A 230,686-nucleotide genomic window follows, 5' to 3' on the forward strand; every position below is an offset into this window, starting at 1 on the left:
AACCTTTGTCGTACATGAGGCGATTGTCGACGGCCGCGGCAAGATCAAGGTCGCCGACGGAGTGTGGATGGCCAGGGGCCCTGATGCTGCGACAGGCAGCCGGGTTCGAGTGATCGGCCAGCAAGGGGCGATCCTGCTGGTAGAGAAGGATGACCGAGCGGTCACGGAACTCGATCAGGTAAATAGCGATCCAACGCCGTAGATAACCCAGTGGAGTCACCTATCATGCGTCTCAAATTTGCTGTCGCGACCCTTGCCTTGCTTTCCCTGCCAATCGGTTCGGCAATGGCCGATGGCTTTTGGCGTAACGTCATCTCATCCGGTGCAACCACCGGTTCGACTTACCTGACCTTCAAGGATCACAAGTTGATCGTTGCGGCTCAGGACGATGCCGGCAGTTTCGTTGCCAGCGACGGTGGTATCCGTGGCCCTTACCTGGAAGCGGCAATGCAAAAAGTCCGCGCCGACAACCCGGGCCTCAAAGCCACGGACATGGAACTGGCAAATGCGATCCTGGCGAAGAATGCCGTCGCCTCGGACTAAGCTGTTGCAGATGTAAAAATGCCGCTCACCTGAGCGGCATTTTTTATGGCTCGGGGAAACTGCACGGCATTTCCCTACAGAGGAGAAGAGCAAAACCCTGAGACCTAGACGAAAAATCGCCGGATTAGGGAGGAATGCTCTGATACCAGAGACGGGTGAGGGCCCCCAAACTTTGTCGATTCGAATTATCCACCTGAGCGAATCGATACCCATGAACAAACCAAGCCTGTCGTTACTGCTGCTGGCCGCTGCTTTCAGCAATCTGTCCCATGCCGAAGGCCTGTACGGCTCGGTGAAAATCCAGAGTGTCCAACAAGACCTCTCGAGCGCCCTGCTTACCAGCCCCAGGGTCAGCCATCGCGTGGTCAGCCCAGACAGCAGTAAAAACCTCGGCGGCGCACTCGCGCTGGGTTATGCATTCAAGGGTGACTGGCGTGTGGAAGGCGAATACACCCTCAAAAACGATTCGGCGTTCAAAAGTTACTGGGCACCGTTCAATGCCAACGTCAACAACATGCAAGTCTCGTCCAGCCGCTTGATGCTCAACGGTTACAAGGACTTCCCGCTCAACGAATACCTGTCGCTGTATGCCATGGCCGGCGTAGGTGTGGCGCATATCAGTTCCGAGGGTTATCAATCCAACGCCTCGCGACAATTCGCCAACAACAGTCAGAACAATTTTGCCTATGCCGTAGGCGTTGGGGCCGACCTGAAACTCACCGAAAAAGTCACCCTCGGTAGCGGTTATCGCTATGTCGATATGGGTAACATCTCAACCGGCTACAACACCTTTGCCAACCGTATAAATGCCAGGGATGAACAGCTCAAGGGCAAGCTGCGTGAACAGAACCTGTACGTCGAAGCGCGGTTGTCGTTCTGAGTTGTCAGCCCTGATGCCCGCCCACATTGGTCGGGGTACTGCAACAGTGCGCCAAACACTTGGTGCTGCTTCAAGTTATCCACAGCGTCGATGATCAGCTCGACGCCGAAACCTTCGGCGCGGGTTTGCACCACAGAGATCGTCTGCGGGTGACAGTTCTCATCAATAAAAAACAGATTGCTTTTGGACTTGGCGACCCGTTTGGCCAGGGCCATGGACTCTGCGGCAGCCGTGGCCTCATCCAATAACGAGGCGTTGGCCAGCTCCAGGCCGGTGAGGTCGATGGTCAATTGCTGAAAGTTGAGCAGCGCTTCGAGCCGCCCCTGAGCGATCTCCGGTTGATAGGGCGTGTACGCGGTGTACCAGCGGGATTTTCCAACACATTGCGCAGGATGACGGTCGGCGTCAGCGTGCCGTGGTAACCCATGCCAATCAGGCTGGTCCACAGCTGATTGTGCTCGGCATAGCCGCGCAGCTTGGCCAGCGCTGCTTGTTCATCAAGCGCGGGCGGCAGGTCCAGCGGCTGGTTGAAGCGGATGCCCGGCGGCACGGTCTGCTCGATCAACTCAAGAGCATCGCCTGCTGCTCGACAGCATCGGGCCCCAGATGACGGCGCAGAAAGGAATGGGGGTCGCGTAACTGGCTCAAGGACGGCAACTGGGACATGACGGGCTCTCTTGCCTGGCGCTCAGCGTCGATGCAACACGGTCAAACCAGCATAGCAGTCGATACTCCAGCAGATGACGTAGCGCCGTCGGCCAATCCGGATCATCATGTGCGGCGCATGCCTAATGTCTGCTAATCAGGTGTCTACCGTTTATGAGCCAACTGCCGTTTTTACCGTTTTCCAAACCTACCATCGATGAAGCCACCATCAGCGCCGTCGGTGACGTACTGCGCTCGGGCTGGATCACCAGCGGCCCCAAGGTCCAGGCCTTTGAAGCGCAACTGTCAGAGTTTTTTGGCGGGCGCCCGGTGCGCACGTTCAACTCCGGCACTTGCACCATGGAAATTGCCTTGCGCATTGCCGGCATTGGGCCGGGCGATGAAGTGATCACCACGCCGATTTCGTGGGTGGCCACCGCCAACGTGATTTTGGAAGTCGGCGCCACCCCCGTGTTCGCCGACATCGACCCCATCACCCGTAACATCGATCTGGATCAGCTTGAAGCCGCGATCACATCGCGCACCAAGGCGATCATCCCGGTTTACCTCGCCGGTTTGCCCGTGGACATGAGCCGTCTGTACGCCATCGCTAAAAAGCATGGCCTGCGGATTGTCGAAGACGCGGCCCAAGCCTTGGGTTCGAGCTGGAACGGTCAACGCATCGGCGCGACCGGCGATTTCGTGTCCTTCAGTTTTCAGGCAAACAAGAACATCACCTCATCGGAGGGCGGCTGCCTGGTGCTGAACACCGCCGAAGAAATACGGCTGGCGGAGAAGTACCGTTTGCAGGGCGTCACCCGGACCGGGTTTGATGGCTTGGACGTCGATGTACTGGGCGGCAAGTTCAACATGACCGACGTCGCGGCGGCCATCGGCCTGGGGCAATTTGCCCACATCGAAACGATTACCGCTCATCGCCGTGAACTGGCCAAGCATTACTTTGCTTGTTTCGGCGCGGATTTCGAAGCGCAATACGGGGCGCAATTGCCTCCCGCTGACTTCGAAAACAGCAACTGGCACCTGTTCCAGCTGGTACTGCCTGAGCGCAAGGATGGCAAACCGGCACGGGCCACGTTCATGGAGCAGATGCAGGCGCACGGCGTCGGTATCGGCTATCACTATCCGCCGATCCACTTGCTGAGCCTTTACCGCGAACGCGGTTTCAAGGAAGGCATGTTCCCGGTGGCAGAGCGTGTCGGGCGTCTGATCGTTTCGCTGCCGATGTTTACCGCCATGACCAAAGCGGATGTAGAACGCTCGGTGGCAGCGGTGAAGTCTGTGCTGAAACCCTAAAACCTGTGGGAGCGAGCGTGCTCGCTCCCACAGGGCGTTTACAGGACGAGGATTATTCGCCGATAGCCGCTTTGTAGCCTGCCGCATCGAGCAGCTTTTCCAGGTCAGTGGCGTTGGCCGGCTTGAGCTTGAAGATCCAGGCACCGTAAGGGTCGGTGTTGAGCAATTCAGGCGACCCGCCCAGATCTTCATTGATGGCGATCACTTCACCGGCAATCGGGGAGTAGATGTCGGAAGCCGCTTTAACCGACTCCACCACGCCCGCTTGATCTTGGGCAACAAAAACGGTGCCGACTTCGGTCAGCTCAACGAATACCACATCGCCCAAGGCTTCCTGAGCGTGATCGCTGATGCCCACGGTGACGCTGCCATCGGCTTCCAGACGCGCCCACTCGTGACTTTCGGCAAAACGCAGGTCGGCAGGGATATTGCTCATGTTCTGGGTCCTCAAGAAAAATATCAGCGGTGTTGGTCCGCCAGAAAAGGTTTAGATCAAGGTTCTGCCATGGCGCACGAAGGTCGGTTTGACCACTCGGACCGGGTACCACTTGCCACGGATTTCCACTTCGGCGCGGTCGGCGGTGGCCATCGGCACGCGGGCCAGTGCAATCGACTTGCTAAGCGTAGGAGAGAAACTACCACTGGTGATCTCCCCTTCGCCAACATCAGCGATACGAACGACCTGATGAGCGCGCAAAACCCCACGCTCCTCCAGCACCAGACCGACCAGTTTGTGTTGAACGCCACCGGCTCGCTCGGCCTCCAGGGCCGTGCGGCCGATAAACTGGCGGGTAACCGGCTCCCACGCGATGCTCCAGGCCATGTTGGACGCCAGCGGTGAAACGCCTTGATGAATGTCCTGACCGTACAGGTTCATCCCCGCCTCAACCCTCAAGGTATCCCGCGCACCGAGGCCAATTGGCGAAATCCCGGCGCCTACCAGGTCGTTGAAGAAACCCGGTGCCTGATCGGCGGGCAGCACGATTTCCAGCCCATCCTCGCCGGTGTAACCGGTGCGAGCGATGAACCAGTCACCATCAGCCAAGCCTTCGAACGGTTTTAAGAGCTGAATCAGATTACTGCGTGACTGGCTGACCAGTTCGGCGATCTTGTGCCGGGCCTGTGGACCTTGAATCGCCAGCATGGCCAATTCGGAACGCTCATGGAGCTGAACTTTGAAGTCCCCAATGTTCGCCTGCATCCAGGCCATGTCCTGATCGCGAGTGGAAGCGTTGACTACCAGCCGATAACCGTCATCGAGACGGTAGACAATCATGTCGTCGACGGTGCCGCCGTGCTCGTTGAGCATGGTGCTGTAGAGGGCACGGCCGGTGCTGTGCAAGCGCTCGACGTCATTGGCCAGCAAGTGCTGGAGCCAGGCCTTGGCCTGAGGGCCAGCAACATCGATCACGGTCATATGGGAGACATCGAACACCCCGCAATCACGGCGCACCTGATGGTGTTCCTCGACCTGCGAGCCGTAATGCAATGGCATATCCCAACCGCCAAAATCGACCATCTTCGCACCGAGGGCGAGGTGAAGGTCATACAGAGGCGTGCGCTGTCCCATGGGTTTCTCCTTCCGGGCGTGGCGAAGGTGCGGACAGACACTGCACGGGTGAAAGCCTTGATATAGAGGGCCTTCAGCCGATTTCAGCTACCTGATCTGTCAGACGGACCGCACCGAATGCCGCGCATTGTAGCTGCAAGGTGTAGGACTGACACCTAGCCGTTTCGATGCGCCGACCGCCTGATCAATCCGATGACCGGCAACAGCCCGACCAACACCAGGGTCAATGCCGGTAGCGATGCCCTCGCCCACTCCCCTTCGCTGGTCATTTCAAAGATCCGCACCGCCAGCGTATCCCAGCCAAACGGGCGCATTAGCAGGGTGGCGGGCATTTCCTTGAGCACATCGACGAACACCAGCAGTGCGGCGCTGAGGGTGCCTGGCAGCAATAACGGCAGATACACTTTGAAAAACAGTCGTGGCCCACTGACACCCAAACTGCGTGCTGATTCAGGCAAAGACGGCCGGATCCGCGAGAGGCTGCTTTCCAGGGGGCCGTAAGCCACTGCAACAAACCGCACCAAATAGGCCAGCAACAGCGCTGACAGGCTGCCCAGAAGCAGTGGTTTGCCTGCGCCACCGAACCAACCCGACAGCGGAATGACGAGTTCGCGGTCAAGGTAACTGAACGCCAACATAATCGACACCGCCAGCACGGACCCGGGCAAGGCGTAGCCGAGGTTGGCCAGGCCGACGCCGGCGCGAATAGCCCGAGTCGGCGCCAGTCGTCGGGCAAACGCCAGCAGCAGCGCCACACTGACGGTGATCAGCGCTGCCATGCCACCCAGGTACAAGGTGTGCAGGATTAACCCGGCGTAACGCTCGTCCAGGTCAAAGCGCCCGCGCTGCCAGAACCACACCAGCAGTTGCAGCATGGGGATGACGAAGGCACAGGCGAACACCACACCGCACCAACTCATGGCCGCCAAAGCCTTGAAGCCCTTCAGGTGATACAGCGCCATGACGCGAGGCCGTTCATTACTGGTCCGATTGGCCCCGCGAGCGCGACGCTCGCCATACAGCACGACCATCACCACCAGCAGCAACAGGCTGGCCAGTTGCGCGGCGGTGGAAAGGCTGAAAAAGCCGTACCAGGTTTTGTAGATGGCGGTGGTGAACGTATCGAAGTTGAACACCGATACGGCGCCGAAATCCGCCAGGGTTTCCATCAACGCCAACGCCACACCGGCGCCAATGGCTGGGCGGGCCATGGGCAATGCCACGCGCCAGAACGCCTGCCACGGCGATTGTCCGAGCACGCGCGCAGCTTCCATCAGGCCTTTGCCCTGGGCCAGGAACGCGGTGCGGGCCAACAGGTAGACGTAGGGATAGAACACCAGCACCAATACCAGGATGACCCCGCCGGTCGAGCGCACTCGCGGCAGTCTCAGGCCCATACCGAACGCGTCGCGCAGCAGGGTTTGCACAGGGCCGGCGAAGTCCAGCAAGCCGACAAAGACAAACGCCAGTACATAAGCCGGAATCGCGAACGGTAGCATCAGCGCCCAATCCAGCCAGCGCCGCCCAGGAAACTCGCAGAGGCTGGTGAGCCAGGCCAGGCTAACGCCGAGCAGCGTTACGCCCACACCAACGCCGAGCAGCAAGGTCAATGTGTTGCCCAGCAGCCTTGGCATTTGGGTGTCCCACAGGTGGGACCAGATCTGTAGATCGATGGTTTGCCATGAGAACAGCAGGACGCTCAGGGGCAGCAGGACCAGCGCGGCGATGGCGAAGACCAGGGGATACCAGCGGCGTTGAGCGGGGTGGGCCAAGAAACACTCTCAGGGGTGAGAATCGATAGAAATGAGTGTGCCCACGCTCTGCGTCAGGCTTCGACGCAGAGCATCGGCGGATGCATTCCCGCGCGGAGCGTGGGAACGATCAGTGCCGCAAAGGTGCTCGGTATATCAGGTCAGTCAGTTCCAGCCAGCTCGATCCATCATGCGAATCGCTTCAGCCTGACGCTTGCCGGCAATTTCGACCGGCAAGGTGTCGGCGATAAACTTGCCCCAACTCGCCACTTCAGCCGAGGGTGGAACAGCAGGGTTGGCCGGGAATTCCTGATTCACATCCGCGAAAATCTTTTGCGCTTCCGGCGTGGTCATCCACTCCACCAACGCCTTGGCGGCTTCTGGATGCGGCGCATGTTTGGTCAAGCCAATGCCCGACAGGTTGACGTGTACGCCACGGTCGCCCTGGTTCGGCCAGAACAGCTTTACGGCCAGGTCTGGCTTCTGCTTGTGCAGGCGGCCGAAGTAGTAAGTGTTGACGATACCGACGTCGCATTGGCCGGCGTTAATCGCGTCCAGCACGGCAATATCATCAGAGAACACATCAGTGGACAGGTTGCTCACCCAGCCCTTGAGGATCTGCTCGGTTTTAGCCGCGCCGTGGACCTCGATCATGGTGGCGGTCAGCGACTGGTTATAGACCTTCTTCGCCGTGCGCAGGCACAGACGACCTTCCCACTGTTTGTCGGCCAGGCCTTCGTAAGTCGTCAGCTCACCGGGTTTAACCCGGTCAGTGGAGTAGGCGATGGTCCGCGCCCGCAGGCTAAGGCCGGTCCAGGCATGAGAAGAGGCGCGGTATTGCAACGGGATGTTGGCGTCGATGGTTTTGGAGGTAAACGGCTGGAGGATGCCCATCTGCTCGGCTTGCCAGAGGTTGCCGGCATCGACTGTCAGCAACAGGTCGGCGGTGGCATTTTCGCCCTCGGCCTTGATGCGCTGCATCAGCGGGGCTTCCTTGTCGGTGATGAACTTCACCTGCACGCCGGTTTTCGCAGTGTAGGCGTCGAAGACTGGCTTGATCAGATCATCGATACGCGAGGAGTAGACCACCACTTCGTCGGCGGCCTGGGCGGCGGTACTGCCAATCAGGGTCAGGGCCAGTGCGGTCAGTAGACGCTTCGGTGCCAACATGGGAGCGGCCTCTCGATTGAAAAATGAGGCCAAATGATAAGGACTCACATTTGCCATCTCAATCGAACAGTTCGCGGGTGAGTTACCAGATGTTGCACCGCTGGACATTCACGGTGAATGTTCCGGCCTGCTCGCGACAGGCTCATCAGCTTCAGCGAAAAACTCAAGCCTTGGCGAGTGCCGGTAAATCCCCGGTCAAACCCAGCGCTTCACGCACAAATAACGCCTTGGCCTCGGGCATTTTCTCGACCATTTTCAACCCGGCATTGCGCAACCAGCGCACCGGCAACGGATCGGCCTGGAACAAGCGCTCAAACCCTTCCATCGCCGCCATCAATGCCAGGTTGTGTGGCATGCGTCGTCGTTCGTAACGACTCAATACTTTCACATCGGCCAAGCGCTCGCCGCGCTCAGACGCTTGCAACAACACTTCGGCCAGCACGGCGGCGTCGAGGAAGCCGAGGTTCACGCCCTGCCCGGCCAAGGGGTGGATGGTGTGCGCGGCGTCGCCGATCAGCGCCAACCCTTCAGCCACGTAGCGCTTGGCATGGCGCTGACGCAGCGGCACACACAAGCGCGGGTCGGCGCTGAGCACCGTGCCCAATCGACCTTCGAAAGCCCTTTCCAGGGCTCGGCAAAAACCGTCGTCATCCAGCGCCATCAAGCGTTCAGCTTCACTCGGCGTGGTCGACCAGACAATCGAACACCAATCCTGCTGACCGTCACGCTCCAAAGGCAAAAATGCCAGCGGGCCGTTATCGGTAAACCGCTGCCAAGCGGTCATTTGATGCGCCTTGGCGCTGCGCACGCTGGTCACGATCGCGTGGTGCAAGTAGTCCCACTCGCGCGTGGCAACGCCGGTCAGGCGTCGCACTGCCGAGTTAGCGCCGTCCGCCGCGATCACCAACGGCGCGCGCAATGTGCGGCCATCGGCCAGGGTCAGTAGCCAGTCGTCGCCGGAGCGGCGCATCTGCTCCAGACGCGCACCGGCCAGCATCCCGAGGTCGCAGTCGTGCAAACGATCAAGCAAGGCATCCTGAACTACGCGGTTTTCGACGATATGCCCCAATACATCGGCATGCACACTGGCCGCCGAAAAATGGATTTGTCCCGTGCCGCTGCCGTCCCACACCTGCATGTCGGTGTAGGGGCTGCTGCGCCGGCTGGCGATGCCATCCCACACGCCCAGGCGTTCGAGGATGCGCTGGCTGGCCGCCGACAAGGCGCTGACTCGCGGCTCGAACGGCGCGGTGCCGTCGAAAGGTTTGACGCTCATCGGGCTGCCGTCCAGCAGCAGGACTTCCAGCCCGCTATCCTGCAACGCCAGCGCCAAAGCGCTGCCGACCATTCCGGCCCCGACAATCAGCAGATCTGCGCGCATGTCCATGCTTTAAGCCTGTCTCGCTTGCGGCTTGAGCCGCACGTAAAGGGTTTTCTCGACCCGCGCCACCAAGTTACCGGCGCCATCGTGAATATCGACCTGCAACTGCGGCAGGTATTTTTCGCCCGAAGCCGTCTGCCGACGGATATCGTCGAGCAAGGTCTCGTCGATGTTGAACCGGGCGAACACCCGGCCTTTGCCCGGTGCGATGAAGTCGATGTCGGCCGCCTTGTCCCAGACGATGTAACGGTGCCCGAGGTTTTCCAACAGCATCAGCATGTAGAACGGGTCGACCATCGAATACAGGCTGCCACCGAATTGGGTGCCAACGTAGTTACGGTTGTACCAGCCCAGGCCCATCGACACCTGAACATCCCGAAAATCATCGCTGATATGCCTTACCCGCACGCCAGCACCGAGGTACGGCGGGTAGATCGACATCGCCCAGCGCATCAACCGCGCCTTGCCAAACATGTGCATAAACCACTTAAACATCCGGACGCGTCCCCAACCCCATGGCCTGCCGGGCGAACCAACGTTTGGCCGGCGGCAGCAGATCGAGGCCGAGCAGGCCGATATTGCGTCCCAGGGACACCAGCGGCTGAGTGCTGCCGAACAAACGGGTGACCTGATCGGAGAAGCCCACGGTCAGGTTCTGATCCATTCGCTGACGCTCGCGATAACCCTGCAAGGTGGCGAAGTCGCCGGGGGACTTTTCGCTGTCCAGCAACGCATCGGCCAACGCTTGGGCATCGCGCAGGGACAGGTTGAAACCCTGACCGGCAATCGGGTGAAGGCTGTGGGCTGCGTTGCCCAGAATCGCCAAATGCGAACGCACTTGTTCTTCAGCTTCAATCAACGTCAGCGGGTACAAATGCCGAGCGCCCACTTGTTTCAGAGTCCCGAGACGATAACCAAATACGCCCTGCAACTCACCGAGAAAGCTTTTTTCATCGAGAGCCGCCAGCCGTTCCGCGTCCATCCCCAGGCGGGTCCAGACCAATGCACAGCGGTTGTCCGGCAGCGGCAGCAAGGCCATCGGGCCATCATCGGTGAAGCGCTCGAACGCCATGCCGTTGTGGGCTTCGCTCGGCGTGACGTTGGCGATTAGCGCGCTCTGGTTGTAAGGGCGTTTTTTGATGCCAATGCCAAGTTGCTCGCGCAAGCCGGAACGACCGCCATCGGCAAGCACCGCAAGGTCGCATTCCACGGTGCTTTCATCGTTGAGGGTCAGGCGATAGCCGTCGCTCAGCGGCTCCATGCGGGTGACTTCCGCCGGACAGCGCCAACTGATCACGTCCTTGTCCAGGCCCTGCCAAAGGCAGCGGCCGAGCCAAGCGTTTTCCACCACGTAACCCAGCGCCGGAACCCCCTCTTCCATCGCCGACAGGCGCGCGGTGGAGAAGCGCCCACGGTCAGACACGTGAATCTGCTTGATCGGCTCGGCTCGGCGGGAGATTTCCTGCCACACGCCCAACCGTTGATAAATCTGCCGCGCACCGTAGGACAACGCCGAAGAGCGGGCGTCGTAGCTCGGTTGGTAAGTATCACCAGGGGCGAACGGTTCAATCAGCACGATCTTCCAGCCGCGCGCCTTGGCGCCGGCCTGCAAGGCCAACGCAAGACTGGCGCCCACCAGGCCACCGCCGATAATTGCCAGATTGACTCGACTCATGCCGCTTGTGTCCGTGCAGTGGCCATCAAGGCCTCGATCTCGGCGACGGTTTTCGGCACGCCGTGGGTCAGGATTTCACAACCAGTTTTGGTGACCACTACGTCGTCCTCGATGCGCACGCCAATGCCGCGCCATTTTTTCGCTACGTTCTGATTGTCCGGGGCAATGTAGATTCCCGGTTCCACGGTCAACGCCATGCCGACTTCCAGCACACGCCATTCGCCGCCGACCTTGTACTCGCCAACGTCATGCACATCCATACCCAGCCAATGGCCGGCGCGGTGCATGTAAAACGCCTTGTAGGCTTCGCTGGCGATCAGTTCATCAACGTCGCCCTGCAACAGGCCCAACTTCACCAGACCGGCAGTAATCACCCGGACCGTGGCTTCATGCGCCTGATTCCAGTGTTTGTTCGGCGCTATTTCGTTGAATGCAGCTTCCTGGGAGGCTAGCACCAACTCATAGATTGCCTTCTGTTCTGCTGAATACTTGCCATTGACCGGCCAGGTACGAGTGATGTCGCTGGCGTAGCAGTCGATTTCACAACCAGCGTCGATCAAGACCAGATCACCGTCTTTGAGCACCGCATCATTCTGCTGGTAATGCAGGATGCAGCTGTTACGCCCAGCGGCGACGATCGAACCGTAAGCCGGCATCTTCGCCCCGCCCTTGCGGAACTCATAGTCCAGCTCGGCTTCGAGGCTGAACTCATGCAAACCCGCACGGCTGGCCTGCATCGCACGGATATGGGCCTGGGCGGAAATCCGCGCAGCTTCGCGCATCACTTTCACTTCGGCAGCCGATTTATACAGGCGCATGTCGTGAAGCAGATGATCCAAGGCAACGAATTCGTTCGGCGGCTGGGCGCCGAGGTGAGCTTTGGAGCGGATCACGTTGATCCAGTCCATCAAATGTCGGTCGAACTCCGGGTTGCTGCCCATCGCCGAATACACCCGGTCGCGGCCTTCGATAAGGCCCGGCAGAATGTCGTCGATGTCGGTGATGGGAAAAGCGTCGTCGGCGCCAAAGTCGCGAATCGCGCCTTCCTGGCCGGCGCGCAAGCCATCCCACAACTCTCGCTCGGCGTTGCGTTCACGGCAAAACAACACGTACTCGCCATGCTCGCGACCGGGCATCAGCACAATCACTGCCAGCGGCTCGGGAAAACCGCTGAGGTACTGGAAGTCGCTGTCCTGACGGTAGACGTGCTCGACGTCGCGGTTGCGGATTGCAACGGCGGCGGCGGGCAGGATCGCGATGCTGTTGGGTTCCATCTGCGCCATCAACGCCTTACGGCGACGGCTGTATTCCGATTTAGGGATATGGATCATGGGCAGATGGCGTTCCCAGGCTGGCGATTAATGCAACGACGGTTTGGCCGCAGCCGGTTCGGTCGGTTTTTTGGTTTCGGTGAACAGCAGCAACGGCGCAACGCGCAGGTACTCCATGACTTCCATGTAGTCGCTTTCGCCGTCGTCGGACTCTTCCAGGGCGTCTTGCACCTGAGCGATGGCGGCCAGGTCCTGCAAGACCTCGGTGGCCTCAGTGCTCAGCGCGTTGTCGCGGTAGGTCAAACCGAAGCCGGCGAGGAAGCCCTGGCACCAATGGCCCAGTGCGGCGGCACGGTCAGCAAGCGGTGCGTCGTCGGTTGGCAGCAGCAGAACGACGGTCATGTCGTCACCGGTCAGCTCACCCTTGACCATCTCTTGCAGGCCGATGAGGGCGTTGCGAACGTTGTCTTGCGGCTCGCCTTCGAGCAGTTCAGCGGCATCGGCCAGCCAACTGTCGGCCTCGAACCCTGCACCGGCGCAACTGCGCCCGAGCAACAGGCCATGCAGTTCGGCAGGCGAGACAGGATGGCCGCTGGTGCTCAGCAGGGTGGCAAAGGCTTGGTACGGGGAATTCTGAATGGGCATGGGCAGCTAGGCGCCAGACGGCGCTATGTCTAGAATGGAGGCCTTGTATCCTACATCGACAGACTCGCCAAGACTATTAAAGGCTGTCCGCCCGCTACCACCCGTCAGACACACACTCAGTGGACACAATGGAAGACACCGATCTGCAAGCGCTGATGGCCAGACTCGAATTGCTAATTAGCCGAGTCGAGCAACTAAAGAGTCAAAACGGACTCTTATTAGCTCAGGAAAAGACCTGGCGCGAGGAACGCGCGCACCTCATTGAAAAAAATGAAATCGCCCGGCGTAAGGTCGAATCGATGATTTCGCGCCTCAAGGCCCTGGAGCAAGACTCATGAGTTCAAGCAATAGCGTTACCGTGCAGATCCTCGACAAAGAGTATTCAATCATTTGCCCCCAGGAAGAGCGCAGCAACCTGGTGAGCGCCGCCCGTTACCTGGACGGCAAGATGCGCGAAATCCGCAGCAGCGGCAAAGTCATCGGTGCCGATCGCATCGCGGTAATGGCCGCGCTGAACATTACTCACGACCTGCTGCACAAGGAACAGCGCCCTGACGTACAGGCCAGCGGGTCAACGCGTGAGCAGGTTCGCGACCTGCTGGACCGCGTCGATCTGGTGCTCGCGACCGATCCGGACGTCACCAAGGGCTGATTCGCGCAACGGCTTGAGTTATACTCCCGCCACTCCCTGGGGTGCTTGCCAGTTGACGATGTCCCTGAGCCGATTCGCACTACCCTGGAAGTTGCACGTTGGGCTGGTGTGCATGTCCGCTAGACGGAAAGCCTTAAAGCCTACTGCATCTTCCACCTTGAACTTTCGGGTTCAAGGGCTAAGTCAGCAGCGGTTCATCCGGGGAGCCTGATTCCAGTCCGATGCCGGTTTAAATACCGGCATCGGCTTTTTTATGAGTACGCTTTATGTACTCGACCCGCGAGCCGAATCCATGAACGAACCTGCGCTGCTTCCCCGCCCGCAACTTCGACGCATGCTGCGCAAGGCCCGTCGCGCACTGACACCCCATCAGCAGCGCCAAGCCGCTCGCGGGCTCTACCGGCAGTTGGCTCAGCACCCACTGTTTCGCCGTGCAAAACATCTTTCTCTGTACTTGCCTACCGACGGTGAAATCGACCCGCGCCTGCTGCTGCGTGCGGCGCAGCGTCGAGGCAAGGTCACGTATCTGCCGGTGCTCAGCGCCTGGCCACGAACCAAAATGGTGTTCCAGCGGATCAGCCCCGGCGAACAGCTCAAGCCCAACCGTTTCCGCATTCTCGAACCACGGGCCAATATCGCCCGGCAACGCAAGGTCTGGACGCTGGATCTGGTGTTGTTGCCATTGGTCGGGTTTGACGATGTCGGCGGGCGCCTCGGCATGGGCGGTGGTTTTTATGACCGTAGCCTTTCGTATCTCGCACGGCGAAAAAACTGGCGCAAGCCGACGCTGCTGGGGCTGGCCCATGAATGTCAAAAGGTCGAAAGACTGGCTCAGGCGAGCTGGGATGTACCACTGCAAGGCACGGTGACGGACAGGGCGTGGTATTTCGCAGACTAGACGCCACTGGATTCAGCGGCGTCCATCAGACAGGTTCAGCGTTTGAAAGCAGACGGTTTCTGTTGCTGCGCGATTTCGAACGGCGCGTCAGTTTTGTTGCTCCACAGGCTTTGGGCATAACCAGTAGTCACGACGCCCAGACCGAACAAAATAACCAAAATCCATAGTAAATCCGGTTTGCGTTTCATCGATTGCCCCCCAAAGGCACATCAACACGATGACAGCAGCGGTTTCCGTTGTAGGCCGTGCAGCAGCGTAAAGCTTAGAAGGCCGGCATTCTGCGACAACGTGAAGCGACACGCAAATGCTGGCGTCAACCGACCGTCGGTTTGTCCTGAAATTGCCCGACAACTTGTCCAATGACCTCGCAAGGAGCAAAAACCATGGCCTATTGGCTGATGAAATCCGAACCCGACGAACTCTCGATCAAAGGCCTTGAAACACTTGGCAAAACCCGCTGGGATGGGGTACGTAACTATCAGGCACGTAATTTCTTGCGCGCAATGGCCGTGGGCGACACGTTTTTTTTCTATCACTCCAGTTGCCCGCAGCCCGGGATCGCCGGAATCGGGCGCATTGTCGAAGCCGCCTATCCGGACCCGACCGCCCTTGAGCCTGACAGTCATTACTTCGACCCCAAGGCCTCAGCCGAGAAAAACGCTTGGAGCGCCATTGATGTGGCGCATGTCGAGACGTTTGCCCACGTCCTGAAACTCGATGACCTGAAACAGCAAATGGCCTTGGTCGAGATGCCGCTGGTGCACAAAGGCTCGCGTTTGTCGGTTATGCCGGTCAGCGCCGAGCAGTGGGCGGCAGTCCTCGCGTTGCGCTAAAAAAGCAGAACCACGCGGTCACCCTGCTTTACCCGGTCAATAGGGCTAGGCTTGGCCCTCAGTTGACACGCATCAAGTTACCTCGGTGCTGATCAGCCAGACTAGGACGCAACAGCCGCAGGATGCCCGCATGTCAACGCACAGCCGCTCTTCGATTTTTTTCGCCAGCGCTCTAGTGGCGCTGCTGCTGGCCGCCGGTGGTTTCGGTTACTGGAAGTCGATGCATGATCGCCTGCCGGAAGGCTTGTACGTCGGCAACGGTCGCCTCGAAGCCACCGAAGTGCAGATCGCCAGCAAGACGCCCGGACGACTGGCCGAAGTACTCGTCGATGAAGGCGACAAGGTGACCAAAGGCCAACTGCTGGCCCGCATGGACACCCGTACCCTCGAAGCGCAGCGCAATCAGGCTGAAGCCGAAGTGCTGCGCGCCAGGGAAAACCTTGCCGCTGCCCAGGCCAATGTGCAACTGCGCCAGAGCGAACAGCTGTTGGCCCAACAGGAACTCAAACGCTCAAAGGAACTGTTCAAACACGGTTTCGTCAGTGGCCAGATCATCGATCAGCAACAAGCGCGCCTGGACACGGGCAGTGCAGCGGTCGCGGCGTCCCGAGCCCAGGTCTCGGCCGTGGGTGCGGCGATTGGTGCGGCCCAGGCTCAAGTCGCAATGCTAACCAGCGAGATCGACGACAGCAGCCTGAGGGCGCCCATCAACGGAGTCATCCAGTTGCGCATGGCCGAGCCCGGCGAAGTGCTGGGTGCCGGTGGACGGGTTCTGCTGCTGATTGATCCCAACGACCAGTACATGAACCTCTACCTGCCGGCCTCGGTCACCGGCCGCGTCGCGGTTGGCGATGAAGCACGCATCTTGCTCGACGCCCTGCCCGATCACCCGCAACCGGCAAAAATCACCTTCGTCGCCGGCAAATCACAGTTCACCCCTAAAGAAGTCGAGACCCGCGATGAGCGGCAAAAACTGGTATTCCGCGTCAAAGTGCGCCTGACGAATCCAAGCGCCCTGCCCGAGGCCAAACCGGGCATGCCCGGTGCCGGTTATGTACGCACCGCGCCTATTAGCTGGCCGGCCAACCTGCAATGACCGGGTTGGCGCTGCAAGCCACCGGCATCCATCACCGTTATGGCAAACAGCAGGCACTGACCGACATCACGTTCAGCCTACCCGCTGGCACGCGATGCGGGCTGATAGGCCCAGACGGCGCCGGCAAATCAAGCCTGTTGGGGCTGATCGCCGGGGTAAAAACCCTACAACAAGGCCAACTGCAAGTCCTGGGCGGCTCGATCCAGACGCGCCGCCATCGCAACAGCCTCTACCCGCTGATCGCCTTCATGCCACAAGGCCTGGGTGGCAACCTTTATCCCGAGTTATCAATTAGCGAGAACATCCACTTTTTCGCCACGCTGTTTGGCCTGTCGCAAGCCGACTGCAATCAGCGCATGCACAGTCTGCTGCTGGCCACCGATCTGCTGCGCTTCGCCGACCGTCCTGCCGGTAAACTGTCCGGCGGGATGAAACAGAAGCTCGGGCTCTGCTGCGCGCTGATCCACGAACCCGACCTGCTGATCCTCGACGAACCGACCACCGGCGTCGATCCCTTGTCGCGGCGGCGCTTCTGGGAGCTGGTGGATAACGTGCGCCGCCAGCGCCCACAACTGACGCTGCTGGTCGCTACGGCTTATATGGAAGAGGCAGAGCAATTCGAACATTGCCTGATGCTGGACGGCGGCAAACTGATTGCGACGGGCCTGAGCAGCGAATTAGCCGCTGTGACGCCCAGCGGCAAACTCGACGAAGCGTTCACCCACTTTCAAGGCGACAACGGTCACGACAACCAGCCTCTGGTCATTGCGCCGCGGACTGGCGTCAACACTGACATCGCCATCGAAGCCCACAACCTGACCCTGCGCTTTGGCGATTTCACCGCCGTCGACAGCGTCAGCTTCGCCATCGGCCGTGGCGAGATTTTCGGGTTTTTGGGGTCCAACGGCTGCGGTAAAACCAGCACCATGAAAGTCCTCACCGGGCTGATACCCGCCAGTGAAGGCAGTGCCGCGTTGCTGGGCAATCCGGTGAACGCCAAGGACCTGGGGACACGCAAGCGCGTTGGCTTCATGTCGCAGAGTTTCTCGCTGTATGGCGAACTCAGCGTGCGGCAGAACCTGGATCTGCATGCAAGGCTGTTCGATTTGCCTAAGTCCGACAGCTCCGAGCGCATCGCCGACCTGATCCAGCGATTCAACCTGAGCAGCGTCGCCGATCAACAGTCCGGTGCGTTGCCTTTGGGCCTGCGACAACGTTTGTCCCTGGCGGTGGCGGTACTGCATCGCCCGGAAGTGCTGATCCTCGATGAACCGACCTCCGGCGTCGACCCCGCCGCGCGGGACGACTTCTGGCGGCTGCTGGTCGAGCTGTCGAGGGAACAAGGGGTGACGATCTTTCTTTCCACGCACTTCATGAATGAAGCCCAGCGTTGCGACCGCATTTCGCTGATGCACGCGGGCAAGGTGCTGGCCTGCGATACGCCCACAGCGCTGCAACATCAATTCAACGGCGAAACGCTCGAAGCCGCGTTCGTCACATGCCTGGAGCAGGCCCAAGGCCCGGCAGAAACACCGACAACCGCCGCCCCCACCGACGCGCCCGTCACTCCCGCCGCACCGATGAAGGACCGCGGTTTCAGCGTCGGGCGCTTGGTGGCGGTGGCCAGTCGCGAAGGCAAGGAGTTGCTGCGCGACAAAGTGCGGATGGCGTTCGCCCTGCTCGGGGCTATTTTCATGATGGTGATTTTCGGCTATGGGATCTCCCTGGACGTAGAAAAACTCGCCTTCGCCGTGTTCGATCAGGACCAGACACCGCAAAGCCGCGCCTACTTGGAAGCCTTTCGCAGCTCGCGCTACTTCGCCGAACAAGCCCCCCTACACGACGCCAAAGAACTGCACCTGCGCCTGCAACGCTCGGAAATCAAACTGGCACTGGAAATCCCGCCAGGTTTCGGCCGCGACCTGAACGCCAGACGCCAGCCCACCGTTGCCGCGTGGCTGGATGGCGGCATGCCGTTTCGCGCCGAGACCAGTCGCAACTATGTAGAGGCCGTACACCAGGCCAATATCGAGCAGTTGGCCGAACAGAGCAGTCCTGCACTGAACCGGCAGGCCGCGGCCACCCTGGAAACCCGATTCCGCTATAACCAGGACGTGGTCAGCGTCAACGCTATCGGCCCAGGGGTGATGGCGCTGATCCTCGCGTTCATCCCGGCCATGCTCACAGCGCTGGGGATCGTGCGCGAGAAGGAGCTGGGGTCGATCACCAACTTCTACGCCACGCCGCTGACCCGACTGGAATTCCTGCTCGGTAAACAAGCGCCGTATCTGGCAATCAGCCTGGTCAACCTGGCTGTGCTGGTGGCCATGAACCGCTGGCTGTTCGGCGTACCGTTCAAGGGCAGCGGCCTGACGCTGGCCTTGGGTGGATTGCTCTATGTGCTGGCGACCACCAGCATGGGCCTGCTGATTTCGGCGTTCACCCGCACCCAGATCGCCGCGATCCTCGGCACCATGATCCTCACCAGCCTGCCGACCATCCAATTCTCCGGACTGATCGTGCCGCGCTCCTCACTGGAAGGCGCAGCTGCCGTGATGGGCATGCTGTTTCCGGCCGGGCACTTCCTCGATATCGCCGTCGGCACCTTCACCAAAGCCTTGGACTTGCGCCAGCTATGGCCACAATGCCTGGCACTGTTCGGGTTCTTTCTCGGGTTCACCGGGCTGAGCCTGATCATGTTGAAAAAGCAGGAGGTCTGATGCACAAACTTGCGCATATCTTGCGACTCGGCCTCAAGGAACTCACGAGCCTGCGCCACGACAGCGTGTTGCTGCTGTTTCTGTTCTACGCCTTTACCGTGGCGATCTACATGCCGGCCGCCGGCTCGGTAATCGGCGTACACAACGCCAGCGTGGCCGTGGTCGACGAAGATCACAGCCTGCTCTCGCGACAACTAGCCCTGGCCCTGCAACCACCGGAGTTCCAACGCCCGGTGTTGCTGCCATACGGGCAACTCGATCAAGTCATGGACAACGGCCAATACACCTTCGTGATCAACGTGCCGGCGAATTTCCAGACCGACCTACTGGCCGGTCGCCGACCGGCGATTCAGGTCAATGTCGATGCCACGGCCATGAGCCAGGCGTTTATGGGTGCCGGTTACATCGGGCTGATTTTCCAGCGCGAACTGCTGACCTACAGCCATCAGAATGAAGCGGCCAGCCAAGTACCGGTCCTGCTGAGCCCGCGCGCGCTGTTCAATACCAATCTGGAGGGCGGCTGGTTTCTGGCGGTGATTCAGATCGTCAACAACATCACGATCCTCGCCATTATCCTCACCGGTACAGCGCTGCTGCGCGAACGTGAACACGGCACGCTCGACCATTTGCTGGTGCTACCGCTGACCGCACTGGAAATCATGCTGGCAAAAATCTGGAGCAACATGCTGGTGGTGGTGGTGTGTACCTGGATTTCGCTGGAGGTGATCGTCAAAGGTGCGCTGGGCGTGCCGCTGGCCGGCTCCATGAGCCTGTTTTTACTGGTGACGGCGGTTTATCTGTTCGCCAGTACGGCGCTCGGGATATTTCTCGCGACCCTGGCCCGATCAACGCCGCAGTTCGGGCTGCTGGCGATTCCGGTGATCATCCCGATGTTGTTGCTGTCTGGCGGCAGCACGCCGCTGGACAGCATGCCGCAATGGCTGCAATGGGTAATGCAGGGGTCGCCATCGACGCACTTTGTCAGCCTCAGCGCCGCTATTCTGTTTCGCGACGCAGGGCTGGGTGTGGTCTGGCCGGACTTGCTGGCGCTCACCGCGATTGGGTTGGTGTTCTTTGCCATTGCGCTAATGCGGTTTCGCAAGAGCCTGGCGTCCTGAGGGAGTGCGTTGCGCCTTCGCGAGCAGGCTCGCAAAGGGTCCAACCCAGACAGCAGGCGTTTTATTGAATGATCAGGTTGTTAAACAACAGATCCTCAACCACTGGCTTGCCGGTTTCGTCGTTCATCACTTGCTGGGTCTGTTTCAGGGCCTCCTGACGCAGCTTTTCCTTACCGTCGATGCTATTCATCGCCTCGTTAGTCTGCTGAGTGAAGAGCGCCACCAGTTGATTGCGAATCAACGGCTCGTTGGCCTTGACCGCTTTGACCGCCTCTTCTCCCGTTACCCGCAACGCCACATCAGCCTTGAATACCTTAAGCTTCGGCGTGCCATCGAGTCCGTAATTACCCACGAACGGCGGGCTCAGGGTGATGTAGCTGACTTTCGGCGCCTCACCTTCTTTGGCGGCTTCTTCGGCCACGGCTGCCATGGGCAGAGACAGGGCCAACATCAACATGATCCACGCTTTCACAATTCGCTCCTTATCCGGTTTGCGGCCTAGCATAACGACCCGCCGCTCAAGCACAAGCTTATGGCTAACTATCAGGGCCGGGCATGCTCATTGACCCAATGACTCACACACCTACACTTATCGGCCATCACTCCCAAAGGAATAGCCCTGATGAAAGCCGTGCTGTGCAAAGCCTTCGGCCCTGCCGAATCGCTGGTGCTGGAAGACGTCGCCAGTCCTGCTCCGAAGAAAAACGAAATCCTGATGGACGTACACGCCGCCGGGGTCAACTTCCCGGACACGCTGATCATCGAGGGTAAATACCAATTCAAGCCGCCCTTTCCGTTTTCCCCTGGCGGTGAGGCGGCGGGCGTGATCAGCGCGGTGGGCGAGAAGGTTAGCCACCTAAAAGTCGGTGACCGGGTCATGGCCCTGACCGGCTGGGGCAGCTTCGCCGAACAGGTCGCAGTGCCCGGTTACAACGTGCTGCCGATCCCGCCGTCGATGGACTTCAACACCGCCGCCGCGTTCAGCATGACCTACGGCACCTCGATGCACGCGCTCACGCAGCGGGCCCACCTGCAACCCGGTGAAACCCTGCTGGTGCTCGGCGCCTCCGGCGGTGTCGGCCTGGCCGCCGTGGAAATAGGCAAGGCGATGGGCGCTCGAGTGATCGCTGCCGCCAGCAGCGCCGAAAAACTCGCCGTGGCCAAGGCTGCCGGCGCTGACGAACTGATCAACTACAGCGAGACCAGCCTCAAGGACGAAATCAAACGCCTGACCGACGGTAACGGCGCCGACGTGATTTACGACCCGGTCGGCGGCGACCTGTTCGACCAGGCCGTGCGCGCCATCGCCTGGAATGGCCGTTTGCTGGTAGTCGGCTTCGCCAGCGGGCGTATTCCCGAGTTACCGGTCAACCTCGCCTTGCTCAAAGGGGCGGCTGTGGTTGGGGTGTTCTGGGGTTCGTTTGCCCAGCGACAGCCGCAGGACAACGCGGCGAACTTCCAGCAATTGTTCAGTTGGTTTGCCGAGGGCAAGTTGAAGCCGCTGGTGTCACAGGTCTATCCGCTGACGCATGCCGCACAGGCGATTAACGATCTGGGACAGCGCAAGGCCGTCGGCAAAGTGGTCGTGCAGGTGCGCTAGGGTGGCGAAGTCATCGCTTGATTAACCTTTGATTGGCAGCGCTTGAGCCGCGCCTCCAGATTGCGGTCTGGCATGGAGTGGCTGCGCAGGGCGTGGGCCGTCTGCTCGACATAATCGCGAGTGGTGCCGTAACGCCCGCAAGCGCTCTCAAACACCTGGCTCAGCACGTGATCCGGCAAATTGCCGGCATAGCTGGGCAGGTGCCGCTCCAAGACAAATCCCAACGCCTGAACCTGGCTTCCGTCTTCGAGACGGCAGGTGAGCCAGTGTGGCCGATAGGAGGGAAAGGGCATTTCGCGCTGCCACAGAGCGTAAAGCGAGGCGTCGAGTTTTTCTTCCGGCAGGCGATAAGCAAAGCCGCTGCAGGAGCCGCCGCGATCCAGGCCGAACACCAGCCCCGGGACTTCCGGCGTACCGCGGTGCTCGTGGGACCACAGGTACAAACCGCGATGGTAACCGTGAACCCGACCGCGCATTCGCTCCACCGCCGGGCATTCAGGACGCCAGATCAGCGAGCCATAGGCGAACAGCCAAACCGGCCCACCCTTGTGACGCGCCATGGTCGACTGCATCGAGCAGAGCAATTGTTCGTGCGTAAGCTGCGGTCCCAGATCGAGCCGCGGGGGATAAGCCAAATTCAAAAAATCGGATTCAATGACGGTCATGGCAACGTGTGTTCGGCCTTACAAGTATTACAAGATGTAAGCAAGTTTCGATCCATAGAACATATAGCAGTAAACGTAAAACGAAAAGTGCTAAAGCCTATAGGGCACCCACTTACAACGACAAAAGCCGGCTATCTACGCTCAACTTCGTTTTATATAGCCTAATACCCTTTTCCAGATGTCTTAAATACCCGAATGAAATATGCATAAGCATTCGGCAAAATCAGGACACAGCAGCTGAGAGTAGGAATTTTCCTACGCACAGCTCGGATTTTGCGCCTTTGCAGTGGTTTGCAGGGCGCGTATAAAGGCCGCCCACAGGCGCAAGCCACACTGCCTAAAGGGCTGCATGATGAAAAAACTATGGATTTACGCGCTGCTATTGGCACCAGCCAGCCATGCGTTGGCGCTGGAAGACTCGCAGCGTAAGGACAAAGGCTTCTGGTACGTGCAAACCAGTGTCTACACCCGGCACTACTCGCCTGATTCGGAACACAACAACAATCAAGACCTGATTGGGATTGAACGCAATGAAGCGTCCGGCTGGGTATTTGGCGGGGTCACTTTTCGCAACTCGTTCAGCCAACGTTCAAACTACGCCTATGTTGGCAAACGCTACGAGAGCGCCAATTATCCGGTGTATATAAAACTGACCGGCGGCCTGCTCCAAGGTTATAGCGGCAAGTACAAGGATAAGATCCCTCTCAACCACTTCGGCGTGGCGCCGGTGATCATTCCGTCGGTCGGTACTTACTATGGGCCGCTGGCCGCCGAGCTGGTGCTGCTCGGCGCCAACGCCGCCATGATCACGACAGGCATACGCTTCTAAGACTGACGGATGAGCTACCGACGCGGATCAAGATCACGGATCAAGATCACGGATCAAGATCACGGATCAAGATCGAGGATCAAGATCGAGGCGCATAGGCAAAAACATCGGCGCGCATTTGATGGGCGTCCATCCCGGCGTCGACCAGCGCATCCAGCGTGCCATAGACCATCGCCGGGGAGCCGCTGGCGTAAACATGCAATGCCTTCAAATCAGTGAAGTCTTCGCACACAGCCTCATGTAGCAGGCCGCAGCGCCCTTCCCAACCACATTGATCGCTGACGACTTTATGCAGGAACAGGTTGGGCAATTTCAGCCATTCATCCCAATGCTCGATGTCATAAAAATCTTCAGGCCGGCGAACCCCCCAATACAGATGCACCGGATGCTTGAAGCCCGAGGCACGGCAATGTTCGATCAGGCTGTGAATCTGGCCCATGCCGGTGCCCGCGGCGATCAGCACCAGTGGACCGTCCGGCAACTCGGCCAGATGGGTGTCGCCGAACGGCAGTTCAATACGCACCATGGCGTTGCGCTGAAGCTGCTCGATCAGGCTTAGCGCACTGGCTTCGCGCGCCAATACCTGTATTTCCAGGTCGCGCCCCGAATGCGGCGCAGACGCCAGGGAGAAGGCAGATTTTTCGCCATTCTCGCGTTCGATCATCAGGTACTGCCCGGCGTGATAGCGTGGCGGCTTGCCGGCCGGCGCCCGCAGGCGCACGCGCCAGGTATCACCGCCGACATCGACGCATTCAATGACCTGACACGACACGCTGCGCACCGGCAACTCTCCCAGCGCAAGCACGCCATCCCACAACACGATGCAGTCTTCGAGCGGCTCTGCAATGCAAGTGTAGAACTCGCCATGGTCACGCACATCGCCGTCCTGTTCGACCCGCCCCTCCACCAGCAGCGCCGCGCAGATATGGCAGTTGCCGTTGCGACAGCTTTGCGGGCAGTCATAGCCCAGACGCCGGGCGCCATCGAGAATCCGCTCGCCGGGCCGAATCTCAAGCACCGCTCCGGAGGGCTGCAAAGTTACACGCATCAATCTATTCCTAACTGATTCCAGATGGCATCGATCCGTTGGGTAACGGCATCATCCTTGACGATCACCCGGCCCCACTCGCGAGTGGTTTCGCCCGGCCATTTATGCGTGGCATCGAGCCCCATCTTCGAACCCAGGCCGGAGACCGGCGAGGCGAAGTCCAGGTAGTCGATCGGCGTGTTGTCGATCATCACCGTGTCGCGCTTGGGGTCCATGCGCGTGGTAATGGCCCAGATCACGTCGTTCCAGTCCCGTGCATTGATGTCGTCGTCAGTGACGATAACGAACTTGGTGTACATAAACTGTCGCAAAAACGACCAGACACCCAGCATTACCCGCTTCGCGTGGCCTGGATATGACTTTTTCATGGTCACGATAGCCATGCGGTACGAGCAGCCCTCGGGCGGCAAGTAGAAATCGGTGATCTCCGGGAACTGCTTTTGCAGGATGGGCACGAACACTTCGTTCAGCGCCACACCGAGGATCGCCGGCTCATCGGGCGGGCGGCCAGTGTAAGTGCTGTGATAGATCGGCTTGATCCGGTGGGTAATACGCTCGACGGTGAACACCGGGAAGCTGTCCACTTCGTTGTAGTAACCGGTGTGATCACCGTAGGGACCTTCGTCGGCCATCTCGCCCGGATGAATCACCCCCTCCAGGATGATTTCGGCCGTGGCCGGCACTTGCAGGTCGTTGCCGCGGCACTTCACCAATTCGGTGCGGTTACCGCGCAGCAGGCCGGCGAAGGCATATTCGGAGAGGCTATCCGGCACCGGCGTCACGGCGCCGAGAATGGTCGCGGGGTCGGCGCCCAGCGCCACGGACACTGGAAACGGCCGGCCTGGGTGCTTCTCGCACCACTCGCGGTAGTCAAGCGCGCCGCCACGGTGGCTCAGCCAGCGCATGATGACCTTGTTGCGACCAATCACTTGCTGACGATAGATGCCGAGGTTCTGGCGATCCTTGTTGGGGCCTTTGGTGACCGTCAGGCCCCAGGTAATCAGCGGACCAACGTCACCGGGCCAACAGGTTTGCACCGGCAACATCGCCAGATCGACGTCGTCGCCTTCGATAACGACCTCTTGGCAGACCGCGTCTTTGACCACTTTCGGTGCCATCGCAATGATTTTGCGAAAGATTGGCAGCTTGGACCAAGCGTCTTTCAGGCCCTTCGGCGGTTCGGGCTCTTTGAGGAACGCCAGCAGCTTGCCAATTTCACGCAGTTCGCTGACCGCCTCGGCGCCCATGCCCAGGGCCACCCGCTGGGGGGTGCCGAACAGGTTACCAAGTACCGGGATGTCGTACCCGGTCGGGTTCTCGAACAACAACGCCGGCCCTTTGGCCCGTAGCGTGCGATCACAGACTTCGGTCATCTCCAGCACTGGAGAGACGGGAATCTGGATACGTTTCAACTCTCCGCGCTGCTCAAGCTGCTGCACGAAATCCCGAAGATCCTTGAATTTCATTGACGGTGGCACCCTTAAATGAGGCGTACATCCTACCTGCTCTGCCGGCCGCTGGCAGCTTATCGCTGCTCACTTGGCCGCATTCACATTGCCATTACCAAGCGCAGCCCTGGCTTGCAGCCTGATAAACAGCGGTTCGAGCGCCGGAGCAACGAATTGCGCACCGACCTCTGACAGGTGGTTGTCATCGGTGTACAGCGAATGGCCGTCAAACTCGACGCGACAAAAGCCAGAGGCATCACACAGCCTTGGCGCCAGGTCTAGCACCGCAACGCCCCGATCGGCCGCTGCCAACTGCGTAAACAACTGCCGGATAAAGGCTTGGCGCTTAAGGTGATCAGCCACCGCCATGCCCACATCCGTCGTCGGACGGTGCAACATCGCCAATCGACTGAGACGATAAGGCGGGTTGAACGGCTGCAACGGCGCTTCCTTGACCAGCCACACTCGATGCCCTGCGGAGCGCAGTTCCTGCACCCGGGCACGCAATCCTTCGGCCAGGCGCTGCTCGGCAGCGGCACGCTCGTAGCCACCGTCAGGTTTTTTCAAAGCATGCTCCAGATCGCCTTTGGCATCGCCGTAAAGATAGAGGCTCCAGCGCGCCACCAGCACCACGTCGCCCACTGACTGGGATCGCAAGGCATGTTCGACCCGCCGATTGAAACGGCTACACACCTGATCATATTCAAGGCCCGTCACGGGCAGGCAACCCGCCGAGCTGGCCAGCATCAGGCTGACACCATGCGCCTCAGCGCCCTCCTTCATGGCCGGAATCAACGCCATGGCATGACTGTCGCCCCAAACCAGCGCACTGGCCGACGGCAACGACGAAGCCCCGTAATAGCAAAACAGTTTGTCATCGGAAATGTTGTCATCCGTCAGGCACGCCAATTGTTCCGGCCGCCATTCACGACCCTTGGCGTACTGCAAAGCATCATCCGACAGGCGCCAGGGCAAGCCATCCGTCCAGCGCAAGGCTTGGCCTGCCAGACCGACCAACACAATACCGACGCCAGCGGCGGCCAGCATCTGTGTGCGTCCGGCCAGCCATTTGCGCTCGCGAAACGGCGTCTCGATGAAGCGCCAAGACAAGTACCCCAATACCAGACTGAGCAGAATCAAACCGCTGATATCGAGGGGCCTCAGCTCATCAACGCTGGCGTAACGGGCGAAAACAAACACCGGCCAATGCCACAAATACCAAGAGTAGGAAATCAACCCAACCCCCACCAACACCCGACTGCTCAACAGCCGACGGATCAGGGTGTGTCGATGGCCGTTGGACCAGATCAGCGCGAGCACGCCCAACGTCGGCAACAACGCCGCAGCGCCTGGGAACGGCGTGCTTTTGTCGTAGCAAACGACGGCCAGCAAGATCGATGCCGCTCCAGCCAGGCTGACCCATTGCGCGGCAAACGGCGTCAGGCGCAGCTTACGTGCGGGCGCTACCGCCAGCAGGGCGCCGGCCAGCAATTCCCATGCACGCATCGGCAGCAGGAAAAACGCTTTTTCCGGGTGCTGCTCAACCGCCCAGACGCTGAGTCCGAACGACACCAGCAACACGCCGAACAACGCCAGGCGCCAATGCTTCAGACGACTGGACAGTACCGCCAACAGCAAGGGAAAGACGATGTAGAACTGCTCTTCAACCGACAGCGACCACGTATGCAACAGGGGTTTCAGGTCGGAAGCGACGTCGAAGTAGCCCTCTTGACGCATGAATAAGAGGTTGGACACGAACATGGCCTGATAGCGCACGGAGCGCCCCAGCTCCTCGTAGTCCTGGGGCGCCAGCAGGAACCAGCCCAACACCAGCACGGCGACGATCATCACAAACAGCGCTGGCAGAATCCGCCGGGCACGCCGCGCCCAGAAGTCAGAGAAGCGAAACCGTTCGGCCTGACGCTGGTTGTAGATGATCGAGGTGATCAGGTAGCCGGAAATGACAAAGAAAACATCCACGCCGACGAAGCCGCCGGTAAAGCCTGGAACACCAAAATGAAACAACACCACGGCAATTACTGCGATTGCTCGAATGCCGTCGATATCCCTTCGGTAAGCAAGAGTGCTCATAAACCGTCATACCAATCAGTAAAAATATTGGCGCGCGTGCGCCTTTTCGCTTTTTGTACTGACCAGTCGTTGTGAGAATCTTTCCTTTTTTTACAAAAAAAAATGGCGCCCCGAAGGACGCCATTTTTAGCGACTAAAAGCCGTCTTACTTACGCTTCATCGACAAGAAGAACTCGTCGTTGGTCTTGGTCTGCTTCAGCTTGTCGATCAAGAACTCGATAGCCGCGACTTCGTCCATCGGGTGCAGCAGCTTGCGCAGGATCCACATGCGCTGCAACTCGTCGTCAGCGGTCAGCAACTCTTCACGGCGGGTGCCGGAACGGTTGATGTTGATCGCCGGGAACACGCGCTTTTCAGCGATCTTGCGATCCAGAGGCAGCTCCATGTTGCCGGTGCCTTTGAACTCTTCGTAGATCACTTCATCCATCTTCGAGCCGGTTTCAACCAGCGCGGTAGCGATGATGGTCAGCGAGCCGCCTTCTTCGATGTTCCGAGCGGCGCCGAAGAAACGTTTCGGTTTCTCCAAAGCATGGGCATCGACACCACCGGTGAGCACTTTGCCGGAGCTAGGGATCACGGTGTTGTAGGCACGGGCCAGACGAGTGATGGAGTCGAGCAGAATCACCACGTCTTTTTTGTGTTCGACCAGGCGTTTGGCCTTCTCGATCACCATTTCAGCAACCTGCACGTGGCGGGTTGGCGGCTCATCAAACGTCGAGGCAACCACTTCGCCGCGCACGGTGCGCTGCATTTCGGTTACTTCTTCTGGACGCTCGTCGATCAGCAGCACGATCAGATGAACTTCAGGGTTGTTTCGCGCAATGTTCGCCGCGATGTTCTGCAACATGATCGTCTTACCCGCTTTGGGCGGGGCAACGATCAGACCGCGCTGGCCTTTGCCGATCGGAGCGCACAGGTCGATGACACGACCGGTCAAGTCTTCGGTGGAACCGTTGCCGGCTTCCATCTTCATGCGCACAGTCGGGAACAGCGGGGTCAGGTTCTCGAAGAGAATCTTGTTTTTCGCGTTCTCGGGGCGATCGTAGTTGATCGTATCGACCTTGAGCAGCGCGAAATAACGCTCGCCTTCCTTTGGAGGGCGAATCTTGCCAACGATGGTGTCACCAGTGCGCAAGTTGAAGCGACGGATCTGGCTCGGCGAGACGTAGATATCGTCTGGGCCGGCGAGATAGGACGCATCAGCGGAGCGGAGGAAGCCGAAGCCGTCCTGGAGGATCTCCAGCACGCCATCACCGGAAATTTCCTCGCCGCTTTTAGCGTGCTTTTTGAGCAGGGAGAAAATCACGTCCTGCTTGCGCGAACGGGCCATATTTTCTATGCCCATCTGTTCGGCCAATTCGAGCAGTTCGGTAATCGGCTTTTGCTTGAGTTCAGTCAGATTCATATAGGAATGACGTAATCATTTATGGAGGGGGGGGAATTAAGCTTTTGGCTTAATGAGGCCGCGCCGCAGAGAAGGCGACAGGATCGCGTACTTATTCGAAAAGGAGTGCGTCGGCGACGGCTAGCAGGGGGCAGTGGAGAAACCAGTGCGGGGCCGAATGTATCACCTGAGTTTCGGAGCGTCTAGCCCTGAATAACGAAAAAGCCCCGCAATTTTGCGAGGCTTTTTTAAAGATGCTTTACCGCGACGCTTAGATGTTGGCGTCGAGGAAGGCAGCCAGTTGCGACTTGGACAGTGCGCCGACCTTGGTGGCTTCGACGTTGCCGTTCTTGAACAGCATCAGCGTCGGGATACCACGCACGCCATGCTTGGCAGGGGTTTCCTGGTTTTCGTCGATGTTCAGCTTGGCAATAGTCAGCTTGCCTTTGTAGGTTTCAGCGATTTCGTCCAGAACAGGAGCGATCATTTTGCAAGGGCCGCACCATTCAGCCCAGTAGTCGACCAGTACAGCGCCTTCGGCCTTGAGTACGTCGGCCTCGAAGCTAGCGTCGCTAACGTGTTTGATAAGATCGCTGCTCATGGAAGTCTCCAGATTGTAAGCAAAAAAACGTCGCCCATCATAGCCGCCCTTCCCTCGTTCAGGAAGCTGCAGATGATTGAGTCTCGCTATGGTAGGCCATGAGTCTGGGTATAGCTCAAGTCACGAGACAGCGGGAGCGACGAACGCAATTCCGGTGCGCAGCGCAGCATTGCGCACATGCTCCTGCATTGCCTTCTGTGCCGCACCGGACGCCCGTCGAGCCAGTGCGCGGAGGATTTTACGGTGTTCCTGCCAGGTTTCCATGGCCCGTTCGGCCCGGATGAACGGTAGCTTCTGGCTCTCTAAAAAAATGTCGGCGCTGGCAGTCAGAATGCTCAGCATCGCCTGATTGCCGCTGGCCAGCAGAATGCGCCGGTGAAATTCGAAGTCGAGCCGCGCGGCGGCGTCAAAGTCGCAGGCCTTTAGCTCATTGCGCATCGCTGCGACGTTGTCCTCGAGTGCGTCAAGCTCATGGGTGCTCAGGGTCACAGCAGCGAGCCCGGCGGCAAAGCCTTCCAGGGCATAGCGCAGTTGAAAGATGTCCAGCGGTGAGGCCTGGGCAGCGAACGGCCAACTCGCGGCAGCGTCACCTCGCGACAAGTCCATCGGCGACTGCACGAACACACCCTTGCCTGGCTGAATGCTGATCACGCCGAGCGCACTCAGGGACGACAACGCCTCTCGGAGCGATGCCCGACTGACGCCCAATTGCACCGCCAGATCCCGTTGCGAAGGCAAGGCGTCCCCCGGCCCGAAGCCGTGCTCGGTGATCAACTTGCGGATAGCTTGTAGTGCCACTTCAGGTACGGCACGCGAAATCGAGTTCATGATTTTTCAGACGAACCAGGCCAATGAGCGGCTAGTTGTAAAGCTATTCGCGAAGCCCGGCAAGTCGTGCCCCATGCGGGTTCGGCCCGTTTCGTGAATGCGCCATGAAGGTGCAAGACAGCGCCCAACTGTTCAGACCAGTAAGACCGAAAAAAACCAGCGAAACCGTGGCCTGTCACCCGCGAAATCCGATGTTGGCATGGCACATGCTCTGTCGAACCGTAGAAATCACTTCTCGCCGATTCGGAGATTTGCCATGACCCTGCGTTACCGCGCCCTCCTCGCCGCCCTGTTTGCCAGCCTGATGCTGAGCCAGGCATCCGCCCACGCTGACGGCCTGGAGGATGTGGTCAAACGCGGCGTCCTCAAGGTCGCCGTGCCTCAGGACTTCCCGCCCTTCGGCTCGGTCGGCCCGGACATGAAGCCTCGCGGCCTGGACATCGACACCGCCCAACTGCTGGCCGATCAACTCAAGGTCAAACTTGAGCTGACTCCGGTCAACAGCACCAACCGTATCCCGTTCTTGACCACCGGCAAGGTCGATCTGGTGATTTCAAGCCTGGGTAAAAACCCCGAGCGCGAGAAAGTCATCGATTTTTCCAGCGCCTACGCGCCGTTCTACCTTGCCGTATTTGGCCCTCCAGACGCTGCCATCAACAGCCTCGACGACCTCAAGGGCAAAACCATCAGCGTCACCCGTGGCGCCATCGAAGACATCGAACTGACCAAAGTCGCCCCACAGGGCGTGACCATCAAGCGCTTTGAAGACAATAACTCGACCATCGCCGCCTACCTGGCCGGGCAAGTTGATTTGATCGCCAGCGGCAACGTGGTGATGGTGACCATCAGCGAACGCAACCCGAAACGCATTCCAGCGTTGAAAGTGAAGCTCAAGGACTCGCCGGTCTATGTCGGCGTGAACAAAAACGAGCCCGCGTTGCTGAGCAAGGTCAATCAGATCCTCGCCACGGCCAAAACCGATGGCGCGCTGGAGAAAAACTCCCTGACCTGGCTCAAAGAACCGCTGCCGGCTGATCTCTGATCAGCACCGGGGAGACTCCATATGGCTTATCAGTTCGACTTTATCCCGGTGTTGCAAAACACCGACCTGTTGCTGCGCGGTGCGCTGTTCACGCTTGAACTGACGGCCATCGGCACCGTGTTCGGGGTGGGCCTGGGCATCGTCGGGGCGCTGGTGCGGGCATGGAATATTCGTCCGTTCTCCGCGATATTCGGGGTCTACGTCGAGTTGATTCGCAACACACCGTTTTTGGTGCAGTTGTTTTTCATCTTCTTCGGGCTGCCGTCCCTGGGCCTGCAAATATCTGAATGGCAGGCGGCGGTGTTGGCAATGGTGATCAACCTCGGCGCGTATTCGACCGAGATTATTCGCGCTGGCATCCAGGCGATCCCCAAGGGCCAATTGGAAGCCGCAGCCGCGCTGGCGATGACCCGCTTCGAAGCCTTCCGCCACGTGGTCTTGCTGCCGGCACTGGGCAAAGTCTGGCCGGCCCTGAGCAGCCAGATCATCATCGTCATGCTCGGCTCCGCCGTTTGTTCGCAGATCGCCACCGAAGAGCTGAGCTTTGCTGCCAACTTCATTCAGTCGCGCAACTTCCGCGCCTTTGAAACCTACACCCTGACCACCCTGATCTACCTGTGCATGGCGCTGCTCATCCGCCAATTGCTGAACTGGGTTGGCCGTCGCTACATCGCAAGGAGCCGCCAATGAGCGATTTCACCTTCTGGGACATCGTGCGCAACTTGCTGACAGGGTTGCAATGGACGCTGGCGCTGTCGCTGGTGGCGTTTATCGGCGGCGGTGTCATCGGCTTGCTGGTGATGGTCATGCGCATTTCAAAAAAGGCCCTGCCGCGCAACGTCGCCCGGACCTACATCGAGCTGTTTCAAGGCACGCCCCTGTTGATGCAGCTGTTTTTAGTGTTCTTCGGCGTCGCGCTGGCCGGCGTGGACATTTCGCCCTGGATGGCAGCGGCCATTGCCTTGACGCTGTTCACCAGCGCCTATCTGGCGGAGATCTGGCGCGGTTGCGTCGAGTCGATCCCCGATGGCCAGTGGGAAGCCTCGTCCAGCCTGGCACTTAACCCGCTGGAGCAGTTGCGCTACGTCATTCTGCCGCAAGCCTTGCGCATTGCCGTGGCGCCGACCGTGGGTTTCTCCGTGCAGGTGGTCAAAGGCACCGCCGTCACATCGATCATCGGCTTTACCGAACTGACCAAGACCGGCGGAATGCTCGCCAACGCCACCTTCGAGCCCTTCATGGTCTACGGCCTGGTGGCCCTCGGTTACTTTTTGCTGTGCTACCCACTGTCCGTCAGTGCGCGCTACCTGGAAAGGAGACTGCATGCCTCTGCTTAGAATTTCTGCCCTGCATAAATATTACGGCGACCATCATGTACTCAAAGGCATCGACCTGAGCGTCGAGGAAGGCCAGGTGGTGGCGATCATCGGACGCAGTGGCTCGGGCAAATCGACCCTGCTGCGCACGCTCAATGGTCTGGAATCGATCAACGACGGGGTGATCGAAGTCGACGGCGAATACCTCGACGCCGCCCGTGCCGATCTGCGCAGCCTGCGGCAGAAAGTCGGGATGGTGTTTCAGCAGTTCAACCTGTTCCCGCACCTGACCGTGGGCGAGAACGTGATGCTCGCCCCGCAGGTGGTGCAGAAAGTACCCAAGGCCAAAGCCGCCGAACTGGCGCGGCAGATGTTGGAGCGGGTCGGGCTCGGGGAAAAATTCGACGCGTTCCCGGATCGCCTGTCCGGCGGCCAGCAACAACGGGTGGCGATTGCGCGGGCGTTGGCGATGTCGCCCAAGGTGTTGTTGTGCGATGAAATCACCTCGGCACTGGACCCGGAATTGGTCAACGAAGTGCTGAGCGTGGTTCGACAACTGGCCAAAGAAGGGATGACGCTGATCATGGTCACCCACGAAATGCGCTTTGCCCGGGAGGTGGGGGACAAGTTGGTGTTCATGCATCAAGGCAAAGTGCATGAGGTGGGTGACCCGAAGATTCTGTTCGCGAATCCGCAGACGGTGGAGTTGGCGAATTTCATCGGGACAGTAGAAGCGACGGGCTGAAAGATTTTCAGCGCCAGTCAGGCTCGCTCACATATTGGTTTGGCGTCGCCCACAACCATAAGGGCGTTACTGAACCGTGCGAGGGCGAGCTTGCTCGCAATTGAGCGCGCAGCGGTCACCCGCATTCCTGCGCTATATCAACGCTTTAGACACTGCGCGTTGGCGGAAGCGTTTGATCGTGGCACGATGTCGGGGTTATCGACCGAGACCCCCTGACCATGCCGCAATCCCAAGCCAAGAATCTGTCCCTGATCGCCGCAATCGACCTGGGCTCCAACAGTTTTCACATGGTCGTGGCCAAGGCCCAGAACGGCGAAATCCGTATTCTTGAGCGCCTCGGCGAGAAGGTCCAACTGGCTGCCGGCATCGATGATGATCGTCAGCTCAGCGAAGAGTCCATGCAACGCGGGCTCGACTGCCTGAAGCGTTTCGCCCAACTGATCAACGGCATGCCGCTGGGCGCCGTGCGGATCGTGGGCACCAATGCCCTGCGCGAAGCCCGCAACCGCGTCGAATTCATCCGCCGCGCTGAAGAAATCCTTGGCCACCCCGTTGAAGTCATCTCCGGGCGCGAAGAAGCCCGCCTGATCTACCTCGGCGTGTCCCACACTCTCGCTGACACACCGGGCAAACGCCTGGTGGCCGACATCGGCGGTGGCAGTACCGAGTTCATCATCGGCCAACGCTTCGAGCCGCTGCTGCGCGAAAGCCTGCAAATGGGCTGCGTCAGCTACACCCAGCGCTATTTCAAGGACGGCAAGATCACCCCGGCTCGCTACGCCCAGGCGTACACCGCAGCGCGGCTCGAGATCATGAGCATTGAGCACGCCCTGCACCGCCTGACCTGGGATGAAGCCATCGGCTCCTCGGGCACCATTCGTGCCATCGGCCTGGCGCTGAAGGCTGGCGGACACGGCACCGGCGAAGTGAATGCCGAAGGCCTGGCTTGGCTCAAGCGCAAGATTTTCAAACTTGGCGATGCCGAAAAAATCGACTTCGAAGGCATCAAGCCCGACCGCCGGGCAATTTTTCCTGCCGGGCTGGCCATTCTTGAAGCAATCTTCGACGCCCTTGATCTGCAACGCATGGATCACTGTGAAGGCGCCCTGCGCGAAGGCGTGCTCTACGACCTGCTGGGCCGTCATCATCACGAAGACGTCCGTGAGCGCACCCTCAGCTCGTTGATGGAGCGTTATCACGTCGATCTGGAGCAAGCGGCACGGGTTGAACGCAAAGCGCTGCACGCGTTTGATCAAGTGGCCGAAGACTGGGAACTGGACGATGGCGTCTGGCGTGAATTATTGGGCTGGGCGGCGAAAGTCCATGAAGTGGGCCTCGACATTGCGCACTACCATTACCACAAGCACGGCGCCTACCTGATCGAGCACTCCGACCTGGCCGGTTTCTCGCGCGAGGACCAGCAAATGCTCGGGTTGCTGGTGCGTGGTCACCGACGCAATATCCCCCGGGATAAGTTTGCCGAGTTCGGCGACGAAGGCATCAAACTGATTCGCCTGTGCGTGCTACTGCGCTTTGCGATCCTGTTCCATCACATCCGCGGCACCCAGCAAATGCCCGAAGTCACCTTGCGCGCCAGCGGCGACAGCCTGGACGTGGTGTTCCCGAAAGACTGGCTGGAACAAAACCAACTGACCCAGGCCGACTTCGCCCTCGAAGCCGAATGGCTGACCCGCGTCGGTTTTGTGCTGAACGTGCGCTGAGTCCAGCGGCCATAAAAAAGGGCGATCCGTGAGGTTCGCCCTTTTTTGCACCCGATAGCCTGACGTCAGTTGACGTTCAGAATCGGACTGCCCAAACGCTCCAGCAAGGTGGCCTGAGCGCTGCGCGGGTTCTGGTTACCGGTCGGCGTGTTGCGGATGTAACGACCGTCCGACTGCAGGCTCCAGCTGTGAGTGTTATCGGTGAGATAAAGCTCCAGCTCTTTCTTGACCCGCATGATCAGCTTCTTGCCTTCGACCGGGAAGCAAGTCTCGACGCGCTTGTCGAGGTTGCGCTCCATCCAATCGGCACTGGAAAGGAACATCTGCTCTTCACCCCCATTGAGGAAGTAGAAGACCCGCGTGTGTTCCAGGAAGCGGCCGATGATCGAGCGCACGTGGATGTTGTGCGAGACCCCGGCGATGCCTGGCCGCAGACAGCACATGCCGCGCACCACGAGGTCGATACGCACCCCGGACTGGCTCGCCTTGTACAGCGCGCGGATGATCTTCGGATCGGTCAGCGAGTTGAACTTGGCGATGATGTGCGCCGGTTTGCCGTCGAGGGCGAACTGCGTTTCCCGGGCAATCATGTCGAGCATGCCCTTCTTCAGCGTGAACGGCGCATGCAGCAGTTTCTTCATGCGCAGGGTCTTGCCCATGCCGATCAACTGACTGAACAGTTTGCCGACGTCTTCGCACAAGGCGTCGTCGGACGTCAGCAGGCTGTAGTCGGTGTACAGCCTGGCGTTGGCCGCATGGTAGTTGCCGGTGCCCAAGTGCGCGTAACGCACAATTTCGCCGGCTTCGCGACGCAGGATCAGCATCATTTTGGCGTGGGTCTTGAAGCCGACCACGCCGTAGATCACCACCGCACCGGCCGCTTGCAGGCGACTGGCCAATTGCAGGTTGGACTCTTCATCGAAGCGCGCCCGCAATTCGATCACCGCCGTCACTTCCTTGCCGTTACGCGCCGCGTCTACCAAGGCATCAACAATCTCCGAGTTGGCGCCGGAGCGGTACAGGGTCTGACGGACCGCCAATACATGCGGGTCCTTGGCCGCCTGACGCAGCAAGTCGACCACCGGGGTGAACGACTCGAACGGGTGCAGCAACAGGATGTCCTGCTTGCTGATCACGCTGAAAATGTTCTCGCTGTTTTGCAGCAGTTTCGGGATCTGCGGCGTGAACGGCAGGTATTGCAGCGCGCGCTGGCTGTCCAGGCCGGTGATGCTGAACAAGCGGGTCAGGTTGACCGGACCATTGACCTGATACAGCTCGGTCTCATGCAGGTTGAACTGCTTGAGCAAGTAGTCAGACAGGTGTTTAGGGCAGGTGTCTGCCACTTCCAGACGCACCGCATCGCCGTAGCGCCGGGAGAACAACTCGCCACGCAGGGCGCGGGCCAGGTCTTCTACATCTTCAGTATCGACCGCCAGGTCGGCATTTCGGGTCAGACGGAACTGATAGCAGCCCTTGACCTTCATGCCCTGGAACAAGTCGTCGGCGTGAGCGTGGATCATCGACGACAGGAATACATAGTTGTCGCCAGCGCCGCCGACTTCTTCCGGCAGTTTGATCACGCGGGGCAGCAGCCGTGGCGCCGGGATGATCGCCAGGCCGGAATCACGACCAAACGCGTCAATACCCTCAAGCTCGACGATGAAGTTCAGGCTTTTGTTCACCAACAACGGGAATGGGTGCGTCGGGTCGAGGCCAATCGGGGTGATGATCGGTGCGATCTCGTCGCGGAAATAGCGGCGCACCCAGGTTTTGATCTTGGTCGTCCAGTGCCGACGACGAATGAAACGGACCTGATGCTTCTCCAGCTCCGGCAACAAAATATCGTTGAGAATGGCGTACTGGCGATCGACGTGACCGTGGACCAGCTCACTGATCCGGGCCAGTGCCTGGTGTGGTTGCAAACCATCGGCGCCCGCCTGTTCACGGGCGAAAGTGATCTGCTTCTTCAGACCGGCCACCCGAATTTCAAAGAACTCGTCCAGGTTACTCGAAAAAATCAGCAGAAACTTTAACCGCTCCAGCAACGGGTAGGACTCATCCAGCGCCTGTTCCAGCACGCGGATGTTGAACTGTAGTTGCGATAGCTCGCGATGGATGTACAGACTGCTGTCATCCAGGCCGGGAATGGCAATCGCCGGTGCCGCCACCACTGTGGCGGGCTCGGCTACCACGGCAGCCGGAGCAGGCTCCAGCTCAGGCGGGGTTTCGGCGAGTTGCTCGACCACCGGTTGAGCGTCTTTTACGGCAACTTCAGAGAGTCCTTCGGTATTCATCGAATGTTCCTGGGAGGGCTATTTTTGCTCTCGTAACAATTGGGCAGCGCGCACGGCAAAATAAGTCAGGATGCCATCTGCGCCTGCACGTTTAAAAGCGGTCAGGGATTCGAGAATAACCCCTTCGCTCAACCAGCCATTCTGGATCGCCGCCATGTGCATGGCGTATTCGCCGCTGACTTGGTAAACAAACGTCGGCACTTTGAATTCTTCTTTGACCCGGTAAAGGATGTCCAAATACGGCATGCCTGGCTTGACCATGACCATGTCTGCGCCTTCTGACAAGTCCGCCGCCACTTCGTGCAGGGCTTCGTTGCTGTTGGCCGGGTCCATCTGGTACGAGGCCTTGTTGGCCTTGCCCAGGTTCAGCGCCGACCCGACCGCTTCGCGGAACGGGCCGTAATAGGCGCTGGCGTACTTGGCCGAGTAAGCCATGATCCGCACATTGACGTGATCGGCCAGCTCCAGCGCTTCGCGAATCGCCTGGATGCGCCCGTCCATCATGTCTGACGGCGCCACCACCTGAGCACCAGCGGCAGCGTGCGACAGGGCCTGTCTGACCAGCGCATCGACGGTAATGTCGTTCTGCACATAGCCTTCTTCGTCGAGAATACCGTCCTGCCCATGGGTGGTGAACGGGTCCAGGGCCACATCGGTGATCACACCCAACTCAGGGAATCGCTCGCGCAAGGCGCGGGTGGCACGCTGGGCGATACCGTTGGGGTTCCAGGCTTCGGCGGCGTCCAGCGATTTAAGCGCCGGCGGGGTGAACGGGAAAAGCGCCACTGCCACAATCCCCAGTTCGACCCAGTTGGCTGCTTCTTCGAGCAGCAGATCAATGGTCAAGCGTTCCACGCCGGGCATCGACGCCACCGCTTCTCGACGGTTTTCACCGTCCAGCACAAACACTGGCAGGATCAGGTCGTCGACGGTCAACACGTTTTCACGGACCAGCCGACGCGAAAAATCATCACGACGATTGCGACGCAGGCGGGTTGCAGGAAACAAACGGTTGGCGGGGGTAAAGCTCACGGCAGACTCCTGAGCCCGCGGACAGGCGAGCGTGACAGTTATAGGCGGCCATTATGACTAACGTATGACAGTTGTGCTTAGCCCTGTGACAGGTAGCCGCATTCCATTGTCCTTGTAGGAAATGTTCACGTCGAGACACATTTGGACACTTTCCTGAATGTGCTCGAAGGGTTAGGCTGCGCGTTCATTTCGCCAGCACCCAGACAATGCTCCAGCAATTTCTGCATGAATTTGGCTACTTTGCCCTTTTTCTCGGCACGTTCTTCGAAGGCGAGACCATTCTGGTACTCGCAGGCTTCCTCGCGTTTCGTGGATACATGGACATCAACCTGGTCGTCGTCGTGGCGTTCTTCGGCAGCTATGCCGGCGATCAGCTTTGGTACTTCCTGGGGCGCAAGCACGGGCGAAAACTGCTGGCGCGCAAACCCCGCTGGCAGATGATGGGCGACCGGGCGCTGGAACACATCCGCAAGCACCCAGACATTTGGGTACTGAGCTTCCGCTTCGTTTATGGCCTGCGCACGGTCATGCCGGTGGCGATCGGCCTGTCGGGCTATCCGCCGGGACGTTACCTGTTGCTCAACGGGATTGGTGCCGCGATTTGGGCCAGCGCCCTGGCGGCGGCGGCCTATCACTTCGGCGCGGTGCTCGAAGGCATGCTCGGCAGCGTCAAGAAGTACGAGCTGTGGGTACTTGGCGCTCTGTTGTTATTGGGCCTGGCCCTGTGGCTGCGCCGGCGGTTCAAGAATGCTCGCCTGGCAAAGAAGATCTACGCCGACGAGCAAGCTGAGCTGGCCAAGGCCAACGAGACTAAGACGCCAGTCGAGTGAAGCGGTTTTTGCAAAAGTAGAGACCGATCCCGCTGAGCAGGCTGTAGCTGAGCAGGCCGACCCAGCCCACCGCGCTGGCCGGCCACAACCCGACCAGCGGCGCCAGCCACACCAGCGGCACGTTCGACGCCAGCCGTGCAAGCTCAAGCTTGAACGCCCACGGGCGATTCTCCAGGGCCACGCCCAAGGTAAACAACCCCAGCGCTACCACGCCCCAGCCCATGACCAGTGCGGCGGTCGGCAGGCTTTGCTCCAGGTTCATCAAATAGCTGCCCAACGCGATGTAGACGCAAAACTGCAACGCCACGTACAGCTGCTGACGCCCGTCCATTGGCACTTCGAACTTGCGAAACTGGCTCAGATCCGGTTTGTTCATTGGGTAGTTCGCGGCCACATCCGCCGGCCGCCAACCGGTACGCATGAACCAGATACGTAGCTTGTCCCACGGGCTTTGCGCTCGCCGTGCGTCATCCCACAACTGCGCATAAAACTGCACGTTGGCCCACAACGGGTTCCAGCTCGCCAAAGGGGTCGTCACGCCGAAAACCACCGGCTCGTTGTCGTCTTCTTCCTGGAACGAACCAAACAGACGGTCCCAAACAATGAACACGCCGCCGTAGTTGCGATCCATGTAGAGCGCATTTTGGGCATGGTGGGCCCGATGATTGGACGGCGTGACGAAGCACCACTCGAACCAGCCAAGCTTGGGAATGTGCCGAGTGTGGACCCAGAACTGATACAGCAGGTTCAGCGCCGCCACGCTGACAAACACCAGCAACGGCACACCCAGGACCGCCATGGGCAGGTAGAAAATCCAGCTCAGCAAGAAGCCGGTGCTGGTCTGGCGTAACGCCGTGGAGAGGTTGTAATCCTCGCTCTGGTGATGCACCGAATGCGCGGCCCAGAGGATGTTCCGCTCATGGCCCATGCGGTGTAACCAGTAATAGCAAAAGTCGTAGAGGACGAAGGCAAACACCCAGACCCAGACACTGTCGCCCGACAGTTTGAATAGGGCCAGATGCTCGAGCGCAAACGCATACGTTACAAGCCCCACGCCCTTGGTCAGCAGGCCCGTGGTGGTCGACAGCACCCCCGTGCTCAGGCTGTTGATCGCATCAGCCACCCGATAATGACTGACACCGCGCCAACGGTCGGCCAGCAGCTCGACCACGATCAGCACAAAGAAAAACGGCACCGCATACAGAATGAAGTTCATGACGCGCCCTGGTCGCAACTTTAAGCACAGATCCTAGGTGTAGCCGCGAATTTACCCTATGGCAACGAGTGACAAATTAGTGGACATTTAACGCCATGAATCTGGAGAAAAAACCATGAGCAAAAAAATTGCAGTGATCCTTTCCGGTTGTGGCGTGTACGACGGCGCCGAGATCCATGAAAGCGTGATCACCCTGCTGCGCCTCGACCAGCGGGGTGCTCAAGTGCAGTGCTTTGCGCCGAATATCGCCCAGTTGCATGTGATCAACCACCTGACGGGCGAAGAAATGCCCGAGTCGCGCAACGTGCTGGTGGAATCGGCGCGGATCGCCAGGGGTAACGTCCAGGACATCCGTGAGGCCAACGCCGAAGACTTCGATGCGCTGATCGTGCCGGGCGGTTTTGGCGCAGCCAAGAACCTCTCCAACTTCGCAATCGAAGGCGCCGCGTGTGCGGTTCAACCGCACGTCCTGGCGTTGGCCGAAGCCTTTGCCGAAGCGGGCAAACCGGTGGGGCTGATCTGCATTTCACCGGCCCTGGCCGGAAAAATCTACGGTCCCGGAGTGACCTGCACCATCGGCAACGATGCCGAGACAGCCGCCGCCATGAACAAAATGGGCGCCACGCATGCAGACTGCGCCGTGGGCGATATCGTAGAAGACACGGCGCGCAAGTTGGTAAGTACGCCGGCGTACATGCTGGCGCAGAGCATCAGCGAGGTCGCCACCGGGATCAACAAGCTGGTGGATCGCGTACTCGAACTCACCCACGAAAACGACGAATAACACGGCGCTCTATCGAAGCGAGCCTGCTCGCACTCAGTGCTTTCGGTAGGGCTCAGGGTTTGCGGGTGAGGCGGGTAAGAATTCGGTCGAGCGCATTGGCGAACGCCTGTTTCTCTCGCTCGCCAAATGGCGCCGGGCCACCGCTCATCTGGCCCTGTTCACGCAAATCGGTGAACAGATTACGTACCGCCAGCCGATCGCCCATGTTCTGCGCGTCAAACTCCTTGCCTCGAGGATCGAGCGCCGAGACGCCCTTCTTCACCAGCCGATCGGCCAACGGTACGTCGCTGCAAATCACCAACTCACCCGGCACCGCATGCTCTACCAGGTAATCATCGGCGGCATCGGGGCCGCTAGGCACCACAATCAGTTTCACCAGCGCCAGGGCCGGTTTGATCTGCGGTTGACCGGCCACCAGCACCACCTCGAACTGGCGTTTGAGGGCGAACTTCACCACCAGATCCTTCGCGGCCCTGGGGCAGGCGTCGGCATCAATCCAGACACGCATTGTGTTTTCCTTTTTCAGAAAGCATCGCGAGCAGGCTCGCGCTCACCGGTTATACACAATCCTGTGGGCGCGAGCCTGTTCGCGAATGTGAGCGCAGCAAATGCCCGTTAGGAAACCGACACCCGACGCTTCTCTGCCATCCGGCTGCGGCTGTAGAGCACGATGATCGCCAGGATCGCCACCGCCTGCGCACTCAGGGAGTAAGCGTCAGCGTGGATGCCCAACCAGTCGAAGTCAAAGAACGGCACCGGTCGGGTGCCGAAGATCCCGGCTTCCTGCAGCGCTTTCACGCCGTGGCCGGCAAACACCACCGACAACGCGCAGAGCAGCCCAGCGTTGATCCCGAAGAACAGCGCCAAGGGCAGTTTTGCCGAGCCGCGCAGAATCACCCATGCCAGACCGACCAGCAGCACCAGTGCCGTGGCGCCGCCCGCCAATACCGCGTTGTGCCCGGCGGGACCGGCCTGTAACCACAGGGTTTCGTAGAACAGGATCACTTCGAACAGTTCGCGATACACCGAGAAGAACGCCAGAATTGCAAAACCAAAACGCCCACCGCCGCCCACCAGGCTGCTCTTGATGTAATCCTGCCAAGCCGCCGCGTGACGACGGTCGTGCATCCACACGCCCAGCCACAGCACCATGACGCTGGCGAACAGCGCGGTGGCACCCTCGAGTAACTCACGCTGGGCACCGCTGACATCGATCACATACGCCGCCAGCGCCCACGTGCCCAGACCGGCCAGCAGCGCCAGGCCCCACCCCACGTTGACACTGCGCACCGCCGATTGCTGGCCGGTATTGCGCAGGAACGCAAGAATCGCCGCCAGCACCAAAATCGCCTCAAGACCTTCGCGCAGCAAAATCAACAGGCCGGAGATGTAGCTCAGGGACCAGCTCAAACCATCGCTGCCCAGCAGCTCGGCTGATTGCTTCAACTTGGCCTTGGCCGCGTCCAGACGCAGTTCCGCCTGAGCCACTGGCAAGCCGTCCTGCAACGACTGACGGTACGCCATCAGGGATTTTTCAGTGTCTTTGCGCACATTGGCATCGACGTTATCCAGCGAGCTTTCGACCAGCTCAAAGCCTTCCAGGTACGCCGCCACCGACAGGTCATAGGCTTGATCGTGATCACCGGCACGGTAAGCGGCAATACTTTTATCCAGCGTTGCAGCGGTGTAGTCGAGCAACTGCGCGGGGCCGCGTTTGACCTGCGGCGGTTGCGCCCTTTGCGCGCGGAACGTTGCAGCCGCTTGCGGACCTTCGGCGGCCAGCACTTCGGCTGGCGTCTGACGGGCCAAGTCGGCAATGTTGTAGGTCTTGTCGGCGTGGAGTGCCGTCGAATCGACACTTAAGCCGGCGATATAGGTCGCCAAGTCCCAACGCTGACGGTCATCCAACTGATCAGCGAAGGACGGCATGTCGGTGCCTTCGACGCCCATGCCCAAGGTGTTGTAGATCGCATAAAGACTCAGGCGATCAAGTCGCGCGGCATCACGCAGGTTGGCGGGTGGCGGGGTCATGCCGACACTCGCCGGGCCATCGCCGGCGCCCGTGGTGCCGTGGCACACCGAGCAGTGTTGGGCGTACAACGGTGCGCCACGGGTCGGGTCCGGCGTAATGATCGGCGCTTGGCTGACTTCATAGGCCACCGCCAGCTTGGCGCCCAACTGTCGGGCTTGGCGGGCCACGTCTGCGCCCTCCTCACGGGCTGCAATCGCGGCGCGCAAGCGGTCGACACCCTGCTCCAGCTCTGCACGTTCGGGCTTGGCCGGCAGCTCAACGATCAAACCTTGCAGCACCCCGAGAAACTCCTGCTGTTCAAGGTACTCAGACTCATCAATGACCTTGCCTGCCTGGACCGTTGCCGGGTAATCGGCGCCAATATAGTCAAGCAAATGCAGCGCTTTTGGCGCACCTTCGGCAGTCTCGGCCAACGCCTGGACGCTGCAAAAAGCCAGCATCGGCAGCACTAGCCAGGCCAAAAATCGGGAGGGAGCAGTCATCAATGAATCTCAAATGGAAATACGAAGTAATGCATTGTTAACTCTCAATGAGTTTCACTCAACCTCTATTAACGTCCGCAACCCCATCGGCCAGCGGCCATAACCCCCCAGGAAACCCAAGCGATGAGTTTGTTCGAACGAATGACACAACCCGCACAGGTGCTGGTTTACGGCGCGAGTCGCGGGATCGGCCTGGCCTTGTGCGAGCAACTTTTGGCCCGGCACGATGTGGCCCAAGTATTTGCCGTGGCCCGACACGCCACTCAATCGCCGGGCCTGGCGCAGCTCAGTGAGCAGCAGGGCACGCGCCTTGTGCGGGTGGACAACGACGCCAGAAATGAAACAGATCTGGCCGCGCTCGCGACGCAGATCGGGCAGTCAACTCAACAGTTGAACCTGGTCATCAGCACCTTGGGGATTCTTCAGGAAGAACCGGCAAAAGCCGAAAAAGGCTTGGCACAGCTGGACATGGACGGGTTGCTCGCCAGTTTTCGCAGCAACACGTTTGCGCCCATCTTGTTACTCAAGCACCTGCTACCGCTGCTGCGCGGACGCCATCCGTGCTGTTTTGCCGCACTCTCGGCCCGGGTCGGCTCCATCGGCGACAACCACCTCGGCGGCTGGTACAGCTACCGCGCGAGCAAAGCCGCACTGAACCAGTTACTGCGCACTGCCAGCATCGAACTCAAACGCCTGAACCCGAGTGCGACCATCCTGAGCCTGCACCCAGGCACAACCGACACGCAGTTGTCGAAACCCTTCCAGGCCAATGTGCCAGCGGACAAGCTTTTCACCTGCGAGTTTTCCGCGAGCCGACTGCTGGAGCTGGTAGATCGTCACGGCCCGCAAGACACCGGCAGCTTTCTGGCCTGGGACGACACACCGATCCCTTGGTAGTCGAAACGCTGACCAGCCACCTCGGGCCGAAGGAAATAATGGCGCACGCACAAATCTTGAAATCAAAAAGCCAGTAAATAGCCAGCACCCCTGTCTATAATGCCGCGCCGTCGCTATCGCGATCCGGCATTTAAGCTCCTCTTGTTATGAGGAATTGGCAGGACGCCATCGCCCTTGCCAATAGGTCCCAACAGCCCGACCCGCATGCGTGGCTGCTGACTCTCAGGGAAGAAGTACCCCATGGCCTCCCGCGCCCTTACCTCGATCGCGCTCAGCGCTGTCACGTTGCTTTCCGGCTGTTCGGCGTTTCGTAACTACGACTCCGAACTGGCACAAACCAATCAACAACTGGCCGCTGGCAACGTCGATGCGGCGTTGACCCTGCTGGAAAAAAACAACACGGGCGAAGACAAAGACCTGCTCTATTACTTCGAGAAAGGTGAATTGCTGCGCGCCAAGGGCGACCTGTCCGGCAGCCAGAAGGCCTGGACCAGCGCCGATCAGGTGGTGGGGAAATGGGAAGACTCGGTCAAGCTCGATACCGACAAGTACCTGGCGCAGTTCGGCAGCTTTCTGGTCAACGACAAGGTCCGTCGCTACGAAGGCTATGACTACGAAAAAGTCATGCTGACCACGCAGATGGCGCTCAACCTGCTGGCCGTGAATGACTTCGACGGCGCGCGCATGTCGATCAAGAAGACCCACGAACGTGAAGCCGTGATCGCCGACCTGCGCGACAAGGAATACCTCAAGAGCGAGCAGCAAGCCGAGAAAGAAGGGGTTAAAACTCAATACAAAGACCTTCAGGGCTACCCGGTCGCGAGCCTCAACGCGCCGGACGTGGTCAGCCTGAAGAACAGCTACCAAAGTGCGTTCAGCCACTACCTGTCCGGTTTCGTCTACGAAGCCTTGGGTGAAAAAGACCTGGCCGCACCGGGTTATCGCCAAGCCGCCGAGCTGCGTCCGAACACGCCACTGCTTGAGCAAGCGCTGGTGAACCTCGACAAGCCCGCCGCCAAGGACGATGACAGCGACATCCTGATCGTGGTGCAAAGCGGTTTGGCGCCGTCCAGGGACTCAATTCGCATCCCGCTGCCATTGCCGATCAGCAACCAGCTCGTGATCACGCCGCTGTCGTTCCCGATCATCAAAGCAGATACCTCCACCGCAGCCTTCGCCCAGATCGGTGTGGACGGCCAGCAACTGAACCTGACCTCACTCAACAGCACCACTGCGATGTCGCGTCGCGCGCTGCGTGACGACATGCCGGGGATCATTCTGCGCACTACCGTGCGAGCGATCACCCGTAGCGTGGCACAGAAGAAAATCAACGAAACCAACCCGCTGGCGGGTCTGGCGGTGGGCATCTCTTCAGCCGTCCTCGAAGGAGCGGATACCCGCACCTGGCGGACCCTGCCGGACATCACCCAGGTGGTGCGTCTGCGCTTGAAGAAAGGCGAGCACCAAGTCACCCTGCCAAGCGCCGTGGGCGGGTCGGTGGTCAAAGTGACGATCGATCAGCGCTACCAGGTCATCAGCCTGCGCGCCGTGGGCAATCAGGTCTTCGCCAGCGGCATCGCCGCACACCTGATCCCAAGTACCAACCCGACCGCCGTCGCCAGCCTCAAACAACCTTAAGAACGGAGTCTTTGCATGCGTTTCAAAATCATCGCCGTCGCCGCCCTCGCCTTACTGGCCGGTTGCGCCTCGCCACCGCCGCCGGAGCCAGGCAGCGCTGCCAGTAAAGTCGTGGCCATGGGCCCGCTGAAGAACATCGTGGTCGGCGCCATGCGCGTCGCCCGGGAAAACGGCTTCATGACGGTCAACGTGCAGTTGAGCAACACCCTCAACAGCAACAAGACGTTCTACTACCGCTTCGCCTGGCTCGGCCAGGAAGGCTTCCCGATTGCTGAAGAAGAAACCTGGAAAAGCATGACGATGTATGGCGCGCAGACCAGCTTCATTCAAGCGATTGCGCCAACCGCCAAAGCCCTGGATTTCCGTCTCGAAATCAAGACGCCTTAAGTCCGACACCCTTTTCGTTCAGTTCTAGAGAGCATTCCCATGTTTGCACGCTTTTCGTTCATCGCCGTTCTCGCCCTTCTGGCCAGCGGCTGCGCCAACACTTCCCCGACACTGGGCAGCAAAAACATCAGTTACGGCGATACCAAAGCTGTGGAAACCGTGACCAACGAGTTCGGTTCCACCGACCTGCAGATGATCGCCGAGTCCATGACCCGCTCCCTGGCCCAGTCCGGCATTCTGCAGGGCCGCCCGGTGGTTCAGGTCTACGACGTGAAGAACAAGACCAGCGAGTACATCGATACCCGTGAAATCACCACCAGCATCAAGACTCAGTTGATGAAGAGCGGCACCGCCCGCTTCGCCAGCGACAACACCGCCATGCAGAGCCAGGTCGACCAGCTCAAGCTGCAAAACCAGAGCGGCCTGTATAAAAAGAGCACCGTGGCCAAGACCGGCAACATGGTGGCCGCGCAATATCGTCTTGAAGGCTCGATCAGCTCGATCGTCAAGCGCAGCAGCGACTACAAAGACGTCTTCTACAAATTCAGCCTGCAATTGATCGACGTTGAAAGCGGTCTGGCCGAGTGGATGGACGAAAAAGAGATCCGCAAAACCACGGAGCGTTAAGCAATGCGCACATGGATTGGCATGATGGCCCTCGCTTGCGCGTTCAGCGTGCAAGCAGCCCCGAAAGTGGCCGTAGCGGACCTGGCGTATCAGGAACGAGTGGAGCAGTACATCCACATCGTTTCGGCCAAGAGCAGCTACAACCAGAGTTACTACGGCGCCAGCGGTTCTTCGAGCTACAACGAAATCGAAGCGACCAGCAGCTACATCGAGCAAGGCGAACTGCGTAAATTCACCGGTGACATCAAGGGCGAGATTTTGCGTACCGGCATGTTCCAGCTGATTCAAGGCACGCCGTACACCGCGTCGTCCAAAGGTGACATTTACGATGTCATCAAGCGAATCAAGGGTGGCAGCTTCAAGGGTGCGGACTATGTGCTGTTCGGCACCGTGTCGGACATCGATTTCACCCGCGACATGAACGAACTGGCCAACACCGACAGCTATTCGGCAGTGCTGGCATTGACCCTGGTGGCGGATTTCAGCCTGATCAACACCAGAACCTTCGAAATCACTTCGGCGTTCACGGCGATGGGCGAAGGCCAGGACACCAAACTGGTGAATGGCCGGGACATCAAAATTTCGCTGAACCGCCCTCGGGTGGTGCGTGACGTGTCCAAGGCCTTGGGTGAGGACGTGGCCGCGCAATTGCGTCAACAGCTCGGTGGCGGCGGTTACGGGCAGCCGGTGCAAGCGCCGCTGCGCAACAACTTGCCACAGGATACGGCGCCGGTCATTTTGCGCTGAGTAGGCTCTGATCGCGCCCATCCGTGGGAACGATAAGGCGACCTGAAGAGGTCGCCTTTTTTATGCCCGAGGATTTACATCACCGCTTTGCGAAGCGTCGCCATGAACGCCGCCGCACCGATGAACAATCCGGCAAACGTGCGGTTCATGCGTTTTTGCTGCTTGGGCGTGCGTAACAGCCGTAGCACTTTGGACGCTAGCCCGGTGTAACCGGCCATGACGATCAGATCAACACAGATCATCGTTGCACCGAGAATCAGGTACTGAGCCACCAGCGGTGCATGGGGATCGATGAACTGCGGCAACACTGCCAGCATGAACACCAACGCCTTGGGATTGCTGATGTTCACCAAAAACCCTCGAAACACCAGAGCCAGCGGCTTGCCGATCTGTCGCACGGCCGCGTTGTCGCTCATGTCGGTAGGCAGCGCACGCCATTGTTTGACCGCGAGGTAGACCAGATAGGCCACACCAAACCATTTGATCGCGTAAAAAGCCGTGGCCGACGCGGTAAGGATCGCACCGACACCCGCGGCAACGATCGCAATCTGCAACGCCAGGCCCAGTTGCAGCCCGAGCGCGTTCCAGTATCCACGCCAAAAACCGTAGCGCAGGCCACTGGACATCGACGCAATGGCGCCGGCACCGGGGGAAAGGCTGATCACCCAGCAGGCAGCAAAAAACGCCAGCCATGTTTCAAGCACCATCGCACACCTCGACTCAGACTCGTGACAGGCGTCTAAGCTAATGCGGCTTTGGTGTAATGACTACCGATTTTTGTAGGACAGCGCGACCGCCACCTTGTGTTTGCGGGCGCAAGGCCTACTTTTCGAAACCACCCGAGGGAAACACATCACTCCCGCGCCAGCGGCGGACCGAGCGCTGGAAGAACAGGCTGTTGGGCACTTGCACCATAGCGCTGCCGGTGCCGAGTGCTTCGGCTTCGATCAAAGTCGTGAACAGCAGATTGATTGCCACCACTCGGCCTTTGACGCCAGGCTTGTCGAGGGTATCGACCAGTTCGACGACATCACCGATGCGGAACGGGCCGACGGTGAAGATCAGGATCGCGCACAGCAAATTGGAGAGCACGCTCCACATGGCGAAGAACGCGACGGCGGCAACCGCGACGAACCCGGATAACGCGGTCCAGAGCACTGTGGCCGACACGCCGAGACGCTCCAGCACGAAAATCAGTGCGCTGCCCATGATCAGCCAACGCAAACCGCCGCGCAGCGGCATTAGCAATTGCGGCGGAAACGGGTAGCGCTCACCCAGACGGGTCAGGCCCTTGGCAACGAAACGCTGGGCAACATAACCGGCCAACAGGATCAGCAGGATTTGCACGCCGAGCCAGATCGGCTCGACCCACATCGCTGGCAGCGGCAGCTTGAAGGCGTCCATCAAGACAGCGCCTCCAGCTCCGCTTGCATGCTTTCGAGCAATTCCAGCGCTTCCATCCAGGCTTCTTCCAACTCGGCTTCACGCACCTTCAGCTTGGCCTGCTCGGCCAGCGCATCACGCAGATCGTTCTTGCGCGCCGGCTCGTAGATTTCACTGTCGCCGAGGCTGGCATCGATTTTCGCCAGTTTCTCGTGCAGCTTACCCAGCTCGGCTTCGAGCTTGTCGGCCTCGCGCTTGTGCGGTGCCAGTTGCTGACGCAACGCGGCCGCAGCCTGACGCTGAGCTTTCTTGTCAGTCTTGTCCGGGTTTGCCGGGTTGTTGCTGACCGGCGCGTTGCGCTGACGGTAGTCCACCAGCCAGCGGGTGTAGTCTTCAAGATCGCCGTCGAACTCTTCGACCTTGCCGTCCGCCACTAGATAGAAGTTATCCGTGGTGCTTTTGAGCAAATGACGATCGTGGGAGACCACCAGTACCGCGCCGCTGAATTCCTGCAAGGCCATGGTCAGTGCCAAGCGCATTTCCAGGTCCAGATGGTTGGTCGGTTCGTCAAGCAGCAACAGGTTCGGCCGCCCCCAAGCGATCAACGCCAGTGCCAGTCGGGCCTTCTCGCCACCGGAGAAATTCAGCACCGGTTCATCGATGCGCGCACCACGGAAGTCAAAGCCACCGAGAAAATCACGCAAGGTCTGTTCACGCTCACCCGGCGCCAGGCGCTGCATGTGCAGTAGCGGACTGGCCTTGGAGTCGAGAGAGTCCAATTGATGCTGGGCAAAATAACCGACCACGGTGTTCTCGCCACGGGTCAGTCGGCCAGACAACGGCTCGAGTTCACCGGCGAGGTTTTTGATCAGGGTCGATTTACCAGCACCGTTGGGGCCGAGTAAACCGATCCGTGCGCCGGGGGTCAGTTGCAACTTGACCTTCTCGAGCACCGCGCGCTCGCCGTAACCCAGCCGGGCGTCGGAGATGTCGATCAACGGGCTGGATATTTTCACCGACTCACGGAAGACGAAATCAAACGGCGAATCGACGTGGGCAGCTGACAGCTCTTCCATCCGCTCCAGCGCCTTGATCCGGCTCTGGGCCTGACGGGCTTTGGTGGCCTGGGCCTTGAAGCGCGCGATGTAGCTTTCCATGTGCGCACGTTGCACCTGCTGCTTCTCGTAGGCCTGTTGCTGCTGGGCCAGACGTTCGGCTCGGGCGCGCTCGAAAGCGCTATAACCACCGCGATACAGGGTGATTTTGCGCTGATCGACGTGGGCCACATGATCGACCACGGCATCGAGGAAATCCCGGTCGTGGGAAATCAGCATCAAGGTGCCGGGGTAGTTTTTTAGCCACTCTTCGAGCCAGATGATGGCGTCGAGGTCCAAGTGGTTGGTCGGTTCGTCAAGCAGCAGCAAGTCCGAGGGGCACATCAAAGCCTGCGCCAGGTTCAGACGCATCCGCCAGCCACCAGAGAAATCTCCTACCGGACGATCCATCTGATCATTGGTGAAGCCAAGACCGGCGAGCAGCTTGCGCGCCCGGGCATCGGCGGTGTAACCGTCGGCGCTATCGAGTTCTGAGTGCAGGCGGGCCTGAGCAGCACCGTCATGCGCCGCTTCGGCTGCGGCGAGGTTGCGTTGCACCTCGCGCAGGCGCAGGTCACCATCGAGCACGTAGTCAACCGCCACGCGATCGAGGGTGTCGATCTCTTGACGCATGTGGGCGATGCGCCAGTCAGCCGGCAGGAAGCAGTCACCCGAGTCGGGGTGCAGATCACCCAGAAGCAAGGCGAACAGGCTCGATTTGCCGGCGCCGTTGGCACCGATGAGGCCGGCTTTGTGGCCGGCGTGCAGGGTCAGCTCGGCGTCTTCTAGCAGACGTTGCGGGCCACGCTGTAAAGTCAGGTTCTGAAGTCGAATCATAATGGCGGCGGAGTCTACCAGCTTCGCTCGCAACTGGCGCGAGTAGCACTATGTCCTCTGACCTGTGGAGCTTTTCCCTCAACGTTTATGCAAGCCCCGGCACGGAGCAAGCGTGCCTGCAATTGCAATCGGCGGGGGCGAATGTGTGTTTGTTGCTGTGTGGGCTGTGGCTGGAACAACGAGGCGTGGCGTGCAACGAACAGCGATTGCAGGCGCTTTTTCAAGTGGCCGGGCCGTGGGAGGTGAATGTCGTGCATCCTCTCCGGACCTTGCGCACACAATGGAAAGCCGCAGCCGCTGACGACGTCGAACTCAATACGTTACGCGAACAAATCAAGGCACTGGAGCTGGAAGCCGAACGGCACCTGCTGTTGCAACTGGAGCGCGCGGCGCAGAGTTGGCCGCAAGATGAGGTGACCGATCCATCGGCCTGGCTGGAAGGTATGGCGGCAGGCGCCGCCAACCTGAACCACGACGCGCTGCATCAGCTGCGCGTCGCAGTTACCGGCACTTAAGAAGCGCTGGTTGGGGAGGTTGCCGTGTTCGAAGCAGCGGCAGGAGTAGGCGCAGAAGCCGCTGTCGAGTGAGCAGTGCCTGCGGCTGGAGCCGCAGCGGCTGGCTTGGCGACGGCGGCGGTAGCCGGTTTGGCGGCAGCCGGCTTTTTCACCGCGGGTTTGGCAGCGGCTTTAACCGCCGGCTTCGCAGCGACGAGCTTGGCGGCGGGTTTGGCCGCTACTTTAGCCGCAGGTTTAGTCACGGGTTTAGCGGCAGGTTTGGCCGCGATCGGTTTGACGGCCGGCTTCGCAACTGGCTTCGCTGCTGCTGTTTTGGCGGCAGGCTTTGCAGCCGATTTTGCAGCGGGTTTGGCCGCTACTTTAGCCGCAGGTTTAGCGGCAGGCGCTTTTGCAGCAGCAGGCTTGGCGGCCGTTGCGGGCTTGGCAGCAGTGCTTTTAGCCGCTGGTTTCGCAGCGCTGGCAGCGACTGGTTTTTTGGCGGCAGGCTTGGCGGCGGCTTTGACCGGAGCCTTGGCGGCAGGTTTGGCCGGTGCTTTTGCAGCAGCCGGTTTGGCAGCCGCTTTCTTGGCGGGGGCGGCAGCAGGCTTGGTCGAACGCAGCGACAACGCCTTGCCGACAGCCTCTTGTACGCGACCGACGCCTTGGGCCAGTTTCAAGCTTTCTTGAGCATCGCGTTTGAGTTGCAGAATGTAGCCGCGAGTCTCGGACTGACGATCCTTGAGGGCATCGAGCAGGTCTTCAAGTTCCTTCACCGCGTCCTTCGCCTTGGTCTGCGCCTTGGCTTTACCGGCCGCCGCAGCGTCCTGCAATTTGGTACGGGATTTGTGCAATTTTTCCTGTGCTTTTCCGCGCTGCTTTTCCAGTTTGGCGAGCAGTTTTTCAGCATCAGCCAAGGCTTGGGAACAAGCGTTTTCCAAATGTTCGAGCAGGCTGCCCGAAAGCTGTTGGAGTAAGTGCAACGGAGTATTTACAGGCTTCTTGGTGGCCGACATGGTTTACCTCCTGGCTGACGTGGGTGCGGCTCATACTAGACCTCTGCTGCTACCGCCGCTAGGTGATGTTGACAGTATCCAAAGCGTTGCGTTGCAACGGATTGAAAATGTTCTGCCTACGCGCAAAACCAGTTCACCGTTCAACGCATTCACACTGGCATAATCGGCCGCATCTGAGGTCGGAGAGTGCCCATGTCGCGTTACCTTTTTTTATCGCTGTGCATGGTTTTTTCCATGCTACAGGCTGCGGAAAAAACCACTGAAAATGATGCTCACGATCTCGCCTACAGCCTGGGCGCAAGCTTGGGCGAACGCCTGCGCCAAGAGGTTCCCGACTTGCAACTCCAGGCGTTGGTCGAGGGCTTGCAGCAAGCCTATCAAGGCAAACCTCTGGCGCTGAAGGACGAGCAGATCGAGCAGATTTTGGCGGAGCACGAAGCTCAGGTTGCCGAGCAACCGGCGGTGCCGCAAAGTGAAGTGGCCATGGCCAAAGAGCAGCGATTTCTCACTGAAGAAAAAGCCAAACCTGGCGTTCGCGAACTGGACGACGGAATATTGCTGACGGAACTGTTGCCAGGCACCGGCGCCAAGGCTGGCCCGAACGGCAAGGTTCAGGTGCTGTATATCGGTCGCTTGCCAGATGGCACGGTGTTCGATCAAAACAGCCAACCGCAATGGTTTAGTCTCGACAGCGTGATCGCTGGCTGGCGCACTGCGCTGCAAAACATGCCGGTGGGTGCAAAATGGCGCTTGGTGATTCCATCGGCCCAAGCCTATGGCGCAGATGGCGCTGGCGACTTGATCGCACCCTTCACGCCGCTGGTCTTCGAAGTCCAATTGCGCGGCGCCACCAGCTGAAAGACCAGAAACGAAAAACGGTGCGCAAAGCGCACCGTTTTTTTGCTACTCGCTCGAAGGGGCTCAGGCCTGAACCGGATCCTCTTCCTTGTGAGCGGTGTGCAGCACTTCGATCAGGCAGTCTTCCAGCTCGAAGCGTTCGTGCAACAGACCACCCAGCTCCTTGAATTTCTCTGCTACGCATTGGCCTGCATCGCACAGGTCATTGAACGCGAGCAGCTTCTCAGTGATGACGTCGATACGCGGGTAGATCGTCTCGGCCAGCTCAAGACCACGGGTGTCGCCAAATGCCTTGGCTTCGCCGGTCAGCTGTTCGTAGATCTCGAAATGCCCCGCCGACACGTAATCGACCAGCACCGCGCAGAATTCCTGCAACGGTTTACGGTCCGCGCTCAAAGCCTCGGGCTTGGCGCCGAGAGCATCATAAGCCCGAACCAGTTCGTGACGCTCCTGCAACCAGCGATCGATCAGCAGATGCACTCCACCCCAGCGTTCCTGAGCATTCTGACAACTTTCGAGCATGGTGATCTCTCTTCCCTTGTGGGCATGCTGCTCTACATCTGCGCACTCTTGAAGGTCAAGAATCGGCCAGACAAAGCGTCATCGAGCAACATAATTCCAATGACACATGCGGGCCAGATTATGCCCGCACGACAATGGCTTCAAGGTACGCAGGAGATAAAGTTCATACAAGTGTTTAATCGCCGCTGCCATCGCGGTGCGACGACTCGCCGCTGGGCGGTTGCCGGCAAGCGATCCAGACCAGGCGCAACAACTGATAAACCCCCAAGATCAGCATCGCGACAAAGAACAACAAACTCCATTCCGGGATGCTCAAATCAAACAACGTCCAGGAAATCTCCGAGCAGTCGGCAGTCCCTTGAAACATGCGTGTGACCACGCACGTCCAGGGCATGCTGACAAACAGCTCATCCAGAGTAGGCGAACAGGCCGAAAACTGTTGCAGCGGCTCGCTCTGCAACAACACCTGGCGCCAGGCGGTAATGGTCCCGGCCAGACTGCAGAACACACCCAGCAGCCAGTACAGGACAGACGCGAAGCGCCGAGGCCCATGCACTGATGCCACCAGGTACACACCCATGAGCACCACCAGACACGCGCGCTGCAATAAACACAATCCGCAGGGCTTGAGCCCGACTGAATATTCCAGGTAATAGGAAATGCCCAACGCCAGGGCAACTGCAGTGAAAGCCATGAAAAACAAGGAGCGTGAGCAGGCCAAAGACATGGCTTTTCCGTAACAGTAGAGACAGAGGGTTACGGTAGAGGAAAGGACGTCAGCCTTTCAAGGCAAGCTGGCACGGACAGTTCACCAGAGGTGTAGGGAATTCCCGACAGGAGCGAGAGGATACGATGTAGTCCCTTGTAGGATTCTTCCGATCAAGGACTACAAAGAAAAGATTCGGGGGCGAAAACTACCCTTGGGCCCGCACAAACGACTCGCTATTCGAATGCGCAGCCCACGCAAAACCGGTCATCGCGGCCCGAGTTTGGGGACTGCTAAAGTGCCCGGCGAGAGCACGCGCCCTCGCCAAGCAGGCAATGAACCGTCAGCCGCGAGCCGGCACAGGCAGTGGTGCTGCCAGCAGGCGCTCATCCAGTAGGCCCAAGCCTTCCTGGAACAACTGATTACTGCGTTCGGTATCACCCAATTGCGCCAGCAACCGTGCGAGTTCCGCGCAGGCTTCCGGGTTGCGTTGCACACGCAGGCTACTTTCCAGATAGTCCCGAGCTTTGCCCCACAAACTACTTTGCAGGCACAGGCGCCCCAGTGTCAGCAGCAGGCTGGCATCCGCGGGATGATCCTTGAGCCAGCCTTCGGCGGAGCGCAGTTGCCGCGCCGAATCACTGCCGCGAACCAGCCCGTACAAACGCGCAAGATGGCTGTCGTAGTTGCGCTTGAGCGCCGCACGCAACACTTCCTCGGCTTCGACTTGCGCGCCCAACTGCCGCAGTTGCTCGGCATAGGCCAGCACCAGTTGCGGCTCCAGGCGCTGAGCCGTTGAAAGCTGCTGCCAGGCGCGATTGAGCGTCTGCAATCCGACGCTTGCGTCTTCTCCACGATGCGCGGCCAGACTGAGATTCTCACCCCAGGCCCGACGCTCCAGCTCAGCCAGTTCGGCGGGAGGCAGCACTTTGTCCTTGCGCAATTCCGGTAACAGGCGAATGACCGCCGACCAATCGCCGCGCTGCTGATGCAGGCGTTGCAACTGACGCAGGGTTTGCGTGTTATGCGGATGCCGTTCATGCATCGCTTGCAAGGTCGCCAAAGCGCCCTCGGTATCACCGCGATCGGTCTGCAACTGCGCGTGACTCAAGGCAATGGCCAACTCCGCCTGAGGCTGGCGTTCGAGGGCGCGCTCTAACAGATTGTCGCTCTCCTCGTAGTGACCCTGCTCGTTTGCCGCGCGGGCGGCACCCAGGTAATACAGCAACGGCTGACGTTCGGCTTCGGCGGCTCGATGCAGATGACGCTGAGCACTGGCCCAACGGCCCTCGGCCAAATCCAGTTGACCATGCTCAATGGCCACCTGTACCCGGCGACTGCGATTGCGCCGCGACCACGGATTGACCACGCCGCTGGACGTCATGACCAGGCCAATCAACGCCTTGATACCCCAGAACAACAGCCAGAGTGCGGCCACCAAGGCCAGGGTGGCCCAGAGACTCGACTCATAACGAAAGCTTTTGTAGGCCACCAACACGTAGCCAGAATGCTCGGCAATCGCCAACCCCAACGCAGCAGCCGCAGCGATCACCAAAAACACGATCACATAGAGCCGCTTCATGGCGTTGCCTCCTGCACGGCATTGGTGGCAGGTTTGGCCAGAGGCTTGACCGAGTCTTCGGCGTTGACGTTACGGCGCTCGAGATAAGCCTGAACCGCGCTGAGGGTGCCCGTCAGGTCCGGCGTGACCACCGTAACCGGCTGCTTGCTCAACTCGCCCACCCGCTCAAGCATCACTTTGCTCTGAGGGTTGTCCAGATTGAAGTTGCCCCTGAGTACGTCACGCGCTTCGACCAGCGCTTGGGTATACACCGGCGCCTGACCGTTAAGCGCCGCCCACTGCGCCTGCTCAAGCGCCAAGCTCAGGGCCAGACGGACCTGGCTCAGACTCTGACCGGCCAGCAATGGACGAACATTTTTGTCAGCGTTGAAATCAATGCGCACGTAGCGTGAAATTTTGTCCCACCACTGCGCCCAAAGGCTGGCACCGTCGCCACCGGCGGTCAGGCCCAGCAGCGATTCGCCATGGTCCTTGTACTCTGGCGCGAGTTCAGTGAGGTTGACCACCTGATCGCGCACCGCACCCAGTTGCAGGAACAGCCCGGTGCGATCCGGTTGCTCAGTGCTGCGCAGCGCCATCAAGGTTCTAGCTACCTGTTCGCGTGCGGCAAAGGCACCGGGGTCGTTCTGTTCGCGCAGAATGTCATCGGCGCCCTGCACCAGCGCCTGGGCGCTGCTGATGTCCTGCAACGCCGAAAGACGCAGGCTGGCCAGACGCAGCAGGTGCTCGGCCTCGGCCAGACGCCAATCCTTGCGGCTGGCGCCAAGGACGGTCTCCAGACGTTGATTCAAACGTTGTTGATCGCCTTGAAGCTGGGTCACCAGACGGCGGCGATCTTCCAGTTCATCAGCGCCTGGCAGTTGCTCCAGACGTGCGCTCAAACGCTGCTCATTGAGCTTCATTCCCTGAGTTTGATCGTTCAGCGCCTGGACCTGGCTCAACTGCTGCTGGTTATCGGCTTGCAGGTGACGCACCTGCCAGACCCCCCACCCGCCGACTGCAACACCCGCAGCGCCCAGCAGCAAGGCGACGATTGCCAGTCCATTGCCCCGGCGCGGCGCGGCGGCCGGTGGCGCGGTTTCAACCTGTGCATCAAGCACAGGCTGGACATCATCTTTAGGCAAGACTGTTTCGCTCACGTATCCATCCTTTGCATTAGAGAACGGGCACGGGATGCTCCCGTAACGCCGTCAGCAAAGCCGCGGCACTGGCGCCACGACAATCCACAACTGTATGAGCCCCGGCGGCACGTGCCAGTTCGGCAACCCTGGGGCTTGGAACAAACAATGGCCACTGCGCAAGCGCGGGCCAAGTCTCACCGGCCAATTGGCGCAGGTGCTCGAAACCCTGTCCACTGCTGACCACCAGCCCGTTCAAGCGTTCCACTTCGAACAGAGAAGGCAGCGCTCCCGGTGGGTACTGGGGCAGGCCGCGACGGTATAACTCCAGGTACTCGACACTAGCACCAAGCTCACGCAAACGCTCAGCCAGCCGCTCGCGTCCGCCTTCCCCGCGCATGATCAGTACCCGAGGATCGGGCCGAGCGATAGCCTCGCGTAAATCGGCAAGTTCAAGCAACGCTTCGCTGTCGTCGCCATTGACCGGATAACTGACGTTCAAGCCATGAGCGGAGAGGATCTGCGCCGTCGCGGCACCGACGGTGAACCACTTTAAGCACGGTGACTGTGGCCAGCAATCACTAAGCAGCTCGACGCCGATGCGAGCTGCCGGTTTGCTGACCACGATGACGGCGCAATAGCTATCCAGCCGCCGAATCAGCTCGCGCATCGTGTCTGTAGCCGGAACCGGCTCTATGTCCAAAAGCGGCAGACAGCGGCTGAAAATCCCACTTTCGGCCAACGTGCTACTCAGCGCCGCCGACTCATCCGCCGGGCGCGTCAGCAGCAGACGCCAGCCCGTCACTCGTGACCTGCCTCGCCGTAAACCGCTTTGAGAATGTCGGCGGCGCCTTGACTCAACAGGTCTTCAGCCACCTGCACACCCAGCGACTCGGCGGCGCCACGCGGTGCGCGGGCGTCGGCACTGAGCAGGAGACCACCACTCGGATCGCCCACCAGACCGCGCAACCAGATGTGCTCGCCTTCAAGCACGGCGTAGCAGGCGATGGGCACCTGGCAGCCGCCATTCAAATGTTTGTTAAGGGCACGTTCGGCGGTGACACGGGTAGCAGTGTCCAGGTGATGCAGCGGCGCGAGCAAGGCATGGATTTCGTTGTCGATGCTGCGACACTCGATGCCGACAGCGCCCTGACCACCGGCCGGCAGGCTGTCGTCGACGCTGATGGCCGACGTAATGCGCGCCTCAAAGCCCAGTCGAATCAGCCCCGCCGCCGCGAGAATGATGGCGTCGTATTCGCCCGCATCAAGCTTGGCCAGACGCGTATTGACGTTACCGCGCAGAAAGCGGATCTCAAGGTCCGGACGACGCGTCAGCAACTGAGCCTGTCGGCGCAGACTGGACGTGCCAACGATGCTGCCTTGCGGCAACGCATCAAGGCTGGCGTAGGTATTGGAAACGAACGCATCGCGCGGGTCTTCGCGTTCACAGATGCAGAACAGCCCCAGGCCTTCGGGGAAGTCCATTGGCACGTCTTTCATCGAATGCACAGCGATGTCGGCCTGGTTTTCCAGCAGCGCGGTTTCCAGCTCCTTGACGAACAAGCCCTTGCCACCGATTTTCGACAATGGCGAGTCGAGCAGTTTGTCGCCGCGACTGACCATGGGCACCAGCGTCACCAGCAGACCCGGGTGGGCTTCTTCCAGGCGAGCTTTGACGTATTCGGCCTGCCATAAAGCCAGGGCACTTTTGCGGGTGGCGATGCGGATTTCGCGAGAGGACATGGATCAATCCGTACTGAATAGATACGGCGGATAATAACAGCTCAGCCAAATCCACTTTGACTTGTATCAGAAACTCAATGGCCTCCCTGGCCTTCAACGCCCGGCAAGTAGGTGTGCATCCCGCTCAATAAGCCCGGTTTAAAGCTGTTGCATCATTTTTCGAACGCCAGCCACGTGTCGGCGACTGACAATCAGAGCATCGCCGTCGAGGCCTTTGAGGAACAACTGAAAATGCCCCAGCGGCGTGCGCTGCAGGCGTTCAATGCGTTCACGGGCGACCAGGGCATTGCGGTGGATACGCACGAAGCGATCGCCAAACTCGTCCTCCAAAGCCTTGAGTGGCTCGTCGAGCAGCACTTCGCCGCCCTCATGGCGCAAGGTGACGTACTTGTGGTCAGCAATGAAATAGACCACCTGCCCGAGCGGGATCAACTCAATCCCTTTGCGGGTACGGGCGCTGATGTGGCTGCGCGGACCGCTGCCGCTTTCGGCGGCGGGGCGAGTCAGGGCTGCAAGCTGAACGCGATTGGGGCGCTCGGCTTTCTTCAAGGCTTCGTGCAGCAGTTCGGTTCGCACTGGCTTCACCAAATAGCCGACGCCGCTGGCCTGCAAGGCCTCTACGGCGAATTCATCGGATCCGATGCAAAACACCAAGGCGGGCGGCGCATCGCGTTCGCACAATCGTGCAGCCACTTGCAGGCCATCGAGGCCTGGCATACGGGTATCAAGCAATACGATATCCGGCTTGTGGCTTTCGATCAGCGCCAACGCCTCTTCGCCGTTCGTGGCGCTGGGCTCCAGGACACTGTATCCCTCGAGTTCACCGACCATACGGCTCAGGCGCTCGCGGGCAAGGGGTTCGTCATCAACGATCAGGACATTCATATTGCGCTGGATTCCTGCGTGAGTCTCGCACAAGGATAGCGTAGACAGGTGAAGTGACATCCGTCACCGCGATCCACGCTAAGACTGGCGTGAGGGCCAAAAAGTGCCGCGAGACCGGCGGCTAAATTTTCATCTGCCGGGCGATGGGCAGCCCGGGCCCGCATTGGCGAGGCATCGCCGTAGGGTTTGCTGATACACAACACGAACACCCCCTCTTCTTATAGTCAGCCGTAGCCACAACATGTGCGCTGATCCTACGTCCAACTGTAGACGGTTGCCGAGACGATATTGCCCAATTGAAAAATATCGTTGCGCAATTTCCACAAGGCGCATCTCGAGTATGGCCCTTGAGATGAGAAAAAAACGTATCGACCAGTGTCACCGACAGGATTGGCAACCCTGTTATTATCCGCGACAGCTTTCAACGCCATCTTTCTTCAGCCGATACGAGCGAATTCATGAGCACTGACAAGACCAATCAGTCCTGGGGCGGCCGCTTCAGTGAACCCGTCGACGCCTTCGTCGCCCGCTTCACCGCCTCCGTCACTTTCGACCAGCGCCTGTATCGCCACGACATCATGGGCTCGATCGCCCACGCCACGATGCTGGCCAAAGTCGGCGTGCTGACTGATGCCGAACGCGACAGCATCGCTGATGGCCTGAAGACCATCCAGGGTGAAATCGAGGCCGGCCAATTCGACTGGCGCATCGACCTTGAAGACGTACACATGAACATCGAGGCGCGGCTGACTGACCGCATCGGCGTAACCGGTAAAAAGCTGCACACCGGTCGCAGCCGCAACGACCAGGTCGCCACCGATATCCGCCTGTGGCTGCGTGACGAGATCGACCTGATCCTGGCCGAGATCACCCGCCTGCAACAAGGTTTGCTGGAGCAGGCAGAGCGCGAAGCCGGCAGTATCATGCCAGGCTTCACCCACCTGCAAACCGCACAGCCGGTGACGTTCGGGCACCACATGCTGGCCTGGTTCGAAATGCTCAGCCGCGACTACGAGCGCCTCGTCGACTGCCGCAAACGCACTAACCGCATGCCCTTGGGCAGCGCCGCGCTCGCCGGCACCACCTACCCGATCGACCGCGAATTCACGGCTCAACTGCTGGGCTTTGATGCCGTCGGTGGTAACTCGCTGGACAACGTCTCCGATCGCGACTTCGCCATCGAGTTCTGCTCAGCCGCCAGCATCGCGATGATGCACTTGTCACGTTTCTCCGAAGAGTTGGTGCTGTGGACCAGCGCGCAATTCCAGTTCATCGATCTGCCAGACCGTTTTTGCACGGGCAGTTCGATCATGCCGCAAAAGAAAAACCCGGACGTTCCGGAGTTGGTTCGCGGCAAGACCGGCCGCGTGTTCGGTGCCCTGATGGGCCTGCTGACCCTGATGAAAGGCCAGCCATTGGCCTACAACAAGGACAACCAGGAAGACAAGGAACCCCTGTTCGATGCCGCCGATACGTTGCGTGATTCATTACGGGCGTTTGCCGATATGGTCCCGGCGATCAAACCCAAGCACGCAATCATGCGCGAAGCGGCGCTGCGCGGCTTCTCCACCGCTACTGACCTGGCTGACTATCTGGTACGTCGTGGCTTGCCGTTCCGTGATTGCCACGAAATCGTTGGCCATGCCGTTAAATACGGCGTGGAAAGCGGCAAGGACCTGGCGGAAATGAGCCTGGAAGAGCTGCGTAAGTTCAGCGATCAGATTGATCAGGATGTGTTTGCCGTGCTGACCCTTGAAGGCTCGGTGAACGCCCGTGACCATATCGGCGGGACCGCGCCAGCGCAGGTCAAAAAAGCCGTGGCGCGCGGACAGGCTTTACTCGCCAGCCGCTAAAAGCTTCGCGGGCAAGCCCGCCTCCACAGAGTCACGTGTGTTCAACAGACTCAATTGTGGAAGCGCGCAGGCCCGCGACAGCTGACTTCAGAATGCGACGAAATTCATTTCCTGGATGCGACCATCGCCATAAATCCCGGCATCGCCGCTTCCTTGTCTTTCGCGATCCGCTGCACATTCGGGTTCTGCCCCAGATGGTCGAGCAACGCCTTGGCGGCCGGCAGCTCGGCGAGCAGATCGATCCCGAACAACTTCTGAGCAACACCACACGCCAGCGGTACGCTGTACAAAAAATAAACATCCGCAAGGCTCAGACGCTCGCCGGCTACGTAAGGTGCGAACTTACCGTGCCTACCCAGTGAAGCAATACCGGCCAACAATTCGGCCTTGGTTTTATCCTTGATCGCATCCGGCACCGGCATGCCGAAAAATGCTTCGGGATAACAGGCGCGGCCCGGCAACTCGATGTACAGCTCGATTTCCCTGGCCAGCGCCAACACCTGTGCCCGTTCGAACGGCTCACTCGGCAGCAGCGACGTGCCTTTCTCGCACTGTTCCAGGTACTCGAGGATCACGCTGGTCTCGTTAATAAAACCCTGTTCCACACTCAACACCGGCACCTTGCCGCGCGGGCTTATCGCCAGCGCCTCGGGGGTTTGGCCGGCAAAAAATGGAACCTCTTCGAACGGTAATCCCTTCTCCAGCAACGCCAGCTTGACCATGTTGTAGTAGTTGCTGACCGAAAATCCATAAAGCTTAAGCATCACAAAGCCTCCGGGCCGTGCGGGGTTGGCAGTACCTGTTTATAGAATGAACCGTCGTTTCTTGCCAACCGCATCGCAAGACTGAATGCAGGTAAACTGGCCGCCTTAACTTGAGGAGCCTGCCATGAGCGAGCCAACCCCCGGCATCAATGAACACGACGAAATCGACGAAGAAGAGTTCGCCGAAAACACCTTGGTCGAAGCGATTGAAAACCAGATCGAAAGCGACAACCCCCCGGCGGCCAAGGCAACCTTCAACAAACTGACCCTGGTGGGTTACGAGCGTGAAGAAATCCTCAACTTGATGGCCCATGTACTGGCAGTGGAAATCGACGCGATCCTCGAAGAAGATCGAGCGTTCAATACCGATTGGTACGAAACCGCGTTGCGCGCATTGCCAGAGTTGCCGCCAGAAAAGAAATAAGCCTGATTCGAAAGACGCAGGCTCCTGTCGCAAGCCCTCTCGCCACAGAAGCCTGCCTTCTTACAGATTGTCACCAATCCTTTCTGCTTTCCTCCAGCCCCTGACTACACTCCTAATCACCCCGCAGCCACAGCACTCGCCGGGGAATACTGCCCGAGGCGAAAAACCCTGTCGCGAGCACTGGACATGCCGCACGAGTGGGCTCACCTTAGGGGCGCTGTCGTCCAATTCCTAGAAAGTCTGGAGTCCTTATGTCGCTTACCCCTGAGTTGGTTGCCGAACTGGAAATCCTTGCCCTCTTCAACCTGGACAGTTCCCAGGAAGGTTTGAAAATTCATCAGACCGCTGCCCCTAAAGCCATCGCCGCCACCCAACGTCTTTACGAAAAAGAACTGATCGATCAGCCCGATGGCGGTTATCTGACCAGCCTGGGGCGTGACGCCGCGCAAAATGTACAAACCGTACTGACCATTCTCAGCATTCAGGAAACAGCCTGAAAGTAGCAGCGCATCGCCCTCGGGAACCCCTGCTACGGGATTTCCGCGGGCACACTTCCTTACCTGCTGTCGACTCGCCATAGAAATCTGACGTTACAAATACAAATTCAGCTTAAAAATCGGCGGGACGAGGCGCTAAACTGCCCCTCACCTGTAGACCCTACCCTGTCCGAGCTTCGCGAGCCGGTTTGAGCTGAAATGACCCGCACCCATGAAATACGCCCCGACCTGGATGAGGGAATCGACCGAAAGGTTCTCAGCCAACTGCGCGCACGCTTTCTGAAGCTCAACGAAGGGCGCATGGCCAGGGCGATGGAAGGGTTGTCGACCCGCCAGCAGGGCGTTCTGACCCTGCTACCGCTGTTTTTCCACGTCAATCACCCGCTATTGCCCGGCTACGTGTCCGGCAGTACGCCCGCGGGGCTGTCGAATTTCGAGCCAACGGCCAACGCCCTCGCGGAAGCCCAGCGACTGACTCGTTCTTTTTCCTACAAACCCCGCCATGGCAGCAATCCTTCGCGACCGATTCACGGCTTGTTCCTCATGGGTAGCCTCGGCACACTCGCCCAAGCCGATCAGAGCGACATGGACGTGTGGGTCTGCCACGCCCCTGACTTGAACGAAAGCGAACTCGCGGAGTTGCGCAAAAAGTGCCAGCTCCTCGAAATTTGGGCCGCTAGCCAGGGCGCCGAGGCGCATTTTTTCCTGATTGAGCCGACCCGTTTCGTCCGCGGCGAACGGGATACGCAACTGAGTTCGGAAGACTGCGGCACCACTCAACACTATCTGCTGCTGGACGAGTTCTACCGCACGGCGATCTGGCTGGCCGGACGCACGCCGATCTGGTGGCTAGTGCCGGTCTACGAAGAATCGGCCTACGACCGGTACACCCACACGCTGATTTCCAAGCGTTTCATACGCGCCGATGAAACCCTCGACCTTGGACACCTAGCCTACATTCCTCCGGGCGAATTCGTCGGTGCTGGGCTGTGGCAGTTGTTCAAGGGCATCGAGTCGCCCTACAAGTCAGTGCTCAAGCTGTTACTGATTGAGGTCTACGCCAGCGAACACCCCAAGGTCCATTGCCTGAGCCTACGCTTTAAACACGCGGTGTTCGCCAATCGCCTGGACCTCGACGAGCTGGACCCTTACATCGTGGTCTATCGCCGCATCGAGGAGTACCTCACCGCCCGTGGCGAGCCGGGACGCCTGGAGTTGGTACGCCGCGCGCTGTACCTGAAGATCAATCGCAAGCTGACCGGCACCAGCAGTCGCACTCAGAGCTGGCAGCGCACGCTGCTGGAACGCCTCACCAATGAATGGCATTGGGACCCACGACAATTGGCGCTGCTCGACAGTCGCAGCCAGTGGAAAGTCCGCCAGGTCAGCGCTGAACGCCGGGCCTTGGTCAATGAGCTGAACTACAGCTACCGCTTCCTGACCCAGTTCGCCCGTAGCGAACAAACCGTCAGCCTGATCAACAAACGCGACCTCAATGTACTTGGACGTCGGTTATATGCAGCGTTCGAACGCAAGGCCGACAAGATCGAATTCATCAACCCTGGCATCGCGCCGGACCTGGCCGAAGACACCTTGACCTTGGTCCAGGCGCCCAACAAAAAAGAGCCGGGCCACACGCAATGGGGGTTGTACAACGGCAGCTTGGCCGCCCATGAGTGGGAGCACTTCGCCCCGATCAAACGCAGCCGCGCGTTGCTGGAACTGCTGACGTGGTGCCATCGCAATGGTGTGATCGACAGCAGCACGCGACTCGCCTTGCACCCCGGCACCAGCGACTTGAGCGAGTTCGAGCTGTTCAACCTACTCGGCAGCCTGCAACAGAGCATCGCCCTGCCCCTGACCACGGTGGCCGAGGATCCGCTGCTGCGCGCCAGTGTGCCCAGTGAAGTGCTGATTCTGGTGAACGTTGGCATCGATCCGCTCAAGCACCATCGCGACCTGAACATCCTGATGACCACCGAGCGTACCGACTCATTGAGTTACGCAGGCGTTCGGGAAAACCTGGTATTGACCCTGGACCAGGTCACGCTCAATAGCTGGAATGAAGTGTTGGTCAGTCGTTTCGACGGTCCCAACGCCCTGCTCGACTGCCTGCGCGATTACCTCAGCAACCTGCCAAAAGGCCCGCAATCGCCGCGTTTGCGAGTCCGTTGCTTCTGCCACAATCGCGCGCAGTTCATCGCTCGGCGGGTCGAAGAGATTATTGATACCGCGCAAAACCTGTTGCTCAGCCAGCTCAACCATCGCTACCTGATTCAGGTGCAACAGCACTACCACGTGCTGGAGCTGGTGCATGGCCAGGTCAAGCATGTCGCCCTCGCCACGCTGACGGCGCTGTTGGATTACCTGGGCGAAGAACTTGGCAGTTACAGCCCGCTGCACCTGGACCCAATGGCCCTTGAGGAGCACGATCTGGCGCTGATTCTGCCCATGGGCCAGCCCGAGTGCATTCAGGTGTTCTACCGGATCAACGAGCACCAGGCAGATATTTACGTGCTGGATGAGTTCGGCGCCCTCTGGCAGCAGCGCCTGCCTTATCACGATGAGCAAAGCCTGCTGGTGCCACTGCAACGTTTCCTGCAATCGATCCAATACCGGCGCGACGCCTTGCTGCCGATGAACGCGGCACAGCCCCTGAGCCTGGAGACGTTGTATTACCAGTTGTTGCCATCTGGCACTGGGCGGCCGCGTCGGATCGAATCCCGGCCAGCGCCGCAAACACCGGTCGACAAACCTTTTTACGATGTTCAGGCGATCATCGGCAAAGCCGCACCGGGACAGGTGCAGGTCACGTTGTATTGCAATCAGCAGGAGTTTTCAGAGTTGGAGCATGGCGACCAGCTATTCAGCGTGGTCGCCCGGGAAATCGTCCATCAGCGCAGCGAGACGGAACGCTATCGCTGTTACATCACCGATCTGGACCTGTCGGGCCTGCTCGGTGACGCTCAGAGTTCAAGCAATGTGTACCTGCGCTACAAGACCGAACTGGAGCGCGCCTTGAACGAGGCACTCGAACAGGTCTGAGGACGCATCAGAATGAGCAGTCGCCGCCGTTGGCCGGCTGCGATTCAACTTCCAGCAATGTCAACTTGAGGGTTTTACCGCCCGGTGCTGGCCAGTCGATGTGCTGACCAACCTTGAGGCCCAACAAGGCGCTGCCGACTGGCGCCAGAATCGAGATTTTCCCTTCGTCGGCGTTGGCATCCTTCGGGTACACCAACGTCAAGTGATAGTCCTTGCCACTGCTTTCTTCTCGGCAATGCACACGGGAATTCATGGTTACTACATCGGCAGGGACTTCATCGTGACCGACCAGGGTATCGGCGCGATCCAATTCGGTTTGCAGCGCGATCACGCCCGGCAGCGAGTCATCCAAGCTGTCGATCAGGCGTTCCAGACGTTGTACGTCCAGACGGGTAAGGGTGATGGAAGGTGCGGTCATGATTCAGGCAGACTCCTTTCTTCTGCACAAAAAAAGCAAAACCCCGCCAGAAAAAGGCGGGGTTTTCACGAGCCTCGATGATTTGAGGCGTTCGCGGACACTATCACAGCTCAATAAATATACAAGCCAGGCCACCCACGCCTGCCCTGGCTACAGAAGCCGTTATGCCGAGACTTTGCGTTGCGCGGCGGCAGCACAAATAACCCGGCGACGATCATCGTCGGCCGAGCGCCATTCACGAATGTCTTCGACATGGCGAAAACACCCTTGGCAGACCTTGTGCTCATCCAGCCGGCACACGCCGCTACACGGCGACGGGACCGCCGGGCTGACGTTGCTGAACAGCGGCTTGGGAGGGCGAACAGTCTGAGTCACGCTGTTACAAACCTTCGAAATCGAGTTTGACCGAGGCTTGCTGCTCGACGATGCGCTCAAGCATTTCGCCCAGTTGCTCCTCGCTCTTGTCGCACATCCAGCGCTCGCTTTCTGCGTCGTAGTCGAAGTGAAAACCACCGGACACGGCCGCCAGCCACAGCTGACGCAGCGGCTCCTGACGGCTGAAGATCAGCTGGCTGCCGTTTTCGAACTTGACGGTAAGAACACCGGCCGAGCTTTCAAGATCGATATCCAGGCCGCTCTCGTCGAAAATATCCTCCAGCATTTGCTGGGTAGCATCGACCAGGTCGTGGAAACGGGCTTCGGTCAAACTCATTGCAGGCACCTCAAAAAATGTCTGATCACGCTCAAGCGCCGCAAGATACGGGCGAGCCCCAGTGATTGCAAAGGATAACGACCAAGCGTCGATATCGATACGGTGAGCGCTGTGTCTGTAGGAGCGAGCCTCTGGCAAAGAGGCCGGCACATTCAACACCATTGTTGGCTGACACACTGCTTTCGCGAGCAGGCTCACTTCCACAGTAGATTGCATATAACTGACGGGCATCAGGCGAAGGCCCGCCAGACGGGAGTTCCGTCGCATAGGCAAGCTGCCGGGTGGCCGGTATACTCCGGCGCAATTAACGCATTTTCAAGGATTTCGCCATGAAGCGCCTGATCTCTTCCTTTGCTGCGCTCGCTACGCTCGTCGCTTTTGCCTGCCTCGTTTCGGCCTGTGGTCAAAAAGGCCCGCTGTACCTGCCTGACGACACTCAAGACCCCGCCGAACAGGCCAAGTCGTCGCAGCAAGCGCCTGTTTCCAAAGCACACAAGCACGACGTCTACCAATAAGGGAACGCCATGGACGCTTTTAACTACCGTGACGGTGAGCTGTTCGCGGAAGGCGTGGCCCTGTCCGCCATCGCCGAACGCTTTGGGACACCGACCTACGTCTATTCCCGCGCCCACATCGAAGCCCAGTACCTGGCGTATGCCGATGCGCTGGCCGGCGTGCCGCACCTGGTTTGCTTTGCGGTCAAGGCCAACTCCAACCTGGGTGTTCTGAATGTCTTGGCCCGTCTTGGCGCCGGTTTCGACATCGTCTCCCGCGGTGAACTGGAACGCGTACTGGCCGCTGGCGGAAGCGCCGACAAGATTGTTTTCTCCGGCGTCGGCAAGACCCGTGAAGACATGCGTCGCGCACTGGAAGTGGGTGTGCATTGCTTCAACGTCGAGTCCACCGATGAGCTGGAACGCCTGCAAGTGGTCGCCGCCGAGTTGGGCGTTCGCGCACCGATCTCGCTTCGCGTGAACCCGGACGTCGATGCCGGCACCCACCCATACATTTCCACCGGTCTTAAAGAGAACAAGTTCGGCATCGCCATCGCCGACGCCGAAGACGTGTACATCCGCGCCGCACAACTGCCGAACCTGGAAGTGCTCGGCGTCGATTGCCACATCGGTTCGCAACTGACCAGCCTGCCTCCCTTCCTTGATGCGCTCGATCGCCTGCTGGGCTTGATTGATCGTCTGGGCGAGTGCGGCATTTACCTGCGCCACATCGACCTCGGTGGCGGCGTCGGTGTGCGTTATCGCGATGAAGAGCCGCCGCTGGTGGCCGACTACATCAAAGCCGTGCGCGAACGTTGCGACGGTCGCGACTTGGCGCTGGTGTTCGAACCGGGCCGCTTCATCGTCGCCAATGCCGGCGTGCTGCTGACCCAGGTCGAGTACCTCAAGCACACCGAACACAAAGACTTCGCCATCGTCGATGCGGCCATGAACGACCTGATTCGCCCGGCGCTGTACCAAGCCTGGATGAACGTCACCGCCGTGCGCCCTCGCGATACCGCCGCGCGCGCCTACGACATCGTCGGCCCGATCTGCGAGACCGGCGATTTCCTGGCCAAGGATCGTCAACTGGCATTGGAAGAAGGCGATTTGCTGGCGGTGCATTCTGCCGGCGCCTATGGGTTTGTCATGAGTTCCAACTACAACACCCGCGGCCGTGCCGCCGAAGTGTTGGTGGATGGTGATCAGGCAGTTGAAGTGCGTCGCCGTGAGACGGTAGCCGAGTTGTTTGCTGGCGAAAGCCTGCTGCCGGAGTAAACCCATGCTGCTGCGTTTTACCAAGATGCATGGCCTGGGCAATGACTTCATGGTCCTCGACCTGGTCAGCCAGCACGCGCATATTCTGCCCAAGCACGCCAAGCAATGGGGCGATCGGCACACCGGTATCGGTTTCGACCAATTGCTGATTGTCGAAGCGCCAAGTAACCCGGAGGTGGATTTCCGTTACCGGATCTTCAACTCCGACGGCTCCGAAGTGGAACAGTGCGGCAACGGTGCCCGCTGCTTCGCGCGTTTTGTGCTCGATAAGCGCCTGACCGCAAAACGGCAGATACGCGTCGAGACCAAAAGCGGCATCATCGAACTGGACATCCGCAGCGACGGTCAGATCAGTGTCAACATGGGCGCGCCGCGCGTGGTGCCGGCGGACATTCCATTTGAAGCCCCAGCCCAGGCCCTGAGCTATCAGGTGGACGTCGAGGGCTCTGTCGTCGAACTGGCAGCGGTGTCCATGGGTAATCCCCATGCCGTGCTGCGGGTCAGCGACATCAACAACGCACCGGTGCATGAACTGGGGCCGAAAATCGAACACCATCCGCGCTTCCCGGCGCGGGTTAACGTCGGTTTTCTCCAAGTGATCGACCGTAACCGTGCGCAGTTGCGCGTCTGGGAACGCGGGGCCGGGGAAACCCAGGCTTGCGGTACGGGCGCTTGTGCTGCTGCAGTGGCCGCGATCAGCCAGGGGTGGATGGATTCGCCCCTATTGATCGACCTGCCCGGCGGGCGCCTGTGCATTGAATGGGCGGGCCCTGGCGAACCGGTGATGATGACCGGCCCGGCAGTGCGCGTATACGAAGGACAAGTGCGTCTTTGAGTGAGCCAAACCCATGACCGATAAGCCTCTGGTACCCGCCCGACAGCCCGAAGAATCAGCGTCCGAAAGCCTGGAGGCGGCGGCGATTGCTGCGTACCTGGAGGCTCATCCGGATTTCTTCGTCGAGCACGAAGAACTGCTTCCGGCCCTGCGCATCCCGCACCAACGCGGTGACACCGTGTCGTTGGTGGAGCGCCAGATGGCTATTCTGCGTGAACGCAACATAGAGTTGCGTCATCGCCTCTCGCATTTGATGGACGTGGCTCGTGACAACGACCGTCTCTTCGACAAAACCCGCCGCCTGATTCTTGCGCTGATGGACGCCACCAGCCTGGAAGACGTGGTCATCAGTGTTGAAGACAGTCTGCGCCAGGACTTTCAGGTGCCCTTTGTCAGCCTGATCCTGCTGGGCGACAACGCCATGCCTGTGGGCCGCTGGGCGACCCACGCCGAAGCGCAAACCGCCATTGGCGGCCTGCTCTCGGAAGACAAAAGCGTCAGCGGCAGCCTGCGCGAACACGAGCTGGATTTCCTGTTCGGCGAGGAACAACGCAAACAGATCGGTTCCACCGCCGTCGTCGCTATCAGCCATCAAGGCATTCACGGCGTCCTGGCGATCGCCAGCCGCGATCCGCAGCACTATAAAAGTTCGGTCGGTACGCTGTTTTTGAGCTACATCGCCGAAGTCATGGGCCGCGTGTTGCCACGGGTCAACAACGCCCCACGCCCGGTACGCTGATCGTGGAACGACAACTGAACGCTTACTGCGAACACCTGCGCAGTGAGCGGCAGGTGTCACCCCACACCTTGTACGCCTACCGCCACGACCTCGATAAAGTGCTCGGCTGGTGCGTCAAACAGAACATCAGCAGTTGGGCCAGCCTGGATATCCAGCGCTTGCGCAGCCTGATAGCCCGCCTGCACTCACAAGGCCAATCGTCGCGCAGCCTCGCGCGGCTGTTGTCGGCGGTGCGCGGGCTCTATCACTATCTGAACCGCGAAGGCCTGTGCGATCACGATCCGGCCAACGGCCTGGCGCCGCCCAAAGGTGAACGACGACTGCCGAAAACCCTCGACACCGATCGCGCGCTGCAACTGCTGGAAGGCGCGGTCGAGGACGATTTTCTGGCCCGCCGGGATCAGGCGATTCTGGAACTGTTCTATTCCTCCGGCCTGCGGCTTTCCGAGCTGACAGGGCTCAATCTTGACCAACTCGATCTGGCTGACGGCATGATTCAGGTCCTCGGCAAGGGCAGCAAGACCCGCCTGCTGCCTGTCGGCAAAAAGGCCTGCGAAGCGCTGGAACTGTGGCTACCGCTGCGGGCCATGGCCAACCCGGCAGACGATGCAGTCTTCGTCAGCCAGCAAGGCCGGCGCTTGGGTTCTCGGGCAATTCAGCTTCGAGTCAAGGCCGCTGGCGCCCGCGAATTAGGGCAAAACCTGCACCCGCACATGCTGCGGCACTCGTTTGCCAGCCACTTGCTCGAATCCTCGCAAGACCTGCGTGCAGTGCAGGAGTTGCTCGGTCACTCGGACATCAAGACCACACAGATCTACACCCACCTGGATTTCCAGCATTTGGCGACGGTGTACGACAGCGCCCATCCACGGGCTAAACGCGTTAAAGGCGATGACTCATGACCCTCCAACTGATCACCTTCGACCTCGACGACACCCTGTGGGACACCGCACCGGTGATCATCAGTGCCGAAGCTACCTTGCGCGAATGGCTGACCGACCATGCGCCGAAACTGGGAGCCGTGCCGGTGGAGCACCTTTGGTCGATTCGTGAGCGGGTTTTGAGCAATGATCCGAGCCTCAAGCATCGAATCAGCGCGTTGCGGCGCCAGGTTCTGTTCCACGCACTGGAAGAGGCCGGCTACGACCATGGCAACGCTTCAGCGCTGGCGGATCAGAGTTTTGAGGTGTTCCTGCAGGCTCGGCATCAGATAGAGGTGTTTCCCGAGGTTGAGCCAACACTCGAAGTTCTAGCCAGCCACTATGCACTCGGCGTGGTCACTAACGGCAATGCCGATGTGCGCCGACTGGGTCTGGCGGATTACTTCAAATTTGCGTTGTGCGCCGAAGACATTGGCATCGCCAAGCCAGATGCGCGGCTGTTTCATGAGGCCTTGCGACGTGGCGGGGCAACAGCCGCAACGGCGGTGCATATTGGCGATCACCCCGGCGATGACATTGCCGGAGCCCAGCAAGCAGGGTTGCGAGCGATCTGGTTTAACCCGGCCGGCAAGCCATGGGACGCCGAAAAGGCACCCGATGCCGAGGTTCGCAGCTTGACCGAATTACCGGCGCTGCTGGCGCACTGGAACGCCGCTTCGACCTGACACACCGCCTGCAGGAGCGGGTTTGCCCACGATTAAGGAGTGCCAGGCAACCTCGCTTGTGAATATGACAGCCTCGTCGCGAGCAGACTCGTGCAGTGGAGCGCACGAAAACTGGGGCTGTTGTTTCGCCCATGAAAAAGCCCGCAGCGACGGCGGGCTTTTTCAGCAAGCAAAGTCGCAGACGCTTAGATAGGCCGGCTGCCGTACTTGTTGTCAGGCTTCTTGGGCGGATCGGCGACCACATTGGCCTCCACTTCCTGAACCTTGCCGCCTTTGGAGAGGAACTCCTCCATGGCGCGGGCCAGAGCATCACGCTCTTTATTCTTGGCTTCAACGCTCGGCAGCTCATCAACCGACACCGCGGCCTTGGCTTTGCCCTTGGCAGTAGGAACCGGCGCATCACCACCGTCGTCGTCAGCAACGTCTTCCGCTGCAGCTTCGAGGCCTTCTTCAGCCTCGTCTTCGTCGCCTACTTCCAGGTCGTCGTTTTCCAGATCATCGTCGCTCATGTTCTACCTCATGACTTGCGAAAAGCAGATTAGTTATAGCCCAGCTTCGCCATCTGTCGACGGCCGCCGGAAAAAATTCAACAACCGCTGGTAACCAGCGGTTTATGCCCCTTCACCGTGAAAGGTGGCGAGGACTTTACGGGCACCGCCGTGATCACGGTGCTCGCCCAGATAAACGCCCTGCCAGGTTCCCAACGCCAGTCGGCCTGCCGAAATCGGCAAACTGAGCTGACAGCCAAGCACGCTGGCCTTGAAGTGCGCCGGGAGGTCGTCCAAGCCTTCGTCGTTATGCTCATAGCCATCTGTTCCTTGTGGGATCAGACGATTGAAAAATCGTTCGAAGTCGCGACGTACCGCCGGATCGGCGTTCTCGTTGATGGTCAACGACGCCGAGGTATGCTGCAGCCACAAATGCAACAGACCGACCCGACACACCTTGAGTTCAGGCAGCCCGGCGAGTAACTCGTCCGTTACCAGATGAAAGCCCCGTGGCCGTGCCCTCAGGGTTATCAGCGTCTGTTGCCACATACAGTTCTCCGCACGTTCGGGGCGCATTCTAGCGCGCTCAGGAAAAAAACAAAGGCCCTAATATTCCTGCACTGCTGTAAGTCTTTCGCCTCAAAAAAACGCTGAGTGTAAACACGACATAAGGCGTAAGAAAAAACCTTTCAGCCACCTCTTTCAATGACAAATCCCAGACAAAAAAATGCCCGGCAAGCCGGGCAATTTTTTTAGTGAGCGTATTACAAGTTGTAGCCGCGCTCGTTGTGCTGTGCCAGATCCAGACCGACCGCTTCTTCCTCATCGGTCACACGCAGACCCATGACAGCGTCCAGGACCTTGAGAATGATGAAGGTGACGATTGCGGTGTAGATAATCGTGAAGCCTACGCCTTTGCACTGAATCCAGACTTGTGCAGCGATGTCGGTAACAGTACCGAAGCCGCCGAGGGCTGGCGCTGCGAACACACCTGTCAGGATCGCACCGAGGATACCGCCGATACCATGTACACCAAAGGCGTCCAGGGAGTCGTCATAGCCGAGTTTGCGTTTCAAGGTCGTCGCGCAGAAGAAGCAGACGACGCCCGCCGCCAAGCCAATGATCAGCGAGCCCATTGGGCCCACGGTGCCTGCCGCTGGAGTGATTGCCACCAGACCGGCCACCACACCCGACGCGATGCCCAAAGCACTTGGCTTGCCGTGGGTGATCCACTCGGCAAACATCCAGCCCAATGCCGCGGCGGCGGTAGCGATTTGAGTCACCAGCATCGCCATACCGGCCGTGCCGTTGGCCGCTGCGGCGGAACCGGCGTTGAAACCGAACCAGCCGACCCACAACATCGCAGCGCCCATCAGGGTGTAACCGAGGTTATGAGGGGCCATCGGAGTTGTCGGGAAGCCTTTGCGCTTGCCCAATACCAGGCAGGCAATCAGGCCAGCCACACCGGCGTTGATGTGAACCACGGTGCCGCCGGCGAAATCGAGTACACCCCAGTCGCCCAACAGCGAACCTGGACCGCTCCAGACCATGTGCGCAATCGGTGCGTAAACCAGGGTGAACCAGACACCCATGAACACCAGCATCGCGGAGAACTTCATCCGTTCAGCAAACGCACCGACGATCAACGCCGGGGTGATGATGGCAAAGGTCATCTGATAGGTGACAAACACCGCTTCAGGGAACAGCGCCGTCGGCCCGGTAATGCTGGCAGGCGTGATGCCGGCCAGGAAGGCCTTGGCAAAGCTGCCGACAAAGGAGTTGAGGTTGACGACGTTGACTTCCATCCCCGTGGTGTCGAACGCCATGCTGTAGCCATAAATGAACCACAGGATGGTGACCAGACCGGTAATGGCGAAGCACTGCATCATCACGGAAAGAATGTTTTTCGACCGAACCATACCGCCGTAGAACAGCGCGAGGCCCGGGATCGTCATGAACAGGACGAGGGCAGTAGAGGTCATCATCCAGGCGGTGTCGCCGGAGTTGAGGACTGGAGGCGCCACCGGATCTGCCGCCATAGCCAGGCCGGGCATTACGATGGACAACAGGGCTCCGAGCCCTGCGAATTTACGCAGAGTCATATTGTTTTCTCCTGGGGCGTTGGGTTTGTGGCGGCTTAGATTGCGTCGGTATCGGTTTCGCCGGTACGGATGCGAATCGCCTGTTCCAAATTGACCACGAAAATCTTGCCGTCACCGATCTTGCCAGTGTTGGCCGCCTTGGTTATCGCCTCGATAACCCGATCAAGATCCTTGTCGTCAATGGCGACATCGATCTTCACCTTGGGCAGAAAATCGACCACGTACTCCGCGCCGCGATACAGCTCGGTGTGACCCTTCTGCCGACCGAAGCCTTTGACTTCAGTGACGGTAATGCCCTGCACGCCGATCTCGGACAGCGACTCGCGCACGTCGTCCAGTTTGAACGGCTTGATGATGGCAGTGACTAGCTTCATGAAAACTCTCTCCCGAATTGGTGGACTTGCCCCAGGAAAACAAACCCGACTCAAGTCTAAGCGCAGTGCCTGGCTTTGTAACGCATCGTCGGCCCTACCTGCCCGTCCGACGCCAGCTAACCTCCGTGCGAAACTTCCTCGTTCCGTATGGCGCACTGCATTCGTCACAGCGACTGCATCAGTGCATGGGTCACTAGCGACTAAGCAGAAAGCTTGCCATCTCGCCAAAAACCAGTGATTTCAGTCCTTTGATCGCTAGCGCAGGCCACTTCTCACACTTCGGGGGCCCTTTGCGCACAACAACAGTGCATTACCGTCCGTCCCTCTGCGCGAAAAGCGTGCATCGCTGCCTGCGGGATTGACTATAGACACTGCGTGATACACTGCGCGCCATTGTTTCCAGGACTTTTCCCATGCTCGCGCCCAAAGACTTCCTCGACGCCCTGAGCGGCACCGCCTCCCGCCTCTTCAGCGGCGAAACCCCGCTGCCGAAAAGCGAAATCGAAAGTCAGTTCAAAGCCCTGCTGCAAAGCGGCTTCAGCAAGCTGGATCTGGTGAGCAGGGAAGAGTTCGATAGCCAAATGGTTGTGCTCGCACGCACTCGGGCACGATTGGAGAGTCTTGAGGCGAAGGTAGCTGAGCTTGAAACCAGGCTGAGCCCATCGGCTGCATCCGAGTAAACCGCCCCTGCGGGACGTTATTCAGGCGTGCGGTCTGGGCCACGACTGCTCATTCGGGCCCCTACGATTAATGTGAGGGGCAGGCCAAGTCTTCATCCTGCGCGTCGCCCCCATCGTAGATACGTCTTGTAAACCTCTACTCGAACGCATCATTGCTGCTCGACTACCCTTCAAAAAAACCGCAGGAAGCGGTTCACGTCAGCTCAAGGAACGACCATGTCTCTCGCCATTGTCCATAGTCGCGCACAGATTGGCGTGGATGCGCCCGCCGTTACCGTAGAAGTCCATCTGGCGAACGGGCTGCCGTCACTGACGATGGTCGGCTTGCCTGAAGCAGCCGTGAAGGAAAGCAAGGACCGGGTACGCAGCGCAATCATCAATTCTGGTCTGCAATTTCCGGCGCGGCGCATCACGTTGAATCTCGCCCCGGCGGACTTGCCCAAGGATGGTGGGCGGTTTGATCTGGCGATTGCCCTGGGGATTTTGTCGGCCAGTGTGCAGGTGCCGACATTGACCCTGGACGATGTGGAGTGTTTGGGAGAGTTGGCGCTCTCAGGCGCAGTGCGGGCAGTCCGAGGGGTATTGCCGGCCGCGCTGGCCGCGCGCGAGGCCGGGCGCTCATTGATGGTGCCACGCGCCAATGCCGAAGAAGCGTGCCTGGCGTCGGGGCTGAAGGTGATCGCAGTGGATCACTTGCTGGAGGCGGTCGCACACTTCAACGGCCATACGCCCGTCGAACCCTATGTGTCCAACGGCTTGCTCTACGCCAGCAAACCTTATCCCGACCTAAGCGAAGTGCAGGGCCAACCTGCGGCAAAACGGGCCTTGTTGATCGCAGCAGCCGGGGCGCATAACTTGCTGTTCAGCGGGCCGCCGGGGACGGGTAAAACCCTGCTGGCCAGTCGTTTACCGGGGCTATTGCCGCCGTTGGCCGAGAATGAAGCACTGGAAGTTGCGGCGATTCAATCGGTCGCCAGTTGTGTGCCTCTGAGCCATTGGCCGCAGCGACCGTTTCGGCACCCACACCATTCTGCCTCTGGCCCGGCACTGGTGGGCGGCGGCTCAAAACCGCAACCCGGCGAAATTACCCTGGCCCATCATGGCGTCCTGTTCCTGGACGAACTCCCCGAGTTTGATCGTAAAGTTCTGGAGGTTTTAAGAGAGCCTTTGGAGTCTGGCCACATCGTGATAGCCAGAGCCAGGGACCGCGTAAAATTCCCGGCACGCTTCCAGTTGGTGGCTGCAATGAACCCATGCCCCTGTGGATATCTTGGTGAGCCGAGTGGCCGCTGCAGTTGTTCGTCGGACATGGTCCAGCGTTACCGCAACAAACTGTCAGGGCCCCTGCTCGATCGAATAGATTTGCACTTGACCGTTGCCCGCGAGGCAACGGCATTAAATCCGACATCCAAGCCCGGCGACGACACTGCCACCGCCTCGCTACTGGTCGCCAACGCCCGAGAGCGGCAACACCAACGCCAGGGTTGCGCCAATGCGTTTCTTGACCTTCCCGGCCTGCGTCGCCACTGCACGTTATCCACAGTCGATGAGCGCTGGCTGGAATCCGCTTGCGAGCGACTGACACTGTCATTACGCGCCGCCCATCGACTGCTCAAGGTGGCACGTACCCTGGCTGACCTTGAGCAAGTCGATGGGATAACCCGTAAACATCTGGCCGAAGCGTTGCAATATCGACCCACCGCCAACTGACCAGGATTACTCCTTGGTCAAGTCCACCAACGGCGTCTGGCGCACCTCAGTCTCACGTCCAGCCTGAATCTCGCTCACCCGTTTCAACGCGTTATCCACAGCGCTTTTATCGGCTAACAAGCTATAGCGAATCTGAAACTGCTTCTGCTGTTTCGCCGCAATGGACGGCACCAGGTTCAGTGGCCGTTGATAACGGCGATTGTAGGAAAAACTCGTTCCTGGTTCCAACCCGGTGACATAACCCTGCCCTTGGGTATCGGTGTTTTTCCACAGGGAAAACACCGGTAACTGTTGGGTATTGAAACCCACCGAAACCCCAAGACTGCCTGCCTTGTTGTGCAATACGGTCAACGTATCGCCCTTCGCATCGCCGTAAGGGACCACGTTGTAAACCGTTTCATCGTAATCCTTGGTCGGAGCGCGATAGGTTTGCCAGTCCGGCAAGTCGCCCTTGGCCTTATCGTTAAACGGCGACACCTGCTTCACCGGCGCGGCGAAGCGGGCCCCCTGTTCCAGGAACGGAGTGCTGAAGTTGCTGTGATACAACGCTTGGTATTCCTTCGGGTAGTCGCCGTTGTTGGTCAGGGTGTCGTTGAGGGAGAACGCCACGCTGCCGGGTTCGGTGACCAGTTCGGTCTGTACGGAGAAGTCGACTTTTTTGAACGCCTGCTCCTTCAACTCACCGCGCAGACTGATGGCGTAAGGCGCTTTCTCGTCGATGTGCAGGGTCACTTTACTGGCCGGGATGTTAGCCGCACGCCCATGCAGCGTCAGCAGTTCGCCGTTGTCCATCCCAGGGTGCCCAACCCATTCGTAGCCACAGCGGGCGACGAGCTCGTTGAAGCCTTCGAGCCAGCCCAGGCCGCCGCGACCGTTGAGTTCGATAAACGACGGGTTGACTACGTCCTTGACTGGCGAATCCCATCCCATACGCACGTTGCCTACCGAGGCGTGCAGGACGTTCATCCCTCGTGTCGGCACCACCGAGAGTTTCAGGGTGCCGTTATCGATATCAACGATGCTGACACCCTCCTGGCGACCACCGTGCAGCGTGCGCAGGGTCACAGAAAAGGGTTTGTCGGTTTTTACGCCCAGTTGCTGACTGGTGATTTGCCAGTTCTGGGCTGCTTTGTCGGTATCGAGCAGGACGTAATCCCAGGCCATGGCATGGGAGGCAGCGGACAGCGCGCCAAGAGCAACGATGAGTTTGAGCGGGATCATGAGAGGAGCCTTTCTTGGAGTTGTGCCGTTTTTATAGACTTGAAGAAACGTTTCAGCAAGCTCAAAAGCTCGACAACAACCGGAAAACTCACGCCGCACGCTCAATCGCCACGCCTTGTTCAATGGGCTCGGCCAGCATCACCGGCCACTGCGCGAGGACGCTCAGGGCACCATCGATGGTGAATCAGTGGGCGCACCTGCGCGATATCGGCAAGCGGGTTGATCCGAGACGTGGGGATAAGTCTGAAAAATGAGGCGATTCCATCGCGAACAGGCTCGCTCCTACATTGGATTGGCGGTGATCACACGTTGAGTGTGAACACCAAACAACCCCTGGGGGGAGTCAGCTCGCGAAAGCTATTTCAAAGGCACTTCAACGAAACCGGTCAACCTCTTGGCGTAATTCCGCCGCCAGTGACTCAAGTTCCTTGGCGGTAATCGCCAGGTTCGACACCACTTCCCGCTGCTCACTGTTGGCCAATGCAATGCTTTGCAAATTACTGCTGAGCAACGTCGCGGTGCTGCTTTGTTCCTGCGTCGCAGTGGTGATCGCTGCAAACTGCTGACCGGCCGAGCGGCTTTGCTCATCGATCCGCGCCAAGGCCGAAGCCACATTGGCATTACGCGACAAGCCTTCTTGCATCAGGACATTGCCCTGCTCCATGGTGCTGATGGCGTGGCCGGTTTCCTGCTGGATGCTCTGGATCATGCTAGAAATTTCGTCCGTCGCCTGACGCGTGCGTGAGGCCAGGTTACGCACCTCATCGGCCACCACCGCAAAACCACGGCCCTGCTCACCGGCACGGGCCGCTTCGATGGCAGCGTTTAACGCCAACAGGTTGGTCTGATCGGCAATCGACTTAATCACCCCGACGATGCCGCCGATTTCCTGAGAACGCTGACCCAAGGTATTGATCACCGTTGCAGTGCTATTCAACGCACTGGCGATTTGCTCCAGAGAGGAAGACGCTTCGTCCATGGACGTGCGACCAATCTGAGTTTGCTGTGCGTTTTCCTGAGCCAGTCGCTGGGTGCTGCCCATGTTGTCGGCAATGTCCAGAGACGTGGCACTGAATTCTTCCACGGCACCCGCCATGCTGGTAATTTCGCCGGACTGCTGCTCCATCCCTTCATATGCCCCGCCGGACAGACCGGACAACGCCTGGGCACGACTGTTGACCTCTTGCGAGGCTTTGCGGATGTGCTCGACCATGGTCGACAGGGCTTGGCTCATCTGGTTGAAGGCGCGGGCCAACTGACCAATTTCGTCGTTGCTCGACACGTTCAGGCGCACGCTCAAATCACCGGCGCCCAAGGCTTCCGCCTGACGCACCAGGTCGCCCAGCGGCGCGAGTTTGCTGCGCAGCAACCAGACTGCCGAACCAACGGCGATCAACATCGCCAGCAGACTGCCAATCGCCAATTGAATACCAACGCTCCAGGTCAAGGCGTTGATTTCCGATTGCGGCATGCTCGCGACAACCGACCACGGCCCACCGTCAAACGGCACGGCTACGCTGTAGAAGCCTTCGGACTTGTCGCTCCAAAAATCACCCTTACCCGGCGTTTTTGCCAGCGCAACGATGGCCGGAACCGCTTGATCCAACGCCTGCACACCGGCAATTGGCACCAGCCATTTTTTCTGTTCGTCCATCAGCGCCAGTGAGCCGGTCTTACCGATACGGAAGCGTTTGAGGTTTTCGAACTGAGCGTTCTGCGCGTCGGTGTAATCGAATCCTACAAACAACACGGCGATCACCTTACCGCCGGCATCTCGCACGGGGGTGTATTGCGTCATGTAGAAACGATCAAACAGTAGCGCTCGGCCGACGTAACCCTGCCCGGCGATCAGGCGCGCATAGGCCGGGTGGGCGTGATCGAGGAGCGTGCCGATGGCACGAGTACCGTCCTGTTTGCTCAGGGAGGTGCTGACGCGGATAAAATCCTCACCACTGCGGACAAACAATGTCGCCACACCGGCGGTCATCGCTTTGAATTCATCCACTTCCTTGAAGTTGTTGTTCAGCACGTCGCTGCCCAGGTGCAGACCTGGGGTCTGCAAGCCCGCCATGGTCACTGGTTCGTCCGGATGCACACTTAAACCGGCGGTGAAGCGCTTCTCGAAAAGACCACTCAGGCGCTGGGTACTTTCCCGCAGGCTGCCGTGGAACGTGCTCAGTTGATCGGCCAGCAACCGCGCCTCACTGGCGAGGTGCTCTTCGCGGGTGGCGAGGTTGGCGGTGTCCAGCGAACGCAGGGCGAACACGGTACTGCCGCTGATAACAGTCGCCAGTATCACGGCAAGCGCAAGACCAAGCTGTGAGGCGATCCGGGCACGGGGTTGAGACATGACAGCTCCTGGCTGAACGAGCAGATCCTCCGTGATCACACGCTGCGTTCAGCAAAATTTCTAATAAGGGGAATAACGCAGAGCCTGCACGAAGGTTCCACCTGCAGACTTTCGGCGGCAAAGCTGAATACTTGAGTAATGAATAGGGATATGGCTCAAAGCCGCTAGTGTAGCGCCCTCTTCGATTCAGTTCAGGTGCTCGACAACCGGCAGCTCCATGGTGCGGACCTCGCCTTGCAGGAAATCGCTGAGACGACGCAGGCGTTCACCCCCCGGACGGGTTTTCGGCCAGACCAGGTAATAATGCTCACCGCTGGCAACGGCCGTCGGCCACGGCAAACTCAGACGTCCCTGAGCCACATCTTCCGCGACCATCAGCAGGTCGCCCATCGACACGCCGTAACCGCGAGCCGCCGCGATCATGCCCAGTTCCAGAGTATCGAATACCTGTCCACCCTTGAGCGAGACCTGATCGGCCAGGCCCATACGCTCCAGCCAGTTACGCCAATCGCGACGATCCGGCGTCGGGTGCAGCAGCTCGGTGCTGGTCAAGCGCGCAACATCCCACGGCGGGTCCTTCAGCAGATTCGGCGCACCGACAGGAATCAGCTCTTCGCAGAACAGGAAAGTCGCCTCCCAGTCCGGTGGAAAATTCCCGTTGCTGAGGATCACCGCACAGTCGAACGGCTCGTGGTTGAAGTCCACCGTGTCGATGTCCATCCAGGCACTGGTCAATTGCACTTCATTCCCCGGCTGCATATGCCGGAAGCGACTGAGTCGCGCCAGCAGCCAGCGCATGGTCAGAGTAGATGGCGCTTTCATACGCAGAATATCGTCCTCGGCGCGCAAGGTATTACACGCGCGTTCGAGCGCGGTGAAGCCCTCGCGAATGCCGGGGAGGATCAGTCGCGCCGACTCGGTCAATTGCAGGTTGCGTCCACTGCGATGAAACAACCGACAGGCAAAGTGCTCTTCGAGCGTGCGGATATGCCGGCTGACCGCACTTTGGGTAATCGACAGTTCTTCGGCGGCACGAGTAAATGAGCGATGCCGCGCGGCCGCTTCGAATGCGCGCAACGCATATAAGGGAGGAAGACGACGAGACATCAGGAACGCTCCTACAGCAAGATCGGGCCAACTTAGCAGAAACTCTTTTGCATGAGTTTTAATCATGCGATCCATCCTATTTATCCCTTTGTGCAAAGCCCGCAGAGCGCCGAGAATCGTCACTCTCCAGCACTTTTCAATAATCGAGCGTGATGATCATGCAGCATCCAGCACGTACTGAACTCTGGGCCATCCTGCGGCTGGCGGGGCCGTTGATTGCCTCGCAGTTGGCGCACATGCTGATGGTCCTCACTGATACGTTGATGATGGCGCGCCTGAGCCCCGAGGCACTGGCCGGTGGCGGCTTGGGCGCGGCGACTTACTCCTTCGTATCGATTTTCTGTATTGGCGTAATCGCGGCCGTCGGCACGCTGGTGGCAATCCGTCAGGGTGCCGGGGACATCGTCGGAGCCGCACGACTAACCCAGGCAGGCCTGTGGCTGGCGTGGTTGATGGCGCTGGTGGCGGGTCTGCTGCTGTGGAACCTCAAGCCGGTCCTGCTGCTGTTCGGTCAGACCGACGCCAACGTTCACGCTGCAGGGCAGTTTTTACTGATCCTGCCCTTCGCCCTGCCCGGTTATCTGAGCTTCATGGCCCTGCGCGGTTTCACCAGCGCCATCGGTCGGGCGACGCCCGTGATGGTGATCAGTCTGTGCGGCACGGTCGCCAACTTCGTCCTCAACTACGCCTTCATTACCGGGATGTTTGGCTTGCCGAAAATGGGCTTGGTGGGGATCGGCCTGGTCACCGCAATTGTCGCCAATTTGATGGCCGTGGCGCTGGCGCTGCACATCCGGCGGCACCCGGCCTACGACGCTTATCCACTGCGCCAGGGCCTGTCACGCCCAAATCGGCAGTACCTGAAGGAACTGTGGCGTCTGGGCTTGCCCATTGGCGGCACCTACGCGGTAGAAGTCGGGCTCTTTGCCTTCGCAGCACTGTGCATGGGCACCATGGGCAGCACCCAACTGGCGGCGCACCAGATCGCTCTGCAAATCGTTTCGGTGGCCTTCATGGTTCCGGCGGGGCTTTCCTATGCGATCACCATGCGTATCGGCCAGCACTATGGCGCCGGACAGTTGCTGGATGCACGGCTGGCGGGACGGGTCGGGATCGCGTTCGGCGGTGCCTCGATGCTCGCCTTCGCCATGGTGTTCTGGCTACTGCCCAATCAGTTGATCGGGTTATTCCTGGATCATAACGACCCGGCCTTCCGCCCCGTCATCGAACTCGCTGTGAGCCTGCTGGCAGTGGCGGCGTGGTTCGAGCTGTTCGATGGCACGCAAACTATCGCCATGGGCTGCATTCGCGGGCTCAAGGATGCCAAGACCACGTTCCTGGTCGGCCTGGCGTGTTACTGGCTGATCGGTGCGCCGGCCGCCTGGGTCATGGCCTTCAACTTGAACTGGGGGCCGACGGGCGTCTGGTGGGGCCTGGCGCTGGGGCTGGCTTGCGCAGCCGTGAGCCTGACGCTGGCGTTTGAATGGAAAATGAAGCGCATGATTCGACGGGAGCCTTCATCACAACAACGTTTCGAGATCCCTCAGCCAGACTGAGTTCGCCCTGTGGGAGGGAGCGCGCTCGCGCCCTCTCACAGTTGTTGTGGTTAGCTGACGAACTCCAGTGCGGGCTGCTGGGTGCTGCCAAAGGTCAAATACTCAACCAACTCCGCCAACGGCAAGGGCTTGCTGATCAAGTAACCCTGCACCTGATCGCAACCAAACCCACGCAACAGGTCGAGCTGCTCAGACGTTTCCACGCCTTCGGCCACCACTTCAAGGTTGAGGTTGTGGGCCAGGTTGATCATCGCGTGAACCAATTTACGGTTCTCTTCCCGCTGCTCCATGCCGCCGACGAAGCTCTTGTCGATTTTCAGTAAGGTGATCGGCAAGCTGTTGAGGTGAACGAACGATGAAAACCCGGTGCCGAAATCGTCGAGGGAAAAACGCACGCCGAGTCGGCCAAGCGCATCCATCGTCTGCTTAACCAGATCACTGCGACGCATCACCGCGGTTTCGGTCAGCTCGAACTCCAGCCATTGCGCCTCGACACCACGTTCGGTAATCAAACGACTGAGCGTCGAGAGCAATTGACTGTCCTGAAACTGCCGGAACGACAGGTTGATCGCCATGTGCAACGCCGGCACACCCCGCTCACGCAAGGCCTGCATGTCGCGCAGGGCCCGGGAAATCACCCAGTAGCCGAGCGGCACGATCAGCCCACTTTGCTCGGCGAGAGGCACGAATTCGCTCGGCGGCAACAAGCCACGCTCGGCATGACGCCAGCGCACCAAAGCTTCGAGGCCGACGATCTGCCCGTCCTCAAGGTTCAATCGTGGCTGATAGTGAAGTTCCAGCTCATCACGACGCAACGCCCGACGCAGTTCACTTTCCAGGTCGGCCATGCTGCGAGCGTTACGATTGATGCGTTCGTTGAAGATATGGAAGGTACAACCCTGAGTGCTCTTGGCCTGCTGCATGGCGATGTGTGCGTGCCACATCAGAGGGTCGGCACCGGCCTGCGCCCTTGCGTGGGCAACGCCTAGGCTGGAGCCTATCAACAAGCTTTCGCCATCGACCCAGTACGGCTCCGACAGTGCTTCGGTAATGCGTTCAGCCATCCATTCCGCGCGCTGAGGCGCTCGACGGGTGTCAATCAGCAAGGCGAATTCATCACTGCCCAGTCGCGCCAGTTGATCGCCGGCTTCGAGCTGGCTTTTGAGCCGTGCGACCACTTGCAGGATCAACCGGTCGCCGGCCTGATGACCAAGGGCGTCGTTGGCGTGGCGAAAGTTGTCGAGGTCGAGGTGACCGAGCGCCAGGCCACGGCCTTCGTTTTCAGCCAAACGTGCCGCCAGCAGGGTATGAAACCCCTGGCGATTGGCGATGCCGGTCAGCGGATCTTGCTCGGCGAGGCTATGCAGGGTGTTTTCCAGCAAACCGCGCTCCCGCACATGGCGCAGGCAACGGCGCAGCATGCCGGCATCGAGCAGGCCCCGTACCAGCCAGTCGCTCACTCCATCAGGCGGCACCAGCGGTTCGTGTTCAAGCAGCAACACGGTCGGCAGATTACACCGACCCGGTGCTGGCTGAAGTGCAGCAATCGTTAGCAACACCGCGCTGCGGTTGTCATCGAACAGACTGCTGACCGACTCCCAATTTGGCGCGCAGACAAGCACTGCCGAATTCCCCATCGGAGCCAGGCACTCGCGTAACAACGCTGCCCACGCTGGCTCTTCAGCCAGTAACAGCAAACGCAAGGGTTGGACAGGCGTAGACAAGCTAGCTCCCTAGACTCTGCAATGATGTAGGCGGCGGGCATTATGCCGCGCCGATAACCAATGACCAACTGACCTCGGTTATCAAATTCGGCTTTGTATCCAGAATACGAACATTAGACGTAAATCCAGCGCGCATCCTGCGTGAAAGTATCAAAACCGGCAAATAGAGATCGCGTGCTACGTCACAAGTCGGAGAGAGCAGCACAAATCGCTGAGCCTGTTAAAATGCCGACCCATTTCTTAAACGACTCCTTGATACCTTATGTCCCGACTCAATCCCCGGCAGCAAGAAGCCGTGAGCTACGTCGGCGGCCCTCTTTTGGTGCTCGCCGGCGCAGGCTCCGGCAAGACCAGCGTGATCACCCGCAAGATCGCGCACCTGATCCAGAACTGCGGCATCCGCGCCCAGTACATCGTCGCAATGACCTTTACCAACAAGGCCGCGCGGGAGATGAAGGAGCGAGTCGGCACCCTGCTCAAGGGCGGTGAAGGCCGCGGTCTGACAGTCTGCACCTTCCACAACCTTGGCTTGAACATCATCCGCAAGGAGCACACGCGACTGGGCTACAAACCGGGCTTCTCGATCTTCGATGAAGCCGACGTAAAAGCCCTGATGACCGACATCATGCAAAAGGAATACTCGGGCGACGACGGCGTCGACGAGATCAAGAACATGATCGGCTCCTGGAAAAACGACCTTATCCTCCCGCCCGAAGCCCTGGAAAAAGCGCGCAACCCCAAGGAACAGACCGCTGCCATCGTCTACACCCACTATCAGCGCACGCTCAAGGCGTTTAACGCGGTGGACTTCGATGACTTGATCCTGCTGCCGGTCAAGCTGTTCCAGGAACACGCCGACATCCTCGAAAAATGGCAGAACAAAGTCCGTTACCTGCTGGTGGACGAATACCAGGACACTAACGCCAGCCAGTATTTGCTGGTGAAATTGCTGATAGGCACGCGCAATCAATTCACTGTGGTGGGCGACGATGACCAGTCGATCTACGCTTGGCGCGGCGCCCGCCCGGAAAACCTGATGCTGCTCAAGGACGATTATCCGTCCCTGAAAGTGGTCATGCTGGAGCAAAACTACCGCTCCACCAGCCGCATCCTGCGTTGCGCCAACGTGCTGATCGCCAACAACCCCCATGAGTTTGAAAAACAACTGTGGAGCGAAATGGGCCACGGCGACGAAATCCGCGTGATCCGCTGCCGCAATGAAGACGCTGAAGCCGAGCGCGTGGCCGTTGAGCTGCTGACCCTGCACTTGCGCACCGACCGGCCCTACAGCGATTTCGCGATTTTGTACCGTGGGAACTACCAGGCCAAGCTGATCGAACTGAAGCTGCAACACCACCAGATTCCGTATCGACTGTCCGGTGGCAACAGCTTTTTCGGACGCCAGGAAGTGAAAGACCTGATGGCCTACTTCCGCTTGATCGTGAACCCGGACGACGACAACGCCTTCCTGCGGGTGATCAACGTCCCACGTCGAGAGATCGGTTCGACCACGCTGGAAAAACTAGGTAACTACGCCACCGAGCGCAAAATCTCGATGTACGCCGCCACCGACGAAATCGGTCTCGGCGAACACTTGGATACGCGCTTCACCGATCGCCTGTCACGCTTCAAGCGATTCATGGACAAAGTCCGCGAGCAGTGCGCTGGCGAAGATCCGATCTCGGCTCTGCGCAGCATGGTCATGGACATCGACTACGAGAACTGGCTGCGCACCAACAGCTCCAGCGACAAAGCTGCCGACTACCGTATGGGTAACGTCTGGTTCCTGATCGAAGCGCTGAAGAACACGCTGGAGAAAGACGAAGAAGGCGAGATGACCGTCGAGGACGCCATCGGCAAACTCGTTCTGCGGGACATGCTGGAGCGCCAGCAAGAAGAGGAAGACGGGGCCGAAGGCGTGCAGATGATGACCTTGCATGCCTCCAAAGGTTTGGAGTTTCCTTATGTGTTCATCATGGGCATGGAAGAGGAAATCCTCCCGCACCGCTCCAGCATCGAAGCCGACACCATCGAAGAAGAACGCCGTCTGGCCTACGTCGGGATTACCCGTGCGCGTCAGACGCTGGCCTTCACCTTCGCCGCCAAGCGCAAGCAGTACGGCGAAATCATCGACTGCGCACCCAGCCGCTTCCTTGATGAGCTGCCGCCAGACGACCTGGCCTGGGAAGGCACCGACGACACACCGGTTGAAGTCAAAGCCGTTCGCGGCAACACCGCACTGGCGGATATACGCGCGATGTTAAAGCGCTAGAATCGAACACTTTTTAATCTACTTTCGGCGCCCGGAGCGCCAACAGAGGAAGCTTTCGTGGAAGCACTGCACCAGAAAATTCGCGACGAAGGCATCGTGCTTTCCGACCAGGTCCTGAAAGTCGACGCCTTTTTGAACCACCAGATCGACCCCGCCCTGATGAAGCTGATCGGCGACGAGTTCGCCATGCTGTTCAAGGATTCTGGCATCACCAAGATCGTCACCATCGAAGCCTCAGGCATTGCCCCGGCAATCATGACCGGGTTGAACCTCGGCGTGCCAGTGATCTTCGCCCGTAAGCATCAGTCCCTGACCCTGACTGAAAACCTGTTGTCGGCGACCGTTTACTCGTTCACCAAGCAGACCGAAAGCACCGTGGCGATTTCCCCCCGCCACCTGACCAGCAGCGACCGCGTGCTGATCATTGATGACTTTTTGGCCAACGGTAAGGCGTCCCAGGCGCTGATTTCGATCATCAAACAGGCCGGCGCCACCGTTGCCGGCGTGGGAATCGTGATCGAGAAGTCGTTCCAGGGCGGCCGTGCCGAGCTGGACGCGCAAGGCTATCGCGTTGAATCGCTGGCACGGGTCAAATCCCTGGCCGATGGTGTCGTGACCTTCATCGAGTAACAGCCACACCGCCTATCCCTTGTGGGAGCGGGCTTGCCTGCGATGAGTCCCTGACATTCAACACCGCTGTTGGCTGTCAGGCTGCCATCGCGAGCACTCCCGCTCACACATTGGTTTGGCGGCGGCGGTTATTGTCCGGTGGCCTTCAGGCCGGCGAGCAACAGTCGCTGAAACAAATCCTCTTTCAGCCCGTCCGGGTTCGTCAACTGCATTCGCGCCAAGTGTTCCGGGAACTGCGACGGCTCGGGCGCATCCAGTGCGGCCTTACCCAATTCCAGAATCTGCGTGAGCTTGAACTTACTCTTCAACCAGTTCAGCGCCCGCAGCAGATCGCGCTCCACCTCGATGAAATCGCAGCCTAGCGGGTACTCCGCAAACAGATGTGGGTGCCGGGCTTCGATGGCCTGCAAACGCTGCACACTGTTGTCAGCAAAACGCGGATCGAGGCGAAAATCCTTGGGCAATTTGCCAACGTTCTGGGCCTGCTCGATCAGCCCCGCCTGAAAGCGTGAATCGCTGATGTTCAGCAACGCCTCGATCACCGCCGAATCGGTCTTGCCTCGCAAGTCGGCGATGCCGTATTCGGTGACCACGATGTCGCGCAGGTGTCGTGGGATGGTGCAGTGGCCATACTCCCAGACGATATTCGAACTGACGTCGCCCCCCGATTCCCGCCAACTGCGCAACACCAAAATCGAACGCGCGCCCTGCAACGCATGGCCCTGAGCGACGAAGTTATACTGCCCTCCGACGCCGCTGAGCACTCGGCCGTCTTCTAGCTGATCCGCTACACCGGCGCCGAGCAGGGTCACGGTGAACGCGGTGTTGATGAACCGCGCATCAAGGCGCTGTAACCGCTTGAGCGTTTCCTGGCCGTACAGCTCGTTGATGTAGCTAATGCGGGTCATGTTGAATTCGCGACGCTTGCTCTGAGGCAAGTCGCGCAGGCGCTCATAAAAACTGCGTGGCCCGAGGAAAAAGCCGCCATGCACAGAGATGCCATCGGTTTGTGCGGCTTCATCCAGAGTCCCGGCGTTAGCCTGCTCCTGGGTCGCTACTTCCGGGTAGACCTTGCGCCGCACAATCCCGGCATCCGCCAACACCAGCAAACCGTTGACGAACATTTCGCTGCAACCGTACAGGCCCGTGGCAAAAGGTTCGACGCCACCTTCACGAGCAATCAATTGCGCCCACTGGCTGAGATTCACATCTGCCAGCACAGCCTTGTAACCGGCGCTATCGGCCTGTCGCGCCAACAACGCGGCGGTCAACGCATCGCCCATGGAACCGATACCGATCTGCAACGTGCCGCCATCGCGCACCAAGGTGCTGGCATGTAAACCGATGAAGTGATCCTGCAAACTCACGGGCATGTTCGGCGTGGAAAATAGCGTGCTGTTGTCCTTCTCATCGATCAGCAGGTCGAAGGTGTCGATGCCCACTTCGGCATCACCGGGCATGTAGGGCAAGTCGTTATGCACTTGGCCGAGCAGCAGAATGGTTTCACCGGCGGCCCGGCGTTTGGCGATCATCGGCAACAGGTCAAGGGTGATGTCCGGGTTGCAGCTCAAGCTGAGGCGATCCGGGTGTTCGGCGTGACTGGCCACCAGTTGCGCCACCAGGTTCAGCCCCGCCGCATTGATGTCCCGAGCGGCGTGGCTGTAGTTGCTGCTGACGTAGTCCTGCTGGGCCGGCGCACTGTTGAGCAGGCTGCCGGGCTGCATGAAGAACTGCTGGACGCGGATGTTGGCAGGCAGGCTGTCGTGATGCAGATCGGCGAGAAAATCCAACTCCGGATAGTCGCCAAAAACGCGCTCGATGAACGGTTCGAGGAAGCGTTTCTGCAAACCGTCACCCAAGGCTGGACGGCCGAGGCTCAGGGCCGTGTAGACCGTCAGTTGGCGTTCGGGCAACTGCGCGATACGGCGGTACAGCGCGTTGGCGAAGTGATTGGGTTTACCCAACCCCAAGGGCATGCCCATGTGGATATGCGCTGGCAACCTGGCCAACACGTCATCGACCGCCTGTTCGATTGAGCACAACTGCACCATCTGATCCTCCCGCACGTTCCGTAATTGGGGTTGGACCGAGCTTGCCGGGTCTTTACTGCAATGAACAGTCGCAGCGGGTAAATCGCACGTACAAAAAAACCGCTCGAAAGCGGTTTTTTTCTGAAGATAGCGGCTTATTTCAGGCCGGACATCTTCTCGATCGCGCCTTTCAACTCAGCATCCGAGCAGTCGGCACAGGTGCCTTTTGGCGGCATGGAGTTAATGCCAGTGATGGCTTTGGCGAGGATACCGTCGAGGCCACCTTGATGATCGGCACGGTCTTTCCAGGCAGCGGTGTCACCAATTTTCGGGGCGCCCAGCAGACCCGTACCGTGGCAAGCGTTGCAATGTTTTGCAATCACCTCGTCAGGAGTTTTGGCCCCGCCACCGCCACCAACCGAGGCAGCGACTTCCATCCCCTTGCACTCTTGACCTTGTACACAGACTTGCCCGACCGGTTCGAGGCGTTTAGCGATGTCATCGTTGGTCGCCGCTTGTGCGCTCACTGCCCATAGAGTCAATACGGTTGCTGGTACAGCCAGCATTTTCATAATTAGATTCACGCGTTCACCCTCAATGGTGGCTATTCACGCCTGCGGCCACGGTTCGCAGGCGGGCGCAAGTATAACGGTAAGGTCGCCGCACTGAAACAACCCTAGAGTCGATGGGGTCTTGTTGCCCAGTAGAAAAACCGTTCGGGCACCTCCGCCATGCTGGCAGGACGCCTCTTTGCTAAAAGTTCGCGGGCGTGGCTGCGCTGATTAGTCGCGCCGGAACGTCGAACGGATTGCGGAAGCGATGCGGCTTGGTACTTTCAAAGTAGTAGCTATCGCCGGCTTCGAGCACAAAAGTTTCCAGCCCGACCACCAGCTCCAACCGTCCTTCCAACAAAATCCCGGTTTCCTCGCCCTCATGGGTGAGCATCTCCTCCCCGGTGTCGGCGCCTGGCGGGTAGATTTCGTTGAGGAATGCGATGGCCCGGCTGGGGTGCGCCCGACCCACTAGTTTCATGGTCACTGCACCATCGGAGATATCGATCAGCTCGTTGGCTTTGTAAACGATCTGAGTCGGTTTTTCCTGCTGAATCTCTTCGGAAAAGAACTCGACCATGGACATGGGAATCCCGCCCAGGACCTTCCTCAGCGAACTGATCGAAGGGCTGACGCTGTTCTTCTCGATCATCGAAATGGTGCTGTTGGTGACACCCGCGCGTTTGGCGAGCTCACGCTGGGAAAGTCCTTTGAGCTTACGGATCGATTGCAGTCGTTCACCGACGTCCAATGCTTGCGCCTCCAGGGATTCAGGTTGTTGGAATATTGGGCGTTATCATGGCGACAGCGTTCAGTATTTACAACACTTGGGCCTGAATCCTATTGGCCGGGTCAACGTCGATTCGTGATCACCTCGACGCTAGCGCCCGCCATAGAGCAGCGGCACCCGGCGCAGGTTGCAGAAGATCTGATAAGGGATGGTGTCGGCGGCCATGGCCACGTCACTGGCAAGGATGTTTTTACCCCACAGTTCCACGGTGGACCCCAGGCCCGCATGTGGCACATCGGTCAGATCGATGCAGAGCATGTCCATCGAGACCCGGCCCAGCAACTGGCTGCGCTGCCCGGCTACCATCACCGGCGTACCGGTGGGTGCATGACGCGGATAGCCATCGGCATAACCCAGCGCGACCACACCAATGCGCATCGGCTTTTGAGTGATGAAGTGGGCGCCGTAGCCGATGGGCTCGCCGGCCGGCAGTTCACGCACGCAGATCACTTTCGACTCCAGGGTCATGACCGGTATCAAGCGCGATGCCAGAGCATCGACCTCCTCAAATGGCGTGGCGCCGTAGAGCATGATGCCCGGCCGCACCCAGTCACTGGGAACCTGCGGCCAACCGAGCACGGCGGGTGAATTGCGCAGGCTGACTTCGGCGGTCAACCCCTGGCGGGCGGCCTCAAACACCGCGACCTGCTCGAGGCTGGCCTGGCACTGCAACTCATCGGCCCTGGCGAAGTGGCTCATCAGTACGATCTTCGCCACGTTGCCGCTGGCCAGCAGCCGCTGATAGCCTGCCTGATAATCCGCAGGATGCAGGCCGACCCGGTGCATGCCCGAGTCGAGCTTGAGCCACACCGTGATCGGCTTGCCCAGTGTCACGCGCTCGATGGCGTCCAGTTGCCACAACGAATGCACCACGCACCACAAGTCATGCTCGACGATCAGCGCCAGCTCATCGGCCTCGAAAAAACCCTCCAGCAACAATATCGGCGCCCGGATGCCCGCCGCCCGCAGCTCCAACGCCTCTTCGATGCAAGCCACGGCGAACCCGTCCGCCTCCGCTTCCAGCGCCTGCGCGCACCGCACCGCACCGTGGCCATAAGCGTCGGCCTTGATCACCGCAAGAGCACGGGCACCGCTGACTTCACGGGCGATTTGGTAATTGTGACGCAGGGCTTGGAGGTCGATCAGGGCACGGGCAGGACGCATGGCGGCAGACTTCTAGACGGTCATGGGAGGAAGAAAAACCGGCACAGGTCGGCGGCGTTAACCGCCAACAGCGCCGGGAGAGGGATCGTTACCAGCGACCTATGGCAGCGCCGCAACCACCGACAGCTCAACCAGGATTTCCGGCTCGCACAGCTTCGACTCAACGGTGGCACGGGTTGGCGCAACGCCTTTGGGTAGCCACTTGTCCCATACGGCGTTCATGCCTTCGAAGTGCGCATCGATGTCTTTGAGGTAAATCGTTACCGACAGCAGGTGGCTCTTGTCGGTGCCGGCCAGGTCGAGCAAACGCTCGATGTTGGCGAGGGTTTCGCGGGTTTGCTGTTCAATCCCGGCGCTCATGTCGTCGCCGACCTGCCCTGACAGATACACGGTGCCATTGTGAGCGACGATCTGACTCATGCGTTCATTGGTGAGCTGGCGCTGGATTGCCATGTTTTGCGGACTCCTGAGGTGTGTGGCCATAACGGGAAATATCGAGACCTTCTGCGCTGATCTGCGGCGTTTTTTTCGCCATCAGGTCAGCCAGCAAGCGGCCGGAACCACACGCCATGGTCCAGCCGAGCGTACCGTGACCCGTGTTCAAGAACAGGTTGCTGAACGGTGTGGCGCCCACGATCGGCGTACCGTCCGGGGTGGTCGGACGCAGGCCAGTCCAGAAACTCGCTTGGGCCAGGTCACCGCCCAGAGGATAAAGGTCGTTGACGATCATCTCCAGGGTTTCGCGCCGACGAGGGTTAAGCGACAAGTCAAAACCGGCTATTTCAGCCATGCCGCCGACACGAATACGGTTGTCGAAACGGGTGATTGCAACCTTGTAGGTCTCGTCAAGAATAGTCGACGTCGGGGCCATCGCCGGGTTGGTGATCGGCACGGTCAGGGAGTAACCCTTGAGTGGGTACACCGGGGCCTTGATGCCCAGCGGCTTGAGCAAGTGCGGCGAGTAGCTGCCGAGTGCGAGGACGTAGCGATCTGCGGTTTCCAGCTTGCCGTCGATCCATACGCCATTGATACGATCACCGGCATAGTCGAGACGCTGAATATCCTGGCCAAAACGGAACTCAACACCCAGCTGCACGGCCATATCGGCCAGGCGCGTGGTGAACATCTGGCAGTCGCCGGTCTGGTCATTGGGCAGACGCAGCGCACCGGCGAGAATGTCGGTCACGTTGGCGAGTGCCGGCTCAACCCGGGCAATGCCGGCGCGGTCGAGCAGCTCGAATGGCACGCCGGACTCTTTCAGCACGGCGATGTCTTTAGCCGCGCCATCCAGTTGCGCCTGGGTGCGAAACAGTTGGGTCGTACCCAAGCTGCGACCTTCGTAGGCAATGCCGGTTTCAGCGCGCAATTCGTCGAGGCAGTCACGGCTGTACTCGGACAGACGCACCATGCGCTCCTTGTTCACCGCGTAACGACTGGCTGTGCAATTGCGCAGCATTTGCGCCATCCACAGGTATTGCCCGATGTCGGCGGTGGCCTTGATCGCCAGCGGCGCGTGGCGCTGCAACAGCCACTTGATGGCTTTGAGCGGCACACCCGGCGCGGCCCACGGCGAGGCATAACCCGGCGAAACCTGGCCGGCGTTGGCGAAACTGGTCTCCATCGCGGCAGCCGGCTGACGGTCCACGACCACTACTTCAAACCCGGCACGCGCCAGATAGTAAGCACTGGCTGTACCGATCACGCCGCTCCCCAAGACCATAACGCGCATTTTTAATCCCTCATCGCGGCGTGCCGCTGACGTAAGTTGTTCAGACCGAAGATGTGGGCAGTTTAAGAAAGATTAGCCAGTGCTTTTCACTATATAAATGCCTATATTTGGCGACAATTCTCGGCAAAAACCCTTTTCACGGAGGTGCATCCCCTATGCGTACCAACACTCAGACTAAACGTGAGCTGGACAAGATAGACCGCAACATTCTGCGGATCCTGCAAGCGGACGGACGCATCTCCTTCACTGAGCTGGGGGAAAAGGTCGGCCTTTCGACCACGCCCTGCACGGAACGCGTGCGGCGGCTGGAACGCGAGGGAATCATCATGGGCTACAACGCCCGCCTCAATCCGCAGCACCTCAAGGGTAGTCTGCTGGTGTTCGTCGAGATCAGCCTCGACTACAAATCCGGCGATACTTTCGAAGAGTTCCGACGTGCGGTGCTGAAATTGCCTCACGTGCTGGAGTGCCATTTGGTGTCGGGCGACTTTGACTACCTGGTGAAGGCGCGAATTTCCGAGATGGCCTCGTACCGCAAACTGCTGGGCGACATCCTGCTCAAACTGCCGCATGTGCGCGAATCCAAGAGCTACATCGTGATGGAAGAGGTTAAAGAGAGTTTAAGTTTGCCGATTCCAGATTGAGCTGTGCAGCGCCTGTCAGGTCGCTTTCGCGAGCAGGCCCTTACAAGGCCACAACTCGGCCTGGCTGAATGAATACCGCGCTTACACCAGCACCTGCCGAGTAGCAGCCATGTATTCATGAATCTGCTTCTCGACCCGCGGATGAATCAGCTCAACCGGCCGCCGCCCGTTGGGGCATGGCAACGTCTGGGTGGTGCCGAACAACCGGCAAATCAGCGGACGCTCGTCATACACGGTGCAGCCGTTGGGGCCCAAGTGAACGCAGTTGAGTTCATCCATCGCTGCATCCTGCTCGGCCCGGGTCTTGCGGGGTAGACGGGACATTTCTTCCGGCGAAGTCGTCACCGGCCCGCAGCAGTCATGACAGCCGGGAACACACTCGAACGTAGGAATCTGCTGGCGCAGGGAGCGAATTTTCTGGCTGTTGCAGCTCATCGAAACGGTGACCAAAAGCGGAATAGAGCGGGATTCTGACGCAAAAGCCCCATTCCATATAGCACCAGCCGACCAGTGTTGCCCCTGCCGGAAGGTCCGGCTTATGCTCCGTCAAATTTTCTAAACACACGTATCAGGATCGCGCACATGATTGCCCGTGCTCAGCACCCCGCCTCTTACTACGCCGCCAGCAGCCTGCCGCAACCCGATCATCCGGCACTGAGCGGTGAAATCGTCGCGGACGTGTGCGTGGTCGGTGGCGGTTTTTCCGGGCTGAACACCGCGCTCGAACTGGCTGAACGCGGCCTCAGCGTCGTGTTGCTTGAGGCGCACAAAATCGGCTGGGGCGCGAGCGGCCGTAACGGCGGACAACTGATTCGCGGTGTCGGTCATGGCCTGGATCAGTTCACCTCCCTGATCGGTGCCGACGGCGTGCGTCAGATGAAACTCATGGGCCTGGAAGCCGTGGAAATCGTCCGACAGCGCGTGAAGCGTTTTCAGATCCCCTGCGACCTGACCTGGGGCTACTGCCACCTCGCCAACACCCCCCAAGACCTGGACGGCTTTGCCCAAGAGGCAGAAGCCTTGCGCCACCTCGGCTACCGTTACGCAACTCGCCTGCTGCAAGCCCACGAGATGCACAGCGTGGTCGGTTCCGAGCGCTATATCGGCGGCTTGATCGACATGGGCTCCGGGCATTTGCATCCGCTGAACCTGGCCTTGGGCGAAGCCGCCGCCGCGCAGCAATTGGGCGTGAAGCTGTTCGAACAATCAGTGGTCACGCGCATTGATTACGGCACTGAGGTCAAGGTTCATACCGCCAACGGCTGGGTTCGCGCCAAAACCCTGGTGCTGGGCTGCAACGCTTACTTGAATGACCTCAACCCCGCGCTCAGTGGCAAAGTGCTGCCGGCCGGCAGCTACATCATTGCCACCCAGCCCTTGAGCGAAGCACAGGCCCACGCCTTGCTGCCGCAGAACATGGCGGTCTGTGATCAGCGAGTAGCGCTGGACTATTACCGGCTCTCGGCGGACCGGCGTCTCTTGTTCGGCGGTGCCTGTCATTATTCGGGCCGCGACCCACAAGACATTGCGGCTTATATGCGCCCCAAAATGCTGGCGGTTTTTCCGCAGTTGGCCGGGGCAAACATCGACTATCAATGGGGCGGGATGATTGGTATCGGTGCCAACCGTTTGCCGCAGATCGGTCGTCTCAAGGACCAGCCAAACGTGTACTACGCCCAGGCCTATTCCGGCCACGGGGTGAACGTCACTCACTTGGCCGGCCAGTTACTGGCCGAAGCCATTTGTGGTCAACACAGCGGCGGCTTCGATCTGTTTGCCAAAGTGCCACATAGGACGTTCCCGGGCGGCAAACATTTGCGCTCACCCTTGCTGGCGCTGGGGATGCTGTGGCATCGACTTAAAGAGTTGGTTTGATACCGCACCCCCGCCCGGCCTGGGGTCGAGCCTGGCTAAACCCGCCAAAATGGCTTCAGCGCCTCCTGCCGGGCCTGCTCACGGCTCAGGCCAATGTCCTCGAGCGCTTGCGGCGTCAAATCCAGCAGGGCTCTACGCGTGCGCAGACGTAGCCAGAACATGCCCCAACGACCGAGGCAAGGAGGCGCGTTACGCATGACTTCTCGCGTGCCGTTAATTTGCCCTGCCGCCAGTTCTTGACTGTGTAACGTCAGACGCACGTCGCTAAAGCCGTTCATTTTCATTGCTCCTGTTTACTTGGGTAGCCAGAGCTTTCATGATGCGCGGACGCTAAAAATCATTACAGATTCAAAACAGCTGTATTAAATCCATACAGATTGATCTTTCGATCTTTTAATCACGTATTTTTGCCTGATCTGTACTGGTTTAAACAATCAACCTCATAGAGGCAGTCCCATGACCCTTTACGTCAATCTCGCCGAATTGCTCGGCACACGTATCGAACAAGGCTTCTATCGCCCTGGCGACCGGTTGCCCTCGGTACGAGCATTGAGCGTTGAACACGGGGTCAGCCTGAGCACGGTGCAACAGGCCTATCGGGTGCTGGAAGACGGCGGATTGGCGATCCCCAAACCCAAGTCAGGCTATTTCGTACCGGTGGGTCGTGAACTGCCTGAACTGCCAGCGATTGGCCGTCCTGCGCAACGTCCGGTGGACATTTCCCAGTGGGACCAGGTCCTGGAACTGATTCGCGCGGTGCCGCGCAAAGACGTGGTGCAACTGGGACGCGGCATGCCGGACATCACGACGCCGACCCTGAAGCCGTTGCTGCGCGGGCTGGCACAGATCAGCCGACGCCAGGACATGCCGGGGCTGTATTACGACAATATCCACGGCACCCTGGAACTGCGCGAACAGATCGCTCGCCTGATGCTCGACTCCGGCTGCCAGTTGAGCGCCAACGATTTGGTGATAACCACCGGTTGCCACGAGGCGCTGTCCACCAGCATCCGCTCCATTTGCGAGCCCGGCGACATTGTCGCGGTGGATTCGCCGAGCTTTCACGGCGCCATGCAAACCCTTAAGGGCCTGGGCATGAAAGCCCTGGAAATCCCAACTGACCCGATCACCGGCATCAGCCTTGATGCGCTGGAACTGGCCCTGGAACAATGGCCAATCAAGGCCATACAGTTGACCCCCAACTGCAACAATCCTTTGGGCTACATCATGCCGCAGGCGCGCAAACGAGCCTTGCTGAGCCTCGCACAGCGATTCGACGTGGCGATTATCGAGGACGATGTGTATGGCGAACTGGCCTACACGTACCCGCGCCCCCGCACGATCAAATCCTTCGATGAGGACGGCCGCGTCCTGCTGTGCAGTTCTTTTTCCAAAACACTGGCGCCGGGGCTGCGCATTGGCTGGGTAGCACCGGGCCGCTATCTGGAACGGGTGCTGCACATGAAATACATCAGCACCGGCTCCACCGCGCCACAACCACAGATCGCTATCGCCGAATTTCTCAAAGCCGGGCACTTCGAACCTCATTTGCGGCGGGTGCGCACACAATACCAGCGCAATCGCGACGTGATGATCGACTGGATCACCCGTTATTTCCCTGCCGGCACCCGCGCCAGTCGCCCACAGGGCAGCTTTATGCTGTGGGTCGAGCTGCCGGAAGAATTCGACACCTTGAAACTGAATCGAGCACTGCACGATCAAGGCGTACAGATTGCTGTCGGCAGCATTTTTTCGGCCTCGGGCAAGTACCGCAATTGCTTGCGGATGAACTACGCCGCCAAACCGACTGCGCAGATTGAGGACGCGGTACGCAAAGTGGGCGCGGCCGCCATCAAGTTGCTGGCAGACACTCCCGAGCGGGGCTGAACGGTCAGTCGAGTTGAAACCGGCCTGAGGCCTGGAACAGGCTAATGTCGCTAACTCGCGCTGACGAGTGATCGAGGTCGGCGTCGACCTCCAACTCCAACTGCCAGTGTTGTCCTTGCAAAATATGGCCCTCGACCCACGGCCGGATACGCTCTCCAGGTCGCAACCGCGTCTCGCCTGGTGCGCCCTCGGTGTCACTTAGCCAACTGACCTTACGGCCGTCGAGTTGCGCAGACATCAGCCGCAGGTGCAACGTACCCGGACCAAAGCGATAGCGCTGCAGATCAGCCGCCGGCGCGTCGAAGCGCACGGCCATCGATTGAGGGTGCGGGCACCGCACCTGCAAGTGGACTCGTCGCGGACCAAAACTCAAATCGGTTCCAGTACGCGAGGCCTGCAACCTGTCGCGGGTATAGTTGCCGTAATCCAGCGTAGAGGGACTCAGTTGCAGCGAACATTCCGTCTGCCCGTGGGCTTCGGAGGCCCCGATCAACAGCAACATCCAACAGCTTTTTGAAAAATTGTTCATGTCATCCTCTGGATCAAAAGTTACCTCACCTGCAAACGGCATCGACCGTCTCGTAGGGCGCGGTGGTTGCCGGAGGGTCCAGAAGCTGGAGTTCAAGCAGGCAACGGCGTTCACCGGGCAACGCCAGCAGCAGTTCAAGCTGCCGGGGGGCGTCGGCCAGGTAGGTCACGCCAGCATCGACCACGGTGGTCAGGTACTGGCCTTGGTTGTCATACACAGACACGCCTTTGGGCACCCATTTGCCGTCGACGGTACGGACACGCAACATCACCTGACGCGCCGTGCTCAGCGCGAAATCAATGCGCGGCACCGCACCGCGTCCGGCTTCGATCTCTTGATACCCGTTGAGCACCGCGGTATTGCGCGGCAGGCTCAGCGTGTCGATTTCCAGCCGACTGACCTGATAGGCCGGCAAACTGGCGGCCACGGCTTGGCCAGCGGCATCGGTCCAGACCGGCCCTTGAGGCGTGCTCAATTTAATGCCCGCCTGCTGGCCCGCCTTGAGCACACCAAAGGTGTCACGTAACGCGTAAGGCGAAGCCGTCAGCCCCCCTTCATGCAGCGCCACGCCGCCGCGTAATGTGAGGTCGTGACTCGAGGAGCCGGCGCCCGTGCGTGCGTAACCCACGTCAACGCGGGTGTATCGGGGCAATGCGCTGATCCGTCCGTTGAAATCTGTCTGGCCAGCGGTGTTCCTTTCTGCGGCGAGGCTGTAGCCCAGCGTTTCGCTGACCTGCTCGTTGTAGCGAGCGCCGGATCGCTGACCGCGTCGGTCATCATGGCGCACGTAGGTATTGAGACTCCTGCTGCGCCCCAATGGCACGCTCAATGAGGCATAGACGCCAGTGCCAGCTGCATCGCGGGTATCGCCGCCCTCTTCACGTTCGATGCTCAATGACAGGTTGGCCTCGCTAAACGCCCGCGACCAAGAGGCGCCGATGCGTGAGCGATCCTTACCGCCCTCCGAGGCATAACGTGTGAACGTGCCGGTGAACGCCCCCCACTCTCTGTCGGAGTAGCTCATCGCACCTCCCCACTGACGCTCAGCCCGACCATAAAGGTCGATATCGTCGGGCGTAGCGCCTGTGTCTGCCAGGGTGCGAAAAGCCTGATTACGCTGGCTGGCCGTCAAGCTGGCGGACAATCGCGGTCCCAGCGAGGTGCTGAAATTCACCTGCAACTCCCGCCCCTGGCCCAAGGCTGACGTGCGAGAACTCAGCTGTTGCACACCCACTACGGTCGTCTGCGTCAACGCCTGTTGCACACCCCAACCCAAAGACTGGTACTCGTTGGCGCCCAACAACCCGGTGGTCACCTGCGTCTGAGGCCACCACCGCCAATCCTTGCTGATCGCAAAGAACGAGGGTGTCTCACGCTGATCATCCGCAAACCGGCGGATCGTACCGGCCGCAATCCCATAACCCGCAGCCACGCCAAGGTTGGCAGGGCGAAAATTACCCGGTGACACCCGCCACTGACGACGCTCGCCCCCCTCTTCGAAGATCGTCACCTCGAGGTCCAATTGATGACTGATGAGTGGCAGATCACGCAGCGTGAACGGTCCACCGGGTACCAGCGTGGTATAGATCACCACGCCACTCTGACGCACCTCGATCCGCGACGGCGAGTAAGCCAAGCCCTCAACGACTGTTCCGACACCGAGTCCCTCGCCATTACGCTTATCAAGCGCTGTTTCGGGGGTGATCTGGAGGCCAGTGAACGGCCCACCGGCAAACAGCGTTGAGCTCATGTTGAGCTGACCCAGTTGGACATTCGCCGCATAAGGCTCCCAGGTCCGTGAAGCTTGGGTGTAGAGCGTTTCGAAACGCTCCACGCCCTGAAATGAAGTGTAGTTTTGCCGACTGCGGATGACCCACCCACCGGCGTTAAACCCAACTTCGCTACCAAGACTTCGATACTGGCTCGATTGTCCCTGATTCGAACTGGACACCACCAACGCGTCATAGTTGAACAACCCGGCCATACCACCCGTGGCCCAAGTACGTGGTTGCAGCGCCTGCTCCAACAACTGATCGGTGGGCACTAAAAGCCCCACGCGCTGCTGACCAGGATCGAGTCGCACCTGGACCCCGGCGAGACCGTCGATGACGCGTAGACACTGGGATTTTTCAGCGTTGGCAAGCAAACCGGAGGGCGCAGCAATGCCTGCTTGGTCAAGCAGATTGGCATCGATACACAGCTGACCCTCGCCATCAAACGTCACCAGCACTTGCCCCGCTGGCGCGCCGTTGACCAGCAGCGAGACTCGACTGGCTCCGGCTTGAAAACGTGGCGCAGTGCGGAAGTGTTCAGCGACTTTCGGGTCGATTCCGCGGGTTTCAAGCACCTCGTAATCGAACTCGGTCAGCGTCTCGCTCCAGGCTTTTTGCAGCACTCCCATCAGCAGCAAACAGCCATAACGAAGCTTGTCACGGCTCATTACTGAGTGCTCAACGGCGCGTCGTAGCTGCCGACAGTAAAGCCGTAAGTGGTGGCAGGAAACAGCTGCACATGAGTGCCAAACGTCGACGATGCAGCGAGCATCAAGACTTCGCCAGGCAGAATATACGTGCGCCCGAGATCTACGGTGGCGCCGCCAGGAATCAGATTTACCGACTTGGCCAACCGCACCACATAAGGGCTGGGATTACTCACCTGAAGCTGCTTGCCAGTCACGACCCAATTCAAGAGCTTCCAGGGCGTGCGCTCCACCGCCAGGTTAGCCGGACGCAGAATCACCGGAATGTTCTGCCGCAACCCCAAGGTGACCCGAGCACCTTCAGCGTCTTGGCGAGGTGCGATGCCCTCGAAAACTACACGTTTGAGTCGTTCGGTTTTCAGCGGGGTGGCGCTATTCAGGATGAACCGTACCTGCTGGCTCTGACCTGGCTCAACCCGAGCCACGGGGGGTGACAAAATCAGCAGCGGCTCGTCGTCCTCGGCAATGTGTTCGATCACGCTGTAGAGCAACGATGGGTGGTCGTCGGTGTTGCGTACATTCAGGGTGGCTTCGCCCGTGGCCTGATCAACCACGACCACAGGTGTTTCCGGGACCATTCCAGCCGCCAAAACGCACTGGCTACCAAACGGCAGGCACAGCGCTACAAAGGCGCCAAGCACCTGTAAAGATTGAGAGGGGGACATGAAAATCTCCAAAAGGCACAAACCCACGTTGCGAGCGCAACGCCGGTCAGTGCCCATGACGCGATGGACCTGCCTGACTGAAGTCGTGTTAGACACACGTCGTCAGCTTGACCGAGTCAGGTCCTCAAGAAAAACGTATGAAGGCAGCTCAGAGGTAGATCACGTCGAACGTAACCGACCCATCCAGCTTGACCTCACCACTTATTGGCGGCAGTTCGGATGTTGGACGGATAACGGCCGCCACGCTCATAGGGAACGTGTGCAAACTGGCTGCGATAGGACCGGCTACAGCACTGGGTCCCCAGGAATAGGAGATCGGTGCGTTGGTCACCAGCCCGGAGGTCGGAATCCGCCATACCGGATTGGCTGGCGAGCGCACCAGGAAAATCTGTTCTTTGCCATCAGCCAGCGGCTTGCCGGTCAGCAGGCCAAAACCTCCGATGCCCACGCCCTGAGTGCTGCCCAAGCCGTAATAGAGGGTATTACTGACCTGGCCGTTAAAAGTCAGCCCCGTCACCTTGGTGGCGCCACGGTTATCGGTCACCGCAAAGGCTATTGCGGCGTCTGCATTACAAGCGATCTGCAAGGTGATATCTCGTTGCGGCAGATTGTTTTGAGTAGTCGCGCTCAGACTGGCGGAAGAAATTTTGCCGAGGTCAACCGTGCTGCCGTTGGCAAACGCCGGGATACAAGACGTCGGAATAATCGTACCGGTAACGGTCAGATCAACACTGGCGGCCTGCGCCGTGAAAGGCACCAGGGCCGTCGACATCGCCATGATCAGCATAATTTTGTTCATAAATACCTACCTGTGGAATGGATAAAACATCAGACAACGATCAGAGGAGGTGGAAACCACCTCTCACGTGATCAATGCCAAGCGATCATTCCGTTTCTTGTAGGGTTTATATGTAGGGTATTTCGTTATCTAGGTGTGGTATTGGCTAAAACTGCTGTAGTCCCATCACAACGAAAGCAGGAATTCTGACAAGTCCAAGCGCAATACCTTTCAAGGAAGCTGATGTCCAATGCCACAATTGGGCCTTTGCCCTGACCCGAGAACATACGATTTGAGATGCACACTGGCCCCTTCCTTCGCACTGCTGATTGCCCTGCTGCTCAACGGCTGTGCGAGCCTGGACACCGCTCGACACCCCAGCCAGGCATTGCCGGCAATGAACTCGGCGTTCGGCCGTTCGATCCAGGCCCAGGCTGCGCCGTATCAGGGCCGCTCAGGTTTTCGCCTGTTGTCCAACAGCACCGAGGCCTTCATGGCCCGCGCCGAACTGATCCGTCACGCCCAAACCAGCCTCGATTTGCAGTACTACATCGTCCACGACGGTATCAGCACCCGCATGCTGGTGGACGAACTGCTCAAAGCTGCCGATCGCGGCGTGCGGGTGCGGATCCTGCTCGATGACACCACCAGCGACGGCCTCGACCAGATCATCGCCACCCTGGCGGCGCATCCACAGATTCAGATTCGCCTGTTCAACCCGCTGCACCTGGGCCGCAGCACCGGTGTGACACGAAACATGGGGCGGCTGCTCAACCTGTCACTGCAACACCGACGCATGCACAACAAGTTATGGCTGGCGGACAACAGCGTGGCCATCGTGGGCGGACGTAATCTGGGAGACGAGTATTTCGACGCCGAACCCAATCTGAATTTCACCGACATCGACATGCTCAGCGTGGGGCCGGTGGCCGAGCAGTTGGGGCATAGTTTTGACCAGTATTGGAACAGCGCCCTGAGCAAGCCAATCGGCGAATTCCTTTCCAGCACACCCACCCCCAAGGACCTGCAAAACACCCGTACCCGGCTTGAGGAGTCGTTGGCAGAGACCCGCAAACAGAACCACGCGCTGTACAAACAACTGATGACCTACACCACCCATCCGCGCATGGACATCTGGCGGCGGGAGTTGATCTGGGCGTGGAACCAAGCCCTGTGGGACGCGCCCAGCAAAGTCCTGGCCAAGGATGAACCCGACCCGCAGTTGCTGCTGACCACGCAGTTGGCGCCTGAGCTGAACGGGGTGAGTAAAGAGCTGATCATGATTTCGGCCTACTTCGTGCCGGGTCAACCGGGACTGGTGTACCTCACGGGCCGCGCCAACGCCGGGGTGTCGGTGAGCCTGCTGACCAACTCTCTGGAAGCCACCGACGTCCCGGCGGTGCATGGCGGTTACGCGCCGTATCGCAAAGCGTTACTGGAACATGGCGTGCAATTGTTCGAGCTGCGGCGTCAGCCCGGTGCCGGGGGCGGCAGTGGTCCGCGCTTGTTCCGCCGGGGGCCCTATCAGGGCTCGGACTCAAGCCTGCACAGCAAAGCGATGATTTTCGACCAGCAGAAATCGTTCATTGGCTCGTTCAACTTCGACCCACGGTCAGTGCTATGGAACACCGAAGTCGGGGTGCTGGTAGAAAGCCCCGAGCTCGCGGCGCACGTGCGCGACCTGGCGCTGCAAGGCATGGCGCCGGCCCTGAGTTATCAGGCGAAGCTGGAGAACGGAAACGTTGTCTGGGTGACCGAAGATAACGGCAAACTGCACACCCTGACCCAGGAGCCGGGGAGCTGGTGGCGACGCTTCAATGCGTGGTTCAGCACCACCGTTGGCCTGGAGCGGATGCTTTAACCGACAACACATTCCCACAGGTTTCAGGCAGGCGCGGCTTGAGCGCCAAATGCCCCTTGTCGTGACAACAGAATCACCAGTCCCAACGCCCCCGCAGCCATCAGCAACGGCAACGCATGCCCGCTGATCCATTGACTCCCGGCACCCGCCGCCAAAGGCCCGACCAAACAACCGATCCCCCACAACTGCGCGACATGGGCATTGGCCCGCACCAGTGCGTCATCACGGTAACGCTCGCCGATCAGAATCAACGACAAGGTGAATAAACCACCGGCACTGGCGCCAAACAACACCCACAACGGCCAGATCAGCAACGTATCGATCAGCAGCGGAATCGCCAAACTCGACAACAACAAAACCACCGCGCAGCCCGCAAACAAAGTCCGCCGCGGCAGTCGATCCGCCAGTGCGCCAATCGGTAATTGCAGCAAGGCATCACCAACCACCACGGTGCTGACCATGGCCAGTGCAATGTCTGCGGTGAACCCCTGGCGCAGGCAATAAACCGGCAGCAACGTCAGAATCATCGCCTCGAACGCGGCGAACAGTGACACCGCCCAGGCAATCGCCGGCAGGCCTCGGCAAAACGCCAGCAAGTCGCTGAAGGTCACGCTGCAGGCATCACTGGTCGGTGCGCCACTACGCCCCAACAACAGCAAGGGCGCGGCCAGCAGTAGACCGACGCCGACCCAGAAACCGTAATCGCCCTCAGTGCCCAGCACACCCAGCAGCAATGGCCCGCACAGCTGACTCAACGCATAGCTGGCGCCATACAACGCCACCAGCCGCCCACGCCACTGCTCGACCACCAGTTGGTTGATCCAGCTTTCCCCGAGAATAAAAACGATCGTCAGGATCACGCCGATCATCAGCCGCAGCACCAGCCAGACCGGGTAGCTCGGCAACAGCGCGAGCAATCCAATCGACAGTGCGCCGGCCCACAAGCACAGACGCATCAGGTTGGCCGTACCGAAGCGTGCGGCTAGGTGACCAGAGACTTTGGCCCCCAACAACACGCCAATGGCCGGCATGGCCGCCATCACGCCGATTGCAAACGAGCCATACCCCCAGCTTTCCAGACGAAAAGACACCAGCGGCATGCTGACGCCCAGCGCCAGGCCGACGCTCAAGACAGAGGCCAAAACGGCAAAATACGTCGCCCAACGCATGCTCCACGCTCCTGTGGATATTTTTATGTACGGCACAAAACACGGTTGGAGCGACGTCGTTAAGAAAACAGACTTACAACTTGATCCAGGTCGCCTTCAGCTCGGTGTACTTGTCAAATGCATGGAGCGATTTGTCACGACCGTTGCCGGACTGTTTGAAACCACCAAACGGGGCGGTCATGTCACCGCCGTCGTACTGGTTGACCCAAACGCTGCCCGCACGCAACGCTTTGGCCGTCAGGTGGGCCTTGGAGATGTCCTTGGTCCACACCGCCGCCGCGAGACCGTAAGGCGTGTCGTTGGCGATCTGGATAGCTTCCTCGGCGGTGTCGAACGTAAGCACCGACAGCACTGGGCCAAAGATCTCTTCCTGAGCGATTTTCATCGCATTACTGACGCCGTCAAAAATCGTCGGTTCAACGTAAGTCCCGCCGGTTTCCTGAAGAATGCGCTTGCCACCGGCGACCAATTTGGCGCCGTCGGTGTGACCGGATTCAATGTAGGACAGCACCGTGTTCATCTGTTGAGTGTCCACCAAGGCGCCGACGTTGGTCGCCGGGTCCAGGGGGTTACCTGGCTTCCAGGTTTTCAGGGCAGCGATCACCAGCGGCAAGAAGGTGTCCTTGATCGAGCGCTCGACCAGCAGGCGCGAGCCAGCGGTGCAGACTTCGCCCTGGTTGAAAGCGATAGCACTGGCCGCCGACTCCGCCGCCGCTTGTAGGTCCGGCGCATCGGCAAACACGATGTTCGGGCTCTTGCCGCCGGCTTCGAGCCAGACGCGCTTCATGTTTGACTCGCCGGAGTAGATCAGCAGTTGCTTGGCAATCTTGGTCGACCCGGTGAACACCAGCGTGTCGACGTCGTTATGCAGGGCCAAGGCCTTGCCGACGGTATGTCCGTAGCCCGGCAGCACGTTCAGCACACCTTTCGGAATACCGGCTTCAACGGCCAGTGCGGCGATGCGGATGGCAGTCAGCGGGGATTTTTCGGACGGTTTCAGGATCACCGAATTACCGGTGGACAACGCCGGGCCGAGCTTCCAGCAGGCCATCATCAACGGGAAGTTCCACGGCACGATGGCAGCGACCACGCCGACCGGCTCACGAGTCACCAAACCCAGTTGGTCGTGCGGTGTAGCGGCCACTTCATCGTAGATCTTGTCGATGGCTTCGCCGCTCCAGCTCAAGGCTTGCGCAGCGCCAGGGACGTCGATGTTCAGGGAGTCGCTGATCGGCTTGCCCATGTCCAGGGTTTCAAGCAGGGCCAGCTCTTCAGCGTGCTGTTTCAGCAGGCCGGCAAAACGAATCATGGTGGCTTTGCGTTTGGTCGGCGCCAAGCGCGACCAGGCACCGGAATTGAAGGTAGCGCGAGCGTTTTCCACGGCGCGCTGGGCGTCGGCGGCATCACAGCTGGAAATCTTGCCCAGCAGACGGCCATCGACCGGGCTGATGCACTCGAAGGTCTCGTTGGAGACGGCATCGGTGTATTCGCCATTGATGTAAGCGCGGCCTTCGATCTTCAGATCGCGAGCACGTTGTTCCCAGTCGGCACGAGTCAGGGTGGTCATTGGGGTGTCCTCCTCTTGTTGAATACGAACGCTGATGGCAAGCGCTCTCAGGAATACTGCCTCGCCAGCCTGCTTGCGGCCAAGGCAACCGCCACCCTAAACCAGCCACCCCTCATGTTTCAATATATTTGACACCAAGGCCGTAAACGGCCTTGCGATGTTCATTTTAATAAACATAGACTTTGGCCTTTCCAGCCACTTGCGCCGTATTCACGGGGGATTACCAGCATGAACATCCAGGACGTCGTCGATTTCAGCCAGGCCACCACCCAGCCCGATCGCTATCGGCCAGACCCGGCGAAAGTCATGAAGGGCGACCCCGAGCAAACGGTTTACAACCATTACAACAGCCCCTGCGGCCAGATGAGCGCCGGCGTTTGGGAAGGCGAAGTTGGCCAGTGGCTGGTGAACTATACCGAGCATGAATACTGCGAAATCGTTCAAGGCGTTTCAGTGCTGCGCGATAGCGATGGCAACAGCAAAACCGTGCGCGCGGGCGATCGCTTCGTCATCCCGGCCGGGTTCCGGGGGACGTGGGAAGTCCTGGAGGCGTGTCGCAAAATCTATGTGGTGTTTGAACAGAAGGCTTGAGTCGAAACAGACAGTCACGATACAGACAGGACGCGAACAATCGCCCTGAGCGAAGCTTGCCAGCAGCGCCGAGTCACTCAACGTCCAGGCAAATGGCAGCACAGGACGTGTTGCCAGGTCTTGGCCCTCGCGCGCCCTAACGCTTAAATAAGCAAGGAAGCCTCATGACTCTTCACTGCAACATAAACGCCGCACACTTCGCTATCGGCCAAGTGGCCACCCCGGCAACACTGGACGCCATTCGCTTGGCTGCCGGTGTGCAGAACCATCGCCTGGAACGGCCAGATGACCTGTTTAACCTATTGCCAAAGCCTGATCGCGTGCGGGTGCTGGTCAACGACCGCAATGAGGTTCTGGAACTGATCTGCGGTTAAAAACCATCGCACACAAGCAACAAAAAAGGCCCGTATCTCGCGATACGGGCCTTTTTCGTAAGATGGAAAATCAATTACTTGATTTTGCCTTCTTTGTAGATCACGTGCTTACGAACAACCGGATCATATTTCTTGATCTCGATTTTGTCCGGAGTAGTACGCTTGTTTTTGTCGGTAGTGTAGAAGTGACCAGTACCGGCGCTCGAAATCAAACGAATCAATTCACGCATGATTAGCTCCCTTAGATCTTGCCAGCGCGGCGCATTTCGGCCAGCACGACAGTGATGCCACGCTTGTCGATGATACGCATGCCTTTGGCAGATACGCGCAGACGCACGAAACGTTTCTCTTCTTCAACCCAGAAGCGGTGATGCTGCAGGTTCGGCAGGAAACGACGACGGGTTTTGTTGTTTGCGTGGGAAATGTTATTCCCAGTCACCGGACCCTTACCGGTAACTTGACATACTCTCGACATGCCTCAGCCCTCTAAAACCACATGCCCAACCCGGCATGGGTTGGCCGCTTAATCTCTCAGTCATTTGGCGCCAGGCGCCGCGTTTCTTTAGGGGTCTTACCGGCTACACCTACAAACGAAGGAACCGGGCCCCTAGAAAAGAGCGCTGCTTTATACCAGAAAGACTGGAGAGCAACAACATTCGGTGTGCGTTGAATTAACGAAAAGCCTATTTTTCGACCCCAAGGCGCCTTGAACAAAGGCTATCGGGGCCAGTGACCGCTCGTCGCAGAGAATCGATCGTCACCCCATTCCAACGCTTTCTTCAATCACCGCACACTGAAATTAGCCGCCCATACTCCCCCCAAAATGAAAAAGGGGATAGTCATTTGCAAAAGAGCGCTCTAGGGTAAGCCTTTTCCAGACTGCACATGCAGATGGCCTTCGATTCTGCAAAGGAAATCCAATATGCGCCTCGCTGCCCTACCGCTGCTGCTTGCCCCACTGCTGCTTAGCCCACTGGCAGAGGCCGCCGCCCTTAGCGTCTGCACGGAAGCCAGCCCCGAAGGGTTCGACGTGGTGCAATACAATTCGCTGACCACCACTAACGCGTCGGCCGACGTGCTGATGAACCGCTTGGTGGACTTCGACACCGCCAGCGGGAAAGTAGTCGCCAGTCTCGCAGACAGCTGGGACGTCTCGCCCGACGGCCTGACCTATGTCTTCAAATTGCACCCACGTGTGAAGTTTCACCACACCGAATACTTCAGCCCCACTCGAGACCTGAGCGCCGAAGACGTCAAGTTCAGCTTCGACCGCATGTTAGACCCGGCCAATCCTTGGCACGCTGTCGCCCAAAGCGGGTTCCCCCATGCGCAATCGATGCAATTACCCGCGTTGATCACGAAGATCGACGCGCTGGACCCGCTGACGGTGCGTTTTACCCTCGACCACCCAGACTCGACGTTTCTTGCCACCTTGAGCATGGGTTTCGCTTCGATTTACTCGGCCGAATACGCCGATAAGCTGATGAAGGCCGACACCCCGGAAAAGCTCAACAGCCAGCCGATCGGCAGCGGCCCCTTCATCTTCAACCGCTTCCAGAAAGACGCCTCGATTCGCTACAAGGCCAACGCCGACTATTTTGGCGGCAAGCCGTCAGTGGACCCGCTGATTTTTGCGATTACCCCCGATGCCAACGTGCGTCTGCAGAAATTGCGCCGCAACGAGTGCCAGATCGCCCTGTCGCCCAAGCCTCTGGACGTGCGGGCGGTACAGCATGAGCCGAAACTGAAAGTTGAAAAGACCGACGCCTTCATGACGGCATTCGTCGCCATCAATACTCAACACCCACCTCTGGACAAGCCCGAAGTTCGCCAGGCAATCAACCTCGCGTTCGACAAGAGCAACTACATCAAAGCGGTGTTCGAAGACACCGCGACGCCGGCTGATGGCCCTTATCCGCCCAATACCTGGAGCTACGCCAAGAACTTGCCCGGCTACGCCCATGACATTGAAAAAGCCAAGGCACTGATGACCCAGGCAGGACTCAAGAACGGCTTCAAAACCACGATCTGGACTCGTCCTTCCGGCAGTTTGCTGAACCCCAACCCAAGCCTTGGCGCCCAACTGTTGCAGTCTGACCTTGCGCAAATCGGCATTCAGGCCGAAATCCGCGTGATCGAATGGGGCGAGTTGATTCGCCGCGCGAAAGCCGGCGAACACGACCTGCTGTTCATGGGCTGGGCCGGCGACAACGGCGACCCGGACAACTTCCTGACGCCTCAGTTTTCCTGCGCCGCAGTCAAATCCGGCACCAACTTCGCCCGCTACTGCAATCAGGATCTGGATAAGTTGATCAGCGCCGGCAAGACCACCAGCGAGCAGGGTGTGCGCACCAAACTCTACGAGCAGGCCCAAACGCAGATCCAGCAACAGGCGCTGTGGCTGCCACTGGCGCACCCGACCGCCTTCGCCCTGACGCGCAAAGAGGTACAGGGCTACCAGGTCAGCCCCTTTGGCCGGCAGGATTATTCGAAGGTCAGCCTCAAGTAACCGCGTCGCCGCGCTACATCCAGCCGTACTCAGCCATGGACAGCGGATCGCCGTCACCAATGATGAAATGGTCGAGCACCCGAACATCGATCAACTCCAGCGCCTCCTGAAGGCGCTTGGTCAGCGTTCGGTCGGCCTGGCTGGGGCTGGTGTTACCCGAGGGATGGTTGTGGCACAGGATCAACGCTGCGGCGTTGTGAGCCAGAGCGCGCTTGACCACTTGCCGTGGATACACGCTGGTGCTGTCGATGGTGCCGCGAAACAGCGCCTCAAACGCCAATACCCGGTGCTTGGAGTCCAGGAACAGGCAGCCGAACACTTCGTGAGGTTCGTGACGCAACATCGACTTGAGGTAGTCGCGTACCGCCACCGGACTCTCCAGCACCGAATGGCGACGTAATCGCTCGGCAAGATGGCGCCGCGCCATTTCCAGCACCGCCTGCAACTGAGCGAATTTTGCCGGCCCCAGGCCGAGATGGCCGCTGAAGGTCCGCAAATCAGCCTCCAGCAAGGTGCGCAGGCTGCCAAATTGCAGGAGCAGATGGCGCGCCAGGTCGACGGCGCTTTTTCCGGCCACACCAGTGCGAAGAAAAATCGCCAGCAACTCAGCGTCGGACAAACTCGCCGAACCCTGGTCAAGCAGCTTCTCCCGCGGCCGTTCCGCCGCGGGCCAATCACGAATACTCATAGCACTTCCCTGTCTGTGGGCACCGCTGTTCCGTAGCGGTCGCTGTGATATCGTAGCCCATCTTTTTTGCGAGCGATTTCGCCCCTGGGGAGGGGGTATCGCCACGCAGTCATCAACGAAATGAAAGGCAGACCTATGCAGCGGCTGTATCGGAAACGCATCGTTCTGGGCGTCGGCGGCGGCATTGCTGCCTACAAGAGCGCCGACCTGGTTCGCCGCCTGATCGACCAGGGCGCTGAAGTACGCGTGGTCATGACCCGTGGCGGCAGCGAGTTCATTACCCCGCTGACCCTGCAGGCTTTATCCGGGCACCCGGTCCACCTCGACCTGCTGGACCCAGCGGCCGAAGCCGCCATGGGCCACATCGAGCTGGCCAAATGGGCCGACCTGGTGCTGATCGCCCCCGCCACCGCTGACCTGATCGCACGTCTGGCGCAAGGCATTGCCAACGACTTGCTGACCACGCTGGTGCTGGCCACCGACGCCGTGGTCGCGGTTGCCCCGGCGATGAATCAGGCGATGTGGCGCGATCCGGCTACCCAGGCCAACCTGCAAACTCTCGAAAGCCGCGGTCTCAAAGCCTTCGGCCCCGCCTCCGGCAGCCAGGCCTGTGGCGACGTCGGCATGGGCCGCATGCTCGAAGCCACCGACCTCGCCCAGTGCGCGGCGGACTGCTTCCAGCGCCATGCCTTGACCGGCAAACATGTGCTGATTACCGCCGGGCCGACCCAGGAAAACATCGATCCGGTGCGCTACATCACCAACCACAGCTCCGGCAAAATGGGCTTTGCCCTGGCCGAAGCCGCCGTCGAGGCCGGCGCCAGAGTGACGCTGATCACCGGCCCAGTGCATTTGCCGACCCCGGATCGCGTCACCCGCATCGACGTCGTCAGCGCCCGCGACATGCTCGCTGCCTGCGAAGCCGCGATACCTTGCGACCTGTTTATCGCCTCGGCAGCGGTCGCGGACTACCGCCCGGAAGTCGTCGCCCCACAAAAACTCAAGAAAGACCCTACGAACGGCGACGGCTTGTTGCTGCAAATGGTGCGTAACCCAGACATCCTGGCCACCATTGCAACCCGCCCTGACCGTCCGTTCAGTGTCGGTTTCGCCGCCGAAACCGAACACCTGCTCGATTACGCTGCACGCAAGTTGAAAGACAAGAACCTCGATTTGATCGTCGCCAACGACGTCGCCAACCCGAGCATTGGCTTCAACAGCGAAGAAAACGCCTGCAGCGTGATTGATCGTAAGCTGCACGCCACGCTTTTCGCCCAGACCAGCAAGAGCAAGATTGCTCGCCAACTGATCACTTTTATCGCCGAACGTCTGAACCAGGTTTAATTTACATGCACGCTTTGCAAGCCAAGATCCTCGACCCCCGCATCGGCACCGACTTCCCGCTGCCGCAATACGCCACCCCCGGCTCCGCCGGCCTTGACCTGCGCGCCATGCTGGAAAAAGACACGGTGATCAAGCCGGGCGAAACCCTGCTGATCCCGACCGGCCTGTCGGTTTATATCGGCGACCCAGGCCTTGCGGCGCTGATTCTGCCGCGGTCCGGGCTAGGCCATAAGCACGGCATCGTGCTGGGCAATCTGGTCGGCCTGATCGACTCCGATTACCAGGGTCCACTGATGGTGTCGTGCTGGAACCGCAGCGACAAGGAGTTCACCCTTGAAGTGGGCGAACGGCTTGCGCAGCTGGTTTTGGTGCCGGTCGTTCAAGCACACTTCGAGATGGTCGACGCGTTCGTTGAAACCGAGCGCGGCGCGGGTGGTTTTGGTCACTCCGGCAGCCACTGATTCGAAACATGGCGGCCCGACGCTTCAGGGTGGGAACGAACTCGCTCCCACCGATTTGCGGCTGAAATTGTACCGACGTTATCTGTAAGGTTTACCGCAGAAAATCAAGGCATTGGCTGGCCAAAGCCCCGCCGCTCGCGGTGTCATGGCCTTTTCGCACCACGAACTCTCTGCGGAAAACGCCGTCATACCCTTCAGTTTGAGCCTGGCGATACGATTCTCGCAGGCCGGTCCAGCCACTTTCGAAATGGAGTATTCCTACAGATGAGCAGTCCAGCCCACGTTGCACCGAAGTTCCCCGACAGCATCTTCCGCGCCTACGACATTCGCGGCACCGTCCCGGAATTCTTGAACGCTGAAACCGCTTATTGGCTCGGCCGCGCTATTGGCGCACAAAGCCTGGCCCAGGACGAACCGAATATTTCCGTTGGCCGCGATGGTCGCCTCTCCGGCCCGGAACTGGTTGAACAACTGATCAAAGGCCTTGCCGATAGCGGTTGCCACGTCAGCGACGTCGGCTTGGTGCCAACGCCAGCCCTGTATTACGCCGCTAACGTCTTGGCCGGTAAGTCCGGCGTGATGCTGACCGGCAGCCATAACCCGTCGAACTACAACGGCTTCAAAATCGTCATCGCTGGCGACACCCTGGCCAACGAACAGATTCAGGCCCTGCACGAGCGCCTCAAGACCAACAACTTGAGCAGCGGCCAGGGCAGCATTACCCAAGTCGAGATTCTTGATCGCTACCACCGCGAAATCGTCCAGGACATCAAACTGGCCCGCCGCCTGAAGGTGGTGGTCGATTGCGGTAACGGCGCCGCCGGCGTGATCGCCCCGCAATTGATTGAAGCGCTGAACTGCGAAGTCATTCCGCTGTTCTGCGAGGTCGATGGCAACTTCCCGAACCACCACCCGGACCCCGGCAAGCCTGAAAACCTTGTGGACCTGATCGCCAAGGTCAAGGAAACCAACGCCGACCTGGGCCTGGCTTTCGATGGCGACGGCGACCGTGTTGGCGTGGTGACTAACACCGGCAGCATCGTCTTCCCGGACCGCTTGCTGATGCTGTTCGCCCGTGACGTACTCGCGCGCAACCCGGACGCGGAAATCATCTTCGACGTCAAATGCACCCGCCGCCTGACTCCACTGATCCAGGAGTACGGCGGTCGTCCACTCATGTGGAAGACCGGCCACTCATTGATCAAGAAGAAAATGAAACAGACCGGCGCTCTGTTGGCCGGTGAAATGAGCGGGCACATCTTCTTCAAGGAGCGCTGGTTCGGTTTCGACGATGGCATTTACAGCGCTGCGCGCCTGCTGGAGATCCTCAGCCAGGAGAAATCCACCGCGGAGGAACTGTTTGCGACGTTCCCCAACGATATTTCTACACCCGAGATCAATATCCATGTGACCGAAGAGAGCAAATTCAGCATCATTGACGCACTGCACGATGCGACATGGGGCGAAGGCGCCGACCTGACCACCATCGACGGCGTGCGGGTCGACTATGCCAAAGGCTGGGGCCTGGTTCGCGCCTCCAACACCACACCGGTGCTGGTATTGCGTTTCGAGGCCGATGACGCGACTGAACTGCAACGCATCAAGGATGTATTCCACGTCCAGCTGAAACGCGTTGCGCCTGATCTCCTTCTACCGTTTTGATTTTTTGAAGCGCCTTCTTTTGAAGTGCCGGAGCCCTGAATGACCCTCGAACGCGAAGCCGCCGCCAATACCGCCAAGGTTCTGTCCGAAGCGCTGCCTTACATCCGACGCTACGTCGGCAAGACCCTGGTGATCAAATACGGCGGCAACGCGATGGAAAGCGAGGAGCTGAAAACCGGCTTCGCCCGCGACATCGTGCTGATGAAAGCCGTGGGCATCAACCCGGTCGTGGTTCACGGCGGCGGCCCGCAGATCGGCGACCTGCTCAAGCGATTGTCGATCGAGAGCCACTTCATCGATGGCATGCGCGTCACCGACGCGCAGACCATGGACGTGGTGGAAATGGTCCTCGGCGGCCAAGTCAACAAGGACATCGTCAACCTGATCAACCGTCATGGCGGCAGCGCCATCGGTCTGACCGGTAAAGACGCTGAGCTGATTCGCGCGAAAAAACTCATTGTCACTCGGCAGACACCAGAGATGACCCAGCCGGAAATCATCGACATCGGCCAAGTGGGCGAAGTGGTCGGCATTAACACCGACCTGCTGAACCTGCTGGTCAAAGGCGATTTCATCCCGGTGATCGCGCCCATCGGCGTAGGCGCCAACGGCGAGTCGTACAACATCAACGCCGACTTGGTAGCCGGCAAAGTCGCCGAAGCGCTGAAAGCCGAGAAGTTGATGCTGCTGACCAACATCGCCGGCCTGATGGACAAGTCTGGCCAAGTCCTGACCGGTCTGAGCACCCAGCAGGTCGACGAGCTGATCGCCGACGGCACGATCTACGGCGGCATGCTGCCGAAGATCCGTTGCGCGCTGGAAGCAGTTCAAGGCGGCGTGGGTAGCTCGTTGATCATCGACGGTCGAGTGCCCAATGCGATCCTGCTGGAAATCTTCACCGACACCGGTGTGGGTACGCTGATCAGCAATCGCAAGCGTCACTAAGCAGCGCACACCAAAAGCCCCCCTCAGCCAGACTGAGCGGGGGCTTTTTTATGCCTCGGGGCTACAGGAAATTACGGTCAGACACCGAACTGGGTGCGATAGGCTTCAACGGCGGGCAGGTACTGTTTGAGCTGCGGATCATCGGCCAGGAACTGCAGAACCTGAGTCAGCGAAACGATGCTGACCACCGGAATAGCAAAGTCACGCTCCACTTCCTGGATCGCCGACAACTCGCCATTGCCGCGCTCCTGACGGTTCAGGGCAATCAACACGCCGGCCGCCTTGGCGCCGTCCTGAGAAGCGATGATCTCCATTACCTCGCGGATTGCAGTGCCAGCGGTGATCACGTCGTCGATGATCAACACGTCGCCGGTCAACGGAGCGCCGACCAGGCTACCCCCTTCGCCGTGAGCCTTGGCTTCCTTGCGATTGAAACACCACGGCAGATCAAGACCATGGTGTTCGGCCAGCGCGACTGCGGTTGTCGCCGCCAACGGGATGCCTTTGTAGGCAGGGCCAAACAGAACATCGAAGGAAATGCCGCTCTCGACGATCGCTGCCGCGTAGAAACGACCCAATTGCGCCAGTGCCGAACCGCTGTTGAACAGGCCGGCATTGAAGAAGTAGGGACTGGTACGCCCGGACTTCAGGGTGAACTCACCGAAGCGCAAAACGCCGCGATCGATGGCAAAACGAATGAAATCGCGCTGATACGCTTGCATGAAAAAAACCCCAAATACCACGGCTTTAGCTAATTAGGTAGACGCCGTGTATCATACACGCACGCGATTTTTGGGGCCATTTATGCGGATCATCAGTGTGAACGTCAATGGTATTCAGGCTGCAGTCGAGCGTGGTTTGCTCAGTTGGCTGCAAGCACAGAATGCCGACGTCATCTGCCTGCAGGACACCCGCGCCTCCGCCTTTGAACTGGACGATCCGGCCTTCCAACTGGATGGCTACTTCCTTTATGCCTGCGAAGCTGAAGTTCCCGCCCAAGGTGGCGTGGCTTTGTACTCGCGGTTGCAACCGAAGGCAGTCATCAGCGGTCTCGGCTTCGAGACGGCCGACCGCTACGGGCGCTACCTGCAAGCCGATTTCGACAAGGTCAGCATCGCGACCTTACTGCTCCCTTCAGGGCAGAACGGCGATGAAGATTTGAACCAGAAGTTCAAGCTAATGGACGATTTCGCCCGTTATCTGGATAAACAGCGGCGCAAACGGCGCGAGTACATTTATTGTGGCTCGCTCTATGTTGCGCAGCAGAAACTGGATATCAAGAACTGGCGCGACAGCCAGCAATCTCCGGGCTTCCTGGCACCTGAAAGGGCCTGGATGGACGAGATTGTCGGCAATATGGGCTATGTCGATGCCCTGCGTGAAGTCAGCCGTGAAGGCGACCAGTACAGCTGGTGGCCGGACAACGAACAGGCTGAGATGCTCAACCTTGGCTGGCGTTTTGACTACCAGTTGCTAACGCCGGGTCTGCGCCGCTTTGTACGCAGCGCACGCCTGCCGCGTCAGCCACGGTTCTCGCAACACGCCCCGCTGATCGTGGACTACGACTGGACGCTGACCATTTAAGCGTCGTTTCGCAGATGCAAAAAAGCCGACACTGGATGTCGGCTTTTTTGTGGCTGATGGGTCAATGCGGCGCTGACCGCTACAGATCAACGGGATACGCACACGCCGATCCACACACGTGAATCGGCATCAGTGCTTACTTAACCAACCGCCAAGTGAAGGGATAGCGATACGGCAGCCCTTCGTTGGCTTTGATCCCGGCAATGATGGTCAACACCAGCGCACCGATCAGGACCAGACCCAGCAAAGCAAACCCGATCAGCACGAACATCAGCAGATAGCAGACGGCCGAAGCAATGGCGACGGTAATCTGAAAGTTCAGCGCTTCCTTGCCCTGAGCATCAATGAACGGGTCCGTCTCACGCTTCACCTGCCAGAGAATGAGCGGCCCGATCAAGCTACCGAACGGAAACCACATCCCAAGAAACGCCGAGAAGTGGCAAAACATCGCCCATTGACGCACCTCGCGACTCGGCGTCGGTACCGGAAGTTGTTCATTGCTCATCGTGAGCTCCCTTACTGGACATCAGAACAATCAGTCCGCCAGCGCGGCTTTCTGCAGTTCGAAAATTTCGTTCATGCCCTTTTTTGCCAGTTCGAGCATGGCGTTCAAGTCTTCAGGCTGGAACGGCGCTCCTTCGGCAGTGCCCTGGACTTCAATGAAGCCGCCGGTGCTGGTCATCACCACGTTCAAGTCCGTCTCGGCAGCCGAGTCTTCCGGGTAATCGAGGTCAAGCACAGGCTCGCCCTGATACATGCCAACCGAAACAGCGGCGATCATTTGCTTGATCGGATCGCCACCTTTCAGGCCACCGCGCTTTTTGATGACTTTCAAGGCATCGACCAGTGCGACCATCGCGCCGGTGATGGATGCCGTGCGGGTGCCGCCATCAGCCTGAATCACATCACAGTCGACGTACAAGGTAATGTCACCAAGCTTGGTCATGTCCAGCGCAGCGCGCAGGGAACGACCGATCAGACGCTGGATTTCGAGGGTACGGCCGCCTTGCTTGCCGCGACTGGCTTCACGCTGGTTACGCTCGCCGGTAGCGCGCGGAAGCATGCCGTATTCGGCCGTCAACCAACCCTGGCCCTGACCTTTGAGAAAGCGCGGCACACCGTTTTCGACGCTGACAGTGCAGATGACCTTGGTGTCACCGAACTCGACCAGTACAGATCCCTCGGCGTGTTTGGTGTAGTTGCGGGTAATGCGGATCGAGCGGAGCTGATCGGCAACGCGACCACTTGGACGTTTCATAAGGGATACCTGTACGGGGACGGAAAACTGCGGGCCATTATAGAGCCGCCGACCAAGAACGGGCACTTCTAAAAAAAACCCGACCAGTGAAGCCTCTGAGCAAGCCTTCGCCGACGGCCTGCAGCCCTTTGTCATACCGTGTGTTTGGGCGCATTCGCTGCACTGCGCTACAATCCTGCGCCTTTACTGCCTGTCGGCTTTAATTCATTGAAATCGGGTCCATGACACCTTTTAGGTGCCACAACGACCTGAATTACGAGGTACCTCCATGGTGCATAGCATGACCGCCTTCGCCCGGGTCGAGAAAGCCGGCGTCCAGGGCACCCTGAGCTGGGAACTGCGCTCGGTCAACAGCCGCTACCTGGAACCCCACCTGCGTCTGCCTGAATCGTTTCGCGACCTGGAGGGCGCCGTCCGTGAAGCACTGCGTCAGGGCATCTCTCGAGGCAAACTGGAATGCACACTGCGCTTTACTGAAGAAAGTACGGGCAAAGCACTGCAAGTCGATCGCGAGCGCGCCGCACAATTGGTCGCAGCCGCCGAAACAATCGCCAGCCTGATCAAGAACCCAGCGCCGCTGAACCCGCTGGAAGTCCTCGCCTGGCCCGGCGTATTGGTGGCCGATGCAAGCGACCCGCAAGCGTTGAATGCAGAAGCACTGGCGCTGTTTAACCAAGGCCTGAAAGACCTCAAGGACGGCCGCGCACGTGAAGGCGCTGAGCTGGCACGGCTGATCAGTGATCGCCTGACGTCCATTGAGGAGGACGTAGTCACATTGCGTGAACTGGTCCCGCAGATGCTGACCACCCAGCGCCAGAAAGTGCTCGACCGCTTTGCCGACATGAAGGCGGACCTGGACCCGCAGCGCCTGGAACAGGAAATGGTCATGCTCGCCCAAAAGAGCGACGTCGCCGAAGAACTGGATCGCCTGAGCACTCACATCATCGAAGTACGCCGGGTACTCAAGTCCGGTGGCGCAGCCGGTCGGCGCCTGGACTTCCTGATGCAGGAACTCAACCGCGAAGCCAACACACTGGGCTCCAAAGCCTTCGATCCGCGCAGCACCACGGCGGCGGTCAACCTCAAAGTGTTGATCGAACAAATGCGCGAACAAGTGCAGAACATTGAGTAAGGCAACCCCGACATGAACCACAGCACCGGCACTCTCTACATCATTTCCGCGCCCTCTGGCGCGGGCAAGACCAGCCTGGTCAAGGCGCTAATCGAAGCCGATTCGCAGATTCGCGTTTCTGTGTCGCACACCACCCGCGCCATGCGCCCGGGCGAAGTGAACGGCGTGAACTATCACTTTGTCGAACGCGAAGTGTTCGTGAAAATGAGCGAACACGGTGACTTCCTGGAACGCGCCGAAGTGTTCGGCAATCTCTACGGCACCTCGCAAAGCCACTTGCAGCAGACCCTGGATGAAGGCCACGACCTTATTTTGGAGATCGACTGGCAAGGCGCCGAACAAGTGCGCAAATTAATGCCCCAGGCCCGTTCGATCTTTATTCTGCCGCCGAGTCAGCAGGCACTGCGCCAGCGCCTGACCAATCGCGGCCAGGACAGCGACGAAATCATCGAGGGCCGGATGCGCGAAGCCGTCAGCGAGATGAGCCACTATGTCGATTACGACTACCTGATCATCAACGATGATTTCGCCCACGCGCTGGACGATCTGAAAGCGATTTTCCGCGCCAATCAGTTGCATCAGAAGCGTCAGCAGCAGCGCCACGGCAAATTGTTGGCCGAATTACTAGGCTAAACAGCGCTTCCAAAAACCGCTGCAAGCGCTTTAAATTGGCACTTACAGCGCTTTGAAGGGCCTGGTCAAAAAATCAGCGCTTCCCTAATCGCTGGTGATTTTTTAAACTGCTGAGTCCGCTCGCCCAACCGGGCAGCGCGCATATTGCATTCGCTCCGAGGAATACCATGGCCCGCGTAACCGTTGAAGATTGCCTAAACCACGTGGAAAACCGCTTTGAGCTGGTCATGCTGTCCACCAAGCGTGCCCGTCAACTGGCCACAGGCGGCAAAGAGCCACTGGTTCAGTGGGAAAACGACAAGCCTACCGTTGTGGCCCTGCGTGAAATCGCCGAAGGCCTGATGAGCTACGAGGTTATCGCCAACGCTGAAATCATCGAAGACGATCCGCTGTTCGCAGCGTTCGAGGACGAGTCCAACGAGGCCGTCTAAGTCTATGCCTGGTCGACGTAGCACGGCGCGGGGTCACAGCGAACGGCAGGAGTCATCATGCCGAGCATAGACGCCCTCGCCGATCGCTTATCGACCTACCTCGGCAAGGACCAGGTCAACCTGGTCCGCCGAGCGTATTTCTACGCCGAACAAGCCCACGATGGCCAACGCCGCCGCAGCGGCGAGGCTTATGTCACGCACCCTCTCGCGGTGGCGAATATTCTTGCCGACATGCATATGGATCATCAGAGCCTGATGGCGGCCATGCTGCATGACGTGATCGAAGACACCGGTATTGCCAAGGAAGCGCTGCAAGCGCAGTTCGGCGAAACCGTGGCCGAACTGGTCGATGGGGTCAGCAAACTGACCCAGATGAATTTCGAGACCAAAGCCGAAGCCCAAGCCGAAAACTTCCAGAAAATGGCCATGGCCATGGCCCGCGACATTCGCGTGATCCTGGTCAAGCTGGCAGACCGCCTGCACAACATGCGCACGCTGGAAGTGCTGTCCGGCGAGAAACGCCGACGCATCGCCAAGGAAACGCTGGAAATCTATGCGCCCATCGCCAACCGGCTGGGCATGCACGCCATCCGCATAGAGTTCGAAGACCTCGGCTTCAAAGCGATGCACCCGATGCGTTCCGCGCGGATCTACCAGGCAGTCAAACGCGCCCGGGGCAACCGTAAGGAAATCGTCAACAAGATCGAAGAGTCCCTCAGCCACTGCCTGGCGATTGATGAAATCCAGGGCGAAGTCAGCGGACGCCAGAAACACCTCTACGGCATCTATAAAAAAATGCGCGGCAAGCGTCGGGCCTTCAACGAGATCATGGACGTCTACGCGTTCCGGATCATCGTTGACAAGGTCGACACCTGCTATCGCGTGCTAGGTGCTGTGCATAATTTGTACAAACCGTTGCCGGGACGCTTCAAGGATTACATCGCGATCCCCAAGGCCAACGGCTACCAGTCGCTGCATACCACACTGTTCGGCATGCATGGCGTACCGATCGAGATCCAGATCCGCACCCGTGAAATGGAAGAGATGGCCAACAACGGCATCGCTGCCCATTGGCTGTACAAATCAAGTGGCGATGAGCAGCCAAAAGGCACTCACGCCCGCGCCCGCCAGTGGGTCAAAGGCGTGCTGGAAATGCAGCAGCGTGCCGGCAACTCCCTCGAATTCATAGAAAGCGTGAAGATCGACCTGTTCCCGGACGAGGTCTACGTGTTCACGCCCAAAGGCCGGATCATGGAGCTGCCCAAAGGCTCCACGGCGGTCGACTTCGCTTATGCGGTGCATACCGACGTTGGTAACAGCTGTATTGCCTGCCGGATAAATCGCCGTCTCGCGCCGCTGTCAGAACCGCTGCAAAGTGGCTCCACGGTCGAGATCGTCAGCGCACCCGGCGCACGGCCGAACCCGGCATGGCTCAACTTCGTGGTGACCGGCAAGGCGCGAACGCACATCCGCCATGCACTGAAACTGCAACGCCGCTCCGAGTCCATCAGCCTTGGCGAACGCCTGCTGAACAAAGTGCTGAACGGTTTCGACAGCTCGTTGGAAAAAGTCGCGGCCGAGCGCGTCAAGGCCATGCTCACCGAGTACCGCCTGGAACTGATCGAGGACCTGCTCGAAGACATCGGCCTTGGCAATCGCATGGCCTACGTCGTCGCCCGCCGCCTGCTGGGCGAAGGCGAACAGCTGCCGAGCGCAGAAGGCCCGCTGGCGATTCGCGGCACCGAAGGCCTGGTACTCAGCTACGCCAAGTGCTGTACGCCGATCCCAGGCGACCCGATTGTCGGGCACCTGTCCGCTGGAAAAGGCATGGTCGTCCACCTCGACAACTGCCGCAACATCAGTGAAATCCGCCACAATCCGGAAAAATGCATCCAGCTCTCATGGGCCAAGGATGTCACCGGCGAATTTAACGTCGAGCTGCGCGTCGAGCTGGAACACCAGCGTGGCCTGATCGCTCTGCTGGCCAGCAGCGTCAACGCGGCGGACGGCAATATTGAAAAAATCAGCATGGATGAACGCGATGGTCGCATCAGCGTGGTCCAACTGGTGGTCAGCGTTCACGACCGTGTACACCTGGCCCGTGTGATCAAAAAACTGCGCGCCTTGACCGGGGTGATCCGCATCACCCGAATGCGCGCGTAGCCCACCCATTACAAGGAGTCATTCATGACCAAGACTGTTATCACCAGCGACAAGGCCCCCGCCGCCATCGGCACGTACTCCCAGGCGATCAAGGCTGGCAACACCGTCTACATGTCCGGTCAAATCCCACTTGATCCAAAAACCATGGAACTGGTCGAAGGCTTCGAAGCCCAGACCGTCCAGGTTTTTGAGAACCTCAAGGCCGTGGCTGAAGCCGCCGGCGGTTCGTTCAAGGACATCGTCAAACTGAACATTTTCCTCACCGACCTGAGCCACTTTGCCAAGGTCAACGAGATCATGGGCACATACTTCGACCAACCCTACCCGGCTCGCGCAGCCATCGGCGTAGCAGCCCTGCCAAAGGGTTCGCAAGTTGAAATGGATGCCATTCTGGTCATCGAGTGATACCGGCGGCGCAGCCTCCCGGGCTGCGCCGACTGTTCTGTTGTAAAAAAGGTTTTGAAAGGATTCCACCATGCGCAAAGCGCTTGCCCTCACCCTGCTCGCCGTGCTCCTTGGCGGCTGCGCCAGCAACCCTGCCGACCGAGACATCAGCGGCATCTGGATTAACCAGGTCGCCATCGATGCGGCATCCAAGGGCGGCCCACTGCGCGAAGCGCTCCAGGCTTATGGCCCCAACCTGGAATGGGACGTCAACACCAAGGCCGGCCAGGCCCGCTACTCCAATGGCTTTGAAAATGTCGAAGGCAAGCTTCTCGGCGAAAAGTCCGGTGCCTGGAAAGTCGATTTTTATGGCAGCTCCGCCAGCGAACTCAAGCGCGACGGTAAGCAACTGAGCCAAGCCGCAAACGACAACGAGCCGGCACAAGTTTTCGATCGCGCGTTGATCCCCGTACCGGACGGCGCGCCGATTGGCGCGAGCTTCGAGCGGGCCCTGTATTCGGCTTACATGGGTGGCAACTGGAAAGTCGTCAGCGGCCCGGGTGAAGGCAACACCGTGCAATTCCAGGCGGATGGCCAAGTATCCGGCCTGCCGGGCGCTGATCGTTATGCACTGTGTCTTGCCGGAGATTGTGCGTCGATGAGCGGCGGCAACGACAATATCTGGCTTCAACTGAACGGCCAAGGCAACACTTGGATCTTTGCGCGCAAGGGCAAAGAGCTGGAGATCCTCCACACCGTGAACACGGCGCAGGCGGATGAAATGCCTTCGTTTACGCCGGGACAGCGGCAGTGGTTGCTCGAGAAACAGTAACCTGTCGCTAAGGTCAGTGCAGGCCCATGTGGGAGCGAGCCAGCTCGCTCCCACAGTTGTGTGAGTGTTTAAGCGTCAGCAGCGCCCTTCAAGAATTGCCGCGTAGCCTTCGCGGTACGTTGAATAGCGCGGCGTCCAGCCCAATGCCTTGGCCCGTGCATTGCTGCAACGCTTGCTGCCAGCGCGACGCACGCTCGCATCCTCGGCCCACTCGGTCACGCCCAAGTAATCACGCAACCAGCCCACCACCTCGGCCAGCGGCGCCGGTGCATCGTCGACGCCGATGTAGATGTCATCCAGCGCCACGTCTTGATGATCCGCTTTAAGCAAATACGCCATCAGCCCAGCTGCGTCGTCAGCATGAATGCGATTGCCATACAGCGGTGGATCCACCGCCACTCGATAACCGCGGCGAACCTGAGTCAGGAGCCACTCGCGGCCCGGACCGTAAATCCCGGTCAACCGCACGATGCTGGCCGGTATACCGCTATTGAGCGCCACCTGCTCAGCCTCCAGCATCAACCGCCCCGAATAACCGTCTGCCACCGTCGGCGAGGTTTCATCGACCCACTCCCCGCGTTGTTGGCCATAGACACTGCTACTGGAAACGAACAACAGGCGCTTAGGTGCCTGCCCATAGTCGTTCAGCCACTCAAGTACATACTGCAAGCCCTGGACATAGGCGGCGCGGTACCCGGCTTCATCGTGATCGGTAGCCGCCGCGCAATACACCAGATAATCCACGGCACCGATTGGCCAAGTCTCTGGACACTCTTTATTGAACAAGTCGCCGGCAACACCGATCACCCCTTCGGGCAGACGTGAGACATCACGCCGCAAGCCGTGAACCTCCCACCCTGAACCGAGCAATTGGGTAGCCAGACGACTGCCAACATCACCGCAGCCGGCGATCAAAACAGAAGGCGAGGACATCAGAAAACTCCCATCAGAAAGGTACAGCCTAGCGCCGGCACAGGACGAGCGGCTAGCAATGTAGAAAAAAATAGACTCTATTACTTTTGTTAACGAGAATTACTTGCAATAATGCACGCCACTTTTGTTCTCGGCCCCACGAGGCCTGGAAGAACATTGACCCTCTTTTCCTCTCAGGTCCGGCCAGCATGACACCCAATCAACTCTTCGCTTCGCCAACCAAACGACCTCTTGCCTGGAGCGCGGTGACGGCTCTGCTGTTCAGCTTGATGCTGACGCCGACCGCTACTTTCGCCAATGAAACCGCAGCATCCGCCGCCCACGAGCCAGCGGCTCACGCGACACCTGAAGTACCGAGAAACGCTGACGGCAGCGTCGATACTTTGTCCCTGCCACCGGGCGCACAAAAAGCCTTGGCTGAATTCGGTGAAGCCGCGAAGAAAATCGACGCGCAACCAGAAGAAGACAACTCTCTGGGCATGGCTCACGACCTGTCGCCGTGGGGCATGTACAAGAACGCCGACATCATCGTGAAAATCGTGATGATCGGCCTGGCTATCGCGTCGATCATCACCTGGACCATCTGGATCGCCAAAGGCTTCGAGTTGATGGGCGCCAAGCGCCGCCTGCGCAGCGAAATCGCCAATCTGAAAAAAGCCACCACACTGCGAGAAGCCAGCACCTCGGCGAACAAGGAAGGTACCCTCGCCAATCTATTGGTCCATGACGCCCTCGAAGAAATGCGCCTGTCGGCCAACAGTCGCGAGAAAGAAGGCATCAAGGAACGCGTCAGCTTCCGCCTCGAACGCCTGGTGGCGGCCTGCGGTCGCAACATGAGCAGCGGCACCGGCGTGCTCGCCACCATCGGTTCTACCGCACCTTTCGTGGGTCTGTTCGGGACCGTGTGGGGCATCATGAACAGCTTCATCGGCATCGCCAAAACCCAAACCACCAACCTTGCCGTTGTGGCCCCCGGCATTGCCGAGGCCCTGCTGGCGACAGCGCTGGGGCTGGTTGCGGCGATTCCCGCAGTCGTGATTTACAACGTCTTCGCCCGTTCCATCGCGGGTTACAAAGCGCAGGTTTCGGATGCGTCGGCAGAAGTCCTGCTGTTGGTCAGCCGCGACCTGGATCACCTGCCGCCCGAGCGTGTCTCGCAACCGCACATGGTGAAAGTGGGGTAATCAGCCATGGGCCTGCATTTAAAAGAAGGCGCAGACGACGATCTGGCCGAGAACCACGAAATCAACGTCACTCCGTTCATCGACGTGATGCTGGTGCTTTTGATCATTTTCATGGTGGCTGCTCCGCTGGCCACCGTAGACATCAAAGTTGATCTGCCCGCTTCGAGTGCCAAACCAATGCCTCGACCAGAGAAACCGGTGTTTCTTAGCGTAAAAGCTGATCAGCGCCTGTTTTTGGGCGAAGACGAAGTAAAAGCCGAAGCACTCGGCACCACCCTCGACGCCAAGACCCAAGGCAAGAAAGATACGACAATCTTCTTCCAGGCCGATAAAGGCGTGGACTACGGCGACCTGATGAGCGTGATGGATGCGCTACGCGCAGCCGGTTACCTGAAAGTGGGCCTGGTCGGACTCGAGACGGCAGTCAAGAAATGATCACGACGCGCCAAAAACTGACGCGTTACGGCGCAAGCCTGGCCGTGGTACTCGGCGTCCACGCGCTGGCCATTGCCCTCGCGCTGAACTGGACGGCACGTGCGCCTATCCCATTGCCGCCGCAGGCGATGATGGTCGAGTTGGCGCCGGTTCCTGCCCCGCCACCGCCCGCACCGCCGAAGGTCATCACACCGCAGCAGCCACCCGCCCCGGTCGAAGAATTACCATTGCCCAAGCTCGCCGAGGCCCCGAAACCGACGATCTCCGTGCCGAAACCGGGCAAACCCAAGCCAAAGCCTCAACCACCCAAGCCTGTCGAGAAAAAACCAGAGCCGCCGAAGGAAAAACCGTCCGAGGAAAAACCCAGCGACGCGCAACCGACGCAAGCACCCACGGAAAAATCCGCACAACCGGCACCCGGACCGTCGCCCGCGCAACAGGCGGCCAAGGCCAGTTGGCAAAGCGAATTGCTCGCGCACCTGGCCAAGCATAAAAAGTACCCGGCCGCTGCTCGGATGCGCGGCAAGGAAGGTTTGAACCGCCTGCGCTTCGTGGTGGATGCGCAAGGCAATGTGTTGTCGTTCGAACTGGTCGGCCGTTCCGGCAACGCCGATCTGGACGATGCCACCTTGCAAATGATCCGCGAAGCGCAGCCGCTACCCAAACCACCGGCCGACATGCTGAAAGACGGCCCAATCGAAATCGTTGCACCGTTTGTTTACTCGCTGGAAAGACGCCGGCGGTAAGCACTACGCCTGAACCCTGTGGGAGCAAACTGCTCCCACAGGGTTTTTCGGTAGCGCGGAAATCCGTGAAGCCCCCATAAAAAGTGCCTTTCACCTATCCGCCTGCGGCAAACCTGAATTGCCGGGTGTCACTCACCACACTCAGTCTGATAACGTGCGTCTATCGATTGCAGCCAGTATGCTTGGCCCGCAACTTCATGGACGCTTGCTATGACTCTTACAGAATTACGCTACATCGTTACCCTCGCCCAAGAACAGCATTTCGGCCACGCGGCCGAGCGCTGTCACGTCAGCCAGCCGACCCTGTCGGTGGGTGTGAAAAAGCTTGAAGACGAACTCGGTGTGCTGATTTTCGAGCGCAGCAAGAGCGCCGTGCGCCTGACTCCGGTCGGCGAAGGCATCGTCGCCCAGGCGCAAAAGGTGCTGGAGCAGGCTCAAGGCATCCGCGAACTGGCCCAGGCTGGCAAAAACCAACTGACCGCGCCACTGAAAGTCGGCGCGATCTACACCGTTGGCCCCTATCTGTTTCCGCATCTGATTCCACAACTGCACCGGGTCGCACCGCAGATGCCGTTGTACATCGAAGAAAACTTCACCCACGTGCTGCGCGACAAACTGCGTAACGGCGAGCTTGACGCAATCATCATTGCCCTGCCGTTCCACGAAGCAGATGTGTTGACCCTGCAACTCTACGACGAGCCGTTCTACGTCCTGATGCCGGCCCAGCACCCGTGGACGCAAAAAGAAACTATCGACGCCAGCCTCCTGAACGACAAGAGCCTGCTGCTGCTGGGCGAAGGCCACTGCTTCCGCGATCAGGTGCTGGAAGCCTGCCCGACGCTGGCCAAAGGCAACGACGGCGCCAAGCACACCACAGTGGAATCCAGCTCGCTGGAAACCATTCGCCACATGGTCGCCTCCGGATTGGGCATCTCGATCCTGCCAATGTCCGCCGTGGACAGCCATCACTACGCCCCAGGCATCATCGAAGTGCGTCCGCTGACGCCACCGGTGCCGTTCCGCACCGTGGCCATCGCCTGGCGCGCAAGCTTCCCGCGCCCGAAAGCGATTGAAATCCTCGCAGACTCTATTCGCCTGTGCTCGGTGGCCAAGCCCGCAGCGCCAGTGGTTGCGGGTTAAGTCGCAGCCATGATCGAGTTGTCGCAAGTGTCGGTGACCGCACTCAAGGGTGTCGGTGAAGCCATGGCCGAGAAATTAGCCAAGGTCGGCCTGGAAAACCTTCAAGACGTGCTGTTTCACCTGCCGCTGCGTTATCAGGACCGCACGCGTGTGGTCCCGATCGGTCATTTGCGACCGGGTCAGGATGCCGTCATCGAAGGCACCGTCAGCGGCGCCGACGTGGTCATGGGCCGTCGCCGCAGTCTCGTCGTGCGATTGCAGGACGGCACCGGCGGGCTAAGCCTGCGCTTCTACCATTTCAGTAACGCCCAGAAAGAAAGCCTCAAACGAGGGACGCGCATCCGTTGCTACGGTGAGGCGCGGCCCGGCGCCTCGGGCCTGGAAATCTATCACCCGGAATACCGTGCGATCACGGGCGACGAGCCGCCGCCCGTCGACGAAACACTGACCCCGGTCTACCCGCTCACCGAAGGCCTGACACAACAACGCTTGCGCCAACTGTGTATGCAAACCCTGACCTTGCTAGGCCCCAGCAGCCTGCCCGACTGGCTACCGACCGAGCTGGCCCGCGACTATCAACTGGCGCCACTGGCCGACGCGATCCGCTACCTGCATCACCCGCCCGCCGATGCCGATGTCGATGAACTCGCCCTCGGCCATCACTGGGCACAGCACCGTTTGGCCTTCGAAGAGCTGCTGACCCATCAACTGTCCCAGCAGCGCTTGCGCGAAAGCATGCGTTCCTTGCGCGCGCCCGCGATGCCGAAAGCCACCCGGCTGCCGCCCAAGTACCTGGCCAACCTCGGCTTCGCGCCGACCGGCGCCCAGCAACGGGTCGGCAACGAAATCGCCTACGACCTCAGTCAGCACGAACCCATGCTGCGGCTGATCCAGGGCGACGTCGGCGCAGGTAAAACCGTGGTCGCCGCCCTCGCTGCCTTACAGGCGCTGGAGGCCGGTTACCAAGTCGCGTTGATGGCGCCCACTGAAATTCTCGCTGAGCAGCACTTCGTCACCTTCAAACGCTGGCTCGAACCGCTGGGCATTGAAGTCGCGTGGCTGGCCGGCAAGCTCAAGGGCAAGCACCGCGTCGCGGCCCTGGAACAGATTGCCAGCGGCACGCCCATGGTGGTCGGCACCCACGCATTGTTCCAGGAAGAAGTGAAGTTCAAGAACCTGGCACTGGCGATCATCGACGAACAACACCGCTTCGGCGTACAGCAGCGTCTGGCGTTGCGCCAAAAAGGCGTCGGCGGACGGATGTGCCCGCATCAACTGATCATGACCGCCACGCCAATCCCCCGAACACTGGCCATGAGCGCCTACGCCGACCTCGACACCTCGATCCTCGACGAACTGCCGCCCGGTCGCACGCCGGTCAACACCGTGTTGGTTACCGACACGCGTCGCGTAGAAGTGATCGAGCGAGTACGAGGGGCCTGCGCCGAAGGCAGGCAAGCCTATTGGGTGTGTACGCTGATCGAAGAGTCTGAAGAGCTGACCTGTCAGGCCGCCGAAACAACCTACGAAGACCTCACCGCCGCCCTCGGCGAACTAAAAGTGGGCTTGATCCACGGCCGCATGAAGCCTGCCGAAAAAGCAGCAGTCATGGCCGAATTCAAGGCTGGCAACCTGCAACTGCTGGTCGCGACCACCGTGATCGAAGTGGGCGTTGACGTACCGAACGCCAGCCTGATGATCATCGAAAACCCTGAACGCCTGGGCTTGGCGCAGCTGCACCAATTGCGCGGCCGAGTTGGTCGCGGCAGCGCCGCCAGCCATTGTGTGCTGCTCTACCATCCGCCGCTGTCACAGATCGGTCGGCAACGACTGGGGATCATGCGCGAGACCAACGATGGTTTTGTCATCGCCGAAAAAGACCTCGAACTGCGCGGCCCCGGCGAAATGCTTGGCACTCGCCAGACCGGCCTTCTGCAATTCAAGGTCGCCGACCTGATGCGCGACGCCGATCTACTGCCCGCCGTGCGTGATGCCGCGCAAGCGTTGCTGGAGCGCTGGCCTGATCACGTCAGCCCATTGCTCGATCGTTGGCTGCGCCACGGGCAGCAATACGGCCAAGTGTGAGCACCGTCTCAGTTTCAGGGCCATCGTGTCGAACAAGGTGGTTATACTCCTGCCATTGTTTCAAAAACGGATACGCATCATGACCGAAGCTGCCCTCGCCTCCGAAACCCCGCACGCTCCGTCTGTTATTCGGCTGCTGCTCGGCAAATTGAGCATCGCCTACGAAGAAGTCCTCGACCATCACGGCCTCAACGCTGCACGTAAAGTGCAGGCCGTATTGGTGGACGATGCAGTCGGCGCACTGATGGTGCTGTTCCCGCAAAGCCAGTTACTGGACCTAAATCGCCTCGCCGAACTCACCGGTCGCCGGCTGACGGCGGTGTCCACCGAGCGCCTGGAAAAAATGCTCGGCAAGCACAACCTGAGCCTGTTGCCCGGTCTGCCGGCGCTCACCAGCTCACCGTGCCTGTACGAAGAAAGCCTGCTGCGCGAACCGAAGTTACTGATCAACTCGGGCGAGCCAGGCCTGCTGTTGGAAGTATCCAGCGAAGACTTCAAGATTATGCTGACCAAGGCCAGCGCCGCCCACTTCGGTGAGGCCCTGAGCAGCATCCGGCCAAACCTCGACCGCCCCGATGATGACCGCGAGGAAATCACCCAGGCCGTTCAAGCGTTCACCGCACGACGCATCCAGCAACGCCTGGAAGCGACGATCGAGATTCCACCGCTGGCCGAGACCGCGCAGAAAATTATCAAACTGCGCGTCGACCCGAACGCCACCATCGATGACATCACCGGCGTCGTCGAAACCGACCCGGCTCTGGCCGCACAAGTTGTGAGCTGGGCCGCGTCGCCGTACTACGCGTCGCCGGGCAAAATTCGTTCGGTGGAGGACGCCATCGTCCGCGTGCTCGGTTTCGACCTGGTCATCAACCTCGCACTGGGCCTGGCGCTGGGCAAAACCCTGAGCCTGCCCAAGGATCACCCGCAACACACCACGCCGTACTGGCAGCAATCTATCTACACCGCTGCTGTGATCGAAGGCCTGACCCGTGCCATGCCGCGCGCCCAGCGCCCGGAAGCCGGCCTGACCTACCTCGCTGGCCTGCTGCACAACTTTGGCTACTTGCTGCTGGCGCACGTCTTTCCGCCGCACTTCTCGCTGATCTGTCGCCACCTGGAGGTCAACCCGCACCTGTGCCATAGCTATGTCGAACAACATCTGCTGGGCATCAGTCGTGAACAGATCGGCTCGTGGTTGATGCGTTATTGGGACATGCCCGACGAGCTGTCCACGGCCCTGCGCTTCCAGCACGACCCGAGTTATGACGGCGCCTACGCGGAATACCCGAACCTGGTGTGCCTGGCTGTGCGTTTGCTGCGCAGCCGTGGGATCGGGTCCGGGCCGGATGAAGACATCCCGGATGCGTTGCTGGAACGCGTGGGCCTGAGCCGCGACAAAGCCAACGACGTCGTCAGCAAAGTTCTCGAAGCGGAGACGCTGCTGCGCGAACTGGCTTCGCAATTCAGCCAAGGCTAAAACCATCAAGGGCAAGCCCCGCTCCTAAGGATCACCTAAATCCTGCAGGAGCGAGGCTCGCCCGCGAAGATTCCAACTCGGCCCACCTGACAGACATCAAGCCTTAGGCTTAGCCTTCCTCGGCTTCAAATACTTGGTCAACCCCTGGAACCACATCACCAGCGCCGGATTGCCCTTGATCTGAATCGACTTGTCCTGAATCCCCGTCATAAACGCCAATTGCTTGTTCTTCGCCTGCATCGTGGCAAAGCCATACGCCGAGTCTTTAAAGACAATTGCAAACGCCGCCTCGGCATACACGCCGGACTTGCTGGTGATGCGCTGCTCTTTCACCAAAAAATGCCGCGCGACTTTCCCGTCCAGAGTCTGTAGCTGAAACACCAACTCCTTGTCACCCAACTGCTGTTGAAATGCAGGATTGGTCCGGCTGGCCTTACCCATCAACCAACCCAGCATCCACAGAAGAAAACGAAATTTCATGCGCAAAGCCTCAAAGGAAAATGAACGGCTGGAGGAGTGTAGCGAGTTTGGGTGATAGCGACACCATCGGGTTGTGTTAGAAGAAGATGATGGGGTTTTTGCCGTTGATGACTGCCAAGTCACACTTATCGTCAGACAAAAACCCTCGCGTAGGAGCTGCCGAAGGCGGCGAGCTTTTGATCTTCCCATCACTGCACAGCTCAATCACTGCGCTCAGCCACCCGCGCAGGAATCTTCGACGCCTTGCCCGCGCCGCTCATCAACGTGGCGTATTGCTTATACGCCTGGGCTGCCTGCTTCTTGTCCTTCAGACCCCAGTAACTGTCCGCAAGGTTCAGATAAGCCACGGTTCGAGCCGGGTTCCGGGCAATCACCGCGTTCAACAACTCGACCGACTCTTGGTAATAAGCGGGCTTACCTACATCAATCTCAAAGGCCTCCACGGCGCAATTTGTATCCCGTAACTTGATCCACGCACGTTGTGGTTCGTTTAACATCGCCGAATACTCTTCCCCCAATTTGGGATCGGCGAGGTATTGAGATTCAAGCCTGCCCATCAGTTGGTGGTAGCTCGTATTCAGCTGCGAGTCAGTTGCATTTTTTGCAGCCTCGGAACATGGGGAAACCCCCAGGCTAGAGGTGGTTTCACTGCAATCGTCTTGAGCAAAGGCGGCCGAAACCGGCAGTAGCACGAATGCGATTAGCGCGTTGGTTAACCCTAAAACAAAGCGCTTCAACATCTTCAATCCTTTATTCATGTTGGATGAATATCAATATTAAGATTAAAGGTTGACAAACAAATCCGCCACCTCGCCGCTCAAACCAACTAATTGCACGCTTAATGCGTGCGCGCCTCAACTCGAGCTGGAACTTTATTCGCAGCTCCTTTTTTCAACATAGCATCCAGGTAGGCAGCATAAAATGATTTGACCTCATTTTTCCTTCCCAAAGTCCAAAGAGAGTCAGCGATATTGAGCTTAAGTGGAACTCTATCAGGAGCCAAAATTAATAACTGCTTATAAATCTCCATCGCCAAAATATGCTCATCATCTTGGGAAAAATAGAATCCGATATCATTATATTCAGAGATGTTTTCTCTGGAGGATAGCATGCCATACATGAAGAACCCCCCATAAAAATATGGTTCTTCAATGCATCTGCACGAAACTTATTTGAAGACAGGTTGGCAACATTGGCTATTAGCTGCTTGGTCGACTCTCCTTATTTAGAAAAATCAAAAATTTCGCCTGTCGTGACTTTCCACTTTCCATCCACCCAGGCTACGTCACATTGGGACACCGAACCAACGTCCTTAACACAGCCGCTCTCTAAGGATATTGCCTCACAGTGCGCTTGTTCGGAATTTACCGCATTACACTGTTCGTCGATTACATCGCCGAAATCAGTTCGATATACCAGTATAAATTTCCTATCAGGGGAAACCGATTGCGCATCTGAGTAAATCACCCTGCCTATAGGTGCAGACTCTAGTCTGACTCGGGAGGTGATATATTCTAAATGCGTTGTTAGGCCCATAATATTCTACATCGGTCCATCCTCCATGCTGATGCCAATTTTTGAATTGCAGCAAATCTCCAGGGGAACCAGTGATATCAAGCTGGCCTTCATCTGCATGACCGGGTAGGGAGAAGAGCAAAACGAGTAATTCGAGCACATGATATCTTTTAAACATTTAAACTGCCTATTGGCAACAACACTGAAGAGAAATCAAAATAGAAAAGGCACGTATTTATTATAGACAGATCATGGTGCGGCCTACCCATTAATAAATCCGTCCCCTTTCGCTCTTAAGTCATGCATCAATCAGATTAGCAATCTTCAGAGCCGGGGGACGGATATATCAACCCCTTTGTTGACGCCAACTTAATAGATTGGGATTTGAAACCGCATACGCGCCATACATCTCTCGGCAGTTTCGCCATATAACTTCTTAGTCATGGTGCAATTTTTTTCTGCATATTCCTTCCATGACGGTCCAAAATCTGTGTCTCCGCCTACGTACTCAACAGCCTTAGAGTAATTCATAGCAGTAGTTTTCTCATTGACCACTGAGACAGCTTTGTAAAATCCATCACCAATTACACCGGTGCGCAGATACACGAGTTCATTCAAGCGGAAGCTCGTAAACTGCTTAATGCAGGAAAGCTTATCTATCGGCAATTCTTCACCAGTAGCCCCATCTCCTTCTTCCGCACAGTAACTTTCTTTCAGTTTAATCCAGCTTTTTTGCGCACTCAGCAATTCGGGTCTAGATGATGGATCCAATTCGGAAGATAATGCTTTATATTGTTCATTAAGAAGTTTATCAATTTTTGCGAACGACTGCTGCGAACAGTTGATAATGTCAGGGTTAGTTAAATTCGTGGCGCTACAATTAGCATCCGCCAGTACATTACCCGCGGAAACAGACAAAACACAGACAACAAATATTTTATTAATCACTTCCAGCAATTGCATTTTAAAGCCTCCTCAAAAAAAACCGCTTCTTTTTCACGCCTTGTCGCTACCCCGGCCGTTTGAGGATCATTCTCCCAAAGTCTTTTCATACTACGAAGTCGTGAAGGAATAAGCTCAGGTTTGTCGCTATCAAAATCTTCTTTTATTTGCTTCATTTCTATACGCTTCTGTGCCTTAACCGGGGTATTTCCGGTTAGTGCATTCCCTCTATTCACTACAAGAGAGAGAAGCACCCCCTGACAGTCAGGGTGCAGATTTATGGCCTTGGGATACACATCAACAACTTGCTGAGCATATCTTTTCTTCATAATAACCGCCAACTTAAGAGCATTGTCCTTACTAATTGATATAGAACTTACATTATAAACATAATCCCTGGCATCCTGACCTTTCTTACCCAAAGCGCCTTTCAAACTCTCGATCTCATCTGCTGTATAAAGATCTTTAAGCTCCGCATCTACGCCGGCAGCCGTTTGCTGCCCAAGATCATAGCCGTAGCCTATGGTTATACCGCTATTATCATCGGTCAAGGCATACGGATGCTCTCTGTACGCCTCAATCGCCAGAAGAAACTCAAATAGCTTTTTGGATACAACATATGGCCCAACCGTCGTATCTAAGTTATAGACCTCTGCCTTACACTTCTCCGGACATCCTGACAAAAATCCAGCCAATAGCCCGAGTGGGTGAATGTGCTGAATATTAATGTCGCTGGTGATGCCATGTTGCCCGTTCAGCTTGTCCCACCAACTCAGGCGCTCAATACGCGCCTTCTCCTCAACCCACTCCTTATGCGGATCCGAATCGCTGTGCCCCATTAGTTCATCCAGGGAGTCCCACTTTGATTGCTTATATTGCCACTCACTCTCATAACGCGTGACCATCTGAGATATAGGCTGGGAGAACCAAGGTTTTCCGAATGCTTCTTTTATTTCAGAGGGGGTAAGTTTTTTATTGCCATTTTTATCCAGTATTTTATACAACTGCTGCTTCGCAGCGCCATCGTTGGCGGTTCCTACGTTCGGCAGGTACGTCGCTAGCTCCTCTTCAGTCAGACTTTCCTGAGCATGAAGGAATGCAGCCAGGTGATCCACATTGCTAACGGTTTCTTCGATGAAACTGAAGCCATCCCACTCAAAAGGCGAATGACGTGACAACGCAATATCTGGTTCGGCAAACCAACCGCTGATCTCATTACCTGCCGCATCCCCCAGAAGCCCATCCAAACGCCACCAAAGCGTGTAGCTAGTGCTTCCGCCCATAACGACTGGAGCCCTGATTTTTTTCTCCGCAGGCAAAGCCTCAAGCAAGCCGACAGGAATCAAAAAATCATAACCAGTCTCTGTATGCGCATCAGTCACTTTAGGTGGATTTGTAGCATTCATGCCTTGTTTATGGGTAATAAGTGGACTGCCTTTGGGGATCTTCAGCAGTGTCTTCTCAGTCGCCGGCAAGCTGGTGGCCTTGGACTTGCTGAGTTCGGTAAACGCTTTGACGTCCTCACAGCTGAAAACTTCCAGGTGCAACAGGTTCTTGGGGGCTGGATCAGAGTGGTTCTGATATTTCCCAACGTGCCCAATCAAGCTCCCAGCCTTGATCGGAAATGGTCGTTCTAGTAGATGGACAGCATTTTTCTCTGCCGGCTCATTTTTCGTTTCAAGTAATCCTTCCCACACATAGCCGAGTATGCCGTTGGAGGCAGTCAACTCAGGGACGGGGTTACCGGCAACAATTTCTAGCAACTTCTGATACTTGCCGCTTGAACCTTCATTGCCGATTTTCACTTGAGTGCCAATTGGCAGAATGGCTGTCGTCGCACTCGACTGGTTGGCCGCTGCATGCACGGCAAGCCCTTTCTGAGGCGGAGTCATTGGGTCTTTTGCAGCACTGCCGATGACGTAGCTATTGGGTGTTGCACTCGCAGTCATTTCTCGTTTGAAGACCCAGCCTGTTCCCGGCGAAACGTTGGCATCAGCGGGCGTGACACTCACCACTTTGAGCCACCCATGATCCTCTTCGCCGGTTTCAACAACAGTGCCTCGAGGCAATACGGTCAATACATTGTTATAGCCAGGTTTACCGCTGCGTTCCTGACGAACCCTAAGGCCGAGGATTGGGTCGTTCGCAGTTGATTTAACTTGCCATGTGCCACCGCTCCAAAACGCTGGTCGGCCCAAGCCCGGCGTTAATTTGTAGGTGTCCCAATCCAACAGATGCATATACAAACTAAAAAACGTCAGGCTGGGTCCGGCTGCTGGTGCCACTCCTGCGGCTGGCGCAGGAGGTGTGGGAAATTCAAGTCGGTGTTTGACCAGCACGAAACCCGTTGAATAAACCGACTGTGTCGAACCAAAGTCAGACTTTGGGTAAGCCTCATCAATCCGATACGCCACAACCTCACCATCAGCGATACATCTGACTTCCGTCAGATCCTTCACCAAACCGGTGGCCTCATCAAAGTGAACACCACCATGCCAAAGACCGTTAGCGCCTAGTGGGTAGTACCCATCTTTAGCCTTAGCCAGTGCCTTATAAAACTGCTGCGGATCTGTCGCTACTGCCCCCTCCACTGCCAATGGATAGGACCATTTCTCTACTTTGCTTGTTGTCTCAGTCATTACTAATTACCTGATTCCTGATCCCTGGAGGCATGCGCCGTCGAAGTTATTAACCGGAAAAATTGAGCATTCGTTTGGGTTGGCGTTTGACCTGTTCTTCCGGCGCATTCATCAACGCCTGATCCATCAAACTCCCCGCCTTATCCTTATCCGCAGCCCCCGGTAGCACCGGCGGTTTAATCCCAATCCCCGTCCCATTTCCAGCAGACCCACCGGCATTGATCTTGATCACCGGCCCAACCACCGTAATCCCACCGGCGTCGAGCTTGATGAAGCTGCCACCGGCCTTCACCGTCAGCTCCATCCCAGCCTCAATAACAATCTTGTCCCCAGCCTTCAGATGTATCTCTTTCCCCGCACTCGTCAGTTGTGCAGTCCCGAGCTTCACATGCTGGTTCTGCCCAATCGTCAGGTGGTCGTCCATCCGTGTTTCAGTCTTGCGGTCCGCAATCGTGGTGCGATGTTCTTCAGCCTTCAACTCGGTGTAGGTGTTCTTCTCCACCGTATCGTGGCGTTCATTGCCGACACGGATTTTCTGGTCGTGCTCGATGTTTTCATCCCAATCACGCTGGGCATGGATGAAGATTTGTTCCGCGCCTTTCTTGTCTTCGATGCGCAGTTCGTTGTATCCGCCGCCCCCCGGTGAGCTGAGGGTTTTGAAGACGGTGCGGGTTTTGTTGGCCGGCAACTCGTAGGGAACCTGATTTTCCTTGTGGTACAGGCAACCGGTCACCAGCGGTTGGTCGGGGTCGCCTTCGAGGAAGGTGACGAGGACTTCCATGCCGATGCGCGGGATGGCGATGGCGCCGTAGCGGTCGCCGGCCCAACTGCTGGAGACACGCATCCAGCAGCTGGTTTTGTCGTCGGCCAAACCTTCGCGGTCCCAGTGGAATTGCACTTTGATGCGTCCGTATGAGTCGCAGTGGATTTCTTCACCTTTGGGACCGGTGACCATGGCGGTTTGGCTGCCGAGGACGCGGGGTTTCGGGTGTTGCAGGGCCGGGCGGTAGAACACGTTCCACGGAGTGGCGAGGAAGCGGTTGCGGTAGCCCTGGTGGAAGTCGTCTTTGTTGTCAGTGGTGTCGCTGGTCACTGACTCTTCAAGGACTTGTGGTTGCTTACCTTCGTGAAAAATCTCGGTCAGCAGCCAGAGGTCGTTCCACTCTTGGCGCGGGTGGTCGGAGATTTCCAGGAAGTGGCCGCTGCTGAGCGTGGTTTGGTCGCCCCAGCCTTCGGCTTGCTGGTAGTCGGCGCGGTGGCGTTCCAGCGCTCGTTGGCTGAGGAGTTTGCCACGTGTGCGGTCGATGAAGCGGCCGGGGTAGTCGTAGTCTTCCAGGTCTGGTTCGGTGGTTTCGCCGTCGGGATTGCTCTCGGGTTTGTAGGCGGACTCGAGTTGCAGGCGTGGTTTTTCGAAATCGTAGTCGCGGCGCGTCGTGCGGCTGGTGCGGGTCTCCAGGCGTAGTTTGAAACCTTTGATTACCGGTTCGTCGGCGACCATGCCACTGCCCTGTACATACGCGGTGGGCTGGCCAAGTTTCGGGAACACGGTTTGGTCGTCGCCGAACACCAGCAGGTGAGCTTTTTCGCTGTGCTGGAAATGGTAGTGAATACCCTCCTCCTCGCACAGTCGTTGCACGAAGTGCAGGTCGGTTTCGTCGTACTGCACGCAGTAGTCGCGGTCCGGGCATGGCTGGCTCAACTGGAAGCTATAAGCGTTGCCCTTGATGCCGTGCTCGTCGAGGATCAGCGCGATGATTTTCGGCGCCGACATCTGTTGGTAGATGCGCTGGTTGGTGCGGTGATGCAGGTATTGCAGTTGCGGCACCAGGGAGATTTTGTAGCGGGTCAGGCGTTTGCCAGCATCGCCCTGGGCGACGCGGTAGATCTGGCCGTGGATTCCAGAGCCCTGTGGGTCGAGCGCGAGGAACGCCTGTTTGTGCAGGAGTTTTTCCAGGTCCAGGTCCGGGTTTTCGCTGACCAGTTCCAGGTCAAAGCGATACGGCTGGCTGATGCCTTCGGTGCCGGTGAACGACAGCACTTGCAGGTCGCCGTCGTAGTCTTCGACGGTGAGGCTGAAGTGGGTTTCGTTAGCGGGGTTGAACATGGCTAGCTCCCTGTTCGGTAGTCATCCGTTACGCCCGCAGTCGCAGGCGTTGCAGCAAAGACGAAGTGGCGCCCATGGCGTCACGCAGTTGTGCAGCGCTGATCGTGCGATCAGCCGCGTTGAAGGTCAGCGCTTTGCGCAGGGCTGGCCAGCAATGTTTCGGTAGATTCTTCGGTGCGCGCAGCTCGCGCTCCAGGTGCTCGTCGCGGGCCTGGGTCGAGGGCAAGCGGCGGAATGGGTGTTTACCGCCGGCCAATTCGTAGAGCACACACGCCACGCCGTAGACATCGGCGCCGGCGGTCAGCGGCTGGCCTTCGAGCAGCTCGGGGGCAGCGTAGCCGGGGGTCCAGGCGTTGAAGCGGCTGCGACTCAGGTGCGGCAGGCCGGGCAAGATGCCCTCTTCTGCCTGACCCAGACCGAAGTCAAACAGGCGCACGCCGTCTTCGCTGAGCATCACATTGCTCGGCTTCATGTCGCCGTGCAGCACACCACGCGCGTGGGCGTAGGCCAGCGCGTTGAGCAGCGGCAGCGCAATATCGCGCAGCTCAAACCACGGCAGGCCAAGGGGCCGCTCGCAGAGCAATTTGTCCAGGGTCAGCCCACGCATGAGCTCCATGGTGATGAAGGCGCGCTGGCAGTCGGTGTCGACTTCAAAGGTGTGAAAACGCAGCACGTTGTCGTGTCGCAGTCGTCGGGTCAGGGCGAACTCGCTGTAGAGCAAGGCACTGGCGTCCGGCGATTCGGCAAATTCTTCGCTGAGGATTTTCAGCGCGATGTAAGGGTCGGGATCGCCGAACTGTTCGTTCAGCAAGTCCCGCGCACGGTAAACCGCGCCCATGCCACCGGCACCGAGCAGGCGCTCGATGCGGTAACGGCCTGCGAGCACATCGGGCATTTCACCGACGCTGGCCCGGGTCGGCGCCAGTGCGGGTTGTGCCTTATGCGGCTCTCCGTTCAGGGACTTGGCGAACGCAAAGTAGGTCAGGTTGTTGTCCTGCTCTTCGGTCACCAGCAGGTCGTCGATCGGTAGCATGAGTTCAGTCATCGGCGGATCACCACAGCAGTCAAGTTGTCCCGGGCCGAGCCGCGCAAAGCGCCGTCGAACAGACGCTCCAGCGCAACGTGCGGCGCGGTCAGGCTCAGGGCGTTGCCCAAGGCATCGCTGCTGAGGCCTTGGTACAAACCGTCGCTGCACAACAGGAACGTGTCGCCGGGATAAACCTCGAGTTCGAGCACGTCCAGTATCAGCACATCGGCCGCCCCGACCGCACGGGTCAAGGCATGGGCCGAAGGATGGGCACGGGCGTCCTCGATGCTCATGTTTTGCTCGTCGATCAGTTGCTGTTGCAGCGAATGATCCTTGGACAGTTGATACAAACGCTGGCCCCGCCACATGTAGCAACGGCTGTCGCCGGCCCAGATGCAGGCCGCGCGACTGCCTTCTACCAGCAGCGCCACCACGGTGCTGCCCATGATGCTGTCATGACGACCGGCCGTGACGGTCAACTCCTGACCCAAGCGGCGGTTCAGCCAGTGCAAGCACTGGCGTATGCCTTTGAGTCGCTCGTCGAAGTCATCCTGCACCGGCAGTTCGGCCAGGCTGGCGACGATCAACTGACTGGCGATGTCGCCACCCTGATGACCGCCCATGCCGTCCGCGACCACCCACAGCCCCTGCTGCGGCGAGTCGAGAAAGGCATCTTCGTTGCGCGCCCGAACCTTCCCGGCATCGGTACGCGCAGCGCTGCGCCAAGGACTGGCAACCAGCATCAGAGCTGCACCGGCATACGGAAGGTGCGCAGCACGCCCATGTCAAACGGGTTCGGCGTGCGTTGGCTCGACAGCAAGTAGTTGGCGCGCAGGCCACCTACGTCTGCTTTCAACACCAGCACGTCGCGACCGGTCATGTACTCGGTCTGCATCAGGTCGAACAGACGGAACAGCGACCATGGGCCCGTGTTTTTTTCGATACCGATCGGGCGACCGACCATTTTGTCGAGGACCAAGCTGGTGCGACCATCTTCAGCATCGGTCGGCCATTTGAACGACACCGGTACGATCGGGCCATGACGGTATTCGATGGTCTTGTCGCCAAACTTGAACTCGGAACGGCTGACGGCCGGGTCGAGGGTGTACGGCTCAAGTTTGAACTGCACCTGCGGCTCGGCCGGGTTCTCGGCAAAGAAGCTCTGGCGAATGGTTTGGGCCGCGGCCATTTGGTCGAGGTAGACCTTGGAGATCGGCAGGCTGTGACCGTCGACGCTGCGCATGCGGTAGTTACCCGGATCGCCGCTGACGAATGGACGCATGTAGGTGTCGAAGAAGCGATCAACGATGCCCTGGGCCTTGAAGAACTCGCGGAAGTCGTTGATCGCCACGTCGCTGGTGCTGTGGGCGCTGAACGGATAACGCTTGTTGATCGCCTTGCCATAGAAGCCGTACAGCTCGCTCTGGTAGCGCTGGTTCAGGTACTGGTAGGAATCGTTGAGTACCAGACGCCAGGTGTCTTCGGCCAATACGTTAAACCAGACACTGACCGGACGCGGCAAACGGTTGGACGCATTGCGCAGGTTGCTCAGCGCATCACGCTGGCCGCCCATGCGGGTCTTGGCCATTTCGAACGCAGCCTGCTCCGGCGAACTCGCGCGGGCCAGGCTGGCGACTTGCAATTGCAAGTCGTTGAGCGCTTGCAAAGCCGGGGTCAGGTCAGCGGCTGGGCCGTTATTGTCATCCAGCAGACGGTGCAGGGGTTCGAAGCGCCGTTGCAGGGATTTCTTGGCGGTGTCCGGCAGGTTTTTCGCGGCGGCCATGTCGGACGCCTTATCGGCGGCGGCAGACGCCAGTTTGCCGAGTTTGCCCAACTTGCCTTTCTGCTCGGCCAGTGCCCCAGCGGCATCGGCCGCCTGATCAACCGGTTCGGCTTCTGCCGGGAACCGGGTGTTCTCGCGCACTTCCACCAGCAGTTGCAGCACTGGGGAGTTGGCCGAAGTCAGGCCCGCCAGTTGCTCGGCGCCTTCGCTGAAGTCGCTGATCGCAGGTAATGCAACCTGGCCGACCGCTTCACTCCAGAAGTTGGCGTAGTCGCGGAAGTACAGTTGCTCCAGTTCGACCATCAGACGACGCAAGTCCATGCCGCTGATTCCCGAACCTTCACCCAGCACCCAGTTGTCCCGCAGGATATCGCTGACCAGCGTAGCGCCTTGGACCGAGAAGTATTGCTGATAACCCTGCTGGGTATAAAACCCGGGGATTACATAGTCGGTGCCGACAAATAGCGAAGCCTGTGGGCCGATGTGTTGGCTCAAACGGTATTCAGGCAGGTTGCGGGCCTGCTCGCGCAGCATCCGGTAAACCACATTAGCCAGGGACTCGCTACGCAAGACCTGACGCGCCTGAGCCACCAGTTGATCGTTCAGCGGGTAAATAAAAGGCTGCTTGAGCAAACGCTCAAAGTGGGCGTTCAAGCCATTCTGCACGGCGGTGTTGCCGGCGTAACGCTGGGACCACTCGGTGGCCACCCAATCTTTAAGCCATGGACCGTCGCGACGGTCTTTCATGTTCAGCATCAGGTACGCACGCAGGCTGTTAAGCAAGCGTTCGCGGTCCTGCATGTTGGCGCGAATCTGCGCTTCAAGCAGGGTCGCGACCCTTGGCAACAGCTGAGTTTCAAGCTCACGCTCGTAGGCAGCCTTGACCACCGGGTTGGCGTCTTCGCCCTGATACAGACCGCCACGCTCGTGGTAACCGACGTCCCCTTTTTTCGGGAAGACCTGAGTCGCCGCGTAGCTGCTATCGAGGGTCTTGAGCACCGCCATGGAGTCATCACGCGGGGTCAGGACTGCGCGCTGCTGCGTCCAGGTTTGGGCCAGGGAGCGCAGGTTTTCCAGACGCTCATAGTTGGCCGAGAAACCGCCCGCCCAGAGCAAACCGAACAGGCCCAACGCGGCCAATGCGCCCACGTACAGCGCACGCTGGCCCCAATGAATGCGGTTGCGTTCGCGCTTGTCCAGGCCGGCCAGATCGGCCTCGGGGAAAATGACGCGGCTGAGCAAATGATGAATGAATCGCGAACGGCCACTGCGCAGTGTCGGCAACGTACCGGTTTTCAAGCCCAGATTGGCGCCGATATTGGCGGTTGTCTGGTCCATTTCTTCGACCAGGTGCGGCGCGCTGGTCAAGTAGAAACCACGTAACTGGCTGGAACGCTGGTAGCGGTTGCCGGTGAACGCCATGTCGACGAACAGACACAGGCGCTCGCCGATCAGCCCCAGTTGATGCGGGAAGTCGAGGATGCGGCCACGACGCTGAGTGTCGCGTTCCTGGTGCATGCGCATGATCACTTGGCTGTTCAGGCGCCGCAGCAGCTCTTCGAACTCGGCGCGTAGCACCGTGGCATCGCTGCCGCGCTGGTCTTTGCGGAAGCTGGTGCCGAGCACCTGATCACTTTCTTCGCGAGTCAACTGGTCGAAGAACTCTTCAAAACCCAGCAACGTGTCGGCCTTGCTCAGCACCAGATAAACCGGCACGTCGACATGCAGCTTTTGATGCACCTCTTGCAGGCGCTCGCGCACTTGGCGCGCCAGGTTTTCCAGGTCTTTCTCGTCGGGGTACAGCAGGGTTTCCACCGGAATGGTCACCAATACGCCGTTCAACGGACGGTTGCGGCGACGCCTGCGCAGCAAGTCGAGCAAGGTGCTCCAGGCATTGCTGTCCACATCGGGCTCGCCCTGGGTCAGGTAACGCCCGGCCGTGTCGATCAGCACGCCATGGTCAGCGAAATACCAGTCGCAGTGGCCGGTGCCTTGGGTATCGCGGGTCAGTTTGCGGTCGATCTTGTTAATCGGAAACTCAAGCCCCGAGAAATCCAGCAGGCTGGTTTTGCCGCTCGATTTTGGGCCGATCAACAAGTACCACGGCAAATCATTGCGCCAGCGCTCACTGCGACCGCGGTACAGACTCGAGACTTTCAGGGTTTTGAGGGCGTCCTTGAAACGCACCTTCAGTTCCTTCTCCTCTTTGTCAATCAGCTCTTCACGGCGAATGCGATCCTGGCCATCTTCGGTTGCCTCGACCGCCTTCTTGCGCACACCCGCGCGCCAGCTGACGAAGACCATGGTCAGGCCCCAGATCAGGAACAGCACACTGATGGTCAGCAGGCGGGAGGTCGAACCTTCCCAGAATTTGTAGTCATCAACCGCCAGCAGCGGCCCGACGAACCACACCAGCAGCGCCACAAACAGCACCACCAGCAAGGTCCAGACCCAGGTCTTGCGCAAGAATGCGCCGACTTTCTTGAAAAACTTTTTCATCACACGTCCCTGTTTACGGCTGCGACTGCGGCTTGACCGCGGCCGGATCTAGCTGCTGATAAGGTTGCAGAATGGCTTCGCGTTGCTCGCCCAGCACCCAGGCAAACCCCGAATACATCACCACCAGGCACACCACGGTGAACAGCACGACCATCCACGCCGGCACGATGCGCACCAGGCTGCGGCGCTGATCGTTCAAGCCTTCCCAGTGCGGGGACAGCTCGCGTGGCACGTCGCCGCGCAGTTGACGAATCTGACGGTACAAGGCGTCGCGGATACCTTCGAGTTCGAGCATGCCGCGCGCTTGCACGCGGTACTTGCCTTCGAAGCCCAGGGACAGGCACAGATACATCAGTTCCAACATCGGCAGGTGCTTGACCGGGTTTTTCGACAGGCGATCCAGCAGGCTGAAGAATTTCTCGCCGCCGAAGGTTTCATTGTGGAAACTGCTGAGCAGGCTCATCTGCGACCACTCGCTTTCGTTGCCCCACGACGTGGTCACGACGGCTTCATCGACCACCGTGCAAAGCACGTAACGCGCGGCCATCACCTGGCTGCTTTCGGCGCCGTTATGCAGCGCGCGAACATCAAACAGTTTCAGGGCGCCGCTCAGGTGCTCTTTAAGGGCGTACATGTCTTCACGGCTGCCGCTGTGCTTGAGGCGCACGACTTCCGACAGCAACTCGGACGCGGCGGCCACCAACGAGTTGAGGCTGATATTGAACGCTTCGGCCGGACGCAGGCGCGCGGCGTAGATCATCCGTTCTTCCAGCTGTTCGAAACGCGGCGGAGCCGCGAAGTCAGTCAGCGGACTCGACGCCGGGCCGTGACCCTGACGATCGAGCAGGACGGTCTTGTCGTCCTGATTGTGTTCCAAGTCCTTCGTCATGTCGGTCAGTTCCTGATGGCCCAGAATTTCAGTTCAAGCTCGGCGAATTCGCCGGACACGTGGAACGCAAAGCCGCCGGAGCGCTCGAGTTGTGCCAGGTCTTCGGAACTGAGTTCGAGGATGAAATAGGTTTTGTTGGAGTGAAACGCGATCTGCCGCGGGGCTACCGGCAACGGTTTGACCTTGATGCCCGGCAGATGCAGGTTGACCAGTTGGCGAATGCGCTCCACCGGACCGACCTTGAGGTGCGCCGGCAAACGCTGGCGCAGCTCTTCGGAGTCGCAGTTGGCACTGGCCGCCAGCACGAACGAAGCCGAGCCCAGCAGTTTGTGGTCGTGCAGCGGCGACACGATGATGCCGTACTGACGCGCTTGCAGGACCAGTTCGATGGCGTGCTGTTCGAGCACCATCGATAGCACCTGACGAATCGCTTCCATCAATTTGCGAAAACTCGCGCCCTGGTCGCTGTGCTGGTAACGGCTGTCCAGGCGCGGACGTTTACTGTCGCTGGAGAACGTCGCCAGATCGCCGAGCATGGTCAGCAGCGTGCGGTACAACTCTTCCGGATGAACCTGCTCCAGACCGAGGTAGTGGCGCAGCAGCAGTTCGGTGCGGTTGATCAGTTGCAGCATCATGAAGTCGCCGACTTCCGCGCCACCGACCTTGCCATTGGAGCGGATCCGGTCGGCGATAGTGTCGCCCCGGTGGCCGAGCATGCTGATCACCTCTTTAAGGCACGACAGCAAATAGCTCGATGAATGTGCCTGTATATAGGTCGGCACAAAGTCCGGATCGAGGCTGATCACGCCGTCCGGCGTGGTGTCGAGCACTTCGCAAATCTTCAGCTTCACGTAGGCCTGATCGCTCTGCTGCTCACCCAGCAACAAACGGAAGTCCGGACGGGCGCAACTGACCTGGCTGGAGGAATCGTCACCGGCGTTGGAATCGGCGACTTCCGCTTCGTAAGCCGTGTAGCGCGCCAGCACGTCAGACTGCTCCGCACGGCGGGCCTCGATGTGGTTACCGGTGACCAGCGGCAGCGCCAGGTAGACCGGCGTGTTGCCGGTGTTCGGGGGGACGTCCAGGGCCAACGGTTCGGTGTTGCCACCCAATTCGAACAGGCTGCCATCCGGCAGAATCCCCGAGGCCTGGCTGATCACCACTTTGCCCATGTTGAGGAACTGCAAGTCGATGTCCAGGTTCAGGAAACCCCAGGTGTAGCTGCCCAGCAACTGGGTGCGGGTCTTCATCTGATGTTCGTAGTAACGATCGTTGTGCTGGAAGTGCTGCGGACGCAGCAACATGCCTTCCTGCCAAATGACTTTATGTGAATTCATGATCAGTCATCCGCCTTGGCGAGCGCTTCGTGGGTGTTGCGAATGCCGGCCTGGTCCAGGGTCAGATCAACCTCAGTGACTTGCACCGGAGTGACTTGCACCGTGTAGCGCCATTTGGTTTCCGGCAGGTCACGGTAGGCGGCGAGCACGCCAACGTAGCGGCTGCCCTCTTCCACGCTGAGCTTAAGCTCGACGGTTTCACCAGGCCTTAGCTCAAGCTCTTCGGTGGCGACCATGTCCGGGGCCAGGGATTCCTTGGCGCGCTCGTACAGGCTGAAGAAGTCAGCATTTTCAAACGCCACCGGATGCTTGAGTTCGAACAGGCGCACAACGATCGGCGACGGACGACCGTTGAGGTCTGGGTTCAGCTGATCGCTGGCGGTCAGTTTCAGGTTGACCTTGGTCACGGTGGAGTAAGGCGACAGCGACGAGCAGCCAGCCAGCAGCACCAGGGCCGCAAGCGCCATCAGCGTCTTGATAAAAGCGGTCGAGCAGCGAGACATGCGCATCATCCTTGGTGGTCGGTGTGTAGGGTGGAAATCAAGCGGATCTGTTCTTCATAGGCCTGGGCGAAGTCGCGGGCCAGCAAACGCTCGCTCCAGTCGTCGTCCTGACGCAGCGCTTGGTGATAACGACCGTAGGCTCTCCAGCGGCTGCCGGAAGTGGCCAGTAACGGCTTGTTGTCGCGCTCGAAACGCAGGGTCAGCTGTTGCGGCGAGAAGTGTTCCAGCGTGCCGCGAACGGCGGCGCGGCTGGCGGTCAACAACGCCACCTGGTGCGCCTGCAAATCGCGGAAGGCACGCGAAATCGCCTGCTCCGGCGGTAACTGGCCCGGCTTGTTCGGCTGCAACAGAATGCCCAGCGCTTCACTGGCATCAACGGCGAATTTCAGCGGGTTCTTCTGGGTGCCTTGCACAGTGGTCTGCGCCAGACGCAGTTCGTTTTTCAGCTCGCTGCGAGTGCGCAGGCTCTGCTGCAAACCGGCAACACTCTGCCGGAGCAGGCGTGCAGCATTCAGCGCCAGAGCTTCGCGAGCGTCGTGATCGAGGCCTTTGACGTCCACGCCCAGGGCCGCACCGAAGTGTTCCCAGAAACCTTCGCTTTGCCGCTCAATCGCTTTCGGCGCCGGGACAGGTGCCGATTCTGCCGGGGCGTCGATCAGCTCCGGGACCATCAGGCTTTCCATGTCGATACGCGCGTAGTCGGCCCGCTGACGGGTGTCCTGCGGCGCGTTGCTCGGGGAAATCAGTTCGTCGATTTCCGAGTACACGCGCTCTTGCTGGTCGAGGGCGTTGAGCGGGTCGAGGTCGAGGAACGCATCGTCCGGGATGATGCTGCCCGCAGGCATCGGACGACCGGCTTCGACGTCGAAGTTAGCCGGGTCGCGGACCAGCCGCGCACGGATCTCGAAACCACCCAGCACGTACACGCTGCCGTGCTCGATACGCATGGCTTCGCCCTTGCGCAGGCGCGCGCCGCTTTCGCTGTCCTGGATACCGTTGCTGCTGGTGTCGGTCAGGAAAAATGTACCGTCGCGGTAGCTGATCATCGCGTGATGATTGGACAGGTGCCGCTTGCGGTCCGGGATGATCCAGTCGCAGTCGTCGCCCCGGCCAATGACGCCACCGGCCTGCTTGAAGGTTTTCTGGCACAACTCCGTGGGTACGAACTGCGTGGTGCTCAGCATTTCGAAAACCAGTTCCATGATGATGCTCCTTGCGGTCACTTGCCGCGATTGACCGCCTGCGGATCACCCAATGGGCGATAGGTGTTGTCGTTGAATTTGTAATTGCCGCTGCAGCCACCGAGGCCGCATAGAACGACGAGGGTCAGCAGGACGGCTTGCCAGTGACGAACAGACATCAGAGGGTCTCCAGGGGTAGACAAAGCACAAAGCGCCGACCGGTTTGGGCAGCGCTGTCGAAAGCGTATGAGGTGAAATCGAAGGTCGTTTGCCTAGCCATCGAAATCACCCAAGTTGATGTTCAGGCGCCCGAGTCGGTACAGCAGCGTGCGGCGTGGCAGCCCGAGTTCACGTGCCGCGAGGGTTTGGTTGCCGTCGTTTTTGCGCAGGCAATCGAGCAGCAGACTGCGCTCGACCTGCTCCAGGCGTTCGCGCAAGTTCAGGCTGCTGTCTTCAGGCATGGCTTCGATGCGCAGGGAAAAATGCTCGGCCAGCAACTCGCCGCCCTCGCACAGCAGCACGGCACGTTCGACCAACCCCTTGAGTTCACGCACGTTGCCGGGGAAGGCGTAACCGGACAGGTGATCCAGCGCCGCATCGGACCAGCACACGGCATCGCGCTGCAAAAAGGCGCAAGCCTTGTCAGCGAAGTGCCGGGCCAGGTCGAGGATGTCGCCTTCACGCTGACGCAAGGCCGGTAGCTCAATCGGGAATTGCGCGAGGCGGTAGTACAAGTCCTCGCGAAACTTGCCTTCGCTGACCAGCACCGATAAATCACGGTGAGTCGCGGCGATGATGCGCACGTCGATCTTGTGAGTATCGTTGGAGCCCAGCGGACGAATCTCGCCTTCCTGCAACACCCGCAGCAGCTTGGCTTGCAACGACAGCGGCATGTCGCCGATTTCATCGAGCAGCAAAGTCCCGCCATTGGCCGCATCGAACAGCCCAGCGCGGTCGCGATCAGCGCCGGTGAACGCGCCTTTGCGATAGCCGAACAACTCGCTTTCAAGCAAGTTTTCGGGGAACGCCGCGCAGTTCTGCACGATGAACGCCTGAGAGCGGCGCGGGCCGCAATCGTGAATCGCCCGTGCAACCACTTCCTTGCCGGTGCCAGTCTCACCGCGCAACAGCACGGTGTAAGGGCTGTGCAGCACTTTGCTGATCAGCGAATAAGTCTGGCGCATGGCCGCGCTCTTGCCGATGAGCCCATAACCGCTGGCGCTCGGGACACTACGGGTAACAGGGGCCGTGAAGCTCGTCGGCTGACGCAGGCGTTGCAGCAAATGTAACTGGCCAAGCACGAACGACCCCAACTGCCCAAGGGAATCGGCAAAGCCTTGAAGGTCGACATGCCGGTGACTGGCGCACAGCAATAAGCCTTCAACGGCCTTGTGCTGATTGACCATCGGCACGCACAACAGCGACTGCCAGGGTCTGGTCTGCGGCGGCAGGAAACTGGTTTCATGCAGGCTGCCGCTCAGCTCGCCGAGGCTCACCACGCGGTTCTGACACAGCGCAAATTGCAGCAGTTGTTCGCCGTTGTAATCGGCTGGCAGGCTGGCCGTTTCACGGGGTTGCAGAATACCGTTGAGGCACTCAGCGTTCATCCCCAGGCACATGTGAGTGGCGTCCAGCAGGTACAGCTGCGTCAACTCGCAACCACTGAGTTCGGCCAGACCGCGCACGAAGTCACCCAGCAGCGCAGCACCGTCCGCCGCCCGCGACAGGCTGGCGAACTGCGCCAACAACGCTTCAGCATAGACCAGCGGTTGCGGCACTTGAGTGAACATCACACCCACCTCAGGCGAACTCGCACGTCACGCTGGCATTGCCGTCGAGCGTCGCATGCACACGCTTGAGGCTTTCGCCTGTCGCCATCGCATCGAGCAAACGATCAGCCACCAGCGGCAGCACGTGCAGGTCCAGCAAGTGGTCGATCAGGCGTGCGCCGCTGTCGCTTTGGGTGCAGCGTTCGGCCAGGTGATCGACAAGGTTCTGGCAGTAGGTGAAGTCGAGCTGGCGGCGGTTCAGGCGCTCGCCCAGACGACCGAGTTTGATTTCGATCAGCTCGCGCAGCACCGGGCCGCCTACCGGGTAGTAAGGCACTACGCGCATGCGTGCCAGCAACGCCGGTTTGAAGTGTTTGCTGAGCACCGGGCGAATGGTCTCTTCGAGCACTTCGGCGGAGGGTCGTGCGCCGTTTTCGCAAAGCTCGGCGATGCGGTCGCTGCCCAGGTTAGAGGTCATCAGGATCAGCGTGTTGCGGAAATCGATCTCGCGACCTTCGCCGTCGTTCGCCACGCCTTTGTCGAAGATTTGGTAGAACAGGTTGAGCACATCCGGGTCGGCCTTCTCGACTTCATCGAGCAACACCACCGAGTACGGCTTCTGCCGCACAGCTTCGGTGAGCATGCCGCCCTCGCCATAACCGACGTAGCCTGGCGGTGCTCCAATCAGGCGCGAGACGGTGTGCTTCTCCTGGAATTCGGACATGTTGATGGTGGTGATAAAACGATCACCGCCGTAGAGCAAATCAGCCAGCGCCAGCGCGGTTTCGGTCTTGCCGACGCCACTCGGGCCCACCAGCAGGAACACGCCCACCGGTGCATCAGGTTTGTTCAGGCCGGCAGCGGTGGCGCGCATCGACCGATCCAGTGCGTGAACCGCTTGTTCCTGACCACGGATGCGGACACGCAGGTCGGTGGCGAAGCTGGCGACTTTGGCATTGTGTTCGCGGGCCAACTGGGCCAACGGCACGCCAGTCCAGGCGCTGATCACTTCAGCCACCAGACGCGGGCACACTTCGAAGCTCACCAGACGCTCTTTGACTTGGGCTTCGGTCAGCGTGCGATGTGTATCGTTGAGCGCGGCCTCCAGAGACTCGACGCTTTGCGCTTCGTCTACTGGCACGTGCAGCGTTTCGATCACGGTGCCTTCGGCGTCTTCTTCCACCGTGACGATGGGCTCGACGGCAGCAACTTCACGAGCCTTGGCCAGTTGCTGACGCAAGTCCAGCAAGCGTTCAGCGAGTTCTTTCTGTTCGGTCCAGAGGACTTCCAGCGCGACCCTTTCGTCTTCGGCTGCGGTCAGACGATCTTCCAACGCGTCCAGCGCTTCGTGATCGATCAGCAGACCGGCCTCGGCATCGCGACGCAGGGCCTGGCGTTGACGGCCACCTTCAGCCAGTTCGCCGCGCAGACGTTCGAGGCTTTCCGGTGCGGCGGCGAGGCTGATGCGAACGCGCGCACACGCGGTGTCCAGCACATCGACGGCTTTGTCCGGCAGTTGGCGCCCCGCGAGATAACGAGCGGACAACTCGGCCGCAGCGACCACCGCGTCATCGCGCAGGTAAATGCCATGGCTCTTCTCGTAGACCTGCGCCAGACCCCGCAGGATGGTCACCGCTTCGCTGACGGTCGGTTCGTGCAACTGCACGGGTTGGAAGCGACGAGCCAGGGCCGGGTCTTTTTCAAAGTATTTCTTGTACTCCGCCCACGTGGTGGCCGCAATGGTGCGCAATTCACCACGGGCCAGGGCCGGTTTTAGCAAGTTGGCCGCGTCGGAACCGCCGGCATTGCCGCCCGCACCGATCAGGGTGTGGGCTTCGTCGATGAAGATGATGATCGGTTTTGGCGAGGCTTTGACTTCGTCGATCACGCCCTTGAGGCGGCGTTCGAATTCACCTTTTACGCTCGCGCCCGCCTGCAACAGGCCCATGTCGAGTGACAGTAACTCAACGCCTTTCAAGACTTGCGGCACTTCCCCGGCGGCGATGCGCGAGGCCAGACCCTCGACGATGGCGGTTTTGCCGACACCAGCTTCGCCGACCACGATCGGGTTGTTTTTGCGGCGACGAGCGAGGATGTCGATCATCTGGCGGATAGCACCATCGCGGCATAGCACCGGGTCGAGTTTGCCGTCACGAGCCTGTTGGGTCAGGTTGTGGGTGAAGCGCTCCAGCAGGGACTCGCCCGGCACGGCAGGTTTACCGGTGGCCGGTTGCTCTTTCTGCGACAGGGCAAATTCTTTCAGGCGCTCGATGTTGAGTTTGGACAGCAACGACTGATAACGACTACCGGCGTAGCGCATCGGATTGCGCAGCAGCGCGAGGATCAACGCAGCCTGCTCAACCTGGCTTTGGCCCAGTTCAAGGTTGGCCACCAGCAACGCGTCTTGCAGCCACTGCACCAGCTCCGGGGCAAACACCGGGTTGCGTGAGGCACTGTGTTCGACCCGTGATTGCAACGCAGCACTCAGCTCACCGGCATCGACTTCAGCGTCTTGCAGGGCGCGTGCGAGCAATCCTTGCGGGCGCTCCAGCAGGCCCAGCAGCAGGTCTTCGACGAGGATCTTGCTGCCGCCACGGGCGACACAGCGCTCAGCCGAACTTTCCAGGTCACGACGGGTTTCGGCGTCCAGCGCCTGGATCAGTTGTTGCAGGTCTACGTTGATCATAGGTCTCACGTCCTTAATGAATTTTGCTGCCCAAGGTCACCACGCCGTCCGCTTTCTCGCGGCCGAGCCAACTGGTCCACCCCAGGCGACAGGCGTTCTGCTCACCGATGCGCAGTTCGCGGATTTCTTCCTGGCGCAGGACCAGGCGAATGTCGTAATCGAGTGGGTCACGCAGGGTGAACCGCACCAGCGCGCACAGCGGCTGGTAGCCGAAACCGATTGGCAGGAATTCGTGAAAGCGCAGCCAGTCGAGCTCGCGAATGTGAATCCGGAATTTGCCACTGCGGTCACGCACGCTGTCACCCAGCACCAAATCTTCACCCAACAGACTGTTGGCGCGGCCCAGGCGATTGCGCTGCTCGTCGAGAATTTCTACCCGGCGTTCGATGCACTGCTCGATGGTCAGCTCAGCGTGTTTGAAGTAATAACGCAGCACCGCCTCGATCAACGCCGCCGAGTGCGCGCGCAAGCTGAGCAGGCCGAGGTAGGGCAGCAGGCGTTTCCAGTTCAGTTCCTGGGCCCGGCGAATCTCTTCGCCGCCGAGGCCGATCAGGGCAAACAGCTGCGCCGAAAACGGGTCGAGGGCACCACTCTGGAAGCTGGCGCGGTAGCGGTACTTGCGCCAAATCGGCAGCATCAGCCGTTGCAGGCGATGGTGGAACAGGTCAAGAAAGTTACGCGTCGGGTTACCGTCTTCGCTGTCGCCCAGGGCCTGCTCGCCATAGAACGCCGGCAGCGGCGAACCGGAGCCGACCAGGCCGATCAGGTTGAAACGCAAACGTGCGCGCAGTTGGCCGTGCTCTTTGAAAAACTCCACACGATCGACGTCGCTGCCAGGGAACCCAAGGCTCGGGTTGGCCTGGAATTCCAGCTGGTCGTACAAGTCATCATGGCTCAGGTGCGGGTGGGCCTCGCGCAGCCGGTCAACCACCAGCAGCACGGCCTGAAACAGCGAGTACTCGCGTATTCCTTGGGTCAGTCCGCTTAAAGCAGCGGCTGAAGGCCCATACGTGGTGTCCATTGGTACACCTCTCCCTGTGTGCTTTTTACCCGCAGCTCATGGTACGAATTGAGACTGGCGTAAAGCGCGAAAAACTCGTTAAGAACCGAAGCGAAAACGAACAGATCGCCCTCGCCGATATAGCCTTCCGGATCGATGGTCAGCTCGGTGCGCAACCCGCGCACCGGCAACCCTCGGTGCAATCGGTCGACATGCTTGTGCTTGATCGACTTGAGCCCGCCCAGCAGGCGCTTGCTGACTTTTTCCGCGTGTTGGTCGTAGTAGCGCGGCAGGTCATAGGTTTCCAGAATCACCTTCAACGCGTTGACGTCGGCCAACGACAGGTAGTTCAGCGACATGTTGCTGATCAGTTTCCAGAGAAAGTCACGGTTCAGCGGCGGCGCGAAACTGGACGTGGCCGGGGTGATGTTGCGGAACGTCAAAAACTCCGGGGTCTCTTCGCAGGACTGATTGATGCTGCCGAGCTTGAGCTTGCGCGGCAGGTTCTGGTTGGTGCACATCAGCTCGATCGACAGGGTTTCGTGGGCCTCGGTGTGACGGATACCGAAGCTCAGGTGTGTGTCGAGGCCGTCATGCAACGAAGATGAACGCTGGCGAATGCTGTAATGCGGACGACTGGTGAGCACGTCGAAACTGGGGTCGTGCTCAAAGGATTCGAACGGCACGTACTCCTGATAGCCCAGGCCGCCCGGCTTCCAGCCCGTGACGGTTTCCACCGAAAACACACCGCAGTTTTCCAAGTCGTATTCGGCCGGCAGCAGTAGGTATTCGTCCTGCTTGCCGTCGAGGCGAATGGGCAACGCATCGTGCTTGAATAGATTAACGATGGGCGTGCAGTAGAGCTTTACGTTTTCCAGGGTCGGACGCAGACGCTGGATGCCGCTTTTGCGAATGTCGAAGCGCAATTCCAGGCCACGCATTTGCTTGAGCATGTCTTCCGGCAATGCCTTGAGCAGATCGAGGCCGTTGACATCGACGAACAGGAATTTGTCCTGAAAGGCGAAATACTCTTGCAGGTAGCGGTAGCCACGGAAGGTATTGAGCGGATACGGGATCAACGCTTCTTCTTCGGCAAACCCCACCGGCTGCACACGGTCGCCGGGCATCTTGAACGCCATCGGCGTGCCATTGGCGCCATTGATAGGCTTACCTTCGCCATCCAGCGGGATCAGCTCGATGCCTTCCAGGTTACGCAGCAGGCTCAGGTAAAGCATCTGGCTGATATAGCGCTCGCCAGCGAAGTGCAGGCGCAGACAGCTCAGTTCCAACTCACCGAGATGACCGTCAGCACTCATCTCCAGGCGCAGGCTCAACAATGAACCGTCGCCCTTCACCGAATACGTCAGCGCGGCCAGATCCAGCGGCAATACTTGCGTTGGGTAGCACGTGCGGAAACGGCAGCGCACCTCATTAATGGGCTGACTCTCTACCGGCGTATCGCGCTCAACCAGCAACGCAGGACCGGAACGCTTCAACGGGTCGAACTGCAAAATGCTGAACGCCGGCAACGGCCGCATGTAGTTGGGCCACAGCAGGTGCATCAGAGAATGGCTAAGCTCCGGCAACTCGTCGTCGAGCTTCTGCCGCAGACGACCAGTCAGAAAAGCAAAGCCCTCCAGCAACCGCTCCACGTCCGGGTCCCGCCCGGCCTGACCCAGAAAAGGCGCCAACGCCGGGCTACGCTCGGCGAATCGGCGACCTAACTGGCGAAGTGCGGTGAGTTCGCTTTGGTAGTAGTGGTTAAAGGACACGGATTACCTGCCTGGTATTGAATCTCATGAAAAAACTGTCCTGCGGGGCTTGACCGTTATCATTACAATCCACCGCCCGAAACATCCGGGGAAGCAACCATAAAAATAAAACGCTACCGAGCCATAGACTTAGTAGAACTATATTTCTCGACATTCCTGATGCATCCCAACCCACAACAACCCCATAAACGACTGCAACCTGAATCAAAAAAACGGACATCCGACTTAAAGGCAAAGACAACAAATAGGTATACGGCTCAACCATCCCATACCTTGCCACGACCGAAATATCGTAAACAGTAAGTGGCAAAACCAGAGCGACGGCCAAAACCAGCATCAGCTTTGTTATCCGTATTCCCATAACGATCATTAGCCTAATTACACGCTGGAATGATCCAGCCTTCATATCCGTTTGCGGTCGGATAAATGGCGCGTGAATTTACCCACTGCGAGCGCTCATCTGTTGTAAATTCTTTTTGCCAAAACAGCCATTCGGAAGACTTTAAAAGTTTATCTTCCTTGTTATACACCCGAAAAAAAGCCTCACTCGCAAAAAGCCTAACTAGTTTCCCGGGTACGCCTAAAGCCGCATACTGGGGAATATAAGAATTTATATAGCACGTCCGGGATTCGTTCCAAGTGGTGGAATATACACCAGCCAAAGCGGCCGCTTCGGTCTTGAGATACATCCAATAAATGAGTGCCATCCCGAGAACTACCGTGATTGAAATTGGCACCACATAAGTCTGTTTCATACTCATTTACCTGAAGCCCGCGATTGAAACTCTTCAAAATCGACTGGACCAAGATGGATAATGAATGACGTCTCATACAGCTTTACAGCTGTATAAATCATCATGTCACCACCTTTTTTATTAAGCTCCCGATATTTATTAAAATGACCATTAGTCACCTTGAAATAACGAGTATCGCCTTTATCGATAAAGCCTGGCTCACTCAAATAATCGATCGGCCCTGGACGTATAACGCCTTCCCGGCTCCAATAGCCAAGAAGCTGATCACCGTCGACATTTAGAAAGTCATAAGTGTCTCTAACATAAAAACCGACCTGTTCAATCTCGATAGCTGGAAATCCATGATCATTTGAAATTGTTCGAAACTTTGTCGCTGCAATCTTGACTACAAAAGTGCCTAATGCCCCATATACATCATCGAGAGAATCTGTTGCCTTTTCCCATGTTGTCGCGCCGAACCTGATGATATTGAATTGAGAAAGTTCTTCCAGCTGAATTGCCGACTTATCACTGTAGTCAACATAGGAACTTTTCAACGTTCGGGCATCCGCATCCAACAGACCCAGTCTTTTTAAACGGGTCATCAAAATAACCAGACCGTTCGAAAGCTCATCAAGAGTCCCCTTCAAACGGCCCGCACTTTTGTTGAATTCGGCGGTTGAGGACAGGTCCGCGACAAATTGGTCGATTTCGGGTTTGACACGAGTCGACGCAGTGAAAAGCCAATCAAACGGGATATCGGTTATCAGCTTTTCTGCGCTCAGGGTACTCGCGGCGATATCACCCTGTTTGACTGCTTTGGGCAGCTCGTAAGGCGCACCCCTAAACCATTGGCGCATCACTCGCGCGGCGACTTTCCACCCGAGCTTGTCCATGGCAACAGGAATGTCAGTCAGTTGAAAAACCTCGGCGGTCGCTTCTTTGCCGGCTTTATTGGTGGCCGGTGTCAGCGGGGCGGTTATCGCAGCGGGCATGATCTCGACCTCAAGAAAGCGCTATGGAGGATTGAGGTTCCAACAGCAGTGAAACCCCTTCGGCAATAGCTGAAGCAATCACTGAGGTTTTGCCGTCTGCATCCGTTACACCGGTAATTTCTTTCCCCGAGTCGGTTCTAAGCGTGTACGCACGGTCAGCAATCGGAACTCCGGTTTCAGGATTTCGAACCACGAAGTGCTCATTGAATGGCCACTTGATCTCCACCGGCAACGGCGCCACAAACGGCACCGGAGAATGCGAATTCCCGATAATCACCGTCCCGGATCCGGCCGTCACTTTGTTGCCATGCGTCCCGACGGAATCCACCGTCGCTGCCGCTTTACCGTTAATCAAAACGGTCGTCGCCAACCCACCCGACATCGCACCACCACACGCCGAGGCATCACCTTGGCGGGCGGCCGCGAGGCCGTCGAAAAAGACGTCGCCGGAACCGGCGGCGATTGGGTTGGTGCCGTGGCCGGGGAGCGGGCAAGCGGTGGGGTCGGTGACGCGGGCTGCGGGTTTTCCGGACATGCGAATCTCCTTAGTTGACCTTCACTTGACCGCTGCCATCCAGGCGCGCGGCGAAACTGACCTGACGCTTGAAACCATCAACTTCCAGCAGGCCTTCGATGCTGAAGGACAGGCGAAGCTGATCGTGATCACGCGGCAAGGAAATGACACGCACATTGCTCAGGCGTGGCTCGTAGGCTTCGATGAAGCTTTCGATGGCTTGGCGGGCCTGACTCAGTGAGTCATGCAGGCTCAAACGCATGTCATTGAGATCGGGTAGCCCGTAATCGGACAGCGTTTGCACGCTGCCCGCACGGGTGCTGAGCATCTTGGCCAGATGGGCAGCCACGGACGCCGTGGCAGAAACCTCGCGGCTCCAGCCGACGCGTTTATCCGCGTCGCCACCCAGGCGTTCGAAAAGGCTGCCGTATCCAGTCATGAGTGAGCTCCGTTTACTCTTTGTCCAGCTTGCCAACCAGCGACAGGGTGAAATCAGCCCCCATGTACTTGAAGTGCGGGCGCACGTTCAGGCTGACGCGGTACCAGCCAGGCTCGCCTTCAACATCGCTGACGATGATCTGGGCAGCGCGCAGCGGACGACGGCCACGGACTTCGGCGCTCGGGTTTTCCTGGTCGGCCACGTACTGGCGGATCCACTTGTTGAGCTCCAGCTCGAGGTCGGTACGTTCTTTCCACGAACCGAGTTGCTCGCGCTGCAGCACTTTCAAGTAATGAGCCAGGCGGTTGACGATCATCATGTACGGCAGTTGGGTGCCGAGTTTGTAGTTCAGCTCGGCCGCCTTGCCTTCAGCGCTGATGCCGAAGAACTTCGGTTTCTGCACCGAGCTGGCGGAGAAGAACGCCGCGTTGTCGGAGCCTTTACGCATGGTCAGGGAGATGAAGCCTTCCTCGGCCAATTCGTATTCACGACGGTCGCTCACCAATACTTCGGTAGGAATCTTGGTTTCGATTTCGCCCATGCTTTCGAAGTGGTGCAACGGCAGGTCTTCAACCGCGCCACCGCTCTGCGGGCCGATGATGTTCGGGCACCAGCGGAATTTAGCAAAGCTGTCGGTCAGCTTGGTGCCGAACGCGTAAGCCGTGTTGCCCCACAGGTAGTGCTCGTGGCTGTTGGCGACGGTTTCTTTGTACACGAACGATTTGACCGGATTTTCTTCCGGGTCGTAGGGGTTACGCAGCAAGAAACGCGGCACGGTCAGGCCCACGTAACGGGAATCTTCCGACTCACGGAAGCTCTGCCATTTTGCGAATTGCGGGCCTTCGAAGTGATCTTTCAGATCCTTCAGGTCCGGCAAGCCGGTGAAGCTTTCCAGGCCGAAAAATTTCGGGCCGGCGGCGGCAATGAATGGGGCGTGGGCCATGCAGGCAACGCTGGACACGTATTGCATGAGTTTCACGTCCGGCGAGCTTGGGGACATGAAGTAGTTAGCGATGATCGCGCCTACCGGCTGACCACCAAACTGGCCGTATTCCGCGGTGTAGATGTGCTTGTACAGGCCAGCCTGCATCACTTCTGGCGAATCTTCGAAATCGTCCAGCAGGTCTTCTTTAGAGACGTTGAGGATTTCGATTTTGATGTTTTCGCGGAAGTTGGTGCGGTCGACCAGCAACTGCAGGCCACGCCACGACGATTCCAGGGACTGGAAGTCCGGGTGGTGCAGGATTTCGTCCATCTGACGGCTGAGCTTGGCATCGATCTCGGCAATCATGCGGTCAACCATGGCTTTCTTGACCGGCTCACCGTTGTTCTGCGGCTTGAGCAGCTCTTCGATGAAGGCCGACACACCGCGCTTGGCGATGTCGTAGGCTTCGTCGTCCGGCGTCAGGCGGGTTTCGGCGATGATGCTGTCAAGAATGCTGTATTCGCCATTCTCTTTACTTTTTTGTTGCGCTGCACTCGTGCTCATAGTGTTGGCTTCCTTGGCTGATAGAGACTCAGGCGTCCTGGGCTGCGGCGTTCAGGCCCAGCTCACCCAGCACGCGACCGCGGGATTCGTCGTCGGCGAGAACGCCTTCGATGGCTTTGCGGAACGCAGGCGCGTTACCCAGTGGGCCTTTGAGGGCCACCAGCGCGTCGCGCAGTTCCATCAGCTTTTTCAGCTCAGGCACTTGCTCGACCAAGCTGGCCGGGTTGAAGTCCTTCATCGAATTGACACGCAGTTTCACGGCCAGTTCTTCAGTGTCGCCTTCTTCCTGAAGACGGTTCGGCACGCTCAGTGTCAGCTCCAGCTCTTGCTTGGCCAGCACTTCGTCAAAGGTCATCTTGTCGATGCTGATCGGCTTGCGATCTTCGACTTTGCGTTCGTCCTTGCGGTGGGTGTAGTCACCGATTGATAGCAGCTTCAGCGGCAATTCAATCTCTTCCTGAGCACCACCGGTGGCAGGTTTGAAAGTGACGTTGATGCGTTCCTTGGGGGCTACCGAGCCTTCTTTGGCCATGGCTTTTCTCCTTGCGGTTGTGGCCCTGGGGCCTATTCGAGTACCACTTCAAGATCGAGGTGGCACAGCCTGCGATAAATCTCTTCCTTGCGTTCACGTACGGCATGGTTCTGCGGCAACAACTCGCAGCAGCTATGCAGTAAATGCAGCACTTCCAGCGCAAGATCGGGCTCCCAGGCGTTCAGGCCTGAGTCCTGTAATGTTTGGTCGAGGGTTTCGAGCTGGGTCTTGGCCAGTTCGTATTTCTTGGCCATGAAACACAGCCGCGCCAGGGCAAACTGCCAGAAGAACCGCACCCGCCCACCTTGGGCAGCTTGCAAGCCCTGCTTGAGAATCTGCACCGCGGCCTTGAGGCCGTCCTTGCGTAAAATCGGCAGGACTTCTTCCAGCGCCAATTCCCAGGCTGGCTGCGTGTCGGCCACTTCGACCTTGCGCGGGGCGCTGGCGCTTTGCAGATGCGGCATCACGTGGGCGCTGATCCAGGCGCGCGTGGCGGGATCAGCAAACGGTGCGCCGTCATGGAAACGCAATTCGATAATGCCGGGCAGGCGCTGAACCAAAAGCGCGAAGTGGATCTCCACTTCGCGCATTGCCATCTCGGCGTTCAACCCCTGGAGACATTCCCAGACTATTCGTTGGCCATCGAACCAGAACGGAGCCTTCGCCAGGCTTGCCTCCAGCTCAACCAGAAGGTCGGCATATTTGGCCTGATCGAAACGCTCCTGATAGGCCTTGAGCTTGTCCGCCGGCAACCCGCGCAATGCGGTGATCTGCTCGGCATTGCGCTCGGGTACCGCATCGATGGGCAGCCACAGTAACGTCCGATTCAGACGCAGGGCACGCAGGTCGGTGGCTTTCTGCTTGAGCCACCAGGCACACAGCGGACGAGCGTTTTCCTGCTGGGCGCGCAGGGCTTTATGGGCTTCTTTTTCGTTGTCGATCGGCGCGCCGGGGGTGAACAACTGAGTCGCGGCCTGCTTGACCTGCGCAACCGCCGCACCCACCACGCCGGGTTCTGGCTGGTTGTCAGCAGCGCGTTGGACCATGTTCTTCAGCCGGCGAGAAATCGGCAGCAGCAAGGGCGCATCGTCGCCCAGGTGTTCAGTGCAGGCGGCATCGAGACCTTCCAGGTGCTCAACCATGCGGCGGAACAGTGGCAGTTGCTCTTTGATCGCCACGTTTTCGGTCAGCACTTGCTCAAGACGCGGCACCAGCCAACTGATGGCCGCGGACCGGGTGCGAGCCTTGCTCGGGTGAATGTCGGCCCAGTGATTCTCTGATAAATGGTGCAGCAAACCGAGACCCGCCAGCAGCCCCTGGAAGGACTCGCGCTGGTACAGCGCCCATGTCAACCAAGCGCCGACGCGCAGATCCTTGGACTGCGTACGCAGCAGATTTTCACTGTTTTCACGGATTTTCAGCCAGTCGATCTGACCGGCTTCATGCATGGACGAGGCTTTCGCCAGCTCGCTTTCCAACGCCTCGTATTCGCCCGAAAAGCGAACATCCTCGCCCGCAAAATTCTCTTTTGAAACAGAGGCTTTTGCGAGTTCAAGGTAATGTGCGGAAAGTTTGCTTGAGTAGGACATCCCTGGCCTTTAATTAGGATTACGGTCAAGCGTCTATTGCTGTTTCAGCGACGCGGGACAATATCAAAGAGCTGCGGTGAATCTCATCCAATTGAGTTCGTGCTCTTTCAAGTGGTCGCATCGTACTCACGATGATGGCCACTAGCAAGCATCCGATCAAACAACAAGACGAAGTGTTCCCTGTCACGTGTAGGTGATTACCCTATATGTGACAGGGGATTGCCTGACGGCAGATTAATAAGCAGGTGTATACCGAACCGGCTGGAAACGTGCATTCCAGAGGGGTCGCCACATTGGAAGCAAGCATGGTTAATTCCTTCGCCTTAAGTCAGAAGCAAAGCATGACAAGAATAAAAAATGATTACTGTAGGAGTTTTCCCAAATGTTACAGCCATTCATCAGCAAGTCAGTTGATGACAACATCCAATAAAAAAAGTGCCAGCATATTGCTAGCATCGTATATTCCATTGATACAACATTCGAAATTGCAGAAAGTTCACACCCAAGTCATGGATTTTTCCTACATCAATCAATTCCTCCCATTGCTAACGTACTCGGCTCTTTCGCGAGCACAGGCCATGGACGGTTTGGACGTCGCGCTTTCATATCCTCTGGGCTTAAGGATAAGCGTATGTTCGGGTCGGCCAATACGGCGCATTTCACACTGCACATCCCCGCGGTTAGTCACGATTTCAAGGTGCTCGCGTTTGAAGGTACAGAGGCGATCAGCGCCTTGTACGCCATCCACGTTGAGCTGGTCAGCGAGCACCCTGATTTCGATCTGGAACGCCTGCTCAGTCAACCGGCGTTTCTGCAATTTGGCTTCAACGGCGAAGGCCTTCACGGCCGCATCGAAGACGTCATGGTCGGTGAGGCCGGCAAGCGCCTGACCCGTTATCACCTGACGCTGGTGCCGGCGCTGCACTATTTGCAGTTCAGCCACAACCCACGGATTTTCCAGCGGTTGACGGTGCCGCAGATCATCACGCAAGTGCTCAAGGGGCACGGCATCCTGAGCGATGCGTTCAGCTTCCATGTCAGCACCAGCCCCGAGCGCGAGCACTGCACTCAATACGGTGAAAGTGACCTGGATTTCGTCCAGCGCTTGTGCGCCGAAGACGGCATCGCGTGGCATCACCAGCATTCATCGGACGGTCATCAGTTGGTGTTCACCGACGATCAAACCTTCTTCCCTAAACTGGGCTCCACCCCCTACCAGCAAGACTCGGGCATGGTCGCGGAGCACCCGGTGGTCAACCAGTTTTCCATGCGTTTCAGCACCCGTACCAGCTACGTGACCCGCCGCGACTACGACCTGAAACGGCCACAGCTGTTGCTGGAAAACAGCTTCAGCGCCGAGTTCACCCCGGTGCTGGAAGACTACGATTACCCGTTGCTGATGCAGACTGAAAAACGCGGCAGACAACTCGCCCGTCAGGCCTTGGAGCGCCACCGCACCGACTATCAGTTGGCACAAGGCACCAGCGATCAGCCGACCCTGCGCAGCGGTCACTTTTTTGACCTGATGGAGCATCCGCGTAAAACCGCCAACGATCTGTGGCTGCTGCTAAGCGTTACGCACTTTGGGAAACAGCCACAAGCACTCGAAGAGGTGATCACCCTCGACGTCAAACCCGAAGAGGGTTTCACTCAGGGTTACCGCAATACGTTCAGCGCCATTCCGTGGGACGTGTTCTACCGACCACTTTTGCGCCCGCGCGCGAAGCTGCTGGTCAGCCAGACCGCACGCGTCACCGGGCCGGAGGGCGAAGAGATTTTTTGCGATGAGTTTGGTCGGGTAAAGGTCGAACTGCCTTGGGACCGCGCCGAACTCAACAGCGATAAAAGCAGTTGCTGGCTACGGGTCTCGTCCAGTTGGGCGGGCGAGCAGTTCGGCGCGGTGACCATCCCGCGCATCGGCATGGAAGTCGTCGTCACCTACCTCGAAGGCGACCCCGACCAGCCGCTGATCACCGGTTGCGTGCCGAACAAAGTCACCTGCGTCGCCCATGCCTTGCCCGAACACAAAACCAAAACCGTATTGCGCAGCCACAGCTCGCCGCGCACCGGTGGCTACAACGAACTGTCGCTGGAAGACCGCGCCGGGCAGGAAAAAATCTACCTGCGGGCCCAGCGCGATATCGAGCAACTGATCCTCAACGACAGCGACAGCCGCATCGGCAACGACCGCCGTGAACAAATCGCCCGCGACAGCCACAGCCTGATCGGCAACGACCGTTTTGAACAGGTGGACCAGCACAGCGCCAGCCTGATCAAGGGCGACGAACTGCACACCACCGAAGGCGCGCGCAATACGGTGATCGGCGGTGAAGAACGGATCAGCATCAGCGGTAACGCCAGCACCACGGTGGCCGGAACGCTGGTGATTCAGGCGGGTTCGCAAGCGCATATGACGGCCGCCAATGTGGTGGTTGATTCGGGCATGAGCCTGACGCTGAAGGCGGGCGGTCACCACCTCGTGATTAGCGCCGGTGGGATTTTCAGCAGCGTGGCCATTGTTGAAGGTGGCGCGCCAGTGGCGGGGATACCTGCCCTGCTCGCTCGCTCATTGGTGCCGGTGGCACCGCAGGCGCTGATCGCGCACTCTCTGGCTGCGCAAAAACTCGCGTTGACCCAAGCTGCGCAACAGGCCTCCCCCGTCTGCACCGTGTGTCAAAAACTGGCGGAGATGACCGCATGAGTCAAGCCTACCTGCTGCTGGACCGCGCCCAGATTGAACACCTGCCTGAGCAACTGTTTGAACTGGGAAGCACAACGTATCACCCGCTTTATCAAACAACCGCCTACAGCCCCTTGGAAGACGTCGGGCCGGTGCTGGTGCCGGTGGCTCCCGACAGCCCGCTGGCCCAGTTTTTCTTGCAGGCATGGCGCGCGACGGCGGGTGTCTGGCTGGAGTCGGACGCCGAGGAATCGGTAGTGCTCGACCATTTACGCAGCCTGATTCACGTCCGCGTCGAGGGTGGTCTCACGGTGCTCTTTCGTTACTTCGACCCGCGCATTACCGCCCTGTGGCTGGCGCACCTGCCCTGTGATGAACGTGATCGTCTGATGGGACCGGTGCGGCTGATCCAGCTTCCGGCGCTGGATATTCGTCAAGAGAATCCGGATCAACCCTGCGCCCGGTATGCCCATGAGCCTTGGTTAAGCCTGACGGCGGACTTGCTGGAGCGCCTGAGCACGACGCAACGACGCTGCGTTACCCAACAGTTGATCGAACACTGCCAGCAGCACTTTTGCGAATACGCGCAGGGGCTGGACGCTTCTACGTTGCAACAGTGGGCCGAGCGCTGCCAGGACAATGCCGGGCGTCATGGTTACGGGGCCATCGACGAAGTCCTGCTCTGGGCGCGTTTCCAAGTGGCGCTGGGTACTGACTTTCCCGACGACTCTGCTCACGCCGTCTACCGACAGCTATTGGCCGAGGCTGGGGTATCGCCCAACCAACGGCTGGAAAACCTGGATGCAGAACTGACGCGTCAGTTGCTCAGCGACACGGAGTCCTGCCCATGAGCGCAAAGAAACTGGCGATGGTCGACAACGCCGCTCGGGCCAAACGCGCCGCCAAGGCCGCACCTCACGTCGATATCAACTGCACTGTTTGGCCCTGCCCCGCCAGCCAGCCTGAGCTTTTCGTGGTGCCCGTGCGTTATGCCTTGGCCGAAGAAAAGGCCGACGACCCGTGCTGCGTTCCCGGCGTAACACCCAAAAGCCGACCCATGGCGGCGCGACGCTTGCGCGCGGGGTTTGTGTATATGTGGCAGGACCAGGGCCCGCTCAAACGCTATGCGGTGTCGCCGAACGGGTTGTTCAAGGAGCAAGCGCTGGAGGCCGATGCCACTCCGGTGCTCGACGCCACGCTGGCCGGTCTGGCCCTGCAAAAAATCCACAACGCGTGGATGCTTTACAGCGAGTTTCCGCTGAACGCCGAGCACTGCCAGGCACTGACCGACAGCAGCGCCAAACGCCAACAGCACATGCGCCATGTGGCGTTGCGCACCGTGGCCAATGAGCTTCAAGCCGAGCATTGCCCGCCGCTGGAAAAAGCCGCTCAGGTCATGGCCGAGCTGCGGCCCAATACCTTCGCCCGCTCGATGAAAGTCGACCAGCTCAGGGCCGTCGAAAACACCGATGCGCTCGGCGCCACCCTGATGAAAGAGCCGACCCCGGTCAACATCAAGGCCTACACCGATGCCATGCACCGCGCCCGTGAGCGGGAAAATGTCCTTGCCCAATACCCCGAGGCCAGCGATCAACCGCCCGGCGAGTGGAGCGCCGAAGCGTGGGACGGCCAAGGCACTCAGAACTGGCTGGACAACGCCAAGGAGCAAGCTGAATACCTGTTCGCCGTGTTTGCCTGCCTCGACGATGATCTGGGCGTGTTGCGCGACATCAACCATGAGCAGGAATGGATTGAAGCGAGCCACGAAACCTGGCTGGGGGATAACCACCTGCGCTTGAGCATCGGCGGCTTTGTTCGCAGCCTGATCAGCGAAGATGGCGCCGAACTGGCCGGTTCGCTCAGTTATCGCTACAAGGATCGCGAGATCGAGCTGACCCCGGAACAGGGCAAGGTAATGCTGGCGACCCAGCAGCGACTCGATGAAGAACTCAAGGCTGAAACCCAGGCCCGGCAGTACGGCGGCCAGCCCACGCAGGCCGAAACCCGCGCCAGGGACGGGCGTATCGCGGCCATCGTCGCCCCGGTGCGGGCCTTTATCCCGGCGGATTTGTACAACGAAGCAGAGTTTGTCGTGCGCGAGTACCGCGCCGAAAAACAGGCGAATCTCAACAATCATCACTGGAGTGCCAAGGTCGACGAATACATCGACCTCAAGGCCATGGACCACTGGTTTTCGCACACCGCCGCCGACCATTACCGGCAGATCGACGCTCGTCATACCGCCTTGTTCGCCGACCGTGGCCTGTACCTCACGCGCTCGCACAGCGGCACCTGGTTTGTCGATTACCACGACCTGCCCACCCGCCACTGGCTGACCGAACTGGCCACCGGCTGCCTGACCGCGCAATGCCTGCGCGCCGAGGGCGCTGAGCAATATGCCGATTACGTGCGAACCACCGATGACGGCGCGCTGAAACACCTGTTCAACGGCTGGGCGCCCTCGATCGATGCGGCGGTTAACAACGTCTCGCGCCTGAACGAACTGATGGCGGCGCTGGCCGCCGACAACGTCAGTGCCACCTATCAAGCCTTGGCGCCGCTGAGCACCTTGGTCCTGGACGACATCGCGGCCATGGCCCGTGAGGTCAGCAGCTCATGGAGCGTGCTGGTCAACCGACTGGCAGCGGCGCTGCTGTTGCTCAAGGGCGACGACGCGTTCAGCCGCGCCTGGATGGGCCTGCTCATCGCCAACCGGTTGGGCAACAACGCGCCGTTGGGGATGCTGGTCGAGAACGGCCGGCGAGTGTGGAAAATGCTGGGTGAGCAGGCGGAAGCGCTGGACGCTTGGGTCAAAGCGACCGGGCGGGCCATTGGCACGGGACGGATTGAGCGGATTTTGAATTCGCCGGCGGTGGTGAACAGCGGCGGGGTGTTGCCGTTGGCGGCGTTGTTGCTGAACGTGGTGAATGCGCAGAGGTATTGGCGTGACGCGGAGGTGTTGGAGGGGATAGAGAGTCGGCGGGTGAATGACACGCTGTCGGCGACGTTGTATGCGGGGGCGGCGCTTACGGCGGTGATTGATAATCAGGTGCGGAAGGGGTTGGGGAAGGATCGGTTTCATTTCTTTGGTTCCGCAGCTCCGACGCTTACGTTGTTTGGTGGGGTGATTGGTGGACTGTCGGCCTATGCCGCGTTAAAAGAGTTCAAATCCCTACAACTACAACTGGAAAACGCACAAACCCGAATCGATCCCTGGCTGGAGATGCGTCAAATCGCGGTCGGTGGACAAGTCGCAGCCTTCGGCGCCCAGGCGATGTTAGGGGTTGGCTACACTGCTCGTGCCCTGGCAGGCTCAATCACCGTCGAAGTCGCCATCCTGCGCTACACCCTGTACATGGGCCCGTTGAACTGGATCCTGTTCGGGTTGGGCGTGTCGTACCTGATTGCCACGATCATGCAGCAGACCCCGCTGCAAAACTTCCTGAATTTCTGCTGCTGGGCAAAAGGCCGGGCGCACGACTTGGCACCTATCCCGCCCAAAGCCCAAATGAACGAACTCGACCGGCTATACCGCATCCTTTATGCACCGCGGGTCACGATGCAAAGCAGTTCGCAGTCAGCCAGGAATGATCGCCCTTCCGGCGTCTCGTTCGTCAGTTCCATCGACACCCTGACCATCGATTTACCGGGGGCCGAGCCGGGCAGTGTTTATCTGGAAATGAGCATGATCGGCGATCCGATTGATACCCAGGACTCCCGCGACCAGATCAAAAATCGCCCGATCCACCAGTACAAAACCCCGAGGCCATGGCGCGACATGGCGCCTCATTGGTTATCCAGCAGCACCTGCCAGTGGATACCGTACAAGGAAGGTCAGGGCCTACGCTTGAGCGGCCCATTCAACACACTGAAAAACATACTGAGTTCGACCCCCACCACGGTCTCACTTCGTTTGCGCTATCGCACGCCGCTGATTGTCATGCTCGGCGCCCAGAACTTCATCGGTGGCGAACAAGGGCTGGCGTTTACCCTGAATGACACCACTGGCGTGATAGAGCTGCGGGGCGACCCGACGCCCCACCTCGACCGTGCCCCGAATTACCCGCTCGGCGCGGAGCATCCCGGCGGTGTTTACCTGCAACCCAAGGACAAAGCATGAGTACACCACCGGCAGGCACCACGAAAAAACGGATGCTTTCGCGCAATGACTACCTGGCGCCGTTACCGATCCCGACAGGTAGAAACCCTTCGGATGTGCTCAACATCATCTGGCGCAAGAACGAAGTGTTCTTGGATATAGGTAACTACAGCATCGGCTCAGTGGTGATGACGATGTGGCCGATGGTGATGTTGTTTTTGGGGTTGGCGTACTTTTTCAATGATCCTGATGCATTGATTCTTGGGGCTTGCATCATGGTTATCCCCATTTTTTGGGTGATCCAAGGCCTCTTCCGCAAAGTCCCCCTCCCAGTGCGCTTCAACCGCCAACGCCGCGAAGTCTGCGTCCCCCGCGAAGACGGCGAGTACTGGATCGTGCCCTGGGAAAGCGTCACCGCCGCCGCCACGCAGCAGTCATCGGTCAGTCAGGCCGGTAAAGCCACGATGGGTTTGCTGATCATCGGTTTCGAAAACCCTGACCCGCTGGCCGAGGAAGACAACCAACATTTTTCCCTGGGCTTCAACTGCGGTGGCGGCACCACGGCCATGGCGTTGTGGGAGTGCATGCGCAGTTATATGGAAGTTGGGCCGCAAGCCACACCCGAGGCGGCGGCACTTAATTCAGGCGCCAACCTGCGCTACTACATCGATTACATGAACGACAAAGCCAAAGAGCGCGGCTGGTTTCTAACGCTCTTGTGGGAAGGCGTATTCGGCGTATTTATTTTCAATGCGCCTCTCGCTACCTATCTACAAAGAAAGAAGCTTTACCCGCCACCCGACCTACCCCACCCCGACATCATCGAATGGTCAAAACCGCTCCCCCCAGAACAATGGGCACAACGCTCCCAGGAACTGGAAGCCGCCATCACCCAACGCGAGGCTGAACTGGCCGCGCAGGCGGAGCGAGCGTCGGCTTGACGACGAATACCCACGCCTCTCGTAACGAGATCAAAAACCGCCCGATCCACCCGTACAAAACCCCGAGGCCATGGCGCGACATGGCGCCTCATTGGTTATCCAGCAGCACCTGCCAGTGGATACCGTACAAGGAAGGTCAGGGCCTACGCTTGAGCGGCCCATTCAACACACTGAAAAACATACTGAGTTCGACCCCCTCCACGGTCTCACTTCGTTTGCGCTATCGCACGCCGCTGATTGTCATGCTCGGCGCCCAGAACTTCATCGGTGGCGAACAAGGGCTGGCGTTTACCCTGAACGACACCACTGGCGTGATAGAGCTGCGGGGCGACCCGACGCCCCACCTCGACCGTGCCCCGAATTACCCGCTCGGCGCGGAGCACCCCGGCGGTGTTTACCTGCAACCCAAGGACAAAGCATGAGTACACCACCGGCAGGCACCACGAAAAAACGGATGCTTTCGCGCAATGACTATCTGGCGCCGTTACCGATCCCGACAGGTAGAAAACCCTCGGACGTGCTCAACATCATCTGGCGCAAGAACGAAGTGTTCTTGGATATAGGTAACTACAGCATCGGCTCTGCCGTGATGGTGCTGTGGCCAGGAGTGATGTTGTTTGCATGGATGGGATATTTATTCCGAAATGATCATGACGAAATGCATCTTTTTGCTGTAATGACGATTTTCATTATTGGTATCCCTATATTTTTTTTGATCCAAGGTCTATTTCGCGAAGTGCCCCTCCCAGTGCGCTTCAACCGCCAACGCCGCGAAGTCTGCGTCCCCCGCGAAGACGGCGAATATTGGATCGTGCCCTGGGAAAGCGTCACCGCCGCCGCCACGCAGCAGTCATCGGTCAGTCAGGCCGGTAAAGCCACGATGGGTTTGCTGATCATCGGTTTCGAAAACCCTGACCCACTGGCCGAGGAAGACAACCAGCATTTTTCCCTGGGCTTCAACTGCGGCGGCGGCACCACGGCCATGGCGTTGTGGGAGTGCATGCGCAGTTATATGGAAGTTGGGCCGCAAGCTGTTGAGGATCAAACAGCGCGTTTCGACAGGTCGAAAGGAATATGGGCGACTTACCTGGACGATCTGATCAAAGCCTCAAAACTCAGAGGCTGGTTCGTAACGGTCCTCTGGGAAGGGTTCTGCGGGATCTTCATCTTCAACACGCTGCTGATCGATGTGCTCGAGCGCTGGAAACTCAATCCGCCACCCGACCTACCCCACCCCGACATCATCGAATGGTCAAAACCGCTCCCCCCAGAACAATGGGCACAACGCTCCCCGGAACTGGAAGCCGCCATCACCCAACGCGAGGCTGAATTAACGGCGCAAAAACTCGCCTGATACCTACACGCAACACCTGCTCACCAGACTTCATTGCCGTTCACATGAGCCCATAAAAAATGGGCCTCCGACTAAATCGGCAGGCCCATTTTTTAATACGGTTCTCCCCGCTTTTCAGGGAGTTCGCCGCAATTATGGATTAACGCTGTCTTTCAACGATTTGCCTGGCTTAAAGGCGACGGTGTTGCTCGCCTTGATTTTCACTGGCTCACCGGTTTGCGGGTTTTTGCCGGTGCGGGCGCCGCGGTGGCGTTGCAGGAAGGTGCCAAAGCCCACCAGCGTCACGCTGTCCTTGCGGTGCAGAGCGCCGGTAATTTCTTCGAGAACGGCATTGAGGACGCGGTTAGCTTGCTCTTTGGTGAGGTCTGCTTTTTCAGCGATTGCAGCGGCGAGTTCTGGTTTACGCATTAGTGAAGCCCCTTTGACGGTTTTTTGTTGTTATGTCCGTGCTGTTCTCGTTGGAACAGCGCCCAAGGCGCCGCAGGCTCTACTCTGCGGCAGACGGGAGTGAGGATGGCACGCGCTTAAGGGCGGCGCCAGTCTCGCCAAGACCTTTGTAGGGGCAAAAGCGGGGTGATTCCGACAGAACGACCGTTATTTACGCCAGCAGGGGCGGAAGCTCTTTATTGAGGGCCAGTTTTTCCATGACTGCCGTGCCAGTCAGTGCATAGCCGAGCAATTTCCCCATGTCATCGCGGCACAGCACCTTGATGTCCGCACCCTGCCCTTCAACCGTCCATACGCCTTCGACACCCCGGGGTGGCGGGGAAACCACCAGCGGGCAGACTGGGGTTTTCACGGTAATCGGCATCGGGCCGTAGCTCACCGCTGTTGGATTTCCGGCCAGGGTTTGGGCCAACGCCCTCGCACAGCTCATGAGGGGCATGACGTACAAAAGATTCAGCCCATCGACCTCGGCGCAGTCGCCCAAGGCATAGATATTGGCGTGGGACGTTTTCAGGTGACGATCAACCACCACACCTCGATTGACTTGCACGCCGGCGGCGGCGGCCAAATCGATGCGCGGGCGCAGGCCAATGGCCGAGACCACCACGTCGCACGGGATAATCTGGCCGTCGGACAAATGCGCTTCCAGGCCGTCAGCCACGCGCTGTAAGCGGTTGAGCACCGGCCCCAGATGGAACCGCGCGCCCAGGCTTTCTAGCCCGGCCTGCACGGCAGCGGCCGCCGCCGGGTGCAACAAGGTCGGCATGACCTGCTCGCACGGGGCGACCAATGCGACGTCGTAGCCCCCAAGGATCAGGTCATTGGCGAACTCGCAGCCAATCAAGCCGGCGCCGAGCAGCAACACCCGGCGCTTGCCCGCCGCCGCCGCGCGAAAACGCGCGTAGTCTTCCAGATCGTTGATCGGGAAAACGGCATCTGCGGCATCACCGTCAATGGGCACCCGCACGGTTTCCGCGCCCCAGGCCAGAATCAGATCACGGTAGATCACCGATTCTTCACCGATCCATAGACGCTGGTGGCCTGGGTCGATGCCGCTAATGCGCGTATGGGTGCGCACTTCGGCCTTCAATTGCTCAGCCATGGCGCCCGGTTCAGCCATGCTCAGACCCTCGGCATCTTTATTCTTGCCGAAGCCGGTGGAGAGCATGGGTTTGGAGTAGGAGCGACCGTCATCGGCGGTAATCAATAGCAACGGAGTTTCGCCATCGAGTTTGCGAAACTCTCTGGCCAAGTTGTAGCCAGCCAGCCCGGTGCCGACGATTACGACAGGTGCGTTCATTCCTGACTCCTTTGATGTCTTAGTTGATTTCGATCATTTCGAAATCCATCTTGCCCACGCCGCAGTCCGGACACAGCCAGTCTTGCGGCACGTCCTGCCACAGAGTGCCCGGCGCAATGCCGTCATCCGGCCAGCCGTCGGCTTCGTTGTAGATAAGGCCGCAGACGATACATTGCCACTTTTTCATTCAAATACTTCCTCAGGATTCAGGCGTTTACCGGCGCGAACGGTCGATGGGTGTAACGCTGCCGTCCGGCTCAGGGCGTTTTGTACTGATCGAACCCGGCAGATGCAAGCGTGTTCGGTGCAACGGCGGGCCGGCTCAATCAAAATCGTCGGATGACATGGTAAGCTCGCCGCCTCATTTGCTGCCAATACTGACTCACTGTGCCGCACTCAAAACCCGCCTTTCCGACCCCGCTTTGGCTGCCTCAAGGCCAATTAGCGCCCCGCCCCGATGCGTCTACCCTCGACTGGCTGTTCGATCAAGGCTCTCTGACACGACGGTTGATCCGTCTGTCGAATGATGGCTTCAGCGTCACGCCGTTGTTCGAAGGCTGGCAAGCGCTACGCGCCGACGAGTGCATCGCACTGACGCTCGCGCAAGGCAGCGAAGGCTGGGTGCGTGAAGTGTATTTGCGCGGTCAGGGCGAGGCCTGGGTATTTGCCCGAAGCGTCGCGGCACGTAGCGCGTTGCAGGGTGATGGATTGCACATGGACGAACTGGGCAGCCGCTCATTGGGCGAATTGCTGTTTTGTGATCAGGCGTTTCAGCGTCAGGCCATTGAGGTTTGTCATTATCCTCAACCATGGTTGCCTGTAGAGTCCCGGGCGGCCGAGCTGTGGGGCCGACGCTCGCGTTTCGACCGCGGCGCCCTGAGCGTGCTGGTGGCGGAGGTCTTCCTGCCGACCTTGTGGAGCGCCATCCGCGCCCATCCGGAGAACTGCTGATGTACCAGAGCCTGCTCAAATCCCTGAACCGCCTGAACCCGCGCGCCTGGGATTTCATTCAACTGACACGCGTAGACAAGCCGATCGGTATTTACCTGTTGCTGTGGCCAACGCTGTGGGCGCTGTGGATTGCTGGCAAAGGTTCGCCATCATTGGCCAACATCGTGATTTTCATCCTCGGCGTAATACTGACCCGCGCCGGTGGTTGCGTGATCAACGACTGGGCGGACCGCAAGGTCGATGGTCACGTCAAACGCACTGAACGGCGACCGCTGGTCAGCGGCAAGATCAGCTCCAAAGAAGCATTGGTGTTCTTCGCCGTGCTGATGGGGGTGAGTTTCTTGCTGGTGCTGTGTACGAACGCGGCCACGATCTGGCTGTCACTGGGCGGCTTGGCGCTGGCCTTGAGTTACCCGTTCATGAAGCGCTACACCTATTACCCGCAGGTGGTACTGGGGGCAGCGTTTTCCTGGGGTATACCGATGGCGTTCACTGCCGAAACCGGGGAACTGCCCGCCGTGGCTTGGTTGCTGTGGATCGCCAACCTGCTCTGGACCGTGGGCTACGACACCTACTACGCCATGACCGACCGCGATGACGACCTGAAGATCGGCGTGAAATCCACAGCGATTCTGTTTGGCGACGCGGACCGGGCGATCATTCTGACCTTGCAGGGGCTGGCGCTGGGTTGTCTGTTGCTGGCAGGGTCGAAATTCCAGCTAGGTGGCTGGTTCCACTTGGGGTTACTGGCGGCGGCAGGCTGTTTTGCCTGGGAGTTCTGGTACACCCGTGACAGGGACCGGCTGCGCTGTTTCAAAGCGTTTTTGCACAACCATTGGGCCGGGTTGGCGATTTTTGTCGGGATTGTGCTGGATTACGCGTTGCGCTGAGGTGTGCAAAAGATCGCAGCCTTGGGCTGCGATCTTTTAATCGCTCAAATCGATTTGTGAGAATCAGTGCTTGGGCATGTGCCACATATCTTTGAAGCCTTCGCCCTTCTGGTCCCCAGGCTTTTCATCCTTCATAAAGGTATACAACGGCTTACCGTCGTAGGCCCACTGCATCATGCCGTCATCACGCTTGATCGGCATGAACTTGCCTTCAGCCATGGCACCCGCCGGGGCCATCATCGGTGGCCAGTTCTTGGCACAATCACCGTTGCACATCGATTTGCCACCTGCGTCCTTGTCGAACGTATAAACGGTCATACCTTTGTGGTCGACCATTACACCGTCTTTCATCATTACCGGGTCAGCGGCGAAGGCCATGGCCGGCAGGGCAAGGGCTGCGGCCAACATCAGGGCCTTAAAGGATTGCGTGTAGTGAGACATGGAAACCTTCTTGTGTGGTTGTCAGGATTCGGACTTGGAGCTTAGACCAGGATCATGACAATCGCAGGGCGACTAAAATACTGTCACACGACTGCAATAATTCCGTTATCTAATGCGGCGCAAGACAGTTAAATGACAAGAGGATTAACGCATGGTTGGCAGGAGCATTCTGATCGTCGACGACGAAGCGCCCATTCGCGAAATGATCGCCGTTGCGTTGGAAATGGCCGGCTATGACTGCCTGGAGGCGGAAAACTCACAACAGGCACATGCCATCATCGTAGACCGCAAACCCGACCTGATCCTTCTCGACTGGATGCTGCCCGGCACCTCCGGCATCGAACTGGCCCGCCGTCTCAAGCGCGATGAGCTGACCGGGGACATCCCGATCATCATGCTCACCGCCAAGGGTGAAGAGGACAACAAGATCCAGGGCCTGGAAGTCGGCGCCGACGACTACATCACCAAACCGTTTTCCCCCCGTGAGCTGGTGGCGCGCCTCAAAGCCGTGCTGCGCCGCGCCGGCCCGACCGATGGCGAAGCGCCAATCGAAGTCGGTGGCCTGCTGCTGGACCCGATCAGCCACCGCGTGACGATCGACGGCAAACCCGCCGAGATGGGCCCGACCGAATACCGCTTGCTGCAATTCTTCATGACTCACCAGGAGCGCGCCTACACCCGTGGCCAGTTGCTGGATCAGGTCTGGGGCGGCAATGTCTATGTTGAAGAACGCACCGTCGACGTCCACATCCGGCGACTGCGCAAAGCCCTCGGCGATGCCTACGAAAATCTGGTACAAACCGTGCGCGGCACCGGTTACCGGTTTTCCACCAAGGCTTGAGCTGACCGCCAGACTCGCTGACAAGGATGCACGTTGACGTGAACCAAAACTGGCATGGCACTCTGATTCGCCACATGCTGTTACTGGTCACCGCTTGCTTGGTGATCGGTCTGATATCCGGCTACTACGGCTGGAGCCTTGCGGTGGGCCTGGGTCTTTATCTGGCCTGGACGCTCAGACAATTGCTGCGGCTGCACGAATGGCTGCGCCTGCATAAATCCGATGAAGCACCGCCCGACGGCTATGGCCTGTGGGGCGAGGTGTTCGACAGCATCTATCACCTGCAACGCCGTGATCAACGGGTGCGTGGGCGCCTGCAAGCGGTGATCGACCGGGTTCAGGAATCCACCGCCGCGCTCAAGGACGCGGTGATCATGCTCGACAGCGATGGCAACCTGGAATGGTGGAACCGCGCCGCCGAAACCCTGCTCGGTCTCAAAACCCCGCAGGACAGCGGCCAGCCCGTCACCAACCTGGTGCGCCACCCGCGCTTCAAGGAATACTTCGAGCAAGACAGCTACGCCGAACCGTTGGAAATCCCTTCGCCGATCAATGATCGCCTGCGCATTCAGCTCTACATCACCCGCTACGGTAATAACGAGCACCTGATGCTGGTACGCGACGTCACGCGTATTCATCAGCTGGAGCAGATGCGTAAAGATTTCATCGCCAACGTCTCCCATGAGTTGCGCACGCCGCTGACGGTGATCTGCGGCTACCTGGAAACCCTGCTCGACAACGTCGAGGACGTGAACCCGCGCTGGAGCCGTGCCTTGCAGCAAATGCAGCAACAGGGCGGGCGCATGCAGACCCTGCTCAACGACTTGCTGCTACTGGCCAAACTGGAGGCCACCGATTACCCGTCAGACAACCATCCAGTCGCCATTGACGGCCTGCTGAAATCAATAAAAAGCGACGCTCAGCAGTTGTCGGGCCAGAAAAACCAACACATCACTCTGGAAGCAGACCCGACGATTATGCTCAAGGGCAGCGAAGCCGAAATACGCAGCGCCTTCTCCAATCTGGTGTTTAACGCGGTGAAGTACACCCCCGCCGAAGGCAATATTCGCATCCGCTGGTGGGGCGACGTGCAAGGTGCGCACCTGAGCGTGCAGGATTCGGGCATCGGCATCGACAGCAAGCACCTGCCACGGCTGACGGAACGCTTCTACCGCGTCGATTCCAGCCGCAACTCCAACACCGGTGGCACCGGCCTTGGGCTGGCGATCGTCAAACACGTGCTGCTGCGCCACCGTGCGCGCATGGAAATCAGCAGCGTACCGGGGCATGGCAGCACGTTTACCTGCCATTTCGCACCGACCCAAGTGAGCAAATCTCACCTTATCAGCACGGCCGACTGATACCGACACTAGGCAATCGCACAGTCAGCCGCTACATTGGCTGACTTGTGCCTGCCCTTCAGGCACCGCATTTCCCTTTTTTCTGAACACACGGAACCCGCAAAACTCCATCATGGACCCATCCCCTGGCTTGACCCTCGCGACACTCTTCGCCGATTTCGGCATGATTCTTTTTGCTCTGATCCTGGTTTTGCTCAACGGTTTTTTCGTTGCGGCCGAATTTGCCATGGTCAAACTGCGCTCGACCCGGGTCGAGGCCATCGCTGAAAAAAACGGCTGGCGCGGACACATCCTGCGCACCGTACACAGTCAGCTCGATGCGTACCTCTCGGCGTGCCAGTTAGGGATCACGCTCGCCTCCCTGGGCCTGGGTTGGGTCGGTGAGCCGGCCTTCGCGCACATCCTCGAACCGATGCTCAGCGCTGTGGGCGTGCAGTCGCCTGAAGTGATCAAAGGCGTGTCGTTCTTCGCCGCGTTCTTTGTGATTTCGTACCTGCACATCGTGGTCGGCGAGCTGGCGCCCAAGTCGTGGGCGATCCGCAAACCCGAGCTGTTGTCGCTCTGGACCGCCGTGCCGCTGTACCTGTTCTACTGGGCCATGTACCCGGCAATTTACCTGCTCAATGCCAGCGCCAACTTCATCCTGCGAATTGCTGGCCAGGGCGAACCCGGCCCGCATCACGAGCACCATTACAGCCGTGAAGAACTGAAACTGATCCTGCACTCCAGCCGTGGGCAGGACCCGAGCGACCAAGGTATGCGTGTTTTGGCCTCTGCCGTGGAAATGGGCGAGCTGGAAGTGGTGGACTGGGCCAACTCCAGGGAAGACCTGGTGACGCTGGAGTTCAACGCGCCGCTCAAGGAAATCCTCGCGTTGTTCCGTCGCCATAAATTCAGCCGCTACCCGGTGTACGACAGCGACCGCCAAGAGTTCGTCGGCCTGCTGCACATCAAGGATTTGCTGCTGGAACTGGCGGCGCTGGACCACATTCCCGAATCATTCAACCTGGCGGAGTTGACCCGTCCGCTGGAACGCATTTCGCGGCACATGCCGCTGTCGCAGTTGCTGGAACAGTTCCGCAAGGGCGGTTCGCACTTCGCCGTGGTCGAGGAGGCCGATGGCAACATCATTGGCTACCTGACGATGGAAGACGTGCTGGAAGTGCTGGTGGGCGACATTCAGGACGAGCACCGCAAGGCCGAGCGCGGAATCCTGGCGTATCAGCCGGGCAAGTTGCTGGTGCGTGGCGATACACCGCTGTTCAAGGTTGAGCGTCTGTTGGGTATCGACCTGGACCACATCGAAGCCGAAACCCTTGCCGGGCTGGTCTACGAAACCCTGAAACGGGTGCCGGCCGAGGAAGAAGTGCTGGAAGTCGAAGGTTTGCGGATCATCATCAAGAAGATGAAAGGGCCAAAAATCATTCTGGCCAAGGTGTTGATGCTGGATTGATGCGCTGATCCAAATCCACCTCGATCCCTTCGCAAGCAGGCTCGCCGCCACAGCTTGCTCGCGAAGGCCTCAGAACAGGCAGCGCCTCAGCGTTTACCCATCGCAAAGTTGGGCAACACGCCCACCGGTTGATTGAACTGGTACGGAATCGACACCAGCCCCAACCCGGTGTTGCGCTGCACCACAAAATGCAGATGTGGCCCGCTGCTGTTGCCGGTATTGCCCGACAGCGCCAGGGCGCTGCCCACCCTCACGCGCTGACCTTCACGCACGCTCACCGAGCCTTGCTTGAGGTGCAAATACACGCCCATGGTCCCGTCATCGTGCAACACCCGTACAAAGTTGCCGGACGGATCGTTGCCACGCCCGTTCTGGTCATTCTCGGTTTTCACCACCACACCCTCACGCGCCGCGATGATCGGCGTGCCTTCGGGCATGGCGATGTCCATGGCATAGCGGCTCTTCGCGCCAAAGTGGCTGTATTGACCATTGGCGCCCTGACTCAGCCGAAACGGACCACCGCGCCATGGGAAGGGATAACGATAGCTCTGAGTGGCGCCCGCAGGGTCCCCCAGGAAGTATTGGAACATCGGGGTATACACCAGCGGCTTGCCACCCGTCATCGCCGTCAGCAACGCCAGACGCGAGTTGCTGCGTGCCGGGAGCACCCGACGAATTGGCTGGCTCGGCGCGCCTTTGACGTTCTGCACGCCGGTAAAGCCCAACTCGACTTCAACGGGCGCATACAGATCGTTACGCACAAACACGACGTCCACGCCTTTCTGCTTTTGGATGTCGAGGTACACCTGGCGCTCCAGGTGCTCGACCATTCGATCGCGGAAGACGAACACCTGCGAACCTTTCGTCGGCCGATCGCTGTAAGAGACCACGCCATTGGCGTCGGTAGATTTGTAAATGGTCATGGCCACAGCCGAGGTGGAGGCCAGGAAAAGACCACAGAGAAGCAGCGAGCGCAGGAGCATGGGCAAGAGTCTGTCGATTAAGGCCTGGAAAGCAGCCTAGCAGTTGAAAGGGATCAGGGTAATCGGCAGATGTTTCAGAAGGGTTGCGTCAGCGGGAGGGCTGCTGGGTTTTAGGGCCTCTTCGCGAGCAAGCCCGCTCCCACAAGGATGGCGATAAACAGTGGGAGCGGGCTTGCCCGCAATAGCGATTTAACAAGCAACGCGACGCTTAAGCACCCGGCACAAAATGCTTTTGCGCCGTGCCGCGGGCGATCAGACGGGAGATGTAATCGAGTTTCTGCGCGTCCTGATCGACAAAGCGGAAAGTCAGTTGCAGCCACTCGCTGTCAGGTTTGGCTTCAAACGCAACGATGGCGTGCAGGTAGCCGTTGAGGCGTGCCGTTTCAGCGTTATCGCCCTGCTCCATATCGAGCACGGCGCTGTCGAGTACTTGCGGCAGGTTGTCGGTGCGCTTCACCACCAACAGGGCTTCCTTGAGACTCAAGGCCTTGATCACACATTGCTGAGTGCCGTTTGTCAGCCGCAGTTGACCCTGTCCACGACCGCTGGCCGGGGCCGACGCCGCAACAGGTGCCTTGACCGGCGGGCTGTTGAGCAAACCACGGGACGGGGCGACGGCCGGGGCGGGTGCGGCGGCGACCGGTTTGGCGAACGGGTTGACCGGCGCGGCCGATGGCGTGACCACAGGCGCCTTGCCGCCAGTCAATGCGCTCAGGGAATCGTTGCCGAATGCCGAGTTCATTTTGCTCGGAGCGCTGTTCATCAACGTGTCGAGTTTGCCGACCTTGTTCAGCGCTTGCTTGACCTTGGTCAGCAACTGTTCGTTGGTGAATGGCTTGCTGACGTAACCAGAAACGCCGGCCTGGATGGCCTGAACCACGTTTTCTTTATCGCCACGGCTGGTCACCATCACGAACGGCATGGTCTTGAGATTGTCTTGCTCGCGGCACCAGGTCAGCAGTTCCAGACCTGACATTTCCGGCATTTCCCAGTCACACAACACGAGGTCAAAAGGTTCCCGTGCCAGTATCGCCTGAGCTTTTTTACCATTGACTGCGTCTTCGATCCGTATGCCAGGGAAGTAATTGCGCAGGCACTTCTTTACCAGGTCACGAATGAACGACGCATCGTCCACGACCAACACACTGATCTTGCTCATCCAACACCCCTTAAAAAATCCCGGCAAGCATACCGTTTTGCTGATGGCACATTGCCTAAAACTTCCAGACACGCCGAGACTTTTCGTTCGCGGGTGCTGCTTACGAATTCATGAGCCACAAACAAAAACGCCCAGCCAAAAGGCCGGGCGCTTTTCTTGGGCAACCTTACTTATCGTCAGCTTTGCCCGGAACATTAGCGGTTTCGGCGCTTGTGCCTTCCACTTCTGCTTTCATGCGCTTGAGACCCATGTGCCGCACGTCGGTGCCACGCACCAAATAAATCACCAGTTCAGAGATATTTCGGGCGTGATCGCCGATCCGCTCCAGCGAACGCAACACCCAAATAATGCTCAAGACCCTTGTGATAGAGCGCGGGTCTTCCATCATGTAAGTCGCCAGCTCACGCAGCGCGGTCTTGTATTCGCGGTCGATGATTTTGTCGTACTGAGCCACCGACAACGCCAGGTCGGCGTCAAACCGGGCAAATGCGTCCAACGCATCACGCACCATGTTGCGCACCTGGTCGCCAATGTGGCGCACCTCAACGTAACCACGCGGCGCTTCGCCCTCTTCGCACAACTGAATGGCGCGGCGGGCAATCTTGGTCGCTTCGTCGCCGATACGCTCCAGGTCGATCACCGACTTGGAGATGCTGATAATCAGACGCAGGTCGGATGCCGCCGGCTGGCGACGGGCAAGAATGCGCAGGCATTCTTCGTCGATATTGCGTTCCATCTGGTTGATCTGGTCGTCGATCTCGCGAACCTGCTGGGCCAGACCGGAGTCGGCCTCTATCAGCGCGGTCACCGCGTCGTTGACCTGTTTTTCCACCAGCCCGCCCATGGCCAGGAGGTGGCTGCGCACTTCCTCAAGCTCGGCATTGAACTGCGCGGAGATGTGATGGGTAAGGCCTTCTTTACTAATCATGTTGGCGTCCTGGGAGCGTCCGGTAAGGTGCGGTGGACCGCAGCGTCAATTCAGTGAGCAATAACAGCTTCCTAGCCGTAACGACCGGTGATGTAGTCTTCGGTCTGCTTCTTCGCCGGATTGGTGAACAGCGTGTCGGTGTCGCCAAATTCCACCAGTTTGCCCATGTACATGAACGCCGTGTAGTCGGAAACCCGCGCGGCCTGCTGCATGTTGTGGGTCACGATGACGATGGTGAACTTGGATTTGAGTTCGTAGATCAGCTCTTCGACTTTCAACGTCGAGATTGGGTCGAGCGCCGAGCACGGTTCGTCGAGCAACAGCACTTCGGGTTCTACGGCGATGGTGCGCGCGATCACCAGACGTTGCTGCTGACCACCGGACAAGCCGAGGGCCGACTCATGCAGCCGGTCTTTGACTTCGTCCCACAGCGCTGCACCTTTAAGTGCCCACTCAACCGCTTCGTCGAGAATGCGCTTCTTGTTGATGCCCTGGATGCGCAGGCCATAAACCACGTTTTCGTAGATGGTTTTCGGAAACGGGTTCGGCTTCTGGAACACCATGCCGACGCGACGACGCAGCTCGGCGACGTCTTCACCTTTGCGGTAAATGTTGTTGCCATAGAGGTTGATCGCGCCTTCAACGCGGCAGCCGTCCACCAGATCGTTCATACGGTTGAACGTGCGCAGCAACGTGGACTTGCCGCAACCAGACGGCCCGATAAACGCGGTCACGCGCTGTTTCGGGATGTTCATGCTGACGTCGTACAGCGCTTGTTTGTCGCCGTAGAACAAGCTCAGGCCCGGGACTTCGATGGCCACGGTTTCCTGCTCAAGGCTCAGGCTTTGTTTGTCGCGCCCCAGGGCCGACATGTTGATGCCGTGGGTGTGTGTTTCGTGCTGCATGGGAGGCTCCCTGTGCTAACAAATTCGGTTCGGTGGTGTGGAAGCGAGCCTGCTCGCGAAGGGGCCATCTCTGGCGCCAAAAGCTTCGCGAGCAGCTTGCTCCCACCTAAAAATCATTCCGGCGGTTATTAACTATCCAGCGCTTTGTATTTCTCGCGCAGATGGTTGCGTATGTACACGGCCGACAGGTTGAGCGTGGCGATCACCAGCACCAGCAGCAGCGCCGTGGCATAGACCAACGGCCGTGCAGCTTCGACGTTCGGGCTCTGGAAGCCAACGTCATAAATATGGAAGCCCAAGTGCATGATCTTCTGGTCCAGGTGCAGGTACGGGTAGTTGCCATCCACCGGCAGCGACGGCGCCAGCTTCACCACACCCACCAGCATCAGCGGCGCCACTTCACCCGCGGCGCGGGCCACGGCAAGGATCATCCCGGTCATCATTGCCGGGCTGGCCATGGGCAGCACAATCTTCCACAACGTTTCAGCCTTGGTCGCGCCGAGGGCCAACGAGCCTTCGCGAACGGTGCGGGGAATCCGCGCGAGGCCTTCTTCGGTGGCCACGATGACCACCGGAACCGCCAGCAGCGCCAGGGTCAGCGAGGCCCAGAGCAGGCCCGGCGTACCGAAAGTCGGCGCCGGCAACGCTTCAGGGAAGAACAATCGATCCACCGAACCGCCCAGCACATAGACGAAGAAGCCCAGGCCGAACACGCCGTAAACAATCGCCGGAACCCCCGCCAGGTTGTTCACCGCAATACGGATCAGGCGCGTCATGGCGTTCTGCTTCGCATACTCGCGAAGGTAGACCGCGGCCAGTACGCCGAACGGGGTCACGATCATCGCCATGATCAGGGTCATCATCACAGTGCCGAAAATCGCCGGGAAGATCCCGCCCTCGGTATTTGCTTCACGCGGGTCGTCGCTGAGGAACTCCCAGACCTTGCTGAAATAGAAGCCAATCTTGGTGAGGTAGCCCATGGCATTCGGCTGATAGGCGTGAACGACTTTGCCAATCGGGATTTCGATCTCTTTGCCGTTGGCATCGCGAGCCGTCAGGCTGTCGCGATTGAACTGCGCGTGCAAATCGCCAAGGCGCACTTCGATGTCTTGATAACGAGCGTTCAGTTCAGCGCGCTCGCCATCCATGTCGGCTTGCGCAGCGGCGTCGAGCTTGCCGGCCAGTTCCAGTTTGCGACCGTGCAGACGGATGCGTTCGAGACCGGCGTTGATCGCGCCGATGTCGGATTTTTCCAGGCTCTTGAGCTGGGCCGCGATTTTGTTGACGCGATTAACCCGCGCCTGCAACTCAGGCCAACTCGCTTCACCTTCAGCGATGACCTTGCCGTCCTGTTTGACGTTGACCAGGTAACCGTAGAAGTTGCCCCACTCACGACGCTCAATGGTCATCAGCTCTGGCGGAGTCGTCAGATTGGTCAGCCACTCGCCGACAATCCAGGTGAAGTCATTGCCGTTCAAGTCACGGTTACCGACCTTGATCAGCTCACGGGTCATGAACTCCGGGCCCGCATCGGGCACCGGCAGGCCAGCACTTTTCAGGCGCTCACGCGGCACTTCTTCTTTCTGCACCACTTCGCCGATAACCAGGTGATTAGCCTGGCCCGGTACGTCGTAGCTGGCATGGACCAAGTCCGCCGGCCAGAAGTGCCCCAGACCGCGCACAGCGATCACCGCCAACAACCCAATGGTCATGATGACGGCGATGGACACCGCGCCACCGCTGATCCAGACGCCAGGGGCGCCGCTCTTGAACCATCCGTTCAGGGAGTTCTGTTTCACAGACTTCTACCTTTCTTAAAGCGACGAGTATTTCTTGCGCAGACGCTGACGAATCAGTTCCGCGAGGGTGTTCATGACGAAGGTGAACAACAGCAGCACCAGCGCCGACAGGAACAGCACGCGGTAATGGCTGCCGCCTACTTCCGACTCCGGCATTTCCACCGCGACGTTAGCCGCCAAGGTGCGCAGGCCTTCGAACAGGTTCATTTCCATGACCGGGGTGTTGCCGGTAGCCATCAACACGATCATGGTTTCACCGACCGCACGGCCCATGCCGATCATCAGCGCCGAGAAAATACCGGGGCTGGCGGTGAGGATCACCACGCGGGTCATGGTTTGCCACGGCGTAGCGCCGAGGGCCAGAGACCCCAGGGTCAGGCCACGCGGCACGCTGAACACGGCGTCTTCGGCGATGGAGTAGATATTCGGGATCACTGCGAAACCCATGGCCAGACCGACCACCAGAGCGTTGCGCTGATCGTAGGTGATGCCCAGGTCGTGGGAGATCCACATGCGCATGTCACCGCCGAAGAACCAGGTTTCCATATACGGGCTCATGTACAGCGACAACCAGCCCACAAACAGAATCACCGGAATCAAAATCGCGCTTTCCCAGCCGTCCGGCACCCGCAGGCGAATCGACTCAGGCAAGCGACTGAAGGTGAAACCGGCCACCAGAATACCGACCGGCATCAGCAGCAACAGGCTGAAAATCCCTGGTAAGTGCCCTTCTACATAAGGGGCAAGGAACAGACCGGCGAAGAAACCGAGGATCACCGTCGGCATCGCCTCCATCAGCTCGATCACCGGCTTGACCTTGCGGCGCAGACTCGGGGCCATGAAGTAGGCGGTGTAGATAGCCGCGGCAACGGCCAGCGGAGCAGCCAGCAGCATGGCGTAGAACGCAGCCTTGAGCGTGCCGAAGGTCAGCGGTGCCAAGCTCATCTTGGGTTCGAAGTCGGTATTGGCGGCCGTCGATTGCCAGACGTATTTAGGCTCGTCGTAGTTTTCGTACCAGACCTTGCTCCACAACGCGCTCCAGGAAACCTCGGGGTGCGGGTTATCCAGCAGCAGCGGTTGCAGCTTGCCACCCGCCTCCACGATCAGGCGGTTGGCGCGCGGCGAGAGCCCGAAAAGACCTTCGCCGTCGATCACTTGATTCACCAACAGCGTGCGGTGAGCCGTGCTATGGAACACGCCGAGTTTGCCGGAGGCATCCAGCGCGACGAAGCCTTTGCGACGCTCTTCGGCGTTGACTTCTACGATCGGCGTGGTGCCCATCTGGAAGGTACGAATCTGCTTCAGCCGCTGCTCGCCATCCGGATCGCGGGCCATGAACCACTGGGCCAAGCCACCTTTGGAGTTACCGATGATCAGCGAAATACCGCCCACCAACTGGGTACTGGCGGTGACTTGAGCGTCACCGTCTTCGAGCAGTTTGTAGCGACCGTTGAGGCTTTTTTCGCTGAGGCTGAACACGTCGGCCTGGGCGCGCCCGTTAATCACGTACAACCACTGCTGACGTGGGTCGACAAAGATGTTTTTAACCGGCTCAGTCATTTGCGGCAGATCGATGCGCTTCTGCTCGTTGGTGACTTCGCCAGTCATCATGTTTTCTTCGCTCGTCAGCGACAGTACCTGCAACTGCGAACCGGTAGAGCCGGCCAGCAGCAGCGTGGTATCAGTGGCATTGAGGCTGACGTGTTCCAGCGCACCGCCCGCCTCGTTCAGCACAATCGGGGCTTCGCCGTAGGGGTACTCAATGGCCGGCGAGATGGTCTTCTTGCCGTCCGGGTAACTGACTTTATAGGTGTGCCGAAATACCAGAACCTGACCGTTGGACAGGCCGACCGCCACCAGCGGATGACCTGGCTGGTCTTTAGCAATGGAGGTCACGGTGGTGCCCGCCGGAACCGGCAGATCGACGCGCTTGAGTTCGGCGCCACTGTCGATATCAAAAAACAGCGCCTGGCCCTTGTCGGAAATACGCATCGCGACCTGGTTCTGCTCTTCCAGCGAGATCAGCAACGGTTTGCCGGCGTCTTTTATCCAGGCGGGGGTGATCGCATCGTGGGCGCTCAGGCTAGCACCCTGGAACAAAGGCGCAACGACGTAGGCCAGGAAGAAGAAGATCAGCGTGATTGCGCCGAGCACAGCAAGGCCGCCAACGAAAACGTACCAGCGGGTCAGGCGATCTTTAAGCGCACGAATGCGGCGCTTGCGTTTCAGCTCAGGCGTATTGAAATCAATGCGCTTGGGAGGGGACGTCGTAGTCATTGGGGAATTGGCCAGATCATTCATGCGCACACCCTAGCGATCCTGTATGACAGAAAGATGACAGTGCAGTGACGCAACAAAACCGCCGCTCGAGTGAACGGGCAGCGGAGCAAAAAATTAGAGGGGCGTGAGGGAGCGAAACGCTCCCTCACTAGAGCCCGAGGACTAACCCGGACTCAGGGTGTTACTTCTTTGCGACTTCAGCGCTGCCTTCTTGCAGACCCAGGTCAGCCAGTGCTTTTGCAGCAACTTTGGCCGGCAGTGGGATATAGCCGTCTTTCACTACCACTTCCTGGCCCTGTTTAGACAGAACCAGTTTCACGAACTCGGCTTCCAGCGGGGCCAGAGGCTTGTTCGGGGCTTTGTTGACGTAGACGTAAAGGAAACGCGACAGCGGGTATTTACCGTTCAGGGCGTTTTCTTCGCTGTCTTCGATGAACTCAGTGCTGCCTTTCTTCGACAGAGCGACTGTTTTCACGCTAGCAGTTTTGTAGCCGATGCCCGAATAACCGATGCCGTTCAGCGAGGAGCTGATCGACTGCACGACCGACGCCGAACCTGGTTGTTCGTTGACGTTTGGCTTGTAGTCGCCTTTGCACAGGGCTTCTTCCTTGAAGTAGCCGTAAGTGCCGGATACCGAGTTACGACCGAACAGTTGAACTGGCTTGTTGGCCAGGTCGCCCGTCACGCCCAGGTCACCCCAGGTTTTGACTTCGGTTTTAGCGCCGCACAGACGAGTCGAAGAGAAGATTGCGTCGACTTGCTCCATGGTCAGGTGCTGGATCGGGTTGTCTTTGTGTACGAAGACGGCCAGGGCGTCCACGGCCACCGGGATAGCGGTTGGCTTGTAGCCGTACTTCTGCTCGAAGGCAGCCAGTTCGGTGTCCTTCATTTTGCGGCTCATCGGGCCCAGGTTAGAGGTGCCTTCAGTCAACGCAGGTGGCGCAGTGGCGGAGCCAGCGGCCTGAATCTGGATATTTACGTTCGGGTATTCTTTTTTGTAGTTCTCAGCCCACAGGGTCATGAGGTTGGCCAGGGTATCGGAGCCGACGCTGGACAGGTTGCCCGACACACCAGTGGTCTTGGTGTAGCTCGGGATCGACGGGTCAACAGCGGCGAACGCGTTAGCGGTCGCAACGCCAGCAGCGACAAAAGTCATTGCCGCCATCAAACGCTTCAGTTTCATGCCTTACTCCTAGCAGATAGGGTGTGTTAAGTCGGGGCCAAGTATCAGCAGGCCGTGTGAACACTCTATGGCTGAAATATGACAATTAGATGAAAGGCCAGCATTCGGCATCCGGCAGTGTAATTCGTGTTGCCCTTAGCGCCCCTCCTTCCAAAGATAAGCACCCACCAAAATCCCGACGCCACAAATGATCGCCACATAGTAGGCAGGCCCCATCGGGCTTTCCTTGAGCAGAAGGGTGACGATCATTGGCGTCAGACCGCCAAAAATGGCGTAGGCCAGGTTGTAGGAGAACGACAACCCGCTGAAGCGCACCACGGCCGGAAAGGCCTTGACCATCACATACGGTACGGCGCCGATGGTGCCAACCAGCATTCCGGTCACGGCGTACATCGGAAACAGCCATTCAGGGTGGTTGAACAGGCTGTGATAGAAGGTCCAGGAACTCAGCAACAATAAGCCGCTGCCGAAGACAAACACGCGACCCGCGCCGAAGCGATCCGCTAATGCGCCGGAGGCCACACAGCCCAGGCTCAAGAACACAATCGCCAGGCTGTTGGCCTGCAACGCCGTCGTCGGCGAGAAGTGGTAGACCGTCTGCAACACGGTCGGGGTCATCAGAATGACCACAATGATGCCGGCGGACAGCAGCCAGGTCAGCAACATGGAAATCAGGATCGCCCCACGATGGTCACGCAGCACCGCGCGTAGCGGCACTTCTTCAGCCAGGGCTTTGCGCAGTTGCAGCTCGGCGAACACCGGGGTTTCGTGGAGCCAGCGGCGCAGGTACACCGAGAACAGGCCAAACACGCCGCCCAGCAGGAAGGGAATTCGCCAGGCGTAATCCGCGACTTCCACCGGGGTATAGAGGCTGTTGATAACCGTCGCGACCAACGAGCCCAAGAGGATACCGGCAGTTAGGCCACTGGTCAGGGTGCCGCAGGCGTAGCCAATGTGCCGCTGCGGCACGTGTTCGGAAACGAAGACCCAGGCGCCCGGCACTTCACCGCCAATCGCCGCGCCCTGGATCACGCGCATCACCAACAGCAGGATCGGTGCCCACATGCCGATCTGTGCGTAGGTCGGCAGCAGGCCCATGATCAAGGTCGGCACGGCCATCATGAAAATGCTCAGGGTGAACATTTTTTTGCGCCCCAGCAGGTCGCCAAAGTGCGCCATTACAATCCCGCCCAAGGGCCGCGCGAGGTAGCCCGCGGCGAAGATGCCGAACGTCTGCATCAGGCGCAGCCACTCTGGCATGTCGGCCGGAAAGAACAGCTTGCCAACCACCGTGGCAAAGAAGACGAAGATGATGAAGTCGTAAAACTCCAGCGCGCCGCCCAAGGCCGACAGCGACAGGGTCTTGTAATCGTCGCGGGTTAACGGACGTGCGGATTGGGTCGGCTGCGCGATGCTCGAGGGCGCTGAGGTCATGGCAAGGGCTTCTCTTATAGTCGGATCTGCAACCTCAACAACGCTGGCGGAGGCTTGGGCAGGTTCGGCACGATAGCAAATTGTTCAAAAAAGCACATATAGGCGCGTATTTGACGGTGTAAATGAGAACCCGGCGGTCGTCTCGGGGTCTACCGACCGATATACTCGCAACCCTGCACCTGCTTGTAACGGGTTGCTGTGCGAAAACGTCGTTGGCACCGGCCAGCCTATTTCGCAGAGTTTCCCTTTAGGCGCCTTATGGAAAACGTGACGAACGTAGTATGTTCGGGGCTGAATCGTTTTTCCCGAAGACGGCTATTCACCTGAAAGACCAACGTAGAGTCACGGGTCAGAGGCACCCCCGGCATGATAGAGCTCGAACAAGAAGATCCAATCCCGCAAGGCGACCTGGCCCTGCAAATTACCGCCCTGCCGCGCGAAACCAACGGCTTTGGCGATATTTTCGGCGGCTGGCTAGTCGCACAAATGGATTTGGCCGGCACCGCAATGGCCAGCAAGGTTGCGGGTGGCCGCGTGGCCACCGTGGCGATCGACCGTATGGCGTTCCTGGTTCCGGTGGCGGTGGGCGCACAGCTCTCCTTCTACACGCAGGCCCTGGAAATCGGCCGCAGCTCGATCCGAATGATGGTCGAGGTCTGGAGCGACGATCCACTGTCCAGTGAGTGGCGAAAAGTGACTGAAGCCGTATTCGTGTTCGTCGCCATCGACGGCAGCGGCCGCACCCGCTCGGTGCCGCCGCGCGCTCGTTAAACCTGGGGAGCGTTAAACGCGGCCATCGTTTTACGGTCCATTGCAGTCCTGTTACCGATCGAGAGTTGCCCATGAGCACGCCCAACGTTGAAGCCGTGAAACTGGATGAACTGAACTGCTGGTGCATCCGCCACGGTCAGGCCGAATTGCTGGTGGCCCAGCAAGGCGCGCACATCCTGAGCTATCAAGTGGCAGGACAACCGCCGCTGATCTGGCTCAACGACCAGGCGCTGTTCAAGACCGGCAAAAGCATCCGCGCCGGTGTGCCGGTGTGCTGGCCGTGGTTCGGCAACCTGCCGCGCAACCCGCAGAGTGTTCGGGACATGCGCATCAGCAACGAACCGGCGACGGCCCACGGACTCGTGCGGACGATGGACTGGGCGCTGGGGGAAATGGCAACCGAGGGTGAAAGCCTGACGGTGGAATTCGTACTGCCCTACCCCGAAGGTGGCCTGCCGGGCTGGCCACATCAGGTGGATTTGAAACTGAGTATTCGCCTCGACAACCAGTTGCACATCAGCCTAACCAGCCATAACCAGGGCCAAGAAGCCGTTAGCATCAGCCAGGCGCTGCACAGCTATTTCGCGGTCAGCGATGTGCGCGACGTGCAGGTTGAGGGCCTGGATGGCTTGAGCTACATCGAAACCCTGGACGACTGGAACATCGTCAAGCAAACCGGCGACCTGCGCTTTATCGGTGAGACCGACCGCATCTACCTCAACACCCCGGCGACGCTAAGTATTGTCGACCCCGCCTGGAAACGACGCATCGAACTGACCAGCAGCGGTTCGCGCTCGACGGTGATCTGGAACCCATGGATTGATCGGGCAGCGGCATTCAGCGACATGGCCGAAGATGGCTGGCAGCGCATGCTGTGCATTGAGACGGCAAACGTGATGGACGATGTGGTGAAGCTGGAGGCCGGCGCCCGTCACACCCTAGGCGTGAGCATCGGCAGCAAACCTCTCTAGCACCACAAAACCATGGTTGGAGCGAGCCTCACCGCGGGCGGGCCTGCTCCAATATGAATGGCTGTGTTTATAGATCCGACTCTTTGACTACCCGCACTTTCGCTGCTTCCAACGCATACGCTGCATCCGCCAAGTCGTTGTTGACCTTCTCGATCTTCAGCGTGCCCGTCACCCACAGCGGTGTGTAGATATCGTCCAGCTTCAACCCCTTGGGGTATCGCACCAGCACCAACTGGTTAGGCGGCGGTGGCGGCACATGGATACAGGCGCCTGGGTATGGCACGAGAAAGAACAGCGTACTGCGGCCCTTGGCATCGGTTTCCAGCGGGACTGGATAGCCACCAATACGGATGCTCTTGTCGTTCATCGACGGCACGGTTTTGGTCGAATACATCACCGCCGGCAAGCCTTTGCTTTGCTTCAGGCCACCTTTGTCGGTAAACGTGCCAGTGGCCTCGGGGGAGTTATGATCGATTTCGGGCATGGCCTCGAGGGCTTTCTGGTCCGACTTGGGCATCAGTTCCAGCCAATCGGTTTCAGGCAATTCGCCGGCATGGGCGAAGCCCGAACCCAGAAAAAGGAGACTCAACAGAAGACGGCGCATGGGGATGCTCGACAAAGGAAAGGATGGGGCAATGGCGAGCATTCTAGCCCTCTCGACCTGCGCGGCAGAGAGGGCTTTGTCGCTTGAATCAGCTCTTTTTGAACAGGCCGTAGATCACCAGCAGCACGATCGCACCCACCAACGCACCGAAGAAACCTGCGCCTTGGCCGGCTTGATAAATGCCCAACGCCTGACCGCCGTAGGTGGCTGCCAGCGAACCGCCGATACCGAGCAAGATAGTCATGATCCAACCCATGCTGTCATCGCCCGGCTTCAGGAAGCGAGCCAACAGGCCGACGATCAAGCCGATAAAGATGGTTCCAATGATTCCCATGGCGTTTCCCTCTGAGTGATTTGGATATAAGCCTAGTCAGACTTTGACATCCTGCCATCAGAGAACGGCGACCCCTGAAGGTTCCGCCGATGCCTGATGAAACTATTCGGCGATCAACGCTTCGACTTTAAGAATCTGCTGCGCCAGCGTGGCCTTGTCGGCGCAACGCAGGTTGGCGTGACCGACCTTGCGTCCAGCCTTGAACGCCTTGCCATAGTGGTGCAAATGGCAATCAGCAATCGCGATGACTTTTTTTACCGGCGGCACGACACCGATAAAGTTCAGCATTGCGCTCTCCCCGACCTTGGCTGTCGAGCCCAGCGGCAGACCGGCGATGGCCCGCAAGTGGTTTTCGAACTGGCTGCACTCGGCGCCTTCAGTGGTCCAATGCCCTGAGTTATGGACGCGCGGGGCGATTTCGTTGGCCTTCAGACCACCGTCAACTTCGAAGAACTCGAACGCCATCACGCCGACGTACTCCAGCTGTTTGAGCACACGGCTGGAATAATCTTCAGCCAAGGCTTGCAGCGGGTGGTCGGTGCTGGCCACGGACAGCTTGAGGATGCCATTGTCGTGGGTGTTATGGACCAGCGGATAGAACTTCGTTTCGCCATCGCGAGCACGCACAGCGATCAACGAAACTTCGCCAGTGAACGGCACGAAGCCTTCCAGCAGGCAGGCGACGCTGCCCAATTCGGCAAAAGTGCCCACCACGTCTTGCGCCGTGCGCAGCACTTTCTGGCCCTTGCCGTCATAACCCAGGGTGCGGGTTTTCAGCACGGCCGGCAGGCCGATAGACACTACCGCGGCGTCCAGATCGGCTTGCGACTGGATATCAGCGAAGGCAGGGGTCGGAATCCCCAGGTCCTTGAACATGCTTTTTTCAAACCAACGGTCACGCGCAATGCGCAGGGCTTCGGCGCTCGGGTACACCGGGACGAACTGCGAAAGGAACGCAACCGTTTCGGCCGGGACGCTTTCGAACTCGAACGTCACCAGATCGACTTCATCGGCTAATTGACGCAAGTGGTCCTGATCACCGTAATCGGCCCGCAGGTGCTCACCCAGCGCAGCAGCGCAAGCGTCTGGCGCGGGGTCCAGAAAAGCGAAGTTCATGCCCAGCGGGGTGCCCGCCAAGGCCAACATGCGACCCAACTGGCCGCCACCGATTACACCGATCTTCATCGTCAACAACCTCAGGCGATGCGTGGGTCTGGATTGTCCAGAACGCTGTCTGTCTGCTCAGCACGGAAGGTTTTCAGTACCGCGTGGAACTGCGGGTGCTTGGCGCCCAGGATACTTGCCGACAGCAGCGCAGCGTTGATCGCGCCCGCCTTGCCGATGGCCAGGGTTGCCACCGGAATGCCCGCGGGCATCTGCACGATAGACAGCAGCGAATCGACGCCCGAAAGCATCGACGACTGCACCGGCACGCCCAGCACCGGCAGGTGAGTCTTGGCCGCACACATGCCTGGCAAGTGGGCCGCGCCACCGGCACCGGCAATAATCACCTCGATCCCGCGCGCCTCAGCCTCTTCGGCGTACTGGAACAGCAGGTCCGGGGTGCGGTGGGCAGAGACCACTTTAACCTCGTAAGGGATGCCGAGCTTTTCCAGCATATCGGCGGTGTGGCTAAGGGTGGACCAATCGGACTTGGAGCCCATGATCACGCCAACCAGTGCGCTCATCGTCGTGCCTCTTCTCTCTGGGCGCCCGCAGGCGCGTCAAAAAACAACAAGCCACGCGGGAAATCCGGCGTGGCTTGAGTATGCGAATTAAGGCCGGTTGGACCGGCCGAAGGCCGCGCAGTATACCTCAATGAAGCAGATAAACAGCCCCCGCGGCGACCATCTGTCATACGGCGCGAAGTGCCGGTTTTATTGACTTCAAGGTCAGCGAACGATCACCACAATCCCCCAGGGTGACGCGATGGACTCAAGTGCCTTGCGCCGCGCCGCCTTCAAGCTTGCGCCACAGCAAACGCACATTGGCCTTGCGCACCAGCGCGCAGCGATACAGTCGAATCTCCAGCGGCACATGCCATTGCGGGCCACCACACACGACCAATTCGCCACGCGCCAACTCGGCGCGCACGCTCAGTTGTGGCACCCAGGCAATCCCCAGTCCCTCCAGCGCCATGCTTTTCAGGCTGTCGGCCATGGCCGTTTCATAAATAGTGGTAAAACGCAGCGCGCGCTGGCGCAGCAGCAAATTCACCGAGCGCCCGAGAAAGGCACCGGCGCTGTAGGCCAACAACGGCACGCTGACCTCGCCTTCCAGGTCGAACAACGGTTTGCCTTCGGCATCCGCCGCACACACCGGCAACATTTCAGTCTGCCCCAGGTGCAGCGAAGGGAAGATCTCCGGGTCCATCTGCATCGCCGCGTCCGGATCATAGAACGCCAGCATCAAATCGCACCCGCCTTCACGCAACGCATGCACCGCGTCGCCGACGTTGGTGGCGACTAATCGGGTGGCGATGTTCAGGCCTTCATTCCGCAGCTGTGCAATCCAGCGCGGAAAGAAACCCAGCGCCAACGAGTGCGCTGCCGCGACCTGCATTACCTCGCCCTGCCCGCCTTCCAAATGATGAAGGTGACGCAACACTTCGCCGAGCTGCTCGACCACCGTGCGCGCGGTGACCAAAAACAACTGCCCCGCCGCCGTCAGCTCGATCGGTGTGCGCGAGCGATTGACCAATTGCAGGCCCAGCGCGGTCTCAAGACTGCGGATGCGCCGGCTGAACGCTGGCTGGGTCACAAAGCGCCGTTCGGCCGCCTGGGAGAAGCTGCGAGTGGCGGCCAAGGCACTAAAGTCCTCCAACCATTTGCTTTCCAGATTCATCACGCCCTCCCGGACACGCACCAATTTAGGTCGCACGCTCGCCGCACACGCGGCGTCACACGGGCATTATGCCGAATGTGCATAGGCTAGTGCGTAACAGCATTGGCCCAAAAAACACCACAAGCCTAGCATTCGCAGCGTTCCGGCATTGACCGGGTCCTTATCGAGATGATTTCTATCATGTCCTCCGCTGCATCTTTGCGCACAGAAAAAGACCTGCTTGGCGTACTCGAAGTACCCGCTCAAGCGTATTACGGCATCCAGACCCTGCGAGCGGTGAACAACTTCCGTCTCTCCGGCGTTCCGATTTCGCATTACCCGAAACTGGTTGTCGGTCTGGCAATGGTCAAACAGGCCGCCGCTGACGCCAACCGCGAGCTGGGTCATCTGAACGAAGCCAAGCACGCCGCCATCAGCGAAGCCTGTGCCCGATTGATCCGCGGTGATTTCCACGAAGAGTTCGTGGTGGACATGATTCAAGGCGGCGCCGGCACGTCGACCAACATGAATGCCAACGAAGTCATCGCCAACATCGCGCTGGAGGCCATGGGTCACCAGAAAGGCGAATACCAGTACCTGCACCCGAACAACGACGTGAACATGGCGCAGTCCACCAACGACGCCTATCCCACCGCGATCCGCCTGGGTCTGCTGCTGGGTCACGACGCGCTGCTGGCCAGCCTCGACAGCCTGATCCAGGCATTCGCCGCCAAGGGTGTGGAGTTCAACCACGTCCTGAAAATGGGCCGCACCCAACTGCAAGACGCCGTGCCAATGACCTTGGGTCAAGAGTTCCGTGCGTTCGCCACCACCCTGAGCGAAGACCTGGCGCGTCTGAAGACCCTGGCCCCCGAGCTGCTGACCGAAGTCAACCTGGGCGGCACCGCGATTGGCACCGGCATCAACGCCGACCCGCGCTACCAGCACCTGGCCGTCTCGCGCCTGGCAATCATCAGCGGTCAACCGCTGGTGCCGGCGGCTGACCTGATCGAAGCCACGTCAGACATGGGCGCCTTCGTGCTGTTCTCCGGCATGCTCAAGCGCACTGCGGTCAAGCTGTCGAAGATCTGCAACGATCTGCGTCTGTTGTCCAGCGGACCACGCACCGGCATCAACGAAATCAACTTGCCAGCGCGTCAGCCTGGCAGCTCGATCATGCCCGGCAAGGTCAACCCGGTGATCCCGGAAGCTGTTAACCAAGTCGCGTTCCAGATCATCGGCAACGACCTGGCGCTGACCATTGCGGCCGAAGGCGGCCAGTTGCAGTTGAACGTGATGGAGCCGCTGATCGCGTTCAAGATCTTCGACTCGATCCGCCTGCTGCAACGCGCCATGGACATGCTGCGCGAGCACTGCATCGTCGGCATCACTGCCAACGAAGCACGCTGCCGCGAACTGGTCGAACACTCGATCGGCCTGGTCACCGCACTGAACCCGTACATCGGCTACGAAAATGCCACCCGTATCGCCCGTATCGCTCTCGAAAGCGGTCGCGGCGTACTGGAACTGGTGCGCGAAGAAGGCTTGCTCGACGAAGCGATGCTCGCCGACATCCTGCGCCCGGAAAACATGATTGCTCCGCGTCTGGTGCCTCTGAAGGCCTAACCAAAACGCCGGTTCCTTTCATCAGGAACCACGCTCACCAGGTCGAGGGACTAGACACCTCTCACCTTTTGAGGGCTTGGGGATTTATTTCCCAAGCCCTTTTTTTTAACCCTTTGGCAGCAACAACAGAATGTTTGAACGCTGAGAAATATGGGAGCGAGCCTGCTCGCGAAAACGATAGGCCGAGCACATCGATGCTGGATGTGCCGCCCTCTTCGCAAACAGGCTCGCTTCTACATGAAACAGCTTTCACATAAACCCGACGCCAGAAACGTCGGGAGTTTCAACGCTTCGTTTCGTCGTTTGCACCACAACCGTGCAGACGGGCACGCCACTGATCGGTATAGTGCGGCCCCTCTTCGCGTGAGCGGTCGTCGGTAACGAGGCCCAAACACATGCGAAACCCGACCTAATAACAACCCGCGATATGGAGCCGGGATGAACCTTCGCCTCACCTGCTTTGCCCCGCGCAAACCGGTGTAACGCGATGTGTCTGCCCCGCCAGCATTTGCTTAAACAAAAAACAGCGAGGAATACTCCATGCTCGAAGTCATCAACGGCTTCCTCTCAGAGAAAGTACTGATCGTGCTCATTGTCGGGCTCGGTGGTTACTTCACGATCCGCTCGCGTTTCGTTCAATTGCGCCACTTCTTCCATATGTTCGCGGTGTTCCGCGACAGCCTCAAAAGCAGCACCGGTCAACTCAGCTCGTTCCAGGCCCTGATGCTCAGCCTCGCCGGCCGCGTTGGTGCAGGCAACATCGCCGGTGTCGGCATCGCCGTCACCATGGGCGGCCCTGGCGCGGTGTTCTGGATGTGGGTGACCGCGCTGGTCGGCATGTCCAGCAGCTTTTTTGAGTGTTCCCTCGGCCAGCTCTACAAGCGCTGCGACTCCGACGGCACCTACCGTGGCGGCCCGTCCTATTACATTCAACATGGCCTGCAAAAACGCTGGTTGGGCATGGTCATGGCATTCCTGTTGCTCGTGACCTTCGGCTTCGCCTTCAACGGCCTCCAATCCCACGCCGTGACTCACTCGCTGCAGGACGCGTTCAAATTCGACCCGCATTACACCGGCGCGGCGCTGGCCGTATTGCTGGGCCTGGTGTTCATCGGTGGCATCAAGCGCATCGCCAAGGTCGCTGACCTGTTGGTACCGGTGAAAACCCTGGTCTACATCGGCGTGACCCTCTACGTGATCGTGCTGCAATTCGACCACGTTCCAGCGATGCTGATGACCATCGTCAAAAGTGCCTTCGGTCTGGATCAGGCCTTCGGCGGCCTCGTCGGCAGCGCAATCATCATGGGCGTTAAGCGAGGCGTGTTCGCCAACGAAGCGGGCCTGGGCAGTGCGCCAAACGTAGCAGCTGTGGCGTCGGTTGAGCACCCGGTGGCACAAGGCGTGGTTCAAGCGTTCAGCGTGTTCCTCGACACCTTCGTGATCTGCACCTGCACCGCGTTGCTGATCCTACTGTCGGGCTTCTACACCCCTGGCTTCGAAGGCGACGGCATTGCCCTGACCCAGAATTCCCTGGCCGCCGTGGTCGGTGACTGGGGCCGGGTGTTCATCTCCGTGGCCCTGTCGTTGTTCGTGTTTACCTCGATCCTCTACAACTACTACCTGGGCGAGAGCAATCTGCGCTTCCTGATCGGTGAAAACCGCTGGGCGCTGATGGGTTACCGTGCCTTGGTATTGGTGTTGATCTTCTGGGGTGCCATCGAAAACCTCGGCACGGTGTTCGCCTTCGCCGACATCACCATGACCCTGCTGGCGTTCGTCAACCTGATCGCGCTGTTCCTGCTGTTCAAAGTCGGCATGCGCATCCTGCGTGACTACGATGACCAGCGTGCTGCCGGGATCAAGACCCCCGTGTTCGATTCGAGCAAGTTCCCGGACCTGGACCTGGACCTGAACGCCTGGCCCGCCAACCCGCCGGCCGCCGCGACGAAGGCCGAAGCTGAGCCTCAAGGCGTGACCGCAGCGCAACGCTGATCGGTTAAAGTGCGATTTGCCCTGTGGGAGCGAGCTGGCTCGCTCCCACAGGAAGTCTTCGTTCTTGGAGAAACCCCATGAATTCCTCGACCTACCCCGGCGCTCAGCACGTCATGGTGCTCTACACCGGTGGCACCATCGGCATGCAAGCCAGCGCCAATGGCCTGGCCCCGGCGTCCGGTTTCGAAGCACGGATGCGCGACCACCTGCACAGCCAACTCGAACTTGTGGTGCCACAGTGGCGCTTTCGCGAGATGTCGCCGCTGATCGACAGTGCCAACATGAGCCCTGCTTATTGGCAACAACTGCGTGAAGCCGTCGTCGATGCCGTTGATGAGCAAGGCTGCGACAGTGTGTTGATCCTGCACGGCACCGACACCCTGGCCTACAGCGCAGCGGCCATGAGCTTTCAATTGCTCGGCCTGCACGCGCGCGTGGTGTTTACCGGCTCTATGCTCCCGGCCGGCGTGACCGACAGCGATGCCTGGGAAAACCTCAGCGGCGCACTCGTTGCACTGGGCCACGGCTTGGCGCCAGGCGTGCATTTGTACTTCCACGGTGAGTTGCTGGACGCCACCCGTTGCGCAAAGGTTCGTAGTTTCGGTCGTCATCCGTTCAAGCGCCTGGAGCGCCAGGGGGGTGGCGTGAAAGCCACGTCGCTGCCCACGCAACTGAACTACAACCAGCGCAGGCAACTGGCGAAAGTCGCTGTATTGCCCCTGTTCCCCGGGATTGGCGCCGAGGTACTGGGCGGCATGCTCGATAGCGGCATTCAGGGCTTGGTGCTGGAATGCTACGGCAGCGGCACCGGACCGAGCGACAACCCCGAGTTTCTCGCCAGCCTGGAGCGGGCACGGGATAAAGGCATCGTGGTGGTCGCCGTCACTCAGTGCCATGAAGGCGGTGTCGAACTCGATATTTACGAGGCCGGCAGCCGCTTGCGTGGGGTCGGTGTCTTGTCCGGCGGCGGCATGACCCGCGAAGCGGCATTCGGTAAATTGCATGCGTTGCTGGGCGCAGGGCTGGAAACGGCAGAAGTTCGTCGACTGCTCGAACTGGATTTATGTGGCGAGCTGCGCTGACGCTCACACGTTGCACACGGGGTGCTTGCAACGTCCTGCATAAATTCAAAGCGCTGATGCATACATAGTTACCACCTTCCCTGATTTGCCGTTCCTTAGCATGGAGCTTCCCGAGACCCCCCTCGGGCAGCTTCCATACTTTGCGAAACAGGGATGCTCCATGACTCAATCATCCGATACCCCCACGCAGCAAAAAACTGTTCGTCATGCCCCACTTGAAGCACTGATGACTCAACTGTGCGTCGGTCCTGACTTGGGTGAAGTCGCCGCCGTGCTTTTGCGACAGGCCTTACAGGCGCTTTATCCAAACCTGGACATCGACCCGGCCATCGCCATGGTGGGTACTTCGTGTTGGGAAATCGTCGACGACGCGATCATTCCAAAGCCCACTCAATACGAAGCGCTGACCGACATTCTCGCTGGACGATCCTTAAACGACGATCAAGTCATCTACCTTGAGAGTCAGCACTTTCTCACCCAACAGCCGCTTACAGACCCCGTTCTTCATCTGCCTGTACGCATTGCTGAAATCGCCAGCACCCTCAATATACTTGCCCCCCAAATGCTCATTGCCTATCAGGAACAACAACTGGCGTTCTGGAACAAAACCGACAATAACGGCGTGCGCTGGCATGCACTGTCCAGCACCCTGCGCAATATCTGGAATGTCGATAAGGTCGAGGGCTGGACCACTGAAGACTGCCGTATGGCGCGCCACTTCTTCCATGCTCCCGACCTGGCGACTCGAGGGCTTAACAACCCGTTTGGCAGCAAGGCCTACTTGTTCGACATCGACTCGGTCGACGGCGAAAACGTGAAGCATCTGAATGAGATGCCGTTCGCAGCACTGATTGGCACACACCAAGGCCGCACAAGCATCCTCATGTACTCGGGGGTAAACGGGTATGAAAAATTCGATTCGCTCGAACAGTTGGGCGCCAGCTTGCCTGTTCATCTGGACACCTCGCGCAATTACAAAAAAATACAGTGGCGACTGTACGAACCCAGCGGGCATTTCTTTGATCAGCAGGCCTGCACACTGATCTCCATGCAGATTGATATCATCGGAGCACTGAGTGTGGCGGACCTCAACCCCATCGACGCGGTCCAGTCGCCTCTGCGCAAACCCCTTGGCATCGTTGAACTCTCCGAGAAGAAGGGCCCCGTTAAAGAATGGTTTCGTGACTTGCTGCCCGACTGGCTGCGTAACGCATCGAGCAGTGACCTGACCCTCTATTCACGACACCTGAAGGACCTCGCCACACTGCACAGTCTGAACGCCGGGCAGTCCTATCAGGACGGTATCCTGCCCATCGACCAGTACACGCTCAAAGCACTCAAAGACGAAATGACCAAAGACCATGCCGATGCCGCCCGGCTGAAGCTCGACATGTTCACCGTCAGGATCGAAAGCCAGCTTATATGGGGAACATTCACCGTTCCGGGCAAGACCGAAGTCAGTCTGTTCAGCCTTGTTGAACTGGCGCTGCAGAACCTGGTCGCACTGCCTCTGGGCAACAAGACACTGCGCTCGACAAACGGCAACTCCCGGCCCGCCTGGTTGACGGTCGACTATATCGAAGCACTGATCAAGCGAGTGAACATCGGGAGTACCTACCCAGCGCTAATCAAAGCCAAGCTGCTGGATGACCCAAAAGAAAAAGCGCGCCGCGAAGCGCTCTATACCCAGCACCTGCGTATCCAGCTGCCACTGCTGGCCATGCAATGTCGGATTCGCAATGAGGCCGGTATCGACGAGCGGGGTTATCGCTATGTCGTAGCCGTCATGCAGCCCGACCTCTCCGACCACGAGGTCGAGGGGCAGATCATTGTCATCCGTCCACTGGCCTTCATTCCCAAGCGCCGGATCACCACGACAGCGGACGTGGTCGCCAATATGTTCGTAATCGGTCCGCAAGACCCTGCCGCCGGCCCCTGCCTGCTGTATCGACCATTGCTCGACGAACCGCTTACCCAATACCCGTCGCCAGCCAACCTGTTGTATGCCATTCAACAATCCGTGAGCCTGCGCAACTCCGTGCTGGCCTGGCTTCCAGATGCCGCGCGCAGCGACTACGAGTTTTACGTTTTTCCAGGCCAACTGCCTTCGCCTTGGGCGGCCCTAGAGTTTTTGGTGGACCCCGTAAAGTTATGGACGATGAGTGGGCCTATGTCTCTGGGGGCCCAGCCCCTGAACGGCGAACTGTTCGCGAACCTTTACCAGGCCAACGCAAACGCGCTGATTGAACTCGCCGATCGTCAATCGGTATCGAATACCGAAGCCCGCTGGGCAACCTTCAAGCACTCCGGTTGGCTAATTTTTAGTTCCGTTCTGCCGTTTCTCAACCGTACCGCGGGCACTGCAACCTGGATCTGGCAGATGGTCGATACCCTGCAAACCTTCGTCGAAGACTATGAGCAAAAAAGAACACAAGAGGAATGGGCAACCTTCGTCGACATTCTGCTCACGCTGGGCCTGGCAATAACAGTACACATGGCCAGCCGTAACCGCCCGACCCGCAGTATCTCTGCCAAAAAATCACAGCCGGAACTCCTCATTAATACCCCGCCATTGGCGGAACCCACCGTTGTGAAGAAAATTCCGGATCTCACCGCTTACGAACTGCCGCCGGGCCATTTTCGATCCCTGCACACCAGCGGTGCATTGAATCGACTGCCCGCGAGCCTGGGCAGCGTGTTGGACAGCTTCAAAACCGTCAAACCGGAAGGACTGGTCACCCCCTCCACCGTAACGGGTGCGCATCGGCATCTTTACCCTCTCGGGCAAAAATGGTACGCCCCGGTAGGGGAGCGCTGGTTTGAAGTCACCGTGGATACAGACGCCAAAGTCATTATCGTAGACCCCAGGCAGACAACTCGAACGGGACCGACCTTGATCAACAACGCCAAGGGCGAGTGGTTCATCGATACGCGTTTGCGCCTGCGCGGGGGCGGGTTACCAACGCAGAAGCAAAAAAACGAGACCCTGATAACGACAAGAGCCGCACTGCTGCGCTCACAATTGACGACGTTCGAGAACGAGAAGAAGACGACCCAGGATGCACTTCAGCTTTCCCGCCAACAGATGACCGACGCACAAGGCACGTCTGTCGAGGGCAAACGCGAGCTCTACCTGCAAAAACTGGAAACACAGCGCACCGACTACGAGGATGCGCTGCAAAAACTCAAAACATTGAATGTCTTCACCCCTCTGCACGATTATCAGCAACGCTCTCTTGGTTACCTCAAGGCCCAACTCGACCTCACACAAGCGGGAATAACCGAAGCACTCACTACCTTCACTCCTAAACTCAGAACCGTTCTGGATCAAGCCGAGCAACAGGGCCGGGCCCGTCAAGATCGTCATATCGAAGACGCCGGACAAATGAGCGTGTTAAACCGGGACATGATCAAGCGCCTGAGTTACATACAGTCGCGCTTCACCCACCTCAAGGTATTTGCAAAGGAAGGTCTGCAACTGATCCAAGACACTCGGAAGCGCCTGCCTGCCTACGCCATCGAAGACCTCAAGGCGCTGCAAGTCACCCTGTCGCGCAACTTATGCCTGGCGTCAGAAACCACCACGACAGCGCCGGATGCTTGGTATGCCATCGACCAGATTATCGACAGCGCCGACCTCACGATCCAGGGGCTGCGCGATACCTTGGCCGAGCGCAGCGAAAACCGTCTGGACGAACGAATCGGCACCCTGAACAGCCTGTTCGAACAGTTCAGCGGCGTAGACGAACGCTTGCAAGACTTCAAACTGGAGTTCCCTGGGCAGGTGCTTGAAGAGCCTTTCACCCGTTTGCGCGATCAGATCACCGAGTTCAAGCAAAGCACCGTAAATAATCTGGTCTTGTTAATCGGCGAAAGGAACATCCTGCGAGTCCAGCCAGGCCCGTCGCAAACAACGCCCAGACCCAAGAGAAGGTTTATCCATACGCGCTACAACGGTGTGCTCATCGGCGAGCCGCGCCTGTCTGACGCAGGCCTTGAAACTAATCTGGTGGACATCAAGTCGCCCCTCACCCAAAAGACCATGGCGACCTTCCATGAAAAAACACCGGGCGTATGGGTTGAAAGGGTCCAGTCCTCGGAGTCAACCGCCGTCGCCCCGAATATTCAAAGCAGTACTACCGCAGGTCAGGCCCTGCTCGATGGCCTGACAGCGTTCAAAACACGCGCCACGGCGCAAATGAATCAACCTGGACGCACGCCGACGGGAGTGGAATACCTGTACCACCAGCATGCCATGCGACTGGAGCAGGCCAGTCGTGCCATCGAGCAAGCGTTGACAGACGCCAACCTCACCGATGACAACTCAATTTCGGCCGCCGAGATCAGCAAAAACCTCGACGCCGCCGTAGAGAGCCTCTACACCCAGGCTCACATCGGCATGGAAAAAATGATCAAGGAGCAGCCCCCTACCATCGCAGGCATTGAGTGGCTCAACGGAAAGAAACTGATCGCCATTAAAAAAACCATCAATCGGCGTCGGCTCAAGGGCAGCAAATCCGATTACCTGGATGAGTACACCGTCAGCGACTCCAAATCCCATAAGGTCTTCTGGTACGCACACTTTCATTACTCGATGGACTGGCCCCTATCAAACCGGACACCTGCACCCCGTTAAATTGATGCCGCTGCCAAACGCCTAAACTCCCGTGGTGAACGGTATTTCAGCGCGCTGTGCGGATGCTCCTCGTTGTAATGCTCAAAGGCAATCGTCAGGTTACGCAAGGCTGTTTCCCGGTCAGGTTTGGGCATGTGCGCGACGTAGTCGCGTTTCATCGTTTTGACGAAGCTCTCGGCCATGCCGTTGCTCTGCGGGCTACGCACCGGTGTGGTCACCGGTTGCAAACCGATCTGTCGGGCAAACTGGCGTGTCTGTTCAGCGATGTAGGCCGAGCCATTGTCGCTCAGCCATTGCACCGGGGTGGCAGGCGCCTCTTCACCGAAGCGTTTTTCCACCGCCTCCAGCATCAGATCACGGATATCGTCGCCGCTGTACCCGGTCGGGCTGGCCACCCAACCGATGGCTTCGCGGTCGCAGCAGTCCAGGGCAAAGGTCACGCTCAGCTTGGCGTTATCATCACAGCGAAACTCAAACCCGTCCGAGCACCACCGGGTATCGCTGGTGGCCACGGCAATTCGGCCTTCGTGACGGCGTGCCACACCCGGTTGTTTAATCCGTCGCTCCAGCAGCAACTGATGATCGCGCATGACGCGATAAACCCGCTTGACGTTGATCGGCGCCTGACTCTGCTTTTCACGCCGACGACGCAGCAACCCCCACACACGGCGGTACCCGTAGCTGGGCAGTTCACTCACTTCAGCCTGAATTTCTTCGACCAGTGCGGCATCGTCCAGCGCAGGGCGACGCCGCTCGACCTGAGCATTTGGGTTGAGTCGAACCGTCAATTGCGAGCGCGCTACACCGAGACTTTCACTGATCAGCTTCACTGGTCGTCCCCCGGCAACAAGGGTGAGTGCGCAATCCATTTTCGCGACCGAGCAATCTCCACAGCTTCCTGAAGGATCTCGACCTGCATGGTTTTCTTGCCAAGCATGCGCTGTAGCTCGCGGATCTGCTTGAGCGCATCGGCCAGCTCGGAAGCGGGCACCACGCTCTCCCCAGCACTGACAGCCGAGAGACTGCCGCTCTGATAGAGCTTGCGCCACTGAAACAACTGGTTGGCATTCACGCCATTCTGTCGAGCCACCACCGAGACGCTTTGCCCCGGTTGCAGGCTCTCGCGAACCATGGCCAGTTTTTGCTCCGGGCTCCAGCGGCGACGCCGCTCCTGACCCAAAAGCTCCCCACCCTTATCGTTTCTATTAGTCATATACACAGTCGTTTGCCTATCCCTTATGTTAAGGGGGAAACGGTGTCCTGTCTTTCAGGGGGCTCGTCCACTCGACCTCCTGGACACCGTCCAAGACGTTTGTCTCGGCGCGCTTGAAAACCCTGGCGGAGAAAAATCTGGGTTTGGCAGCCGACACGGTCAAGGGCATGAATGAGCTACAACAGATCGCGTTTTACCGCAGCGAAATAGGCCTGGATCAGGCAAAACGACTGTTTTTCGCCGAGTGATCCAGTTGGGCGCCGAGAGCAAGATCCCGCGCCCTTGCCACAACGTGTCGGCACACAACTTGCTGCTTCCAGTCACCTAAAGGCTGGAAGCCATCATGCTTCACTCTCACCTCACCACCCTTAACGCCGTCGCTTTGGTGCTTAACGCTTTCAAGGCCAAAGGTCTGTCCAGCGACGCCCTGCTGGCCGACAGCGGTATCAGTGCTGCCGACTTGAGCCGCGCCGACACCCGCATCACCACCCATCAAGAGATGCAGGTCTGCGCCAACGCGGTCGCGCTCAAGCGTGATATCGGCCTGGAACTCGGAAGGCGGATGCACGTTTCGTCCTACGGCATGCTCGGTTATGCACTGCTCACCAGTGCCACCTTCGGTGACGCATTGCGCCTGGCGATACGCTATCCGGCGCTGCTGGGAACACTTTTCGAACTGAGCCTGGAAGACGACGGCGAGCACATCTGGTTCGTGGCTGCCGATTACCGGGAAAGCGCTTCTCTGGCTGTGTTCAACGCCGAGTTCTGTTTGGTCTCGTTGAAAGTTATCTGCGACGACCTGCTTGGGCATTCGTTGCCACTGCTTCGCGCTCGGTTCGAACACACAGCGCCGGATTACCAAGCGACCTACGCCGAACACTTCGACTGTTCGTTGCACTTCGAGGCGCGGGATAACGCGTTTGCCTTCGACAGGTGCTGGCTTGATCAACCCTTGCCACTGGCCGACACCATCACCCATCAGGCCATGGCCGAACGCTGCCGCAAACAGAACACCGAGTTCACTGGCCGCCAGGCATGGCTGGGGCGGATTCGCCAGTTGCTCAGCGCGCAACTCAACGCCGCGCCAGGGCTAGAGGGGTTAGCCGAACAGATGACATGTTCGGCGCGCACCCTGCGTCGGCACCTCAAGGATCTGGGGTGTAGCTATCAGGAATTGCTCGATGAACTAAGGTTCGAGCGGGCCAAGCAATTGCTCTGTGAAGATCAGTGGCCGATCTACCGAATTGCCGAAGCGCTAGGCTTCAGTGAAACCGCCAGTTTTCGACATGCGTTTGTGCGCTGGAGTGGCGTGGCGCCCAGTCAGTTCCGCCCCTGAAGATCAAAAAATCAACAGATTCAGCGTTACGCGCCCTGAGCTGAGGCATTCGAGCGCCATTGAGGGGCGAATTTCGGACACACTTATTGGCCATATCGATCCCCTTTTGGCCTTTCCTGCCGTTCTCCAAATCAGCGCTCGCCGCAAGACTGAGTTCCACCGAATCAGCTTGCGGAGAACAATAAATGCTGACGATCTACTCGGACGATCACCATCTGCACCATGGGCGTAGTGAATTGATGGACGGGCAATTGATGCCCTGCTTCGAAATGCCGGCGCGTGCCGACCATGTGCTGCAACGTGTGCAGGACCGCAATCTGGGCCCGGTCGACGCACCGCAGGACTTCGGCTTGGGGCCAATCCAGCGCGTTCATGACCGTGACTACCTCGACTTCTTCAAAGGTGCCTGGGCACGCTGGACCGAGTTCAATACAGACGGTGATTTGCTGCCCTACACCTGGCCAGCCCGCACCCTGCGCCGAATCATGCCGACCAGCCTGCATGGCCAGCTTGGCTACTACAGCTTCGACGGCGGCGCCCCGATCACCGCCGGTACGTGGCAAGCGGCGTACAGCGCAGCGCAAGTCGCCCTGACAGCCCAAGCGGTGATCCAGCGCGGCGCTCGCAGTGCGTTCGCCTTGTGTCGGCCACCAGGACACCACGCCGCAAGCGACTTGATGGGCGGTTATTGCTACCTAAACAACGCCGCCATTGCGGCTCAAGCGTTCCTCGACCAGGGCCACAAAAAAATCGCGATCCTGGACGTCGACTACCACCACGGCAACGGCACCCAATCGATTTTCTACGCACGCAATGACGTGCTGTTCACCTCGATCCACGGCCACCCCGAAGCGGAGTTCCCGTTTTTCCTCGGCTACGAAGATGAGCTGGGCGAAGGGACTGGCGAAGGCTTTAACTTTAACTACCCGTTACCCGCCGGCTCAGGGTGGGACACGTGGAGTGCCGCCCTGGAACAGGCCTGCAAGGTGATCGAAACCTACAACGCCGACATCGTCGTTGTGTCCTTGGGCGTCGATACGTTCAAGAACGACCCCATTTCCCAGTTCAAACTCGACAGCCCGGATTACCTGGCAATGGGCGCGCGCATCGCAGGCCTCGGCAAACCGACGCTGTTTGTGATGGAGGGCGGTTACGCCGTAGAAGAAATCGGCATCAATGCCGTGAACGTTCTCGAAGGTTTCGATTGCGCACAATGAGGAAGTAGAACAATGAACAGACTCAAGCGTTTTATCGCGCCAGCGATCTTCCCGACAATGCTCTGCGCCACGGTGCTCAGTGGTGCCGCTCACGCCGAAGAACGCACGTTGCGCGTCTACAACTGGTTCGACTACATCACCCCTAAGGCGCTGGAAGACTTCAAGGCCCAGAACACCCAGACCAAACTGGTCTACGACATCTTCGACACCAATGAAGCGCTGGAGGCCAAATTGCTGACCGGCAACTCCGGTTACGACGTGGTGGTGCCGTCCAACGTGTTCCTCGCCAAGCAAATCGAAGCCGGTGTGTTCCAGCCGCTCGACCGCAGCAAACTGCCGAACTGGAACCACCTCGATCCCAAGCTGATGAAGCTGATCGAAACCAACGATCCGGGCAATAAATTTGCGGTGCCCTACATGTACGGGACCATCCTGATCGGCTTCAACCCGGCCAAAATCAAGGCCGCATTGGGCGACAACGCGCCGGTGGACAGTTGGGACCTGATTTTCAAAGAAGAGAACATCAGCAAGCTCAAGCAGTGCGGCGTGGCGCTGCTCGACTCGCCGTCGGAAATTTTGCCGCTGGCGTTGCAGCACCTTGGACTGGACCCTAACAGCAAGAAGCCCGAAGACTACGTCAAGGCTGAAGCTTTACTGATGAAGATCCGTCCGTACATCACCTACTTCCACTCGTCCAAGTACATGGCCGATATCGCCAACGGAGACATCTGCGTTGCGGTCGGTTATTCCGGAAGCTTCTCCCAGGCCGCCAATCGCGCGAAGGAAGCCAAGAACGGCGTGGTGGTCGACATGCGCTTGCCCAAAGAAGGCGCGCCGATCTGGTTCGACATGCTCGCGATTCCCAAGGGCGCAAAAAATACCGAGGATGCCTACACCTTCATTAACTACTTGCTGCAACCCCAAGTGATCGCGCCCGTGAGCGATTTCGTGGGTTACCCGAACCCAAACAAAGACGCCACCGACCGCGTCGACCCGGCGATCCGTAACAACCCGAACCTGTACCCCACCGAAGCGGCCATGAGCACCCTTTACACCTTGCAACCGTTGCCGCGTGACGCGGAGCGAGCGCGAACCCGAGCCTGGACTAAAATTAAATCCGGGACTTGAAACAACCACGAGACGTCATACCCGGGGCAGCCATTGCTGCTGCCTCCCTCATCTGAAGACCCGCGAATTCGCGGGTTTTTTCTGACCGCGATAGTGACTTATCACACCCCGGGAATCACGCGCGCTTGCCTGCGCTCTGCGTGTGCTGCATCTCACCACCGACATGAGCAAATTCTTTCGACCTGCACTAACTATCTACCACCTCCCGTGCTCTACCGCCCTCTACCTTGCCCCGATAGCGCATCCCGGCGGGCTGCGTATGGATCAGCAAAAGGGTAATGGCAATGTCTGATACCGATTTCGAAAATATTCTCACCCAATTGGTGACGGGGCCCTCAATGCGAGAGGTCGCCTGTAAAGCATTGCGCTCAGCACTCAGCACTCTCTACCCGGCACTGAATATCGATCCGTCAAAAGCGGTGATCGTAACGCCCATCTGGAATGTCGCTGATGGTCAGGTTTCGTCCGGCAACAACCATTTCGAGTCACTCACCGACGCACTGGTTCGGCTCAGTCTCAGCGCACAGACCGCCACCTGGATTGACGCAGAGCACTATCTGACGTTGCAGCCGGGCGCCAACTCAGCGATCCAGCTCCCGGTCAAAATCAGTGCAATCGGGAGACTGATAAACCAACTGAGCCTGCTATTTTTCGTGGCACTTCAAGAACAGTACGTGGACTACTGGAACGAGATGACCGAAAACGCAGTCCCGCGCTGGCTTAAGCTTTCGGACAACTTGCGCAAGCTCTGGCACATCAAGCAAATGCCTGACTGGGACGAGGACCAGAAGGCGATGGCGCTGGCCTTTTTCAATAACCCGGAGCAAACCAGCCGACACAATACTGATAAGTATCAGTACAAGGCCTGCCTGATCGACATCGATAACTCGCAGGGGCATCAGTGGGTATTGGATGTCGCCGTTCTAGTGGGGACAGTGGACGGACGTACACTCGTGATCAGCCGCTCGATTGCCGAAGGTTTCAAGCAACACGATTCGTTGGAATCATTTGGCAAAACGCTCCCGGACCGCTTTTCTTCCTCCCCTGGCTCAAATGCGGTGCGATGGCGGTTGTACGAACCGACAGGCAATTTTTTCGATCATCAAGCCTGTGCATTGATAGCCCTCGAAATCCAAGCCATAGGTCAGCTTTACGGCGCAATTGCGCCAGAGGATTACCAGCCTCCAATCAATACTGCTGCGGTACACCGTAAGGGCTTGCCCACGGGGCAGTACGATCAAATCAGATCCTTTCTGCCTGAATGGATAAACGATGCGCAACCAGCGGATCTGACCCGTTACAGCCGACACCTGATGGACCTCGCATTGCTTAGAGAAAAGCATGCCGGCAAATCCTATCTGGATGACATTCCAGCGCTACGAGTTTTTACCCTGAACACATTGCGAGACCGGGTAGTGAAAGATCATCCGGAAACCGAGGATCCAAAACTCGAAAACATTGAACTAAGCATCACCAGTCTTGTGGTTATCGGTACTTTCACCGTGCCAGGCAAGACCGAGACCGTCACGATGTCGTTGGTCGATTTGGCATTGCAGAATCTGATTGCGGTGCCGTTGGGAAACAAGACCGTGCGACGCACTGACAACGGCGTGGTTGAAGCCTGGATGACCCCGGCCTATCTGCAACAGTTGGTCACTGATGTCGATATCGGTGAAGTCTATCCCGCGTTGATCAAACGTAAGTTGTTCGCTGACACGCTGGAAACGCAACGAAGACAAGAGCTGTTCGCCAGCCAGTTGCGCATCCAGTTACCGCTTCAAGCACTGCAGTACAAGATCCGTGGCGAGTCTGGAATTGACGATCTGGGCTACCAGTATGTGGTCGCGGCGATGCATGAAAAAGCAACGGATCGTTATGTGAGCGATCTGGAAATTATTATTCGGCCGCTGGCTTTCATTCCCGAAAGTCATACGGACGACAAAGCCGATGCGGTCGCCAATATGTTTGTCATCGGGCCTAAATTTGTCGACAAGGGGCCTTGCCTGCTCTTTCGCCCGCTACTTGAACCTGCGCTTTTACAGTACCCCTGCGAAGCCAATCTGCTGTATGCAATCAAACATAGCCAGACGCTTCGGCAGTCCGTATTGGCCTGGCTGCCAGATGATGTGCGATTCAACTATTCGCAATACGTGTTCCCCGGTCGCCTGCCTTCCGCCTGGACATTGTCTCAATGGTTGGTCGACTCAACGTCAGTCCTGCGCATGATGGGGGAAGTCACGCTGTCCAAGACACCCCTTGTGGAACCTTGTCTGTCGACATTGTTCGCCGACAATGCCAACGCGATGATCACCCTTGCAGACCGACAGTCAGTCTCCAACGCTCAAAGCCGCTGGGAGACACTCAAACACGGGGCCTGGGCACTGTTCAACATCGCTCTGCCGTTTCTGGGCAGAACAGCTGAAACAGCGACCTGGATCTGGCAAATCATAGACGACTTGGATGTGGCTAATAAAGCCAGCGAAAAGGGTGACAGTGAAAACACTTGGACCGCGCTGACCGACCTGTTTCTGGCAGTAGCCATGGTACTTGCCCATCGTGCAGCGACACGCCATGCAGGGGCTGCGCGAGCCCTGGAAAATGACTCTGCCTTATTGGACAAAGAACCCACAGTGCTTGAGCAGGAACAGGAGAATACAGAAGAAAAACTGGTCACGACGGCGCCGCCGAAAATCACGCTCACTCAGATGCCGGACATCGCCGCGCAGCAGTTACCCGAATCTCACAAAACCTCTTTGTACACCTCTGGCCCCCTTGCGCGTAAGGGTCTGGAGGCCTTTCTGGAGGGCATGGCCATTACCAAACCTCAAGGCTTGCCCGCCCCCTCAACCGAAGTCGGCCTACACCAATTTTTGAGCGCGTTAAATCAGAAATGGTATGCGCAGGTCGGCCAACGCTGGTTCGAAGTCACCCTCAATGAAAGTGACTTCGTGCAGATCATCAATACACGCGACTCTCCGGCAAAAACCGGCCCACTGTTGATGCATTCTTCAAATGGAGCATGGGAAGTCGACATACGCTTGAGATTACGCGGTGGAGGTCGCAGCCGAAAAGAAGTAATGCAGGAAAACGCACGACGCATCATCGAGCTCAAACAACAACTAACTTCCTTCGACGCGAACAAGGAAACGCTGAAGACAGCGCTAGAGAACGCAGAGAAAGCCGCCGCCACCTCAACACCCGGCGTCGATGATCCTCAAAATCGAATGCTTATCGAAACACTGGATAGACAGCTGGACATCTACGGCGTCTACATAAATCAACTCAAAGCCTTCAATGCGCTTGAGCCCATTGTCAACTACCGAGAGGTCATGGTCAGTTGCCTGGAAGCACAACTCTGGCGCACGAAGAAATGGTGCGATCAGCAGAATCGGGTTTTCGGGAACTACCTACGCCGCTCAATCGCCTTACTTGATAACGAGCCTGTCGAACACACCCAAACACCCCGCCAAACTCATCAACAGACCAGCGAACTGGCCCAAGGGATGATTGATAAAATCGAGTTCGGCCAAGCACGAATCGAAGAGCTGAAGCGGCTGGGCAAAAACGCAGCGCTAATAGCCAGTGAGTACACGGCCACACAGCCCTCCTTTGACCTGCACGACCTGAAGCTGTTTCAGATCAGCCTTGCTCAAGAACTTTGCCTCAATGATTCCGGCACGGCTGCCACAGGGGGCGCCCGCGAAACATTGGCAGCGCTTGTCGAAGACGTGGGTCTCACCATTCAGTCCTCACTGGACCTCGATAGAGAAGGTCACACCGTGGCGTTGACTGAACAAATTGAGGGGTTCAGTGATTTTGTGGAGCAGTTTGCAACCCTCGATCAACGCATCCTCGACCTGCCTGGTGAGTACCCAGGGCAACTGTTGCAACCAGCTTTGGACTTAATGCGTGCGCGAGTCGAGGTATTCAACGAGCGCGCAATCGATCACCTGGCGGGACTGCTGCAAGAACGCAGAACCCTAGAACCTGTTCCAGGACCATCCCAACCGAAAAAAGCACCACTTCGCGTTATCAAGACTCGGTTCAAAGGGACGGTTATCGGCACGTCCAGAACTCGACTGAAAAGCACCGATACCGAACTGGTTGACGTGACCTCTGCGCTGACAGGCATGGTCATTGCGACGTTCCATGAAAAGACGCCGGGCAGCTGGGTCGAACATGTTCGGCCTAATACCACGTTACCTTCAGCCCGGCATCCAACCCTGGCTGTCAGTGTTCAAAACGGAAAAACCTTACTGACACAGCTGGAACCGTTTACCCGACAGACTGAGGCGCATTCCAAAAACATTCGGCGCATTCCCCTGGAAATCGAGGAAATGTTCCATCAGCAGGCTAACCGAATGGAGGCAGCGGCCGCGGCTATCGAGCAAGCCCTGACCGATATGAACGCCACGGAAAGCGGTCCCGGCTCAGCGGCCGATGTCACCAAAAAACTAAGTAACGGGGCGGTAGAGCTGTACAAAAAAGGAAGTGAACTTCGCATCACCATGACCAAACGGCAGCCGCCGACGGCGGGACGTCTTGAATGGCTGCATAGCAAGGGGCTGGTGAAAATCGAACGGATAGTTAAATCAGGAACGGCGCATCAGCGCCTGAAAGGTCAGCGCAAGGACTTTATGGATGAGTACCAGATAAGCGATAAAGCAACCAGCGAGGTGCTCTGGTATGCCCACTTCCATTACCCGACGTCCGATACGCCACGATCAGCCTTCACTGCCGCACACCTGAAGACCGTAGAACAGCGTTTGTCAGGCGGTGCGTTCGTAACGCGCAATACTGTGGGTCCACTTCAGTCCATTGCGATTTATCGTGCTGAAATCAGCCATCGATTAGCTGACTTGCTGTTTCTGAAGTAACAGTGTCGCCGGTAAGGGCTCATTGTCGCCAAAGTTTATCCAGGTGTCCGAGCGCGCTTATGATGTCGACTTCGGGCACCGCCGCAAAACCCAGGACCAGCCCGGCGCGCTGGTCCAGCGGTTGTTGCGAACCCGGCAACCAATAGCTGCTGAGTGCATTGATCTCGATATCGGCACGGGTGGCTTTTTCGATCAGCTCCTTTTCCAAGGCTTGACTCTCGACCCGCACGGTCAAATGCAGCCCTGCTGCCACGCTTGGCAGACTGCCAACGCCCGGAATATCCATCGGCCAACCCGCCAGCAACGTATTGCGCCGACTCAACGCGGCACGGCGCATACGACGGATATGCCTCTGAAAGTGCCCCGCCGCCATGAATTCGGCCATTACCGCTTGAGTGCTGACCTCGGAATGACGCACATCCACAGCACGGCGCTGGGAGAACGCCTCTACCAACCCGATCGGCAACACCAGGTAGCCCAACCTAAGCGCCGGGAACGCCACTTTGCCAAAAGTCCCGACATACAGCACTCGCTCCTGCCGGTCCAGCGCCGCCAATGGCGCCAACGGTGCGCCGCTGTAGCGGTATTCACCGTCATAGTCATCCTCGATGATCCAGCCGTCAGTGCGCTCAGCCCACGCCAGTAATTCCAGGCGCCGAGCGAGGCTCATGATTACCCCGGTCGGATATTGATGAGACGGGGTGACATACGCCAATCGGCAATCGCTCAAACCGTTCAGTTCGGCGCAATCGATACCTTCGTTATCCACGCACACCCCGTGCAATTTCGCCCCAGCCACAGCGAACGCATGACCCGCAGCGCGGTACCCCGGATTCTCCACCGCGACCCCGTCTCCCGGCTCCACCAGCAGCTGTGCACAAAGGCTAATCGCCTGCTGTGCGCCACTGGTGATCACTATTTGCTCAGCTGAGCACTGCATTCCTCGCGAGCTGCGCAAATAAGCGGCGATCAATCCGCGTAATCGCTGGTCGCCAGCCGGATCGCCATAACACAGCTGCTGAAAATCCGGTTTTCGCCAGAAAGCCGCATTCAGCTTGGCCCAGACCTCAAAGGGAAACAGATCAAACGCCGGAACACCTACCCTGAATGCCCTCGGCGGACCGCTGGGAGGTTTAGCCAAATGGTTCTTTTCAACCCGCGCCAAGCCTCCCCTGTGGATAACTTTACTGGATGAAAACACAGGTAAATCGAGCCAATTTGTGGATAAGGCTGGGGATAAGCCTGTTGAAAAGCCTGTGGATAGTTTTGTGGATAGTTTTTTTGTCAGTAACGTACCGGGCCCAATTTGCACGACATACGTACCGTCGCCGACCCTCCCCTCAATAAAACCTTCGGCGTAGAGCTGATCGTAGGCGCGCACGACGCTGTTACGGGAAATCGCCAACGCGGTGGCCAGATCACGGCTGGCCGGCAAACGCATCCCACCAGCGAGTCGCCCGTCGAGCACACGCAGGCGCAACGCCTGATACAGCTGGCGGCTCAGCCCTTTGCCGCGATCAAGTTCGATACCGGTCGGGTTAAATGACAGGGACAGCGACGAATCAGGCATGACATTGGACCTACGAAATGGGTCATGAATGGCTCTTACAACAGACCAATAGCCTGCCTAGGATGCAGACATTCTCCAAGGAAAATTTCCATGTACTTGCCCAGCGCCTTTGTCATAGAAGATTTGCCTGAACTCCATCAGCAGATACTCGGCACTCGCCTCGCCGTGTTAATCACCCATAGCGAACAAGGCTTACAAGCCAGCCACTTGCCGCTTTTGCTGTACCCGGACCAAGGGCCGAATGGCACCCTCTACGGCCATTTCGCCCGGGCCAATCCGCAGTGGCAGGCATTGCAGAATGGCGCACAAGCACTGGTGGTTTTTGCCGGCGCCGACGCCTATATCAGCCCGGGTTTTTACCCGAGTAAAGCCGAACACGGCAAAGTCGTGCCCACCTGGAACTACGTCGCGGTCCATGCTTATGGCACCGCCGAAGTGTTCACCGACGCCACTCGCCTGCGCCATTTGGTCAGCGCCCTCACTGATCGCCACGAAGCCGGTCGCGCCACACCCTGGAAAGTCGATGACGCCCCGCCCGACTACATCGACGGGATGCTCAAGGCCATCGTCGGCTTCGCCCTGCCGATCCAGCGCCTGGAAGGCAAGCGCAAGCTCAGCCAGAACCGCAGCGCCGAAGACATCGCCGGCGTGCGCGAGGGGCTGAGTGCCAGCCCCGATGTGCGCGATCAGGCCCTCGCCCACCTAATACCCAAGGAATGAACATGAACCAGATCGAGATTCGCCAAGTCACCGCCGACGACCAGGCGTCGTGGCTACCGTTGTGGCAGGCCTACCTGCGGTTCTACAACACCGAGCTGCCCGAGGCCGTTACCCAAAGCACCTGGCAGCGCCTGCTTGATCCCAGTGAAACAACCCACTCCGCGCTGGCCTGGGTCGACGGCACAGCCGTGGGCATGGTGAACTTCATCTACCATCGCTCGAACTGGAGCATCGAAAACGCCTGCTACCTGCAAGACTTGCTGGTAACGCCCGAAACCCGCGGCACCGGCGTTGGCCGCAAACTCATCGAGTTTGTTTACGCCACGGCCAAGGCCGACGGGTGCTGCAAGGTTCACTGGCTGACTCATGAAACCAACACCACGGCGATTCAGCTCTACGAGCGCATCGCCGAACGCCCCGGTTTCATCCAGTTTCGCACCGCCCTCTAAGGTTCAAGGAGAACACCATGTCAACTTCACTCGCGGACTGGAAAGGCGTACCGCCACCCTCGGTTCAACTGATCGAGGGACGCTTCATCCGCCTGGAAAAACTCGACCCGGCGCGGCATGCCGACGGTTTGTTCAACGCCCTGCAAGGTCCGGGGGCCGATCCGAAACTCTGGGATTACTTGCCTTACGGCCCATTTCAGGAGCGCCGCGTATTCAATGATTGGTTGAACAACCACGCCGCCAACAGCGACCCCTATTTCTTCGCCGTGATTGATCGCGCCAACGGCGAGGTGCAGGGCATCCTCAGCTTGATGTCGATCGTCCCGGCCCAGGGTCGCATCGAGATTGGCCACGTGACGTTTGGTTCGCCGATGCAGCGTTCGCCGAAAAGTACCGAGGCGGTTTACTTGCTCGCCAAGGAGTCTTTTGCCATGGGCTATCGGCGCCTGGAGTGGAAGTGCAACAACGGTAACGCACGCTCGAAGTACGCGGCCGAGCGCTTGGGCTTCAGTTTTGAAGGGGTGTTCCGCCAGCACATGGTGGTCAAGGGGCAGAACCGCGATACCGCGTGGTACTCGATTCTGGACTCGGAGTGGTCGGCGATTGGTGCAGGCTTTGAGCACTGGCTTTCAGATGAAAACCAGACAGATGGCGGTCAGGTAAAAACCTTGGCTGAGTGCCGCGGGTAGCCCGCGGCGCCTGGACGGAAGCCTTCGCGGGTTTGCCCGCGATGAGCTTCTAGACGAGTTTCTGGGCCAGCACCGCGATGTGCTCCGGTCCAATACCGCAGCACCCGCCCAAATGGCTGGCGCCGCGCTGCTGCCAATCTGCCGCCCATTGCAGGTAACCCGGCGGATCGAGGTCTTCGCGCAGCGGGTCGAGCCCGTCGTTGGCCGTGGCTTCTTTTGGTTGCGGCGGAAAGGCGTTGGCATACGCGCCGATGTGAATCTTCACCCCCAACCGCTCAAAGGTTTCCCGTGCGGCATCAATCGCCGCGCCGATCACTTCTGGCTGGCTGCAATTGAACAGCAACGCCTCGACACCCAGCTCAGCCGCAACGGCAGCCGCTTCGGCCACCGGCTCACCGGAACGCAAACGCGGGACTTCGTCGGTGTCTTCATCCTTCAAGGTAAACGACAGCCAGAACGGCTTGCCGTCCTTCGGCAGACCGGCGTGGATCGCTCGCGCCTCGACGATTGAACTCTGGGTTTCCGCCAGCCACAGATCGACATGAGGCGCCAGACCGGTGACCAGCGGTGTCAGCAGTTCAGTCACCCGAGCCGCGTCGAACAAGTCCGGGCGGTAAGAACCGAACAACGGCGGCAACGAACCGGCGACACGCACGGCTTTGCCCGAAGCCTCCACGGCACGTCGCGCCAGCGTCCCGGCCAGCGCCGCGAGTGCCTGGCCTTCAGCGGCAAAGCGTTCTTCGCCAATGTGAAACGGCACCACCGCGTAACTGTTGCTGGTGATCACGTTAGCGCCACTGTCGATATAGGCTGCGTGTACCGCCTCTACGGCGTGCGGCGCTTCGCTCAAGGCCAGCGCTGACCACTCGGGCTGCCTGAACGGCGCGCCTGCGCGTTGCAGTTCGCGGCCCATGCCGCCATCGAGAATTACTGTACGTGCTGCGCCCATATGCTTTTCACTCATAAGCTTATGAAAATAACTCACTATCAGAGTCGTTCTTATAACTATTTAATACGCACCATTCGGTTAATAACAACCTCTTTTTTATTCAGGTATGGACTGTGAAATTTCAACCGCTGCTGGCCTTGGGCCTGACGATTCTAGCTGCCTCTACCCAAGCCTTTGGCGGCGCTACGCTGGATCGTGTAGAGCAAAAGAAAGAACTGGTGGGCGTGTTGATGGAAAGCTATCCGCCGTTCTCGTTCCTTAACGACCAGAACCAGCTCGACGGTTTCGACGTGGACGTGGCCAAAGCCGTGGCGGACAAACTTGGCGTCAAACTGCGCCTCGAAACGCCGTCCTGGGACGTCATCGCCGCCGGCCGCTGGAGCGGACGTTACGACATCTGCATTTGTTCGATGACCCCGAGCAAGGCCCGCGCCGAAGTCTTCGATTTCCCGGTCGAGTACTACGCCTCACCCGCGGTGATCGTGGTCAACGCCAAAGACGACCGCATCCACAGCGCCAAGGACCTGAGCGGCAAAAAAGTCGGCCTCACCAGCGCATCCAGCTATGAAAGCTACCTGAACAAAAACCTCGTCATCGAAGGCGCCGAAGAGACTCAGTTGCAGTACCCGTTCGAGAACGTACAGATCGCACCGTATGACACCGATAACGTGGCGTTTCAGGACCTGGGCCTGGGCGCGGGCGTGCGACTCGATGCGATTCTGACCAACCTCGTCACCGCGCAACCGCGCCTGAACGAAGACAAACGTTTCAAACTGGCAGGCGACCCGCTGTACTCGGAACCGAACTCGGTTGCCATTGAAAAAGGCGATGCCCAGTGGGACGCCAAGGTACGTACTGTTTTTGCGCAATTGAAACAAGACGGCACTCTGAGCAAACTCTCGCAAAAATGGATCGGCGCCGACATCAGTAAATGACTTCTTTCCCCAAACCTCCTCAGCTGCCACCCCCGGTGGCTGAGTCGCGACTGCAACGAATGTTCGGCTTTCGCACCCGGCTGTACCTGACGTGGGCGGCAATGCTCAGCTTGTTCGCCAGTTTCTTCCTGAGCTTCGACCTGAAGTTCTCGATCATCCTCGACAAACTGCCCAACCTCGTCGGCCTGCACCTGGCGCCTAACGGCTTCCTGCAAGGTGCGGCCCTGACGCTGTTCCTGTGCCTGTGCTCAATCATCGCGTCGTCACTGCTGGGGTTCATCACCGCCCTGGCGCGGCTGTCGAAAAGCGCGGTGGCGTTCGGTATAGCGAGTTTCTATGCCTCGTTCTTTCGCGGCACGCCGTTGCTGATCCAGATCCTGTTGATCTACCTCGGCCTGCCACAACTGGGTATCGTCCCCGGCGCCATCGCTGCCGGCATCATCGCCCTGTCGCTGAACTACGGCGCCTACCTCAGCGAAATTTTTCGCGCGGGCATCCTTGGCGTTCCACACGGCCAACGCGAAGCGTCCCTGGCCTTGGGCATGCGCGACAGCGTGATTTTCTGGCGCGTTACCCTACCCCAAGCGATGCGCACGATCATTCCGCCCACCACCAACCAATTCATCTCCATGCTCAAGGACTCATCCTTGATCTCGGTGATGGGCGTGTGGGAAGTGATGTTCCTGGCGCAGTCCTATGGGCGATCAAGCTATCGCTACATCGAGATGCTGACAACCGCGGCGATTATTTACTGGGTGATGTCGATTGGGCTGGAACTGATACAGGCACGGATGGAGCGGCATTATGGGAAGGCTTACTTGAGCCGCCGTTAGCTGAAGGCGAAAGCACGTAGCCTTTGATAGCTTGTTGATTGGCTGTAGGAAAAAAACACCCCACAGAAGCGCTAAAAACAACGATTCCCGAGCGGCCAGTTCTTTTCTACAGAACAATCTGACGCAACCCGCAACCCTGCCGGAACCGCCTGACATCGGCGTCTACCGCCTCCCCCATAGAGTTTGTCCTCCTTCCCAAAGAGGTCAAACTCAATGCCCGCTCAACACCAACACCGACCACTCCACCTGGCATTGGCCATTGCGTTCGCACTCGGGTGTGCTGACTTCGCAATGGCCCAACAGATTACCGCCGACACCTCCCCCGCCCCAACTGAAACGCCGGAAGACTTGATCGCCGGGCTGGACGCGTTCATCCATGCGGCCGACACCACCCACACCAAGGTCACCAAGGCATACATTGAAAAGCACGGGGTTGAGCTGCTATTCGGCGATACCAATGATCTGGTGACGGTGCTTGCCCGGGGCGGTTTGACCGGGGTGGTGGACGGCGGCGACGGCGACGACGTGCTGCAACTCGACGCGGCGAACGGTGGCTCGCTAGGCGAGACGCGCAACTTCGAGGGGCTGGAAGTCAAACGGGGAGCCTGGACTCGTGACGGGGCCAGCGATTTCAGTATTGGGGTCCTGGTGCGCCCCAAAGCCATACTGACCAACAGCGGACATATCGACGGGGGTGTATTGACGCAAGGCACGCTGAACAATAACGGCGAGATCCGTGGCGCAGTGACCGTGCTCTCTGACGGCACCCTGAACAACGCAGGAACCATTGAGGGAGGCGTTGACGTCAGAAATCGCGGGGCCTTCAGCGGCCAGGGCACGGTAGGCGAACTGAAATTGGCCGGCACGCTCTCCGTCAACAGGTTACAGGGCGCGCCGACAGTGGTGGACGACCTGAACATGTCCAACACCGCCGAGCTGGTCTATGAGGTGAATGCCAATGGCCGTAGCGAGACGATCAACGTTGGCGGCACCGCCAGACTGAACGACGCCACGCTGAGCATCGTTGCAGTCCCCGGCGAATATCCCGTGAGCAGCCAGCACACCCTCATCGACGCCAATAAGGTCGAAGGCCAATTCGGCAACGTCGTTAATGGCCTGGCCTTCATGAACCCGACCCTGCAATACCATGAAAAGTCCGTGGCACTGACCTACGCGCGTAACGATGTATCGCTCGACAGCGTCGCGACCAGCGAAAGCGGGCGTCAGCTCGCCCAGAGTATCGACGAGCCAGAGGCGATCGCCCCCGTCCAGATGCCCTCTGATACATCGAGCGCTGCCACTGTCACCCCGAATACATCACCGGCCACGAACACTGCCGTCACCGCCCTGCTCGGTGCCAACAAAGCCACTGCCAGTCGGGCCATCGAACAATTGGCCGGCGGCAGCAACGCGAACCTGGCCAATGCAACCTTGAGCAGTGTGAGTCCTGTGACTGGCAGCATGCTCTCGGCCATGCGCCAACTGGGCGCCGCCGTCCTCCATGAACAGAGCAATACGCCGCGTCTGGCGGCCGGTAGCAACACCCGCGACAGGGTCTGGTTACAGGCACTGGGCAACGGCGGCACAGTGGATCGTCGTCATGAAAGCAGCACGCTGCAACATGCCACCAAAGGCCTGGTACTCGGCACGGATTGGGCACTCGGTGAGCAATGGCGCCTGGGCGTCATAGGCGCGAAATCGCAAACACGCCTGGACGGCAGTCAACTCGACGGCGAGCTGAACAGTTGGCACCTGGGCGCCTATGCCTTGCACCAACGCGGGCCTTTGGCGTTGCGTTTGGGCGCGACGCACAGCAGCCATGAAGGAAGCAGCAAGCGACGAGTCGCCTTCAACGGCTTCAGCGATCGCCCGACGGGGAGCTACGACGCCAGCACTCAGCAGGCCTTTGCAGAGGTCGGCTACACATTGCGCAGCGGCAACGTCAGCGCCGAGCCCTTCGTCACGCTCGGCTACCAACGCTATCAGCGCGACAGTTACACAGAGAACGGCGGCGCAGCCACGCTGCGAGTCCACGGGCAAACCCAGAACAACCTCAATAGCACCTTCGGCCTTAGGCTGGCACAGCTCAATACCCTGGATAACGGTATGCAATTGACGCCGCGACTCAGCGCCGGCTGGAAACACACTTACGGCAATATCAACAGCAAGACGCGGCAGCGACTGGCAACGGGCGGCAAAAATTTCACCGTCGAAGGCGCAGCGCTTGATCGTGACGGCCTGATGCTTGGCGCCGGGCTCGATCTGGCTGTGTCGGCACGGCATACGCTGGGTGTCGGGTACAACGGCGAGATCGGGAGTGACAGTCGCAGTCACGGCGTAACAGGGCAGTGGCAGATGGTGTTCTGAGCAACGACTGACATCCCGCAGCCAGGGTGAGGACGAGCGCTCTACCCCACTTTGGATGCGGAATGTTGAGCAAAAAAAAAGGGGAGCACATGCCCCCCCGAGGTTTAAAACGGTCTATCGAGGCTGTTAACTCAGCCTTCGATCTCGATCAGAATTTCGCCTGGGTTCACCCGGTCGCCCTTGGCCACATGGATGGCAGTAACTTTGCCGGCGATGGCGGCCTGCACTTCGGTTTCCATCTTCATCGCTTCAGTAATCAACATGGCCTGGCCTGCCTTCACCACGTCGCCCTCCTTGACCAGCACATCGACGATGTTGCCCGGCATGGCCGTGCTGACGTGGCCAGGTGCCGTGGCTTGCTTGCGCTTGCTGCTGCCACCGCCGACGAATTCGTTGAGCGGTTCAAACACCACTTCTTCCGGCATGCCGTCGATAGTCAGGTAGAAGTGGCGCTTGCCTTCAGCCTTGACGCCGACGCCGGTGATGTCAACGCGGTAGGTTTCACCGTGGACGTCGATGACGAACTCGGTCGGTACGCCGTCGCCAGCGGCCGAGGCCACGCTACCGGCTTCAGGAATCGGCAGCAGCGCTTCCGGGGTCAGCGTGCCGGCGTTGCGTTCTTCGAGAAACTTGCGACCGATGTCCGGGAACATGGCGTAGGTCAGCACGTCTTCTTCTGATTTGGCCACGGCACCGATTTCGGTACGCAGCTTGGTCATTTCCGGCTTGAGCAGATCAGCCGGTCGAACGTCGATCACCTCTTCGCTACCAATGGCCTGGCGACGCAGCTTCTCGCTCACGGTGCCCGGCGCTTTGCCGTAGCCACCTTGCAGGTAGAGCTTCACTTCGTTGGTGATGGTTTTGTAGCGCTCGCCGGCCAGCACGTTGAAGAACGCCTGGGTGCCGACGATCTGCGAAGTCGGAGTCACCAGCGGCGGGAAGCCGAGGTCTTCACGAACCCGCGGAATTTCGGCCAGCACTTCGCTCATGCGGTTCAGTGCGCCCTGCTCTTTCAGCTGGTTGGCCAGGTTGGAAATCATTCCGCCCGGCACCTGGTTGACTTGCACACGGGTGTCGACGGCGGTGAATTCGCTTTCGAACTGGTGGTACTTCTTGCGCACGGCGTAGAAGTACAGACCGATCTCTTGCAGCAGTTCCAGGTTCAGGCCAGTGTCGAACTCGCTGCCTTTAAGGGCCGCGACCATCGACTCGGTGCCTGGGTGGCTGGTGCCCCAAGCAAAGCTGGAGATCGCGGTGTCGATATGATCGGCGCCGTTTTCGATAGCCTTGAGTTGGCACATCGCAGCCAGACCCGCGGTATCGTGCGAGTGAATGAAGATTGGCAGCGACTGTTCGCTTTTCAATGCCTTGACCAGTTCGCCCGTAGCGTAAGGCGTCAGCAGGCCAGCCATGTCCTTGATCGCCACTGAGTCGCACCCCATGGCTTCCATTTGTTTGGCTTGCGCAACGAAGGCCTCGACGGTGTGTACCGGGCTGGTGGTGTAAGCGATGGTGCCTTGCGCATGCTTGCCGGCAGCTTTCACCGCTTCAATGGCCACTCGCAGGTTACGGACATCGTTCATCGCGTCGAAGATGCGGAACACATCGATGCCATTGACGGCGGCTTTAGCAACGAAGGCTTTGACCACATCGTCACTGTAATGGCGGTAGCCCAGCAGGTTCTGGCCACGCAGGAGCATTTGTAGGCGCGTGTTAGGCAACGCAGCACGCAGCTGACGCAGACGCTCCCACGGGTCTTCTTTCAAAAAACGCACGCAGGCGTCGAACGTCGCACCGCCCCAGACTTCCAGCGACCAGTAGCCGACTTTGTCGAGCTTGTCGCAGATCGGCAGCATGTCTTCGGTGCGCATGCGCGTGGCGAGCAGCGATTGGTGGGCGTCGCGCAGGATGGTGTCGGTGACGTAGATCTTCTTGGACATTGGAATATTCCTCACAGGCCTGCGTGGGCGGCGATGGCGGCGGCGATGGCCAGGGCCAGCTCTTCGGGTTTGCGCTTGATCGAGTAGTTGGTCAGTTCAGGGTGGGCTTCAACGAAGCTGGTGTTGAACTGGCCGCTACGGAATTCCGGGTTACGCAGGATCTCCTGGTAATACGCGGCGGTGGTTTTGACCCCTTGCAGGCGCATATCGTCCAGAGCCCGCAAGCCACGGTCCATCGCCTCTTCCCAGGTCAGCGCCCACACCACCAGTTTCAGGCACATGGAGTCGTAGAACGGCGGAATGGTGTAACCGGTATAGATCGCCGTGTCGGTGCGCACGCCAGGACCGCCGGGTGCGTAGTAACGGGTGATCTTGCCGAAGCTCGGCAGGAAGTTGTTTTTCGGGTCTTCAGCGTTAATCCGGAATTGCAGCGCAAAACCGCGGTGCTGGATATCTTCCTGCTTCACCGAAAGCGGCAGGCCGGAGGCAATGCGAATTTGCTCACGGACGATGTCGATGCCGGTGATTTCTTCGGTGATGGTGTGCTCCACCTGCACCCGCGTGTTCATTTCCATGAAGTACACCTCGCCCTCGGCGAGCAGGAACTCCACGGTACCGGCGTTTTCGTAACCCACAGCCTTCGCCGCACGCACCGACAGGTCGCCGATGTAGGCGCGCTGTTCAGGGGTCAGTTGCGGGCTAGGGGCGATTTCGATCAGCTTCTGGTTGCGACGCTGGATCGAACAATCTCGCTCGAACAAATGCACCACGTTGCCAAAACTGTCGCCGAGGATCTGCGCTTCGATGTGCTTCGGATTGACGATGCACTTTTCCAGGAACACTTGCGCCGAACCAAAAGCCTTGGTTGCTTCGGAAATCACCCGAGGGAACGCGTGTTCAAGTTCTTCGCGGCTGTTGCAACGACGAATCCCGCGACCACCGCCACCTGAGGTGGCCTTGAGCATCACCGGATAACCGATGCGCTCGCCTTCGACCAAGGCCTCAGCGATATCGGCGACATTGCCCTCCGTACCCGGAGTGACCGGCACGCCCGCCTTGATCATGCTGCGGCGCGCTTCAGTCTTGTCGCCCATACGGCGAATAACTTCAGCCGATGGACCGATGAATTTAATCCCGCGTTCGGCGCAGATGTCCGCCAGCTCGGCATTTTCCGACAGGAAGCCATAACCTGGGTGCAACGCATCGCAACCGGTTTCCACCGCCAGGTTCACCAGCTTGCGTGGGTTGAGGTAGCCGGCCAGCGGATCGGCACCAATGCTGTGGGCCTCATCCGCACGCTTTACATGCAAGGCATGACGGTCGGCTTCGGAATAAACCGCAACCGAGCGAATGCCCATCTCGGCGCAGGCACGCACGATTCTTACGGCAATCTCACCACGGTTGGCGATCAGGATCTTTGTTATCACTTGTAGGTTCCCTTGAGCCGGTGACACCACGACCTGCTAGACCAGATCGACACGTGACCAAATGTTTCAATTCAGTCGCGTCACCACACTAGTCCTCACAAGGGATTAACAAAAATGAATAATAATTGGGTCAGCCATAAGTAAAGATTTATAGTTGGCACTCCCCCCCGTATCGAGAGCGTTTAAATAATGCGTAAGTCATTGATGCGTATGACTTTGCGTCAATTACAGATTTTTAATGAAGTCTGTGATTTGCGGTCCTACAGCCGCGCGGCTGATGAAATGTCTCTCACGCAACCCGCCGTTAGCCTACAGATTCGTCAACTTGAAGAGCTGATTGGCCAACCGCTATTCGATTACGTTGGCAAAAAGCTCTACATGACCGAAGCGGCCGAAGCGTTGCAGCGAGCCAGTCGAGACATTTTCGGGCGCCTGGAAAACCTCGACATGCAGCTCTCGGACATGCAGGGCTCCTTGCAGGGGCAGTTGAAACTGGCAGTTGAGTCCAGCGCCAAGTATTTCGTGCCGCACCTGTTTGCCGCGTTCAAACGCCAGCACCCGGAAGTGAACCTGCACCTGACAGTGGTTAACCGCGGACAAGTCATCCGACGCCTGTCAGACAACCGTGATGACCTGGTGATTATGTCGATGGTGCCGCAGGACATGGGACTGGAGTTCTTACCGTTTCTCAACAACCCGATTGTGGCGGTGGCACCGCCCGATCATCCGCTGTGTCACATGGGACGACTGCGCTTGCAGGATCTGGAGCCTTACACGTTGCTGATGCGTGAGCCGGGGTCAGGTACGCGCATAGCGTGCGAAGAATATTTCAAAGAGAAGCGCGTTCACTTCAACCAGACCCAAGAGGCATCATCAGCCGAAGCTCAGCGTGAGTGCGTGCTGGCAGGACTGGGCATAGCGCTGTTAACGCGCCACGCCCTGAACCTGGAGCTGGCGACCGGCGCGCTCATTGAACTGCCGGTCGAAGAGTTACCGCTGTATCGCAGTTGGTGCCTGGTGCAGGCCAAAGCAAAACGGCTGTCACCTGTGGCTCACGCGTTCCTTGCGTTTATCCGCAGCGAGCGGGTACAGATCAGCGCGCTGGTTGAGCGCTTCGACGGGAAGTTACCGGTGCTGCCTGCCAATAGTTAAGGTGAAGCTCGTCAGGGAAGTCGCCAATTTCGGCGAGAAGCTGGCGACGTTCGCAACGATCTTCGATAGCACGGCGAAATTCCATGCGGCGCTGGTCTTCTTGCTGACGGCGGGTTTTTAGAGCGCTGTTGCGTTCTTCGTAGGGCTGGGCCATTTCGAGTCTCCCAAGGCGAGTACGGGAGTTTCAAAATAAGCGCGCTGGATGACGGTTTGGCGGCGAGAGGATTACAGGGATGTGAATATTGCCAAAGCGGTGGCGCTTTCGAGAACGCCTTCGCGAGCAGGCTCGCGCCCACAGGAGAACTGGGTCAAATGTGGGCGCGAGCCTGCTTGCGAAAAGGTCGGAACGGCCTTCAGCGGTGTCGAATCACGCTCAATCGTCCAGCGCTTTCACCGACTTGGGCGACAGCCGCAAGCTGCGGAGGCTGCGCTTGACGCTCTTGAGGTGATTGACCAGGCTCGGCCCGCGCGCCATGGCCACGCCCATGGCCAACACGTCGATCACCACCAGGTGGGCGATACGCGAGGTCAGCGGCGTATAGATTTCGGTGTCTTCATGCACGTCGATTGCCAGGTTGACGGTCGATAACTCGGCCAGCGGTGTCTGACTCGGGCACAAGGTGATCAGCGAGGCGCCACTTTCACGCACCAGATTCGCCGTGATCAACAAGTCTTTGGACCGCCCCGACTGGGAAATGCAGATCGCGACGTCGGTGGGCTTCAACGTAACCGCCGACATGGCCTGCATATGCGGATCGGAATACGCCGCCGCCGTTAGCAGCAAACGGAAGAATTTGTGCTGGGCATCTGCCGCCACGGCTCCCGACGCGCCAAAGCCATAAAACTCAACACGCTGGGCCTGAGACATGAGCGACACCGCCCGCTGCAACTCGACTGGATCGAGCTTCTCGCGAACCTCCATCAAT

210 protein-coding genes, 1 other RNA gene and 2 pseudogenes (2 of these 213 cut by a window edge) are annotated in these 230,686 nt (G+C 58.9%); 96 read left to right on the forward strand and 117 right to left on the reverse strand.

Translation table 11 applies throughout. From position 1 onward, the window contains the following. The 3 genes from RHM68_RS24400 to RHM68_RS24410 form a co-directional block, all read left to right on the forward strand. On the forward strand, nt 1-202 hold the final stretch of the coding sequence (locus RHM68_RS24400; protein ID WP_322219545.1) for an NfeD family protein. It extends 293 nt beyond the left edge of the window; the window shows 202 of its 495 coding nt (coding positions 294-495); its start codon lies beyond the left edge, outside the window; its stop codon occupies nt 200-202. Nucleotides 203-225: 23 nt separating this feature from the next. Further along, nucleotides 226-543 (forward strand): DUF2388 domain-containing protein, encoded by a 318-nt coding sequence (locus RHM68_RS24405; protein ID WP_416195216.1) that lies wholly within the window; start codon nt 226-228, stop codon nt 541-543. Nucleotides 544-754: 211 nt separating this feature from the next. Next, complete coding sequence (locus RHM68_RS24410; protein ID WP_322219546.1) at nt 755-1,423, forward strand: outer membrane protein; 669 nt, start codon at nt 755-757, stop codon at nt 1,421-1,423. A 5-nt stretch (nt 1,424-1,428) separates the two neighbouring features. On the opposite strand, the pseudogene RHM68_RS24415 reads toward RHM68_RS24410, so the two are convergent. Further along, nucleotides 1,429-2,089, reverse strand: a pseudogene (locus RHM68_RS24415) (glycine dehydrogenase (aminomethyl-transferring)); the annotation flags it as partial. Nucleotides 2,090-2,242: 153 nt separating this feature from the next. On the opposite strand from RHM68_RS24415, the gene RHM68_RS24420 reads away from it, so the two are divergent. Next, the gene (locus RHM68_RS24420; protein ID WP_322219547.1) at nt 2,243-3,382 is read left to right on the forward strand and encodes a DegT/DnrJ/EryC1/StrS aminotransferase family protein; all 1,140 of its coding nucleotides are present in this window, start codon (nt 2,243-2,245) and stop codon (nt 3,380-3,382) included. Nucleotides 3,383-3,434: 52 nt separating this feature from the next. Here RHM68_RS24420 and gcvH read toward each other — a convergent pair whose 3' ends face one another. The 9 genes from gcvH to RHM68_RS24465 all read right to left on the reverse strand — a co-directional run bounded on the left by gcvH (nt 3,435) and on the right by RHM68_RS24465 (nt 12,845). Next, nucleotides 3,435-3,818, reverse strand: coding sequence for a glycine cleavage system protein GcvH (gcvH, locus tag RHM68_RS24425; protein ID WP_322219548.1), 384 nt, complete (start codon nt 3,816-3,818; stop codon nt 3,435-3,437). A gap of 51 nt (nt 3,819-3,869) precedes the next feature. Next, complete coding sequence (gene gcvT / locus RHM68_RS24430) at nt 3,870-4,952, reverse strand: glycine cleavage system aminomethyltransferase GcvT (RefSeq protein ID WP_322219549.1); 1,083 nt, start codon at nt 4,950-4,952, stop codon at nt 3,870-3,872. 155 nt (nt 4,953-5,107) lie between these two features. Next, nucleotides 5,108-6,724: an iron ABC transporter permease gene (locus RHM68_RS24435; RefSeq protein ID WP_322219550.1), complete on the reverse strand. Its 1,617-nt coding sequence runs from the start codon at nt 6,722-6,724 to the stop codon at nt 5,108-5,110. Between the two features lie 144 nt (nt 6,725-6,868). Beyond that, a complete protein-coding gene (locus tag RHM68_RS24440; protein ID WP_322219551.1) occupies nt 6,869-7,873 on the reverse strand; it encodes an extracellular solute-binding protein in 1,005 nt (334 codons plus the stop codon). Nucleotides 7,874-8,036: 163 nt separating this feature from the next. Next, nucleotides 8,037-9,254, reverse strand: a complete 1,218-nt coding sequence (locus tag RHM68_RS24445; protein WP_322223938.1) for a 2-octaprenyl-3-methyl-6-methoxy-1,4-benzoquinol hydroxylase — start codon at nt 9,252-9,254, stop codon at nt 8,037-8,039. 9 nt (nt 9,255-9,263) lie between these two features. Continuing rightward, nucleotides 9,264-9,749, reverse strand: a complete 486-nt coding sequence (locus tag RHM68_RS24450) for a DUF4442 domain-containing protein (RefSeq protein WP_322219552.1) — start codon at nt 9,747-9,749, stop codon at nt 9,264-9,266. Then, nucleotides 9,742-10,929 (reverse strand): 2-octaprenyl-6-methoxyphenyl hydroxylase, encoded by a 1,188-nt coding sequence (gene ubiH / locus RHM68_RS24455; protein ID WP_322219553.1) that lies wholly within the window; start codon nt 10,927-10,929, stop codon nt 9,742-9,744. The genes RHM68_RS24450 and ubiH overlap by 8 nt, the downstream gene beginning before the upstream one ends. After that, on the reverse strand, nt 10,926-12,260 hold the full coding sequence (gene pepP / locus RHM68_RS24460; RefSeq protein WP_322219554.1) for a Xaa-Pro aminopeptidase: 1,335 nt from the start codon (nt 12,258-12,260) through the stop codon (nt 10,926-10,928). Before pepP ends, ubiH begins: the two co-directional genes overlap by 4 nt. A 27-nt stretch (nt 12,261-12,287) precedes the next feature. After that, complete coding sequence (locus RHM68_RS24465; RefSeq protein WP_322219555.1) at nt 12,288-12,845, reverse strand: YecA family protein; 558 nt, start codon at nt 12,843-12,845, stop codon at nt 12,288-12,290. A gap of 128 nt (nt 12,846-12,973) precedes the next feature. Between RHM68_RS24465 and RHM68_RS24470 the strand changes: the two genes are divergently transcribed. The 4 genes from RHM68_RS24470 to RHM68_RS24485 all read left to right on the forward strand — a co-directional run bounded on the left by RHM68_RS24470 (nt 12,974) and on the right by RHM68_RS24485 (nt 14,395). Further along, entirely contained in the window at nt 12,974-13,183 is a 210-nt protein-coding gene (locus tag RHM68_RS24470; protein ID WP_007942437.1) for a TIGR02449 family protein, read from the forward strand. After that, a complete protein-coding gene (locus tag RHM68_RS24475) occupies nt 13,180-13,497 on the forward strand; it encodes a cell division protein ZapA (RefSeq protein ID WP_322219556.1) in 318 nt (105 codons plus the stop codon). The genes RHM68_RS24470 and RHM68_RS24475 overlap by 4 nt, the downstream gene beginning before the upstream one ends. A gap of 30 nt (nt 13,498-13,527) precedes the next feature. Further along, nucleotides 13,528-13,706: non-coding RNA, 6S RNA (ssrS, locus tag RHM68_RS24480), on the forward strand. 83 nt (nt 13,707-13,789) lie between these two features. Beyond that, on the forward strand, nt 13,790-14,395 hold the full coding sequence (locus RHM68_RS24485) for a 5-formyltetrahydrofolate cyclo-ligase (RefSeq protein WP_322219557.1): 606 nt from the start codon (nt 13,790-13,792) through the stop codon (nt 14,393-14,395). A 35-nt stretch (nt 14,396-14,430) separates the two neighbouring features. Here the strand turns inward: RHM68_RS24485 and RHM68_RS24490 are convergent, their stop codons facing one another. Continuing rightward, a complete protein-coding gene (locus RHM68_RS24490) occupies nt 14,431-14,583 on the reverse strand; it encodes a hypothetical protein (protein ID WP_322219558.1) in 153 nt (50 codons plus the stop codon). A 195-nt stretch (nt 14,584-14,778) separates the two neighbouring features. Here RHM68_RS24490 and RHM68_RS24495 point away from each other — a divergent pair, with 195 nt between their 5' ends. The 4 genes from RHM68_RS24495 to RHM68_RS24510 all read left to right on the forward strand — a co-directional run bounded on the left by RHM68_RS24495 (nt 14,779) and on the right by RHM68_RS24510 (nt 20,162). Further along, nucleotides 14,779-15,228, forward strand: coding sequence for an EVE domain-containing protein (locus RHM68_RS24495; protein WP_322219559.1), 450 nt, complete (start codon nt 14,779-14,781; stop codon nt 15,226-15,228). A 130-nt stretch (nt 15,229-15,358) separates the two neighbouring features. Next, nucleotides 15,359-16,324, forward strand: a complete 966-nt coding sequence (locus RHM68_RS24500; protein WP_322219560.1) for an HlyD family secretion protein — start codon at nt 15,359-15,361, stop codon at nt 16,322-16,324. Then, complete coding sequence (gene rbbA / locus RHM68_RS24505) at nt 16,321-19,044, forward strand: ribosome-associated ATPase/putative transporter RbbA (RefSeq protein WP_322219561.1); 2,724 nt, start codon at nt 16,321-16,323, stop codon at nt 19,042-19,044. Before RHM68_RS24500 ends, rbbA begins: the two co-directional genes overlap by 4 nt. Next, complete coding sequence (locus RHM68_RS24510; protein ID WP_322219562.1) at nt 19,044-20,162, forward strand: ABC transporter permease; 1,119 nt, start codon at nt 19,044-19,046, stop codon at nt 20,160-20,162. Before rbbA ends, RHM68_RS24510 begins: the two co-directional genes overlap by 1 nt. Before the next feature lie 61 nt (nt 20,163-20,223). On the opposite strand, the gene RHM68_RS24515 is transcribed toward RHM68_RS24510, so the two are convergent. Further along, nucleotides 20,224-20,634 (reverse strand): flagellar basal body-associated protein FliL, encoded by a 411-nt coding sequence (locus RHM68_RS24515; protein ID WP_322219563.1) that lies wholly within the window; start codon nt 20,632-20,634, stop codon nt 20,224-20,226. Between the two features lie 150 nt (nt 20,635-20,784). On the opposite strand from RHM68_RS24515, the gene RHM68_RS24520 reads away from it, so the two are divergent. Continuing rightward, complete coding sequence (locus RHM68_RS24520) at nt 20,785-21,762, forward strand: NADPH:quinone oxidoreductase family protein (protein WP_322219564.1); 978 nt, start codon at nt 20,785-20,787, stop codon at nt 21,760-21,762. Here RHM68_RS24520 and RHM68_RS24525 read toward each other — a convergent pair. Continuing rightward, complete coding sequence (locus RHM68_RS24525) at nt 21,759-22,427, reverse strand: gamma-glutamylcyclotransferase (RefSeq protein ID WP_322219565.1); 669 nt, start codon at nt 22,425-22,427, stop codon at nt 21,759-21,761. The genes RHM68_RS24520 and RHM68_RS24525 overlap by 4 nt on opposite strands. A 352-nt stretch (nt 22,428-22,779) precedes the next feature. Between RHM68_RS24525 and RHM68_RS24530 the strand changes: the two genes are divergently transcribed. Continuing rightward, nucleotides 22,780-23,256 (forward strand): sn-glycerol-3-phosphate transporter, encoded by a 477-nt coding sequence (locus tag RHM68_RS24530; RefSeq protein ID WP_322219566.1) that lies wholly within the window; start codon nt 22,780-22,782, stop codon nt 23,254-23,256. A gap of 79 nt (nt 23,257-23,335) precedes the next feature. On the opposite strand, the gene RHM68_RS24535 is transcribed toward RHM68_RS24530, so the two are convergent. The 6 genes from RHM68_RS24535 to RHM68_RS24560 all read right to left on the reverse strand — a co-directional run bounded on the left by RHM68_RS24535 (nt 23,336) and on the right by RHM68_RS24560 (nt 30,656). Continuing rightward, nucleotides 23,336-24,304 carry a CDP-6-deoxy-delta-3,4-glucoseen reductase gene (locus RHM68_RS24535; RefSeq protein WP_322219567.1) on the reverse strand — a complete coding sequence of 323 codons (969 nt, stop codon included), beginning with the start codon at nt 24,302-24,304 and terminating at the stop codon, nt 23,336-23,338. Next, complete coding sequence (ubiD, locus tag RHM68_RS24540; RefSeq protein ID WP_322219568.1) at nt 24,304-25,770, reverse strand: 4-hydroxy-3-polyprenylbenzoate decarboxylase; 1,467 nt, start codon at nt 25,768-25,770, stop codon at nt 24,304-24,306. The genes RHM68_RS24535 and ubiD overlap by 1 nt, the downstream gene beginning before the upstream one ends. Before the next feature lie 69 nt (nt 25,771-25,839). Then, entirely contained in the window at nt 25,840-27,843 is a 2,004-nt protein-coding gene (locus RHM68_RS24545; RefSeq protein WP_322219569.1) for an acyltransferase family protein, read from the reverse strand. Between the two features lie 145 nt (nt 27,844-27,988). Continuing rightward, on the reverse strand, nt 27,989-29,248 hold the full coding sequence (rho, locus tag RHM68_RS24550) for a transcription termination factor Rho (RefSeq protein ID WP_133100838.1): 1,260 nt from the start codon (nt 29,246-29,248) through the stop codon (nt 27,989-27,991). 250 nt (nt 29,249-29,498) lie between these two features. After that, entirely contained in the window at nt 29,499-29,828 is a 330-nt protein-coding gene (gene trxA / locus RHM68_RS24555; protein WP_003177349.1) for a thioredoxin TrxA, read from the reverse strand. 120 nt (nt 29,829-29,948) lie between these two features. After that, nucleotides 29,949-30,656, reverse strand: a complete 708-nt coding sequence (locus RHM68_RS24560; protein ID WP_322219570.1) for a FadR/GntR family transcriptional regulator — start codon at nt 30,654-30,656, stop codon at nt 29,949-29,951. Nucleotides 30,657-30,912: 256 nt separating this feature from the next. Here RHM68_RS24560 and RHM68_RS24565 point away from each other — a divergent pair, with 256 nt between their 5' ends. From RHM68_RS24565 to ppx, 5 genes are all read left to right on the forward strand, one after another. Beyond that, nucleotides 30,913-31,698 carry a transporter substrate-binding domain-containing protein gene (locus RHM68_RS24565; RefSeq protein ID WP_322219571.1) on the forward strand — a complete coding sequence of 262 codons (786 nt, stop codon included), beginning with the start codon at nt 30,913-30,915 and terminating at the stop codon, nt 31,696-31,698. Between the two features lie 21 nt (nt 31,699-31,719). Continuing rightward, nucleotides 31,720-32,388, forward strand: a complete 669-nt coding sequence (locus RHM68_RS24570) for an amino acid ABC transporter permease (protein WP_322219572.1) — start codon at nt 31,720-31,722, stop codon at nt 32,386-32,388. Beyond that, nucleotides 32,385-33,035, forward strand: coding sequence for an amino acid ABC transporter permease (locus tag RHM68_RS24575; RefSeq protein WP_322219573.1), 651 nt, complete (start codon nt 32,385-32,387; stop codon nt 33,033-33,035). Before RHM68_RS24570 ends, RHM68_RS24575 begins: the two co-directional genes overlap by 4 nt. Further along, on the forward strand, nt 33,022-33,759 hold the full coding sequence (locus RHM68_RS24580; RefSeq protein ID WP_322219574.1) for an amino acid ABC transporter ATP-binding protein: 738 nt from the start codon (nt 33,022-33,024) through the stop codon (nt 33,757-33,759). Before RHM68_RS24575 ends, RHM68_RS24580 begins: the two co-directional genes overlap by 14 nt. Before the next feature lie 218 nt (nt 33,760-33,977). Further along, on the forward strand, nt 33,978-35,480 hold the full coding sequence (gene ppx / locus RHM68_RS24585; RefSeq protein WP_322219575.1) for an exopolyphosphatase: 1,503 nt from the start codon (nt 33,978-33,980) through the stop codon (nt 35,478-35,480). Nucleotides 35,481-35,545: 65 nt separating this feature from the next. On the opposite strand, the gene ppk1 is transcribed toward ppx, so the two are convergent. Both ppk1 and hemB read right to left on the reverse strand, forming a co-directional pair. Next, on the reverse strand, nt 35,546-37,774 hold the full coding sequence (ppk1, locus tag RHM68_RS24590) for a polyphosphate kinase 1 (protein ID WP_322219576.1): 2,229 nt from the start codon (nt 37,772-37,774) through the stop codon (nt 35,546-35,548). An 18-nt stretch (nt 37,775-37,792) separates the two neighbouring features. Beyond that, nucleotides 37,793-38,806: a porphobilinogen synthase gene (hemB, locus tag RHM68_RS24595; RefSeq protein WP_322219577.1), complete on the reverse strand. Its 1,014-nt coding sequence runs from the start codon at nt 38,804-38,806 to the stop codon at nt 37,793-37,795. 206 nt (nt 38,807-39,012) lie between these two features. On the opposite strand from hemB, the gene RHM68_RS24600 reads away from it, so the two are divergent. Further along, nucleotides 39,013-39,636, forward strand: a complete 624-nt coding sequence (locus RHM68_RS24600) for a DedA family protein (protein ID WP_322219578.1) — start codon at nt 39,013-39,015, stop codon at nt 39,634-39,636. On the opposite strand, the gene RHM68_RS24605 is transcribed toward RHM68_RS24600, so the two are convergent. After that, on the reverse strand, nt 39,617-40,852 hold the full coding sequence (locus tag RHM68_RS24605; protein ID WP_322219579.1) for a sterol desaturase family protein: 1,236 nt from the start codon (nt 40,850-40,852) through the stop codon (nt 39,617-39,619). The genes RHM68_RS24600 and RHM68_RS24605 overlap by 20 nt on opposite strands. Nucleotides 40,853-40,967: 115 nt before the next feature. On the opposite strand from RHM68_RS24605, the gene elbB reads away from it, so the two are divergent. Further along, nucleotides 40,968-41,636 carry an isoprenoid biosynthesis glyoxalase ElbB gene (elbB, locus tag RHM68_RS24610; RefSeq protein WP_322219580.1) on the forward strand — a complete coding sequence of 223 codons (669 nt, stop codon included), beginning with the start codon at nt 40,968-40,970 and terminating at the stop codon, nt 41,634-41,636. A gap of 52 nt (nt 41,637-41,688) precedes the next feature. Here the strand turns inward: elbB and RHM68_RS24615 are convergent, their stop codons facing one another. Together RHM68_RS24615 and RHM68_RS24620 are read right to left on the reverse strand one after the other, a co-directional pair. Further along, entirely contained in the window at nt 41,689-42,144 is a 456-nt protein-coding gene (locus RHM68_RS24615) for a YaiI/YqxD family protein (RefSeq protein ID WP_322219581.1), read from the reverse strand. Nucleotides 42,145-42,251: 107 nt separating this feature from the next. Continuing rightward, complete coding sequence (locus RHM68_RS24620) at nt 42,252-44,150, reverse strand: FTR1 family protein (RefSeq protein WP_322219582.1); 1,899 nt, start codon at nt 44,148-44,150, stop codon at nt 42,252-42,254. Nucleotides 44,151-44,273: 123 nt separating this feature from the next. Here RHM68_RS24620 and RHM68_RS24625 point away from each other — a divergent pair, with 123 nt between their 5' ends. The 5 genes from RHM68_RS24625 (at nt 44,274) to RHM68_RS24645 (ending at nt 48,446) form a co-directional block, all read left to right on the forward strand. Beyond that, nucleotides 44,274-45,047, forward strand: coding sequence for an SDR family NAD(P)-dependent oxidoreductase (locus tag RHM68_RS24625; RefSeq protein ID WP_322219583.1), 774 nt, complete (start codon nt 44,274-44,276; stop codon nt 45,045-45,047). A gap of 240 nt (nt 45,048-45,287) precedes the next feature. Next, on the forward strand, nt 45,288-46,685 hold the full coding sequence (locus RHM68_RS24630; protein WP_322219584.1) for a hypothetical protein: 1,398 nt from the start codon (nt 45,288-45,290) through the stop codon (nt 46,683-46,685). A gap of 15 nt (nt 46,686-46,700) precedes the next feature. Beyond that, nucleotides 46,701-47,072 (forward strand): YcfL family protein, encoded by a 372-nt coding sequence (locus RHM68_RS24635; protein WP_322219585.1) that lies wholly within the window; start codon nt 46,701-46,703, stop codon nt 47,070-47,072. 39 nt (nt 47,073-47,111) lie between these two features. Continuing rightward, nucleotides 47,112-47,699 carry a penicillin-binding protein activator LpoB gene (lpoB, locus tag RHM68_RS24640; RefSeq protein ID WP_322219586.1) on the forward strand — a complete coding sequence of 196 codons (588 nt, stop codon included), beginning with the start codon at nt 47,112-47,114 and terminating at the stop codon, nt 47,697-47,699. A gap of 3 nt (nt 47,700-47,702) precedes the next feature. Beyond that, entirely contained in the window at nt 47,703-48,446 is a 744-nt protein-coding gene (locus RHM68_RS24645; RefSeq protein WP_322219587.1) for a penicillin-binding protein activator LpoB, read from the forward strand. Between the two features lie 74 nt (nt 48,447-48,520). Here the strand turns inward: RHM68_RS24645 and RHM68_RS24650 are convergent, their stop codons facing one another. From RHM68_RS24650 to abc-f, 3 genes are all read right to left on the reverse strand, one after another. Further along, on the reverse strand, nt 48,521-49,153 hold the full coding sequence (locus RHM68_RS24650; protein WP_322219588.1) for a LysE family transporter: 633 nt from the start codon (nt 49,151-49,153) through the stop codon (nt 48,521-48,523). A 115-nt stretch (nt 49,154-49,268) separates the two neighbouring features. After that, nucleotides 49,269-49,850, reverse strand: coding sequence for a mechanosensitive ion channel family protein (locus tag RHM68_RS24655; RefSeq protein WP_322219589.1), 582 nt, complete (start codon nt 49,848-49,850; stop codon nt 49,269-49,271). Then, nucleotides 49,850-51,760: a ribosomal protection-like ABC-F family protein gene (gene abc-f / locus RHM68_RS24660; RefSeq protein WP_322219590.1), complete on the reverse strand. Its 1,911-nt coding sequence runs from the start codon at nt 51,758-51,760 to the stop codon at nt 49,850-49,852. The genes RHM68_RS24655 and abc-f overlap by 1 nt, the downstream gene beginning before the upstream one ends. A 50-nt stretch (nt 51,761-51,810) precedes the next feature. Between abc-f and RHM68_RS24665 the strand changes: the two genes are divergently transcribed. Beyond that, the gene (locus tag RHM68_RS24665) at nt 51,811-52,275 is read left to right on the forward strand and encodes a TIGR02444 family protein (RefSeq protein ID WP_322219591.1); all 465 of its coding nucleotides are present in this window, start codon (nt 51,811-51,813) and stop codon (nt 52,273-52,275) included. On the opposite strand, the gene RHM68_RS24670 is transcribed toward RHM68_RS24665, so the two are convergent. Then, nucleotides 52,272-53,267: an AlgP family protein gene (locus RHM68_RS24670; protein WP_322219592.1), complete on the reverse strand. Its 996-nt coding sequence runs from the start codon at nt 53,265-53,267 to the stop codon at nt 52,272-52,274. The two genes, RHM68_RS24665 and RHM68_RS24670, sit on opposite strands and share 4 nt — an antisense overlap. Nucleotides 53,268-53,459: 192 nt before the next feature. Here RHM68_RS24670 and RHM68_RS24675 point away from each other — a divergent pair, with 192 nt between their 5' ends. Continuing rightward, nucleotides 53,460-54,125, forward strand: a complete 666-nt coding sequence (locus tag RHM68_RS24675; RefSeq protein WP_322219593.1) for an FKBP-type peptidyl-prolyl cis-trans isomerase — start codon at nt 53,460-53,462, stop codon at nt 54,123-54,125. Nucleotides 54,126-54,188: 63 nt separating this feature from the next. Here the strand turns inward: RHM68_RS24675 and rsd are convergent, their stop codons facing one another. The 7 genes from rsd to RHM68_RS24710 form a co-directional block, all read right to left on the reverse strand. Next, nucleotides 54,189-54,647, reverse strand: coding sequence for a sigma D regulator (rsd, locus tag RHM68_RS24680; protein WP_322219594.1), 459 nt, complete (start codon nt 54,645-54,647; stop codon nt 54,189-54,191). A gap of 175 nt (nt 54,648-54,822) precedes the next feature. Beyond that, on the reverse strand, nt 54,823-55,374 hold the full coding sequence (locus tag RHM68_RS24685; RefSeq protein ID WP_322219595.1) for a disulfide bond formation protein B: 552 nt from the start codon (nt 55,372-55,374) through the stop codon (nt 54,823-54,825). Between the two features lie 322 nt (nt 55,375-55,696). After that, nucleotides 55,697-56,935 carry a heme biosynthesis protein HemY gene (locus RHM68_RS24690; RefSeq protein WP_322219596.1) on the reverse strand — a complete coding sequence of 413 codons (1,239 nt, stop codon included), beginning with the start codon at nt 56,933-56,935 and terminating at the stop codon, nt 55,697-55,699. Beyond that, nucleotides 56,932-58,074 (reverse strand): uroporphyrinogen-III C-methyltransferase, encoded by a 1,143-nt coding sequence (locus RHM68_RS24695; RefSeq protein WP_322219597.1) that lies wholly within the window; start codon nt 58,072-58,074, stop codon nt 56,932-56,934. The genes RHM68_RS24690 and RHM68_RS24695 overlap by 4 nt, the downstream gene beginning before the upstream one ends. A gap of 16 nt (nt 58,075-58,090) precedes the next feature. Beyond that, nucleotides 58,091-58,858 carry a uroporphyrinogen-III synthase gene (locus RHM68_RS24700; protein ID WP_322219598.1) on the reverse strand — a complete coding sequence of 256 codons (768 nt, stop codon included), beginning with the start codon at nt 58,856-58,858 and terminating at the stop codon, nt 58,091-58,093. Continuing rightward, on the reverse strand, nt 58,855-59,796 hold the full coding sequence (gene hemC, locus RHM68_RS24705) for a hydroxymethylbilane synthase (protein WP_322219599.1): 942 nt from the start codon (nt 59,794-59,796) through the stop codon (nt 58,855-58,857). The genes RHM68_RS24700 and hemC overlap by 4 nt, the downstream gene beginning before the upstream one ends. A gap of 138 nt (nt 59,797-59,934) precedes the next feature. Beyond that, complete coding sequence (locus tag RHM68_RS24710; protein ID WP_322219600.1) at nt 59,935-60,681, reverse strand: LytTR family DNA-binding domain-containing protein; 747 nt, start codon at nt 60,679-60,681, stop codon at nt 59,935-59,937. A gap of 458 nt (nt 60,682-61,139) precedes the next feature. Here RHM68_RS24710 and argH point away from each other — a divergent pair, with 458 nt between their 5' ends. Further along, nucleotides 61,140-62,534 carry an argininosuccinate lyase gene (argH, locus tag RHM68_RS24715; RefSeq protein ID WP_322219601.1) on the forward strand — a complete coding sequence of 465 codons (1,395 nt, stop codon included), beginning with the start codon at nt 61,140-61,142 and terminating at the stop codon, nt 62,532-62,534. Between the two features lie 104 nt (nt 62,535-62,638). On the opposite strand, the gene RHM68_RS24720 is transcribed toward argH, so the two are convergent. Then, entirely contained in the window at nt 62,639-63,298 is a 660-nt protein-coding gene (locus RHM68_RS24720) for a glutathione S-transferase (RefSeq protein WP_322219602.1), read from the reverse strand. Between the two features lie 124 nt (nt 63,299-63,422). Here RHM68_RS24720 and RHM68_RS24725 point away from each other — a divergent pair, with 124 nt between their 5' ends. The 3 genes from RHM68_RS24725 (at nt 63,423) to RHM68_RS24735 (ending at nt 67,264) form a co-directional block, all read left to right on the forward strand. Beyond that, on the forward strand, nt 63,423-63,722 hold the full coding sequence (locus RHM68_RS24725) for a hypothetical protein (RefSeq protein WP_322219603.1): 300 nt from the start codon (nt 63,423-63,425) through the stop codon (nt 63,720-63,722). A 251-nt stretch (nt 63,723-63,973) separates the two neighbouring features. Beyond that, entirely contained in the window at nt 63,974-64,219 is a 246-nt protein-coding gene (locus RHM68_RS24730) for a TIGR02647 family protein (RefSeq protein WP_322219604.1), read from the forward strand. 198 nt (nt 64,220-64,417) lie between these two features. After that, entirely contained in the window at nt 64,418-67,264 is a 2,847-nt protein-coding gene (locus RHM68_RS24735; RefSeq protein WP_322219605.1) for a class I adenylate cyclase, read from the forward strand. Between the two features lie 7 nt (nt 67,265-67,271). Here RHM68_RS24735 and rnk read toward each other — a convergent pair whose 3' ends face one another. The 3 genes from rnk to cyaY all read right to left on the reverse strand — a co-directional run bounded on the left by rnk (nt 67,272) and on the right by cyaY (nt 68,394). Further along, a complete protein-coding gene (rnk, locus tag RHM68_RS24740; protein WP_322219606.1) occupies nt 67,272-67,682 on the reverse strand; it encodes a nucleoside diphosphate kinase regulator in 411 nt (136 codons plus the stop codon). Nucleotides 67,683-67,844: 162 nt separating this feature from the next. Continuing rightward, complete coding sequence (locus RHM68_RS24745; protein ID WP_322219607.1) at nt 67,845-68,057, reverse strand: DUF1289 domain-containing protein; 213 nt, start codon at nt 68,055-68,057, stop codon at nt 67,845-67,847. Between the two features lie 4 nt (nt 68,058-68,061). Continuing rightward, complete coding sequence (gene cyaY / locus RHM68_RS24750; protein WP_322219608.1) at nt 68,062-68,394, reverse strand: iron donor protein CyaY; 333 nt, start codon at nt 68,392-68,394, stop codon at nt 68,062-68,064. A gap of 329 nt (nt 68,395-68,723) precedes the next feature. On the opposite strand from cyaY, the gene lptM reads away from it, so the two are divergent. The 6 genes from lptM to RHM68_RS24780 are packed head-to-tail and all read left to right on the forward strand — an operon-like array spanning nt 68,724 to nt 73,346. Continuing rightward, nucleotides 68,724-68,909, forward strand: a complete 186-nt coding sequence (gene lptM, locus RHM68_RS24755; RefSeq protein ID WP_322219609.1) for an LPS translocon maturation chaperone LptM — start codon at nt 68,724-68,726, stop codon at nt 68,907-68,909. Nucleotides 68,910-68,918: 9 nt separating this feature from the next. Beyond that, complete coding sequence (gene lysA / locus RHM68_RS24760) at nt 68,919-70,166, forward strand: diaminopimelate decarboxylase (protein WP_322219610.1); 1,248 nt, start codon at nt 68,919-68,921, stop codon at nt 70,164-70,166. A 4-nt stretch (nt 70,167-70,170) separates the two neighbouring features. After that, on the forward strand, nt 70,171-71,001 hold the full coding sequence (gene dapF, locus RHM68_RS24765; protein ID WP_322219611.1) for a diaminopimelate epimerase: 831 nt from the start codon (nt 70,171-70,173) through the stop codon (nt 70,999-71,001). A gap of 13 nt (nt 71,002-71,014) precedes the next feature. Next, nucleotides 71,015-71,740, forward strand: coding sequence for a DUF484 family protein (locus RHM68_RS24770; protein WP_322219612.1), 726 nt, complete (start codon nt 71,015-71,017; stop codon nt 71,738-71,740). Nucleotides 71,741-71,742: 2 nt separating this feature from the next. Next, nucleotides 71,743-72,642 carry a tyrosine recombinase XerC gene (xerC, locus tag RHM68_RS24775; RefSeq protein ID WP_322219613.1) on the forward strand — a complete coding sequence of 300 codons (900 nt, stop codon included), beginning with the start codon at nt 71,743-71,745 and terminating at the stop codon, nt 72,640-72,642. Beyond that, nucleotides 72,639-73,346 carry an HAD-IA family hydrolase gene (locus RHM68_RS24780; RefSeq protein ID WP_322219614.1) on the forward strand — a complete coding sequence of 236 codons (708 nt, stop codon included), beginning with the start codon at nt 72,639-72,641 and terminating at the stop codon, nt 73,344-73,346. Before xerC ends, RHM68_RS24780 begins: the two co-directional genes overlap by 4 nt. A 185-nt stretch (nt 73,347-73,531) precedes the next feature. Here the strand turns inward: RHM68_RS24780 and sutA are convergent, their stop codons facing one another. From sutA to glnK, 4 genes are all read right to left on the reverse strand, one after another. After that, the gene (sutA, locus tag RHM68_RS24785; RefSeq protein WP_322219615.1) at nt 73,532-73,855 is read right to left on the reverse strand and encodes a transcriptional regulator SutA; all 324 of its coding nucleotides are present in this window, start codon (nt 73,853-73,855) and stop codon (nt 73,532-73,534) included. 102 nt (nt 73,856-73,957) lie between these two features. After that, nucleotides 73,958-74,383 (reverse strand): secondary thiamine-phosphate synthase enzyme YjbQ, encoded by a 426-nt coding sequence (locus RHM68_RS24790; RefSeq protein ID WP_322219616.1) that lies wholly within the window; start codon nt 74,381-74,383, stop codon nt 73,958-73,960. Nucleotides 74,384-74,598: 215 nt separating this feature from the next. Next, nucleotides 74,599-75,936 (reverse strand): ammonium transporter, encoded by a 1,338-nt coding sequence (locus RHM68_RS24795; RefSeq protein ID WP_322219617.1) that lies wholly within the window; start codon nt 75,934-75,936, stop codon nt 74,599-74,601. A 35-nt stretch (nt 75,937-75,971) separates the two neighbouring features. After that, nucleotides 75,972-76,310, reverse strand: a complete 339-nt coding sequence (glnK, locus tag RHM68_RS24800; protein WP_002555808.1) for a P-II family nitrogen regulator — start codon at nt 76,308-76,310, stop codon at nt 75,972-75,974. Nucleotides 76,311-76,723: 413 nt separating this feature from the next. Between glnK and RHM68_RS24805 the strand changes: the two genes are divergently transcribed. Further along, entirely contained in the window at nt 76,724-76,990 is a 267-nt protein-coding gene (locus RHM68_RS24805; protein WP_322219618.1) for an accessory factor UbiK family protein, read from the forward strand. A gap of 216 nt (nt 76,991-77,206) precedes the next feature. Continuing rightward, complete coding sequence (locus tag RHM68_RS24810) at nt 77,207-78,700, forward strand: YifB family Mg chelatase-like AAA ATPase (RefSeq protein ID WP_322219619.1); 1,494 nt, start codon at nt 77,207-77,209, stop codon at nt 78,698-78,700. Nucleotides 78,701-78,706: 6 nt separating this feature from the next. Here RHM68_RS24810 and RHM68_RS24815 read toward each other — a convergent pair whose 3' ends face one another. Further along, nucleotides 78,707-79,921 carry an aldose 1-epimerase family protein gene (locus tag RHM68_RS24815; RefSeq protein ID WP_322219620.1) on the reverse strand — a complete coding sequence of 405 codons (1,215 nt, stop codon included), beginning with the start codon at nt 79,919-79,921 and terminating at the stop codon, nt 78,707-78,709. Nucleotides 79,922-79,935: 14 nt separating this feature from the next. Between RHM68_RS24815 and RHM68_RS24820 the strand changes: the two genes are divergently transcribed. Continuing rightward, nucleotides 79,936-80,175, forward strand: a complete 240-nt coding sequence (locus RHM68_RS24820; RefSeq protein ID WP_322219621.1) for a hypothetical protein — start codon at nt 79,936-79,938, stop codon at nt 80,173-80,175. A gap of 119 nt (nt 80,176-80,294) precedes the next feature. Here RHM68_RS24820 and RHM68_RS24825 read toward each other — a convergent pair whose 3' ends face one another. Together RHM68_RS24825 and RHM68_RS24830 are read right to left on the reverse strand one after the other, a co-directional pair. Continuing rightward, nucleotides 80,295-82,271 (reverse strand): methyl-accepting chemotaxis protein, encoded by a 1,977-nt coding sequence (locus tag RHM68_RS24825; RefSeq protein WP_322219622.1) that lies wholly within the window; start codon nt 82,269-82,271, stop codon nt 80,295-80,297. A 186-nt stretch (nt 82,272-82,457) separates the two neighbouring features. Next, the gene (locus RHM68_RS24830; protein WP_322219623.1) at nt 82,458-83,378 is read right to left on the reverse strand and encodes a LysR substrate-binding domain-containing protein; all 921 of its coding nucleotides are present in this window, start codon (nt 83,376-83,378) and stop codon (nt 82,458-82,460) included. A gap of 158 nt (nt 83,379-83,536) precedes the next feature. Here RHM68_RS24830 and RHM68_RS24835 point away from each other — a divergent pair, with 158 nt between their 5' ends. Further along, on the forward strand, nt 83,537-84,934 hold the full coding sequence (locus RHM68_RS24835; protein ID WP_322219624.1) for a NorM family multidrug efflux MATE transporter: 1,398 nt from the start codon (nt 83,537-83,539) through the stop codon (nt 84,932-84,934). A 50-nt stretch (nt 84,935-84,984) separates the two neighbouring features. On the opposite strand, the gene RHM68_RS24840 is transcribed toward RHM68_RS24835, so the two are convergent. Next, a complete protein-coding gene (locus RHM68_RS24840; protein WP_322219625.1) occupies nt 84,985-86,658 on the reverse strand; it encodes a bifunctional diguanylate cyclase/phosphodiesterase in 1,674 nt (557 codons plus the stop codon). A 262-nt stretch (nt 86,659-86,920) separates the two neighbouring features. Between RHM68_RS24840 and rep the strand changes: the two genes are divergently transcribed. Both rep and RHM68_RS24850 read left to right on the forward strand, forming a co-directional pair. Beyond that, nucleotides 86,921-88,930, forward strand: a complete 2,010-nt coding sequence (gene rep / locus RHM68_RS24845; RefSeq protein WP_322219626.1) for a DNA helicase Rep — start codon at nt 86,921-86,923, stop codon at nt 88,928-88,930. 57 nt (nt 88,931-88,987) lie between these two features. Then, the gene (locus RHM68_RS24850) at nt 88,988-89,560 is read left to right on the forward strand and encodes a xanthine phosphoribosyltransferase (protein ID WP_322219627.1); all 573 of its coding nucleotides are present in this window, start codon (nt 88,988-88,990) and stop codon (nt 89,558-89,560) included. Between the two features lie 128 nt (nt 89,561-89,688). Here RHM68_RS24850 and RHM68_RS24855 read toward each other — a convergent pair whose 3' ends face one another. The 6 genes from RHM68_RS24855 to dadA all read right to left on the reverse strand — a co-directional run bounded on the left by RHM68_RS24855 (nt 89,689) and on the right by dadA (nt 95,824). Beyond that, the gene (locus tag RHM68_RS24855) at nt 89,689-91,611 is read right to left on the reverse strand and encodes an acetyl-CoA hydrolase/transferase C-terminal domain-containing protein (RefSeq protein ID WP_322219628.1); all 1,923 of its coding nucleotides are present in this window, start codon (nt 91,609-91,611) and stop codon (nt 89,689-89,691) included. 134 nt (nt 91,612-91,745) lie between these two features. Continuing rightward, nucleotides 91,746-92,162, reverse strand: a complete 417-nt coding sequence (locus tag RHM68_RS24860; RefSeq protein WP_322223940.1) for a c-type cytochrome — start codon at nt 92,160-92,162, stop codon at nt 91,746-91,748. 181 nt (nt 92,163-92,343) lie between these two features. Continuing rightward, nucleotides 92,344-92,892, reverse strand: coding sequence for a cupin domain-containing protein (locus RHM68_RS24865; protein WP_322219629.1), 549 nt, complete (start codon nt 92,890-92,892; stop codon nt 92,344-92,346). Nucleotides 92,893-93,021: 129 nt separating this feature from the next. Beyond that, on the reverse strand, nt 93,022-94,095 hold the full coding sequence (gene alr, locus RHM68_RS24870) for an alanine racemase (protein ID WP_322219630.1): 1,074 nt from the start codon (nt 94,093-94,095) through the stop codon (nt 93,022-93,024). 99 nt (nt 94,096-94,194) lie between these two features. Then, the gene (locus tag RHM68_RS24875) at nt 94,195-94,548 is read right to left on the reverse strand and encodes a RidA family protein (protein ID WP_322219631.1); all 354 of its coding nucleotides are present in this window, start codon (nt 94,546-94,548) and stop codon (nt 94,195-94,197) included. Beyond that, nucleotides 94,520-95,824 carry a D-amino acid dehydrogenase gene (gene dadA / locus RHM68_RS24880; RefSeq protein ID WP_322219632.1) on the reverse strand — a complete coding sequence of 435 codons (1,305 nt, stop codon included), beginning with the start codon at nt 95,822-95,824 and terminating at the stop codon, nt 94,520-94,522. Before dadA ends, RHM68_RS24875 begins: the two co-directional genes overlap by 29 nt. A 155-nt stretch (nt 95,825-95,979) precedes the next feature. Between dadA and RHM68_RS24885 the strand changes: the two genes are divergently transcribed. Further along, nucleotides 95,980-96,468, forward strand: coding sequence for an Lrp/AsnC ligand binding domain-containing protein (locus RHM68_RS24885; protein ID WP_003177284.1), 489 nt, complete (start codon nt 95,980-95,982; stop codon nt 96,466-96,468). Nucleotides 96,469-96,549: 81 nt separating this feature from the next. Here the strand turns inward: RHM68_RS24885 and RHM68_RS24890 are convergent, their stop codons facing one another. Beyond that, nucleotides 96,550-96,903 (reverse strand): YkgJ family cysteine cluster protein, encoded by a 354-nt coding sequence (locus tag RHM68_RS24890; RefSeq protein ID WP_322219633.1) that lies wholly within the window; start codon nt 96,901-96,903, stop codon nt 96,550-96,552. A gap of 147 nt (nt 96,904-97,050) precedes the next feature. Here RHM68_RS24890 and RHM68_RS24895 point away from each other — a divergent pair, with 147 nt between their 5' ends. Continuing rightward, nucleotides 97,051-98,343, forward strand: a complete 1,293-nt coding sequence (locus tag RHM68_RS24895) for an FAD-binding oxidoreductase (protein WP_322219634.1) — start codon at nt 97,051-97,053, stop codon at nt 98,341-98,343. A 35-nt stretch (nt 98,344-98,378) separates the two neighbouring features. Here RHM68_RS24895 and RHM68_RS24900 read toward each other — a convergent pair whose 3' ends face one another. Continuing rightward, the gene (locus tag RHM68_RS24900) at nt 98,379-98,621 is read right to left on the reverse strand and encodes a DUF1127 domain-containing protein (RefSeq protein ID WP_322219635.1); all 243 of its coding nucleotides are present in this window, start codon (nt 98,619-98,621) and stop codon (nt 98,379-98,381) included. Between the two features lie 178 nt (nt 98,622-98,799). Here RHM68_RS24900 and RHM68_RS24905 point away from each other — a divergent pair, with 178 nt between their 5' ends. Then, a complete protein-coding gene (locus RHM68_RS24905) occupies nt 98,800-100,230 on the forward strand; it encodes a PLP-dependent aminotransferase family protein (protein WP_322219636.1) in 1,431 nt (476 codons plus the stop codon). 4 nt (nt 100,231-100,234) lie between these two features. Here the strand turns inward: RHM68_RS24905 and RHM68_RS24910 are convergent, their stop codons facing one another. From RHM68_RS24910 to RHM68_RS24925, 4 genes are all read right to left on the reverse strand, one after another. Further along, nucleotides 100,235-100,759, reverse strand: coding sequence for a hypothetical protein (locus tag RHM68_RS24910; protein WP_322219637.1), 525 nt, complete (start codon nt 100,757-100,759; stop codon nt 100,235-100,237). A gap of 25 nt (nt 100,760-100,784) precedes the next feature. Continuing rightward, a complete protein-coding gene (locus RHM68_RS24915; RefSeq protein ID WP_322219638.1) occupies nt 100,785-103,199 on the reverse strand; it encodes a fimbria/pilus outer membrane usher protein in 2,415 nt (804 codons plus the stop codon). Further along, nucleotides 103,199-103,903 (reverse strand): fimbria/pilus chaperone family protein, encoded by a 705-nt coding sequence (locus RHM68_RS24920; protein WP_322219639.1) that lies wholly within the window; start codon nt 103,901-103,903, stop codon nt 103,199-103,201. The genes RHM68_RS24915 and RHM68_RS24920 overlap by 1 nt, the downstream gene beginning before the upstream one ends. A 148-nt stretch (nt 103,904-104,051) precedes the next feature. After that, nucleotides 104,052-104,702: a DUF1120 domain-containing protein gene (locus tag RHM68_RS24925; protein ID WP_322219640.1), complete on the reverse strand. Its 651-nt coding sequence runs from the start codon at nt 104,700-104,702 to the stop codon at nt 104,052-104,054. 271 nt (nt 104,703-104,973) lie between these two features. On the opposite strand from RHM68_RS24925, the gene RHM68_RS24930 reads away from it, so the two are divergent. Continuing rightward, on the forward strand, nt 104,974-106,542 hold the full coding sequence (locus RHM68_RS24930) for a phospholipase D family protein (protein ID WP_322219641.1): 1,569 nt from the start codon (nt 104,974-104,976) through the stop codon (nt 106,540-106,542). A 23-nt stretch (nt 106,543-106,565) separates the two neighbouring features. On the opposite strand, the gene RHM68_RS24935 is transcribed toward RHM68_RS24930, so the two are convergent. Both RHM68_RS24935 and RHM68_RS24940 read right to left on the reverse strand, forming a co-directional pair. Then, nucleotides 106,566-107,711: an MFS transporter gene (locus tag RHM68_RS24935; RefSeq protein ID WP_322219642.1), complete on the reverse strand. Its 1,146-nt coding sequence runs from the start codon at nt 107,709-107,711 to the stop codon at nt 106,566-106,568. 73 nt (nt 107,712-107,784) lie between these two features. Continuing rightward, complete coding sequence (locus RHM68_RS24940; RefSeq protein WP_322219643.1) at nt 107,785-109,278, reverse strand: aldehyde dehydrogenase; 1,494 nt, start codon at nt 109,276-109,278, stop codon at nt 107,785-107,787. Between the two features lie 228 nt (nt 109,279-109,506). Here RHM68_RS24940 and RHM68_RS24945 point away from each other — a divergent pair, with 228 nt between their 5' ends. Next, a complete protein-coding gene (locus RHM68_RS24945) occupies nt 109,507-109,869 on the forward strand; it encodes a cupin domain-containing protein (RefSeq protein ID WP_322219644.1) in 363 nt (120 codons plus the stop codon). Between the two features lie 164 nt (nt 109,870-110,033). After that, nucleotides 110,034-110,243, forward strand: a complete 210-nt coding sequence (locus RHM68_RS24950; RefSeq protein ID WP_322219645.1) for a hypothetical protein — start codon at nt 110,034-110,036, stop codon at nt 110,241-110,243. 74 nt (nt 110,244-110,317) lie between these two features. On the opposite strand, the gene rpmG is transcribed toward RHM68_RS24950, so the two are convergent. Continuing rightward, complete coding sequence (rpmG, locus tag RHM68_RS24955) at nt 110,318-110,473, reverse strand: 50S ribosomal protein L33 (RefSeq protein WP_003177274.1); 156 nt, start codon at nt 110,471-110,473, stop codon at nt 110,318-110,320. Nucleotides 110,474-110,484: 11 nt separating this feature from the next. Next, nucleotides 110,485-110,718 (reverse strand): 50S ribosomal protein L28, encoded by a 234-nt coding sequence (gene rpmB / locus RHM68_RS24960; protein ID WP_322219646.1) that lies wholly within the window; start codon nt 110,716-110,718, stop codon nt 110,485-110,487. Between the two features lie 447 nt (nt 110,719-111,165). Between rpmB and RHM68_RS24965 the strand changes: the two genes are divergently transcribed. After that, nucleotides 111,166-112,752, forward strand: coding sequence for an ABC transporter substrate-binding protein (locus RHM68_RS24965; protein ID WP_322219647.1), 1,587 nt, complete (start codon nt 111,166-111,168; stop codon nt 112,750-112,752). A gap of 13 nt (nt 112,753-112,765) precedes the next feature. Here the strand turns inward: RHM68_RS24965 and radC are convergent, their stop codons facing one another. Next, on the reverse strand, nt 112,766-113,440 hold the full coding sequence (radC, locus tag RHM68_RS24970; protein WP_322219648.1) for a RadC family protein: 675 nt from the start codon (nt 113,438-113,440) through the stop codon (nt 112,766-112,768). A 135-nt stretch (nt 113,441-113,575) separates the two neighbouring features. Between radC and coaBC the strand changes: the two genes are divergently transcribed. From coaBC to argB, 4 genes and pseudogenes are all read left to right on the forward strand, one after another. Further along, nucleotides 113,576-114,784, forward strand: a complete 1,209-nt coding sequence (gene coaBC / locus RHM68_RS24975) for a bifunctional phosphopantothenoylcysteine decarboxylase/phosphopantothenate--cysteine ligase CoaBC (protein WP_322223942.1) — start codon at nt 113,576-113,578, stop codon at nt 114,782-114,784. A 5-nt stretch (nt 114,785-114,789) separates the two neighbouring features. Beyond that, on the forward strand, nt 114,790-115,245 hold the full coding sequence (dut, locus tag RHM68_RS24980) for a dUTP diphosphatase (RefSeq protein ID WP_322219649.1): 456 nt from the start codon (nt 114,790-114,792) through the stop codon (nt 115,243-115,245). A gap of 285 nt (nt 115,246-115,530) precedes the next feature. Continuing rightward, a pseudogene (locus RHM68_RS24985) lies at nt 115,531-116,907 on the forward strand (phosphomannomutase/phosphoglucomutase); the annotation flags it as partial. Between the two features lie 39 nt (nt 116,908-116,946). Next, nucleotides 116,947-117,852 (forward strand): acetylglutamate kinase, encoded by a 906-nt coding sequence (gene argB / locus RHM68_RS24990; protein WP_322219650.1) that lies wholly within the window; start codon nt 116,947-116,949, stop codon nt 117,850-117,852. A 77-nt stretch (nt 117,853-117,929) separates the two neighbouring features. On the opposite strand, the gene pyrE is transcribed toward argB, so the two are convergent. Next, complete coding sequence (pyrE, locus tag RHM68_RS24995) at nt 117,930-118,574, reverse strand: orotate phosphoribosyltransferase (protein ID WP_322219651.1); 645 nt, start codon at nt 118,572-118,574, stop codon at nt 117,930-117,932. An 82-nt stretch (nt 118,575-118,656) separates the two neighbouring features. On the opposite strand from pyrE, the gene RHM68_RS25000 reads away from it, so the two are divergent. After that, nucleotides 118,657-119,436: an exodeoxyribonuclease III gene (locus tag RHM68_RS25000; protein ID WP_007934608.1), complete on the forward strand. Its 780-nt coding sequence runs from the start codon at nt 118,657-118,659 to the stop codon at nt 119,434-119,436. Nucleotides 119,437-119,572: 136 nt separating this feature from the next. Here the strand turns inward: RHM68_RS25000 and RHM68_RS25005 are convergent, their stop codons facing one another. Together RHM68_RS25005 and rph are read right to left on the reverse strand one after the other, a co-directional pair. Next, nucleotides 119,573-119,941, reverse strand: a complete 369-nt coding sequence (locus RHM68_RS25005) for a DUF4870 domain-containing protein (RefSeq protein WP_322219652.1) — start codon at nt 119,939-119,941, stop codon at nt 119,573-119,575. Nucleotides 119,942-119,971: 30 nt separating this feature from the next. Then, nucleotides 119,972-120,694, reverse strand: coding sequence for a ribonuclease PH (rph, locus tag RHM68_RS25010; RefSeq protein ID WP_322219653.1), 723 nt, complete (start codon nt 120,692-120,694; stop codon nt 119,972-119,974). Between the two features lie 268 nt (nt 120,695-120,962). Here rph and RHM68_RS25015 point away from each other — a divergent pair, with 268 nt between their 5' ends. The 6 genes from RHM68_RS25015 (at nt 120,963) to RHM68_RS25040 (ending at nt 126,269) form a co-directional block, all read left to right on the forward strand. Then, entirely contained in the window at nt 120,963-121,826 is an 864-nt protein-coding gene (locus RHM68_RS25015) for a YicC/YloC family endoribonuclease (RefSeq protein WP_322219654.1), read from the forward strand. Between the two features lie 12 nt (nt 121,827-121,838). Further along, the gene (gene gmk / locus RHM68_RS25020) at nt 121,839-122,459 is read left to right on the forward strand and encodes a guanylate kinase (protein WP_322219655.1); all 621 of its coding nucleotides are present in this window, start codon (nt 121,839-121,841) and stop codon (nt 122,457-122,459) included. Between the two features lie 167 nt (nt 122,460-122,626). Further along, nucleotides 122,627-122,890 carry a DNA-directed RNA polymerase subunit omega gene (rpoZ, locus tag RHM68_RS25025; protein ID WP_322219656.1) on the forward strand — a complete coding sequence of 88 codons (264 nt, stop codon included), beginning with the start codon at nt 122,627-122,629 and terminating at the stop codon, nt 122,888-122,890. A gap of 57 nt (nt 122,891-122,947) precedes the next feature. Then, the gene (spoT, locus tag RHM68_RS25030) at nt 122,948-125,053 is read left to right on the forward strand and encodes a bifunctional GTP diphosphokinase/guanosine-3',5'-bis pyrophosphate 3'-pyrophosphohydrolase (RefSeq protein ID WP_322219657.1); all 2,106 of its coding nucleotides are present in this window, start codon (nt 122,948-122,950) and stop codon (nt 125,051-125,053) included. Between the two features lie 24 nt (nt 125,054-125,077). After that, nucleotides 125,078-125,458 (forward strand): RidA family protein, encoded by a 381-nt coding sequence (locus RHM68_RS25035; protein ID WP_322219658.1) that lies wholly within the window; start codon nt 125,078-125,080, stop codon nt 125,456-125,458. A gap of 70 nt (nt 125,459-125,528) precedes the next feature. Then, on the forward strand, nt 125,529-126,269 hold the full coding sequence (locus RHM68_RS25040; protein WP_322219659.1) for a hypothetical protein: 741 nt from the start codon (nt 125,529-125,531) through the stop codon (nt 126,267-126,269). A gap of 75 nt (nt 126,270-126,344) precedes the next feature. Here the strand turns inward: RHM68_RS25040 and RHM68_RS25045 are convergent, their stop codons facing one another. Next, nucleotides 126,345-127,202, reverse strand: coding sequence for an SDR family oxidoreductase (locus RHM68_RS25045; RefSeq protein WP_322219660.1), 858 nt, complete (start codon nt 127,200-127,202; stop codon nt 126,345-126,347). Nucleotides 127,203-127,390: 188 nt separating this feature from the next. Here RHM68_RS25045 and exbB point away from each other — a divergent pair, with 188 nt between their 5' ends. The 6 genes from exbB to RHM68_RS25075 all read left to right on the forward strand — a co-directional run bounded on the left by exbB (nt 127,391) and on the right by RHM68_RS25075 (nt 134,272). Further along, entirely contained in the window at nt 127,391-128,386 is a 996-nt protein-coding gene (exbB, locus tag RHM68_RS25050; protein ID WP_322219661.1) for a tonB-system energizer ExbB, read from the forward strand. Nucleotides 128,387-128,392: 6 nt separating this feature from the next. Beyond that, nucleotides 128,393-128,821, forward strand: coding sequence for a TonB system transport protein ExbD (gene exbD / locus RHM68_RS25055; RefSeq protein ID WP_322219662.1), 429 nt, complete (start codon nt 128,393-128,395; stop codon nt 128,819-128,821). After that, entirely contained in the window at nt 128,818-129,567 is a 750-nt protein-coding gene (locus RHM68_RS25060; RefSeq protein WP_322219663.1) for an energy transducer TonB, read from the forward strand. The genes exbD and RHM68_RS25060 overlap by 4 nt, the downstream gene beginning before the upstream one ends. Before the next feature lie 210 nt (nt 129,568-129,777). Continuing rightward, on the forward strand, nt 129,778-130,707 hold the full coding sequence (locus tag RHM68_RS25065) for a hydrogen peroxide-inducible genes activator (protein WP_322219664.1): 930 nt from the start codon (nt 129,778-129,780) through the stop codon (nt 130,705-130,707). Nucleotides 130,708-130,716: 9 nt separating this feature from the next. Beyond that, nucleotides 130,717-132,792: an ATP-dependent DNA helicase RecG gene (gene recG / locus RHM68_RS25070; protein ID WP_322219665.1), complete on the forward strand. Its 2,076-nt coding sequence runs from the start codon at nt 130,717-130,719 to the stop codon at nt 132,790-132,792. 79 nt (nt 132,793-132,871) lie between these two features. Next, a complete protein-coding gene (locus tag RHM68_RS25075) occupies nt 132,872-134,272 on the forward strand; it encodes an aminoacyl-tRNA deacylase and HDOD domain-containing protein (RefSeq protein WP_322219666.1) in 1,401 nt (466 codons plus the stop codon). 96 nt (nt 134,273-134,368) lie between these two features. Here the strand turns inward: RHM68_RS25075 and RHM68_RS25080 are convergent, their stop codons facing one another. The 25 genes from RHM68_RS25080 to tssA all read right to left on the reverse strand — a co-directional run bounded on the left by RHM68_RS25080 (nt 134,369) and on the right by tssA (nt 164,690). Further along, nucleotides 134,369-134,752 carry a helicase gene (locus RHM68_RS25080; RefSeq protein ID WP_322219667.1) on the reverse strand — a complete coding sequence of 128 codons (384 nt, stop codon included), beginning with the start codon at nt 134,750-134,752 and terminating at the stop codon, nt 134,369-134,371. A gap of 200 nt (nt 134,753-134,952) precedes the next feature. Continuing rightward, nucleotides 134,953-135,492 carry a lysozyme inhibitor LprI family protein gene (locus RHM68_RS25085; RefSeq protein WP_322219668.1) on the reverse strand — a complete coding sequence of 180 codons (540 nt, stop codon included), beginning with the start codon at nt 135,490-135,492 and terminating at the stop codon, nt 134,953-134,955. 98 nt (nt 135,493-135,590) lie between these two features. Next, nucleotides 135,591-135,872, reverse strand: a complete 282-nt coding sequence (locus RHM68_RS25090; RefSeq protein ID WP_322219669.1) for a hypothetical protein — start codon at nt 135,870-135,872, stop codon at nt 135,591-135,593. Nucleotides 135,873-136,636: 764 nt separating this feature from the next. After that, complete coding sequence (locus tag RHM68_RS25095) at nt 136,637-137,230, reverse strand: lysozyme inhibitor LprI family protein (RefSeq protein ID WP_322219670.1); 594 nt, start codon at nt 137,228-137,230, stop codon at nt 136,637-136,639. Next, nucleotides 137,212-139,848, reverse strand: a complete 2,637-nt coding sequence (locus RHM68_RS25100; RefSeq protein WP_322219671.1) for a pesticin C-terminus-like muramidase — start codon at nt 139,846-139,848, stop codon at nt 137,212-137,214. The genes RHM68_RS25095 and RHM68_RS25100 overlap by 19 nt, the downstream gene beginning before the upstream one ends. Before the next feature lie 49 nt (nt 139,849-139,897). Continuing rightward, the gene (gene tssI, locus RHM68_RS25105) at nt 139,898-141,952 is read right to left on the reverse strand and encodes a type VI secretion system tip protein TssI/VgrG (RefSeq protein WP_322219672.1); all 2,055 of its coding nucleotides are present in this window, start codon (nt 141,950-141,952) and stop codon (nt 139,898-139,900) included. A 28-nt stretch (nt 141,953-141,980) separates the two neighbouring features. Further along, entirely contained in the window at nt 141,981-142,997 is a 1,017-nt protein-coding gene (locus RHM68_RS25110) for a serine/threonine-protein kinase (protein ID WP_322219673.1), read from the reverse strand. After that, nucleotides 142,994-143,722 (reverse strand): PP2C family serine/threonine-protein phosphatase, encoded by a 729-nt coding sequence (locus RHM68_RS25115; protein ID WP_322219674.1) that lies wholly within the window; start codon nt 143,720-143,722, stop codon nt 142,994-142,996. Before RHM68_RS25115 ends, RHM68_RS25110 begins: the two co-directional genes overlap by 4 nt. Continuing rightward, nucleotides 143,722-147,261, reverse strand: coding sequence for a type VI secretion system membrane subunit TssM (gene tssM, locus RHM68_RS25120; protein WP_322219675.1), 3,540 nt, complete (start codon nt 147,259-147,261; stop codon nt 143,722-143,724). The genes RHM68_RS25115 and tssM overlap by 1 nt, the downstream gene beginning before the upstream one ends. Before the next feature lie 13 nt (nt 147,262-147,274). Beyond that, complete coding sequence (gene icmH, locus RHM68_RS25125; RefSeq protein ID WP_322219676.1) at nt 147,275-148,150, reverse strand: type IVB secretion system protein IcmH/DotU; 876 nt, start codon at nt 148,148-148,150, stop codon at nt 147,275-147,277. A gap of 5 nt (nt 148,151-148,155) precedes the next feature. After that, on the reverse strand, nt 148,156-149,487 hold the full coding sequence (tssK, locus tag RHM68_RS25130; protein WP_322219677.1) for a type VI secretion system baseplate subunit TssK: 1,332 nt from the start codon (nt 149,485-149,487) through the stop codon (nt 148,156-148,158). A 2-nt stretch (nt 149,488-149,489) separates the two neighbouring features. After that, nucleotides 149,490-149,990 (reverse strand): type VI secretion system lipoprotein TssJ, encoded by a 501-nt coding sequence (gene tssJ, locus RHM68_RS25135; RefSeq protein WP_322219678.1) that lies wholly within the window; start codon nt 149,988-149,990, stop codon nt 149,490-149,492. Nucleotides 149,991-149,995: 5 nt separating this feature from the next. Further along, a complete protein-coding gene (tagH, locus tag RHM68_RS25140) occupies nt 149,996-151,192 on the reverse strand; it encodes a type VI secretion system-associated FHA domain protein TagH (protein WP_322219679.1) in 1,197 nt (398 codons plus the stop codon). Between the two features lie 17 nt (nt 151,193-151,209). Next, nucleotides 151,210-151,350, reverse strand: coding sequence for a hypothetical protein (locus tag RHM68_RS25145; protein ID WP_008030659.1), 141 nt, complete (start codon nt 151,348-151,350; stop codon nt 151,210-151,212). Nucleotides 151,351-151,443: 93 nt separating this feature from the next. Further along, the gene (locus RHM68_RS25150) at nt 151,444-152,961 is read right to left on the reverse strand and encodes a sigma-54 interaction domain-containing protein (RefSeq protein ID WP_322219680.1); all 1,518 of its coding nucleotides are present in this window, start codon (nt 152,959-152,961) and stop codon (nt 151,444-151,446) included. A gap of 10 nt (nt 152,962-152,971) precedes the next feature. Further along, the gene (gene tssH, locus RHM68_RS25155; protein WP_322219681.1) at nt 152,972-155,626 is read right to left on the reverse strand and encodes a type VI secretion system ATPase TssH; all 2,655 of its coding nucleotides are present in this window, start codon (nt 155,624-155,626) and stop codon (nt 152,972-152,974) included. Between the two features lie 13 nt (nt 155,627-155,639). Continuing rightward, on the reverse strand, nt 155,640-156,647 hold the full coding sequence (gene tssG / locus RHM68_RS25160; RefSeq protein WP_322219682.1) for a type VI secretion system baseplate subunit TssG: 1,008 nt from the start codon (nt 156,645-156,647) through the stop codon (nt 155,640-155,642). Continuing rightward, nucleotides 156,611-158,398, reverse strand: coding sequence for a type VI secretion system baseplate subunit TssF (gene tssF, locus RHM68_RS25165; RefSeq protein ID WP_322219683.1), 1,788 nt, complete (start codon nt 158,396-158,398; stop codon nt 156,611-156,613). Before tssF ends, tssG begins: the two co-directional genes overlap by 37 nt. Before the next feature lie 374 nt (nt 158,399-158,772). Beyond that, entirely contained in the window at nt 158,773-159,153 is a 381-nt protein-coding gene (locus RHM68_RS25170; RefSeq protein WP_322219684.1) for a hypothetical protein, read from the reverse strand. A 2-nt stretch (nt 159,154-159,155) separates the two neighbouring features. Next, nucleotides 159,156-160,127, reverse strand: a complete 972-nt coding sequence (locus RHM68_RS25175) for a DUF6402 family protein (protein ID WP_322219685.1) — start codon at nt 160,125-160,127, stop codon at nt 159,156-159,158. Nucleotides 160,128-160,137: 10 nt separating this feature from the next. Further along, nucleotides 160,138-160,662, reverse strand: a complete 525-nt coding sequence (locus RHM68_RS25180; RefSeq protein ID WP_322219686.1) for a PAAR domain-containing protein — start codon at nt 160,660-160,662, stop codon at nt 160,138-160,140. Nucleotides 160,663-160,672: 10 nt separating this feature from the next. Next, nucleotides 160,673-161,080 carry a type VI secretion system baseplate subunit TssE gene (tssE, locus tag RHM68_RS25185; protein ID WP_322219687.1) on the reverse strand — a complete coding sequence of 136 codons (408 nt, stop codon included), beginning with the start codon at nt 161,078-161,080 and terminating at the stop codon, nt 160,673-160,675. A gap of 13 nt (nt 161,081-161,093) precedes the next feature. Next, nucleotides 161,094-162,569, reverse strand: coding sequence for a type VI secretion system contractile sheath large subunit (gene tssC / locus RHM68_RS25190; RefSeq protein WP_322219688.1), 1,476 nt, complete (start codon nt 162,567-162,569; stop codon nt 161,094-161,096). 28 nt (nt 162,570-162,597) lie between these two features. Further along, complete coding sequence (gene tssB, locus RHM68_RS25195) at nt 162,598-163,101, reverse strand: type VI secretion system contractile sheath small subunit (protein ID WP_322219689.1); 504 nt, start codon at nt 163,099-163,101, stop codon at nt 162,598-162,600. 32 nt (nt 163,102-163,133) lie between these two features. Further along, nucleotides 163,134-164,690, reverse strand: coding sequence for a type VI secretion system protein TssA (tssA, locus tag RHM68_RS25200; RefSeq protein WP_322219690.1), 1,557 nt, complete (start codon nt 164,688-164,690; stop codon nt 163,134-163,136). Between the two features lie 631 nt (nt 164,691-165,321). On the opposite strand from tssA, the gene RHM68_RS25205 reads away from it, so the two are divergent. Genes RHM68_RS25205 through RHM68_RS25230 form a run of 6 tightly spaced genes read left to right on the forward strand, consistent with a single transcriptional unit; the run spans nt 165,322 to nt 173,764 of the window. Beyond that, a complete protein-coding gene (locus RHM68_RS25205; protein ID WP_322219691.1) occupies nt 165,322-167,391 on the forward strand; it encodes a type VI secretion system tip protein VgrG in 2,070 nt (689 codons plus the stop codon). Further along, nucleotides 167,388-168,221 (forward strand): DUF4123 domain-containing protein, encoded by an 834-nt coding sequence (locus RHM68_RS25210; RefSeq protein ID WP_322219692.1) that lies wholly within the window; start codon nt 167,388-167,390, stop codon nt 168,219-168,221. The genes RHM68_RS25205 and RHM68_RS25210 overlap by 4 nt, the downstream gene beginning before the upstream one ends. Then, nucleotides 168,218-171,490 carry a toxin VasX gene (locus tag RHM68_RS25215; RefSeq protein WP_322219693.1) on the forward strand — a complete coding sequence of 1,091 codons (3,273 nt, stop codon included), beginning with the start codon at nt 168,218-168,220 and terminating at the stop codon, nt 171,488-171,490. Before RHM68_RS25210 ends, RHM68_RS25215 begins: the two co-directional genes overlap by 4 nt. Continuing rightward, entirely contained in the window at nt 171,487-172,410 is a 924-nt protein-coding gene (locus RHM68_RS25220; protein WP_322219694.1) for a DUF6708 domain-containing protein, read from the forward strand. Before RHM68_RS25215 ends, RHM68_RS25220 begins: the two co-directional genes overlap by 4 nt. Beyond that, nucleotides 172,407-172,832 (forward strand): hypothetical protein, encoded by a 426-nt coding sequence (locus RHM68_RS25225; RefSeq protein WP_322219695.1) that lies wholly within the window; start codon nt 172,407-172,409, stop codon nt 172,830-172,832. The genes RHM68_RS25220 and RHM68_RS25225 overlap by 4 nt, the downstream gene beginning before the upstream one ends. Then, on the forward strand, nt 172,829-173,764 hold the full coding sequence (locus tag RHM68_RS25230) for a hypothetical protein (protein ID WP_322219696.1): 936 nt from the start codon (nt 172,829-172,831) through the stop codon (nt 173,762-173,764). The genes RHM68_RS25225 and RHM68_RS25230 overlap by 4 nt, the downstream gene beginning before the upstream one ends. Before the next feature lie 132 nt (nt 173,765-173,896). Here RHM68_RS25230 and RHM68_RS25235 read toward each other — a convergent pair whose 3' ends face one another. From RHM68_RS25235 to RHM68_RS25245, 3 genes are all read right to left on the reverse strand, one after another. After that, a complete protein-coding gene (locus RHM68_RS25235) occupies nt 173,897-174,172 on the reverse strand; it encodes an HU family DNA-binding protein (protein WP_003213368.1) in 276 nt (91 codons plus the stop codon). A 190-nt stretch (nt 174,173-174,362) separates the two neighbouring features. After that, nucleotides 174,363-175,511, reverse strand: a complete 1,149-nt coding sequence (locus RHM68_RS25240) for an NAD(P)/FAD-dependent oxidoreductase (protein WP_322219697.1) — start codon at nt 175,509-175,511, stop codon at nt 174,363-174,365. Between the two features lie 19 nt (nt 175,512-175,530). Further along, nucleotides 175,531-175,698 (reverse strand): rubredoxin, encoded by a 168-nt coding sequence (locus tag RHM68_RS25245; protein ID WP_322219698.1) that lies wholly within the window; start codon nt 175,696-175,698, stop codon nt 175,531-175,533. A 200-nt stretch (nt 175,699-175,898) separates the two neighbouring features. Here RHM68_RS25245 and RHM68_RS25250 point away from each other — a divergent pair, with 200 nt between their 5' ends. Both RHM68_RS25250 and ubiA read left to right on the forward strand, forming a co-directional pair. After that, nucleotides 175,899-176,462 carry a chorismate--pyruvate lyase family protein gene (locus RHM68_RS25250; protein ID WP_322219699.1) on the forward strand — a complete coding sequence of 188 codons (564 nt, stop codon included), beginning with the start codon at nt 175,899-175,901 and terminating at the stop codon, nt 176,460-176,462. Further along, entirely contained in the window at nt 176,462-177,352 is an 891-nt protein-coding gene (gene ubiA / locus RHM68_RS25255; protein ID WP_322219700.1) for a 4-hydroxybenzoate octaprenyltransferase, read from the forward strand. The genes RHM68_RS25250 and ubiA overlap by 1 nt, the downstream gene beginning before the upstream one ends. Before the next feature lie 63 nt (nt 177,353-177,415). Here the strand turns inward: ubiA and RHM68_RS25260 are convergent, their stop codons facing one another. Continuing rightward, the gene (locus RHM68_RS25260) at nt 177,416-177,793 is read right to left on the reverse strand and encodes a hypothetical protein (protein WP_322219701.1); all 378 of its coding nucleotides are present in this window, start codon (nt 177,791-177,793) and stop codon (nt 177,416-177,418) included. 151 nt (nt 177,794-177,944) lie between these two features. Between RHM68_RS25260 and phoB the strand changes: the two genes are divergently transcribed. The 3 genes from phoB (at nt 177,945) to RHM68_RS25275 (ending at nt 181,448) form a co-directional block, all read left to right on the forward strand. Next, nucleotides 177,945-178,634, forward strand: coding sequence for a phosphate regulon transcriptional regulator PhoB (gene phoB / locus RHM68_RS25265; protein WP_007896474.1), 690 nt, complete (start codon nt 177,945-177,947; stop codon nt 178,632-178,634). A gap of 26 nt (nt 178,635-178,660) precedes the next feature. Beyond that, nucleotides 178,661-179,995, forward strand: a complete 1,335-nt coding sequence (phoR, locus tag RHM68_RS25270) for a phosphate regulon sensor histidine kinase PhoR (RefSeq protein ID WP_322219702.1) — start codon at nt 178,661-178,663, stop codon at nt 179,993-179,995. 112 nt (nt 179,996-180,107) lie between these two features. Further along, nucleotides 180,108-181,448 (forward strand): hemolysin family protein, encoded by a 1,341-nt coding sequence (locus RHM68_RS25275; protein WP_322219703.1) that lies wholly within the window; start codon nt 180,108-180,110, stop codon nt 181,446-181,448. Nucleotides 181,449-181,534: 86 nt separating this feature from the next. On the opposite strand, the gene RHM68_RS25280 is transcribed toward RHM68_RS25275, so the two are convergent. The 8 genes from RHM68_RS25280 to RHM68_RS25315 all read right to left on the reverse strand — a co-directional run bounded on the left by RHM68_RS25280 (nt 181,535) and on the right by RHM68_RS25315 (nt 192,119). Next, the gene (locus tag RHM68_RS25280) at nt 181,535-182,431 is read right to left on the reverse strand and encodes a M23 family metallopeptidase (RefSeq protein WP_322219704.1); all 897 of its coding nucleotides are present in this window, start codon (nt 182,429-182,431) and stop codon (nt 181,535-181,537) included. A 208-nt stretch (nt 182,432-182,639) separates the two neighbouring features. Next, nucleotides 182,640-183,590, reverse strand: a complete 951-nt coding sequence (locus RHM68_RS25285; RefSeq protein ID WP_322219705.1) for a response regulator — start codon at nt 183,588-183,590, stop codon at nt 182,640-182,642. Between the two features lie 166 nt (nt 183,591-183,756). Beyond that, nucleotides 183,757-184,518 carry a phosphate signaling complex protein PhoU gene (gene phoU, locus RHM68_RS25290; RefSeq protein ID WP_322219706.1) on the reverse strand — a complete coding sequence of 254 codons (762 nt, stop codon included), beginning with the start codon at nt 184,516-184,518 and terminating at the stop codon, nt 183,757-183,759. Nucleotides 184,519-184,589: 71 nt separating this feature from the next. Continuing rightward, nucleotides 184,590-185,423 (reverse strand): phosphate ABC transporter ATP-binding protein PstB, encoded by an 834-nt coding sequence (pstB, locus tag RHM68_RS25295; protein ID WP_007942698.1) that lies wholly within the window; start codon nt 185,421-185,423, stop codon nt 184,590-184,592. Nucleotides 185,424-185,551: 128 nt separating this feature from the next. Beyond that, the gene (pstA, locus tag RHM68_RS25300; protein WP_322219707.1) at nt 185,552-187,222 is read right to left on the reverse strand and encodes a phosphate ABC transporter permease PstA; all 1,671 of its coding nucleotides are present in this window, start codon (nt 187,220-187,222) and stop codon (nt 185,552-185,554) included. Nucleotides 187,223-187,237: 15 nt separating this feature from the next. Next, nucleotides 187,238-189,523: an ABC transporter permease subunit gene (locus tag RHM68_RS25305; protein ID WP_416195217.1), complete on the reverse strand. Its 2,286-nt coding sequence runs from the start codon at nt 189,521-189,523 to the stop codon at nt 187,238-187,240. 160 nt (nt 189,524-189,683) lie between these two features. Further along, entirely contained in the window at nt 189,684-190,685 is a 1,002-nt protein-coding gene (locus tag RHM68_RS25310) for a phosphate ABC transporter substrate-binding protein PstS (protein ID WP_322219708.1), read from the reverse strand. A 135-nt stretch (nt 190,686-190,820) separates the two neighbouring features. Next, a complete protein-coding gene (locus tag RHM68_RS25315) occupies nt 190,821-192,119 on the reverse strand; it encodes an MFS transporter (protein ID WP_322219709.1) in 1,299 nt (432 codons plus the stop codon). Nucleotides 192,120-192,485: 366 nt separating this feature from the next. On the opposite strand from RHM68_RS25315, the gene RHM68_RS25320 reads away from it, so the two are divergent. Both RHM68_RS25320 and RHM68_RS25325 read left to right on the forward strand, forming a co-directional pair. Then, nucleotides 192,486-192,890, forward strand: coding sequence for an acyl-CoA thioesterase (locus RHM68_RS25320; RefSeq protein WP_322219710.1), 405 nt, complete (start codon nt 192,486-192,488; stop codon nt 192,888-192,890). A gap of 71 nt (nt 192,891-192,961) precedes the next feature. Beyond that, nucleotides 192,962-193,861, forward strand: coding sequence for a D-hexose-6-phosphate mutarotase (locus RHM68_RS25325; protein WP_322219711.1), 900 nt, complete (start codon nt 192,962-192,964; stop codon nt 193,859-193,861). Nucleotides 193,862-193,928: 67 nt separating this feature from the next. Here the strand turns inward: RHM68_RS25325 and RHM68_RS25330 are convergent, their stop codons facing one another. From RHM68_RS25330 to RHM68_RS25350, 5 genes are all read right to left on the reverse strand, one after another. Next, complete coding sequence (locus RHM68_RS25330; RefSeq protein WP_322219712.1) at nt 193,929-194,465, reverse strand: DUF3299 domain-containing protein; 537 nt, start codon at nt 194,463-194,465, stop codon at nt 193,929-193,931. Nucleotides 194,466-194,553: 88 nt separating this feature from the next. Continuing rightward, nucleotides 194,554-194,799, reverse strand: coding sequence for a GlsB/YeaQ/YmgE family stress response membrane protein (locus RHM68_RS25335; RefSeq protein WP_322219713.1), 246 nt, complete (start codon nt 194,797-194,799; stop codon nt 194,554-194,556). A 102-nt stretch (nt 194,800-194,901) separates the two neighbouring features. After that, nucleotides 194,902-195,984, reverse strand: a complete 1,083-nt coding sequence (locus RHM68_RS25340; RefSeq protein WP_322219714.1) for a 5-(carboxyamino)imidazole ribonucleotide synthase — start codon at nt 195,982-195,984, stop codon at nt 194,902-194,904. An 11-nt stretch (nt 195,985-195,995) separates the two neighbouring features. Then, complete coding sequence (gene purE, locus RHM68_RS25345) at nt 195,996-196,487, reverse strand: 5-(carboxyamino)imidazole ribonucleotide mutase (protein WP_019694319.1); 492 nt, start codon at nt 196,485-196,487, stop codon at nt 195,996-195,998. Between the two features lie 247 nt (nt 196,488-196,734). Next, complete coding sequence (locus tag RHM68_RS25350) at nt 196,735-197,643, reverse strand: LysR substrate-binding domain-containing protein (RefSeq protein WP_322219715.1); 909 nt, start codon at nt 197,641-197,643, stop codon at nt 196,735-196,737. 180 nt (nt 197,644-197,823) lie between these two features. Between RHM68_RS25350 and aspA the strand changes: the two genes are divergently transcribed. The 4 genes from aspA (at nt 197,824) to RHM68_RS25370 (ending at nt 206,958) form a co-directional block, all read left to right on the forward strand. Further along, nucleotides 197,824-199,248: an aspartate ammonia-lyase gene (gene aspA, locus RHM68_RS25355; protein ID WP_322219716.1), complete on the forward strand. Its 1,425-nt coding sequence runs from the start codon at nt 197,824-197,826 to the stop codon at nt 199,246-199,248. A 540-nt stretch (nt 199,249-199,788) separates the two neighbouring features. Continuing rightward, nucleotides 199,789-201,240, forward strand: a complete 1,452-nt coding sequence (locus tag RHM68_RS25360) for an alanine/glycine:cation symporter family protein (protein WP_322219717.1) — start codon at nt 199,789-199,791, stop codon at nt 201,238-201,240. Nucleotides 201,241-201,317: 77 nt separating this feature from the next. Then, nucleotides 201,318-202,322 carry an asparaginase gene (locus tag RHM68_RS25365; RefSeq protein ID WP_322219718.1) on the forward strand — a complete coding sequence of 335 codons (1,005 nt, stop codon included), beginning with the start codon at nt 201,318-201,320 and terminating at the stop codon, nt 202,320-202,322. A 160-nt stretch (nt 202,323-202,482) separates the two neighbouring features. Next, a complete protein-coding gene (locus tag RHM68_RS25370) occupies nt 202,483-206,958 on the forward strand; it encodes a dermonecrotic toxin domain-containing protein (RefSeq protein ID WP_322219719.1) in 4,476 nt (1,491 codons plus the stop codon). Here the strand turns inward: RHM68_RS25370 and RHM68_RS25375 are convergent. After that, nucleotides 206,955-208,171, reverse strand: a protein-coding gene (locus RHM68_RS25375) for an IS3 family transposase (protein WP_322216042.1) whose coding sequence is annotated in 2 segments (ribosomal slippage) — nt 206,955-207,826 and nt 207,826-208,171 — 1,218 coding nt in all. Because the reading frame shifts where the segments join, the coding sequence is not laid out codon by codon here. The two genes, RHM68_RS25370 and RHM68_RS25375, sit on opposite strands and share 4 nt — an antisense overlap. Nucleotides 208,172-208,514: 343 nt before the next feature. Between RHM68_RS25375 and RHM68_RS25380 the strand changes: the two genes are divergently transcribed. From RHM68_RS25380 to RHM68_RS25395, 4 genes are all read left to right on the forward strand, one after another. Beyond that, nucleotides 208,515-209,507: an AraC family transcriptional regulator gene (locus RHM68_RS25380; protein WP_322219720.1), complete on the forward strand. Its 993-nt coding sequence runs from the start codon at nt 208,515-208,517 to the stop codon at nt 209,505-209,507. A 185-nt stretch (nt 209,508-209,692) separates the two neighbouring features. Continuing rightward, nucleotides 209,693-210,724 (forward strand): histone deacetylase family protein, encoded by a 1,032-nt coding sequence (locus RHM68_RS25385; RefSeq protein WP_322219721.1) that lies wholly within the window; start codon nt 209,693-209,695, stop codon nt 210,722-210,724. 12 nt (nt 210,725-210,736) lie between these two features. Further along, nucleotides 210,737-211,852 (forward strand): polyamine ABC transporter substrate-binding protein, encoded by a 1,116-nt coding sequence (locus tag RHM68_RS25390; RefSeq protein WP_322219722.1) that lies wholly within the window; start codon nt 210,737-210,739, stop codon nt 211,850-211,852. A 284-nt stretch (nt 211,853-212,136) separates the two neighbouring features. Further along, nucleotides 212,137-216,729 (forward strand): dermonecrotic toxin domain-containing protein, encoded by a 4,593-nt coding sequence (locus tag RHM68_RS25395; protein ID WP_322219723.1) that lies wholly within the window; start codon nt 212,137-212,139, stop codon nt 216,727-216,729. 19 nt (nt 216,730-216,748) lie between these two features. Here the strand turns inward: RHM68_RS25395 and RHM68_RS25400 are convergent, their stop codons facing one another. After that, the gene (locus tag RHM68_RS25400) at nt 216,749-218,299 is read right to left on the reverse strand and encodes a PLP-dependent aminotransferase family protein (RefSeq protein WP_322219724.1); all 1,551 of its coding nucleotides are present in this window, start codon (nt 218,297-218,299) and stop codon (nt 216,749-216,751) included. A gap of 90 nt (nt 218,300-218,389) precedes the next feature. Between RHM68_RS25400 and RHM68_RS25405 the strand changes: the two genes are divergently transcribed. Genes RHM68_RS25405 through RHM68_RS25415 form a run of 3 tightly spaced genes read left to right on the forward strand, consistent with a single transcriptional unit; the run spans nt 218,390 to nt 220,157 of the window. Further along, nucleotides 218,390-219,019, forward strand: a complete 630-nt coding sequence (locus RHM68_RS25405) for an FMN-binding negative transcriptional regulator (RefSeq protein ID WP_322219725.1) — start codon at nt 218,390-218,392, stop codon at nt 219,017-219,019. Between the two features lie 2 nt (nt 219,020-219,021). Next, nucleotides 219,022-219,468 (forward strand): GNAT family N-acetyltransferase, encoded by a 447-nt coding sequence (locus RHM68_RS25410; protein WP_322219726.1) that lies wholly within the window; start codon nt 219,022-219,024, stop codon nt 219,466-219,468. Nucleotides 219,469-219,485: 17 nt separating this feature from the next. Further along, nucleotides 219,486-220,157, forward strand: coding sequence for a GNAT family protein (locus tag RHM68_RS25415; protein ID WP_322219727.1), 672 nt, complete (start codon nt 219,486-219,488; stop codon nt 220,155-220,157). A 49-nt stretch (nt 220,158-220,206) separates the two neighbouring features. Here the strand turns inward: RHM68_RS25415 and RHM68_RS25420 are convergent, their stop codons facing one another. Then, nucleotides 220,207-221,106 carry a homocysteine S-methyltransferase family protein gene (locus RHM68_RS25420; RefSeq protein WP_322219728.1) on the reverse strand — a complete coding sequence of 300 codons (900 nt, stop codon included), beginning with the start codon at nt 221,104-221,106 and terminating at the stop codon, nt 220,207-220,209. A 113-nt stretch (nt 221,107-221,219) separates the two neighbouring features. Here RHM68_RS25420 and RHM68_RS25425 point away from each other — a divergent pair, with 113 nt between their 5' ends. From RHM68_RS25425 to RHM68_RS25435, 3 genes are all read left to right on the forward strand, one after another. Then, the gene (locus RHM68_RS25425) at nt 221,220-222,041 is read left to right on the forward strand and encodes an ABC transporter substrate-binding protein (RefSeq protein WP_322219729.1); all 822 of its coding nucleotides are present in this window, start codon (nt 221,220-221,222) and stop codon (nt 222,039-222,041) included. Beyond that, on the forward strand, nt 222,038-222,874 hold the full coding sequence (locus RHM68_RS25430; protein WP_322219730.1) for an amino acid ABC transporter permease: 837 nt from the start codon (nt 222,038-222,040) through the stop codon (nt 222,872-222,874). The genes RHM68_RS25425 and RHM68_RS25430 overlap by 4 nt, the downstream gene beginning before the upstream one ends. 213 nt (nt 222,875-223,087) lie before the next feature. Further along, on the forward strand, nt 223,088-225,241 hold the full coding sequence (locus RHM68_RS25435; RefSeq protein ID WP_322219731.1) for an autotransporter domain-containing protein: 2,154 nt from the start codon (nt 223,088-223,090) through the stop codon (nt 225,239-225,241). Between the two features lie 131 nt (nt 225,242-225,372). Here RHM68_RS25435 and oadA read toward each other — a convergent pair whose 3' ends face one another. Together oadA and RHM68_RS25445 are read right to left on the reverse strand one after the other, a co-directional pair. Then, nucleotides 225,373-227,181, reverse strand: coding sequence for a sodium-extruding oxaloacetate decarboxylase subunit alpha (gene oadA / locus RHM68_RS25440; RefSeq protein ID WP_322219732.1), 1,809 nt, complete (start codon nt 227,179-227,181; stop codon nt 225,373-225,375). Nucleotides 227,182-227,192: 11 nt separating this feature from the next. Further along, the gene (locus RHM68_RS25445; RefSeq protein ID WP_322219733.1) at nt 227,193-228,608 is read right to left on the reverse strand and encodes an acetyl-CoA carboxylase biotin carboxylase subunit; all 1,416 of its coding nucleotides are present in this window, start codon (nt 228,606-228,608) and stop codon (nt 227,193-227,195) included. A gap of 189 nt (nt 228,609-228,797) precedes the next feature. Here RHM68_RS25445 and RHM68_RS25450 point away from each other — a divergent pair, with 189 nt between their 5' ends. Beyond that, nucleotides 228,798-229,760, forward strand: coding sequence for a LysR family transcriptional regulator (locus tag RHM68_RS25450; protein WP_322219734.1), 963 nt, complete (start codon nt 228,798-228,800; stop codon nt 229,758-229,760). Here RHM68_RS25450 and RHM68_RS25455 read toward each other — a convergent pair. Both RHM68_RS25455 and hexR read right to left on the reverse strand, forming a co-directional pair. Beyond that, complete coding sequence (locus tag RHM68_RS25455; protein WP_322219735.1) at nt 229,702-229,914, reverse strand: PA3496 family putative envelope integrity protein; 213 nt, start codon at nt 229,912-229,914, stop codon at nt 229,702-229,704. The two genes, RHM68_RS25450 and RHM68_RS25455, sit on opposite strands and share 59 nt — an antisense overlap. A gap of 219 nt (nt 229,915-230,133) precedes the next feature. Continuing rightward, a protein-coding gene (hexR, locus tag RHM68_RS25460; RefSeq protein ID WP_008027445.1) for a transcriptional regulator HexR crosses the window boundary here: on the reverse strand, nt 230,134-230,686 show its 3' portion. 314 nt of this gene lie beyond the right edge of the window; only the last 553 of its 867 coding nucleotides appear in the window; its start codon lies off the right edge, out of view — the gene reads right to left on this strand; the stop codon is at nt 230,134-230,136.

The sequence above is a fragment of the Pseudomonas sp. DC1.2 genome (genome assembly GCF_034351645.1).
Classification (GTDB): domain Bacteria; phylum Pseudomonadota; class Gammaproteobacteria; order Pseudomonadales; family Pseudomonadaceae; genus Aquipseudomonas.

Coding starts and splice junctions, on each gene's coding strand:
- RHM68_RS24405 (WP_416195216.1), top strand. CDS start 226: ATGCGTCTCAAATTTGCTGTCGCGACCCTTGCCTTGCTTTCCCTGCCA.
- RHM68_RS24410 (WP_322219546.1), top strand. CDS start 755: ATGAACAAACCAAGCCTGTCGTTACTGCTGCTGGCCGCTGCTTTCAGC.
- RHM68_RS24420 (WP_322219547.1), top strand. CDS start 2,243: ATGAGCCAACTGCCGTTTTTACCGTTTTCCAAACCTACCATCGATGAA.
- gcvH (WP_322219548.1), bottom strand. CDS start 3,818: ATGAGCAATATCCCTGCCGACCTGCGTTTTGCCGAAAGTCACGAGTGG.
- gcvT (WP_322219549.1), bottom strand. CDS start 4,952: ATGGGACAGCGCACGCCTCTGTATGACCTTCACCTCGCCCTCGGTGCG.
- RHM68_RS24440 (WP_322219551.1), bottom strand. CDS start 7,873: ATGTTGGCACCGAAGCGTCTACTGACCGCACTGGCCCTGACCCTGATT.
- RHM68_RS24445 (WP_322223938.1), bottom strand. CDS start 9,254: ATGCGCGCAGATCTGCTGATTGTCGGGGCCGGAATGGTCGGCAGCGCT.
- RHM68_RS24450 (WP_322219552.1), bottom strand. CDS start 9,749: ATGTTTAAGTGGTTTATGCACATGTTTGGCAAGGCGCGGTTGATGCGC.
- ubiH (WP_322219553.1), bottom strand. CDS start 10,929: ATGAGTCGAGTCAATCTGGCAATTATCGGCGGTGGCCTGGTGGGCGCC.
- pepP (WP_322219554.1), bottom strand. CDS start 12,260: ATGATCCATATCCCTAAATCGGAATACAGCCGTCGCCGTAAGGCGTTG.
- RHM68_RS24465 (WP_322219555.1), bottom strand. CDS start 12,845: ATGCCCATTCAGAATTCCCCGTACCAAGCCTTTGCCACCCTGCTGAGC.
- RHM68_RS24470 (WP_007942437.1), top strand. CDS start 12,974: ATGGAAGACACCGATCTGCAAGCGCTGATGGCCAGACTCGAATTGCTA.
- RHM68_RS24475 (WP_322219556.1), top strand. CDS start 13,180: ATGAGTTCAAGCAATAGCGTTACCGTGCAGATCCTCGACAAAGAGTAT.
- RHM68_RS24485 (WP_322219557.1), top strand. CDS start 13,790: ATGAACGAACCTGCGCTGCTTCCCCGCCCGCAACTTCGACGCATGCTG.
- RHM68_RS24490 (WP_322219558.1), bottom strand. CDS start 14,583: ATGAAACGCAAACCGGATTTACTATGGATTTTGGTTATTTTGTTCGGT.
- RHM68_RS24495 (WP_322219559.1), top strand. CDS start 14,779: ATGGCCTATTGGCTGATGAAATCCGAACCCGACGAACTCTCGATCAAA.
- RHM68_RS24500 (WP_322219560.1), top strand. CDS start 15,359: ATGTCAACGCACAGCCGCTCTTCGATTTTTTTCGCCAGCGCTCTAGTG.
- rbbA (WP_322219561.1), top strand. CDS start 16,321: ATGACCGGGTTGGCGCTGCAAGCCACCGGCATCCATCACCGTTATGGC.
- RHM68_RS24510 (WP_322219562.1), top strand. CDS start 19,044: ATGCACAAACTTGCGCATATCTTGCGACTCGGCCTCAAGGAACTCACG.
- RHM68_RS24520 (WP_322219564.1), top strand. CDS start 20,785: ATGAAAGCCGTGCTGTGCAAAGCCTTCGGCCCTGCCGAATCGCTGGTG.
- RHM68_RS24525 (WP_322219565.1), bottom strand. CDS start 22,427: ATGACCGTCATTGAATCCGATTTTTTGAATTTGGCTTATCCCCCGCGG.
- RHM68_RS24530 (WP_322219566.1), top strand. CDS start 22,780: ATGAAAAAACTATGGATTTACGCGCTGCTATTGGCACCAGCCAGCCAT.
- RHM68_RS24535 (WP_322219567.1), bottom strand. CDS start 24,304: ATGCGTGTAACTTTGCAGCCCTCCGGAGCGGTGCTTGAGATTCGGCCC.
- ubiD (WP_322219568.1), bottom strand. CDS start 25,770: ATGAAATTCAAGGATCTTCGGGATTTCGTGCAGCAGCTTGAGCAGCGC.
- RHM68_RS24545 (WP_322219569.1), bottom strand. CDS start 27,843: ATGAGCACTCTTGCTTACCGAAGGGATATCGACGGCATTCGAGCAATC.
- rho (WP_133100838.1), bottom strand. CDS start 29,248: ATGAATCTGACTGAACTCAAGCAAAAGCCGATTACCGAACTGCTCGAA.
- trxA (WP_003177349.1), bottom strand. CDS start 29,828: ATGAGCAGCGATCTTATCAAACACGTTAGCGACGCTAGCTTCGAGGCC.
- RHM68_RS24560 (WP_322219570.1), bottom strand. CDS start 30,656: ATGAACTCGATTTCGCGTGCCGTACCTGAAGTGGCACTACAAGCTATC.
- RHM68_RS24565 (WP_322219571.1), top strand. CDS start 30,913: ATGACCCTGCGTTACCGCGCCCTCCTCGCCGCCCTGTTTGCCAGCCTG.
- RHM68_RS24570 (WP_322219572.1), top strand. CDS start 31,720: ATGGCTTATCAGTTCGACTTTATCCCGGTGTTGCAAAACACCGACCTG.
- RHM68_RS24575 (WP_322219573.1), top strand. CDS start 32,385: ATGAGCGATTTCACCTTCTGGGACATCGTGCGCAACTTGCTGACAGGG.
- RHM68_RS24580 (WP_322219574.1), top strand. CDS start 33,022: ATGCCTCTGCTTAGAATTTCTGCCCTGCATAAATATTACGGCGACCAT.
- ppx (WP_322219575.1), top strand. CDS start 33,978: ATGCCGCAATCCCAAGCCAAGAATCTGTCCCTGATCGCCGCAATCGAC.
- ppk1 (WP_322219576.1), bottom strand. CDS start 37,774: ATGAATACCGAAGGACTCTCTGAAGTTGCCGTAAAAGACGCTCAACCG.
- RHM68_RS24600 (WP_322219578.1), top strand. CDS start 39,013: ATGCTCCAGCAATTTCTGCATGAATTTGGCTACTTTGCCCTTTTTCTC.
- RHM68_RS24605 (WP_322219579.1), bottom strand. CDS start 40,852: ATGAACTTCATTCTGTATGCGGTGCCGTTTTTCTTTGTGCTGATCGTG.
- elbB (WP_322219580.1), top strand. CDS start 40,968: ATGAGCAAAAAAATTGCAGTGATCCTTTCCGGTTGTGGCGTGTACGAC.
- RHM68_RS24615 (WP_322219581.1), bottom strand. CDS start 42,144: ATGCGTGTCTGGATTGATGCCGACGCCTGCCCCAGGGCCGCGAAGGAT.
- RHM68_RS24620 (WP_322219582.1), bottom strand. CDS start 44,150: ATGACTGCTCCCTCCCGATTTTTGGCCTGGCTAGTGCTGCCGATGCTG.
- RHM68_RS24625 (WP_322219583.1), top strand. CDS start 44,274: ATGAGTTTGTTCGAACGAATGACACAACCCGCACAGGTGCTGGTTTAC.
- RHM68_RS24630 (WP_322219584.1), top strand. CDS start 45,288: ATGGCCTCCCGCGCCCTTACCTCGATCGCGCTCAGCGCTGTCACGTTG.
- RHM68_RS24635 (WP_322219585.1), top strand. CDS start 46,701: ATGCGTTTCAAAATCATCGCCGTCGCCGCCCTCGCCTTACTGGCCGGT.
- lpoB (WP_322219586.1), top strand. CDS start 47,112: ATGTTTGCACGCTTTTCGTTCATCGCCGTTCTCGCCCTTCTGGCCAGC.
- RHM68_RS24645 (WP_322219587.1), top strand. CDS start 47,703: ATGCGCACATGGATTGGCATGATGGCCCTCGCTTGCGCGTTCAGCGTG.
- RHM68_RS24650 (WP_322219588.1), bottom strand. CDS start 49,153: ATGGTGCTTGAAACATGGCTGGCGTTTTTTGCTGCCTGCTGGGTGATC.
- RHM68_RS24655 (WP_322219589.1), bottom strand. CDS start 49,850: ATGGACGCCTTCAAGCTGCCGCTGCCAGCGATGTGGGTCGAGCCGATC.
- abc-f (WP_322219590.1), bottom strand. CDS start 51,760: ATGATTCGACTTCAGAACCTGACTTTACAGCGTGGCCCGCAACGTCTG.
- RHM68_RS24665 (WP_322219591.1), top strand. CDS start 51,811: ATGTCCTCTGACCTGTGGAGCTTTTCCCTCAACGTTTATGCAAGCCCC.
- RHM68_RS24670 (WP_322219592.1), bottom strand. CDS start 53,267: ATGTCGGCCACCAAGAAGCCTGTAAATACTCCGTTGCACTTACTCCAA.
- RHM68_RS24675 (WP_322219593.1), top strand. CDS start 53,460: ATGTCGCGTTACCTTTTTTTATCGCTGTGCATGGTTTTTTCCATGCTA.
- rsd (WP_322219594.1), bottom strand. CDS start 54,647: ATGCTCGAAAGTTGTCAGAATGCTCAGGAACGCTGGGGTGGAGTGCAT.
- RHM68_RS24685 (WP_322219595.1), bottom strand. CDS start 55,374: ATGTCTTTGGCCTGCTCACGCTCCTTGTTTTTCATGGCTTTCACTGCA.
- RHM68_RS24690 (WP_322219596.1), bottom strand. CDS start 56,935: ATGAAGCGGCTCTATGTGATCGTGTTTTTGGTGATCGCTGCGGCTGCT.
- hemC (WP_322219599.1), bottom strand. CDS start 59,796: ATGTCCTCTCGCGAAATCCGCATCGCCACCCGCAAAAGTGCCCTGGCT.
- RHM68_RS24710 (WP_322219600.1), bottom strand. CDS start 60,681: ATGAATGTCCTGATCGTTGATGACGAACCCCTTGCCCGCGAGCGCCTG.
- argH (WP_322219601.1), top strand. CDS start 61,140: ATGAGCACTGACAAGACCAATCAGTCCTGGGGCGGCCGCTTCAGTGAA.
- RHM68_RS24720 (WP_322219602.1), bottom strand. CDS start 63,298: ATGCTTAAGCTTTATGGATTTTCGGTCAGCAACTACTACAACATGGTC.
- RHM68_RS24725 (WP_322219603.1), top strand. CDS start 63,423: ATGAGCGAGCCAACCCCCGGCATCAATGAACACGACGAAATCGACGAA.
- RHM68_RS24730 (WP_322219604.1), top strand. CDS start 63,974: ATGTCGCTTACCCCTGAGTTGGTTGCCGAACTGGAAATCCTTGCCCTC.
- RHM68_RS24735 (WP_322219605.1), top strand. CDS start 64,418: ATGACCCGCACCCATGAAATACGCCCCGACCTGGATGAGGGAATCGAC.
- rnk (WP_322219606.1), bottom strand. CDS start 67,682: ATGACCGCACCTTCCATCACCCTTACCCGTCTGGACGTACAACGTCTG.
- cyaY (WP_322219608.1), bottom strand. CDS start 68,394: ATGAGTTTGACCGAAGCCCGTTTCCACGACCTGGTCGATGCTACCCAG.
- lptM (WP_322219609.1), top strand. CDS start 68,724: ATGAAGCGCCTGATCTCTTCCTTTGCTGCGCTCGCTACGCTCGTCGCT.
- lysA (WP_322219610.1), top strand. CDS start 68,919: ATGGACGCTTTTAACTACCGTGACGGTGAGCTGTTCGCGGAAGGCGTG.
- dapF (WP_322219611.1), top strand. CDS start 70,171: ATGCTGCTGCGTTTTACCAAGATGCATGGCCTGGGCAATGACTTCATG.
- RHM68_RS24770 (WP_322219612.1), top strand. CDS start 71,015: ATGACCGATAAGCCTCTGGTACCCGCCCGACAGCCCGAAGAATCAGCG.
- RHM68_RS24780 (WP_322219614.1), top strand. CDS start 72,639: ATGACCCTCCAACTGATCACCTTCGACCTCGACGACACCCTGTGGGAC.
- sutA (WP_322219615.1), bottom strand. CDS start 73,855: ATGAGCGACGATGATCTGGAAAACGACGACCTGGAAGTAGGCGACGAA.
- RHM68_RS24790 (WP_322219616.1), bottom strand. CDS start 74,383: ATGTGGCAACAGACGCTGATAACCCTGAGGGCACGGCCACGGGGCTTT.
- RHM68_RS24795 (WP_322219617.1), bottom strand. CDS start 75,936: ATGACTCTGCGTAAATTCGCAGGGCTCGGAGCCCTGTTGTCCATCGTA.
- glnK (WP_002555808.1), bottom strand. CDS start 76,310: ATGAAGCTAGTCACTGCCATCATCAAGCCGTTCAAACTGGACGACGTG.
- RHM68_RS24805 (WP_322219618.1), top strand. CDS start 76,724: ATGCTCGCGCCCAAAGACTTCCTCGACGCCCTGAGCGGCACCGCCTCC.
- RHM68_RS24810 (WP_322219619.1), top strand. CDS start 77,207: ATGTCTCTCGCCATTGTCCATAGTCGCGCACAGATTGGCGTGGATGCG.
- RHM68_RS24815 (WP_322219620.1), bottom strand. CDS start 79,921: ATGATCCCGCTCAAACTCATCGTTGCTCTTGGCGCGCTGTCCGCTGCC.
- RHM68_RS24825 (WP_322219622.1), bottom strand. CDS start 82,271: ATGTCTCAACCCCGTGCCCGGATCGCCTCACAGCTTGGTCTTGCGCTT.
- RHM68_RS24830 (WP_322219623.1), bottom strand. CDS start 83,378: ATGTCTCGTCGTCTTCCTCCCTTATATGCGTTGCGCGCATTCGAAGCG.
- RHM68_RS24835 (WP_322219624.1), top strand. CDS start 83,537: ATGCAGCATCCAGCACGTACTGAACTCTGGGCCATCCTGCGGCTGGCG.
- rep (WP_322219626.1), top strand. CDS start 86,921: ATGTCCCGACTCAATCCCCGGCAGCAAGAAGCCGTGAGCTACGTCGGC.
- RHM68_RS24855 (WP_322219628.1), bottom strand. CDS start 91,611: ATGGTGCAGTTGTGCTCAATCGAACAGGCGGTCGATGACGTGTTGGCC.
- RHM68_RS24860 (WP_322223940.1), bottom strand. CDS start 92,162: ATGAAAATGCTGGCTGTACCAGCAACCGTATTGACTCTATGGGCAGTG.
- alr (WP_322219630.1), bottom strand. CDS start 94,095: ATGCGTCCTGCCCGTGCCCTGATCGACCTCCAAGCCCTGCGTCACAAT.
- RHM68_RS24875 (WP_322219631.1), bottom strand. CDS start 94,548: ATGGCAATCCAGCGCCAGCTCACCAATGAACGCATGAGTCAGATCGTC.
- dadA (WP_322219632.1), bottom strand. CDS start 95,824: ATGCGCGTTATGGTCTTGGGGAGCGGCGTGATCGGTACAGCCAGTGCT.
- RHM68_RS24885 (WP_003177284.1), top strand. CDS start 95,980: ATGCGTACCAACACTCAGACTAAACGTGAGCTGGACAAGATAGACCGC.
- RHM68_RS24890 (WP_322219633.1), bottom strand. CDS start 96,903: ATGAGCTGCAACAGCCAGAAAATTCGCTCCCTGCGCCAGCAGATTCCT.
- RHM68_RS24895 (WP_322219634.1), top strand. CDS start 97,051: ATGATTGCCCGTGCTCAGCACCCCGCCTCTTACTACGCCGCCAGCAGC.
- RHM68_RS24900 (WP_322219635.1), bottom strand. CDS start 98,621: ATGAACGGCTTTAGCGACGTGCGTCTGACGTTACACAGTCAAGAACTG.
- RHM68_RS24905 (WP_322219636.1), top strand. CDS start 98,800: ATGACCCTTTACGTCAATCTCGCCGAATTGCTCGGCACACGTATCGAA.
- RHM68_RS24910 (WP_322219637.1), bottom strand. CDS start 100,759: ATGAACAATTTTTCAAAAAGCTGTTGGATGTTGCTGTTGATCGGGGCC.
- RHM68_RS24915 (WP_322219638.1), bottom strand. CDS start 103,199: ATGAGCCGTGACAAGCTTCGTTATGGCTGTTTGCTGCTGATGGGAGTG.
- RHM68_RS24920 (WP_322219639.1), bottom strand. CDS start 103,903: ATGTCCCCCTCTCAATCTTTACAGGTGCTTGGCGCCTTTGTAGCGCTG.
- RHM68_RS24925 (WP_322219640.1), bottom strand. CDS start 104,702: ATGAACAAAATTATGCTGATCATGGCGATGTCGACGGCCCTGGTGCCT.
- RHM68_RS24935 (WP_322219642.1), bottom strand. CDS start 107,711: ATGCGTTGGGCGACGTATTTTGCCGTTTTGGCCTCTGTCTTGAGCGTC.
- RHM68_RS24940 (WP_322219643.1), bottom strand. CDS start 109,278: ATGACCACCCTGACTCGTGCCGACTGGGAACAACGTGCTCGCGATCTG.
- RHM68_RS24945 (WP_322219644.1), top strand. CDS start 109,507: ATGAACATCCAGGACGTCGTCGATTTCAGCCAGGCCACCACCCAGCCC.
- RHM68_RS24950 (WP_322219645.1), top strand. CDS start 110,034: ATGACTCTTCACTGCAACATAAACGCCGCACACTTCGCTATCGGCCAA.
- rpmG (WP_003177274.1), bottom strand. CDS start 110,473: ATGCGTGAATTGATTCGTTTGATTTCGAGCGCCGGTACTGGTCACTTC.
- rpmB (WP_322219646.1), bottom strand. CDS start 110,718: ATGTCGAGAGTATGTCAAGTTACCGGTAAGGGTCCGGTGACTGGGAAT.
- RHM68_RS24965 (WP_322219647.1), top strand. CDS start 111,166: ATGCGCCTCGCTGCCCTACCGCTGCTGCTTGCCCCACTGCTGCTTAGC.
- radC (WP_322219648.1), bottom strand. CDS start 113,440: ATGAGTATTCGTGATTGGCCCGCGGCGGAACGGCCGCGGGAGAAGCTG.
- coaBC (WP_322223942.1), top strand. CDS start 113,576: ATGCAGCGGCTGTATCGGAAACGCATCGTTCTGGGCGTCGGCGGCGGC.
- dut (WP_322219649.1), top strand. CDS start 114,790: ATGCACGCTTTGCAAGCCAAGATCCTCGACCCCCGCATCGGCACCGAC.
- argB (WP_322219650.1), top strand. CDS start 116,947: ATGACCCTCGAACGCGAAGCCGCCGCCAATACCGCCAAGGTTCTGTCC.
- pyrE (WP_322219651.1), bottom strand. CDS start 118,574: ATGCAAGCGTATCAGCGCGATTTCATTCGTTTTGCCATCGATCGCGGC.
- RHM68_RS25000 (WP_007934608.1), top strand. CDS start 118,657: ATGCGGATCATCAGTGTGAACGTCAATGGTATTCAGGCTGCAGTCGAG.
- RHM68_RS25005 (WP_322219652.1), bottom strand. CDS start 119,941: ATGAGCAATGAACAACTTCCGGTACCGACGCCGAGTCGCGAGGTGCGT.
- rph (WP_322219653.1), bottom strand. CDS start 120,694: ATGAAACGTCCAAGTGGTCGCGTTGCCGATCAGCTCCGCTCGATCCGC.
- RHM68_RS25015 (WP_322219654.1), top strand. CDS start 120,963: ATGGTGCATAGCATGACCGCCTTCGCCCGGGTCGAGAAAGCCGGCGTC.
- gmk (WP_322219655.1), top strand. CDS start 121,839: ATGAACCACAGCACCGGCACTCTCTACATCATTTCCGCGCCCTCTGGC.
- rpoZ (WP_322219656.1), top strand. CDS start 122,627: ATGGCCCGCGTAACCGTTGAAGATTGCCTAAACCACGTGGAAAACCGC.
- spoT (WP_322219657.1), top strand. CDS start 122,948: ATGCCGAGCATAGACGCCCTCGCCGATCGCTTATCGACCTACCTCGGC.
- RHM68_RS25035 (WP_322219658.1), top strand. CDS start 125,078: ATGACCAAGACTGTTATCACCAGCGACAAGGCCCCCGCCGCCATCGGC.
- RHM68_RS25040 (WP_322219659.1), top strand. CDS start 125,529: ATGCGCAAAGCGCTTGCCCTCACCCTGCTCGCCGTGCTCCTTGGCGGC.
- RHM68_RS25045 (WP_322219660.1), bottom strand. CDS start 127,202: ATGTCCTCGCCTTCTGTTTTGATCGCCGGCTGCGGTGATGTTGGCAGT.
- exbB (WP_322219661.1), top strand. CDS start 127,391: ATGACACCCAATCAACTCTTCGCTTCGCCAACCAAACGACCTCTTGCC.
- exbD (WP_322219662.1), top strand. CDS start 128,393: ATGGGCCTGCATTTAAAAGAAGGCGCAGACGACGATCTGGCCGAGAAC.
- RHM68_RS25060 (WP_322219663.1), top strand. CDS start 128,818: ATGATCACGACGCGCCAAAAACTGACGCGTTACGGCGCAAGCCTGGCC.
- RHM68_RS25065 (WP_322219664.1), top strand. CDS start 129,778: ATGACTCTTACAGAATTACGCTACATCGTTACCCTCGCCCAAGAACAG.
- recG (WP_322219665.1), top strand. CDS start 130,717: ATGATCGAGTTGTCGCAAGTGTCGGTGACCGCACTCAAGGGTGTCGGT.
- RHM68_RS25075 (WP_322219666.1), top strand. CDS start 132,872: ATGACCGAAGCTGCCCTCGCCTCCGAAACCCCGCACGCTCCGTCTGTT.
- RHM68_RS25080 (WP_322219667.1), bottom strand. CDS start 134,752: ATGAAATTTCGTTTTCTTCTGTGGATGCTGGGTTGGTTGATGGGTAAG.
- RHM68_RS25085 (WP_322219668.1), bottom strand. CDS start 135,492: ATGTTGAAGCGCTTTGTTTTAGGGTTAACCAACGCGCTAATCGCATTC.
- RHM68_RS25090 (WP_322219669.1), bottom strand. CDS start 135,872: ATGTATGGCATGCTATCCTCCAGAGAAAACATCTCTGAATATAATGAT.
- RHM68_RS25095 (WP_322219670.1), bottom strand. CDS start 137,230: ATGCAATTGCTGGAAGTGATTAATAAAATATTTGTTGTCTGTGTTTTG.
- RHM68_RS25100 (WP_322219671.1), bottom strand. CDS start 139,848: ATGACTGAGACAACAAGCAAAGTAGAGAAATGGTCCTATCCATTGGCA.
- tssI (WP_322219672.1), bottom strand. CDS start 141,952: ATGTTCAACCCCGCTAACGAAACCCACTTCAGCCTCACCGTCGAAGAC.
- RHM68_RS25110 (WP_322219673.1), bottom strand. CDS start 142,997: ATGACTGAACTCATGCTACCGATCGACGACCTGCTGGTGACCGAAGAG.
- RHM68_RS25115 (WP_322219674.1), bottom strand. CDS start 143,722: ATGCTGGTTGCCAGTCCTTGGCGCAGCGCTGCGCGTACCGATGCCGGG.
- tssM (WP_322219675.1), bottom strand. CDS start 147,261: ATGAAAAAGTTTTTCAAGAAAGTCGGCGCATTCTTGCGCAAGACCTGG.
- icmH (WP_322219676.1), bottom strand. CDS start 148,150: ATGACGAAGGACTTGGAACACAATCAGGACGACAAGACCGTCCTGCTC.
- tssK (WP_322219677.1), bottom strand. CDS start 149,487: ATGAATTCACATAAAGTCATTTGGCAGGAAGGCATGTTGCTGCGTCCG.
- tssJ (WP_322219678.1), bottom strand. CDS start 149,990: ATGTCTCGCTGCTCGACCGCTTTTATCAAGACGCTGATGGCGCTTGCG.
- tagH (WP_322219679.1), bottom strand. CDS start 151,192: ATGGAACTGGTTTTCGAAATGCTGAGCACCACGCAGTTCGTACCCACG.
- RHM68_RS25145 (WP_008030659.1), bottom strand. CDS start 151,350: ATGTCTGTTCGTCACTGGCAAGCCGTCCTGCTGACCCTCGTCGTTCTA.
- RHM68_RS25150 (WP_322219680.1), bottom strand. CDS start 152,961: ATGTTCACTCAAGTGCCGCAACCGCTGGTCTATGCTGAAGCGTTGTTG.
- tssH (WP_322219681.1), bottom strand. CDS start 155,626: ATGATCAACGTAGACCTGCAACAACTGATCCAGGCGCTGGACGCCGAA.
- tssG (WP_322219682.1), bottom strand. CDS start 156,647: ATGGACACCACGTATGGGCCTTCAGCCGCTGCTTTAAGCGGACTGACC.
- RHM68_RS25170 (WP_322219684.1), bottom strand. CDS start 159,153: ATGAAACAGACTTATGTGGTGCCAATTTCAATCACGGTAGTTCTCGGG.
- RHM68_RS25175 (WP_322219685.1), bottom strand. CDS start 160,127: ATGCCCGCTGCGATAACCGCCCCGCTGACACCGGCCACCAATAAAGCC.
- RHM68_RS25180 (WP_322219686.1), bottom strand. CDS start 160,662: ATGTCCGGAAAACCCGCAGCCCGCGTCACCGACCCCACCGCTTGCCCG.
- tssE (WP_322219687.1), bottom strand. CDS start 161,080: ATGACTGGATACGGCAGCCTTTTCGAACGCCTGGGTGGCGACGCGGAT.
- tssC (WP_322219688.1), bottom strand. CDS start 162,569: ATGAGCACGAGTGCAGCGCAACAAAAAAGTAAAGAGAATGGCGAATAC.
- tssB (WP_322219689.1), bottom strand. CDS start 163,101: ATGGCCAAAGAAGGCTCGGTAGCCCCCAAGGAACGCATCAACGTCACT.
- tssA (WP_322219690.1), bottom strand. CDS start 164,690: ATGTCCTACTCAAGCAAACTTTCCGCACATTACCTTGAACTCGCAAAA.
- RHM68_RS25205 (WP_322219691.1), top strand. CDS start 165,322: ATGTTCGGGTCGGCCAATACGGCGCATTTCACACTGCACATCCCCGCG.
- RHM68_RS25210 (WP_322219692.1), top strand. CDS start 167,388: ATGAGTCAAGCCTACCTGCTGCTGGACCGCGCCCAGATTGAACACCTG.
- RHM68_RS25215 (WP_322219693.1), top strand. CDS start 168,218: ATGAGCGCAAAGAAACTGGCGATGGTCGACAACGCCGCTCGGGCCAAA.
- RHM68_RS25220 (WP_322219694.1), top strand. CDS start 171,487: ATGAGTACACCACCGGCAGGCACCACGAAAAAACGGATGCTTTCGCGC.
- RHM68_RS25230 (WP_322219696.1), top strand. CDS start 172,829: ATGAGTACACCACCGGCAGGCACCACGAAAAAACGGATGCTTTCGCGC.
- RHM68_RS25235 (WP_003213368.1), bottom strand. CDS start 174,172: ATGCGTAAACCAGAACTCGCCGCTGCAATCGCTGAAAAAGCAGACCTC.
- RHM68_RS25240 (WP_322219697.1), bottom strand. CDS start 175,511: ATGAACGCACCTGTCGTAATCGTCGGCACCGGGCTGGCTGGCTACAAC.
- RHM68_RS25245 (WP_322219698.1), bottom strand. CDS start 175,698: ATGAAAAAGTGGCAATGTATCGTCTGCGGCCTTATCTACAACGAAGCC.
- ubiA (WP_322219700.1), top strand. CDS start 176,462: ATGTACCAGAGCCTGCTCAAATCCCTGAACCGCCTGAACCCGCGCGCC.
- RHM68_RS25260 (WP_322219701.1), bottom strand. CDS start 177,793: ATGTCTCACTACACGCAATCCTTTAAGGCCCTGATGTTGGCCGCAGCC.
- phoB (WP_007896474.1), top strand. CDS start 177,945: ATGGTTGGCAGGAGCATTCTGATCGTCGACGACGAAGCGCCCATTCGC.
- phoR (WP_322219702.1), top strand. CDS start 178,661: ATGCACGTTGACGTGAACCAAAACTGGCATGGCACTCTGATTCGCCAC.
- RHM68_RS25275 (WP_322219703.1), top strand. CDS start 180,108: ATGGACCCATCCCCTGGCTTGACCCTCGCGACACTCTTCGCCGATTTC.
- RHM68_RS25280 (WP_322219704.1), bottom strand. CDS start 182,431: ATGCTCCTGCGCTCGCTGCTTCTCTGTGGTCTTTTCCTGGCCTCCACC.
- RHM68_RS25285 (WP_322219705.1), bottom strand. CDS start 183,590: ATGAGCAAGATCAGTGTGTTGGTCGTGGACGATGCGTCGTTCATTCGT.
- phoU (WP_322219706.1), bottom strand. CDS start 184,518: ATGATTAGTAAAGAAGGCCTTACCCATCACATCTCCGCGCAGTTCAAT.
- pstB (WP_007942698.1), bottom strand. CDS start 185,423: ATGCAGCACGAAACACACACCCACGGCATCAACATGTCGGCCCTGGGG.
- RHM68_RS25305 (WP_416195217.1), bottom strand. CDS start 189,523: ATGAATGATCTGGCCAATTCCCCAATGACTACGACGTCCCCTCCCAAG.
- RHM68_RS25310 (WP_322219708.1), bottom strand. CDS start 190,685: ATGAAACTGAAGCGTTTGATGGCGGCAATGACTTTTGTCGCTGCTGGC.
- RHM68_RS25315 (WP_322219709.1), bottom strand. CDS start 192,119: ATGACCTCAGCGCCCTCGAGCATCGCGCAGCCGACCCAATCCGCACGT.
- RHM68_RS25320 (WP_322219710.1), top strand. CDS start 192,486: ATGATAGAGCTCGAACAAGAAGATCCAATCCCGCAAGGCGACCTGGCC.
- RHM68_RS25325 (WP_322219711.1), top strand. CDS start 192,962: ATGAGCACGCCCAACGTTGAAGCCGTGAAACTGGATGAACTGAACTGC.
- RHM68_RS25330 (WP_322219712.1), bottom strand. CDS start 194,465: ATGCGCCGTCTTCTGTTGAGTCTCCTTTTTCTGGGTTCGGGCTTCGCC.
- RHM68_RS25335 (WP_322219713.1), bottom strand. CDS start 194,799: ATGGGAATCATTGGAACCATCTTTATCGGCTTGATCGTCGGCCTGTTG.
- RHM68_RS25340 (WP_322219714.1), bottom strand. CDS start 195,984: ATGAAGATCGGTGTAATCGGTGGCGGCCAGTTGGGTCGCATGTTGGCC.
- purE (WP_019694319.1), bottom strand. CDS start 196,487: ATGAGCGCACTGGTTGGCGTGATCATGGGCTCCAAGTCCGATTGGTCC.
- RHM68_RS25350 (WP_322219715.1), bottom strand. CDS start 197,643: ATGAATCTGGAAAGCAAATGGTTGGAGGACTTTAGTGCCTTGGCCGCC.
- aspA (WP_322219716.1), top strand. CDS start 197,824: ATGTCCTCCGCTGCATCTTTGCGCACAGAAAAAGACCTGCTTGGCGTA.
- RHM68_RS25360 (WP_322219717.1), top strand. CDS start 199,789: ATGCTCGAAGTCATCAACGGCTTCCTCTCAGAGAAAGTACTGATCGTG.
- RHM68_RS25365 (WP_322219718.1), top strand. CDS start 201,318: ATGAATTCCTCGACCTACCCCGGCGCTCAGCACGTCATGGTGCTCTAC.
- RHM68_RS25370 (WP_322219719.1), top strand. CDS start 202,483: ATGACTCAATCATCCGATACCCCCACGCAGCAAAAAACTGTTCGTCAT.
- RHM68_RS25380 (WP_322219720.1), top strand. CDS start 208,515: ATGCTTCACTCTCACCTCACCACCCTTAACGCCGTCGCTTTGGTGCTT.
- RHM68_RS25385 (WP_322219721.1), top strand. CDS start 209,693: ATGCTGACGATCTACTCGGACGATCACCATCTGCACCATGGGCGTAGT.
- RHM68_RS25390 (WP_322219722.1), top strand. CDS start 210,737: ATGAACAGACTCAAGCGTTTTATCGCGCCAGCGATCTTCCCGACAATG.
- RHM68_RS25395 (WP_322219723.1), top strand. CDS start 212,137: ATGTCTGATACCGATTTCGAAAATATTCTCACCCAATTGGTGACGGGG.
- RHM68_RS25400 (WP_322219724.1), bottom strand. CDS start 218,299: ATGCCTGATTCGTCGCTGTCCCTGTCATTTAACCCGACCGGTATCGAA.
- RHM68_RS25405 (WP_322219725.1), top strand. CDS start 218,390: ATGTACTTGCCCAGCGCCTTTGTCATAGAAGATTTGCCTGAACTCCAT.
- RHM68_RS25410 (WP_322219726.1), top strand. CDS start 219,022: ATGAACCAGATCGAGATTCGCCAAGTCACCGCCGACGACCAGGCGTCG.
- RHM68_RS25415 (WP_322219727.1), top strand. CDS start 219,486: ATGTCAACTTCACTCGCGGACTGGAAAGGCGTACCGCCACCCTCGGTT.
- RHM68_RS25420 (WP_322219728.1), bottom strand. CDS start 221,106: ATGGGCGCAGCACGTACAGTAATTCTCGATGGCGGCATGGGCCGCGAA.
- RHM68_RS25430 (WP_322219730.1), top strand. CDS start 222,038: ATGACTTCTTTCCCCAAACCTCCTCAGCTGCCACCCCCGGTGGCTGAG.
- RHM68_RS25435 (WP_322219731.1), top strand. CDS start 223,088: ATGCCCGCTCAACACCAACACCGACCACTCCACCTGGCATTGGCCATT.
- oadA (WP_322219732.1), bottom strand. CDS start 227,181: ATGTCCAAGAAGATCTACGTCACCGACACCATCCTGCGCGACGCCCAC.
- RHM68_RS25450 (WP_322219734.1), top strand. CDS start 228,798: ATGCGTAAGTCATTGATGCGTATGACTTTGCGTCAATTACAGATTTTT.
- RHM68_RS25455 (WP_322219735.1), bottom strand. CDS start 229,914: ATGGCCCAGCCCTACGAAGAACGCAACAGCGCTCTAAAAACCCGCCGT.